We start from the raw sequence: 230,686 nt of genomic DNA on the forward strand, positions 1-230,686 counted from the left end.
CGTTTTGCGTGTGCCTTAGGCACAACGTCGAGAAAAAAGTGATTATCAAAATGGAGGTCGAGTAATGTGCCATCCATATCTAACAAAACGGTATCGATATTTGACCAATTTAGCATAGGCATTTAACTTCAAAGGCTTTATGATTAGGTTATTCGCCATGATAGCAAATAATGATCTATGTCACATAAAAAGCATCCCACACCACCAGAAATTTTAGCTTGCGACGTCGTGGCTAAAAGCAAATTGTTCACGGTAGAAGCACTTTCGTTATCTTTTTCGAATGGCGAGCAACGAGAATACGAAAGAGTTCGTGGCGGTGGCCGTGGCGCAGTAATGATCGTGCCCATAACTGCTGATAATGAGCTATTATTAGTGAGAGAATACTGTGCAGGAACACATGACTATCAACTCGGCTTTCCCAAAGGGCTAATTGACCCTGGCGAAACCCCGGTGGAAGCGGGTAACCGAGAGCTAAAAGAAGAAGTGGGTTTTGGTGCAAATGCTTTCTCTGAACTCAAAGTAGTGTCACTGGCACCGAGTTACTTTAATGCTAAAATGCATATTTTGGTCGCTAGTGAACTTTACTCAGAACAGCTTGAAGGTGATGAACCAGAGCCACTGGTAGTAGTGAAGTGGCCGCTAGATAAATTATATGATCTGTTACATCAAGAGGACTTTACCGAAGCAAGAAGTGTCGCGGCACTACTGTTATTAAAAGCACATTTGAATCTGGAGGCGTAAATTGCAGTCCTATTTAGAGCCTTGCATCGCACTGGCACAACGTGCCGGTGAAGCCATTATGGCAATTTATCAAGCCGATGATATTGGTAAAAAAGAAAAGTCTGACCACACTCCTGTCACTGCCGCAGATTTGGCATCTAATGAGATCTTAATGGCGGGTCTTGCTGAAATAGCACCTGACATTCCGGTAATGTCTGAAGAAACACCAATTCCACCATTGAGTGAGCGACAAGATTGGCAGCGCTACTGGTTACTCGATCCTATGGATGGCACTGGGGAATTTATTCTCGAAAGCGGTGACTTTGCCGTCAATATTGCGCTAATCGAAAATAACCATCCTGTGTTAGGCGTCATTTACTGGCCATCTCAAGGGCTGACATATTACGCGAGCAAAGATGAAGGTGCGTTTAAACGTAGTGACTCAGGCGAAAGTAAACGTATTTTCGTCTCGCCACGAGAAACGCTGACATTGGCAGTAAGTCGCAGACAAAAGCTTGAAGCGGTTAGTCAGTACTTAAATAGTCAGTTCGACACTGTGGCACTTGGGTCATGTTCATTAAAAGCCTGCATTATCGCAGAAGGTAAGGCGGATTGTTTTTTACGAGTAGGGCCAACGGGAGAGTGGGATACTGGCGCGTCACAAATCATCGTCGAAGAAGCCGGAGGTTGTATTACCGATGCTGAGTTTAACCCGCTGACCTACAATCGACGAGAAACTACCGAAAACCCAGACTTTATTGTTATGGGGCATCCCGATTGGCAATGGCAAAAGTTGATCAGTCCACATCATCGAACGATAGAATAAATAACGGTTTAAGTTGAAGGTTGTGGGATTTTTGCGCACTTGAATTGTTTTAAGCATTAAATCCCTTGCAATAAAATTTTAATCCATTATTATAGCGGCCTCTTGAAAGGGAAGTCCTTTTTAAGAGTTTACAGGCGCGGGATGGAGCAGAATGATAAATCATTCTTCGGACTCGCTAAACCTGGAAAGAATCGAAGGTCGTTGGTACCCGACGAAGAATAGATTCACAAAAACATACAGGCGCGGGATGGAGCAGCCTGGTAGCTCGTCGGGCTCATAACCCGAAGGTCGTCGGTTCAAATCCGGCTCCCGCAACCAACATCAGTTGGATGTATAGAGTCTCAAGTACAAGACTTAAAATTAAGTACAAATACAGGCGCGGGATGGAGCAGCCTGGTAGCTCGTCGGGCTCATAACCCGAAGGTCGTCGGTTCAAATCCGGCTCCCGCAACCAACATCAGTTGGATGTATAGAGTCTCAAGTACAAGACTTAAAATTAAGTACAAATACAGGCGCGGGATGGAGCAGAATGATAAATCATTCGTCGGACTCGCTAAACCTGGAAAGAATCGAAGGTCGTCGGTCCCCGACGAAGAATAGATTCACAAAAACATACAGGCGCGGGATGGAGCAGCCTGGTAGCTCGTCGGGCTCATAACCCGAAGGTCGTCGGTTCAAATCCGGCTCCCGCAACCAATTTTTAATTGGACTGTATAATCTAAAGAACTCTCCCAAAATTCATCGGTTCACTCTTCATAAATTAATAGTTCCCGCAACCAATTTTTAATTGGAATGCACAATCTAAAGAACTACTCCGAAATTCGTCGGTTCACTCTTCATAAATTAACGACTCCCGCAACCAATTCTTAATTGGACTGCACACTCTAAAGAACTAGTACAAAATTCGTCGGTTCACTCTTCATAAATTAATGGCTCCCGCAACCAATTTTTAATTGGACTGCACACTCTAAAGAACTAGTACAAAAGTCGTCGGTTCACTCTTCATAAATTAACGACTCCCGCAACCAATTTTTAATTGGACTGTATAATCTAAAGAACTCTCCCAAAATTCATCGGTTCACTCTTCATAAATTAACGACTCCCGCAACCAATTTTAATTGGACTGCACACTCTAAAGAACTAGTACAAAAGTCGTCGGTTCACTCTTCATAAATTAACGACTCCCGTAATCAAATTTTTGGTTTAGTTACCTAAAACCCCCTCAATGGACAGTCAGTTTTCTTCGCTATATACAGAGAAATAAATCACCCACTTTTTATTATTCAAAGCCTGAGTGCTGCTGTTGTTTGATGCATTTCTTACATTGGAATTAATCTTAATACTTACACTGTGAGCAACAACCTATACGCGGGTTATGGAAACCCGCTGTTAAAAAGTGAATAGATTTAGCAAAGGCAGGTAAATCCGATTTGACAGCTAGCAAGATCGGAGTGATTGCAACAAGCTGAGATGTCTTGGCGAGATGCACATTTCATCGTGTCCTGACATCCGTAAACTCTCGTATAATCACCTCCGGCTACTTGAGGGGTTGCTTCCTGAGGTAGTTTGTTATCTTGAGTGAGTTTTTTTAGCTGCTTTTTTTGGAGCTTTATTTTCATTTTCAATATCCTTTTTATAGATTTATTAAGTTTGTTATCACGAAACCGATAGCGTGATCTGTTTAAAAATAATACAAAGAAGTATTGTTGTAAAACAAATAATGAAATGTAATTATTTTGTTTTCTTTTGAATGGGTGAAGATTATTTGTCTATAAATCTTTATATGGTCTAGGCTTTTACTATCTCTTGTTTGAGGTGTATGAAGATGGATTTACATAGTATTCGAGTCAAAAGTTCGTTGCCTACGGCTATGTTGACGATCGTGTTGCTATTTGTGTTTTTTGGTTTTTCGGTGTTGCTCAATAAAGTGCAATCGGCACTTGAGATCCAAACTGAAAACTATTTAAAAGCCGTGTCAGTGGTACTCAATGCGGATAGAGACTTTTATCAAGCTCAAGAAGCCTACCTCAAATTATTAGCTGGTGAAGATAAGCGGGCGGATTTTGAAGAAAACGCCGAGCAGGTGAAACAGCGCTATCAAAAGTATCTTCAGTTTATGTCACTCCACCAGAGTGAGCTGGGTAGTTTTGCAACTTTTGACGCGGACTTTCAAAGTTGGTATCGCGTGACGGTGGCGAGTATTAAAACTCCGACAGATAAAGCGCTTCAAACTGAGTCGGCTAAGTTATTTGGTGCAGTTCGTGATGTGCTTGATAAAGCCGGTGAATTAGCCGATGGAAAATCTGCTGCAAGTCGCGCGTTAGTCGTTGCTGAGGTTACTCAGATAAAGTGGGGTCTTGGTGTTGGTGCCTTGCTCCTACTTGGTATTGCCTGTTGGATTGCTTATCGAATCCCTCGTCAGCTAGCAAAGCAGATAAACTTTGTGTCAGATAGGATCTCTGAAATCGCCTCTGGAGACGGAGACTTAACTGGTCGCATTGAAATCAAAGGAAATGATGAGTTTGCAAAGCTATCGCTAAACTTTAATCATTTTCTCGAGAGTTTACAGGCGATGGTTACAGCACTAGTGAAAGATGGTGGCGAGCTGTCGAGTTTGTCGTCAAAACTCAGTCATTATGCCACACAGTGCCATGACTTAATCGACTCGCTTGGTAAGTCATCACATACCATTGTTAGCGCGGTGAATCAGCTAAGTCACTCAAGTCAAGAAGTCTCGTCGGTGGCAGAAAACTCATTGAAAGAAGCTGAAGCTTCACATCGCTACGCAGCACAAGGTAAAACGGTGTTGGCTGATTCAAAACAAAAAATCACTCATCTTGCTGATAATATGGAAGCGGCACTCTCCAGTTCGTTAGCTTTACAAAAAAACTCTGAAAACATTACGCAAGTGCTTGATGTTATTCGCGGGATCGCTGAGCAAACCAATTTATTAGCGCTCAACGCGGCAATAGAAGCGGCAAGAGCAGGCGAACAAGGTCGTGGATTTGCAGTGGTAGCTGACGAGGTTAGGTCACTGGCCACTCGAACACAAGACAGCACTAATGATATTCAGAAGATGTTGGAAGCATTCTCCCATAGCGTAGAGGACTCACAAAAGACCATTGAAGATGGTAAGCAGTATGTTGATGTTGCAGTAGAAAGTTTTACGAAGGCAACGGAGCTATTGGAGTTAATTGCACAAAGTGCGGTGAAAGTGACTGAGCTTTCAGAGCAAACCGCTCATGCGACTCAGCAGCAAAATGCAGTATCTACTGAGGTTAGCAGTAATTTAACTGATTTAAATGACAAAACATTGGACGGCGAGCGGTTGTCTGGAGAAACGCACCAAATTTCGGATGATGTGCTGCGAGTCACCAGTAAATTGGTGAATGAATTATCTCAGTTTAAAGTCTAAGGTCTTGTAAGGTATGCCGTGCGGCACACCTTATAAATCAGTGGTTTGAACAGTTATTTAACCTGAGGTTATTTAGCAAACTTCTTTGCGTAAGCCTCAGCTTGTTTCCACACGCGCAGGGTATTGCCACCTAAAATCTTTTTGATATCAGCGTCGCTGTAACCTCTATCCAAGAGACCTTGCACAAGATTTGGATACGTTGACACGTCTTTCAGGCCAACCGGTAGTGAGTCACCCACACCATCGTAATCTGAACCAATCCCTACGTGATCTATCCCTATCAACTTAACGACGTGGTCAATGTGATCTAGCACTTGATCAAGTGTGGCAAATGGAAACGGATTTTTTGCTCTAAACGCCGCTCTAAAATCGGTGCGATCTTTGTCTTTGGCTTCTTTTTGTGCTTCGTCACGCTTGTCATACCAAGCTCCAGCTTTTGCCGTCACAAAGCTCGAGCCAAAGTTAATTTGGATCACGCCGCCATTTTTTGCCAAGGCTTTGAGCATTTTGTCATCCATATTGCGCTCGAATCCTGGGGTGTATTTGCGCAGGGATGAATGTGAAGCAACGACCGGTACTTTTGAAATGTCCATAACCTGATAAAAGGCGTCATCGGAAATATGTGATACATCAATGAGCATACCAATTTTGTTCATTTCAACCACAAGCTCTTTACCAAATGGGCTTAAGCCTTTCCATTTGCGGCGTACATCATAAGAAGAGTCAGAAATATGGTTGCTTTGCGAGTGTGCTAAGGTGATATAGCGTACGCCACGGTCATAAAAATGCTTAAGGTTTTTCATCTCACCTTCAATGGGCGAGCCATTTTCCATGCCCATCGCGATAGACATAATACCACTGTCAAATTGCGCATAAATGTCGTCGGTATTGTAAGCCATTGCAAATTTATCTGGTGCGCGATGTGCTAAGGCTTCCATACCGTCAATCAGTTGATTGGCGAGTTGATAGCTTTTACCTTTACCTTCAAATTCTAAATTAGCAGGAATATAAATAGACATAAATGGCGCATTAAGACCGCCTTTTATCGCGCGAGGGTAATCAAAATCACCGCCTTCGGTTGCTTGGCTAACATCATCCCATTTACTTTGGATGCGATATGGAACGTCGATGTGTGTATCAATTAGGATGTTATCGTGAGCGAGTTTAACTGCGCGCTCAGAGGCTTTGTATTCAGTTGCATAAGCGCTAGAAACAGCCAGCGCTAGGGCGCAAAGAGCAGTGCCGAGCTTCATAAAATTGCCTTTCCTTTATAGTTATAGAAATTTGATTGTAACAACTCCTGTCACTTCGACAACTGTTTACGATTAGCGCTAAATACAAAGAAAGCTGAAGGTTTTTTAATACTCGTAATCTTCCTGTGCTTGCATTGCTTGAAATTGTTGTTTGCTAACAATATTCACAGATTCATGTAATTCTGAGAAAACGATCAGCGCTTCTCCGGATTTTAGCTGTGCTTTCACTTGCGCGACTTTGCTCTCGGTGCTGACCTCGGTATCGCCATAGTCTGTTCCTTCTCGCAGCACATAGTGCTCAATAAGATTGTCTAGCGTCTCTTGCGGAAGTTGTTGATAGGGAATGAGCATACTACTTAGCCTTACTATAAATTTGCTGTAAATATTGTGGAATAACGCTTTCTAGCCAAAACCTAGGTTTAAGGGGGTTACTTCCCGAAATAAACCCTACGTGACCACCGTGGGGACTCACTGCGAGCGTCACCGGTGAGTTAACCTGAGCGGCTGTAGGCACGGCTTGTGATGATAGCATGGGGTCATCTTCGGCGTGGATCAGGAGTGTTGGTGTCGTGATCTGGGTTAAGTAGGGCTGCGAACTTGCTTGTGCGTAATAGTCTTCCGCGCCGTTAAAACCATGCAGCGGTGCCGTTATCTTATCGTCAAATTGCCAAAGGTCATCAATGGCATAAAGGGCAGGCTTGTCTATCCTAATTTGCGACTGGATGGTGTCTAGCTTACGTGAAAAAGATTTCTTCATCCTGTCTAGCAAGTATTTTTGATAGAGCTTAAAACAGCTCTTTCTGATCACCTGACAAGAGGAAGAAAGGTGATAAGGCGCTGAGACGACAACACCAGCTTCAAGACCGCTTTGCGATTTGGTTTCTCCCAAGTATTTGGCAAGTACATTACCGCCGAGCGAGAAGCCAACCGCAAATAATGGCCGTTTAGGAAAACGGGCTTTTAGCGTGTCTATAAAAAAGCCAAGATCTGAGGTTTCGCCGCTATGATAAGCCCTAGCTTGGCGATTCACTTCACGTGAGCAGTTGCGAAAGTGCATCAGTACGGCATCAAAACCATGGTGTACCAACGCTTTTAATAGGCCTTTTGCATAAAAGCTGTTGATATTGCCTTCTAGCCCATGTAATACCACAACCAAAGGTGCCGATTTATCGCCGTGTTTTGCCCATGCAAGTTCTAAAAAGTCATCGTCTGGTGTGTCTAGTGTTTCATAGTCGACGGGCACCTGTAATCTAGGCCTAAAGAATCGCGGAAGTATGGTTTGGGCATGGCGGTTGCGCATCCACCAAGCGGGCTTAAATTCGTAATTATCGGCTGTTATTGTTTTCATGGCTTGATTCATAATAGAAACTGCGTCTTTTTGACGGTTGCTCGCAAAGCAAAGAAAGGAAGCTATCCAGTTGCAAAACACGTTTTAGCCAGTTTAACGTATTATCAGTTGAGGGTTAAGCAAATAAAAAGCACCCGACCAGTAAACTGATAAGGTGCTTTGTGCGTCGTGCTTAATTCTGCAAGTTGGGGAACTACGTCGAGCCGATCTTCTACTACTTATTCTTCAATCGCCCCAAGGTAATACATTTAAATCTGTTCTATTGTTCGTTAGGTACTTCAGCGTCCATGACTTTTTTAATGAAAAAATAGACGTAATAACAGCACAGCAAAATTACAATCCCTAAAAAGCCAAAAGACAGAAACAACACAGGGTCGGAAAAAAAGTCTCTAAAGAATACGTTCATGGCTGTGCCTCCTAATTTGTCGATGAGTAAATAGTAGTGGAGGTCTGAGGGGCTTGATATGATCAAGATCAAGTTTCAATCCTGAGTGAAATTAAACCTAGGCAAAGGCTTGATCTCGATCAGGTTTTATATCTAAGTTGGGTAAATATCAGGGCTTATATTTATTTAATGGCTTAGAAATCAGCCGTATTGAATAAAGCGTCGTACTCACTCTGACTCAAATAGAGCAGCACATTGCTACATGATTGCAGTGGCGCAAACGAAAAGCGCTTTAATGTTTCCAACAATAGCACTTGTTGGCGCTTTTCAAGCTCAAGCTCTGCAGTCAGCATCGCAGCTCGTAACTTTTTATAGTCTTGGTAGTCTTGATGATGTGTTTTTAGGGTATGGCGGATCGCGCGTTGGGGTTGTAGCACCGCTTGGTCAAATTGCTTAGCAGTCTTTACCAGTGCGGTTAGGGTGTCGGGGGTAATCGTCAGTGCTAAAGTGTCTAGGTAACAAAGTAACAGGCACAGGTTGATATTTTTGCCTGCAGCATCTTGCAAATTCAGCAGCCGCGATTGCATTTGCGGGCGGCTGTAGAACTCACAGGCAAATTGCCAAAAGTCTTCACGACTTAGCATATCTCTCCAGTCTCATCGAAATGATTTTGCTTTTCTTCTAACTCTTCCAATGCCATTAATAAGTTTTCTTCTGTGTCATTAAGCTCTGGGGTTATTTTGGCTTGTCTTGCCAGTAAGTCACTTAATTTTGCCTTGTTCTCGTCCGTGTATAGACTGTTGTCAGCCAAAGCTTGCTCAATTTCATCTGCTTGCTCAGTGAGTTTGTCGAGCTGTTTTTCGAGTTTTTCAATCGACTTTTTCAACGGTTGAATGGTTTTTCTGAATTCGGCTTCAAGACGCTTTTGCTCTTTACGATTGGCATTAGAGTTTTGCTTTGGTTCAGCCTCTGATCCACTTGGTTTCGCTTGCTCTTTATTGGCATTCATAAGCCATTGGTAATAGGCATCTAAGTCATAGCCGAACTGAGAAACGGTTCCATTATCAACTAAATAGTACTCGTCAGCGGTATTTTTCAGCATGTGGCGATCGTGGGAAACCGTGACCATTGCACCCTCAAAACCTTGCAAGGCCATCACAAGTGCGTGTCGCATTTCTAAATCTAGGTGGTTGGTCGGCTCATCGAGTAACAGCAGGTTCGGCTTTTGATACACCAGCATCGCAAGTACGAGTCGTGCTTTTTCGCCACCAGAAAACGGCGCAACGGGTTCGAGGGCCTTATCACCATGAAAAGCAAAACCGCCCAAGAAATCACGAATAAGCTGCTCTGGTACTTTAGGGTCTAAACGTTGAATATGGGTAACCGCACTGGCCTCAAGATCGAGAGACTCAAGCTGATGCTGAGCAAAATAGCCTACATTTAATCCTTGGTGTAGAAACACTTCACCAGCTTGTGGGGTTAAATCGCCGGCAAGTAACTTGATTAGGGTCGATTTACCAGCACCGTTACGGCCAAGTAACGCAATACGGCTACCTGGGACCAGATTAAGCTTGATGTCATGCAAAATGGTAACGTCACCATAGCCCGCTTTGGCTTGCTCTAGTGTCATCAATGGATTAGGCAAGCTCGTTGGATCTGCAAATTCAAAATTAAATGGTGAATCTGCATGAGCGGGCGCGAGCATTTCCATGCGTTCAAGGGCCTTCACACGACTTTGCGCTTGTTTTGCTTTACTCGCTTTCGCTTTAAAGCGGGTAATAAACTTCTCTAAATGCGCAATCGTTTCTTGTTGCTTCTCGTAAAGCGCTTGGTGCTGTGCCATGCGCTCTGCTTTTTGACGCTCAAACTGAGAATAGTGACCTTTATAAACGTTGATCTGCTGTTGGTCGATATGCCAAATCTCGCTAACAACCGCATCTAAAAATTCGCGGTCGTGAGAAATAAGCACTAATGTACCCTGATAGGCGCGCAAAAAGCGTTCTAGCCAATAAACAGCGTCCAAGTCCAAGTGATTGGTTGGCTCATCCAGAAGCAATAAATCGGCATCGCGGATCAGCGCTTGCGCAAGGTTCAAGCGCATGCGCCAGCCACCAGAAAAGTCGCTAACGGCAAACTCAATCTGTTCATTGCTAAAACCAAGGCCATGGAGTAGTTCACCCGCTTTGGCTTCAATACTATACCCTTTGATGTTCTCTAGCTGTTGGTGTGCTTTTGCTTGTAGTTCACCATCACCGTCCCGCTCCGCTTGTTGTAGCTGCGTTCTCAATACATAGTATTCAGGGTGTCCCTGTAGTACATACTCGAGGGCGCTAATGGAGAGTGCTGGGGTTTCTTGTTTTACTGATGCAATAGACCAATCTTTTGGAATAGAAAAATCACCTGAATCGAGTTGCAGCTCACCTTTTAGCAGCGCAAAGAGAGATGATTTACCACAGCCATTGGCACCGACTAGGCCCGCCTTATGTTGTGGATAAAGCGTTGCATTTGCTTGTTTTAGCAGTGTTTTACTGCCACGAAGTAGCTCGATATCAGAAAGTTGGATCATAATTCTAAAAGTCTGTCTAAATTGCGCGCATCATAGCATGGATCCAATCCCTTACTCCAAGCGTATCATGACAAATAAAATTAGGATAAAATGACAAACCTTAAACTCGGTGTTCATTAGAGGTGTAGAGTTGAAAGTTAAGAAGCGTTTTATTGCAGGGGCAAGTTGTCCAGAATGCCAAAAAATCGACGTAATGATGCTCTACAAAGAGCATGATGTTGAAAAAGTTGAATGTGTTGAGTGTGGCCACGTAATGTCTCAGCCGAAAGATGCGGTACAGGCTTCTACACGCCAGTTTGAGCAAGTTATTGGAGTGTTCAAACCGGAGTGAGTGATCACCCCGGTTTTCAATTAGTCTGTTAGTAGTGCGGTGGTGGTGGCTCTTGATGTTGAGGCATTAAACCCGGATCCCGGCCTTCTTTCATTTTCTCTGCCAATAGCTCAATTTGTCGTTGCATTTTAGCCAAGCGCTGCTGATGTGCCTTTAGCTCTTCATTTAAGGTTTCGATTGTATCTTCTTGAAAGGCAAGCTTAGCCTCAAGCTCAGTAATTCTGTTTTCGATTTCATTCATGGCTTTTTCACCTGCGCAAATTTTTCCAGTAGTCCGCTGGAACTTTCGGTTAACAATGCAGTGTCCTGGTCTTGAAAAGCAACGTCAAATACAACCGCAGACTTAGGGCGGCTGCCTTCTCGGGGTTGCACACGCCAAGTTTGCAATCGTTCACCATCACTCACTTGCCATAAAATAAGCTCGCGGTTAGGTGAGCCGGTAGCCAAGAGCGTTGCGTCTTGATTAAAGCGCACTGCACTGAAAATTTTCTGGCGAGCAATATACTGTAATTGTGCTTTGAGATCACCAGAAGTTAATTGCCAAATGCTCGCTTTTTTCATGCTATCTGCGGTAAAAGCAAATCTTCCTTGGTCATCTAATGCAACTTTGGTCACGCGACTTGGGTGGTTAAAGCGGTGGATCACTTGCCCCGTTCTAGTATCCCAAAAGTAAGCGGTATAGTCGTTGCCTCCGGTTAAGGCAAAGTGACCATTGGGAGACATGGCAATAGAATTGATATTTTCTTGATGTCCAAGGAACTCTATCCGCCTTCCACTCTCTAAGTCGAGGTGAACGACAACGTTATCACTGCGGGCATAGAGTAAATATCGGCCCGCATTGCTAATTGCGATATCTCGAATAGTGCCAGACTCGATCTCAAAATATCCTAGGTTTTGACCGCTTTCGATGCTCCAGATGGCGAAAGTCTTATCAGTGGCAGTGACGGCCGTGGAGTTGTCATTAGCTAAAGCCAGTGAGTGAATGAGATCATCGGGGACATCGGAGTGACGCCATTGAAATTTGAGGCCTTGCTCTTGATTATCCCAAAGTACGGCCCCATGCTCTATGGAAGAAACAAGGCTGTAGTGACCGTCCGTAGAGATTGCTGCAGAAAATGCGCCTCTGCTGGCATGTTCCACGGTCATAACGGCTTTTGAAGTGTCAGGGCCACAGCCGGTTAAGGTGAAGCAACTGAGCATCGCGCATGCAAAGAGGAGGCTTGTCCACTTAATGTTGACGAGTTTGACCATAAGTTAGGTAAATCCTCCTTAACTCCGAAGTCTATCACAGGTAGACTAAAGGCACTAAAAACAAGATATTATTTTGATATTAGCGTATTAAAAGCGTAATGTCGTTACGCGATAATGGCAAGCAAATGCATATTGGCATTCTGATTAGAGAATGTTAATGTGGCTAGCACCTTTTCTTATTAATATAAAATTAACAATGGCACCGCATATCAAGCTCTCTTGCGCGAGCATTGGTGTTTTGATAGTAGGGACTGTCGGAGAGTTGAGAATGAAACAGACGATTAAACTGTCACTCGTTGCTGCTTCAGTGTTAGCACTAGTAGCGTGTAATAAAAAAGCAGAAGAGCAGAAGCCTGCTGAAGTTAAGCTAGATACAGAGGTGCAACAGCAAGCATACGGTATCGGTGCTTCAGTTGGTAACTTCTTGCAAAAAGACTTAGCGGATAAAAAAGAGCTAGGCATTGAACTTGATCAAGAGTTATTAATGCGTGGTTTTAAAGACGCATTGGCTGGTGAAGCTAAGCTAGATGAAGCAAAAATCCGTGAAGTACTCACTTCACTAGATTCTTCTGTTCGTGAAAAGCAAGCTGCTAAAGTTGAAGCTGACGCGAAGAAAAATAAAGAAGAAGGCGATAAGTACCTAGCTGAAAACGCGAAGAAAGAAGGCGTTCAGGTGACTGAGTCAGGTCTTCAATATGAAGTGCTAAGCGAAGGCGACGGTAAAAAGCCAGTCGCAACAGACAAGGTGACAGTACATTATAAAGGTACGTTGCTAGATGGTTCTGAGTTCGATAGTTCCTACGCACGTAATGAACCTGCTACTTTCAACCTAAATCAAGTAATTGCAGGTTGGACTGAAGGTCTACAGTTAATGAACACTGGCGCTAAGTATAAGTTTACTATTCCTGCGGAGCTTGCATACGGCACTCGTAACCTTGGTAAAATTCCAGCTAACTCAACACTGGTATTTGAAGTTGAACTGCTAGGTATCGAAGACGAAGCTGAAGAAGCTGCTGAATAATTTGGCAGTGTCCGTAAAGAAAAAGGTGAGATAGCTATCTCACCTTTTTTTATATTTTGGTGCCCGCAAATTTAGACTATTCAGTGTGATTAGAATAAAGGTTATCGATCAGTTCGTCTTCCAATTGGAAGCGTAACTCAAGCGTTTCACCTAATACAGACAAGTCGTTATCGAAGTCTGCTAATTCTTGCGTTTCTTGATTTACTTCAGCGTATTTGTCGTTGAAATCAAGTGCGGTATCAGTCGTATCTGTGATCCGAGGGTACAGTGACTGAGCTAATTTTGCGCTTTCAGGGCCTTTTTCTTGGCAGGCCTCAACAATGTTGTCATAAATTTCAAAATGACCAGCTGAAAGGTAGTCCATCAAAATCTGGCAGAATGACTGAATGTCAACTTGCTCAGGAAGTGCTTTACCATTTCGAGTTGGTGAGCATCCTGCAACTTTATAATATAAAACCAATAGTTCCTGACGCTCTGCTAACCATGCATCAATAACACTATGGCTACCTCCCCATTTCTGTTGGGCTTGTTCTAACTGCGAAAGCATAGTGATTCTCCTTAAGCGGGTTACCTACCCCTATGGAAAGGGAAACGGGGCAAAAGGTCAACCAATTTTTTCTGTAAAAGCGTAAAAAGATCAAAAGATTATTGGTTTGATTATCGGGAATGTTAACAAATTCAGGAGGATAAAAATAAAAAAACCACCGAGAGAAACTCAAGGTGGTTCAAAATAGCAGTTTAGCTTGTTGCGTAATGTTGTTATTTTTCTAATTGAAGGTGTTTTGTTGTTATTTTTCTAACGCGGTAATTTTATACCAACCTTTTAATCGTGTTGCAAACAGTTTAATTGCTTGTTTCGGTAACTTTTACACAAGCTTATGAATTTGTTCCTAATAAAGTGAGGTTTAATCTAGATCATGACGAGGCGCTGGCAAGGATAGTTTAGATAGTGCCCATGTGCACTTAGTGATACAATCCGCACAATTGAATTTAAGTATTGGAATAGAGACGCTATGAGCGAATTAAAAAACGATCGTTATTTACGAGCGCTATTAAAACAACCAGTTGACGTCACACCAGTATGGATGATGCGCCAAGCTGGTCGTTATCTACCAGAGTATCGTGCCACCAGAGCACAAGCTGGTGACTTTATGAGCCTTTGTAAAAATGCAGAGCTGGCATGTGAAGTGACATTACAGCCGCTTCGTCGTTATCCACTAGATGCGGCGATTCTGTTTAGCGATATTTTGACTATTCCAGATGCAATGGGACTTGGACTTTACTTTGAAACCGGTGAAGGTCCAAAGTTTGAGCGTCCTATCCAATCGTTAGACGATGTTAAAAAGCTACCTAAATTGGATCCAACCGATGAGCTTGGTTATGTAATGAATGCGGTGAGCACAATTCGTCGTGAGCTTAAAGGTGAAGTACCACTTATTGGTTTCTCAGGCTCACCATGGACACTAGCGACTTACATGATTGAAGGCGGTAGCAGCAAAACATTCGGTAAGATTAAAAAGATGGCGTTTGCGGAGCCGCAGACACTGCACCTACTGCTAGATAAAGTGGCTGATTCGGTTATTGACTACCTAAATGCGCAAGTAAAAGCTGGTGCTCAGTCGCTAATGATCTTCGACTCTTGGGGCGGGGTGTTAAGCCCACGTGACTACAAAGAGTTTTCACTACAATATATGCACAAAATTGTAGACGGTCTTATTCGTGAAAATGACGGTCGTAAAGTACCTGTGACATTATTCACGAAGAACGGCGGTCAATGGATTGAAGCGATTGCAGCCACTGGATGTGATGCAGTTGGCCTTGACTGGACGATTGATATTGCCGATGCAAAACGTCGTGTAGGCGATAAAGTTGCACTACAAGGTAATATGGATCCTTCAATGCTACACGGTACCCATGAGCGTATTCGTGAAGAAGTTCAGCATATATTAGCTGGCTTTGGCGAAGGTAATGGTCATGTGTTTAACTTAGGCCATGGTATTACGCCTGATGTTGACCCTGAAAATGCAGGTGTTTTCATCAACGCGGTTCACGAATTTAGCCGTCAATATCACAAGTAATTTAAGTTTGAACTTAAACTTAAAATGGAGAAGAGCGCTCACAGAAGCGCTCTTTTTGTTTTTGAAATGTATTATTCAAACAAAGCGTCGATGGTGCCTTGAGCAAGCGGGTGGTATCCCGGACGTGCTTGTTGGTAAACACGGTAAGCCCAGTCACGTTTACCATGCTTAATGAGTGACTTGTATAAATTCACAATAAGCTTGCGACGACCAATACTTACCAGGTGCTTTTCAAGGTCTGGGTAAATAGCTTGATAGCCGTTACCTACTGCTAGCATATACCAAGCAAATGCGCGTTCAGCGTTGGTCGATTGCGTCAGCTTAAATGCCTTGTCCAAGGCTTCCATACGCTCGATAGCGAGATCTCTTGGTAAGTTATTAATAAAGTGCAGCCATTCATGTACTGTCCAAGCGTCGGTCGGTAAATCTGCAAGTGTTTTCTCGTTTTTTAACCAAGCTTGAGTTAGCGCATCCACTTTTTCAAAGGCATCAGAAGTTGGGTTCGGTGCATCGCTTGGCAAGCCTGGCTCATAAATCCACTCTTTGGCTTTTTCTAAGCTCACGATACCAGGATATTGCTGTAGCAAGTTTTTGTCTAAGTACGCGACGAATTCATCAGTAGTCAGTGATTTAAAAGAGAAAGTGTTAAAGTAGGTTTTAACAAACTTGTCGAACTTGTCACGACCAAACTTTTCTTCTAGATAAATAAGGAATAATTGACCTTTAGTGTAAGGTACAGAGCTAAACGCATCGTCAGGATCGCGGCCATTAAGCTCTAAATTCATGCGCGTATCAGGAGCGGCGATAGTTTTAAGTTGTGCACGTAGACCAGCCGCGTCAAGTGCTTGCTCCATCACCGCGCGGTCACGACCAAACACTTCTTCCATAATACGGTTTTCAACGTAAGAGGTGAAACCCTCATTTAGCCACAGATCTTCCCATGTTGCGTTGGTCACTAAGTTGCCAGACCAAGAGTGCGCTAACTCATGGGCGATTAGGTTTACTAAACTTTTGTCACCGGCAACTACGGTTGGCGTGATAAATGACAGGCGTGGATTTTCCATACCTCCAAACGGGAAGCTAGGCGGCAACATGAGCAGGTCGTATCTACCCCAAGCGTATTCACCATACATGGCATTGGTTTTGTCGATCATCGCTTGTGTATCGTTAAACTCTGCAACAGAGGCATCGAGGATTTGCGGTTCTGCAAAAATCGCAGTTTGGTGCGACATCTCTTTATATTCAAGGTTACCTGCACCAATTGCAATTAGGTACGGTGGGATAGCTTGCGGCATATCAAACCAATAATCGCCATCTTTGATCAATGCGCCGGTATTGTCCGCACTCATTACCGCACGCACATCTTTAGGCGTATGTACGCGAGCAGAGTAAGTCACACGCATTGCTGGCGTATCCTGCACAGGGATCCAACTACGAGCATGAATAGCTTGAGACTGGCTATACATAAATGGGTGAGATTTACTTGCGGTTTGCTGCGGTGTTAACCACTGTAGACCTGATGCTACTGGCAAGCTGTTGTAATAAATACGTGCTTTTTTTGCTTGCTCTTTAAAGTGAATAGTTAACTTAGCACCTTTCACATCATCGCGCTTGGCAAGATCAAACTTGGCGGTATGCCATTTATCATCTCTACCTTGATACATCACTTTGTCGATTTCGAGGTCACGCGTATCTAGTACCAGTGTTCTTGCTTGGCGGTTCTGCCAATCTAGCGTGTGTTCAACAAAACCTTCGAGCTGCTTATCTTCAAAGTCAACGTCTAGGTCTAAATGCAAGTGTGTGGTAATAACATCGTTAAGATTGGCGTAAGTGTGTTGGTCAACGGCTGCGTTTACATCAGCAGTGTGGACAAGGCCAGCCATGGCAAGGCTGAGCGTAAGTGCCGAAAGTTTAATCATAATGCTGCTCTTATAAAAAGAATATTCCCAATTAGAACGGCTAACATAACTAATTTCTAACCATTTAAACAGTATTAGCCGATGGGTTACATAAAATGATGGGTAAGATGACGTTAATGCGTAAGTCAGGGCAATGCGCTACACTAGCGCCAGTTTAGTTAATATTGGCAAGGTGCTGCAGTGACTAGTTTGCAGTCTTATCACACTTTTTCGCTGCCGTCGGGTTGCGAGTCCCTTATTGTTATCACAGATCCACATGCGCTGGTTGAGCTCGATTTCAGTCGTCCTTTCTTTTTAATTGGGGAAGGGAGTAATACCATTTTTCTGGAAAACTATGCTGGAACCGTTATTAAGCTTGCGACCTTAGGTGTCGATATCGAGCAACAAGATGATGATTATGTCGTTACAGTCGCAGCTGGAGAAAACTGGCACCAGCTCGTTACAAAGCTGCTTGATAACGGAATTGATGGGTTAGAGAACCTCGCATTGATCCCTGGTACCGTTGGTGCGGCACCGGTACAAAATATCGGCGCCTACGGCGTTGAAGTATCACAATTTATCACCGCCGTTAGAGGGTTTGATATCGCCGAGCGGCGCTTCACGACATTAACAAATGCAGAGTGTGAATTTGGCTATCGAGATTCAGTCTTTAAACACCGCCTAAAAGATAAGTTTGTTATTACTGAAGTGACATTGACATTGCCTAAACGTTGGCAGCCAACGTTAAGTTATGGCCCTCTACAAAGCTTGAGTGATACAGCAACCGCGCAAGAGATCTGTGAAGCGGTGATAGTTACTCGAAACAGTAAATTGCCCGATCCTGCGACGCTTGCAAATGCCGGGAGCTTTTTTAAAAACCCAGTAGTTGATAGGGCGTTTGCAGCTAAGTTGCAAAGTCAATTTCCAGAGATGCCAGCGTTTAATGTGGACAATGACCATGTAAAACTTGCGGCTGGTTGGTTAATTGACAAAGCGGGTCTAAAAGGCTGCCACCGTGGAGCCATTCGTGTGTATGAGAAACAAGCACTAGTACTTGTTCATAGCGGTGGCAGCACCGGTGAAGATTTAAAACAGTTAGTGAGCCATATTCAACAAACCGTTTGGCAAAAATTTGCTGTGTTACTCGAGCATGAAGTGCGCCTTATAACAAAGCATGGTGAATGTCAGTTGCAAAGTGTGGAATATCATGAAAAAGCCTGATCATAAAAAGCAAACGATTTTAGCGGCCTTGAACAAAGGAAAGTTTGTCTCAGGGCAGGAGTTGGGTGAGCAATTAGGTATTAGTCGCGCGGCTATTGCAAAGCATATTGCGGCGTTGCAAGAGATGGGCGTGGATATTTTTCGAGTCAATGGCCGCGGCTATAAACTCAATTATAGCTTACCGCTTATTCATCAAAGTAAGTTGAATACTCTATGGCAACAGCAGTTTCAAAGTGAGTGTCCAATCGAATATCACGCAATTATAGACTCAACGAATAGCGAGCTAATGCGTCGTTTGCAGGACAAACAGAATATGGGCTCAGGCCATGTCTTGGTGGCAGAAATGCAGCAAGCTGGCAGAGGGCGCAGAGGTCGGGTATGGCAATCGCCCTTTGGTGCTAACCTTTATTACAGTTATTACTGGCAGTTTGACGCTGGCATGCAAGCCGCGATGGGCTTATCTATTGCTGTAGGACTTGCAGTATATGATGCGTTAAAGGTCCTTTATGGTATTTCCGTTGAATTAAAATGGCCAAACGATATATATCTCAACCAGCAAAAACTGGCGGGGATTTTAGTTGAGCTAGAAGGGCAGGTGGAAGGGCCTTGCCATCTCGTGATTGGGATTGGGCTAAATATATGTATGCCAGAATCTGCCTCTAAGCACATCGACCAAGCTTGGACAGATCTGCAAACGCACTTAGGCCAAATTGATAAAAATCAGTTAGTGGTGCAGCTCACTCACTCCTTGTCTGAGCGTCTTGCCCAGTATAAAGAGTCTGGACTAAGCGAAATGGTGACCGAATGGAATAGTCTAAATGCCTTTAAAGGTGACGCGGTGACCTTGAGTACTGGACAAAGAGAATGGCGTGGGATCTGTGAAGGCATAGATATGCAAGGCGGCTTATTGCTTAGGCAAGATGGTGAGCTTAAAGCTTTTTATGGCGGTGAAATTTCGTTAAGAAAGGTGACATCGTGAAACTGCTAATTGACGTCGGTAATACTGCAGTTAAATATGCGCTTGAGCATGAAGGCCGTATTAGTCCTGTAAAAGAAAGTGATATTGAATGGCAAAAGCTAACCGCAATTGTCTGCTCTCAGGTTGGTAAGGTGGCGGGATTACAGTGGGTGGAAAGTCGTGCCTCTGAGTTTGGTCTTGTGCTAGAGCAAGCACAAGTATCGGCAAGGCGAGCTGGGGTAACTTGCGCCTATCCTAGTTTTAAAAATTTGGGAATTGATAGGTGGCTTGCGGTACTCGCCGCGCATGCTCTATATCCAACACAAGATATTATCGTAATTGATTCTGGCACTGCGACCACGGTTGATGTAGTGACTGCACATGGGATACACATGGGAGGGTGGATTTTACCAGGTATCGATCTCATGATTTCCAGTATTACCGCGCGTGCAGAGCGGGTATTTTGTGATGAGAACACGCCTTTTGCCGCAGAATTTGCTAAAAATACACCAGAGGCGGTGAAAAATGGTGCGTTAGCCGCAACACTTGGGCTCGTACATAGTGCAAAACAGCAACTTAATAATGAGTCTGCGTTGGTATTGTGTGCAGGTGGATATGGCGAGTTAATAAAAAATCATATGGCGTCAGCGGTTTTTGATGACCTTTTGGTATTCAAAGGGTTGTCAGTTTGGTGGAAAAACCCACAATAACTGTAAAAATGTCATGGGATTGGCTTAAAACTGAGCGTTTGAACAATAAATTTAAATTTTTTTGCATATTCCTGTTGCATCAAGTCAATGGTTGCTCTAATATCTCGCCCCGTACTAAAGCAGTGCCGACTTAGCTCAGTTGGTAGAGCAACTGACTTGTAATCAGTAGGTCATCCGTTCGACTCGGATAGTCGGCACCATCTTTTTACCCTATCTTGTATAGGATGCTTTAGGAAAGAATTTTACGTGGAGGGGTTCCCGAGCGGCCAAAGGGATCAGACTGTAAATCTGACGGCTCAGCCTTCGCTGGTTCGAATCCAGCTCCCTCCACCACTTTATTCTTGACGGTTAGAGGTAGTTAAGAACAGGTTCCTAAAGCGGGCATCGTATAATGGCTATTACCTCAGCCTTCCAAGCTGATGATGCGGGTTCGATTCCCGCTGCCCGCTCCAGTTCGTCTGGCGTGCTGATATAGCTCAGTTGGTAGAGCGCACCCTTGGTAAGGGTGAGGTCGGCAGTTCAAATCTGCCTATCAGCACCAGTCTCCGAAGAATCTTCTCAAATACTTCCTTTGAATTGTCGAAAAAATATTTATAATAGACTGAATAATTCTAATCCACACTCGTCGTGGATTATTTTTATATGTAATCTAGATACACAAAACTTATAGGTTTCGTCATGGCAAAAGAAAAGTTTGAACGCGTAAAACCGCACGTAAACGTAGGTACAATCGGCCACGTTGACCACGGTAAAACAACTCTAACTGCAGCAATCACTAACGTACTTGCAAAAGTATACGGTGGTGAAGCAAAAGACTTCGCATCAATCGATAACGCTCCAGAAGAGCGTGAGCGTGGTATCACAATCTCAACTTCACACGTTGAGTATGACACACCAACTCGTCACTATGCACACGTAGACTGTCCAGGACACGCTGACTATGTTAAAAACATGATCACTGGTGCTGCACAGATGGACGGCGCGATCCTAGTAGTTGCTGCTACTGACGGTCCTATGCCTCAAACACGTGAGCACATCCTACTTTCTCGTCAGGTTGGTGTACCTTACATCATCGTATTCATGAACAAATGTGACATGGTTGACGACGAAGAGCTACTAGAGCTAGTAGAGATGGAAGTTCGTGAACTACTTTCTGAGTACGACTTCCCAGGTGATGACCTACCTCTAATCCAAGGTTCTGCGCTTAAAGCGTTAGAAGGCGAGAAAGAGTGGGAAGACAAAATCGTTGAGCTTGCAGAAGCACTAGATTCTTACATCCCAGAGCCAGAGCGTGACATCGATAAGCCATTCATCATGCCTATCGAAGACGTATTCTCAATCCAGGGTCGTGGTACAGTAGTAACAGGCCGTGTAGAAGCTGGTATCATCAACGTGAACGACGAAGTAGAAATCGTAGGTATTAAAGAAACTACGAAGACAACTTGTACGGGTGTTGAGATGTTCCGTAAGCTTCTAGACGAAGGTCGTGCGGGTGAGAACATCGGTGCACTACTACGTGGTACTAAGCGTGATGAAGTTGAACGTGGTCAAGTACTATGTAAGCCTGGTTCAATTAAGCCACACACAAAATTCACTTCAGAAGTATACGTACTTTCGAAAGATGAAGGTGGTCGTCACACTCCTTTCTTCAAAGGTTACCGTCCACAGTTCTACTTCCGTACAACAGACGTAACTGGTGACATCCAGCTACCAGACGGCGTAGAAATGGTAATGCCAGGCGACAACATCAAGATGACTGTTGAGCTAATCGTACCAATCGCGATGGACGAAGGTCTACGTTTCGCTATCCGTGAAGGTGGCCGTACAGTAGGCGCTGGTGTTGTAGCAACAATCGAAGAGTAATCTTCGTAGCAGCGATTTTATATCGCGACCAGCAAAAAAGGTCGTGCTCTGATAAAGAGTACGGCCTTTTTTAATGCCTTGTAGATGCGATTTTATATCGCGATCAATGAAAGGGTCATCCTCCAATAAGGCGTACAGACTTTTTAATGCCTCGTAGCAGCGATTTTATATCGCGACCTGTGAAAAGGGTCATTCTCAAATAAGAAATACAGATTTCTTAATACCTCGTAGCAGCGATTTTATATCGCGATCAATGAAAGGGTCGTTCTCAAATAAGAAATACAGACTTTTTAATGCCTCGTAGCAGCGATTTTATATCGCGACCTGCGAACAGGGTCATTCTCCTATAAAAGCATCATTTCTGTCATTGTGATGTTTATAACGAACAACTCGATAATGTTCTTATATTTGCTTTCGATAGCTTAAAATCCATATTCTCACCATTTAATCTCCCTATTCTATATGCTGATATCCTGCCACCAGTCACGTAAAAATTTGGTTAATTGCGTAAAGGTGTGCACAATAAGCCCATATAAAACCTAAAATTAGGGAGTGTAAAGATGTTAGGTCTTTCGGCTCGTACAATTTCTGCTGTGCTCAGTATCACAATGTCACTATGTACTTTTGCAAGCTTTGCTAATGTAGATAAAGACAGATCCTATATTTTGGCAACAGCCTCATCTGGTGGCACTTTTTACCCAGTAGGCGTCGCGATTGCGACACTAACTAAGCTAAAAGTCACGCCGCAGCACGGTATGAGCGTGTCGGCCATTACCTCTGCTGGTTCTGGTGATAACCTCAAACTCATGCGTAATAAAGAAGCTGAACTGGCTATTCTACAGGGTCTTTACGGTGCGTGGGCGACACAGGGGACGGGGGCAATGGCATCCGTTGGCAAACAAGATTATCTGCGTTCTGTGACTATGCTGTGGCAAAACGTAGAGCACTTTGTCATTGCTAAGAAGTATGCCAAAACGGGCAACGTCTCAGATTTGAAAAACCTATATTCACAAGGGTTTGGCATTGGTAAGCGTAACTCTGGAACGGAAGGTTCTGGGAAGCACATCATGGCTGCACTGGGCGTTGATAGTGACAAATTCACTTTGGTGCATAAAGGTTACGCGGGCTCTTCTAGCGCCCTACAAAATGGTCAGATTGCGGGAATGAATATTCCAGCAGGAGTACCTGTCAGCGCTATTACAAGTGCTTATGCAGCCGATGCCAATGGTATCGCGGTGCTGGATTTTACTGATGAGCAGCTAAATAAAGTCAACACTGAGGTAGAGCTATGGTCACGCTTCGAGATCCCAGCTAACACTTACCCCGGCCAAACTAACGCAATCAAAACGATTGCCCAGCCAAACTTTCTTGCTGCACATAAAGACATGAGTGAGGAAGATGTATATCTGCTCACCAAGGCAATTTATGAAAATTTAGTCTTTCTTCAAACCATCCATAAAGCGACTAAAGCCATGGCGATAGAAAAGGCACTCATGGGACTGCCTGCAAAACTACATCCCGGTGCGCTGAAGTATTATAAAGAAATAGGTATTGCCGTACCTGCTCATCTGCAGTAGCGCCGTCAACTAAGTAAAACGGGATAGTATCTATCAATGAGTAATAGTAGCAATGAGCAAAGCACATTAGTAGCACCAACAGCAGCTCGTGAGCGGATCGCTTTTTATTTAGCGATACTCACGAGTCTGTTGCACCTCTATTTTAATTTGGTCGCCACTTGGCCGGATAACTATATTTCAGCCATTCACTTCATGCTATTTGGTAGCATTATCTTGCTCACCTTGCCACTTAGAGTTGGCAAATTAGCAGTGCTTTCTAGCGTTATTGATATCGGGCTGTTTATCGGTTTAATCGTGAGCTGTGGCTATCTTGTTCTGTACAGTGATGCGCTGGCTGCGCGTAATTATGAATTTGCTGCGGCTGACTGGATAGCATCTTCCACCGCTGTACTCCTCGCGCTTGAGTTGGTCCGGCGCTGTATGGGCTGGTTTATCCCGATGATGATCCTACTGGCGATGAGTTATGTACTGTTTTTGGGACAGTATATTGATGGCGTGTTTCATTTCGCTGGTTTAAGTGCAGAAACTATTTTGTTTCGCAATTACTTTGATGACGGCTTGTTTGGACCTATTGCTAAAATTTCTTGGACGTTTGTTTTTATGTTTATCTTGTTTGGCGCATTTCTAGTCCAAGCAGGAACTGGGGATTTTATCATTCGCTTTGCCAATGCGCTTGTTGGTCGCATGGTTGGCGGACAAGGGCTTGTTGCTGTCGTGAGCTCGGGTATGATGGGCTCCGTATCGGGCTCTGCTATCGCGAATACAGCGGCGACTGGGGTGATCAGCATTCCATTAATGAAGAAAGCTGGCTTTCCTGCAAAGTTTGCGGCAGCAGTTGAAGCGGGAGCATCGACGGGAGGTCAGCTGATCCCGCCGATTATGGGGGCTGGTGTATTTGTGATGGCCTCCTATACTCAAATTCCTTATCTTACGATAATTGCGGCGGCCTTTGTTCCCGCACTGCTTTATTTCGCATCTATCGCCATCTTTGTACGTATTCAAGCTACACGTTTGAATATCCAGCCAGCATTAGAGTCAGGGCAATTGAGTGCTTGGCAAGAGCTGAAGTCCGGTTGGCATCATTTATTACCTATCGTGTTGCTCGTAACATTGATGATTTATGGCTTTACGCCAACTTATGCAGTCAGCATTGCGACGCTCAGTGTGTGTCTGTTTTCTTTGTTTTCACCTGCGCCGATGAGGTGGTCAAAGATTTTGGCTGCGCTTGCAAATGCAACTGAAAACAGCGCCAAGACAGCAATATTATTGGTGGCCATTGGCATGCTGGTTAATTGTATTTCGATCAGCTCATTAGGGGTTACTTTTTCTCTAATGATAAATGAATGGGCGGGAGCAAGCTTGATACTGTTGTTGGTATTGATTGCACTGGCCTCGTTAATTATCGGTATGGGACTGCCCGTGACGGCATCATATATTGTGTTGGCAACGCTTTCTGCACCGGCTTTGTATGGCTTGATCAGCCAGTCTGCACTGGTAGAGATCATAGTAAATGGTCAACTCAATGACACTGCGACGATGATGATGAGTATGATGGCGCCAGCACTAGGTGAGATATACAACCAGCCAAATATTACCACGGCTCAAGTGTTTACTATTTTGGCAAGCTTGCCGCCAGAGGCTATTGATATTATTCGCAGTAGCCAATTTGATACCACGCATTTAGCCATGATGTTACTCTCTGCCCATATGATTATTTTTTGGTTATCGCAAGATAGCAATGTGACACCGCCAGTATGTTTGGTCGCTTTTACCGCTGCGGGAATTGCCAAAACACCGCCGATGGCAACAGGTATAGAAGCATGGAAAACGGCCAAAGCATTATACATCGTTCCTTTACTGTTTGCTTATACGCCGTTTATTGGAGGGAGTAACTTTGAGATCATGCAGGTTTTTTTCACCGCGCTTATAGGGATGTACGCTTTGGTAGCAGCGATATACGGTTATGCAGAGGCGAAGCTCAATAAGCCAATTAGGATGGTGCTAGCGCTTTTAGGTATCGCTTTAGTTTGGCCGCATCAAATGATCTCTGTAGATATAGCGGCGGCACTATGTGTTATTGCTGTTGTTATAAAGCAAGTAGTAGATAATCGTCTAACTTAAGCTTTGCTATGCACCATAAAGTAGGCCCCTAAATTGGGGCCTTATGATATTAGACGATATGCTGAATAGACTGATGTATTCGAGCAGGTAGCAGGGTTTTTAAGTACTGCTCTAAAGTATGTAGTGATTCTGTGCCGCGAATGCCCACGGCTTCATCTTGTTCTATAAAGCCTTGCTCTTTTAGACTAGTAACAAACGCACTGAGCACTTTTTTATCAAAAAACTCTGGGCTTTTGATACCGTGTAAAGTTCCTAGTCGGTCGGCAAGAAGTGCACTTTCTTTTTCAAGCTCGCTACGACTTAATCCTTGATGACGCTTAACGAGGTTAATCGTGATTGCATAGCGTTCAAGCGTTAAGTGGATCACTTTACCTAGCATTTCTAATTGTGCCAATGCGCTACCATCTTTGTTAACTGAGGCAAGGTGACCATCAAAGGTAATCAGATCCTTAGCCGCAAAGTATTCAAAAATGGACTCTATATATCCTGTCTTAAGGTCTGTTAAGAACCACTCTTTTGCAAACAAGGGATACAACAGCGCTACCTCTTTGCGGCACTCATCAACTGTCAAGCTGTAGCGATTGAAGAGCTGCTGAGCGATTAAGCTTGGTACGGCAAACAGGTGCAGAATATTGTTACGGTAATAATTAAGCAGAGCGCGTTCTTTTTCCTTAACACTAATGATGCTGCCAAAACTGTCTTCAATAATATCGAACTTATCAAGCTTAAGCGCATGATCGAGTAGGCCCTCAGGACTCGAATCTGGCACCGTCGCATTGTCGTGATAAGGTGCATGTCTGTGTAGTCCAAGATACAAATCGAGCTGTTGTAGCAGTTGTGATTTAGGCAATGCAAATTGCTCGTTACTCAGCAAAATTGTCGCAAGCAAATTAACTGAGTTCAGTGCTGCTGAGTTATTTATCTCAGTCATGATGACATCAGCGAGATCGGCAACTTGCTTGTTCAGCCAAGCTGGCTTTTGAGTTTCGGTGGGGTGGATAGAATCACGCCAATCTGGTTGATGTTCATTTAAAAATTGGTTGACTGATATCGGATCGCCAAAATTTAAATACCCTCTACCATAGTTTTTAAGGTTCTTAATCGCCTTAAAAATACCAAAGATAGACTCATTTTTCTTACTGTTGCCAGCCAGCTCTTTGAGGTAGGTGTTGATCTCCATAACATGTTCGTAGCCGAGATAAACGGGCACTAATGATATAGGTCTATCAATGCCGCGAAGCATAGATTGCAGTGTCATTGCCAGCATCCCCGTTTTTGGTGGTAGTAGACGACCTGTACGACTGCGGCCGCCTTCGGTATAAAACTTAACGGAATACCCTTTGATAAATAACTGACTTAAATATTCCTTGAATACCGCGGAATAGAGTTTGTTGCCCGAAAAAGAGCGGCGAATAAAGAAGGCACCACTACGACGGAAAATCGGGCCCGCAGGGAAAAAGTTGAGATTAACGCCAGCTGCGATATGCGGTGGTACTAAACCCTGATGGTAAATCACATAAGTTAGAAGCAAGTAATCCATATGGCTACGATGACATGGCACGTAAATGATCTCGTGTCCTTTGTCCGCAAGTGCTTGTACTTTGTCTGAGTTATTAACTTCAATACCATTATAAAGCTTGTTCCACAGCCAAGTGAGGGCCCTGTCAGCTACGCGCACCATGGCGTCTGAATAGTTTGCGGCTATTTCGTCTAATAATCTAAGTGCTTGTAATCTCGCTTCTTCCTGACTTAGACCTTTTGCCTTTGCTTCTTCTGCAATGGCCTTTTTAATGCTTTGCGACGCTAAGATAGAATTAAATAGCTGCTCACGTGATGGTAATTTGGGGCCGGTAGCAGCCAACTTTTGACGACGGAAGTGCACGCGTGCAACGCGCAGCAGCTTATGTGGCAGCTCCTCAACGTCTGCTTTATCGTTTAACAATTGGTTGAGTTCAATCGGGCGGGAAAATCGAACAAAGTTATCCCTGCCTGAAAACAAGATCACAAAGCATTTGCGTAGCCAGCTCGGTGTTAATGAGTTGGATAATAAGGTTCCCACACCAGGCTTTTCTTTACCTGGATTACGACCCCACAATATAGTGACTGGAATAACTTGCGCATCGGTATTGTCGTTATCTTTTAAGGCTTCAAAAATCGCTTTGCTATGTTCAAGCGCATCACTTGGTTTATGACTATTACCAAAGACACTTGGCGGAGTCTGGATCCCAACAAAACGATTGAGCTCTTTATTGCCAATTCGCGCTTTTTGAGACGGCCTTGGTAAACCAAGCTTTTTACACATAACGTCTAGCGCGACCATGTCTGATACCGAGTCGAGTCTCGCTACATAAAATGTGGGAATGCTGGGATCTAGCTCGTAATCCTCAATGGGATGCTCTGGCAATACTTTACTTTTAACAAAAAGCCAGTTGCTACAGCGAGCGATGGTTGTTAGCAAATAAGAAAAAATCTGCATGGGAATACCGAACAATTATCATTAACCATAGAATACCAAGATTTAACTGGACTGACCATTTTCAAAGGTGTCATCCATGTTTTCCTGCCGCAATATATCTATGGAAGATTAACAGAAGCAAATGCTTGAGTAGAGTGAATTTTGCTCTAAGTGCTTTTTGTGAGTGAAATATTGTGTATGTTCAATGCGCTTTATCTGCGCGACAGCGCCTACGGATCCGAGCGATAAAATTACTTTGTATTAGTTGTTGCATTTATCACCAATATCACTATAATATGCAGACTTTCTTGACCATAGTGTCTAGGAAAGTAAATGAAAGGTCTGGATTTCAGGCCCTATGAACAGGAACTCCAATTGTGAGTTCAACGGTAGAAATAAATTAACAACCGACTTCTCAGGAATAATTGAGTTAGTCTCGGTCGTTTTTTTATGCTCTTTTTAAATGCTCTTTTTATTTTGAGGTTTAAGAATGTCAAATCAACGCATTCGTATTCGCCTAAAAGCTTTTGACCACCGTTTGATTGACCAATCAACGGCGGAAATCGTGGAAACAGCGAAGCGCACTGGTGCACAGGTTCGTGGTCCAATCCCACTACCTACGCGCAAAGAACGTTTCACAGTATTGATCTCTCCGCACGTAAACAAAGACGCGCGTGATCAGTATGAAATCCGCACCCACAAACGTCTGATCGACATCGTAGAACCAACTGACAAGACTGTAGACGCTCTAATGCGCCTAGACCTTGCTGCTGGTGTTGATGTTCAAATCAGCCTGGGTTAATCGGAAGATTAGAGAGGTTTTAGGAAAATGGCATTAGGTCTAGTCGGTCGTAAAGTGGGTATGACACGTATCTTCACTGAAGATGGTGTATCTATCCCTGTGACAGTTATCGAAGCGACTCCTAACCGTGTTACGCAGATCAAATCTGACGCAACTGACGGTTATAACGCGCTTCAAGTTACTGCAGGCGAGAAAAAAGCAAGCCGTGTAAACAAACCAGCAGCGGGTCACTTCGCTAAAGCTGGCGTTGAAGCGGGTCGCGGCCTGTGGGAATTCCGTCTTAACGGCGGTGAAGGTGAATTTGAAGTAGGTTCAGAGCTAACTGTTGAACTTTTCACAGAAGTGAAAAAAGTAGACGTTACTGGTACTTCAAAAGGTAAAGGTTTCCAAGGTGGTGTTAAGCGCTGGAACTTCAGCATGCAAGACGCAACTCACGGTAACTCTCTATCTCACCGTGCTCCTGGTTCAATCGGTCAAAACCAGTCTCCTGGTAAAGTTTTCAAAGGTAAGAAAATGGCCGGTCAAATGGGTAATGTTCGTTCAACGACACAGAACCTTGAACTAGTACGTGTTGACGCAGAGCGTAACTTGCTTTTAGTTAAAGGTGCAGTACCTGGCGCTATCGGCGGTGACGTTATCGTTAAACCAGCTGTTAAAGCATAAGTCCTGGAGATTTAGTGATGGAATTAGCAATTAAAGGCGCTGGCGCGCTTGAAGTTTCCGAAGCTACTTTTGGACGTGAGTTTAACGAAGCATTAGTACACCAAGTAGTTGTTGCTTATGCAGCAGGTGCTCGTCAAGGTACTAAAGCTCAACTGACACGTTCTGAAGTACGCGGTGGTGGTAAGAAACCATTCCGCCAAAAAGGTACTGGCCGTGCACGTGCTGGTACAATCCGCAGCCCAATCTGGCGCAGCGGTGGTGTGAGCTTTGCAGCTAAGCCGCAAGATCACAGCCAAAAAGTTAACCGTAAAATGTATCGCGGTGCGATCAAGAGCATTCTTTCTGAGCTTGTTCGTCAAGATCGTCTAGTAGTTGTTGAAAACTTTGGTCTAGAAGCACCAAAGACTAAAGAACTAGTAGCTAAGCTTAAAGAACTTGAGCTTAAAGACGTACTAATCGTGACTGAAGAAGTAGATGAGAATCTATTCCTTTCTGCACGTAACCTGTACAAGGTTGACACGCGTGACGTAGCTGGCATCGACCCAGTAAGCCTAATCGCTTTCGATAAGGTTCTGATTACTGCTGCTGCTGTTAAGCAACTTGAGGAGGCGCTAGCATGATCCGTGAAGAACGTCTTTTAAAAGTAATCCTTGCTCCACACATCTCTGAGAAGAGCACTGTATCTGCTGAAGAAAACAACACTATCGTTTTCAAAGTAGCTAAAGATGCAAACAAAGCAGAAATCAAAGCTGCTATTGAAAAGCTTTTCGAAGTAGAAGTAACTGGTGTTCGCACTCTAAATGTTAAGGGTAAGACAAAGCGTACTGGTATGCGTTTTGGCCGTCGTAGCGATTGGAAAAAAGCATACGTTACTCTTAAAGAAGGTAGCGAGCTAGACTTTGTCGGCGGCGCCGAGTAATAAGGGGAGTTAGAATTATGGCACTTCAAAAGTGTAAACCAACTTCTGCGGGTCGTCGTCACGTCGTTAAAGTGGTTAACCCTGATCTACACAAGGGTAAGCCTTACGCTCCGCTATTAGAGAAAAACTCTAAATCAGGTGGTCGTAACAACAACGGTCGTATCACGGTTCGTCACATCGGTGGTGGTCATAAGCAGCACTACCGTGTAATCGACTTTACACGCACAAAAGATGGCATTCCAGCTAAAGTTGAGCGTCTAGAGTACGATCCAAACCGTAGCGCAAACATCGCTCTTGTATTATATGCAGACGGTGAGCGTCGTTACATTATTGCACCTAAGGGTCTTAAAGCAGGTGATGCAATCCAATCTGGTGTTGATGCACCAATCAAGGTTGGTAACACACTACCTATGCGTAATATCCCTGTAGGTTCTACTGTACACAACGTTGAACTTAAACCTGGCAAAGGTGCACAAATTGCACGTTCTGCTGGTGCTTACGTACAGATCCTTGCTCGTGAAGGTCAATACGTAACACTACGTCTTCGCTCTGGCGAAGTTCGTAAGGTTGAGTCTGATTGTCGTGCGACTCTTGGCGAAGTAGGTAACGCAGAACACATGCTACGTTCACTAGGTAAAGCTGGTGCAAATCGTTGGCGTGGTATCCGTCCTACAGTTCGTGGTGTTGCCATGAACCCGATTGACCACCCACACGGTGGTGGTGAAGGTCGTACTTCTGGTGGTCGTCACCCTGTATCTCCATGGGGCGTACCTACTAAAGGTTACAAGACTCGTAAGAACAAGCGTACTGATAAGTTTATCGTACGTCGTCGTACTAAATAATAGTTGAGGAATTGCCATGCCACGTTCTCTCAAGAAAGGTCCATTTATTGACCTACACTTGCTGAAGAAGGTAGAGAAAGCGTTGGAAAGCGGTGACAAGAAGCCAATTAAAACTTGGAGCCGTCGTTCAATGATCATACCTAACATGATCGGATTGACCATCGCTGTCCATAATGGTCGTCAGCACGTTCCTGTGTTCATCACAGACGAAATGATCGGTCACAAACTGGGTGAATTTGCACCTACACGTACTTACCGCGGTCACGCTGCGGATAAGAAAGCTAAGAAGCGTTAATCGGAGGGTATGATGGAAGCATTAGCTAAACACAAATTCGCCTCTGGTTCGGCGCAGAAAGCACGTCTAGTGGCAGATCAGATCCGTGGACTTCCGGTTGATCGCGCGCTAGAAATCCTGGCGTACAGCCCGAAGAAAGCGGCTGTATTAGTTAAGAAAGTACTTGAGTCTGCTATCGCGAACGCGGAGCACAACGAAGGTGCTGACATTGATGAGCTTAAAGTGGCTAAAGTATTTGTAGACGAAGGTCCTACAATGAAACGTATTATGCCACGTGCTAAAGGACGCGCAGACCGCATCCTTAAGCGTACAAGCCACATCACTGTTGTGGTATCGGATAGCTAGGAGATATAAGTAATGGGACAAAAAGTTCATCCTACTGGTATTCGCCTAGGTATCTCAAAGCCTTGGGTATCTACTTGGTACGCGAATACAAAAGATTTCTCTGAACAGCTTTTTGGCGATCACAAAGTACGTCAATACCTTACTAAGGAATTGAAAAGTGCTTCTGTAGCTAAGATCGTTATCGAGCGTCCAGCTAAATCAATCCGTGTAACAATTCACACAGCTCGTCCTGGTGTTGTTATCGGTAAAAAAGGTGAAGATGTTGAAAAGCTTCGCCAAGCTGTAACTAAGCTTGCTGGTGTACCTGCGCAAATCAACATCGCAGAAGTACGCAAGCCAGAGCTAGATGCACAATTAGTTGCTGACGGTATTTCTTCTCAGCTAGAGCGTCGTGTTATGTTCCGTCGTGCTATGAAGCGCGCAGTACAGAACGCAATGCGTCTAGGTGCTAAGGGTATCAAAGTTGAAGTAAGCGGCCGTCTAGGCGGTGCTGAAATCGCACGTTCTGAGTGGTACCGTGAAGGTCGTGTACCTCTACACACTCTACGTGCTGATATCGACTACGCAACTTCAGAAGCTTTGACCACTTACGGTATCATCGGTGTTAAGGTTTGGATCTTCAAAGGCGAAGTAATTGGTGGTCTTCCACTAGTTCAAGAGCAAGAGAAGCCAGCTAAACGTGCGCCGAAGAAAGCTAAAAAAAGTGCTAAGTAAGAGGTAGCGACTAATGTTACAGCCAAAACGTACAAAATTCCGTAAGGTACACAAAGGCCGCAACCGTGGTCTGGCTACCAGCGGTAACAAAGTTAGCTTCGGTTCTTTCGGCTTGAAAGCGACTGGCCGTGGCCGTATGACTGCTCGTCAAATCGAAGCAGCTCGTCGTGCTATGACACGTCACGTCAAGCGTCAAGGTAAAATCTGGATCCGTGTATTCCCAGATAAGCCAATTACAGAAAAACCGCTTGAAGTTCGTATGGGTAAAGGTAAAGGTTCTGTTGAATACTGGGTTGCTGAAATTCAGCCTGGTAAAGTTCTTTACGAAATGGAAGGTGTTTCTGAAGAGCTTGCTCGTGAAGCATTTAACCTTGCTTCTCGTAAACTACCATTCAAGACAACTTTCGTAACTCGGACGGTAATGTAATGAAAGCTAGCGAATTAAAAGACAAAAGCGTAGAAGAGCTAAATGCTGAACTTCTAGAGCTACTTCGTGAGCAGTTTAATCTGCGCATGCAAGCGAGCACTGGTCAGCTAGCTCAAACTCACGAACTGAGAAAAGTACGTCGCAACATTGCGCGTGTTAAAACGGTTATTAACCAGAAGGCAGGTGCATAATGAGCGATAAGATCCGTACTCTTCAAGGTCGTGTAGTAAGCGATAAAATGGACAAATCAATCGTTGTTGCTATCGAGCGTCAGGTTAAACACCCGATCTACGGTAAGTTCATCAAGCGTACAACTAAGTTGCACGCACACGATGAAAACAACACGGCACTAGCAGGTGACGTCGTGACTATTCGCGAATGTGCGCCAATCTCTAAGAAAAAATCTTGGACGCTAGTTGACGTGATTGAACGTCCTAAGAAAGCTTAATTTTAGTTTTTAACTAAATTAGACTTTTGATAAAGCCCCAGCATCAGCTGGGGCTTTTGCGTTTCTGGATAGCTCTTATAAGCAGCTATCGAACATCAGGTTAAACACCCGATCTACGGTACTCTTTATAGAAAGAAAGCATCAAGCGTACAACTAAGTTGCACGCACACGATGAAAACAACACAGCTACTCACAGGTGACGTCGTGACTATTCGCGAATGTGCGCCAATCTCTAAGAAAAAATCTTGGACGCTAGTTGACGTGATTGAACGTCCTAAGAAAGCTTAATTTTAGTTTTTAACTAAATTAGACTTTTATAAAGCCCCGGCATCTGCTGGGGCTTTTGCGTTTATGGATGTATGTTTGAGCGCAACGAAGATGGTTGGTTATTACCTCTATATACTTATTTGTTCCAGAGTAGATAGTTTTATCGCAGTGCTGGACGTAATACGCCGCTCCTTATTCAACAAGCCAATCATAAATATGGAGCATTAAAGGTCGTTACTTTACTTTGTTCGATTTTTAATCGGTACATTTCTTTACTAAATCAAAAAACACGACAATGATTATTGTATTAAATACAAGCTAATAGTTTTGGCATCTATGAATGCTGATAGGCTTATCTATAAATACAATGTCAGGTGCTTTTATGCTTTCTAAGTTAAGGTTAAGCCAACAATTATCTACTTCATTTGGAGTAATGATTGTACTTATGGTTGCACTCTCTAGCGTCGCTTATGTTGGATTGAATGGCGGTTATAGTAATTTTGTTGAGTATCGCTCTTTGGCAAGGGCTAGCAATCTAGCAAGTACATTAGAAGCGAATTTGCTCTCGCTTAGGATCAATGTGCTGAATTATTTGAAGCAGCAATCAAAAGACGATATTGAACAATTTGAACAGAAGGTAAGGCTTTTACATGATGAACTAGCGGAAGCCAAGGAGGCCCTTAGTCAAAAAGAAAGCAAGCAGCTTATTGAAAAAAGTGAAACAGCTTTGGTTACATATGAAACTGCTTTTAGGGAGATTATGGCACTTTATGGTCGTAGAAATACTGTGGTTCATGACGGGCTGGATAAAATAGGCCCTCAAATGCGCAAGAATATTTCGCAATTAATAGAATCTAGCATTGATATGAGTGACTTTGAAGGACTTGCCGCTGCTACACATATGCAGGAAAAGCTGCTGCTAGGAAGACTTTTCGTAACGAAATTCTTAGTGAGTAACCAGTTAAATGACTACAACAGAGCCATGGATGAACTAAAGCAAGAGAAGATGTTTCTAACTCAGTCTAAGTCTAGGTTTATGAATGAAAATGCAAAAAATTTACTGCTTGATATAGAACAATCAGGAGAACGCTACTTAGATGGAGTGAGAGAAGTACAAGATATTATCACAGAGAGAAATCGACTGATTACCGAAGTACTAAATATTAATGGTCAAAATATCGCAGAGCATTTGGCACGTGTGAAAGAATCGATCAAGGAAAGACAGGATGAATTAGGTCCCATAGCTCAAAGTGAGAGTAGGAAGACAGTAACAGTTATTATTGCAGTATCTGTTGTGGTAATTTTGTTAGGCTGCTTTTTAAGTTGGTATATCACACGACTAATCAAAGCCCCTATTGGTGGGGAGCCAAAAGAAATCGCAGAAGTGGCATCAAGGATAGCCAGTGGCGACCTCACAATACAATTTGACAGGGGGGAATCGGTCAGCGGTATTTATTTGGCAATGCGTGATATGGCTGACAAACTAAAAGCCATCATTGCAGAAATTCAAAGCTCCACACATGCATTGTCTTCCTCGTCAGAAACACTTAGTGCTATCACTGCCCAGTCTAAACAAGGGGCGGATAACCAAATGGAGCAACTCAGTCATAGTGCAGTTTCGATGAATGAAATGGCTGCCACGATTGCTGAGATAACCCAAAGTGCCCAGCTCGCAGCAGATGCTGCGACTGATGCGGATTCTCAATCTAATTCAGGTGTTCAAGTTGTCGTTGCAACACAGCAAGCAATGGAAGGCCTAGTTGGTAAAATAGAAAATGTTAGCAAAACCATTGAGAATCTTGAACAAGAAACAGAATCGGTTGGTTCTATTTTGGATGTTATCAGGGGTATCGCGGAGCAAACTAATTTGTTGGCGCTCAACGCAGCGATTGAAGCCGCAAGAGCAGGCGAACAAGGGCGAGGCTTTGCCGTAGTGGCTGACGAGGTGAGAAGCCTTGCGAGTCGCACCCAGAAGAGTACAGACGAAATTCAAGAGATGATCTCTAAATTGCAAAATGAAGCGAAGCGCTCCGTTGGCATGATGCGAGATAACGTTAAAGATGCTAAAGATACAGCAGACAAATCGGCGAAAACGGATGAAGTGTTACAAGCTATTTCTTCATCTGTGAGCACAATTAAAGATATGAATCTACAAATTGCCAGTGCTTCTGAGGAGCAAAACACGGTTACACAGCAGCTTTCGCAAAGTGTGACAGAAATCAGTGAAACTGCACAAGAGACTGCTACGGGAGCCGAGCGCGCGTCAGATGAAGCATTATCGCTGCTGTCTTTATCCCGCACACTCGATAAGTCGGTGAGCAGTTTTAGATTATAAGTACTGTTAGCAAATTCGGCTATAGTCTGGCTGACACATTAACGCCGGCAAGGTTTGGCAAGCTATATCAGAACCACACGTCCTTTCTCTAATCGATGTGGTTGCTGGAGTTGGCCATGAACCCGTTCCACCATTTATCCGTGGAGTATGTTGAGGAGATAACTGCGTGTTAATGTCTGATAGGTTCTTAAGACGTTTTTTGTTTAACTTAAATTGCATTGTCAATTTCCTTTTCTGTTAACGTTAGGTAAATATTTTTGTTTTAAAAGTAATCATTAGTCAATTGCAAAAAATTCATAGGTCCGGAGGGGATAGCACTAAAGTGTGCTGTTTTTTTACAGTACAGCCGTTATGCTAGAGCAAACAATAAAAAATCATCACAGTTATGTTTTCTATCGGGCTGATCAGTCTTATTGCGCTGCTTTATTTAGCGCTTTTATTTACCATTGCATGGGGCGCAGATAGGGCGAGTACTAAATTTAGATCTTATCGTGCCAAGCAAGTTACCTATGCCTTGTCACTAGGGGTGTATTGCACCTCTTGGGCGTTTTTTGGTACTACCGCGCAAGCGGCAAATAATGGCTGGTGGCTTGCCCCAACTTATGTTGGCACGATTTTACTGTTTATATTTGGTTGGCAAGTCTACACACGAATTGCCGAAATATGCCGCCAGCAGCAGCTCACTTCCATGGCGGACTTTATTGCCACTCGTTACGGTAATTCTTCTAGTTTGTCTGGACTCATTTCTCTGATCTCTGTCATTGCGGTTGTGCCCTATATTGCACTTCAGCTTAATGCCACCAGCGCCAGTATCGGTATGCTAACAAGCGACACTCAGCGGGTGAGTGTCGCGTTTTGGCAGGATAGTACTTTTTACATCACCTTGCTGTTAGCCCTGTTTGCTATTTTGTTTGGCACACGTAGGCTGAGACCGAGTGAGCATAACCCAGGGTTGATGACTGCCATCGCCTTTGAGTCATTAGTTAAGTTGCTGGCGTTTATTACTGTCGGTGTTTATGTCTGTTTTGTGCTCTTTGAATCGCCCACTCACTTATTTAACCAGGCAGCGCAGCAGGGAATTACCAAGCAAATAGAGGCATCGGCTAGCCCAACCTATGTTTATTTAGTTCATGTTCTTTTAGGGGTATTAGCAACGCTGTGTTTGCCGAGGCAGTTTCATACCTCTTTTATTGAATATGATGAACAAAATCAATTTAAGACCGCACGCTGGTTGTTTCCCGTTTATTTGTTGCTGATTAATTTATTTATTTTGCCGATCGCCTATGCCGGGCTGGTGTATTTTAATGGTCAAGATGTTGGTTACGATACGTTTGTGCTTGCCCTACCACTGGGATCTGATGCACCTTTAGTCGCTTTGACAGCCTTTTTAGGTGGGTTCTCTGCGGCGACGAGTATGGTGATAGTCTCAGCCATCGTGCTATCTATTATGATCACCAATGACTTTATCAATCAATTTTTGTTGCGCCGCTCGCAGTTAAATTCGAGCCATCGGGGTTTATCTAAGTTTAATCTGCTCAATGCTCGACGGGTGGTTATTGTTGGCATTTTATTACTGAGTTATGCCAGTCATCGCGTGCTTGCTGAGGGCAACACGTTGGCCAATATGGGACTGATGTCATTTGCCTTGGTTGCGCAGTTTGCGCCCGCGATGGTGGTTGGTTTATGGTGGCGTGGGGCTTCATGCTTAGGTGCGCAATTGGGGATCGTGACGGGTTTTGCTATTTGGTTTTACACGCTATTGTTACCGAGCCTCATTAGTGGCTTTAACTTCGAAAGTCACTGGTTGAGTGCGGGGCCTTTGAATATCACATGGTTAGCACCTTTAGACTTTTTGGGTCTGGGGTTAGACAGTACGAGCCAGTCCGTCCTGATTTCTTTAAGTGCAAATTTGTTGGTTTATTTGCTGGTGCCGTTTATTTCATCCGCTCGTCTTGCTGAGCGCTTACAAAGCAATAAATTTGTAATGCCGTCCAAATCTGCACAGTCCGCTAACACGGTCTTGAGTTTCCAGGATTTGGCAACATTACTGCAGCGCTTTAGCGAGCAAGCGCGTGCGCAGCAGCTTGTTGAGCTTCATTTTCCTAAAGAGCCTGCAAACTGGAAACTGCCAGCGCCATTGCAAGTGGAAAATATGATCGAACGGGAGATGTCGACGCTCGTTGGCGGGGCATCTGCGAAACTGATTTTAGATGTCGCCAAAGATGAAAAGCGCCAGCCTTTAGAGCAAGTTGCAGAATTTGTAGATGAAGCGTCACAGGTGCTACGTTTTAATCGCGACTTACTGCAGTCGACGATAGAAAACGTCAGTCAGGGGATAAGTGTAGTAGATAGTCAACTGCAATTGGTCGCTTGGAACCAGCGCTACGCAGAAATGTTTAACTATCCAGACAATGCGCTGTTTATCGGTCGTCCTGTGGCTGAGCTTATTCGTTACAATGCGCAGCGCGGACTGTTTGGTGATGCTGATGTCGAGCAGCAAGTAGAGAAGCGTCTATCACATTTACGACGAGGCAATGCGTATCGCTACCGCCGCGAGCATCACGATGGTCGAGTGTTTGAAATGCAAGGTAACCCATTGCCTGGAGGTGGATTTGTAACGACCTATACGGATATCACTGAGTTTGTAAAACAACAATCCTTACTAGAGCAAGTTAATGTGAACCTAGAAGAAACAGTCGCGGCAAGGACTAAAGAGTTGATAGATGCCAACCGAGCTTTATCTTCTGCTAAGCGCCAAGCAGAGCATGCAACGGAGAGTAAAACCCGCTTTTTCGCCGCAGCGAGTCATGATCTGTTACAGCCATTTAACGCAGCGAGCCTGTTTTGTTCATTGATGAGTGAAAAGGCCCAAGGGACCGACTTAGCTGAGCTTTCGCAAAGCATCAAAAGTTCATTGGCAAGTGCTGAAGAACTGTTGTCGAGCATTCTTGAGCTCACAAAGTTAGAGGCTGGGGCGTTTAAGGTTAATCGCTCGCGCTTTGCATTGTCGTCACTGCTGGAACCATTGGAAAATGAATATGGGGCGGTTGCGAAAGACAAAGGATTAGCGTTTGCAGTGCAGGTTTGTGATGTCATGCTCTACACCGATAAAGCACTGCTAAAAAGGGTATTGGGAAACTTACTGAGTAACGCTATCCGTTACACTGAGTCTGGTACGGTAAGACTTATTGCTGAATGTCAGGGGGAGAGTGTTTCTATCATTGTTGAAGACACAGGCGTGGGCATTGCAAAGCAAGATCAGGACGCCATATTTCAAGAGTTCAAACAGCTTCACAGTAAAGAGCTAGCGCAGGGGTTAGGACTTGGACTTGCGATCAGCAAACGAATTTGCGAAGTGTTGGAAATTCCCATCACCCTTGGCTCACAACTTAATAAAGGCACACAATTTACCTTAACACTGCCAAGTTTTGGAATGCAGACGGATCAAAAGACCGAAGTAACCGCTGACAAACCCAGCGGTGATACACAATTATCGGGGCTATCTATTTGGTTGCTAGATAATGATGCCAACGCACTTAATGCATTATCTCAAGTATTATTAAGTTGGGGGTGTCAAGTAGCTGTGGCGCGAGATGAAGCAGAGCTTAGTGCGCTGCAAGCAACGAGTCGTGCAGATATGCTGATCGCGGATTATCAGCTTGATCATGGTGTCACGGGACTTGAGGTGATAGCAGCGCTTAAGCTTGATGATATGCCAATCATTATTAACACGGCTAACCACGACGAGGCTATTCGCGAGCGAGTGAGTGATGCAGGGATCCCATTACTCTATAAACCACTTAAAACGCCAGCCCTAAAGCGCATGATTAAGCGACTAATCTAGTTGTTTATGTGCTCGCTTCATCGTCGAGATGCACATCCGTAGCCAGCTGATTAAAGAGGATCCCAGCTTGGGTGCGGTTATACACATTGAGCTTTTTTAAAATAGCTGAAACATGCTGTTTGATGGTGGTCTCTTGAATCGACATTGCATACGCAATCTGCTTATTCAAAAGGCCGTCGGCAATCATGGTTAATACTCGATATTGCTGGGGAGTTAGCTTTTCTAAATTACGCGCAAATTGCGCTTGTTCGCTGTCATTTTCAGGCGCGATATCCACGATCTCGGGTAACCAAGTTTCTCCTTCAATAACGAGCTTGATGGCATCACTGATCACCTCTAGTGAGGAAGACTTGGGAATATAAGCGCTTGCCCCGAGGGCAATGCATTGGCTAATAATGGCTGCCGATTCGTTGGCTGAAACCATGATCACTAATATGTCTGGATACTGATTTCTTAACCGGGCAAGACCTTCGAGACCTTTCGCGCCAGGAATAGATAAGTCCAAAAATACTAGCTCTGTTTCAGGATGCGCGAGCAACATCTCGAATAAGCTGTCTAAGGTACTGGCTTCTTTGATAGGGTCATGACCAATCGCTTGTGCAGCGGCTTGTTTGAGTGCGCTGCGAAATAATGGGTGGTCATCAGCGATAATTGCTTGCACCTGAGGCATCCTTAACTAACTCCTAGTATCCGTTGTTATAGGGTATTTCCAAAACTACATCAAGTGATTGAGATAGCGAGGCTCCCTTGCAGCCTCGCTTTCGGTGCTAAAAACGATAACCCACGGTAAGCGAAACGGTTCTTGGGTCGCCAAAGTAGCCTATCAAAGTATTATCACCACCAAGCCCCGGCGTGTACTTACTCACATTACTCGGATCGCTCGGGTCTGGTGTCACGAACTGATAGCCTCCTATCATATATTCTTCATCGGTCAGGTTTTTCCCATGAAGACCAACACGCCAATTGCCGTCTGTGCTATACCAATTAATACTCAGGTTGACTAAACCATAGCTATCCTGCGTCAGTAGGCTATCTTCCTCAAATAAGACATAATCACCACGATGGTAGTAGCTGGCATTGAATACCCAATCGCCAATATCACTGTAGAGTTTGTATGTCGCCCCAAGGTTAAAAGTTAAATCAGGGGTGTTAGAAATACTAAAGCGGTCTGATTTGTCAAATGTCGCGCCTGTGTCTGGGTTAGTGTCGAGTACCTCTTCGAAGTCGCTGTCTATATATCCTATTGCGGCGTCAAAACTCAGCGCCTCTGTAGCGACATAGCTCAGCTCGGCTTCAATACCATTTGCTGTAGACTTACCAATGTTGCCAAGTCGTTGGTTTAGATCGGCAGAAGTTGCACCGGGCAATACGGAAATATATTGGCGGTCTTTGTGATCTAACGTGAATAGCGTGATATTGGCTCTTAGATTATCGTTCCACTCGCTTTTCATTCCGATTTCGAATGAATCTACGATTTCAGGGTCTGCAGCAGGCTCTGCGGTGCTGGCTCTGGGGTTGAAGGTGCCGGATTTAAATCCTTGAGCATAGCTGGCAAAGAACATAATATCGCGGTTGTATTGATATTCCACTCCCACTCTTGGTGTAAACCGTGACCAATCTTCTTCATCGTCAAGCACTGACGGTACGAGTTCACCAGCAGGGCGTGTATAACCTGGGATCCAATTTGATTCGGGATACACGACATCAAAGACCAAACCATTGCTGACTTGTGCCTCTTTGCTGTCTTTAGTATAACGAGCGCCCAATGTGAGCGACCACTGCTCTGCTAAATCAATGGTGCCTTGAATGTACGCGGCTTTACTATTTGAGTTGTTACAACCACTGACTTCTCGCGTAAGACCGGGAGCGCCCAAGCTTTGTCCTAACACTTCTAAAATTGCTTGGAATTGACCGCATGATTCGCCATCGTAATAATATAGACCTGAGACAAATTTATAGCCGCTACCTGCATGGCTTAGCTGTATCTCATGCGTGGTTTGCTCGTCATCATAAATGGCGGGTACATCAAAGATCCGTAATGGCGTATTATCAAAGTCGATATTGGTCGGGGAGTAACTATCTCGGCTAGCACCGATGTATTTTATTGTGGTGGCGTCAGAAAGATCCCAGCGAGCGGTCAAACTATATCCCTCAAGCTCGACTTTATTCCAGGTTGGCATACTGGTGTAAGAATCAAATACGCTGTCGGGCACAGGGGCGTCAGTCAGTAAGCTCGGCAACAAGCGATAACCTCCTTTAGAGTTGGAGTCATCGTCGGTTTTATCCCATGCTAAACGGAAGAACAAATCATCGCTTGGACGATATTCCAAGGTTAACCGTGCAGCTTGAATTTCTTTATTGTAGTTTTCCTTGTCTTGGCCGGGTAGCGTTGAAACCTTGAATTCACCAAAGCCATCTCGATTCAAAGTAGCAAAGCCATAACCTAAGTAGAGCATGTCTTCCACGAGCGGCAATTGACCTGTGATCTTAAGATCGCGTTGATTATAACTACCAACCGTCCCTTCCACGTTAAATGTCGCATCGCCAGACATTTCCTTAGTGACATATTTTATTGCGCCACCAATGGTGTTTTTGCCATATAGTGTTCCTTGCGGTCCACGTAGTACTTCGATCTGTTGTACATCAAGGAGGTCGAGTACAGCCCCTTGCGGCCTTGCCAAATAAATGTCATCGACGTAAATGCCGACACCAGGTTCATAACCCCACAATGGGTCTTGTTGCCCGACACCACGAATAAAGGCAGTGAGGGTGGAGTTAGTGCCACGGCTAGCTTGAAGCGTGGTATTGGGTGAAAACTGCTGGACTTCAGAGAGTACCGAAATGCCATTTTCGAGTAGATCGGTTTCACCGATAGAAGTCACTGCAACTGGAACGGTTTGAAGGTTTTCTACCGTCTTACGCGCCGTGACTTCGATGCGTTCTAGCTTGCCTTCTGATTGTGTTGCTTGTTCTGCTGCCGCTGGGCTGACTTGAGTTGCGAGTGTAATAGCCAACGCGATAGCTGAATATCTAGGTTGGTAAATGTTCATCCTGTGGTCCCTATTATTGTCATTTTGGGTGCTTGTTGTCACACCAAAGCATAGGGGAGTTGTAAAGTTTTTCTATTAGTACCTTAGTACTAATGCCTTGATACGCTAGGATTAACACGGGGTGTAGGGCTTCTATAACCTTAGTACTATGGTTTTTATTGTGCTTGCACGCCACACTGATATTCATCAACAGCATGCCCAACACATCAATTTATAACGGGCATTAATAACAATAAAAGGAAGCCCTTATGCTCAGTATGCTTGGACTGGCAGGGGGACTTGGCCTGCTTATTTGGCTAACTCTCCGTGGCGTAAACTTGTTTATCGCAGCTCCACTGTGCGCTTTATTGGTCGCATTAACGAGTGGCGTTGCGCTATTTCCCACAGAAGCTGTAGAAAGCAGCTTTCTTACACTCTATATGGATGGCTTTGCTGGCTTTTTGAGTGCTTGGTTTTTCATGTTCTTGCTTGGCTCTTTGTTCGGTAAGTTCATGGAAGACTGCGGTGCTGCCGACAGCGTGGCACGCTATATTGTCGACAAGTTAGGTATGAAACATGCGGTATTAGCGGTGGTGATTGCCTGTGCGGTACTAACGTATGGCGGTGTCAGCGTTTTTATTGTGGCTTTCTCTGTCTACCCTATGGCGCTCAGCTTATTTAAAGATGCCAATTTACCAAGGCGCTTTATTCCCGCAACTCTGGCCTTCGGCTCGGTCACCTTCACCATGACTTCGGCAGGCTCCCCTGAAATTCAAAACTGGATCCCAATAAAATATTTAGGCACTTCGCCTTATGCAGCTTGGGAAGTCAGTCTAGTGGTTGCCACGTTTATGGCTATTACGGGCTATTGGTGGTTGAAAAAGATGATAGCCAAAGCGGTGGCAAATGGTGAGCACTTTGAAGCGAAAGAAGACGACCCTGAAATCCATGAACGTAACTATCCTCATCCAATCACTGGCGTACTGCCTCTAATCGTGGTGTTGATTTTATCTTTTACACTTCATGATGTGCTGCAGCAAAGTGCACTCATTGTAGCTCTACTTGGCGGTGTACTCAGTATTGTCGCGATTAACTTTAAGCATTTTCATAACATGGGGGCCGCGATTAACTTAGGCACAACTGGGGCGCTAGTTGCTATCGGTAATACCAGTGCGGTAGTGGGTTTTGGTGCGGTAGCAAAAAACACCGAGGCATTTCAATTAGCGGTCGATATGATGACACAGATGCCCGGTAATGAGCTACTTGGCGCCGCTGTGGCGGTAAGTGTAATAGCCGGTTTAACTGGTTCGGCATCCGGTGGGCAAGCTATTGCGTTACCTTTAGTGGCACCGCACTACATTGATGCGGGTGTCAATCCAGAACAATTACATCGTGTTGTCGCTATTAGCTCAGGCGCTTTGGATACCTTACCGCACAATGGTTATGTGGTCACAACCATTCGCGCCATCTGTAAAGAAACACATCAACGAGCATACTGGTCCATGGCTGCGTTGACTGCGGTCGTGCCGCTGGTGGGCGTTGCCCTCGCATTAACCCTATTCATCTTATTTTAACGGAGAGATACAGCAATGAAGCGGATTTTCCTGTTACTTTTGTTCGTTGCCAGCAATATTGTCTATGGCAGTGAGACAAACAAACTTATGCTGGTTGAAAAGCGGGCATTTACACTTGCGCATTTTACTACGGAGTCTGGAGCCAGCATTCCTGAAGTTAAGGTCGGCTGGGAAAGCTATGGCAAATTAAATGCCGACAAAAGCAATGCAATTTTGATCACGCATTTCTTTTCTGGCACATCTCATGCTGCGGGTAAGTATCGAGAGTCTGACGTGTTGGCAGGTTACTGGGATGCTATTATCGGCCCGGGCAAAGCGATAGATACTAACAAGTACTTTGTAATAAGCGCAGATACTTTGGTCAATGCAAACTGGCATAGTAAAGATGTGATCACGACGGGCCCAGCGTCTATTAATCCGAAAACGGGCAAACCTTACGGCTTGGATTTTCCCGTGGTGACCATCGGTGATTTTGTTGAAGTGCAAAAGCAACTATTGGATAGCTTAGGTATCGACAAACTACATGCGGTGATGGGCGCGTCTATGGGGTCTTTCCAAGCGTTAGAATGGTCGGTGCGCTATCCCGAAAAAGTGTCACGTTTAATTCATGTGATTGGCGCGGCAAAGATGGATGCTTGGACCGTTGCAGCTTTAGAGAAATGGGCTTTACCTATTCGACTTGATCCAAATTGGCAGGGCGGGGACTACTACGACGGGGAAAGGCCGCTTGCTGGACTCACGGCCACGATGCTTAATATTACTCAAGATGCGATGCACCCCGCTATTTACAACGCCAGTTTTCCAGACTTTATTGTGCTTGATCCCAAAGCAAAACAAGATATTCGTCAGCTTCCTAAACTCAGCCAAACGCTAGCCACGCGCGCACGAGCGAGAGCTGAAACGCAAGATGCGAATTCAATCTTGTATTTAGTCCGCGCCTCGCAATTATACACCGCAGGCATGCAAGGTAATTTTGATAGTGCTATTGATAAAATCACAGCAAAGGTTTTGTTGATGCCTGCAAGCAAAGACTTGTTATTAAGGCCTGAGCCCATTCGTAAGCTAGCAGAAACCCTAAAAGCTAAGAATAAAGACGTGCAGATCACAGAGATAGAAGGCGTTTGGGGGCATTTAGACGGTATTTTTTCAATTCAATCACAGGCTGACACCATTGCTCAGTTCTTAGCAAAATAATCAAGGAGTGACGATGAAGACGGCGTTGATCACAGGGGCAGCAAGTGGCATTGGTCGCTATATCGCGATGGCCCTGAGCAAACAAGGTTACAGCTTATTGCTCGTAGATTTGAACTTAGCGCAAGCACAGACGGTAGCCGAGTCTATCGTCAGTGATGGAGGAAATGCACAAGCGTTTGCACTCAATATCGCTAATAAGCAAGACATCGCTGACTTTATCCGTCAGCACGATAACATTGATGTGCTTATCAATAACGCAGGCGTGCAACATGTTGAAGCACTAGAGCATTATCCAGAAGATAAATGGCAATTGCTGCAAGACGTGATGCTAACAGGCCCGGCCATGTTGTGTAAGGCGGTATTGCCGCATATGCGTAAAGGAGGCTTTGGTCGCATCGTCAATATTGGTTCTATCCATGCTCTAGTTGCTTCTAAATATAAGTCTGCTTATGTCGCTGCAAAACATGGGTTAATGGGATTTGGCAAAGTATTGGCGCTGGAAACCGCAGACTGCGATATCACCGTGAACACCATTTGCCCCGCTTATGTAAAAACCCCATTGGTAGAAGAGCAAATTACCGCGCAAGCGAAACAGCATGGGATCAGCGAAGATGAAGTGATAAACAATATCATGTTGGCGCCAATGCCGAAAAAGGCCTTTATAGGGTTGGATGAGATTGCTCATGCCGTCAATTTTTTACTCGCAAATGAGTCACGCAACATTACTGGTCAAGCCATAGTGCTGGACGGCGGCTGGACAGTGCAATAGGAGGAATGATGGCTGGATTTGATAAGGTAGTCGTAAGCTACGAAGAAGCAATGGCAGGACTGTGTGATGGCATGACCGTGATTGCAGGGGGCTTTGGTTTGTGTGGGATCCCTGAAGGTTTGATAAGCCAAATACGCCACATGGGCACAAAGGACTTAACCGTGGTTTCTAATAACTGCGGAGTAGACGGGTTTGGTTTAGGGATTTTGCTTGAGGATAAGCAGATCCGCAAAATGGTGGCTTCTTATGTGGGGGAAAACGCCTTGTTTGAGCAGCAGTTATTGAGCGGTGGATTGGAAGTTGAATTAACTCCACAAGGGACACTTGCAGAAAAGATGCGCGCAGGTGGAGCTGGGATCCCCGCTTTTTACACCGCAACAGGCGTTGGTACACCCGTCGCTGAGGGTAAAGAGGTAAAAACGTTTGGTGATAGAGAATATATTTTAGAGCCGAGTATTACGGGAGACTTTGCCATTGTAAAAGCGTGGAAAGCAGACCGTTTTGGCAACTGTATTTATCGCCACACCGCCATGAACTTTAACCCGATGGCCGCAACAGCTGGAAAAATTACTGTCGTTGAAGTGGAAGAAATAGTTGAGCCCGGCGAAATCGAGCCGAGCCAAATTCATACCCCCGGAATTTATATCGACAGAGTGATTCTAGGACAGTTCGAAAAACGCATCGAAAAACGTACTGTGAAGGAGCAAGCATAGTGGCACTAACCAGAGAGCAAATGGCCATGCGAGTGGCACAGGAATTAAGAGATGGGTTTTATGTCAACCTTGGCATTGGGATCCCCACGCTGGTGGCCAATTATGTGCCACAGGGCATGGATGTGATGCTGCAATCGGAAAACGGCTTATTAGGCATGGGCGCTTATCCGACCGAGCAGGAGGTGGATGCGGATATGATCAACGCGGGTAAGGAAACCGTTACGGCCCGTACAGGAGCTGCCATTTTTAGTTCGGCAGAAAGCTTTGCAATGATCCGTGGCGGTCATGTGGACCTGACAGTGCTTGGCGCTTTTGAAGTAGATCAGCACGGTAATCTTGCCAGCTGGATGATCCCAGGTAAGCTTATCAAGGGCATGGGTGGCGCGATGGATCTTGTCGCTGGGGCTAAAAATATAATTTGCACCATGACGCATGCGAATAAACAAGGCGAGTCCAAGCTGCTACAGCACTGCAGTTTACCACTCACCGGCGTAAACTGTATCAATAAGATAGTAACCGATCTTGCGCTGCTTGAAGTCAAAGGTGGCGCGTTTCATTTACTTGAGCGAGCTCCAGGTGTTAGCGTCGCGGAAATACAAGCCAAAACCGCTGGTATATTGATTTGCCCAGATGACGTACCGGAGATGGCGTTTAGTACATAGGATTATTTACCTACCGTAGCTGGTTTTACGCTACGGTAGGTGTGCTATTAAAGAGTGAACTATTGAAGTGATAGCTCACTTTAAATTTTAACGGTGTAAAGTAATGCCTATTGTAATCTTCTAGTTGAAGTTAGACCGACGGATTTCGAGATCCAACGATTGAACTGAGCTGTAGCGATTTCACCCGAACATGTGTCTTCAACAGAAATACGCTCCACAAACCAGCCCGCTTTGTCACCGGCATTATTGCTATTGATTGTGAGTGTTGAGTTACTCAATTGACCGCCGTTAGGTAAATAAATATAGAAATCATCTACGGAGCCTTTTTCAAAGTCATCTCTGCCCGTATCGTCTAAGTATTTCCATGGAGACGTTGAGCCACCGACCCAATTAATCTTCACTTTAATATCTGCATCAGTTCCCGCAGCTCTGATAGTTGAAGTATAAACAGTAACGATATACTCAGTGTTTTGGCCTTGACAAAAAGATGCGCGCTCTAGTAGCTTTTCAGGCTCACCATTGCCAAACTCCAATACATATTCTTGTATATAGCTTTCTTCATCTTGATAATCATACTGCTCCATTTTTGCTTCAAAGTCAGATACACTTTTAGAAATCTTTGATGTAGGGAGTTTTTCAATTTGCTCTTGGGCAAAAGATATAGGGGAGAGAACTAATCCAGCTACCAACAGGGGTTTTAAAATATATTTCATTTAAAAATTTCCTTTTTTAATTTAAATAATTTATCTCATAACTTACCTAAATATGAGACAGCTATAAGCTATCAAAAATCTTGATTTGTATCAAATTTGTTTTTTTTGTTTGATAATTGTTATTTTTATTTTGCAATTAATCTGTCTGGAAAATAACCAGAAATTCAAGTAGGGGATAGGAAAAGTAAGAGAAGCTTCACTTTCATAGTTTTATTTATGAGAATGATATTTATTTATTTTTTCTAGTGCAGATGCCAATGGAAATGAATGGCACCATTGAAGATCTTATCAATAAAGGTTAAACGTCTGGCTTTACACACAAAATTACCACGATATCAGGAAGCAACTTTCTGATATCGTGAAATCTATCTTTGCAGATGCTGTCTATCACGCGCTACGTGCATTCATCTCAGCAATAAACTTATTCGAATCTTCAATAGAGCGGTTCATATCTGCGATTAGGGCGCTAATATCACGCTTTAACCCTGTAAACTCACCTTTAATAGCGCTTACCGCTTGTGCATTTAGGTTGTGCTTAAGGTACAGCACATTATCTTGTAGTGAGTCGAGCACGGGTTGCATTTTGGCTTCACTGCTGCGCATTGAGCGAAGTAAGCGTTCAAATTGGCGCTGTGTTTGACTTAATTGCTTAGCACTCTCACGTTTTAGGTTTGCACTCGAATATTGCTCAAGTTCATCTTGCCACTCGTCAAATAGCGCGTTTGCCACGTCTTCCACTTTGTCTATATTGCTACTTACTTCAGCAGCAGCGGCAAGGGATGATTGGTAGTCATCGTTAAGCAGGTTATAGGCTTCTTGTAACTCACCACCATTAAAATTAATTAACGTGGTGAGTCTTTCCAATGCCGATTGAAACTCTTTTTGTGATTCCTCTTGGGACTCCTTTGTTTCTTCGACACGATCAACCAATATCTCGCGTTTATGCACACCAAACTTTTCCATGGTGGCGTAATAGGCACTTTGGCAGCCAGTAACGAGTAAAAGTAACACTGCGCTTAAGGTGAGTTTCTTCATTTGCACTCCCGGGCTCTAGAAGGTCAATAATCAGTAAGTGGCCATGTGACCGTCGTTATATATTACTATTTAGCGCTATAAATTATGGCGGGGATTGTTATGATGTGTAAAGTGATCCATGAATATTAACTTGATTATGATGCAAAGAATAACCGAAATGAAGGTCGTAGCACTGCGATTCTTACATTCTCAGCCTAGCTGGTGGCGCCGCTATAGTAAGCGGTGTATTGAGGACCAGATCACGGTCAACGCGGGCTATTTAGCGTATGTCACACTGTTATCGTTGGTCCCCTTAGTTGCGGTGGGTGTAGCAATTTTTTCGGCGTTTCCTGGATTTGAAGATACGCGTTTTGCAATTGAAAACTTTGTGTTCAATAACTTTGTGCCAACATCGACGGACACCATTAAAGAGCACATCAGTGCGTTTACTGGCAACGCGAATAAGATGACAGCTGTGGGGGTGAGTTTTTTGGCCGTCGTGGCTTTATTACTTATTCGTAATGTTGACACCACGCTCAACCGAATTTGGCGAGTGAAGCAAAAACGTCCATTGATGATTTCGTTTGCGATTTATTGGATGGTGCTCACGCTTGGCCCTGTGCTATTGGGCGCGAGTATTGGTATGACATCTTATATCGTTTCTTTAGTGACATTTGCCGATCAAGGGATCCCAGGGTTTAGTGGTGCACTAATTAAGATGTTGCCCTATTTAATTTCTATGGTTGGCTTCATCATGCTCTATACTTTAGTACCAAATACCAGTGTGTCATTTCGAGCCGCGGTTCCGGGTGCTTTGTTTGCAGCTTTGTTATTCGAGCTAACGAAAAAAGGCTTTGCATTATACATTAGCCATTTTCCCTCATACGAAGTTATCTATGGGGCACTCGCAACAGTACCTATTCTTTTTGTTTGGGTATATTTATCTTGGATAGTGGTGTTGTTAGGTGCTGAGTTTACCGTGTGCTTAACCCAAGATATGGAAGCTGCAGGACTAGATGCAAGCTCGGAGTTTGACCCACCAGACGCGCAGGGACTTTAGCTTTTACCGATAACGGTTAGCTTAAGCCCCCAAGGGGGAGTTATGAGCTTATTGTATCAACATGGCGATGCATTACGTCGCTTTCATCTCGCGGTAGGTGAAGGACATCAATTGGGCATAGAGGAATATGGCTGCAGTGATGGCACACCACTTATCATGCTGCATGGTGGCCCAGGTCAGGGCCATTCTCGTAATGTGCTTGGTTATTTCAATCCGCAAAAATACCGCATCATCCTGTTTAGTCAGCGAGGCTGTGGCAACTCAACGCCTGCTGACTTTGGTAATATAAATACCGCGAACCTGCTGAAAGATATTCATTCCATTCGTGCGCATTTAGGGCTGCAAAAGGTTGTACTCGCCGGGGAGTCTTTCGGTGCCATGCTGGCACTGCTTTATGCTGAGCAACATCGTGAAGATGTCTTGGGGATGGTGTTGTGGTCGAGTTTTTTGGGCAATGAGGCGGATCTTCATTGGCTTTATGGTAGCCAAGGTGCCCCCGCACAAATTTATCCAGAGCAGTATCTTGCCTTTGCACAAGGTGCACAAACTGTGGAATCCTTGCTAGACCATTATCATTCGGCACTTTTTAGCGAGGATGAGTTACTCAAAAGAAAAGCGGCGCAGCGCTGGTGTGAGTGGGATAATCTGATCACAACGGATAGCGATACGCAAGGTATTAGGCTCTGCAAAGCAGACAAGCAGCTCAGTAAAGCACAGCATATGGTGCATTTTTTTAGTCACCAGTGCTTTATCAAAACACAGCAAATTACAGCAGATGCACATCAGCTCAATCACTTACCTATCTGGTTTATTCACAGTCGGCATGATTTAATGTGTCGGTACGCACCAGTTCATCAGTTAGCACAAAGCATTAAGGCGCAGTTGCTGATTTTAAATGGGGTTGGGCATTGTTGTGCTAACCCCGTTTATGCAGAAGCAATAAGGCGGGCGGCTGATCTATTACTGTGCAAAATTCAGCATCATTAGCAGTCACAAGAGGTAGGTAGTGCAAGGACTAATTCAAAGGGTCAGCGAAGCAAAGGTAGAAGTAGAAGGTAAGATTGTAGGTCAAATCGATCAGGGGATATTGTTACTATTAGGCGTTGAAAAGCCGGATACAGAGCAAACGGCGGATAAGTTACTGCACAAGGTAAGTAACTACCGTATTTTTACTGACGACAAGGGAAAAATGAATTTAAGTTTAAAAGACATTGAAGGTGAACTATTGGTTGTATCGCAATTCACCTTGGCGGCAGACACCAAAAAAGGCATGAGGCCAAGTTTTTCGAGCGCAGGAACACCTGAGCAAGCGAATACACTCTACGAATACTTTGTGGCTCAAGCTAAGGAAGCTGGCTTGAAAGTCGCGACGGGACAATTTGCTGCGGATATGAAGGTGAGTTTACTGAATGACGGCCCTGTGACTTTTAATTTTAGTGTTGAATAGTGATTTGACGAAAAAACTAGGGTCAGCCAGTGTTAGCGTTTAACCTCGATAATTATGTTGGCGTAGTCCGGCACTTTTTCGATAAAGGGCTTTTTACCAAAGTTGGTAATTAATAAGTGTTGAAGTTGCTTGAGCTGCGACTCATGCTCAGTTAAAAAGTTGATATACAGTCGGCCCCCATCATTAATAGCAGCTCTGAGTAGGCGATAAAACTGGTGCTGAAACAAGAAGATGGGGGGCTCAAGTTCGCTAAATAAATCGAGCACTATCCAATCGTAGCGTTTGCCTTGTTGCAACGCTTTAAATACATCAACACAATTAACATCGCACAAAGGGTCGCCGCCAAAGTAGCGTTTGTAACAATGGATCACATCTGGGTTGTTATCTATGGTGGTAATATGACAATTTGGATAAGTGGCATTGAGGTAATCACGGATTGCACCTGCGCCAAGACCCAGCTCCAGTACGCTGGTCGGCGGGGCGACTTGCTGCCAGCGACTCGCGAATGTTTTTAAATGAGGAAATAACAAGTGCTCCGGGTGGTTTAACTCCACAACGGATTGTAATGTGTTGTTTATCAGAAGCCATCTCAACGATTTCTCTTGCCGCACTTGGATGCTATTTCTGCCTTGTTTATGCCAATATAGCAAGTGTCCTAGTTGGTGGCTCCGGTCCACAAAATCGTTGCTGATAGTGCCTGAATGCGTAATAAATTCTCCCATGATAACATCATCATAGACGAGGATTTTGTGAATGCCAGCTTGTCCACCAGTTTTTACACTAAGGGATAAGTGTTTTGGCGCATTTTATTCCCTACACTGAGCTTATCTTGTAGGGTGTATCCGTACTAGATTCAAAGTCATTTAACAGGCTAATAACAAAACAGGAGTCAGTGATGTTTGAGGTAACCTCACCACAAAGCAGCGAAGATTGGCAAGCCTATTACCAGTTACGCTGGCAGGTGTTAAGAGCGCCATGGGATCAACCTCGTGGCAGCGAACAGGATGATTTAGAACAAGAAGCTGAACATCGCTACATTAAAAATAATGATGGTGAAGTGTTAGGCGTAGCTAGGCTCCATTTTAACAATCATAAGCAAGCACAAGTACGCTATATGGCCGTTGCAGAAGGGCATCGAGGTCATCACTTAGGTAGTCGTTTGCTACACGAGCTTGAGGTTATTGCGTGGACGCAAAAAGCAGAAGAGCTGGTTTTGTATGCTCGCGAGCGCGCGTTATCATTTTACGAACGTCATGGCTATCAAGTGGTTGAAAAGGCACACTTAGCCTATGGCGATGTGCAGCACTGGAAGATGGTAAAGCAACGACCTACAGAGCCGGGCTGGTTTAGGCAGCCAGATTGGACCCATGTATTACAAAATACTTGGCGCGAGTCTATTCCAATCAGTGATGCGATGGGGATTAAAGTAGAAAGCTATACAGATTGGCAGTTTTCCACTAAGGCTGATTTAAAAGCGAACCTCAATTTACACAACTCGATGTTTGCAGGTTCTATATATAGCATGGCGACGCTAACGGGCTGGGGGGCGACTTATTTAGCACTTAAAGAGCTTGGGTTAGAGGGAGATATTGTGTTGGCTGACGCCAATATTAAATATCTAAAACCTTTAACCACGGCACCAGCGGCAACGGTTACCATTGCGGACTGTGAAGGTGAATTGCAAGCGCTAGAGACGGCTGGCAAAGCAAAATATGTGGTGCCAGTGAATGTCTATGATGGTGACATGCTAGTTGCTAAATTTGAGGGACAGTTTGTGGTAATTAAACCGCAATAAGCTGAGAATTATTCTCAGCTTTCCAAACGAAAAAGCTCTGAGTTTTCAGAGCTTTTTTTGTATTCGAATGCGCTTAAAGAATATCAGTGAGTAGCACGCCAATACCGAGCCTTTGGGTATGTGTGTTATAGTCTATTAAGCTTTCGCCGTAGCCATTAAAGTATTGTGCGTAGCCGCGCAGCCTTCCCCAAATCGGGAATGACCAGTCTAATTGAATTGCACCGCGATTATCACTGTTTAAGTTATTGCGCCACATAAAGCCAAACTCATGCTCCTCGTGGCGATATACCCCGCTAAACTCGAAATGACCTAAGTACTCGTCGATGTTTGGGTTGTCGTCTCCGCGTGGATCCAAGGCATCTTCTTTGTCGTCTTCAGGTAAGCGATACCAAGGTTTAAAGCTGAATACAAAGCCTCGGTTTTCCCAGATAAAATTCGCATAGATACGATTCCAAGAGCGGGAATTTGGTTGACTGCGACCGTTAGATTGGTGGGAAATCCCAAGTACAAAGGCCATCTCATCGCCCCACAGCACGTTTTCATCATCTAAAAAGTTAATCCAAAAGATTTCTGGTTCATAGTTGGTTTCACGAAATGGCGAAGACACATCTTTGTTGTACAGCTGCCAATATGATTGCAGCGTAAAAGCAAAATAGATTGCCTGATCTTTATCCGAAAAGTTTTTATAAATAGGCGCTTTTAACGAGATTTGGTATTTGGCTTCAAAGTTGTCGATTGGCTCGCCGTCTTCATCGTCAATGGCTTTTAGACCGTCGAATGGTCTGCTGTTGACGTTGGTCATATAAGAAACTGGCAAAATATAGTTACGCTTATGTGGTGTTAATACATTACGGTTTTTTTCCGTTACACGTTCGCGCGCCATGCGTTTATCTAATTGGCTTAAGGTTTTATCTGCATCAGCCTCGGCACATTCGGTACGGACCTGCTCTATGGTTTTATCTTTTTCTCCAGTTAATACCGCGTTTAGCACGCACTGTTTGACTAAATCGATTTCATCTTCCTGTTGGGCTTCTTGAGCGTAAAGTGGAAAGGTAAGCAAGGCCAAAGCCGGTATTGATAAGTGTGTAAGTTTCATCCTGTGTGCGCCGAGAGTAAGTACAATTGATTACATTATTAACCAATGATAATGAAAGGGAAATGAATCTCGAAGGTCAAAAATGTCAGAAAGAAAAATACGGTCGAATAAGAAAAAGGTGGCGGCTATCGCCGCCATACCTTAGTAAGCGTTAAGCTAAACAAGCAGAGCTTATTTGCTTTGACTTACTCTCACGCAATAAAAGTACTCAAGTTAAAGCGTTTCAACTTGAGTAAAAAACTTATAAAGCTCAGTACCTTGATTCACACTAGCAGAGGCAAAGTGCAAAATGGCGATGGCATCTTCGTCTAACTTGATCTCATTTAAGGGCGTTTCTGATAAATAGCGCTCCATTCTGAGAATTTTGGCGATGGTTTGACCCGCCTTGATATGCTCTCCAAGCTTTGCCGTATATTCCACCATACCACCCATTGGGGCATAAAAGGCGCGATAATTTTCTAGTCGACAGACGTAACGGGTGATGTCTTGCGGCATAAAGTGTGCATCTTGAAAGGCCTGTTTATAGTTCAGGTAGCTCAAAATGCTATTAGCGTCATTCAATGCTTCCGCTAAATCAATTTTTTCTTGAGAGCCAAGCTCAACCGTAAACGCTTCGGTTAATACTGGGATCTCTCGGCCTATAGCCTGATAGGCTTGCTGCAAGTTCCACCATGGACAAAAACTGGCTTCATCCATTGCTCCATCAAAGTCACTGGGAATAAGTAACACATGTGGAATATCAAAATATCGAGCGCTGTTTTTTGCATACTCAGGACAATACAGGTGTTTTGCTGAAATTGGTCCCGTATGAAGGTCTAAAACAATGTCAGCCTCATGAGCTAGACGCTGTAAATTCAAGGCGATGCGCTTACCTGTCGTCAACCTATCTAAGGGCCCATCAAGTAGTGTTTGGGTGCGCTCAACTAATCGTTGGCGAAATTGCTGAGCGATTTCTGTTATTGATAGCGTCGGGTTTTGCTCCACAAACTCGGCAACCAACCCGGAATGGTTGATGTACATTCGATTCCAATTCGTGCCCGTAATTGGATCGAAACGCCCTAAGGTAAACTCACCAGATTTCTGATTACAACCAATCGGGTTTGCGTAAGGCACTAGGGTGATGTCCGCTTTTAATGACAATTGCTTCAACTGTTCCAGCAGTTGATAAATCACTGCATTACCTTGCACCTCGGCGCCATGCATATTCGCTTGAATATACACCTTAGGCCCACTGCCATCGCCTTTGATGCGATAGACTGGAATAGTCAAAGGCAGACCATTGGCAATTTCACCAACCTGAATATGTTGTTGTGTAATGGTATTCATGTTTACCTCAAATAACTTGAAGCGGGCTCTGCTTCACGGACACAGCTGATTTCTCCAGCTGAAATGATGTACTCTGCAGGGAGCTCATGACATAAAAAGAACGGCATACTTTCGGTGTAGCCGTAAGCGCCACACTGACTGAAAACAAGCCAATCGCCATCGGCACTGTCGCTTGGTAAGGCTAGGGTGCCTAATTTATCCAATGCTGTGCAAAGTGGGCCATGAATATGAAAGTCTATGGCCTCAGCTTGAGACTGGCGTAACAATTCAGCGGGGAAAGCTTGTCCGGTAACGGCCGGACGCAGCAGGTGATTGACACCGCCTGCGACAATCAGTTGTTGTGCACCGTAGTTTTGCTTTTGTTCCACCACAGGGTTGAGATAAAAACCACATTCGCCAACCGCATAGCGGCCTAACTCCATCCATAATTCTTGCACTTGCGTGGCGGATTTTATCAATGCGAGCGTGTCTAATAATTTCTGCCAATCGAGAGAAGGGCTTTGCCTATCATAGGGAATGCCAAGGCCGCCACCTAAGTCGAGCACCTTTAGAGTAATCCCTAAATCAGCAGCGAGCTGAACTAAAGGTGCAACCATGGCCTGCCAAAGTTCAGCGAGCGTATCGCTGCAGAGCATATTGCCCCACTGGAAAATATGCAGTCCGACAAAGTCTAGGTAGGTGTAGTCACTTAAAGTTAGGGCTTGCCACTGCTCTGCGCCAAGACCAAAAGGAGTCAGCGTATTGCCACCAAGTGGATTGTGCTCTGCTTTATCAAAGCGTAACTGCACCCGCAGTAAAACTTCAAATTGAAGCTCAAACTGTTCGGCCACTTGATTTAACCAGCGTACTTGATTGTGACTTTCAGCCACGAAAATACGTACGCCTTGTGTGGCAAAATGACGGATCTGCTTTAGCGATTTGGCAGGACCTGTGTTGAGCACGCGTTCAGGTGCGATCCCTTGAGATAACACCTGATCAAGCTCGCCGCTAGATGCCACATCAAAGTTAAACCCAGCGTTATCTAGGGTTTGAATGATATGTGATAACGGATTCGCTTTTACGGCATACCAAAGCTTAACGATTTGCTGATCAACTAAGGGCTTAACATGTGCACTTAGCTTATCTAAATCGTAGCAAAAGAATGGCGTATCTTGTTGCTGGATCAATGCCTCAGCTGCAGTTCGCTGTGACGTGCTCAACCAAGTCATTAGCGTAGAACCTCTTCCAGCGCCAGTGATGCATCACTTTGTTCATCACGGTATTTTACGATAAGTGCGCATGACATACTTAGTCCTTGCTCGCGCGCCCACTCACTTGAGGCTGGACGAGAGCCTGGGATCACTATCGCGTTTTCAGGGATGGCTTCACCTTTGTCAAGCAAGCGCTCGTTCACGCAGTCATAGACAGGAATACTTGCTGAAAGGCGCACGCCCGGTGCTAATACGGCACCGCGTTTAACAACAACCCCTTCAACCAATACACAGCCTGCACCAATAAAGGCATCGTCTTCAACAACAACAGGACTTGCTCCAACTGGTTCTAATACACCACCTACTTGCACAGCTGCGCTAAGGTGCACATTTTTACCAATTTGCGCGCAAGAACCAACCAACGCATGACTATCTACCATAGTACCTGAATCAATATAGGCACCAATGTTGACATAAGCCGGTGGCATAATGATTGTGCCGGCTGCAACGTAAGCGCCACGTCTTACACTGCTTCCGCCAGGAACCATACGAACGCCATCTTGGGCAGCAAATCCGCGTGGTGCTAAGTTGTCTTTATCAACAAATCCACCTGGGAACTCCGTATTTACGCCATTTCTAAATGCTTCAAGGATCCCTTGTTTTACTTCTACGTTAGCATGCCAATGGCCTTGCTCATCCTGTGTTGCCGCACGTACTGTGCCATTTTCTAAATCGTTTAGTAGGGTTAACCAGCTCATGTTTACTGCCTTAATTCCAAGATAAAATAGTTTCGTTCGCGCGAGTGATCGCATCGGTATGGGTGAGTTCCAAATGTGTCAGTGGCGGGCGCAAGTTTGGACTTGTGAGCTTCCCTTGCAAGTGCATTAACACTTTGACTGGTATGGGATTTGCCACTGCAAATAAGCTATTTGCAGCTTCTGACCAAGTGGTAAATAAATTAGGAGAGGTGCCGCTTAACGAGCGCCTTACAAATTCTGCGGTTTGCTGTGGCCATGCGTTTGCTGCAACAGACACCAGACCCGTTGCACCTGCTTGTGCAAAGTAGGGCATTAAGCCATCGTCGCCGCTATAGATGGCGACATCAGGTGCTGCCTGACGAAATGCTTCAAAGGTGGCAATATCACCACTGGCTTCTTTTAGTGCCCACAGATTAGGGTGGCAAGCTAGTTCGCCGAGTAGTTCAGGGGCGATAGCAACAGCACTGCGACCAGGTACATTGTAGAGCATACAAGGGTTGTGGCTCTCATCGAGTAGTGTACTAAACCAATGTGCCAGACCAACTTTGCCGGGCTTTGCGTAGATTGGTGAGCCCAGTAAGAGCGCATGAATGGGTTGTGTATTACAAAAGCGCACCCATTGTGTTTGCTGCTCAAGATTACTGCCGCCAACGGCAACCATGAGCGGTACGCTCGGGGCGAGCTGGCAAACAAACTCAACGATTTGCTGCTGCTCTTGTTGGGTAAGCGCAAGGCCTTCGCCGGTACTGCCTAGTAAAAGAATACCGTTACGAGCTTGCTCTTGATCGCGTACAAGCGTCGTTAATGTGCTAAAATCAACCTGATTTTCAGCATCAAAAGGCGTTACTAAAGCCGTCCACAACGGATAGTCAGATAAGTTGAATTGTGATTTCATCTCTACCGAACTTAAATCATGTTCGGAGTTAGGAGGGTGTCCAAACTTCGAACCGTTAAAATTCGAAGAGCAATGGACTTAAAAAGGATAAGGCAGCCAATGGCCTTATTTTTCTAAGACCAGAAGCTCTCCACCAAGTATGTTGGTGACAGTCGCTGGGATTCAGCCCAGTCGCCCGAAATGAGTATTAGCAAACAATAACTCAATTTCTCGGCGTGTATTCCCCTCACTAAGCTGCAACGGAGTTTGCTCTCCTTCACTTAGTTACCTGAATAACGCACCTCTTCCAGCCCTTAATTTGACGCCTTAGCATCAAACTATCTAAATAGGGTGAACGCGCATTGAAACATTTTGGCCGTCTAGGTGTCAAGCATCAGACTGTAAATAATACGATTGTTAACTACACTTAACATTGCCGCTGAGACAATGCTATGAGATGAAAAACAAAAATATGTCGTTAATAAGTAAAGTTAAAAATCGCTATATCGGGGCGTTACTAGCTATGGCTATATTGCTGTCGATGGCGATGGGGATTATGCAGTACTTGCTGTATCAGCAGAGCCTAGATGCACACGTAATTAATATTGCGGGTATGCAGCGGATGTTGTCCCAACGTATCGCGCTATATAGTGCGCAAGACAATCAACGAGATAGTGAAGCGCTACGTCAAGCCATTGATAAGTTTGAAAGTAATCATGAGTTTTTAACTAAAACAGAAAGTAGTGGAGAGGCTATTTATCTGAATGAGGCGCTTACAGCGCTTTACTACCAAGGGCCGGTGCAGTTGGATTTGCAAAGTACTACTTTTGTCACTTTATCAAGGTCTCGGTTACAGCAATCCACTCCTCAATTAATGGAGCAAATCTTTACTGCGTCTCAGCATATACTCCCAAACCTGAATGATGCCGTTTCACTATTCGAGCAGCATGCGCGAAGTAAAACAGAGATGGTGAGGAAAATAGAATTGTTAATCTGGCTACTTGGACTGTTGCTACTGTTTATAGAAGCGAAACTTGTATTTCGCCCAATGGCGCGAGAAATTGCTGAAGCACTCGATAAATTAGAGGCGGCAAGAAAGCTTGCTGACGATGCATTACACTCAAAATCACGATTTTTAGCACGCGTTAGTCACGAGCTAAGAACACCATTGCAGGCCATTCAGGGGTATTTAGATGAATATCTGAGGAGCAAAGACACGCAGCAATTACAGCATGTGAAAAGCGCAGCAAATCAATTGGATGTATTACTCTATTCGGTTCAAGACTTTAATAACCTTTCCGAGCAAGAAGTGGTTATTGAGCGTCATCAAGTCGCATTGCGAGAAGTAATAAAGTCAGCTTGTATCGCCTTTCAACTAACCGCACACAAGAAATCTCTCGCTTTTAATTTGGCATTGAGTAATGAGTTAGATGTGACTTGTTATTGTGATTGTAAGCGTGTTGGTTGGTTGATCAGTGAATTGGTTAATAATGCAATTAAATTTACTGAGCGTGGCAGCATTCAAGTATTTGCGGATTTGGTTATAGATGAAGATACACCATATTTAGAATTTGTCGTTGAAGATACTGGGCCTGGGTTCGACTATCAGCAGTTACGAGAAGCTGTGCATAGCGAGCATTTTCAAGGCACGCAGTTAGGGCTGAAGCGTTGCCAATTACTCACCTCAGCGCTTGGAGGACGATTAGATTTTAGTGCAAGGGAGCCAATCGGTACAAGAGCAATCCTGAGAGTCCCTATTGAAATTGACAATCAACAGGTACCGGCTCATACAATGGAGCAGGTGTCGGCTCGCATTTTACTGGTGGAAGATAATTTACTAAATGCACGCGTGATTGAAAAAATGCTTCAGCCCATAGCAAAATTGGTAACGCATGTCGAACATGGTGAAGGTGCCCTTGAAGTATATGAGGTGGGTAAGTTTGATATCGTGCTAATGGATTTGAATATGCCTGTGATGGATGGCTTTGAAGCCACTGAGCGTTTGAGAAAGCTAGATCCAGCTGTGCCTATTTTGGTCGTGACCGCAAATACCAATGCGGAGGATCTGGATAAGGTCTACGCACTTGGCGCAACGGCTCATTTGTATAAGCCGTTGCAACCGGATGTGCTGCATAGCAAAGTGGCGCTATTACTGAATAAGTGTGGAGACTTAGTCTCGTCTTAAACGAATATTTCCAACTCCGACTTCTGCATCGATGGAATACTGGCCTTGACCACGATAGTCTGTTGTCGAGCCAACCATACTCTTTTCGGAAGTTTCTACGTTGCCAAAACCTGACATTGCCGTTTTACCAACACCTGAATCTAAAGACACTTTTTTGAAATCGGTGGTGGTAGTCTCAATTTTAATTTTTCCTACGCCTACCTCTAAATCAGCAGAGTTATTAAGATCTTGAATATCAATTTTGCCAACACCAACCTCAACATCTAAAGCCAAATTAACAGGCACCTTAACTTGCCAAGATAGTTCATAATCATCCGAATTGATCTCAAGTGATAATTTATCCCCTGATGTGTTGCTGTTTAGGGTGGCCTCACTCACATCTGGTTTACCAAACCAACTGTCTGACTCTTTCGGTTCAACCAAAATTTCGACCTCTATGGTGTCGCCGTTGTAAGTTTGTAGGTCGATTTTACCTACGGCAATATCCACTTCTAACTCGGCTAGGCTATTGCTTGGGAATGATGCTGTAATGGTTTTTGATTCTTCTGCTTGTGCAGTCATTGCCGCTGCACTTAATGCTAAAACTAACGCTACCTTTTTCATTATTTTTTACCTTCAACGAGAGTGTTTGAAAGGTAAGTCGCACATAAAAATGAAAAGGTTTAAAAAGATTTTTATTTTTTTAGGGCGTGTTAATGGAAGTATCTGTTTAACACGCCTACAAAGTAAACTGCTTACCTCTTGGCAAGATAGCGCTGAGTGTTATAGTCGGGTGACTGAATAACCATTGTTTTTAAGCTGCTCAACAAGACCATATTTTTCAACAAGATGTAATGCACCAACGGCAATAAACGTTGATTCATTGGGGAGCTGCTTTTTAAGCATTTTCACCCAGTTATTATTGCGTTCAATGATCATCAATTGCTCGGCTAATTTGCCATATTTATCATCCGAAAAACTTACCTGATAGTAATGTGATAACTTCTCTAAATCGCCGCTTCGCCATGCGGAAACTAAATCCAAGAAGTAGGTGTTCAAATCAGACATCTGTGCAAATGTTTCCTTGAGCATAGCGTCACTATGAATACTCAGCTGACTGAACATTTCAAGCTGATATTCTAAGGTTTCAAATTCACCAATTGGGATCTTCTTTTCGTTTGCGTAGGCAATTACTTGTTTATCGATGCCATTGGTATCGGTAAATCCAAGCTTTTGATATTCCAGTTGTAGCATAGTTATCATCACGGCCCATGGCGCATAGCGTTCAAATAAGGCGATATCTATCTGCTTTTTGGAAAAGTAGTCTTGTAGCTTCTGATAGACTTCTGCAGAGAGCTGATCTTTTAGTGTTTGGTTGTTTTTTAACAGCATAAATGGCATGGAGCGCTGTTGGATCGCAAATGGAGAAAGCGCCTCTAAGTTCACTTCAACCATGACTCTATCACTACTCGCAATGGCGCTTTTTACCTTGGCTGGTAAACCATGCATTTGTTCGTCACCGACGTGGACGGTACCAAATAAGTACGACGTTTTGTTGTCCTTTTCTACTTTCCACAGGCCAACTTCTGCGTTGGCGAGATTACTGAAAAGGCTTAAGTAAAGATAAATAAATAACAATGGTGAAAATACTTTAACCATAGTAATGATCCCTGTTGGTTTTAAAAAGTCAGTCTGCGATATCGAAATGTGAATGTCACTAAAAAATGAAGTACGCTTGGGCGGTAGAAAAAATTTCATATGGGCAAATCGGGAAAGTAAATTTTTCGTTATATCGAAACTGAACCAATAGAAAATTCGCATTTTAAAATGTGTGGTTGTTTTAATTCTTTAGTTTGTGGTTTTTTGGTTTTTTTATGCGTTAAACTCGGGTTTTTAATTTTAAATAGCATAGTTTTTTGTGTTGACTTCAGTGTGCAAGGCGCGGTATTAATAGAAAAAGAGGCAGCACAGTACTTACACTGAATGATTGCCAAGTTTAAATTTACGGAATTCAAGCAATGTTACTAACAGCAACTCTACTAGTCGTGATTATCAACGTGGTGATTATTATTACCGCGGGGGCTAGTTAGTGCTGTAAGAAAAGTATCAGCATAAACGCCCCCCGCACCAAAAGGTTCGGGGGGCGTTTTCGTTTTAGGGCATAAAAAAGGCAACTGAGAGCAGATCATGAGCAATTCAACAACCGGCGCACAACTTGTTATCAAGGTGCTAGAAGAGCAAGGCGTTAAACACGTATTTGGTTACCCAGGTGGTGCCATCATGCCCATTTATGACGCTTTGTATGGCGCGCCAGTTAAGCATTATTTGACTCGTCATGAGCAAGGTGCTGGTTTTGCTGCTGTTGGGTATGCTCGCAGTACTGGCAAGCTTGGGGTTTGTTTTGCCACTTCTGGACCCGGCGCGACGAACCTTATCACCGCACTTGCTGATGCCATGATGGATTCAGTTCCGCTATTGGCTATCACTGGGCAAGTGCCGACCGCTGCTATCGGTTCGGATGCCTTTCAAGAGGTGGATGTACTGGGCATGTCTTTGTCATGTACTAAGCACAGCTACATGGTTGAGCGAGCGGAAGACTTGGCTGAGATATTACAAGAAGCCATGTACTTAGCGCAGTCTGGCCGACCCGGTCCGGTGTTGGTCGATATTCCCAAAGATATCCAGTTAGCTAAAGTACCTTTTCATCCTTTTGCTGCGCCACAAGACGAACAGCCGAAGGTTTCACAAACTGAAGTAGCAAAAGCCAATCAATTATTATGTGACGCTAAACGACCTGTTGCCTACATTGGCGGTGGCGTGCAAAGCGCTGATGCGCAGTCACAGCTGATGCAATTTTTAGAAAAGACCCATATGCCGGCCGTATCGACGCTAAAAGCTTTGGGCAGCGTAACGCCGGATTATGATTATGACTTAGGAATGCTCGGTATGCACGGTACTCAGGCGGCGAATCTGGCGGTTCAGCAATGCGACTTATTGGTATGTATCGGGGCACGGTTTGACGACCGTGTAACGGGGAATTTGGCAAAGTTTGCTGCAGGGGCAAAGGTGATCCATTTAGATATTGACCCTGCAGAAGTGGGTAAACGCAAACCCGCAGCGGCTTCGCTTATTGCAGACTTAAAACAGTCATTGCCACAACTTGAGTGTGTGGTTACGAATAGCGAATGGCTAGAGACCATCGAAGCACTGCAACGTCAACATGCATGGCGTTATGACTATCCTGGCGAAAAAGTATTTGCACCGTATTTGTTAAATCAACTTAGCCAGAAGCTACCCAATACAGCGGTAGTGTGCTGCGATGTAGGCCAACATCAAATGTGGGTGGCCCAGCACATGAAATTCAGTCATCCAAGCAATCACTTAAGTAGTGGCGGTGCAGGCACGATGGGATTTGGCTTACCTGCTGCAATTGGGGCACAGATAGCACGTCCAGACAACACGGTGATCACGGTATCAGGCGATGGCTCCATCATGATGAATATTCAAGAGTTAGCAACCATCCGCCGTAATAACCTGCCAGTTAAAATATTGATATTAGACAATCAAAGGCTGGGTATGGTGAGACAGTGGCAGCAACTCTTTTTTGACGGTCGTTACAGTGAAACCGACCTGTCAGACAATCCAGATTTTGTCTCATTGGCTGCCGTGTTCGGTATTCCTGGACAGACAATTACTCATGCAAACCAAGTAGATGATGCCGTTGACGCCATAGTGAATGCGCAAGGGCCCTATATTTTACATGCTTGTATCGACGATAAAGAAAACGTATGGCCGCTTGTTCCACCTGGTGCTGCCAATGATGAAATGATGACGGAGAGCCTTTCATGAAACACCATTTAACCGTTGCAGTAAAACAACAGAGTATCGCAGTGGAGCGCTTTTTACGCGTAGCCAGACATCGCGGATTTCGCTTAACGAATTTGGAATTACAAGGTCAAGATGACTTATTCCACGTCAAAATGACGGTAGATAGTGACAAACCTATCTATTTATTAACCTCACAACTGAGTAAGCTAGTAGAAGTGCAAGCGGTTGACTTGCATACACTACAGAAACAGGCAATTTAGAAGAATTAAGGTAGTTAACAATGACACAAACATCAGAAGTAATTTGGCATAACGGTGAAATGGTTCCTTATTTTCAAGCGACCACCCATGTGCTTAGTCATGCTTTACATTATGGCAGCTCAGTTTTTGAAGGGATCCGTGCTTACGATACGCCAAATGGTCCAGCTGTTTTCCGCTTAACCGATCATATTCAGCGCCTCTTTGATTCCGCGAAGATCTACCGTATGGAAATTCCTTTTACCCAAGAGGAAGTAATTGCGGCATGTAAAGAGACAATCCGTGCAAATGACTTTACCAATGCTTACCTTCGTCCATTTGCATTTTTAGGTCATGTCGGCCTTGGTTTAAATCCGAAATCGCACCGTGCAGATATGACAGTCGCTGCGATGGAATGGGGTGCGTACCTTGGTGAAGAAGGCTTAGCGCAAGGTGTTGATGTGTGTGTTTCTTCTTGGAGCCGCCTTGCACCAAACACCATGCCTACAGCGGCTAAAGCGGGTGGTAACTATTTATCTTCACAGCTTATTTCAGGTGAGGCGAAGCGTAATGGTTATGTTGAAGGGATCGCGCTTGATGTTAATGGTTATCTGAGCGAAGGTGCTGGTGAGAACTTATTTGTTGTGAAAAAAGGCGTGCTTTACACCCCGCCTACCACAGCTTGTATTCTACCAGGTCTTACGCGTGACACTATCATCCATTTGGCGAAAAAACGCGGTTATGAAGTACGTGAAGAGCCGATCGCTCGCGAAGCGCTTTATCTTGCTGATGAGTTCTTTATGGTTGGTACCGCAGCGGAAGTAGTACCTGTTCGCAGCGTAGATAAAATTACGGTTGGTAATGGTGGTAGAGGTCCAATTACGGAAGAGTTACAGCAGGCCTATTTCGCTTTGGTTAAAGGTCAAGCTGATGACGAAAATGGCTGGTTAGAGTACGTAAACGAATAATTTTATTGGTATCGGGGTCAAACGGCCCGAACAAAAGCGCATTGTAAATTGTGGGAATGAGGAACTCGGCATAGCCGAGAAAAAGGTGAAACATGGCTAAATTACGGAGCAAGACAACTACTGAGGGCAGACAACGCGCGGGAGCTCGTGCATTGTGGCGAGCAACGGGAATGACGGACAGTGATTTCCATAAACCGATCGTTGCGGTCGTGAATTCATATACCCAATTTGTTCCGGGTCATGTTCACCTCAATCAACTTAGCGCATTGATGGCTGATGCGATAACAGAAGCTGGCGGCGTACCTCGCGAATTTAATACCATTGCTATTGATGATGGTATCGCCATGGGTCACGGCGGCATGCTTTACTCGCTTCCGTCTCGAGACTTAATTGCAGATTCGGTAGAGTACATGGTTAACGCTCATTGTGCCGATGCTATGGTCTGTATTTCTAACTGCGACAAGATCACCCCTGGTATGCTACTTGCGGCACTGCGGTTGAATATTCCGGTGATCTTTGTTTCCGGCGGCCCGATGGAAGCGGGAAAAACTCGTTTAGCGGATATCGATCTAAAATTGGATCTTGTCGATGCCATGGTAAAAGGCGCAGATCCGACGGTGAGTGATGAAGACTCTGAGCAAGTTGAGCGCTCTGCTTGTCCTACTTGTGGTTCGTGTTCAGGCATGTTTACTGCCAACTCCATGAACTGTCTTTTAGAAGCGCTGGGCTTAGCGTTACCTGGTAATGGTACGACATTAGCGACACACAAAGACCGCCAACAGCTTTATTTGGGCGCAGCAAATCGCATCATGGCTTTATGTGATGAGTACTATGGTAAAGACAACGAGCAAGTGCTGCCACGCAACATTGCTAACCAAGCCGCATTTATGAACGCCATGACATTAGATATCGCGATGGGCGGTTCATCCAATACCGTGCTGCATTTATTGGCGGCTGCGCAAGAAGGCTTTGTCGATTTTGATATGAATGACATAGACCGCTTATCTCGTAGCACACCCTTTTTGTGTAAAGTTGCTCCGGCAACACAACAGTATCACATTGAAGACGTTCACCGTGCTGGCGGCATTATGGCCATTCTCAACGAGCTGGCCAGAGGCGATAAATTGGACTTGTCGGTGGGGCACGTTGCTGGCGGAAATCTAGGTGAAGTTATTGCGCGTTGGAATGCTGCAGACAGTGATAATGAACGGGCACAAACTTTCTATCGCGCGGGGCCTGCTGGGATCCGCACTACCCAAGCTATGAGCCAAGAGTATCGCTGGGATGAGCTTGATTTAGACCGTGAAGGCGGCTGTATTCGCTCTATCGAGCATGCCTTTAGGCAAGATGGCGGCCTTGCAGTATTAAAAGGTAACTTAGCGCCTGATGGTTGTATCGTGAAAAGTGCCGGGGTGGCCGATGAAATGCTGCGCTTTACGGGGCCCGCTGTAGTATTTGAATCTCAAGACGATGCCGTCGAGGGAATACTGGGTGGCCAAGTTAAGAAAGGTGATGTAGTGATCATTCGCTACGAAGGGCCTAAAGGTGGTCCGGGTATGCAAGAAATGCTGTATCCAACTAGCTATCTTAAATCGATGGGGCTAGATAAAGACTGCGCTTTACTTACCGATGGTCGTTTTTCTGGCGGTACTTCTGGACTTTCTATTGGTCATGCGTCTCCAGAAGCTGCCAGTGGTGGCAATTTGGCGCTGGTTGAAAACGGCGATGTTGTCGCCATCGACATCTATAATCGCAGTATTGACGTTAAACTGGACGACACCGAGTTGGCGCTGCGCCATGAAAAGCAACTCGCTCGTGGTAAAGAAGCGTACAAACCAGTTAACAGAGAACGTTATGTGAGTCCCGCACTAAAAGCCTATGCACTGTTAGCAACGAGTGCCGACAAAGGCGCGGTACGTGACTTACAAAAACTAGAGGAGTTAGGCTAGCGATGGTTTCCCAAGAGCTTGATTACTTTAGAGCCATTATTCAGGCGAATGTGGCACCGCTCGTTGAGGTAACGCAAGTGAATCAATTAGAGCAAATGTCCGCCCAGCTTGGTAACCAAATTTGGCTAAAAAGAGAAGATCAACAGCCGGTCTATTCTTTCAAATTGCGTGGTGCGTATAACAAGCTACGTCAGTTGCCGAAAGGAGCGCAGGTGTATACTGCTTCTGCGGGTAATCATGCTCAAGGGGTTGCACTAAGTGCAACGCATCTAGGTCAGCACGCCACCATTGTAATGCCTGTGACTACGCCAGAGATCAAGGTCAACGCGGTTCGTAAACTCGGTGGTGAAGTGATCTTACACGGCCATCACTTCGATGCGGCAAAGCAGTACGCGCTAGATCTTTGTGCAGCGCAAAGTGGTGTTTTTGTCCCGCCGTTTGATGATAAAGATGTGATCATCGGCCAAGGTACGGTGGCGCGAGAGTTAATTCAGCAACTTGATGAACTAGATGTCGTATTTATTCCTGTAGGAGGTGGTGGTTTGCTTGCGGGAATGGCGGTGTATTTGAAGTCACTTCGCCCTGATATCCGTATTATTGGGGTAGAAGCTGAGGACAGTGCATGCCTTAAAGCCGCGCTTGAAGCGGGAGAGCCCGTGGAGCTTGAGCGAGTCGGTGGCTTTGCGGACGGCGTGGCGGTAAAGCTTATTGGTACAGAAACTTTTCGATTAGCACAAAAGTTCTGCGACGAAGTCGTGACGGTTAATGCCGATGAAATTTGTGCGGCGGTTCAAGATATTTTTGTGGAGACGAGAGCAACTGCAGAGCCTTCCGGCGCGTTATCAACTGCGGGCTTGAAGAAGTGGCTCGCGCAAACGGGCGAAAAGGGGCTGAGTGTTGCGGCTATCTTGTCAGGCGCTAATTTAAACTTCGATCGGTTGAGGTATATCGCCGAAAGAACGGCGCTAGGTGCTAAACATGAAGCATTGCTCGGGGTGACTATTCCTGAAGAAAAAGGCAGCTTTAAGCGTTTTTGTCACTCTCTTGGTGGCCGAGCGATCACTGAGTTTAACTATCGCTATGCCGGCTGTGGCGAAGCGCAAATTTTTGTTGGTGTCGGGCTTAGAAATGGCCAGCAAGAACTAACTGAGTTAACCGCCTCGTTGCATCAAAATGGCTATCTGTTTGACGACTTATCAGATAACGAACTGGCAAAGTTACATGTGAGATATATGGTGGGTGGTAAACCACCAAGCGTCATGAATGAGCGTTTATTGCGGTTTGAATTTCCTGAATATCCAGGCGCATTAGCGCGCTTTTTAGACATGCTCGGCTGTAATTGGAATATTACTTTATTTCATTATCGCAATCACGGTGCGGCACAGGGTAATGTGTTAGCCGCTTTTGAAGTTGAGCCCAGTGATTATGAGCGTTTTGATGAACATCTTGCAAAGTTAGCGTATCAATTTCAAGAAGAAACAAATAACCCGTGTTTTACACGCTTTTTGCATGGCGAGCAGTTAACAAAGCAAAAGGCTGGATAATAAGTACTGAGTTAGGTACGCTGGTCATGAAAGTATCTAATTTTATCAGTGAATTACATGATTAGAAAAAGAACAAATAAGGACATCTTCATCACGTTAGTTGCAAGGCTTGTATTGTTTGCGGGCTTATATTTTGGTGTGAGCGCGCTTTGGCCAGACCTGATCGAGCACACACTTTTCTTGCCAATTGCGCTTGTAATAACAATGATATCGGTCGTATTCCGAGGCGATTTTGATACCAACAGACGCCCAGAGCAGATGTTATTAAAAGAGGGCGAGAAGTTAATACTCATCTACGGGGAAAATAAAACTATGATGCCAATAGCACAAGTTGAGTCTGTCGCTATCGATGAGAATTATCTTGGGATCATCGAGAAGAATAATGGTAATGGCTATGACATTATGTGTAAAGGCAGCCAAGAGCAGATCTATCATCACCTTAAGAACATACTAGGTACACATATAGAGAATTGTAAAGTACAACTGCTTTGAGCCCTAGTCAGCTAAAGTAGCACTTAGCTTACTGTTATATTCAATACTTATCCAATCTTAATGGCAGCCTGAGCACTGTAAACTATAGTTAGCTATTATCAGTTGAAAAACGCAAGGATATGATGTTTAGGTACTATGTTGCGTTATTACTTTTATTTTTGAGCACTCAAATTGCAGCCCTTGAAAAAGTCACATTACAGTTAAAGTGGACACATCAATTTCAGTTTGCTGGTTACTATATGGCAAAGGAAAAAGGGTTTTATCATAGGGAAGGGTTAGACGTTCATATTCTTCCTGCCGATCCCAATAATCCTAACGTTGATTTTCGTGTGTTATATGGTCAAGCTCAGTTTGGTGTGTTTCACTCAGGCCTCTTAAAACAAAGACTCAATGGTAAACCCTTTGTGGCGCTTGCTGCGATACTACAGTCTTCTCCTTATTGTTGGATGGTAAGAGCCGACAGTGATATTTATGTTCCTCGTGATTTTCAGGGGAAACGCCTCAGTCATTTAGGACACACAGAAAACGGTGAGTTGCTCATGATGTTGCAACGTGCCGGCGTCAATACACAAAATATGCGCTTGTATTCAGGCAATGAGCCACTGAAAGACTTTATCGCTGGTAAATTTGATGCGATGCAAGTTTATAGCACCAATGAGCCCTATGCAGTACAGCAAAGCGGTCTATCAACCCGTGAAATTTGCCCAAAGCAGTTTGGCTTAAACGTTTATGCTGACGTGCTCTTTACTACGGAAAGCGTACTAGAAAACCGCCCTGAGCTTGTTAAACGCTTTCGTCGTGCGAGCCTTAAAGGTTGGCGATACGCTATGTTACATCTAGAAGAAACCTTAGCGATAACGAAGCAGCAATACGCTACCCAAAAATCCTTGGAACAGCTCGCATTTGAGGCAGAGAAGTTAAGGGAGTTCATAAAGGTGGCTAATATTCCAATTGGAACAATGTCAACGGCAAAATGGCAATGGATAGCACAGCTATATCACTTAGATGTGAGTCAGTTTCATGAACACAAAGCGCGCTTTATTTATTCAGAAGTGAAGAATGAACAACCTAAGTTATCTTGGGTGTTGATTATTGCAGCGATTTTGACATTGGTTTGTATTCCAATGTATATCCACTTAATTTTTTCTCGTAAATATCATCAACAATTACGCTAGAATAAGGGTATTGTTTCCCTGACAACCGTGGCCATTGTGGAACCGAGCAAACGCTTTCAACTTCTAGATAAATTATTATTCGATACCCGACAATATTGGCAAGTCGTTGCTTTTGAGCATCTCACTATTCCTTGGCCACAACTACAATCTGAATTACTGCGATTAAGCGACGATGCAGTATCAACATTAGACAGTGACACTGATGCCCTTTATACTTTTTTTAGTCGCTATATTCCCGAACTTGAACAACTTACGGTCTTAAGTGCTTTACCGCAAAAAGTGGGCCGTAGAGATGAGTTACCGTTTTGGCTGAGCAATGGCATAAAGGGACGTAAATTAGAGCAACTTCAAGACTTTGTTGCCGCAGTAAACGAAACTAAAGCATCGGTACTAGAGTGGTGCGCAGGTAAAGGTCATTTAGGCCGATTGCTTTCTTATCATGGCGCGCCTGAAGTGAACAGTATTGAGCTTCAAGCGGATCTGTGTCGACAAGGAGAGGAAAGTGCGAAGCGGCAAAATCTAAACTTGCATTTTCATTGTGCCGACGTGTTGAAAGATGACATACATCACCACTTCGTTGAAAACCGCCATGGTATTGCCCTGCATGCATGTGGTGAATTACATCGTGTATTTATGCACCAAGCAGTGGCGAATGGCATGAAAAAGCTATCGCTCTCTCCATGCTGCTATCACTTATTTACACCACCTGATTATCAAGCCATGAGTGTTGAAGCACAGCAGAGTCAGCTCAACTTATCTCATCACGATATGAAGTTAGCGCTGCAAGAGACAGTTACAGCACCCGGGAGAGTGGCACAAGTACGTAAAAAAGAGGTGAGTTGGCGCTTAGGGTTTGATGCGCTGCGCAGAGAACTTACCGCAGATAAACATTACGTGAGTGTGCCTTCGGTCAATAAGGCTATTTTTTCGGGGTCGTTTAGTGAATTCTGTTATTGGGCAGCTGAGCAGAAGCAGCTCGTCCTACCTGACGGAATTGATTTTGACCAATATGAACGTATTGGGCGTGAACGAAAGCAAGTAACGGACAGAATTGAGCTAGTACGACACGTGTTTCGTCGTGCGATTGAGATCTGGTTGGTCCTGGATAGGGTTTTATATCTGCAAGCAGCTGGGTATGATGTCACCCTTAGTACTTTTTGCGAAAAGTCGCTCACCCCAAGGAATATTTTGATACAGGCTGAACGTCAGTCGGAGAACCATTAATGTGTAATACGAGCCCAAGTCCACTGAGTCACTTACTCGATAATAATAAACAGTGGGCAGATCGCACCAATGCCAGTGATCCTGAGTTTTTCAAAAAACTGTCGCAACAACAGAATCCAGATTATCTATGGATCGGCTGCTCTGACTCTCGTGTGCCTGCCAACGAGATTGTTGACTTAATGCCTGGAGAATTGTTTGTTCACCGCAATGTTGCCAATGTCGTGGTGCATACTGATCACAACTGTTTGTCGGTCATGCAGTATGCGGTTGAGGTGCTCAAAGTAGATCACATTATGGTGGTCGGTCACTACGGTTGCGGTGGAGTGCAAGCGGTGCTCGATAATGCTAAGTTTGGCCTTATCGATAACTGGCTGCGTCATGTCGCTGATGTGAAAGAGAAACACCAAGCGATTATTGAACAAGTGAGCAAAGAAAAGCAGTGTGCGGCGCTTTGCGAGTTAAATGTGATAGAACAGGTGCGTAACGTGTGTCAGAGCAATATCGTTCAAGATGCTTGGCAGCGAGGTCAAGCTTTGACGGTACACGGGTGGGTTTATGGCCTTGCTGATGGCCTCTTAAATGAGGTGGTGAACGCCGTAGAAAATATGGAGCAACTGTCGCTTTGCTATGAAAAGTCTCTGCTTGGTGTGAACCAGCGCTATTGCTAGGGTCAACAGAGTTTAGAGATTGCGTGCGCCACAAGCGCACGCTTTACTATCCGAAGCTGTGGTTGCTTATTTCTGCGAGTCGGATGCTTGGCTGGCAAGTTGTGCTTCTAACTGCGCCACTTTTTCTTCAAGTTCAACCAATTTTTCACGCGTGCGGATCAGCACTTTGCTTTGAATATCAAACTCTTCTCTGCTAACAAAATCCATTTCTGATAATTTGCTCTGGATCGCCTGTTTCGTTCTTGCTTCAAATGTTTCAGCAAGATTTTTTACGCCCTGTGGCATGTTACTGGAAATTTGCTTAGCAATTTCTTCAATTTTGGCTGGATTAATCATCTTCTTACCTTAGCTTGCGAGTCAGTATACAAAGTCCATCTTACCTTATGCGCCGCAGACGGAAAAGGTTCGCTTCATAGTTTTACATGGATACGATAAACTAGGGCCTGTTTATAAGAATTCCTCAACCCCTCAGCACTGACAGTTGTAGCCAACATTGTGCCAAGCGAGAAGATAACCGGATTAGTTGCATGAAGCTCAACCCAAAACAAGACGAAGCGGTAAAATATATCAGTGGTCCATGCCTTGTATTGGCAGGTGCGGGCTCAGGTAAAACCCGGGTTATTACCAATAAAATTGCCTACCTAGTGCAGCAGTGTGAATACAAAGCAAAGAATATCGCAGCGGTCACCTTTACCAACAAAGCGGCGAAAGAAATGCGTGAACGTGTGGCACAAACTTTGGGCAAGCAAGAAGCTAAGGGTTTGTGGGTGTCGACATTCCATACATTAGGGCTGGAAATCATTAAAAAAGAGGTCAAGACCTTAGGGTATAAACCTGGCTTTTCCTTGTTTGATGATCAAGACACGAATCAGTTGTTAAGTGAACTCACTGAAAAAGAGCTTGAGCGTGATAAAGACTTACTCAATTTGCTGAAAATGCAGATTGGTAACTGGAAGAACGAGCTTATTTTGCCTGAGCGTGCTATTCGAGAAGCGCGAGAGCCGCAAAAAGCGCTATTCGCTCAGCTTTATGCGCGTTATCAAACACAGCTGCGTGCTTACAATGCCCTAGACTTTGACGATCTTATTATGATCCCAACTTTGCTTTTGAATCAGTCAGTTGATGTGAGAGAGCGCTGGCAGCAACGTTTCCGCTATTTGCTGGTGGATGAGTATCAAGATACCAATACCAGCCAGTACCAGTTAGTGAAATTGCTGGTAGGTGAGCGCGCACGTTTTACTGTGGTTGGTGACGATGATCAGTCTATCTATTCATGGCGTGGCGCTAAACCGCAAAACTTAGTGCTACTGAGCAAAGACTTTCCAGGCCTAAGACTTATCAAGTTGGAGCAAAACTATCGTAGCGCAGGGCGGATCCTAAAGGCTGCGAATATCCTTATCGCCAACAATCCCCATGAATTTGATAAACAGCTGTTTAGTGAACTGGGGTATGGCGATCCGATCCGTGTGATAGCGACTCGTGATGAAGAACATGAAGCGGAGCGTGTGGTCGCCGAGATCATTTCACACAAGTTTATGAAACGTACCAGCTATCGCGACTATGCATTGCTCTATCGTGGAAATCACCAAGCTAGAGTGTTTGAAAAAGCACTCATGACCAACCGTATTCCATACAAAATTAGTGGCGGTATGTCGTTCTTTGCACGCAGTGAAATCAAAGACATCATGGCTTATTTGCGGTTCTTAGTGAATCAAGATGATGACAACGCATTTTTACGTATCGTCAATACCCCACGACGCGAGATTGGTCCGGTAACATTAGAAAAGCTAGGAAGCTTTGCCAACGAGCGTCATATTAGTCTATTTGCGGCGTGTTTTGAGTCAGAGCTTGCGGACCGTTTGGCGGGTCGTGGCTTAAATGCATTGATGGGATTTGCGCGCTGGGTGGTTGAGCTTTCCGACCGAGCAACCCGCGGAGATACCTTGGAAGCGGTAAAAGATATGATCCGTGAAATTAATTACGAAGCGTATCTTTACGAGTCATCTCCCAGCGCTAAAGCGGCGGAAATGCGGATGAAAAACGTATCAGAACTATACCGTTGGATAAGTGATATGCTCACGGGAGATGCTGATAACCCCGCCATGACACTGCCAGAAGTGGTAAGCAAACTCACATTAAGAGATATGCTTGAGCGCAATGAAGAGGAAGATGACTCAGATGCAGTACAGTTATTAACGCTGCATGCGTCCAAAGGTCTTGAATATCCACACGTATTTATGGTGGGGATGGAAGAAGGGTTACTACCCCACCAAACGAGTATTGACGAAGATAATGTCGAAGAGGAAAGGCGTTTGGCCTATGTTGGTATAACTCGCGCTCAGCAAACCCTAACATTGACTTATACCAAAAGTCGTCGTCAATTTGGTGAGCAAATCACCCCAGAGCTGAGTCGCTTTGTACAAGAATTGCCGCAAGATGATTTACAAATTGAAGGGAAAAAGCCTGTAGCGACACAGGCAGAACGAATGGAAAAAGGTAAATCTAACGTTGCGAATTTACGGGCAATGCTAAGACGGGACTGATTCGTTATCAAAATTTTGGATAAAGGCTACACGTTCGTTGCCCTTATCCAACATTTGCTGTTTGCCAAAAAATAGCTGCAAGCCATGCTTTTCCAGTAAGCTTCTAAAGTTTAAAATCGCAGGACCTCGGGCGATGACCTTAATATTCTTCACTTTAGTAACGGCTAAAATACCTTGCAATTGAACCTCATAACTCGTTTGTTGTAAGACGCGTTTACTAAACGTCGAGCTTAATAAGACATAGGTAAAGTCAACTTGGCTGATCAGGGTTAGATCGCAGCGATCTTTACCAAAATTATTCAGTCCGATAGGGATCCCCATATCGGCCAAGGCTCTGAGATTTAATACTTGCTGACTAGAAGCAAAGCGAATTTCGCTCTCTTCGAAGAGTAAACAAAGTGTTTTGTCTTGCCGTTGTAGCTGCTGCTTTAACGCGTCAAAATGTGTACTTTCTAGTAACATTGCAGAACAACCAAATAGCATATCTTCATCGCGGTTACGTGCTATTTCTTGCGCTTTGTTTAGTAGATGCAATTCAATTTCAAGCAGCTGAGATTTTTCTGCGGCAAACTTTTTCAGAATATCAAAACTGGTGCTGCCTAATACTGGATGTTCGCCAAAGGCTTCCAAAAAGCCAATTGGCTGGGCGCTATCTGACCAGTTTACGATTTCCGTGCAGCGGAAGTGAGTAGGGAGCTTATCTAAGTGATGCTGTTCTTGTTGCTTCTGAGCGTTTGAGCTTGCGGTAAGTAATGGATGATAAAATTCATAGCGACCACGGCCAGCGTTTTTGGCATAGTACATTGCCGCATCGGCATCTCTGATAATTTCATCGGTGTTACGATACAGCTTATTACTATAGGTGATACCTATGCTGGCACCACTTTGCATGCATACTCCTTTCAAGCAGAAAGGTTGCTGCATGACTTTGATAATACGCTTGGCGACATCTTCCGCTTGCTGACGATCGGTTAGGTGATCAAGTAAGATCACGAACTCATCACCGGCAAGTCGTGCTAATAAATCGTGTTCACGAATACACTCTAAAAACGACTGAGCCACCCACACCAAAAACTGATCACCTGCTTGGTGACCTAATTCATCATTTATGTCTTTAAACTTATCTAAATCGATAAAGAGAACGGCAAAGTTATCTTCGGGGTAACGATGATGTTTTTGCAGCGTCTTTTCGAGCTGAGTTAAAAACAAACTACGGTTTGGTAGACCCGTGAGTGAATCATGATGGGCATCATGATAAAGCTGTTGCTCAATCTTTTTGCGCTCTTCCATCTGCATTTGTAGATGTAAATTGGCTTGCTGTAGCTCTTTGGTCTTCTCCGCAACTCGATGTTCTAACTGCTGGTGACTGATCTTAAGTGCTTGGTTCGCTAGGTGCGTTTGTAGTACAGAGGCAATCTGATTAGATACAAACGAGATCAGCTCAACATCATCATAATTAAATTCGTGTTTGTGCTCGTAAGCTTGGCATGCGATCAGACCGATGACGCCAGTAGCCGTTTTTAATGGTGCACCAAGCCAACTCGTTGCAGCAAGCTTGTGGTTATAGCCTGCAGGGCGCTCTACCGTGCCCTCTAGTGCTAAGGCTTTGGCACGGGTACTATCTATCAATTGGCTTTGCTCAGTACGAATGACCAGCTCACTATACCCTTTTGCAAATGGACGAGGGTTGTAACTGGTTTTTTCATCAACGCTATACGGGAAGGTGAGCCAATTCGTCTCTTTATCGTAAAGTGCAATATAAAGATTGTCGGCAAAAGTAATAGAACGAATAATGTCGTGAACTTGTTGGTAAACATCGTCAATATCGGAGAACTGGGTTGCTAATTCAGAGATCTTGAATAAGATTTGCTGTCTTTCTAGCGCACGCTTGCGGTTTTCTATTTCTTTATTAAGTGCTTCATTACTTTGCATTAGTGCCCGCGTGCGAATTTTCACTTCAGACTCTAGTAACTCACGCTTTTTAACGCGTTCAATCGCTGTGGCCAAATATAATGACATCACTTCAAGCAATTCAACTTGATGATCGCTGTAGGATTGTTCCGCTTCGTAGCTTTGCGACACCATAACGCCAATAATTGCGCCATCGCGATAGATAGGTACACCTACCCAATGCTCTGCTTGACTACCCATTATCTTAAAATCGCCAGCATTGGCTCGCGATAGCATGTCGTCTTTGGTGAGGTAAACAGTTTCACCGGTTTTAAATACAAACCCAGTTACACCATCTTTGAAGTGATGTGCTTCATGAAGAGGGACAGAAATACCATCTTTCTCATCAACAAAATACGATAGCTCAAGCGCTTGAGTAAAGCGATTTTGCAGGACAACATAAAAGCTTTTGCTAGGTAAATATTGAGACAGAATATTGTGGATTGCGGGATACAACAAGGTAAGCTCAGCAACAGTACTAGCCTGTTCTGATAACTGAATTAGTGTGTATTGAAGTTGAGACTTTCTTTTATACTTTTTAAGTAAAGACTCTAATCTGGCGGTTCGCCGAGATAGTCTCCTAACCTGCTGTTGTGGCTCTTCCAATGACGAAACCAGTTCTTATTGTTGTTTAATTATTGAGCTTAATAGTTTCACTTTTAGCCGAAGCGGTCAAGTGTAAATTTCTCATTCCTGCTCGCTTTATAGAGCGATATCAAGCTAGGGTTAATCATGGCTTTTATGGCACTATATTGAGACGAAAATGCAGCGATAAACGCTGCACTGTCCAATAAGTCTTTTTACCCTAATATAGAGAAGTTGAAATATTTATTTGCTTGTCATGAAATCAATTGCCGCTGCAATCTCATCATCCGAGCAGTTCATACAAGTACCACGAGGAGGCATTGCATTGAAGCCATTGATCGCATGGTCTAGTAATACGTCTTTACCTTTGGCAATGCGAGGCGCCCAATCGTCAGCTGTTTTTGGTGCACCTAGTGCGCCTGTGCCGTGACAAGCAAAACATGCTGCTTGATAAACCTGCTCACCTGAACGAGGTCCTGATGGCTCGGCTTCTGCAGCACTTTCAGCACCAGCTAAATATACTGAGCCGATAGGCTGAAGACGTTTCTTAATCGCTTCTTCAGTTAAAGAATTGTCGTATGGTTGCGCAACTGCGGCTGTTGATAGCAATAAAAGTGCTGCTGAAAGTTTTTTCATTTACCTTGCTCACTTCGTTTGAACGTGTTCAATCACGATAATGGATGACGGAATTATTGGGATTATAACGTCACCTGTTCATTTATAAAACGTAAACTTGAGTATAAATGGTTAAAACCATTAATTTATTGCGTTAGGGCAAGCTTTTTCGCCTAAATTTGCAATAACGTTAGGCCGAAATGTGAGTCGATCGGCTCTAACGTTTTCCTTTACTATTACGAATGGGTAGGAGAAGCGATCGCTTTTATGCCATTTCGATTAGTTTAGTCACCGCCTTTTCGATACCTGTCGCGGCTTCAAGAATGGATGACGCCAGCATGTATGCCGGTGTACTAATCACTTTTTCATTGTCATCAACGACGATCTCGGTCACTTCACAATCCACGTGCTTTGCACCAAGCGTATTAACTGCCGCTGCGGTATCAACATCATTACCTATGGTTGCGAGTGTACCTGGTGTATGGATATGGGCGATGAGTGCTGGTGCAATACATAAATAAGCAATAGGCTTTTGCTGATGATTGAACTCACGACATACGCGCTTTACGCTTTCAAGAATCGTAGAGTCTGCTCCTTTAAAAGCAAAATCGGAAAGGTTCTTTGCTACACCAAAACCTCCTGGTAATACCAAAGCATCGAATTCGTCAGCACTTAATGTTTCCAGATCTGCAATTTCTCCGCGTGCAATGCGGGCGGCTTCAACAAGAACATTACGACGTTCATCTTGTTCTTCACCGGTGATGTGATTGATCACATGGAATTGATCAATATTAGGTGCAAAGCACTGATAGCTTGCCCCTGCTTTTTCAAGATTGAGTAGTGTTAATACTGACTCGTGGATCTCGGCACCGTCGAATACACCACAGCCACTTAAAATTACCGCTACTTTTTTCATTCATTTCTCCCTTCAATGTCACATCATGCGCGCTATATGCATAAAAAGAATTATGCACGAATTAAAAAATTATAAAGGATCTTCTATGATCTTTGATCAATTGTGTTAGTATACTCCTCCGCTTGAGAAAATCAGGCTATTTTTTACTCACCCAGATTGTTAAGCGTGACTAAAAAAATTCTTTATCCACAAAGCGGTAAAGATAATAACAATAAAAAAGGCACAAAAAGCGCAAGTAAATCAAAGTTTTAATTTGCACTCTGACTTTTAAAACAAAGTTTCGGAGCGATTTTTCGTGTTTGTCTACAAAGTTATCCACAGGTGCAGCACGATTTATCTAATGATGAGATAACGCGAAACTCGTTTTATCTTGTGCCTTGTGGCATCCTTACATTCTACTCCACAAAAGACTAATTTAGGATCCAATATTTATGTCTCAGATCCCTCAAAATCCGTTGATCTTGGTTGATGGTTCTTCCTATTTATTTCGTGCTTATCATGCGCCACCACATTTAACAAATTCAAAAGGTGAAGCAACTGGTGCGATCTACGGTGTGATCAATATGCTTAAGAGTTTGCTTAAGCAATATCAACCAAGTCATATGGTAGTAGTCTTTGACGCTAAAGGGCCAACTTTCCGCAACGAAATGTATAGCGAGTATAAAGCGCATCGTCCGCCTATGCCGGATGATCTGAGAACGCAAATCGAGCCGATCCACGAAATAATTAAAGCAATGGGCCTGCCACTGGTAAGTATAAGTGGTGTCGAGGCCGATGACGTGATTGGTACATTCTCTAAAATAGCGTCAGAGCAAAGTCGCCATGTGCTAATCAGCACTGGTGATAAGGATATGGCGCAATTGGTTAATGAACATGTCACGTTGATCAACACAATGACGAATACGATCTTAGACCCGAAAGGGGTAGTGGATAAGTTTGGTATTGGTCCTGAGTTGATCATCGACTATCTCGCGTTAATGGGAGATAAGGTCGATAATATTCCGGGCGTACCTGGCGTTGGTGAAAAAACGGCATTGGCGATGCTGCGGGGATTAGGCTCTATTGATTCGCTTTACGAAAACTTAGACAAAATTGCTGATTTAGGTTTTCGTGGCTCAAAAACCATGGCGAAAAAACTAGAGGAACACCAAGCGCAGCTAAAACTGTCGTATGAATTAGCCACCATTAAGCTGGATTGTGAAGTAGAGCAAGACTTAGAGCAATTTAAGATAGCTGAGATGGATAAAGATCGCTTAATCGAGCTATATGGTCAGTGTGAATTTAAGCGTTGGTTAGCTGAATTGCTGGATGGTCAGTCACAAGCTGATATCGTTGATGTGGAGGCTGAAGGGTCGGCGCCTGCGGCGGCGCAGGTCGACACCCAGTACGAGACCATTTTGACAAGAGCACAGCTTGATGACTGGGTAACTAAGTTAAAAGCAGCCCAGCTCATCGCTTTTGATACTGAAACCACCAGCGTTAACTATATGCAGGCGGATCTAGTTGGAATGAGCTTTGCGGTTGCACCGGGCGAAGCGGCTTACTTACCAATCAATCACGATTATGTGGGAGCTCCTGAGCAGCTTTCTCAAGACACAGTGTTTGAGATCATGGCACCACTACTTGCAGATCCTCAGATCAAAAAAGTGGGTCAAAATTTAAAATATGATCAAAGTGTGCTTGCTCGTGCAGGGCTTGAACTGCAGGGGATCGCTTTTGATACCATGTTGGAGTCTTACGTATTTAACAGCGTAGGAACTCGCCACGATATGGACTCCTTGGCGCTAAAATATTTAGGCCATAAAACCATTAGCTTTGAAGACATCGCAGGCAAAGGTAAAAACCAACTGACCTTTAACCAAATTGAGCTAGAAAAGGCGGCACCTTATGCAGCGGAAGATGCAGACATTACGCTGAGATTGCATCAACACCTCTGGCCGTTAATAGAGAAAGAAAATCGCCTTAAGCAGGTATTTACAGAGATTGAATTACCGCTGCTGAGCGTACTTTCTCGCATTGAACGCACTGGTGTGCATATCGATGGCGATATGCTAGCGAAGCAAAGTATCGAGATTGAAAAGCGCTTAGGTGAGCTTGAACAACAAGCTTTTGAAATTGCAGGTGAGGAGTTCAACCTGAGTTCAACAAAGCAACTACAAGCGATATTGTTCGACAAACTTGAGCTACCAGTGATTAAGAAAACGCCAAAAGGCGCGCCTTCAACGGCCGAAGAAGTGCTACAAGAGTTGGCGCATGATTATCCTCTGCCAAAACTTATTATTGAGCACCGTGGCTTAGCTAAGCTGAAATCAACCTATACCGACAAATTACCAAAATTGGTTAATGCGGATACCGGTCGTGTGCACACTTCTTATCATCAAGCCGTTACCGCAACGGGCCGTCTAAGCTCAAGCGATCCTAACTTGCAAAATATTCCGATCCGTAATGAAGCGGGACGTCGTATTCGTCAGGCATTTGTTGCCGACAATAATAAACAAATCGTCGCGGCGGATTACAGCCAAATCGAGCTTAGGATCATGGCACATTTGTCACAAGACAAAGGGTTGTTGAGTGCCTTTGCTGAAGGTAAAGATGTACACAGCGCAACAGCGTCTGAAGTGTTTTCCGTGCCGCTTGAGGAAGTGACTTCTGATATGCGCCGCAAAGCCAAAGCGGTTAACTTTGGTCTGATCTATGGCATGAGTGCCTTTGGTCTGTCACGTCAGTTAGATATTCCAAGAAATGAAGCGCAACACTATATGGATATGTACTTTGAACGCTTCCCTGGTGTATTAGAGTATATGGAGCGTACGCGTGAAGAGGCTGTTGATAAAGGGTATGTAGAAACTCTATTCGGTCGCCGCTTGTATCTACCGGATATCAATGCGCGTAATGGCGCTCGCAGAAAAGCAGCAGAACGTGCAGCCATCAACGCACCGATGCAAGGCACTGCGGCGGACATCATCAAAAAAGCGATGATTAAAGTGGATGAATGGCTACAAAGCTGTGATAGCAATGATATCCAGTTGCTCATGCAAGTGCACGATGAATTGGTGTTTGAAGTACACAGCGATAAAGTTGCTGAATACAGTGAAAAGATCTGTGAGTTGATGAGCGCTGCGGCAGCACTTGATGTACCGTTACTAGTTGAAGCCGACAGTGGTGACAACTGGGAACAAGCACACTAGTTGATATTAAAATCTACCCGAGTTGCACTATTCGATTAGACTAGTGCAACTTCATTCATCTTTGTTGGCAAGTATACACTAGCAGCATAGCGTCTTAATTTTGTAGCTCCTGTTAATCCCTAGTAACAAAAAACAAATTAACGTTGAAAGTTTATCAAATTGGCTCAAGTTTTGCTTTTTGGTGTTTATTTCTGGACGTCTATTTGTTAGAGTTCGCGCCGTCCTCATCCTGTAGGACATCCTGTTGATGATGTATCTCTCGAAAGAGGATACAGTGTATTGATAGCTTCTCCCCAGATTGCTATAGCGGCTCGTAACTTTTACGGGCCGTCTTTTTCTTCTCTTATCAAAGATGATAGCAATTGATGTAACTCCCCAATCAATGTGCATATGAAACCCCTATTAACTTCGTTAAAAATTGATCGTTTAGGGTAGCTAAATCACAACGTTTTTGCTTGGCTACTAAGGCTATTTTCTCGCTATAAAGTGAATACGATGGGCGTAAAAGTATTCCAACATAACGACGAGTTTATGATTAAAGGTTTATTTAATTTGCACTGCGTTTTACACTGAGCGCTCAAATGCAATTCACTCTCATTTCATAAGGAAGTCGTCATGCTAAAGTACCTTCTTTTAGGTAGTGCACTTATTTCTTCTCAGGCGTTCGCAGCTTGGCAATTTAATCAACAACAAAGCGATGTTAGTTTTGTGTCTGTGAAACAGACTAGCGTTGCAGAAGTACATCATTTTAAAACGATAGATAGTACATTATCTGCTAAAGGCGAGCTTGAGGTTAATATTGACTTGGCAAGCGTTGAAACGATGATCCCGATCCGTAATGAACGCATGCAAAAGATGCTGTTCAATGTAGCGCAACACCCAAAGGCGAAAGTTAACGCTGATGTTTCTGAAGTGCTTGCTAAACTTAAAGCTGGTACACAAAAAATCAATGATGTAACAGCAACATTGACACTGCATGGTCAGATCCAAAAGATCAGCCTAGACTTATTGATAACGAAAAGTGCTAATGGCTTGGTGGTTACACCGGTAAATGCATTTATTCTCGATTCTAAGCAGTTTGGGTTAGATAAAGGAATTGAAGCGCTACGAGAAATTGCGGGTCTGAAGACTATCGCGACTAGTGTGCCTGTTAGCTTCAACTTGGTTTTTGATGAACAAAATTGATTCGTTAGTCAAACAGTATGTTACGACTCATGCGCCGACCGAAAATTGGTCGGCGCCGTCGTGCGGTTTTTCTGACATAAAAATTGCTGCGGATGGTCGTTGGTTTCATCAAGGGCGTGAAATTAAACGGCAATCACTTGTTGCCTTGTTTGCTAGTGTTTTAACCTTTGATGGTCAACAGTATTGGTTAAAAACACCAGCAGAAAGTTGTGAGATTGAGGTGCTTGCTCATCCTTTTATTATCGAGCAATGGCGTTATTGTGATGAAGCATCGGCTTTGGAGTTATCACCTTGTATTATCGCGATAGATAATTTAGGCCGTGAGTGGCCCATTTGTGATGTGTTTCCACTAGCCCTTGAGCATGTTAATGGAGGAGATATTCCATTTCTCACACTCAATTATGGTTTAACCGCTAGAATTTCACGAAATGTCTATTATCAGTGGGCTGAATTGCTCGAGGAAGATGAAAAAGGTCTTTATCTGATGTCGGCAAAGACGCGCTTTTATCTTAGCTAAGCGCGCCCTACGTTTGATTATTCGCTCGCTTCTTCTTGAGCTTCTTTCACAAACGGACCTAAGTACCAATCATCCAGTTTCCACGCCAATTCGTTCAATCCGATACCTTTCAAAGAAGAAAACGCGTGAACGGTGATATCACCGTCTATTTCAGCTAGCGCTCGACGTACTTGTAGTACTTCTGCTTTGCGCTTACCTTGTTTTAGCTTATCGGCTTTGGTCAACAACGCTAATACCGGTATATTGCTGCCAGTCGCCCAGTTGATGAGATCCATATCGAGGTCTTTAAGAGGGTGACGAATATCCATTAATACCACAATCCCTTTAAGACATTTGCGGCGTTGTAAATATTCACCTAATGCTTTTTGCCATTTCTTTTTCATCTCTAATGGGACTTTCGCAAAGCCATAGCCAGGTAAATCAATCAAACGCTGATCTTCACCTAGAGAAAAAGTATTAATAAGCTGAGTCCGGCCAGGTGTTTTACTGGTGCGTGCCAGCTTTTGGTCTGTAAGCGTATTGAGCGCGCTCGACTTACCAGCGTTAGAACGACCCGCAAAAGCAACTTCAATTCCAGTGTCTGGTGGCAGTTTACTGATATCTGGGGCACTTGTGATAAATTGTGCCTGATTGTATTTAACGCGAGATTTTAGCACGCTGACTCCTAACTGATTAAACTTTCGCGGATGGAATTGCGTATTTTATAACAGTATGACGGAAACCAAAAGCATTGTGAGATTTGTTCTAAACGCCGCTTTTGTCGCTAATTGACCAAACCGTCGTCCCAATATTAATTAATCTAGGTCAAGTCCCTATAAATTATAAGCTTAATATGGGCAGAAAACGTGCCAGAGAAAGTAATATCGTGTAGAATGTAGAAATTGCAATGTCAATCTAAAGTGTATACCTATCAGTAGTCACTACTGAGCAAGGCGTATTTAGATGGATCGGTGCTGTTTGGCGTTATATTTGCTAAGTTTGCATGTATGATTCATCTGATTAACATAACAACCTAATTAGTACTGATTGGTATTATTTGCCCGAGCAATAAAGAGAGCGACTTTGTTCGCGAGGGTACAAATTACAGGGTCGGAAACAGAGAATTTACCATGAAAAAAATAGCATTAACTTTAACAATGTTGCTTGGTACGTTGTCAGCAAGCAACGCATCGGCATTCGATGGTGACGCGGAAGCAGGTAAAGCAAAGTCTGCAACGTGTGCAGCATGTCACGGTCCAGATGGCAATGCCCCTGTGACTATGTATCCTAAAATCGCAGGTCAGCATGCAGATTATATCTATAAGCAGCTACAAGAGTTTAAGCTAGGTATGACGTCTGGTGGTAAAGAAGGGCGTATGGATCCTGTGATGAGTGGTATGGCTATGCCGCTGTCAGATCAAGATATGAAAGATTTAGCTGTATATTTCTCTTCTTTACCTATGTCTGCGGGTTCAACGCCTGAAGATGTTGTTGCTTTAGGTCAAAAGCTATACAAAGCGGGTGATGCTGAGCGTGGTATTCCAGCTTGTGCTGCGTGTCACGGTCCTCGTGGTAATGGTACTTCTTTAGCTAAGTTCCCGAAAGTGTCATTCCAGCACCCTGAGTACATCAAATCACAGCTTGAGAAGTTCCGTGATGGCACTCGCAACAATGACATGAATGGTATGATGCGTGATATCGCGAAGAAGCTTACGGATAAAGACATCGAAGTATTATCTAAGTACTTAGGTGGTCTACACTAAAGTCGTATAGTGAGTTTACCTCTCTCAGTGTAAACTCCTACTATTGAAAAAAGGGCAGCATAGGCTGCCTTTTTTTGTTGTTGAAGTTGTGAGACATATCTCACTTTTAATGTGAGATATTTGCTCGTGCAACATGTGAGTTTTAGCTTATTTTTAAGCTGTTGTTCAGTGTAAGTTTATGTAATTCATCTTTTTTCTGTTTAATTAAAAAAATTAAGGTAAGAAATTTGTTATTAAACAGTTGTAACTCAAGCTCAGGAGCGTAGATTATTCGTTGTCGCCAAGCAATACAAAAAAAGGGACAATTCGATACGGAAGCGTAGGTGGCAAAGTTATGTATCTAGTTGGATACGAAGGACTATCAAGAAAGCGTCAGGAAGACCGAGAATAAGAAAATCACGGAAGTCTCATAATAAAAACAATATGGAAAGTGTCACGGAAGTCTAAAATAAAAACAATACGGACGACAATAAAATAAAAAGAATAATAATAAGACTTAAAAGTCGAAGGGAGAAGTGTCCAGTTGTGACGCTCAGATTAGTAGGCGGTAGAGAGTGATCTCTGCCGCCTTTTTATTTGGTTGCCTCTATTATACCTGATACAATAGCCGCCTTATTAAGCAATCACTGTTGACCATTGCAAGATTCAACTCTATTCAGTTGTGGCCTGTGCCAAGGTAATCAGCTTGAAGCCTACCATCAAGACAAGTATCGACTGTACTGGCAATGTCAAACCTGCCAGTTGGTGATGGTTGATCCCAAGTCGAGATTAACACCAGCTCAAGAAAAGGCCATTTATGATAGCCATGAAAACGATCTGGCTGATGAAGGCTATCGTCGCTTTCTAGCACGAGTGGCGGATCCACTGTTGGCACGTTTGGTGATACCAAGCCAAGGCTTAGATTTTGGCTGTGGGCCAGGACCGCTGCTTGCGAAAATGCTTGAAGAAGCTGGGCATCAAGTTGCTTTGTTTGACCTGTACTATGCTAATGATGCCAGTGTACTGACTCGTCAGTACGACTTTATCGTCAGTACAGAAGTGGTGGAACATTTAGCAGAACCTGCAAAAGTATTAACGCAATTGTTAGCATGCTTAAAAGTGGGAAAGCCGCTAGCCTTGATGACCAAGCTCGTCATTGATAAAGCACGCTTTGCGAATTGGCACTATAAAAATGACCTGACGCATATTTCATTTTTTAGTCGGGAAAGCTTTGCGTATTTTGCCGCGCAGCAGGATTGTGAATTAGAATTTATTGGGAATGATGTCATCATTCTCACCAAGCGTAGTTAACGCGAGAATTTTGGATAACCAATTATGACCAGAAAGAAAAAGACACGTAAAGTTGCAGCCAATGGAACACCAAGGCTGAGTAAAGAAAAGCTACAAGCGTTACGTGCACTCAAAGAGCAGCGTAGCAAAAAAACCAAAGGTAAAAAGCCGGGTTCTAGAAATGCACCAGAGATCCTAGTGAAAGAGCAATCAAACACGACGACCAATAAAGATCCGCGTGTTGGTAGCAAAAAGCCCATTTCTTTGGTTGCAGAGCCACAACCGACTAAGTCGAATACACAACCAGAGATGAAGCGTCATCTACAGCCGCAAGTTAAGTTAACTACAGCGGTTGAGACGTTAACTCCAGAGCAAGAACTTGAGCAGTTAGAAAATGATGAACGCTTGATGGCGCTACTTGAACGCCATGAGCGCGGTGAACTGCTAACAGGTAAAGATGCGAAATACTTCAATCGCGGCATTGCACGTCATCAGGAGCTATGTGAGATCTTAGGAATTGATGATGAGTTTGAAGAAGGCGATATGCTAGAAGATGATCCAATGGATCAGTTTATGAGTAATGATCTAGCAAATGAATGGTTAGACGACGACTTTGAGGAAGATGATAAGTAATGAATACTGCATGGATCATCGCAATCATTATTGGCGCCCTGATTATTGCTGGACTGGCGTTTTACGCGGGTAAATTACTATGGCAGCTGAAGGTACAAAAAGAGCAGATTGCCAAACATCGCGAGCAAAAGGCTGCTGAGCTTGAAAAGTCACGGCAGCAGCGCAATGGAAAAATTGCGGATAGCGTTAACTTGATCGCGCGTGCGATGAAGGAAAAACAATGTGAATATTCTGAAGGGTGTTTACGAGTTTGGGTACTCATCTCGCAATATAGCTTTGACGAGGAAGTTGACTTACAACAGAGTTATCCTGGTGTTTATCAGATGTATGATGAAGTCAAAGAAATGCCAACTCATGACGCGCGTAAGAAGTATTCTAAAAAAGAGATTTTCAAAATGGATAGCCAGCGTTGGCGTGCTGAAGAGCGCCTAGAAGCGGAGATCTTACAGGACTGTGAAAAGCTGATAGCGCGCTTTAAAGCGGCTGCTGGCAGTGAAAATGTTGTGTTTCAGTAAGTTGGCTTTGGAAAACGGCTGAGTGAATCTTTATCCAAACTTCAGATTAAACGCCCCAAGTGGGCGTTTTTAGTTCCAAATGAGAAATTTTTAACCCACCTAGGGTCAGGTTTACTCCTTCAAGTTGAGTAAGTATTAAGTCAAATAGTCATGATTTTACTGTGCGATGTATTCACACTCGGTCAGCACTAAGGCGTCTTTGCATTGGTAATATACTTCCACTTGTTGTCCTTTGCTTAAATTCTTGTGTAGTGTTTCCATCAAAGTGAAAATAAGTTTCTTGTCATCAAACTGAGTCAGCTTGACAGTATCAAAACCAAAGAACTTTTGCACCGTGCTATAAAGTGCCTTAAATATGCTCTCTTTGGCCGAGAAAATAACAGTCAACGGGCAGTGCACTTGCTCGCCGAATAGTGTAAAAATTTCAGCTTCTTCAGGATGTAGAATTTGTCGTTGTAGTTCGACTTCTTGCTTCGGTTTCATATCTCTTTCGATATCAATGCCTAAGCCTTTCACGGCGATATCATCTGTAGCAATTGCAGCCGCGATCCCTCGAGTATGCGTGATACTGGCAACAATATTAGCAGGCCAGATAGGCGCCCGATCAGAGCCGTTAAGCAGTGTAAAGTCACCTTGTCCAAAATGCGCTAGGCAAGTCTTGGCACATATTCGTCCCGCTAAAAACTCGGCTCGCCTTTTCGCTACCGCTTTATCAAGTGAAGCGGGCAGGAGTATATTTTGCTGTTCAAAGGAATGCGCGTTAAAGCTGTCAGGGTCAAACTGAACGCAATGAAAATGGTGTGAGAGATAGGGGGTAAATAGGTGACTCTGAGTGCTTTGCAAAGCTGACTCCCGTTATTCGTATCCATTATTACAAGGCTGATATTGCGCCTCTAATTCGCTTTGGACGCTTAGTGTGCATGAGCTAAGCGTCCATAGCAAGATATGAACGAGAGATTGAAAGTTATTTTAACTTACTTGCAACTGACACCAGTTGCAGCGCGAGGCTTGATACTTTTTCAGCAAGCTCTGGGTCTTTAATTTTACCTTGGTCATCAAATACATTAAATGCGCTAGGTACAGCCAATTGGTCTGCGAGTACTAAACTGCCAATGCCAGATAACACATCGCGGACATGGTTTAGACCGCGTAATCCACCTAAGCCGCCTGGTGAGGCCGCATAGAGTGCCACTACTTTGTTTCTAAATGCTGGCACTGCACCTTGTTCTGTTCTAGAGGCCCAGTCTATTGCGTTCTTGAGCACCGCAGTGAAAGAACCATTGTATTCTGGGCTTGCTAATAGAATACCATCGGCATCGCGCAGCTTGTCTTTTAAAAGTTGAGCACCTTTTGGTGTGCCTTGCGCTTCAAGATCTTCATCGAACATTGGAATATCTAAATCTTGTAACTTGATCACTTCTACTTCTGCGCCACTTTCTAGTGCAAAGTTTGCCGCGGCTTGGATGAGTAATTGGTTGTAGCTGTCTTTTCTTAAACTGCCTGCGAGTGCGATAATTTTTGCTGTAGTCATCTTGCTGATACCTTATTTTGTTTCGTTAAAATGATAGTAGCAAAATTTTACTTGCACAAAACCGAAATAAACGCAAAGCTTATGTGCATATATGCACAGAGGTGGTTATGGATAAATTCACAGATTGGCAGGATCTTAAGGTCGCTTATACGGTTGCCAAGCTTGGTACCTTATCAGCGGCGGCAGAGCATTTAGAGATCCACCACAGCACGGTACTGAGGCGAATAAATAGCTTAGAAGAAGCACTGGGAACGCGGTTATTTCACCGTCATGCCCGAGGTTATCAGGTAACACAGGCAGGAGAAAAGTTACTTGCGACGGCGAGTCAAATAGACGAGCGCTTGATGGAGTTGAGTACTTCTATTGTTGCTTCGGACAGCCAGCTTAGAGGTAAGCTTTTGGTGACAACGGTCAGTGGTTTTATGGATATGCTGTCGGAGCCTTGTTTGACTTTTCAGCAATTACACCCACAGGTACAACTTGAAGTCATTCTCGACCAAAAGCGTTTACGCTTAGATCATGGACAGGCGCATGTTGCGGTGAGGGCAGGACCAAAGCCCGATGAGCCCGACTACATAGTGCAGCATCTAAATACTTTAGAAGCAGGCTTGTATGCGTCTTCAAGCTATATCAAGCGTATGGGGATCCCCAAAACACTTGAAGCGTTACAGACGCATTACTTTGTCTCTGGTGTGGCCGGGTTTAATGCAAGAGTGCCATATTTCGCTTGGGTAGATGAACATATCCCTGAGACACAAGTGACACTTAGGGTATCTGAAACGTCAGACGCGTCGCGTGCCATTGTTAACGGTTTAGGTATTGGTGGGCTACAGCATGATGTGGCAAAACGTTATCCAGATTTACAGCCGGTGTTGCATGATGAGTTAAAATGGTTAAGCCAAGTTTGGCTAGTTACCCATGTACTGGTTCACCGAACTGCCAAAGTACAGGCATTGTGTGACGTGTTAAAGCGCCATTTTGCTAATTTGAGTTGAGGCTAATAGATTGAGATCAGGCGCTATTTTTCCAGCTTTTTGCAGCTAACTTTACTGAGCACGACATAAGTATCCTTTTTCGGATAGTAGAGTACACACTGGGTGTCACGAAGCTGCAAGATGAAACTCTCATAAGCGAGATTATGGGCACCTAAAATTGGACTGCCATTGCCATCTAGGCTTTGGCCATGCTCAAGCAGTAGTGTTGGACTACGTTGAAAAACGGTGCTTGCGAGCGTCGGTGGTACGCCGCCTTTGAGTTTTACTATAGCTTGCTTGAGTTGTGATAACACCTCGGGCGTAGAAGCTGAGAGTACAGCCTCATTAACCGAAGTTGATGCAGGCGCGCTATTGCATGCTTGCATCAATAAAGCCAAAGCGATGATTTTCACCGCTTTTAGCGGCGCCATTATTGCGGATCCTTAGGCTTCATTAAAATTGCATTTTCCCGCTGTGGATAGACTGGAAGCGTAACCGCATGCTCCTTATTTTGATACTGTGGCAGAGCAGTAGGCGCAAATTGCGCTACATTTGGGCAACGACCGGTATCTATATGTGTCAGTGCTGCGGCGAAAAGATCTTCCTCTTGACTGCCTAGCGGTGCAGAGAAGTCATCTGCGACAATACAGCCTGGCACTTGTGCGCTTAGGCCAATTTCACCACTGCTTGACGCTCCTGAAGGGGTAAAGCCATCGGCATAAGCATCAAAGCCCTTCGCATTTTCCGAACCAAACTGAATGGTATAGTAAACCGTGCCGCAGTTTTGCGCGGGCACAAAGCCATAGGGCTTACCTCGAGTGGTACCACCGATCAAAAAGACTTCAACATCAATGCCGCGCAGGCCATTAATTACATTTTCACTGGCAGAGGCCGTGCCTCGTGTCGAGAGGATATAAACTCTAGGTAAAGTTACGGTGGGTAAAGAGGTGGTTGTAAACTTGTTTTCAGCCCAGTTAATTGCTCTAGACTCAAAAGCGGTGCGCTCTTCTTCAGCAGTACGCTTGTCATTTAAGGTGCTATAAGTGAAGGTTTTGTTTAGGCTGCTGTTGCCCGCAACCATATAGCCTAGTTGCGCTGCCATAATGACGCGACCACCACCGTTGTAACGCATGTCGAGTACCAGGTCGTCTATTTGCCGTGTTTTAAATAGATTAAATGCTTCAATTAATCCTTCTTGGGCTGTTGGAATAAATTGATTGAACTGCACATACCCAACCTGCTTGCCGCCATAGCTAATGACTTTAGCGTTTTGCACCGGTGAGGTTTCAATATCGACTGAAGTCAGGGTGACGGATTTTTCGTTGCCTGATTTATCTTCAAATACAAAGTTATGTGGCTCGCTTTGCTCTGGTGACAGGCCTGCATTCAGCGCAGCGGTATTATCACTTGAAATAAAGTCGACGCCATCTATCGAGAGGATCTTATCTCCACGTACGATCCCTGCATTCGCGGCTGGTGAATTAGGCTCTACTGCGGCGACAGTAAAGTTACGTGGTGGTGATGTGGATATGGCCGCCCAACGAATGCCATAACCGGTTGCAACACCCGATTGCGCTTCTTTTTGGAAGCTTTCATAAGATTCGTAGAAATGAAATTGATCTTTGGCATTGCCCGACGCCGTCGTTTGGTTTGTCTTTAATTGCTCGAAGTAATCAATAACAGTATCGAATTGTGTTGGGTCGTTATCTAGTACTTCGTCGTACCAAAGGTAGGTTTCGTTGGTAAAAGAGCGGAGCCACATTTTTTCATGCATCGCCGTACCAACCTTATCGGGATAAGGTTGGTCGTTGTTATATTTGTCTGTACCCGTTCTTGGGGAGGCGCAATAGTTAATTAACTGACTTGACGCAGGAAATTGATTAAACGTCCAAGTGGGCGGCTCGGTTTGTCCAGTGTTACTACCTGGGTTATCGGTGCCTAATGAATCGCTGCCACCGCCACCACAAGCGGCTAATAACAAGCTCATTGCTGTTGATGCGAAAACTAGAGTAATACGTTGCATCGTATTCACGTTCCTGTTTTAGTTGTATGACTAAAAACTAGCACCGGTTGGGTTATCTCGCAATCACTGTTTCTGCCAAGCCGTGAATAATTTCCGCTGTTGTGGAGAGATTTTTAACCCGTAGGTTTTTTCCATGTAAAAGTACGCATCAGCAATGCGTTTTCTAGCGTACTCTGGTGGTTCAATTCGGCGTAACTTAAAGTCAATCTTTACTGGACACGCGCCATAGTTTGCTTCAGTACTTGGTAACATGCCAAAACGAAAATTAGACCGATCCCCATTGATTTCACCAATCGCTGGAGCAAGGTTGTGAATATCTGCTTCCATCTTCCTGAATTGCTCACTGACTTTACGGCAGTGCTTTCTGCCGCCATCTTGCCAGCACTGCAACTGATGTCCAAATTCCCACGCGGGCACGATATGCTCCCACTCAATGCGCTGAGCACGGGCGTTTTCTTTGCCATTGCGAGTGTAAGGTAACCTCGGGGTATAACCACAACTTGCGGGATCAGGCACCAGCTTTTTGCCTTGCTTTTTGATATTACAATTACAATAAAGCGTGCGGGTATTGTCGGTAACTTGTTGTGATAAATGTTTCTTTGCTTTTGAGAAAGACGTGAACTCTTGAGCGTTAGCCGTTAATACAAATAAGCCAAGCGCTAAGATATAGCAATATCGTGACATAACCTCTCACCAAATGGTGGAATACAGGGAATGTCACTATATCAAAAAAATCATCAATACCAACAAGCGTATACGGTAAACCCCTTTATTTATTCAGTGCAGGGCGACGTTTTCTCCAAGGTGGAGATTGCAATAATAACAATATCCCTGTTAGACAAAAGAGCACACTCGTAGCGGCGAAGGAAATGAGCAAGGGGTTATTAAAATCCTCACGTTCGTCGTAATCCATAATGTGTAACATCCAAAAAAAATCAAAGATGCGCCACAGCGTGCTACGAACCGTCACAACTTCACCGCTGGTTGCGCTAAGATACAGGGTAGTGGAGAAGATATCGTTATACTCGACTCGCCAAACATCTTCCTTGTAACCTGCTTCTCTGGGGGCTGTGGCAAGTCGTTCAATATGGCTCACATCCGCTGCAATTAATAGGTGTTGCTTGGCCTGTTGTATTATTTGCTGTTGATTTGGAGTGGTAAAAGGTGCGCCTGTTATCCCGTTGAAAATGAGCTTTTCATCTTGGTTTAGCTTGACGATGGGAGTATCGAGAAAATAGCCGAACTGGATTTGGCGCACTTGCACCGTGCTTTGTACTAACTGATTGAGATCAGCTTGGTACGCGGCGGTGGGAAAGGGGTTGTCTAAGCTTCTATGCGCTAAGTGTTTACCATGGATCTTTGCCAATGGGATCGCGCTCATGACCAGCCCGCCTAATAGCCAAGCAAAGATCTGTAAAAACAATAAATAGCCAAGGTACTTGTGGAGTTTACGTGCGGGTTTTAGCAGTTTTTTAATCATCACAATATGTTATTCTAGTTGCTCGTGAGTATGATAACTATAATGCACGGTGCTTAGAATGTGACAAATTGTCGCATTGTCCAATAAGTAATGTCCTTATCACACTGATAAATAAGTCATTACTAGATTTAGCTTTACAAGGTAGCTTTTAATACATGTCTGAAATTCAATTTTTAAATGTCGATTTGGAACTGGAGTCAAAGCAGGATATCAGTGCGCTAGTTTCGGATTTAAAGAAAAATGCTATCGTGCTGCATTACGATCAAGATGACTATCGTCAATTGGCTCGCATCGAAGCAAATACCAATGAATTAACCCCTGATAAAGCGATTAACCAACTGTGTGAGTTAATTGAGTCTTGCTCTAAAGCGGCACTTAAGCAATGGCTAGGTTGTACCAAGCGAACTTTTGACATTGGTTTTAACTCAGGCAAGTCACCAAAGTGCTTTTCGCAAGCACTACAGGCAGATACGTTGCTTAGGATCTCTGCAATAGGTGCCGGTATAGAAATTACTATCTACCCAGTAGAAGAATAAAAACTCTAAAAGCTAGATTAAATTGTTTTATATGTTAACCATGTTAACATGTTGATAATTTACTTTTGTTGTTTTATCTTGTTTATTCCATAACACGGATTATTTCTAGGAACGCAAGATGAAACAACATGTAACCCTCTCTACACTAATGATAGCCATGCTCGGCGGAATGTCTTTCGCAAGTTCTGCGGCAGACAAGGTTAATCTTAATACCTACAGTTCACTTAAGCAGCTTGATAAATTTAACGCTGCACCAGTTCAAGTTGCTGATATAAAAAAGCAAATTGCGAAAAAATTAGCGCTATCACTTAATCACTTAGGTCCCCAAGTTCAAACTCAACTTAGCCAGTATCAGGATGCAGTTTCACTGGAGCAGCTACAAGTTCAGGGGTCAACTAAGCAGCTCATGACAGAAGCGAGCCAGTACACTCGCTCATTAAAAGGCCTGACTGACTATAGCTCTAATCTATACCAGCTGCGTATTGCTTCTAGCGAAATGCTAACAAAGTGGCAACAAGGTGAAGCGCCATTAATTGCTTTTGCGCCTAAAGGTGATGATAAGCACTGGCAATATGTAGAGGCTTTTGATGAGCACGGTCAATTGCATTTACTTGACGCACATACAATGCCAGAGCGACCTGTGCTAATCGTTGAACTTGATAGTGATAAGGTAAAACAAGAAGGCATTCAGGTAATGAAGCAAGTGTTTGCCAAGCAAGGCTTAGTAATGCCATCAATAGAAGTGCAGAGCAACGATGATGCAGAGCCGATTTCAACCAGTGTATTGAAGAAAATCAGACTAAATGACGATGAAGAGCCTTGGGTATCTGGGGCTGCGGAAGTTTACGGCATTGTAACAGGCGTCAACCCATCCCGAGATGAGCCCGTTCTAGATATTGTGGATATGCCATATTTGGATCACGATGGTACGGACTATACGCCTAATCAAATTATCATTCACTGGGAGCGATATCGTTGGCAAGCGGCAGATTTATTGCTGATGGAGCAAGACGACAATACTAACTATCAAGACTTAGCAACAACACTTTTGGATATTGTGACGCAAGTGATGCGCGCTATTCCTGATCCTAATGTTCAAGGCTATGCGATTATCCCGCAACTGACGAATCAATTGATCAAAGCGATGCCAAGCCATTGGTTTACTAACGATGATGACTATGTTGATGTGTTTTACACCTTGTTTGAAGGACAAACTTACAACGGGCATATGGGCGCAAGTGGTAATGCGAAAGTGACGATTGAGCCACTTACAATTAACCCTCGCTAAATATTAGCCAAATATGTTATTGAAAAAAGGCCAGTTACTGGCCTTTTTTATTTATAGTTACCAAATTGCTTCGACAAACTCTGGATGGTCTACAAATGGATTTCGGTTACCCTGAAATTCATAAGCCGCTTGGTTGCGCGCTTGCTCTAGGGCATCGACAGGATCTTCGTTATGCCATCTTTTTAGCATGTTGACGACCCAAGTTTCGAATACCTGGTGTTGTGTGCCATTGAGTACTGCATTGCTGTAGCTGGTATTATTTTGCCAGTTTGCAATCACATCTTGATAACGTGTTGCCATATAAAAGTAGACACGAGCAAAATCGCCTTTGAAATTGTCAATTGGCTCAAATACAGTGCCACTGTAATTAATACCAGATGCTGAACCTAGACGACTCCCGTTACTAGAGGTATAAGAAGCGCTTCCTACTTCACCAAATGGATAGTTACTGCGCTTTGAATTTACATAGCCATCAGAAGCAAAAATATGATGGATATCCGAATTCATCGGTTCTACTTGACCGCCAAACCAAGATTTGGGGAAGGAGTGTTCTCGGTTATAGCAATCGCCTTCGCTTCTGTAACTGCCGCACTGGGATCCTGTAGACACATAGCTAACATTATCATTTGCCGTTGGCTTCTCAGAGTAGCGATCTAAGATGCTGTTATCTTTTTCAAAATGGCGATCGCGCTCGTTCTGATCGATAAAGCCCCAAATAGCAGAATAACCTTGTGATTGGTGGTTACGAATAATCTGGTGTAACTCTGTTTTCAGTGCATAACCGCTCAGTCCAGTAGTAGAGGCATAGTAACCATCACCTGAAGGGGGAGGCGTGGTTGCGCCAAGCGTAAAGGTATGATCTTGACGATTGCTGAACTGGCCGCCGGAAGCGAGCGTTGTACCAGCGTGCGTTAAGGTATACTGGCCATTACCATTGGTGCAACAAATTCCGTCGCCATAGCTGTCTAAAATCGTAAAGGTATAACTACCGTCGTTAAGACATAAGTTTTCATTTACCGATTGATTATTGCTATAGCCACTACCACTAGCAACTGTTGTGTTTGCTGTATTAGTGATTTGCCAGCTTGTTTCGCTACCATAATTATCGGTCATCAAAGCGAGAGTGACACTATTATTTTGACAGCTCTGAGGCGGCTCTGGTGTGGTAGAAGTTGGACCAAAGCCGTCAACGTAGACAGTTTCATTACCGTCAAAACCACTGCCATCGTAAAAACGTAAGCCAACATTAATCGCAGTGGTTGCAGTTGCGGTATAGGTATAGCTAAGTTGTTGCCACTGCCCGACATTAAACTGATCTGAATAACCATGATAGCCGTCCACCACTAATCGTGCTTTGACGCCACCTTCCGTGTGATAGACCCAAGTGCTAAATTGATAGCTTTTACCTGCTTCAACGTTTACTTGCTGTTGTAAGTCTGTGCTACTTTGTGTTGCAGTAGTTACCTGCACCGCTGCGGCAAGATTACCGTCTTTTATTGGTGTCGTAACCGAGCTAAGTGTGATGCCCGAGTCTATCGTCGTCCATCCACTAGGGACTTGACCGCTCCAGCTCTCGAAACTGCCATTTGTAACTTCTGCAGCAGCGCTTAAGCTGAGTATTGAGCAATAAGAACTGAGTATTAGGTTTATATATTTCCCGTGTTTCATTTTTAGTCTCATTATTATGATTATCTGTATTATTGATTTGTCTGTGTATGACAGTTTGATTTTGCATCAAAACTGTTACGGCAATGTTAAACTTTTTAACGGTTAAATATCGAACTTCTTTTAATCTGTTTTCTTTGGACTTTTCAATCTTCAATAACTAAAAGGAATATAAAAGCAGATTCTATTCTTTTTGATCTCTCAATTTGCCACGTATGCTTCACGCTAATAAAAGTAGGCTACGCTGCGTGCGAGCCAGTTATGCAATGAGCAAGCAAAACCTTTTGGGTACGGGGATCCATGATGTTGTTAAGTCAACTTAATGCTGCAGCAAGTCCGCTGACACATGAACAACTGCAAAAACTACAAGGCTTAGTTGGAGAGTTAAATCCAATCCAACAGGCATGGGTGAGTGGCTATTTAGCTGCAACCGCAAATTCAGCTGCATTATCAGGTATTGCTGGACAAGCAACAGCGGGCGCTGACGAGTCTGCACCTCTGACTATTTTATTTGGTTCACAAACTGGTAACGCAAAAGGGGTTGCAAACCAAATTAAAGCTCAGGCGGAAGCGCGTGGCTTGACGACTAAGTTGGTCAATATGGCTGACTACAAACCTGCCAACCTGAAGAAAGAGAAGTTCTTAGTGATTGCTGTCTCTACTTACGGTGAGGGTGAGCCACCAGAAGATGCAGAAGCATTGCATGAATTCTTAGCGGGTAAGAAGGCGCCTAAACTGGAAGGTGTAAAGCAAGCTGTGATTGGCCTTGGTGATTCAAGTTATGAATTCTTCTGCCAAACGGCAAAGGATTTTGAAGCGCGCTTGGCTGCCCTTGGTGCTGAAATTGTTGTGCCGCGAGCTGACTTAGATGTGGATTATGAAGCTGAAGCCGAGGCGTGGATCGCACAGGCGCTAGATGCATTAGAGCCTGCGCTTAAAGCTCAGCAGCAAGCAGGTGGTGGTAACGTTATCAGCATGCCGTTTGGTGCTCCTCAGGCCGCAGCTAGTCAATATACAAAGCAAAACCCATTCGCGGCCGAGCTGAGTGTGGTACAAAAGATCACTGGCAGAAACTCAAGTAAAGATGTGCGTCACATTGAAATTTCCCTTGAAGGCTCTGATATCACCTATCAGCCGGGTGATTCACTTGGCGTGTATTTCTTAAATGACCCACAAGAAGTGGCGGCGGTGATCGATGTCTTAAAACTCGACAAAGCACAAACCGTTAAAATAGGTGAACTCACCGTTTCATTAGAAACGGCGTTGATTGAACATCTTGAGCTAACACAGTCGTATCCTGGCTTTGTTGAGAAGTATGCGATTGCGACTGGGAATGAGGAACTAAGCGCACTGGCAAACGATAAAGCGGCATTGCGTGCTTATATCGAAGAACGTCAAATCTTTGATGTGATTAAGCAAAATCCTGCCAACATTGAGGCGCAAGCGCTAGTTGATTGTTGTCGCAAATTACAAGCGCGCCTGTACTCTATCGCGTCAAGCCAAGCTGAGGTGGAAGATGAGGTGCATTTAACCGTAGGTTTAGTTGAATTTGATACCTTTGGTGAAAAGCATTTTGGCGGCTGCTCAGGTTATTTAGCGAATCGTGCTGAAGAAGGCACGAAAGTGAAAGTATTCAGTGAGCACAACGATAACTTTAGATTACCTGTCGACAATGCCACACCTGTGATCATGGTTGGTCCAGGTACAGGTATAGCACCGTTCAGAGCCTTCTTGCAAGAACGTGAGGCGCGTGACGCTGAGGGTGAAAACTGGCTGTTCTTTGGTAATCCACACTTTACGGAAGATTTCCTTTATCAAGTAGAAATTCAAAAGTATGTAAAGTCGGGTTTATTAACACATGTAGATTTGGCATTTAGCCGTGATCAGGCAGAAAAGATTTACGTGCAAGATAGACTGCGCGAGAAGGGCGAAGCTGTATTTGCATGGCTTGAAAAGGGCGCTCATTTTTATGTCTGTGGTGACGCTAGCAGAATGGCCAAAGATGTACACCAAGCACTTATCGACATCATTAAAACCCATGGAGGGAAAGATGATGAACAAGCTGAGCAATATCTTAAAGCATTGCGTAGCGCAAACCGTTATCAGAAAGACGTTTACTAACGCGTCTTGTTATACCGTCAGCCAATTTTAATGTAGGAAAGACAATGAGCAACTCTGAAATCAAACCGAATAGTAAGCTCGATGCAAACGCAAAGTTTTCTGATAATGAGCGTTTGAAGTCACAAAGTGCCCACTTACGTGGCACAATTTCAACGGATCTGACCGATCAACTAACCGGCGGCTTTACTGCGGATAACTTCCAATTGATCCGTTTCCACGGTATGTATCAGCAAGACGACCGCGATATCCGCCCAGAGCGTACTAAGCAACGCCTTGAGCCACTGCATAACGTGATGCTTCGTGCTCGTATGCCTGGTGGTATCATTAAACCACATCAGTGGTTGGCGATTGACGAGTTTGCAGCGGATAAAACCATGTATGGCAGCATTCGTCTGACAACACGTCAAACTTTCCAGTTCCACGGTGTACTGAAGCCAAACATCAAAGGGATGCATCAGCTGCTGAATAGCGTAGGTATCGATTCTATTGCGACGGCGGGGGATGTAAACCGCAACGTGTTATGTACAACTAACCCGGTCGAGTCTGAGTTACACCAAGAAGCGTACGAGTGGGCGGCTAAAATTTCAGAGCACTTGCTACCAAAAACTAAAGCTTACGCTGAGATCTGGCTGAACGGTGAAAAAACCGAGACAACGGCAGAGCCGATTTTGGGTGATACGTATTTACCACGTAAGTTCAAAACTACTGTGACTATCCCTCCGAACAATGAAGTCGATGTGCATGCCAATGACCTCAACTTTGTTGCTATTGCAGATGAGGGCAAGCTAGTTGGCTTTAATGTGCTAGTGGGTGGTGGTTTGGCGATGACCCATGGTGACGTTAATACCTATCCACGTAAAGCTGATGACCTTGGCTTTATTCCGCTTGAGCATACACTTGCCGTTGCTGAGCATGTGGTTTCTGTGCAACGTGACTGGGGTAACCGAGTAAACCGTAAAAATGCAAAAACCAAATATACGCTAGATACATTTGGTACTGAGGTGTTTAAAGCGGAAGTTGAAAACCGTGCCGGTATGACGTTTGAGCCAAGCCGTCCTTATGAATTCACTCACCGTGGCGACCGCTTTGGTTGGGTTGAAGGTATTGATGGTAAGCATCACTTAACAGTGTTTATCGAAAATGGCCGTATTTTAGATTTCCCAGATAAACCACTTAAAACAGGTTGTCGCAAAATTGCAGAAATCCACAAAGGGGATTTCCGCATGACTGCAAACCAAAACTTAATTATTGCTGGAGTTGCAGCTGAGGATAAAGCGCAAATCGAACAAATTGCCCGCGAGCATGGTTTGATAGATAGCGAGCATTCAGAGCAGCGTAAAAACTCGATGGCGTGTGTATCGCTACCGACGTGTCCACTTGCGATGGCAGAGGCGGAGCGTTATTTACCTGAGCTTGTGACAAAGGTAGAAGGGTTGCTCGCCAAGCATGAGGTTGCTGAAGAGAATATTATCCTTCGTGTAGTTGGCTGCCCTAACGGCTGTGGTCGAGCGATGCTAGCCGAGGTTGGATTCGTGGGTAAAGGACCTGGTAAATACAATATGTATTTAGGTGGTAACCGTGCTGGTACTCGCATTCCTAAGCTGTACTTGGAGAATGTCGGCGAAGACGTCTTCCTGCCAGCGCTAGATGAGTTGATTGGTCAGTGGGTCAGTGAGCGCAACGAAGATGAATGTTTTGGTGACTATGTCATCCGCAAAGAAATCGTTGCGGAAGTCAAAGTGTCAAAAACTGATTTCCACGCTTGATTTAGAACGGGCAGCTAGGCTGCCCATTGGATGAGAAAATGAGTGATTTTAAGCAAATATTGACTCTGGACAGCGCAACTCAGCGGATGCTACTCGCGGATGCTAATGCCCTACTGAGTGATAAAACTGCCGAGCAGAGAGTGGCTTGGGCACTGGAAAACTTACCGGATACTCACTTTTTGTCTTCTAGTTTCGGTATTCAAGCTGCGGTTATGTTACATCTTTTGACTCAGCAGCAGCCTGATATCCCCGTGGTACTTACCGATACGGGCTATTTGTTTCCTGAGACGTATCAATTTATTGAATCACTGTCAGAGCGTTTGGCACTCAATCTTAAGATATACCGTGCTAAGCAGAGTCCTGCTTGGCAAGAGGCGGTGTATGGTAAGTTATGGGAGCAAGGCGAAGAAGGGATTAAAAAATACAATACCCTAAACAAAGTTGAGCCGATGACTCAAGCGTTACGGGAACTTGGCGCAGGCACTTGGTTCAGTGGCTTACGTCGTCAGCAGTCTTCAACGCGTGCGGATAAGCCAATCGTTGAGCTCAGTCGCGGCACGGTCAAGTTTTACCCTATTATTGACTGGCATAATCGTGATGTGTATCAATATCTTACAAAGTTTGATTTGCCTTATCACCCGCTCTGGGAACAAGGTTATGTTTCTATGGGGGATGTTCACACCACCCGTAAGCTTGAACCTGGAATGACTGAGGAAGAAACACGTTTCTTCGGTCTGAATCGTGAGTGTGGGTTGCATATTGATGGTGATGGTATTTAGATCCGTAATGTTCATTTAGTAGATTTGAGTGTGGCTGGCTTTTTGACTTGGAAATTCCCAGCGATCGGTCATACTTAGTCTATTATTCGTTCAAGGTCTTGGAGGTGGCTTTGATCTACTTTCCAAAGACGATATTATTGCTATTTAGTTGTACTCTATCTTTTGTCGGACATGCCAAGACTGCGGAAGAAAGTAAAACGTTTGTCAACTTTGCAGTACAGTATTATCCTCCGTTCATTATCGAACATGCCCAAGAACGGGGTGTGCTCATTGATATTTTTGAGCTGTTTGCAGCACAATATCATTACCAACCAAACTACCCTGTTTATCCTGAAAAACGTTCGACTGTAGAAATCGAACGAGGAAATGTCGATGTGCGGATGGAGTCAGAGCATTGGTATCGTGGCACTATGCAAATGTGTTGGAGTGCGCCAATTTACACAATTGAAGACGTATTTGTTACACACAAGCAGGCTGAGCAATTTGATGTAAATGGCTTAAACGAGCATTTATTTTTAGGTCGATTTGGTTATACCTATCCTCAGCTAGAGCCGTATTTTGATAGTAATATGCTGCAGCGCAAAGACTATTACTCAGAATTTGATATTTTGTCCGTGCTTGCGGGCGGAAGTGACAAAAGTCTCGCTTTTTCTATTGTTGGCGAACCAACACTGCGTTGGTTACAGCTGAAATATCCAGTATTAAAAAGTACTATCAGCGTGCGCGGCGTTTCGGATGTCGCGCCGTTGCAATTGCAGTTTGGCCGCACTCAAAGAGCGAAAAAATTGTGTGATGACTTTAATCACTTTTATGCTGACTTTAAAAAAACGGAGCAATTTAAGCAGATACTGTTAAAGTATGGTCTCTAAGGAAAGTCAGAGTATGAAGATGAAAGCCGCAAGTTACTTAATGATTATGATAATGCTGGTGGCGTTAGCCAGTTTGTTTGTATTGAAGCGCCCTGATGGAAAGCCATGGTTAAATGTAAATTCGTTGACCAACAAAGTTGAGCAGCAGGTAACAGAATTAACGGATCAAGGTGTGAAAGCGTTCGATAAAGTGAAAACACACACGAAGGAGTTTGTGAGTGACGACACTCAGCAACCTACATCTGGGGTACAAGTGTATCGTTGGCAGGACGGTAAAGGACAATGGCATTACTCTGATAAACCCAATCCAAACGGCGAGTCGCAGTACTATCGTTTAGATGAGCGCAAAATTACCGTGATAGCAGCTGAAGACACAAGTATTCTGAATAAACAACCAGCGCAAGCTGTAAGTAAAGAAACCGCTTCGGCATTACCAACTGCATTAAATCCAAAAGCGGTAAAACAGGTGATGGAAGATGCGAAAAACATCCAACAGCTGATGGACGATAGAACGAAACAGCTTGAAAAGGCGCTGGAGGAAAACCAGCGCTAAAGTCGTTGTTCAATATATTCTGCAATGGCGAGACTTGCGGTCAATCCCGGTGACTCAATCGCCATTAAGTTAACAAAGCCTGATATTCCATGTGTTGCCTCGAACTGAATTACAAAGTCACTTTGCTTTTCTTTGCTTAGTTTGGGTCTTATCCCAGTGTAATCCGCTGTAAGCCTACTCTCATCCAGACTTGGCCAGTACCGCTTTATTGCGGCGACAAAGCGCGCTTTTTGGGAGTCATCAAACTGGTAATCAATATTTTCAATATATTCGGTATCAGGGCCAAACTTGAGTTGCCCAGCTAAATCTACTGTCGCGTGTACGCCTAATCCATGCGTGTTAGGGAGAGGGTAGATGAGCTGTTGAAATGGGTGCTTACCATGATAGCGATAGTAACGGCCACGACAATAATAGGCGATGGCTTTGTCGCTATCGCCGGTAATTTTATTGAGCACATCGGGGGCATTCAGCCCCGCGCTGTTTATCAGCTGGTCACAGCCCATTTCGAACTGCTCGCCATCGCAGCGCATCGCAACAATAAAATCACTGCCTAATTGCTGCGCGTGAATAAACTCACTTTGCATTGCGACAATCCCCCCATTACTTTCAATCTCAGCGATGAGTGACAGTATAAATTGGTGGCTGTCTAAAATACCGGTGGAGGGAGAGAATAGTGCGCTATGTATTTTCAAATAGTTGAGCTGTTGCTCGATGGTCTTGGATGAAGCAAAGTCAATATCCGTGACAGAGTTAGCATGGGCACGCGTCTTAATTTGTTCTAGGCTTTTCGCTTCCTCTGCGTTTGTCGCAACAATGAATTTACCGAGTCGCTGAAAGGGAATGTTTAGCTGCTCACAGTGTGTATAAAGAAGCGCTTTCCCTCTAACGCATAGCTGGTGTTTTAAACTACCATGGGGGTAGTAAATGCCTGCGTGGATCACTTCACTATTTCGGCTACTCGTATGCTCACCAACGCGAGATTCTTTATCTATAACAATAACGCTGCGGCTATGGCTGAGCTTTGCCGCTATTGCTAAACCTACAACGCCAGCGCCAATAATTAGGGTGTCGACCTTTTCCACAAACTGAGTACCTTCATAAACGTAGACGCTCAGGGTGCAGTAAAACCAACCCAATATCAAGCTGGTATACGCTAATCTCGGTGCTCTCGACGCATTAGCAAAATGGTCAGATATATTTTAGTCGGTAAAGAACAAATGAGACCGAGCGCGACACAGCTCGCACCAATTATAAAACCGCTCGGACCAAGATCATTCAGCCAGTCGGTCGTTAACATGGTGTGGCCCGTGAAAATTAAAATCAATCCCGCTACGATGAGCATATGCAGAGGCCAAAGCTTTTGAGTTGACACAGTACCACCTCACTATTTTGTGTGTTGCAATAATAATGAGGTGGATTTGGTTTTTTGTAGTTGTGATAGATCAAGTTTTAGCGTGATACTACTGCGGCGGTCATTCTGGAAATGCAGCATAGTTCATTGCGACTGTTAGTGATGCGGATCTCCCATACAGATGAACGTTTTCCTAGGTGCACTGGCTTAGCTATAGCTGTGAGCATGCCTGTTCTCGATGCTTTTAAGTGATTAGCATTGATCTCTTGCCCTACACAGTAGAATTGTTCGGTATCTACAACAAAGTTTGCTGCGTAACTTGCAACGGTTTCCGCTAAAGCAACGTTTGCGCCGCCATGGACCATACCCATGGGGTTATGATGTTCAGGAATCGCAGGCATAGTAGCAACTAAGTAGTCGTCACCCACCTCGCTGATTTCTATCCCTAACGTTTTCATAAGCGTACCTTTACCTGTCATGCCATCTTCCAGCTTTTTGCATAACTCTACACTTACGGGTTTAAACCAGATTGCCATACTTGTCTCTCTTTTGAATACATATGCTTACATTTTTTTACTATGGCGATTTTTTTTCGTAGTTACAATCGTTTCATTAACATAAAGGGGAAAGTATGAAAGCATTATCACTGATAGGACTGTTATTTTATTCAGGTTTCAGTATGGCCAACTCTCACGAAGTAAGTGTTGGTTTCGGAGAGTTTTTAGAGATTGAGGATGGATTCTTAGGTGTTCAGTATCGACACTACCTTACTGAGTTAGAGAATGATGGTACACCCTATGGTTTACAGGGGTATCTGCAAAAGAGTAATAACTTCTCTGTAGGTGGTTTTAAAAATGATGATTGGCATCTTTATCAAGCTGATGCTGAGTTCTTTATTGGACGAGACTGGCGAGTTGCCGTTGATGTAACTCAATTTAGAGATGACTCTGCACTTTTTACTGCGACGCGAGATACGATAGCGCTGGTACAAGTGGGACGTTTTGTTAGTGAGAATATGCAGCTTGGTGTTACGCTCATTGGTGAGCGCTCAGAATTTGATAACTACGGAGTGGATGAACGAGATACAGAAACGGCAATAGCGCCATTTTTTCGTTATACAGAGATTGATAATGGCGTTGGATGGGATGTAAAAATGCAAAAAGTCGCAGCCGACATCGACTTTTGGCAGATCCATGCTGGCTATTATTTGGCTAAGAATTGGCAGATCTCTGCATCAGCTCGATTACGTGAAGATGATTTTGATCAATCCGTAGTGGAGTTACAGACTGATTATTGGTTTAGTTCACAATCGGCGCTGAAGTTTGGAATTGGCAGTGCGCTTGATGATGGTGGCATCAATACAATTACGCTGATTTACACTCAAAGGTTTTAAAAAAGACGGCCGGTGCCGTCTTTTCCATTAAAGTATTGCCAAATGAGGCCTATAGCATTTGTCTTAAGACGTACTGTAAAATCCCGCCATGTTGGTAGTACTCCCACTCTTTAGGGGTATCGATCCGGATATCCGCCGAAAACTTGATTTCTTTGCCATCCGCATTTGTTGCCGTGACTACCACTTCGGTTGATGTGTCGTATATCCCTTCAATTTCAAACTCTTCTTCGCCAGTTAGTCCCAGTTCTTCGTGGCCATCATCTGGTTTAAATTGTAGCGGTAATACCCCCATACCAATGAGGTTAGAACGGTGAATACGCTCGTAGCTTTTAGCAAGTACGGCTTTAATCCCAAGTAGTAAAGACCCTTTAGCAGCCCAGTCTCGTGATGAACCCGTGCCGTACTCACTGCCCGCGAGCACAACGAGTGGCGTATTACGCTGCTGATAATGCTCCGCAGCATCGAAAATACTCATAAGTTCGCCCTCAGGCAATAGGCGAGTAATACCACCTTCGGTACCTGGAGCCAATTGATTGCGTAAGCGCACGTTTGCAAATGTACCTCGCATCATAACTTCGTGGTTACCACGACGCGAACCGTAAGAGTTAAAATCAGCTTGTTTCACTCCTTGCGCTTGTAAATACTCCCCAGCTGGGGCCGAGGCCTTGATATTACCTGCTGGAGAAATATGGTCAGTCGTTACTGAGTCACCCAGTTTAGCGAGACAGCGTGCGCCTTTGATACTTGGGATCCCAGGTGGTTCTTTACTCATATCATCAAAGAAAGGGGCTTTTTGAATATAAGTAGAGCTATCTTGCCAATCATAGCGCTCACTCTGATTTACCGCGATTTGTTGCCAATGTTGGTCGCCTTGGTAAACGTCTGCATAGTTCTTCTCAAACATGGCTTGTGTGACTGTCTGAGACACAAGTTCACTGACTTCTGAGACCGATGGCCAAATGTCTTTTAAGAACACATCTTGGCCATCATCGGTTTGGCACAATGGCTCATTGTAGACATCGATATCAGTGCGGCCTGCAAGTGCATAGGCAACAACAAGTGGCGGCGAGGCGAGAAAGTTCATTTTTACATCTTGGTGGATCCGCCCCTCAAAGTTGCGGTTTCCTGATAAGATGGAACTGACAACCAGCTGATGTTTAACGATGGCTTCGTTAATTTCTTTCGGTAAGGGACCTGAGTTGCCGATACAAGTCGTACAACCATAGCCCACTAAATCAAAACCTAGTTCAGCAAGAGGTTCCAATAGCTCGGCTTGTTTTAGGTAATCGGTAACTACTTTTGAGCCAGGAGCCAATGAGGTTTTTACCCAAGGCTTAGGCTTTAAGCCAAGTGTCTTTGCTTTTTGTGCAACAAGGCCTGCGGCAAGAATAACACTTGGGTTAGAGGTGTTTGTGCAACTTGTGATGGCGGCAATTACGCAGGCGCCATCGACTAATTCAAACTCTTGATCTTTAAATGTAACCTTACCGACGCCAAGCGTCGCGGGCTCATCTTGATCAACTCGAGAAGTCCCGCCTTCACCAACAGTGCGAGCTTCATCTTGATCTGACACGGCATTTTTTTCACTGCGCTCATGTTGGAATTCACCTAAATGGGCTTGAATTGTTTTGCCTGCGTCATTGAGAGGAATTCTATCTTGTGGGCGCTTTGGACCTGCAAGGCTTGGAACCACTGTCGCTAAGTCTAGTGTCAGTACGTCGGTGTAAAGTGGTTCATCTCCTGGTTCTCGCCACATGCCTTGATGTTTGGCATAACCTTCGATTAATGCAATTTTTTCTTCATCACGATTGGTTAGTCGTAGATACTCCAAGGTTTCGTTATCAATGGGGAAAATACCGCAGGTTGCCCCATATTCAGGTGCCATGTTGGCGATGGTGGCACGATCGGCAAGTGGTAAGTCTGCTAAGCCATCACCAAAGAATTCGACAAACTTACCCACTACGCCGTGTTCACGTAGCATTTGTGTCACGGTGAGTACCAAATCAGTTGCGGTTGTGCCTTCAGGCAACTGTCCTTCCAGTTTAAAACCAACGACCTGAGGAATGAGCAGCGAAATTGGCTGACCAAGCATGGCGGCTTCGGCCTCAATGCCGCCTACGCCCCAACCTAAAATGCCAAGACCGTTGATCATTGTGGTATGAGAGTCAGTTCCCACTAATGTATCAGGGTAGGTGAATGGCATACCATCGATTTCTTTTTCGAATACGACACGTGCTAAATACTCTAGGTTAACTTGGTGCACGATCCCGGTTGCGGGTGGCACCACTTTTAGATTGTCAAACGCGCCTTGCCCCCAGCGCAAAAATTCATAGCGCTCTTTGTTGCGTTGGTACTCTAACTTTGCATTAAGATCAAAGGCGCCATCGTGGCCATATTCGTCTACTTGTACAGAGTGGTCTATGACCATTTCAGCGGGTGATAAGGGATTGATTTTATTTGGATCGCCACCGAGTTTTGCCATAGCGTCACGCATTGCTGCAAGATCCACGATGGCTGGTACGCCTGTAAAATCTTGCATCACGACACGCGCGGGCGTAAATGCAACTTCTTTACTGGGTTTATCTTCCGGCTTCCAGTTGAGTAAGGCATCGATGTCTTGAGCAGTCACGTTCTTGCCATCTTCATGACGCAGTAAATTTTCTAATAAAATTTTAAGCGAAAACGGTAATCTTCTTGCCCTATCGCTTAAAGCTGGAAGTGAGTGAATATGGACCTGACGCTCGCCGACGGTAAGCTGAGTCAGGGTGTTATATGAATTATTCATGCTTGACCCTTTCCTTATACCAACTGCACTTAAGATTTGCTCCATATAAGAGGGGAGTAGAGCATCCAATTAAATGAATTGGTTTTGTTCTAAAAATGCATAACAAGGTGCATAGAATGTACCAGTTGCAGACTTGCCGTTTTTTTGTACTGCTATAGTCCTAGTGTTGATTGGACACTTTTTCAAGGGGGAAGTGCACTTTCGCGAAGCATCGGTGCACTAAAAAGGTGAGCGTTTTTGTAATTAAATACGTCAACGTGTGAGATTGCTAGCCAAAGGAAATGGGTTTTCGGCCTGTATTTTTGTCCACTTGTGTGTAAGATTTTCCTGACTTTTGTCGTTTTTTCTTACTCGGCGTTGGTGCCGTTTCGGCGCGTGGAGTGGCAACTGCACGCGGTTGCGGCGTTGCATCAGGTGCTAAGGTTAAATGAAATTCATCACCATCAAAATGCAGAATATCGCCTGAATAAATCTTTTTACGTTTTTGCGTACATATTTCATCGTTGACTGCTACATAACCTTCAGTGATCAATAACTTAGCATGTCCGCCAGTTTCTGCTAAGTCGAGTACTTTCAAAAGGTTACACAATTCTATCGGCTCTTCTTCGAGCTCAATTTCAATAAACCCATCTTGCATTTTCATAACCTCAACATGCCGTATTTACCTAACACAGCCAGTGTCTTATTGCCTTATACGACAGTATATAAAATTACTGCGGTGAATGACGAAACTTTTTCGTTAAATCCGGGGTCTTTAACATTACTGAAGCATTTGGTGTGTATCTTGCACGCCGTCCACGCGATTTGTTTTTATCAGTATTTTATGGAGGCAACGATGGGTATTCGCACAGCATTAAGAAAAGAGCTTATGAATGTAGATAAGACAGATCTAATGACCGCGGATGATGTACGTCACTATGTCAATGAGTCTCTCACACAAGCCAAGGATAAGCTTTCTGTCATCTCCCGATTTAATGAGCATCATAGTCAGGTGCAAGCAGGGCTGCCAAGTCAGGAACTGCACTTACGTCATCAACAGCATCGACTGTTTAAAGATATTCTTTACCCTAAATCTTCTGTTGAAAATTGGTTGTCTAGGTGTTAATTTGAAGCATTAATAAGACTGAGGTTGAAGCATACTTCCCTAGGAAGGTGCATTTCAAACCGAGGCGTAACACCAAGGATGACAATGCAACGTATTTTCGCAATTGCTACTTTATTGTTGAGTGGCTGTAGCACCCAAACTTTACATATCTTTGAATCCGGCCTCGATGAAGGTACTAGAGCTAACTTAGTTCAAGCATTGGAAAAGCGAGATATTCATTATCGTTTTACCGAGCTTCCCGTACCGCTACAATATGAGAGTGCACAATTAAATATTCCACCGATGACTTCAGGCGACAATTGGCTTAGGGATATTGAATATGTAGTGAAAGAGATTGGTTTTGATACGCTGACAATTTCAGAATTTAATATGGAAGGGCACCGTTATACACCGAATAACGCGGGGTTGTATCTGGTGCAAAACAGAGCTGCTCAAGCATTGCCAGATCTATTGTTTGCCCACCAATGTAAAGATGATTCTATCCAATTGCAGCTGAAACCCAATGGTCATTGGCAGCAGGTTGGCACTGAGTATCGGGGGCGTTGGATCTATAAAAGTAATTCTCTTACGCTCACGTGGCATGAGAAATCCGAGCAGCACCCCTACCAGCAAGTGTATGCCGAGCGTGAACATACAGTGCAGACATTACAGGGACCCAAGCCTGCAAAAACATTTACCCGCCAGCAGCTTTTCGATGGGCCTGTGCCTGTATTTAACTGTGACTTACAAGTGATCTTTGCTGAGTGAGTTAATAACTCGTTGGGCTCGTGACACTTGCTGCAGGCCGAGCTTCACCTGTTTCGTGGCGGGGACAAATGGAGTAGGAGCCGTTTGCGAGCTCTGAATCACAGGATATTCATGAAGCAAATTAGCATACATGGATTGAGTACTCGGTTTCAGCAAGAAATCAATAAATAGCTCGGCATTGTGTGCATTGGGTGAATGCTTTGCTATCGCAACCGTGGTGGTAGAAATAGGCGTTTTTCCCGAGTGCATCTTCAGAAAGTGGATCTCTAGCTGTTCGGCAAGTGCCTTATCGCGCTTATTCTCGGAGTGCTGCATCATGCTCCAGTAATAGTGATTCGCCAGCGCAAATTCACATTGGCCTTGTGCAAGCGCTCGCAGTTGATCTCTATCTCCTCCAGCAGGACGCTTTGCTAATAGCGTATTAGCGTGGTTGAGCCATGAGGAGTCATTGCTATTTGAAGAAGCGTAGAGGCTCGATGCTAACGTCAAGTTATAACTATGAGACCACTGGCGAATGCAAAATTTACCCTTGTAAAGCGATTTATCTAAATCCGAAAAGTGCTCGGGCAAGGGTGTAGAAACACCTTTTTTACGGAATAATGCGCGTGTCCTTATCGAAACACTGAGCCAACGCTTATCATCATCCTTGAGTTCAGGGTTTACTGCTTGCCAATTTGTGATCTTGTCGATAGGACGCAGTAGTGCTTTGTAATCATGCAGCTGAATTAGATCGGAGGTGAGCAACACATCGGCCTTTGAGTCCGCGCCATCGCTTTTGAGACGCTCAAGCAGTTGTGCTGATTTACCATTTACGAGGTTTACGGTGATCCCAGTCTCTTTTTCAAATGCCTGGAGGACAGGTTGAATTAATTCATATTTTCTAAATGAATAGACGTTTACTTGCGAGGTGTGGGGTTGCTTCGCAACCGCTTGATCAAAATGTACCCAAAAGAGTAAAAAAAGAAAAAGTTTACTTTTATTCATTGCAAATAAGAATTATTATCGAATAGGTGTAGCATACAATGTTCGATGAAGATGTCCAGACTTAAACGACGCGTTTTTACAAATGCCATTCTCTATAGTGCTCAACAGGTTTTTAAGCAAAGATTTCCTGTGTTGGGGTTCATATTGTTGTTTGCTTGTTTGATATATGTTGGCTTGATAGCGAATATTTACTACCAGAACCAATCAGAAAGCAAAAGTGCGCAGGAGTTGACACGATTAGAATACTTACTGGATAGTAAGTTGCAACACGTTGCCCACCTACTGTATTCGATAGATGCCTACCTCAACACCCATCAAGATGCAGATTTTTATGAGATAGCGCAATCACAGCTCACCACGGCGAACTTAGGGTTGAGTATGGAAACATACGCAGTGGTTTCACCTGAGCAATTCTCTACATTAGAGAAAGTGCAGCGAGAAAGAGGGTATTTTGACTTTAAAATTAGAGGCAATGTAGATGATCAGGCTAACCAATGGCTGGTGGTTACCCGTGCCGCACCTGTGTCTGAAGTTGGCCAGACAGTCGGGCAGGCGGAGGTACTTGAGAGAGATATTTTTGCAGAGCGGGATGAGAATGACTTAACGACCTATGTCCGGCCAAATAGGCAAAAACTCAGTGTATTGATAGAGCAACCGCGTTTTGGAGAGTTTAAAACGCTACTGGGATTAAGTTTTGAGTTACCTTTTTTATTGGATTCACTATTTGGCCAATTATATCAGCAGCGTAAGCAACACTTATTGGTCTCTTCAAAAAAAGAAATTATTTATAGCTCCGATTGGCAGACACGTTTCGACCTTCAGAATTTAACGCCAAGTGCGGTACACACCATTAATTTTTATGGTTTGCCCATTACCATGCAGTTGTATGATGAGGCGTGTTTACATCCAAGTTGGTTAAATAACCATAGCGTACTGATTATACTCTTTTTAGGTATTTTGGCCGCCTGTATTTTATTGGTGTGGATCCAGCTAAGACAACTGAAAAACCGCAATGAAACTGTCAATAATTTAGTTGTTGAAAGAACTAAAAGCCTAGAGGTGTCTAACCACAGGTTACAAGTCGAATCTAATAAGCGCTTAGGGGCTTTGCAGCAACAGGTCGCTGCAGAGCGTAAGTATAAGAGTTTATTCGTTAATAGCCATGAAGGTTTATTTGTACTAGACCGCGAGGGCTATATCATTGACTCCAACCCCGCTTTCAATGCGTTACTTTTTGGTGGGCGTATTCCTTCGCCAAATACAGACTTTAGTGCGCTTATGCGAGACTCTGAGTGTCATGAGCAGTGGAACCAGATTGTTGCCACGAAGCAAGCTCACCAAGAAATGGAGTGGTTAGCAAAAGCAGAATCGGGAGAGCATATCTGGCTTAGACATTCAGGGCATTGGCTGCATCAACCGGATAGTTGCCTGTATGAGGGGAGAGTGACGGATATTACTCAGGCTAAACTGTTCCAAGAGCAATTGCGATATAAAGCGCAACATGACAGCTTGACCGATCTGCTAAATCGTCAGAGCTTTGTGTCTTTGGTTGATAAGCTTCGTGAGCGTAAACGCGCCAAGTTTACTTTGCTATATATTGACTTAGACCGCTTTAAGCTAATAAACGATACCTTAGGCCATCAAGCCGGCGATAAGCTGCTTATTGAATTTGCAACAAGAATGCGTATGCTGCTTAGTAGCTATGCCGATATTGCCCGGCTTGGTGGTGATGAATTCGCCGTCCTTATTTACGATGAGCATCTACTTGAACCAATTGAGGGGGTGCTTGAAGATATTCTTGCGCGGATCCGAGCGCCATTTCTGTATCAGGGTAACAGCCACTGTGTTAGTGGTAGCGTTGGCGTACGTCACTTTACCGCTCCGTGTCTACATTGCGATGCAGAGAAACTACTACATGATGCCGATATTGCAATGTATGAGGCAAAGAAGCGAGGTAAGAACACTTATCATATATTCACTAATGCTATCGCTTGCGAAGCGGGTCGAAAGATCCAGATTGAGCAAGCGCTACAGGCAATAGTCATGTCTCGCGAATTAAGCCTGAATTTGCAGCCCATCTATTGTCAAAAAGGGCAGAATTTAAAAGGGTTTGAAGCGCTACTACGCTGGAATAGTCCAATGCTCGGAGAAGTAAGTCCCGCAGAGTTTATTCCCATCGCAGAACAATGTGCGAAGATTTCAGAGCTTGGTCGCTGGGTATTTGATCAGGCGCTCAATTTTATCAATGCCATAGGAGACAGTACCCTTTTTGTCGCGGTTAATGTTTCTCCGTTGCAACTCCAGTCGCAGGAATTTATCGATTGGTTAGTGTCTCGCTGTGAGGATGAAAATGTTGCGATGAAACAAATTAAGCTTGAGTTGACAGAATCCGCCATGATGGCAGAGGAAAACATGCTTATAGGGCCGCTGGAGCAACTTCATCAAGCGGGATTTGGCATCTATATTGATGACTTTGGCACAGGTTATAGCAGCCTTGCCCGGCTCAATCATCTTCCCGTGGATGGCATTAAAATAGATAGAGCTTTTATGTCCGGCATTGAGCTGGGTGGTAAGGCGACGCAACTCATTGAAGCGATTTGCGCGATTGCGCACAGTTTTAATCTAGTAGTGACAGCCGAGGGCATTGAAACGGCAGCACAGCTTGATACGTTATCAAGGCTTTATTGCCATCAAACGCAAGGCTATCTTATGTCGAAGCCGCTGGTTGTGGCAGAAGCTAAACGCCTCGCTTTGCCGAGCAAAAAAGTGCATCAGTTATTTGCCTAGTTAACCTGAGGTTTGGATAACAAAGTGACATCTTATGAGGTGATAGAAACAATGGTTGAAAAAGTAAAAATACCTATTGACCTTAACATGGGTTGAGGTTTTAACCTGCCTTCATCAACTTTAGGAGTCAGTCATGGAATTAGAAGCGAATATCAATCAATATCTTAGCAGCTTATCGTTACAGCACTTTGCTGGGATTGAGCTGGTCACCGAGTTACAACAAAAACACCTCTCTCGTTACGCCTTCTCAAGTATTAATGCCATGTATGGTGAGCGTCTGTTGCTTGACCCATTACCACTATTTAACCGCTTAGTGATCAACAAACAAGGAGGCTACTGCTTTGAGCATAACAAGGTGGCATTTTTAGCGTTGCAACAGCTTGGGTTTACGGTAAGGCCGGTTCTTGCGAGAGTAATGCTAAATGGTAACCTCTCCAATCCTCGTTCTCATCGGATGACATTGTTAAATTTGGACGGCGAGCAGTATTTGGTTGATGTGGGGTTTGGAGTGAAGTCTCCTCGTGTACCGATTAACATCAATCAGGCCTTAACTATCCAAGGTCGGCAGACTTATCAGGTACAAAAAACAGCAGACACAGTTAAAGTTACTTTGTTAGAGGAAGGAGAAGCACCGCTCACTTTATATCATGTCGACCTTGCTGAAGTGTTCGAATCCGATTGTGAAGTGGCACACTTTTATTCCCATCAACATCCTGAAGCGGCGTTTGTGAATAACTTAGTGGTTTCTCGAATTACAGATTGCCATCGTTATTTACTGCGTAATCAGAGTTATTTTGAATGGCATGAATGTGATGGCAGTGTTACTGAAACTGCAGTTGAGAGCTTTGCTCAGCTGGAGCAGTTGGTAAAAGAGACATTTTTGCTTGAAACGCCAAGAGCGGTTTTAAAAAGCGTATACGATAAACTCCTAACTCGCGTCGCAAATAAACCAGTCGAACGTTAATTCGACTGGTTTTACGTGAATTAGTTTACGGTATTACCACCTTCTAGCTTAGTCTTCCAACCTAGAAACCACAAAATAGGGGTTAAGATACTCGGCGTTTTGATTATAGCGTAGAGGCTCGCCATTCACTTGGCTGACTTTTGCCCCAGCGATACTCGCCACCGCGTGTCCGGCCCCGGTATCCCACTCTGAAGTTGGGCCAAGGCGAGGGTAAACATCGGCTTTACTTTCGGCCACTAAACATAACTTAAGTGAACTGCCTTTAGGCACCATGTCGACTTGCTCGAAGCGGGTAAGGTACTCGGCTAAATCTGGTGAAGGGTGTGAGCGCGAGCCAACTACTTTGATTAAACCCTGATTGGGCTTGGTGGTGACTTTGAGCTCTATGCGAGCTTCACCCGTTTGCTTGAACGCGCCAATACTTTTTTCTGCAAGGTAGCTTTCATTAAGTGCTGGAGCATGAACAACACCAAGAATGGGTTCACCGTTATTAATAAGTGCAATATTTACCGTAAATTCGCCATTTTTCTTGATGAATTCCTTGGTGCCATCAATGGGGTCAACCAGCCAATACTCTTGCCATTGTTGGCGCTCTTGCCAATCTATTCCTGCGCTTTCTTCGCTTAATATCGGCATTTCGGGAGTGAGGGTTTTAAGGCCTGCAACAATAATTTGATGTGCAGCGAGATCTGCCTCAGTGACGGGACTTTCATCTTCTTTATATTCAACATTAAAGTCCTTGGCATAAATCTCCATAATCGCTTCACCAGCGCGAATACTCAGATTTAATACTTCTTCCAGCAGATCCGTATGATTCATGACTTACCCTATTAAATTTTTTGACAGTAGATAGTGTATTAGCTGCTGGACAGATTCTTCCAGCGACTGCTCGGAAGTATTTAAACATATTTCTGGACTAATTGGGGGCTCATACGCCGAATCTATGCCAGTAAAATGTTTTATTTCTCCAGCACGCGCTTTTTTATACAAACCTTTAGGGTCTCGTTGCTCGCAAACTGCAAGCGGCGTATCTAGATATACTTCAATAAACTCGCCGCTTGCGACTAAGTTACGCACCATGTCTCGTTCAGCTTGAAAAGGTGAGATAAAAGCGGTGAGTACCATTAGTCCCGCATCGACCATGAGTTTGCTGAGTTCACCCACTCGACGAATGTTTTCGACGCGGTCTTCATCACTGAACCCTAAGTCTTTACACAGTCCATGCCTGACATTATCCCCATCAAGGAGGTAGGTATGTATGCCTTTAGCTTGCAGTGCATGCTCAAGTGCATTGGCCACGGTGCTTTTACCTGAGCCAGAAAAGCCTGTAAACCACAGCACGCAAGGCTTATGACCTTTTAACTCGCTACGTTTTGTTTTATCTACGGCATAGTTATGCCAAACAATATTTTCGTCCATACTTTGCTCTATTAAAATGGAAAGACAAATGGAATAACAGTCAGTACCGTCGCTGAATAAATCAATGACAAGGGCAGTCCCATGGTGACGTAATCACGAATTCGATAGTTGCCTGCGCTATACACCATGAGGTTAGTTTGATAGCCAAAAGGTGAGATAAAGCTCGCGGATGCGCCAAAGGCTACCGCCATTACAAATGGCAGTGGATTTACATCAAAACCACTTGCCAGCGCATAGGCTACTGGGAATGAAAGTGCTGCCGCGGCATTGTTAGTGATGAGCTCGGTAAATATCACAGTCATCACAAAAATGGCGATAAATGCGCCGTAAGGACCAAAATCCCCTAACAACCACAATAAGCTCGAGGAAATCTCCGCCGCTAGTCCGGTTTCAATCATTAACTTAGCCAGTCCTATCGCACTGCCAACAATAGCGACAAGCTCAATAGGAAAGCGGCGTTTCATCTCTGGGACTTTAATTGTGCCGAGCACCACAAGTGCGGCGAGTAACACAATCAACCCTTTTACCAGCGGCACAACCCCAAAGATACTAAGGCCAACCACTGTCGCAAAACTCGCAAGTACCGTGTTGGACTTATTGCAAGATAGATGTGTTTGTAAATCTAGGCCCGAGATATACACAAATTCGCGTTTGAGATTGGGGAGTGCATAAAAATCGCTGCTTGGTGCTAGTATTAAAGAGTCGCCCGCTTGTAATTCGACCTGACCGATCCCACCTTGTAGGCGGTCATGACCACGACGGATCGCAATAATAGCGGCATGAAACTGCTCCCTAAAACGGATCTCTTTAATGGTTTTTCCAAGAAAACGGGAAGACTGACTGACGACCACCTCCACTAAGTGCTCAACGTCTTTCTCGTGCTTATCATGGACTATCTTTAATCCATCGAAACGCTGTAACAGTGGCACTGAGTTGATGTCGCCCACAAATAGCAGAACATCCCCAGCAAGAATTTCTTGTTGTGGCGTTACGGCGCAGATCCGTCGTTCACCACGAATGATTTCAGCAAGGAATAAGTCTTTGAGGTCGCGCAGGCCGTTTTCTTCAACCGTGCGACCAACTAGTTTGGAGCTTGGCTCAACTTTCCCTTCTAAATAAAACGGCACGACCTCATCATTATTTTTGCCGTTGTCGGGCAAATATTTGAGCATAACCGTGATGGTCAATAAACCAACACTCAGGACGGCGAGACCAACTAAGGTAAAGTCAAAAAAGCCCAGCGGGGCCATCCCTGCTTCTACGGCAAAGCCATTAACAATAAGATTGGTAGAAGTACCTATCAGCGTTAACGTACCACCTAAAATAGCAGTATAAGAAAGCGGTAATAGCAGCTTAGAAGGCGCATGTGTTTTGCTTTCTTTAACGGTGGTGATCAGCGAAGCAACCACCGCAGTGTTATTGGTAAAAGAAGACAAAAAGGCAGTGGATAAACCCAGTTTAATTACCGCTTTTGCGAGACTACCTTGCGCCATTGAGTGGGCGAGTTTTTTGACTAAGGTTGTTTTTTCAATCGCAATAGAAACTAGAATAAGTAGCACAAGCGTGATTAAAGACGGGTTTGCATAATTCACCAACATCGATTCAAGATCGATGAGGCCAGTCAAATAACTGGTGGCGATTGCGCCTGTGAATAGCCATGCAGCGTTAATGCGTGTGGCAAAAAGACACACGACTAACGCTAGCATAATGCCTGTTAAAATGACTTGTTCCATAATGACGTCATACCTCGACTAACAGGCTAAATTGCATTATTTTAGCTTCGAAATATCAAGCGCTTGCCAATGAGGGAAGTGCTTGCGAACTAATGCATTAAACTCAATCTCAAATTCACTAAACTGACTTGAGGACGTTGCTGTTGCTGCTTCAACCGTTTCCACCATACCCGCACCTATGGTTAGGTTTGATAGGCGATCAATTAAGATAAACGAGCCAGTTTCACGATTATTTAAATACTCATCCGCAACGACATTTTCTGTCAGCTCGATGGTCACGATAGCAATTTCATTTAATGACAATGAATCGGCTTGACCGTGCTCAAGTGTATTCACATCGATAGTATGCTCGATATTTTTCACGATTGCCGCGGTTTTCTTGCTACCCAATTTAAGGTTATAACTTTTACCCAATTGTAGTGGTGTTTCGTGCATCCATACCAGCTTAGCAGTGATCTGATTCGTCACCTGAGCAGTCGACTCTGCAGGCACAATCACATCGCCACGACTCACATCGACTTCATCTGCTAGGGTGATAGTGAATGCTTGTCCGGTTTCCACTTGGGTTAGATTGCCATCAAAAGTCACGAGTTCTTTAATGGTTGAAGTCTTACCTGATGGCAATACTTTAACCGCTTGGCCAACGCTTAAACTACCAGAAGTTAATGTGCCTTGGAAACCACGAAAATCTAGGTTAGGACGTACTACATATTGCACTGGGAAGCGCGCTTCAAAACCATGATTAGGCTCTGCTGCTGGAGAATCTTCCAGCAGTTCCAGCAATGGTTTGTCTTGATAATAAGGCGTTTTTTCTGAGCGGTTTACAACATTGTCGCCTTTAAGTGCTGACATTGGCACAAAGCGAATATCTTGTACATTCAGTTGCTCAGCAAACTTCAAGTAGTCGGCCTTTATGCGCTTAAATACGGCCTCATCAAAGTCAACAATATCCATCTTGTTTATCGCGACAACGAACTGTCTGATACCCAGTGAATCACAGATAAAGCTATGGCGTTTAGTCTGAACTTGTACACCATAACGGGCATCGACAAGGATAATGGCCAAATCGCTGGTCGAAGCACCTGTAACCATATTACGTGTGTATTGCTCGTGTCCTGGTGTATCGGCAATAATAAATTTACGCTTCGCAGTTGAGAAATAGCGGTAAGCCACATCAATGGTAATGCCTTGCTCACGCTCTGCCTGTAAGCCATCAACAAGTAACGCTAAATCTAGATCTTCACCCGCATTGCCGACTTTTTCATTGTCTTTGTGTAGCGCAGCTAATTGGTCTTCATAGATTTGATGGCTATCGTGTAGCAAACGGCCGATCAGCGTTGATTTACCATCATCTACGCTGCCGCAGGTCATCATGCGCAACAAGCTCTTGTCTTGCTGACGCGCTAAGTAGGTTTCAATGCCTAATTCTTTCACTTCATTTGCTGTTGACATTAGAAATACCCCTCGCGCTTTTTCTTCTCCATTGATCCTGATGAATCATGATCAATCACTCGTCCTTCACGTTCTGACGACGTAGATAACAACATTTCTTCGATAATTCCAGTGAGCGTATCGGCTTCTGATTCAACTGCACCCGTTAGTGGGTAACAGCCAAGCGTTCTGAAGCGTACTGATTTCATTTCTGGCACTTCACCTTCAGCAAGTGGCATGCGGTCGTCATCGACCATAATTAACGTCCCGTTACGCTCAACAACCGGTCTTGGCTTTGAGAGGTAAAGTGGCACTATCTCAATACCTTCTTGGTAGATATATTGCCAAATATCGAGCTCTGTCCAGTTTGATAATGGGAAAACTCGAATGCTTTCACCAGGGTTCACTTGACCATTATACGTATTCCATAACTCTGGACGTTGGTTTTTAGGATCCCAGCGGTGGTGTTTATCTCTAAATGAATAAACTCGTTCTTTTGCGCGAGATTTTTCTTCATCACGGCGCGCACCACCAAAAGCCGCATCAAAACCATATTGATCTAGCGCTTGCTTAAGGCCTTGTGTTTTCATGATATCGGTATGCTTAGATGAACCATGAACAAATGGACTTATGTTCATCTCTAGCCCTTCTGGGTTTTTGTGCACAAGCAGTTCAAATCCGTACTCTTTTGCTAATCTATCGCGAAACTCGATCATTTCTCTAAATTTCCAATTGGTATCAACGTGGAGTAGAGGAAAAGGGATCTTCGCAGGGTAGAAAGCCTTACGAGCAAGATGAAGCAGTACCGACGAGTCTTTACCAATCGAGTACAGCATTACTGGGTTTTCAAACTCTGCGGCAACCTCTCGGATGATCTTTATGCTCTCAGCTTCGAGTTGCTGGAGATGGGTTAAAGCCATGATTAATGTCCTACTTATAAATTTAACTATCTGTTACGGTTATTACGCGACTTGCGTAATGGGTTGAGCAAAGCTACTGATTTGATTGTTCTTATTAAACCAAGCTAATTGCTCATGTAATGCTGCTACTTCACCAATAATCAATAGTGCTGGCGACTGAATATCATGCGCAGTAATAGTCTGTGCAAGTTGATCTAATTGTGTTCTTACTACACGCTGAGATTTACGCGTGCCATTCTCAACAATTGCTACAGGTGTATTCGGCGAGCGGCCATAAGCGAGTAATTGTGCCTGAATGTGTGGAGATTTTATCACTCCCATGTATACGGCAAGCGTTTGATTCGCCTTAGCTAAGCCTTCCCAGTCGAGTTCTTGTCCATCTTGCTTGCAATGCCCAGTCACAAATTGAATAGCTTGAGCATGATCTCTATGAGTTAATGGAATACCAGCGTATGCGCTACATCCTGCTGCAGCAGTAATGCCTGGAACAATTTGATATTTAACGTTATTTTCTGCCAACACCTGCACTTCTTCGCCACCGCGACCGTAAATAAATGGGTCGCCGCCTTTTATCCTACAAACCTTTTTACCTTGTTTGGCTAAGTCAACCAAAATCTCGTTGGTGTGTTCTTGTTTAACACTATGATTACCGGCTTTTTTGCCCACGCAGATTAAATCAGCGTCACGACGTACAAGATCCATGATTTCGTCAGATACCAGATAATCATACACTACCACATCGGCTTGTTGCATTAGTTGTAATGCCTTAAGCGTCAGTAGCTCAGGGTCGCCAGGACCCGCACCGACGACATAAACTTCGCCTTCAGGGGAGGGAGTGCTTTCTAGCATGGCTTCAAGTTGAATTTGTGCATTTTCATTGTTACCAGCTTGTACTTCACTTACCACATTTGAATCAAAGACAGATTCCCAAAACTGACGGCGGTCAGCAAAGTGTTTAAAGTGCGCTTTCACTTTATGTCTGAATTGACCGACAAGTGTTGCCAGCGGACCTATATGCTGTGGAATAAGGGTTTCTAACTTCTCTCGTAATCGTCTTGCAAGGACGGGCGCAGTTCCAGCACTGGATATGGCAATCGTTATAGGGTTTCTATCCACGATTGAAGGAAAAATAAAATTACACTTTGGTTGGTCGTCGACTACGTTAACGAAAAGGTTACGGGCTTCAGCAAGCTCTGCTACCTCTGCATTTACGGCCTCAATATCCGTTGCCGCAACGACTAACATGGCATTATCTAGGTCTGATGCATCAAATGGCTTATGTCGAAGTGCAACGCTTGCATCCGCTGCTAGTGATAAAAGCTCAGTGCAAAACTCAGGTGAAACCAAAGTGACTGCTGCATTGGCTTTCAAAAAGGCGCGGCACTTTCTCAGCGCAACTTCACCACCACCTACAATCAATACAGGTTTATTTTCTAGTTTGGTAAAAATTGGCAAGTATTGCACGATAACCTCTGCTAAACATCACGACGGTTGATATCAATATTGATTGATATCAGTAATAGAGCGCAGCATATAGAGTTGCAAATGTGGGAAAAAATAATTTAAACCGACTCCATATAACCAAAAGTTATAAAAAAACCAGTTAAATGTAATTTTCTTTTTGTTTCATGTGGTTAACTTAAGTTTTTGCTGTGATTTGACGATTATAGTGTTTGGTTATGAGATATTCATTTAATGAACAATAGTAAAAACCGCGTCCGACAGGTAATTGTATGCGGACATTTGTCCTATTGTTGGTCCTGCTGTATGCATTTAACTAGGGTCTGTTGACCTTTGCTGTTTGATTTTTGTTCTTCTGAGTGGGTTTTGGTCGCGGCGCTCAATTTGCCGCCTAGTAATCTAGGCAAAAGTTGAGCAACAATGAACAAAGCGCACTCAGGTGAACCCAAAGGGCAGCGCTTGATTGGCATTTTTTCTGTGTTGCCCCACAAGGATGTGGGGTAAGGTGACTTTGCAGGAGCACAAAGTCTTTATCGCCTAACTCACATAGAGCAACTATGCTACGCAGGCTCTGCCTTGTATAAATACCAATCAAGTTGCTGCAAAAACAAACTTGAAAGATGAACAGGCCCTAGGCTTATTACATAGAATGAAAAGGAACACGGTAATGACTTTACAATCTGATGCTCGGTTGTCGCTGAGTTTAATGGATTTAACCTCTTTGAAAGAGGACGATACGCCGGCAAGTATTCTCGCATTATTGAATAGCATTAACCCTGATATCGGACTACCAGCGGCGATTTGTGTGTATCCGCAGTTTGTGATGTTAGTAAAAGAAGAGTTGGAAAAGCGTGAGTGGCCGCAGATAAAAGTGGCAACGGTGACCAACTTCCCATCTGGAGAACAAAAGCTCCAGCAGGTCGTTGCACAAACTCATTCAGCAATCGCAGATGGTGCCGACGAAATTGATCTTGTGCTTCCTTATCAGCAGCTGATGGCGGGTGACCCAGATACACCTTGGCAATATGTGCATTCAAGCAAGCTTGCTTGTCAAGGTAAAGCAAAGCTCAAGGTCATCATCGAAAGTGGCGTATTGGCTAAACCAAAGCTCATTGCGGAAGCCGCGCAGCTTGCCATTATGGCGGGCGCGGACTTTGTTAAAACAAGTACAGGAAAGGTTGCTGTCAATGCTACACCTGAAGCGGCTGAAGTTATCCTTAAGACAATCAAAAGCAGCGGTAAATCGGTTGGATTTAAAGCGGCCGGTGGAGTAAAGTCAGTAGTTGAAGCACAGCGATATTTACGATTGGCTGAAGAAATTATGGGGGCCGAGTGGCTCAATGCCAAGAATTTTAGATTCGGTGCTTCAAGCTTATTGAGTGATGTAGCAGTGGTTGTGAATGGACAGAGCGAGTGAAGCAGAAAAAATAAAACTTGAGCATGACGCGGCTAAACTGTTTTTACGCAGTTATGAAAAGCAGTTTGCAGTGCATATGCGCCATATTTGGCACAATGAGCCCAATAAACCGGACGTCAGTTGTTATCAAGGAAAAATACAGCTTGATATAGAAATAGCCCATTTTTATGCAAGTGAGAAAGAAGCGATGGCTGTGCTTGGACGTCAGCTGTCTCTCTCCACGCAAAGAGAGCTGGCGGCAATGAGTCAAGCCGCTGACTCCGATCAACTGAGTATCGGCTTACAGCGGCTGCTCAATCAAAAAGCCAAAAAATACTATGATTCACAACGTGTTTGGTTGTTAATTCGAAATGCTAGCCCCATCTATCATCTTGATGATTTTAAGCGCTTAAAAGCCACTTGGGAGATCCCTGATTGTCATCCATTTGAGCAAGTTTGGGTGCTTTGTGATTTTTATCACGGAGATTTATTGCGTCTTTTCTGAAGACGTCGTAAAACCAAGTTTAGATTAAATGTTACTTTGCATATCTTTTACACTTGTTTTCGTTTGCTTCGTCAGTATAATGGGCATCCACTTTGCAGGGGCGTAGTTCCAATTGGTAGAACAGCGGTCTCCAAAACCGATGGTTGCGGGTTCGAGTCCTGCCGCCCCTGCCAATTCAGCAACAAGTCCACATTTAAAATAACGTGACCCAAAACCACTTAAGTCGCTTATTTGTAAATTTGGATTGAATGGATTTACCCTGTTCTATGCGGGGTTGTTGTGTCTGTATTTAAGGTAAAATTGATTATGAGCACTAATGTTGAAAACTCGTCAAGCTCGATGGACACGGTAAAGTGGCTAGCTGCTATTGCACTTCTAACTGGTGCCGTAGTTGGTAATTATCTATATGCCGATTTATCTGTTTTAGTACGCGCTGTTGGCGTAGTTGCAGCTATCGCTGCGGCTTTGGGCATTTTGGTAACGACTGAAAAAGGCCGTACCTTTATCGCTTTTGCTAAAGAATCACGTATTGAAGTACGTAAAGTTATCTGGCCAACGCGTCAGGAAGCGACTCACACTACTTTCATCGTGATCATTGCAACGGTGATTATGGCATTAATCCTATGGGGATTAGATGGTATACTTTTCCGTGCAGTAGGCTTTTTAACTGGATTGGAGATCTGATCCCATGTCGGATGAGAACAAAGAAAAGAAATTACGTTGGTACGTGATCCAAGCGTTTTCGGGTTTTGAAAAACGCGTAGCACAAACCATTATCGAGCATATTAAAATCGAAGGGTTAGAAGACCTATTCGGTGAGATCCTTGTGCCGACTGAAGAAGTGGTTGAAATGCGTGCAGGTCAGAAACGTAAATCTGAGCGTAAATTCTTCCCTGGCTATGTATTAGTTCAAATGGTAATGGACGATGCTTCTTGGCACTTGGTGAATAGTACACCGCGTGTAATGGGCTTTGTTGGTGGTACGTCAGACCGTCCTGCACCAATCAGTCAAAAAGAAGCGGATCGTATTCTTAACCGTCTACAAGAAAATGCTGAAGCACCGAAACCTGCTACTTTATTTGAGCCGGGTGAAGTGGTTCGTGTTACAGATGGTCCATTTGCTGACTTCAACGGTGTGGTTGAAGAAGTGGATTACGAAAAGAGTCGCCTGAAAGTTTCGGTACTTATTTTCGGTCGTTCAACGCCTGTAGATCTAGAGTTTGGTCAGGTTGAGAAAGACAAATAAATTCTAACTTGAAAAAGTTGTCAAAGGCCGCTGATTAATCTATAATCAGCGGCCTTTTTGTTGTACGCAAAAATATGCGGCAAAAAGACTGAATTTTTTAACTGGGAAGCCGTTTGAGTACGCGTCCTCGCGCGCACGAGGCAAAGACCCACAATTGAGGTATTATCATGGCTAAGAAAGTTGAAGCTCTAATCAAGCTACAAGTTGCTGCTGGTATGGCTAACCCTAGTCCTCCAGTAGGTCCTGCACTAGGTCAACACGGTGTAAACATCATGGAATTCTGTAAAGCGTTCAACGCACGTACAGAGTCTATCGAAAAAGGCGCACCTGTTCCTGTTGTTATTTCTGTTTACAGTGACCGTTCTTTCACTTTTGAAATGAAGACTCCACCTGCGGCATACCTTCTTAAGAAGGCTGCTGGTATCAAGTCTGGTTCTGGTCGTCCTAACACTGAAAAAGTTGGTACAGTTACTCGTGCTCAACTTGAAGAGATCGTTGAGACGAAACGTCCAGATCTTACTGCTGCTGATATGGACGCAGCTGTACGCACGATTGCAGGTTCTGCACGTGCAATGGGCTTGAACGTAGAGGAGTAATTGAGAATGGCTAAATTAACTAAGCGTATGCGTACTATCCGCGAGAAAGTGGATGCGACTAAAGAGTACGAAATCAACGAAGCTGTTGCTCTTCTAAAAGAACTTGCTACTGCTAAGTTCGTTGAAAGTGTTGACGTTGCTGTAAACCTAGGTATTGATGCTCGTAAATCTGACCAAAACGTACGTGGTGCAACTGTACTACCTCACGGTACTGGTCGTGATGTACGCGTAGCGGTATTCACTCAAGGTGCAAATGCTGAAGCTGCTAAAGAAGCTGGTGCTGATTTAGTAGGTATGGAAGACCTTGCAGAGCAAGTTAAGAAAGGCGAAATGAACTTTGACGTTGTTGTTGCTTCTCCAGATGCAATGCGCGTTGTTGGTCAGCTAGGTCAAATCCTAGGTCCACGTGGTCTTATGCCTAACCCTAAGACAGGTACTGTAACGCCTAACGTTGCAGAAGCTGTTAAGAACGCTAAAGCTGGTCAGGTTCGTTACCGTAACGATAAGAACGGTATCATCCACACTACTATCGGTAAAGTAGACTTTGACGCTAACCAACTTCAAGAAAACCTTGAAGCGCTAATCATCGCGCTTAAGAAGGCTAAGCCTTCTACTGCAAAAGGTACTTTCGTGAAGAAAGTAAGCATCTCTACTACGATGGGTGCTGGTGTTGCTTTAGACCAAGCTACTCTAAATACTCAAGTAGTATAATTTAGAGTTTAGCGTTTACATGGCGTAAAAATTAGACTATAATTTTGCGCCATTTTGTAGAGAAGTGTGCTTCTTTACAAAGCAAAGAATTCGGGTTGAAGCGTATAATTTCGAAAATTGTTTCCATCATGGTCTACAATGAATCGATAAATTGCGCTTCCGTCCAAGACCGTAGGTGGCTTCGGCCTTAATCGTCCTACGTAGACGGTGTGAATCCCAGCTAGATTTTCCTAATCTTCTGGCTCTCGCCGTAAAAAGCATCTCTGCTAAAGTTTTTAGCAGGGTAGAGTAGAACTGAAAAACATGTTTGTTTTTCTATAAACCAGGAGTAACACCCATGGCTTTAAATCTTCAAGACAAAAAAGCAATTGTTGCTGAAGTCAACGAAGCTGCCAAAGGTGCTCTTTCAGCAGTTGTTGCTGATTCTCGTGGTGTAACAGTAGGTGCAATCACTGCTCTTCGTAAAGAAGCTCGTGAAGCTGGTGTATGGATGAAAGTTGTTCGTAACACCCTAGCTAGACGTGCGGTTGAAGGCACTGATTACGAATGCCTAAATGAATCACTAGTTGGTCCAAGCCTAATCGCTTTTTCTTCAGAGCACCCTGGTGCTGCTGCGCGTATCTTTGCAGATTTCGCGAAAAAGAACGAAGCATTTGAGCTTAAAACTGCTGCATTCGAAGGCAAAATCGTTGACGTAGATATGCTTGCTAAGCTACCTACTTACGACGAAGCTGTTGCACGCTTAATGAGCGCTATGAAAGAAGCGTCTGCTGGCAAATTGTGTAAAACAATTGAAGCGGTACGTGTACAGAAAGCTGAGCAAGCTGCTTAATTTAAGCAACGCTCCTTTCTTTAATAAATTTTTTGAACCGCATGGGTTCGTAAATAATTAGGAAATTTGAAATGTCTGTAACTAAAGACCAAATCCTTGACGCTATTGCTGAAATGTCAGTAATGGAAGTTGTTGAACTAGTTGAAGCTATGGAAGAGAAGTTCGGTGTAACTGCAGCTGCTGCTGTTGTTGCTGCTGGTCCTGCTGAAGCTGCTGAAGAAAAGACTGAGTTCGACGTAATCCTAGCTGCTGCTGGCGGTAACAAAGTTGCTGCAATCAAAGCGGTACGTGGCGCAACAGGTCTAGGCCTTAAAGAAGCTAAAGCGCTAGTTGAGTCTGCTCCTGCACCTATCAAAGAAGGTGTATCTAAGGAAGAAGCTGAAGCGCTTAAGAAAGATCTTGAAGAAGCTGGTGCTGAAGTTGAGATCAAGTAATCTAGCTCCCGCTAGGTTCGCTGCCTGAGAAATCAGGCAAGGGCTGGTGATTATTTAATCACCGGCCCTTTTGCGCTATAGAGATATGCATTTCTATCGTGCATAAATCTTCGAATTTCACTGTAATTTTCAATAACTTAGAAGTTTTTGTTGAAAATCGCAATGGCATTTGAAGTAACACTAATTTGATGACATTAACGATTTGAATATAGCCTGAATTGTGCTCATTTAAGCCGTTAGTTAAGCAAGTTAGTGTGACAATTTAGATGTTGTTATCATGGCTTAGATGCCAGTGAAGTCTGTTCAATTTTGGACAGGTTGGGTCAAAGATCAGCAAGCTGAGGAACCCCATGGCTTACTCTTATTCTGAAAAGAAACGTATCCGTAAGGATTTTGGTAAACGTCCACAGGTTTTGGACATACCTTTCCTACTGCAAATGCAGTTGGAATCGTTCGATAAGTTCATTGCGCCTGATGCCGATGGCGATACTGGATTGGAAGCTGCCTTCCGTTCTGTATTCCCTATCAAGAGCTACTCGGGCAACTCTGAACTTCAATACGTCAGTTATCGTATTGGCGAGCCAGTATTTGACGTTAAAGAATGTCAAATTCGCGGTGTGACATATTCTGCTCCACTTCGCGTTAAACTACGTCTTGTGCTAATGGACAAAGATGCACCTGGCACAGTCAAAGACATAAAAGAGCAAGAAGTTTACATGGGCGAAATCCCGCTCATGACAGACACCGGTACTTTTGTAATCAATGGTACTGAGCGTGTTATCGTTTCTCAGCTACACCGTTCACCTGGTGTATTCTTTGATAACGACCGTGGTAAATCACACTCATCTGGTAAAGTGTTATATAACGCACGTGTGATCCCTTACCGTGGCTCATGGCTTGACTTTGAATTCGACGTTAAAGATAACCTTTACGTTCGTATTGACCGTCGCCGTAAACTACCAGCATCTATCATCTTACGTGCGCTAGAGTTCACTTCAGACGAAATCTTGGCACTATTTTTTGAAACGACAAGTTTCGAAGTAAAAGATGGCAAAGTGTTGATGGAACTTGTGCCTTCACGCCTACGTGGTGAAACCGCTGCATTTGATATTAAAGATGCAAACGGTGACGTATTGGTTGAAAAAGGCCGTCGTATTACTGCACGCCACATTAAGAGCATCGAAAAGCAAGGCATCGACACTCTTGAAGTACCGCATGAGTACATCATCGGTCGTGTTGTTGCTAAAAACTATATCGACGAATCAACAGGCGAAGTGATTGCAGAAGCGAACTCTGAACTATCACTAGAGCTTATGGCTGAATTGGTGAAGGCAGGTCACTCAAAGATCGATACGCTTTACATCAACGAAGTAGACAGCGGTGCGTACATGTCAGAGACATTACGTGTTGATTCTACTAACAATCGCCTAGAAGCATTGGTAGAAATCTATCGCATGATGCGCCCTGGTGAGCCACCAACAAAAGAAGCTGCAGAAGCGTTATTTGATAACCTATTCTTCTCTGAAGAGCGCTACGACCTTTCAACCGTTGGTCGTATGAAGTTCAATAGCCGTGTTGGTTATGATTCAGACGAAGGTGACGGTACGCTATCTAAAGAAGATATCGTGAGCGTGATGAAGGTATTGATCGACATCCGTAACGGTAAAGGCGATGTTGATGACATCGACCACTTAGGTAACCGTCGTATCCGTTCTGTAGGTGAAATGGCTGAAAACCAATTCCGTGTAGGTCTTGTACGTGTTGAGCGTGCGGTACGTGAGCGTCTAAGTCTTGGTGACCTAGATAACGTTATGCCACAGGATTTGATCAACGCTAAGCCAATCTCTGCAGCAGTAAAAGAATTCTTTGGTTCTTCACAGCTTTCACAGTTTATGGACCAGAACAACCCGCTTTCAGAAGTAACGCACAAGCGTCGTATTTCTGCATTAGGTCCGGGTGGTCTAACTCGTGAGCGTGCTGGCTTCGAAGTACGTGACGTACACGTAACGCACTACGGTCGTGTTTGTCCTATCGAAACGCCTGAAGGTCCAAACATCGGTCTAATCAACTCGCTATCTACTTACGCGCGTACAAACGACTATGGTTTCTTAGAGACTCCATACCGCAAAGTAGTAGACGGTATCGTTACTGACGATGTTGATTACCTATCAGCAATTGAAGAAGGTCAGTTCGTTATCGCACAGGCGAATACAACGCTAACCGATGACAACCAATTTGCTGAAGAATTGATTCCATGTCGTTTTAAAGGTGAATCAACCTTTATGCCAAGCGACAGCATCCAGTATATGGACGTATCTCCACAGCAGGTAATCTCTGTGGCTGCAGCGCTTATCCCATTCCTAGAACACGATGACGCGAACCGCGCATTGATGGGATCGAACATGCAACGTCAAGCTGTACCTACACTACGTGCTGATAAGCCGCTAGTTGGTACTGGTATTGAGCGTACACTAGCGAAAGACTCTGGTGTAACAATCGTTGCTAAGCGTGGCGGTATCGTTAAGTATGCTGATGCAAGCCGTATTGTTGTTAACGTTAATGAAGATGAGCGCATCCAAGGTGAAGCGGGCATCGACATCTATAACTTAACTAAGTACACACGTTCAAACCAAAACACTTGTATCAACCAGAAACCAACTTGTATGGTTGGTGAGCCGGTGGTACGTGGTGACGTGCTTGCTGATGGTCCTTCAACAGACCTAGGTGATTTAGCACTTGGTCAGAACCTACGTGTAGCGTTCATGCCTTGGAATGGTTACAACTTCGAGGATTCAATCCTACTTTCAGAGAATGTTGTAAAAGAAGATCGTCTAACGACTATCCACATTCAAGAGCTTCAGTGTATTGCTCGTGATACTAAGCTTGGTCCAGAAGAAATCACTGCGGATATTCCAAACGTAGGTGAATCTGCACTAGGTAAGCTTGACGAATCAGGCGTTGTATATATCGGTGCTGAAGTGAAAGGCGGCGACATCCTTGTAGGTAAAGTAACGCCTAAAGGTGAAACGCAGCTAACACCTGAAGAAAAGCTACTACGCGCTATCTTCGGTGAAAAAGCGTCTGACGTTAAAGACAGCTCACTACGTGTACCAAACTCTGTATCTGGTACGGTTATCGACGTACAAGTGTTTACGCGTGACGGTGTTGAAAAAGACAAACGTGCACTAGAAGTTGAAGATATGCAGCTTCGCGAAGCGAAGAAAGACTTCAACGAAGAGTTCAGAATCCTTGAAGGCGGTATCCTGACTCACGCTCGTAACCTACTGATTAAATCAGGTATGAGTGAAGAGCAGCTTGCTGGCTTTAACACTGAGAAGCTACTAACGCAAAGTCTTGCTGATGAAGAGCACCAAGCAGAGCTTGAGCAACTAGCTGCACAGTATGACGAGCTTAAAGCTGACTACGATAAGCGTTTCGAGAACAAGCGTCGTAAGATCACTCAAGGTGATGATCTAGCGCCTGGCGTACTTAAGATTGTTAAAGTATACCTAGCTGTTAAACGTCGTATCCAACCTGGTGATAAGATGGCGGGTCGTCACGGTAACAAGGGTGTAATCTCAACTATCGTTCCTGTTGAAGACATGCCTTACGATGATAAAGGTCGTACTGTAGATATCGTACTTAACCCGCTGGGTGTACCATCTCGTATGAACATCGGTCAGATCCTAGAAACCCACATGGGTCTAGCTGCTCGTGGTATCGGCGAACGTCTTGAAGAAATGATGAAAGAGCAACGCGAAATTCACGAGCTACGCGAATTCATCAAGAAAGCTTACGAAATCGGTGACTGCCGTCAGAAAGTAGATATTGCTAACTTCTCTGATGATGAAATCCGTCGCTTGGCAGATAACCTTAAAGGTGGTCTTCCAATCGCAACACCAGCATTTGATGGTGCACGTGAAGCTGAAATCAAAGACATGCTAGAGCTTGGTGGTTATCCAAGAAGTGGTCAGGTAACGTTATATGATGGTCGTACTGGTGATGCATTTGAGCGTCAAGTAACAGTAGGCTACATGTACATGCTGAAACTGAACCACCTTGTTGATGACAAGATGCACGCGCGTTCAACAGGTTCTTACAGCCTAGTTACTCAGCAGCCGCTGGGTGGTAAGGCACAGTTCGGTGGTCAGCGTTTCGGTGAGATGGAGGTATGGGCACTAGAAGCATACGGTGCTGCCTACACGCTACAAGAAATGTTGACAGTGAAGTCGGATGACGTTAACGGTCGTACTAAGATGTATAAGAACATCGTAGACGGTAACCACAAGATGGAACCGGGTATGCCTGAGTCGTTCAACGTACTGTTGAAAGAAATCCGCTCGCTAGGTATCAACATCGAGTTGGAAGAAATTTAATCCGACCGCCGCAGTGCGCTGCGGCGTTGCATAACTGCAACCGGACTGAAAAGAATGTAGGGGTGAGCGCGGCTTGCCCTCAAGATTAACCTCCGACAGGAGAGCTAAGGTGAAAGACTTACTTAAGTTTCTGAAGCAACAAAATAAGACCGAAGAATTCGATGCAATTCGTATTGGTCTTGCTTCGCCAGACATGGTGCGTTCATGGTCTTACGGTGAAGTAAAGAAACCTGAGACAATCAACTACCGTACTTTCAAGCCTGAGCGTGATGGCTTATTCTGTGCCCGTATCTTCGGCCCAGTAAAAGATTACGAGTGTTTGTGTGGTAAATACAAGCGCTTGAAGCACCGTGGTGTTATCTGTGAAAAGTGTGGCGTTGAAGTAACGCTAACAAAAGTACGTCGTGACCGTATGGGTCACATCGAGCTGGCTAGCCCAGTTGCGCATATTTGGTTCTTGAAATCACTTCCGTCACGTATCGGCCTAATGCTAGATATGACGCTTCGTGATATCGAGCGCGTACTTTATTTCGAATCATTCGTGGTAACTGAGCCAGGTATGACTACGCTTGAGCGCGGTCAACTACTAGGTGAAGAAGAATACCTAGATGCACTTGAAGAGCACGGTGATGAGTTTGAAGCGAAGATGGGTGCAGAAGCTGTACTTGATCTACTTCGTGACCTAGACCTTGGTCAGTTAATCGCTGAAATGCGTGAAGAGTTGCCAACAATCAACTCTGAAACTAAGCGTAAGAAAATCACTAAGCGTCTTAAACTAATGGAAGCGTTCCACCAATCAGGTAACAACCCTGAGTGGATGGTAATGAGCGTGCTACCGGTTCTTCCACCAGATCTACGTCCTCTAGTACCACTAGACGGCGGTCGTTTTGCGACTTCAGATCTGAACGACCTTTACCGTCGTGTGATCAACCGTAACAACCGTTTGAAGCGTCTTCTAGACCTAGCTGCACCAGACATCATCGTACGTAACGAAAAGCGTATGCTTCAAGAAGCGGTTGATGCGCTACTTGATAATGGTCGTCGTGGCCGTGCAATTACGGGTTCTAACAAGCGTCCACTTAAGTCGCTTGCTGACATGATCAAAGGTAAGCAAGGTCGTTTCCGTCAAAACCTTCTAGGTAAGCGTGTTGACTACTCAGGCCGTTCTGTTATCACCGTTGGTCCTACGCTGAAACTACATCAGTGTGGTCTACCTAAAAAGATGGCACTTGAGCTATTCAAGCCATTTATCTACGGTAAACTAGAGCGCCGTGGTATGGCGACAACCATCAAAGCTGCGAAGAAGATGGTTGAGCGTGAAGTACCAGAAGTTTGGGACGTACTAGATGAAGTTATCCGTGAGCACCCGGTTTTACTTAACCGTGCGCCAACACTTCACCGTCTAGGTATCCAAGCATTCGAACCTGTACTTATCGAAGGTAAAGCGATTCACCTGCACCCGCTAGTGTGTGCGGCGTATAACGCTGACTTCGATGGTGACCAAATGGCTGTTCACGTACCACTGACGCTTGAAGCGCAGTTGGAAGCGCGTGCATTGATGATGTCTACCAACAACATCCTAGCACCAGCTAACGGTGAACCAATCATCGTTCCTTCACAGGACGTTGTACTAGGTCTTTACTACATGACTCGCGATCGTATCAACGGTAAAGGTGAAGGCACTGTATTTAAAGATGCTAAAGAAGCAGAAAAAGCATACCGTGTAGGTGCAGCTGAGCTTCACGCTCGTGTTAAAGTGCGTATCACAGAAGTGACTATCGACGAAGAAACACGTGAGCGCGGCACGTTAACTCACCTAGTAGATACGACAGTAGGTCGTGCAATCCTTTCATTGAATATCCCTGAAGGCTTGCCGTTTGAACTGATCAACAAACCACTAGGTAAGAAACAAATTTCTGGTCTTCTTAACGAGTGTTACCGTCGTCTAGGTCTTAAAGATACTGTTATCTTTGCTGACCAAGTGATGTATACCGGTTTCCACTACGCGATGAAATCAGGTGTTTCTATCGGTATCAATGACATGGTAATCCCACCAACTAAAGGTGAGATCATCGATCGTGCGGAAGCTGAAGTTGCAGAAATCAACCAACAGTTCCAATCAGGTCTTGTAACTGCCGGTGAGAAATACAACAAAGTTATCGATATCTGGTCACGTGTAAACGAAAACCTTTCTCGCGAGATGATGGCTAACCTTTCAAAAGAAACGGTCATCAACGCTGAAGGCAACGAAGAAGAGCAACCGTCATTTAACTCAGTGTTTATGATGGCAGACTCTGGCGCTCGTGGTAGTGCTGCTCAGATCCGTCAGCTAGCGGGTATGCGTGGTCTAATGGCACGTCCAGATGGTTCAATCATCGAAACGCCAATTACAGCGAACTTCCGTGAAGGTCTAAACGTACTACAGTACTTTATCTCGACGCACGGTGCGCGTAAGGGTCTAGCGGATACGGCACTTAAGACAGCGAACTCGGGTTACCTAACTCGTCGTCTAGTAGACGTAGCACAAGATTTGGTTATCAATGAATCAGACTGTGGTACCGAAGAAGGTCTAGTAATGAAGCCGCTAATTGAAGGTGGTGACGTTGTAGAGCCGCTTCGTGAGCGTGTACTAGGTCGTGTTGTTGCTGAAGACGTGGTTAAGCCTGGTACAACAGAAGTACTGGTTGAACGTAACGTAATGATTGACGAAAAACTGTGTGACCTTCTAGAAGAGCACTCAGTAGACGAAGTTAAAGTACGTTCTGTAATCACCTGTCAAAACGACTTTGGTGTGTGTGCACACTGTTATGGTCGTGACTTGGCACGTGGCCACATCATCAACCCTGGTGAAGCAGTTGGTGTAATCGCGGCACAGTCAATCGGTGAGCCGGGTACACAGCTTACGATGCGTACATTCCACATCGGTGGTGCGGCATCACGAGCTTCTGCAGAGAACAGTGTTCAAGTTAAGAACAATGGTAATCTGAAACTTCACAATGCGAAGTTTGTAATCAATGCTGATGGCAAAATCGTTATCACGTCTCGTTCAACTGAGATCACGATAATCGATGAGCACGGTCGTGAGAAAGAGCGTTATAAAGTTCCTTACGGTGCAGTATTAACTGTACAAGATGGTGCTGACGTTAAAGGTAACGATATCGTTGCTACTTGGGACCCGCATAGTCACCCAATCATCATTGAACATGAGTCAAAAGTATCGTTCAGCGATATTGATGATTCAAACACTGAAGCACAGACTGATGAATTAACTGGTCTAACACGTGTGGTTGTTAAGGATCTTGCGAAAGTAAACGCGAAAGAGCCTAAACTAATCATTGAGAATGAAGAACGTGGTCTTCAAGAGATCCGTCTACCTTCATTCACAACGATTGAAATCACAGATGGTGCAACAGTACTACCTGGTTCGGTACTGGCTCGTATTCCACAAGAAGGTTCGAAGACTCGTGACATCACGGGTGGTCTACCTCGAGTTGCTGACCTATTCGAAGCGCGTAAGCCAAAAGATCCTGCAATTCTTGCAGAAATCACAGGTACCGTTAGCTTCGGTAAAGAGACTAAAGGTAAGAAACGTCTTGTGATCACACCGGAAGAGGGTGATGCATACGAAGAGATGATCCCGAAATGGCGTCAGCTTAACGTGTTCGAAGGTGAGCAAGTGGCTAAAGGTGAAGTAATCGCCGATGGTCCAGAGTCTCCGCACGACATCCTACGTCTACGTGGTGTTACTGATGTATCTAACTACATCACTAACGAAGTACAAGAAGTATACCGCCTACAGGGTGTAAAGATTAACGATAAGCACATTGAGACTATCGTTCGTCAGATGCTTCGTAAGTGTATCATCCTTGATGGTGGTGACAGTGAGTTCCTAGTAGGCGAGCAAGCTGAAGTTGCACGTGTAAACATCGCTAACCGTGAACTAGAAATGCAAGGTAAGATCCCAGCTAAGTTTGAAATCCAACTAATGGGTATTACTAAAGCGTCACTTGCGACTGAATCGTTTATTTCTGCGGCATCGTTCCAGGAAACAACACGTGTTCTAACCGAAGCTGCGGTTAACGGTAAGAGCGATGAGCTACGTGGTTTGAAAGAAAACGTAATCGTGGGTCGTTTGATCCCTGCGGGTACAGGTTTCGCATACCATGAAGAGCGCATCAACCGTCGTAAGCAAGGTGAAGCAGCTGTTGAAGAGCAAACAGTAAGTGCTGAAGAGGCAACTCAAGCGCTAACAGACGCACTAAACGCTGATTTACTAGGTGGCAACGAGTAATCCTCGCCATTTAGCTAATTAATTGAAAAACCGCTGTGTGAATGCAGCGGTTTTTTTATGCCTTTTCAACTCGCTGGTCGAATTGCCATCAAAGCGTCACATCAATATGTATACTGCAACAAAGGTTTTTCAATGCAATCGTCAACTTTTGTTAACTTTCAATAGCTTCGCAGACAAAACCATCCGAATTGCATGCATTTACTTAGCGCTGATGACGACTTTTGGTTGACAGGTTAAACTTTGGTCATTAAAATTCGGCCACCCATTTTAGTCGTTCAAGAAAATTGGATTTGACCTAAATGGTAAGATTTTATTTTTCAGTAGTAATTTATTAATTCAGGAGCTATTTAATGGCAACTATTAACCAGCTAGTGCGTAAGCCACGTCGTAGCAAGGTTACAAAGAGCAACTCAGCTGCTCTTAAAGCTTGTCCACAAAAGCGTGGTGTATGTACTCGTGTATATACAACAACACCTAAGAAACCAAACTCTGCATTACGTAAAGTAGCGCGTGTACGTTTAACTAACGGTTTCGAAGTAACTTCATACATTGGTGGTGAAGGTCACAACCTACAAGAGCACAGTGTAATCCTAATCCGTGGTGGTCGTGTTAAAGACTTACCAGGTGTGCGTTTCCACACTGTTCGTGGTGCACTTGACTGTGCAGGCGTAAACGACCGTAGACAGGCTCGTTCTAAGTACGGTGCAAAACGTCCTAAGGGCTAATGGTTCTCCGTTAGTAAGGCCAAGCACTTAAGTTTTAAATTTTTATATATTGTTTTGGGAATCCGTGTTTAGCACGGACCTGAAGATACCGGAGAAAGAAAATGCCTAGAAGACGCGTAATAGGTCAACGTAAAATTCTTCCAGATCCGAAGTTCGGATCAGAGCTTCTTGCTAAATTCGTTAACGTAGTAATGCTTGACGGCAAGAAATCTACTGCTGAAAAAATTGTATATGGTGCGCTAGACGTGGCTGCTGAAAAATCAGGCAAGTCGCACCTAGAAATCTTTGAATCTGCACTTGATAACGTTCGCCCACAGGTAGAGGTTAAATCTCGCCGTGTTGGTGGTTCAACGTACCAAGTACCAGTTGAAGTACGTCCAGTGCGTCGTAACGCACTAGGTATGCGTTGGTTGGTTGAAGCTGCACGTAAGCGTGGCGAGAAATCAATGGGTCTTCGTCTTGCTCAAGAGATGATCGACGCTGCTGAAAACAAAGGCACTGCGGTTAAGAAACGTGAAGACGTTCACCGTATGGCTGAAGCGAACAAAGCATTCGCTCACTACCGTTGGTAATCTGCTAACACCCTTTAAGAGGATATTATGGCACGGACAACTCCGATTGAGCGTTACCGTAACATCGGTATATGCGCTCACGTAGATGCGGGTAAGACAACTACAACCGAACGTGTACTTTTCTATACTGGTCTTTCTCATAAGATTGGTGAAGTACACGACGGCGCCGCAACTATGGACTGGATGGAGCAGGAGCAAGAGCGTGGTATCACGATCACTTCTGCTGCAACAACGTGTTTCTGGAAAGGGATGGATGCTCAGTTTGATGAGCATCGTGTAAACATCATCGATACTCCAGGACACGTAGATTTTACTATCGAAGTAGAGCGTTCATTGCGCGTACTTGATGGTGCTGTTGTTGTGTTATGTGCTTCATCAGGTGTGCAACCGCAAACTGAGACCGTTTGGCGTCAGGCAAATAAATACGAAGTACCACGTATGATTTTCGTCAATAAGATGGATCGTACGGGGGCTAATTTCTTGTCTGTTGTTGAACAAGTTAAAAAACGTCTCGGTGCTACACCTGTGCCTATTCAGCTACCAATTGGTGCTGAAGATGAATTTAAAGGTGTTATTGACCTTATCAAGATGAAAGCGATTAACTGGAATGAAGAAGACCAGGGAATGACTTTCAACTATGAAGAGGTCCCTGCAGATCTTCTTGAGCTTGCTGAAGAATGGCGTTCTCATCTAATTGAGAGCGCTGCAGAAGCTTCTGAAGAGCTAATGGAAAAATATCTTGAAGATGGTGAGTTGAGCGAAGAAGAGATTAAATCAGCCCTTCGCCAACGCACATTGGCCAATGAAATTGTGCCAATGACGACAGGTAGTGCATTCAAGAACAAAGGTGTTCAGGCTGTGCTTGACGCTGTGATTGAATTCATGCCTTCGCCTACTGAAGTAAAAGCTATCCAAGGTGTCTTAGAAGACGAATCCGAAGATACGCGTGAAGCTGACGATAATGCACCGTTTGCGGCGCTTGCATTTAAGATCGCAACCGATCCATTCGTTGGCACACTTACTTTCTTCCGAGTTTACTCTGGTAAAGTTAGCCAAGGTGATTCGGTACTAAATCCTGTTAAAGGTAAAAAAGAGCGTTTTGGACGTATTGTTCAAATGCACTCAAACTCGCGTGAAGAGATTAAAGAAGTTCATGCGGGTGACATCGCGGCTGCTATCGGCCTAAAAGATGTAACTACTGGTGATACACTTTGTGCTCAAGAAGCGCCAATTACGTTAGAGCGTATGGAGTTTCCTGAGCCTGTAATCTCGGTCGCAGTAGAACCTAAAACAGTAGCTGACCAAGAAAAAATGGGCGTTGCGCTTGGTAAACTTGCAGCAGAAGATCCTTCATTCCGTGTAGAAACGGACGAAGAATCGGGTCAGACGATTATCTCTGGTATGGGTGAACTTCACTTAGATATCATTGTCGATCGGATGAAGCGTGAGTTTAACGTTGTGTGTAACGTTGGTAAGCCTCAGGTTGCATACCGCGAAACTATCCGAGCTTCTGTTGAAGCTGAAGGTAAGTTTGTGCGCCAATCTGGTGGTCGTGGTCAATATGGTCACGTTTGGTTGAAGCTAGAACCAATGGATGTCTCTGATGATGATGCGCCAATATACGAATTCGTTAACGAAATCGTAGGTGGTACAGTACCAAAAGAGTATATCCCAGCGGTTGATAAAGGTATTCAAGAGCAGATGAAGCAAGGTGTTCTTGCCGGTTATCCGCTATTGGGTGTTAAAGCTACTCTGTTTGATGGCTCGTTCCACGATGTTGACTCAAACGAGATGGCGTTTAAGATCGCAGGTTCGATGGGCTTTAGAAAGGGCGCGCTTGAAGCAAGTCCGGTTCTACTTGAGCCTGTCATGAAAGTAGAAGTAATCACCCCTGAAGAAAACATGGGTGATGTAGTAGGCGACTTAAACCGTCGTCGTGGCATAATTGAAGGCATGGAAGAAGCATTTGGTGGCTCGAAGCAAATTAATGCTCAGGTACCGCTTTCTGAAATGTTTGGTTATGCAACAGACTTACGCTCCGCTACACAAGGGCGCGCATCATACTCTATGGAATTCCTAAAGTATGCTGAAGCGGCTAAAAACGTAGCTGATGCAATAATTGCAGCTCGCGCTGTTAAGTAATTTTAGTTCGGTCCGGTCTTAGGGCTGGACTTTAATTTCTTTATAGGAAATTTGAAAATGGCAAAAGAAAAGTTTGAACGCGTAAAACCGCACGTAAACGTAGGTACAATCGGCCACGTTGACCACGGTAAAACAACTCTAACTGCAGCAATCACTAACGTACTTGCAAAAGTATACGGTGGTGAAGCAAAAGACTTCGCATCAATCGATAACGCTCCAGAAGAGCGTGAGCGTGGTATCACAATCTCAACTTCACACGTTGAGTATGACACACCAACTCGTCACTATGCACACGTAGACTGTCCAGGACACGCTGACTATGTTAAAAACATGATCACTGGTGCTGCACAGATGGACGGCGCGATCCTAGTAGTTGCTGCTACTGACGGTCCTATGCCTCAAACACGTGAGCACATCCTACTTTCTCGTCAGGTTGGTGTACCTTACATCATCGTATTCATGAACAAATGTGACATGGTTGACGACGAAGAGCTACTAGAGCTAGTAGAGATGGAAGTTCGTGAACTACTTTCTGAGTACGACTTCCCAGGTGATGACCTACCTCTAATCCAAGGTTCTGCGCTTAAAGCGTTAGAAGGCGAGAAAGAGTGGGAAGACAAAATCGTTGAGCTTGCAGAAGCACTAGATTCTTACATCCCAGAGCCAGAGCGTGACATCGATAAGCCATTCATCATGCCTATCGAAGACGTATTCTCAATCCAGGGTCGTGGTACAGTAGTAACAGGCCGTGTAGAAGCTGGTATCATCAACGTGAACGACGAAGTAGAAATCGTAGGTATTAAAGAAACTACGAAGACAACTTGTACGGGTGTTGAGATGTTCCGTAAGCTTCTAGACGAAGGTCGTGCGGGTGAGAACATCGGTGCACTACTACGTGGTACTAAGCGTGATGAAGTTGAACGTGGTCAAGTACTATGTAAGCCTGGTTCAATCAAGCCACACACAAAATTCACTTCAGAAGTATACGTACTTTCGAAAGATGAAGGTGGTCGTCACACTCCTTTCTTCAAAGGTTACCGTCCACAGTTCTACTTCCGTACAACAGACGTAACTGGTGACATCCAGCTACCAGACGGCGTAGAAATGGTAATGCCTGGCGACAACATCAAGATGACTGTTGAGCTAATCGTACCAATCGCGATGGACGAAGGTCTACGTTTCGCTATCCGTGAAGGTGGCCGTACAGTAGGTGCTGGTGTTGTAGCAACAATCGAAGAGTAATCTGTAGATTGTCGTAACACACATAAAAAGGTCGCTTTGGCGGCCTTTTTTAATACCTTGTAGCAGCGATTTTATATCGCGACCAGTGAAAAGGGTCGTTCTCTGATAGGAGTTCGGCCTTTTTTAATGCCATGTAGCAGCGATTTTATATCGCGACCAGTGAAAACGGTCATTCTCCAATAAGGCGTACAGACTTTTTAATACCTCGTAGCAGCGATTTTATATCGCGACCAGTGAAAACGGTCATTCTCCAATAAGGCGTACAGACTTTTTAATGCCTCGTAGCAGCGATTTTATATCGCGACCTGCGAACAGGGTCATTCCTAGCAATTCAAGAATTGTTCTGGAACCTTCTTATTAGGTGATATCCCCTCTTATAGAATAGTGCCTCAATAGTGTTGATAACACGCGGTACTATACGTAAACGGTATACAATACCTCTATCTTGTCCTCTTTTTATACGGTTAAGTGTCAAAAATAAGCGTTTCGCTTCATTTTTGCTCGAACAAACGTTTTTTCGCAATTTTCTTTAAAAAAAGGGTTGCACTAAAATCGGATCGCCCTATAATGCGACCCCACTGACACGGGGCGCTACGCTGAAAAGCAAAGCAGCAACGAGTTAGCGTCAAGTAAAACTTAAGTTCGAAACTTCTTCTCAAGAAATTCAAAATTAAGTGTTGACAAAAAAATGGGAGTGCTTAGAATGCACATCCCTCGAAACAACGAAATGTTTCGGAATGTTCTTTAAAAATATGAAGCAATCATCTGTGTGGGCACTCGTACAGATTGAGTTCTAACAGCAGGTTCTAGTTCGCTAGATGATGCAAACAAATTTAGAGTCTCAATTGTAACTGAGTGACTATATAGTCAATTCGTTTTGATTTTACTTTTTTGAAGAGTAGAAACAAACAATCAGAATTCAATGAGCACGAAGCTTAGGCTTCAAAAAAACTTTTAATTGAAGAGTTTGATCATGGCTCAGATTGAACGCTGGCGGCAGGCCTAACACATGCAAGTCGAGCGGTAACATTTCTAGCTTGCTAGAAGATGACGAGCGGCGGACGGGTGAGTAATGCTTGGGAACATGCCTTGAGGTGGGGGACAACCATTGGAAACGATGGCTAATACCGCATAATGTCTACGGACCAAAGGGGGCTTCGGCTCTCGCCTTTAGATTGGCCCAAGTGGGATTAGCTAGTTGGTGAGGTAAAGGCTCACCAAGGCGACGATCCCTAGCTGGTTTGAGAGGATGATCAGCCACACTGGAACTGAGACACGGTCCAGACTCCTACGGGAGGCAGCAGTGGGGAATATTGCACAATGGGCGCAAGCCTGATGCAGCCATGCCGCGTGTGTGAAGAAGGCCTTCGGGTTGTAAAGCACTTTCAGTCAGGAGGAAAGGTTAGTAGTTAATACCTGCTAGCTGTGACGTTACTGACAGAAGAAGCACCGGCTAACTCCGTGCCAGCAGCCGCGGTAATACGGAGGGTGCGAGCGTTAATCGGAATTACTGGGCGTAAAGCGTACGCAGGCGGTTTGTTAAGCGAGATGTGAAAGCCCCGGGCTTAACCTGGGAACTGCATTTCGAACTGGCAAACTAGAGTGTGATAGAGGGTGGTAGAATTTCAGGTGTAGCGGTGAAATGCGTAGAGATCTGAAGGAATACCGATGGCGAAGGCAGCCACCTGGGTCAACACTGACGCTCATGTACGAAAGCGTGGGGAGCAAACAGGATTAGATACCCTGGTAGTCCACGCCGTAAACGATGTCTACTAGGAGCTGGGGTCTTCGGACAACTTTTCCAAAGCTAACGCATTAAGTAGACCGCCTGGGGAGTACGGCCGCAAGGTTAAAACTCAAATGAATTGACGGGGGCCCGCACAAGCGGTGGAGCATGTGGTTTAATTCGATGCAACGCGAAGAACCTTACCTACACTTGACATACAGAGAACTTACCAGAGATGGTTTGGTGCCTTCGGGAACTCTGATACAGGTGCTGCATGGCTGTCGTCAGCTCGTGTTGTGAGATGTTGGGTTAAGTCCCGCAACGAGCGCAACCCCTATCCTTAGTTGCCAGCGATTCGGTCGGGAACTCTAAGGAGACTGCCGGTGATAAACCGGAGGAAGGTGGGGACGACGTCAAGTCATCATGGCCCTTACGTGTAGGGCTACACACGTGCTACAATGGCAGGTACAGAGAGCAGCGAGCTAGCGATAGTGAGCGAATCCCTTAAAGCCTGTCGTAGTCCGGATTGGAGTCTGCAACTCGACTCCATGAAGTCGGAATCGCTAGTAATCGCAAATCAGAATGTTGCGGTGAATACGTTCCCGGGCCTTGTACACACCGCCCGTCACACCATGGGAGTGGGTTGCTCCAGAAGTGGATAGTCTAACCTTMGGGRGGACGTTCACCACGGAGTGATTCATGACTGGGGTGAAGTCGTAACAAGGTAGCCCTAGGGGAACCTGGGGCTGGATCACCTCCTTATACGATTTAGAACTTATTTGTTCGWAGTGTCCACACAGATGATTGTTGCTTGGCCTGATGGCTAAGTGATATTGCTCTTTAAAAATTTGGAAAAGCTGAAAAATTAAATTCTGATAGATAACGAATGTTATTTATCGAGTTTTCGAAAGAAAATGCCGATTAATCATTTTGATGATTAATTAGCGTCTACTTTAGTATTCAATATTAACTTCTGGCGAAGTTAAACTGTCTTTGACGATACAAACCATTTTGGGTTGTATGGTTAAGTGACTAAGCGTACACGGTGGATGCCTTGGCAGTTGGAGGCGATGAAGGACGTACTAACTTGCGATAAGCCTAGTCAAGCCAGTAAGAGGCGCTTGAGACTAGGATTTCCGAATGGGGAAACCCACCTGCTTGCAGGTATCGTTAACTGAATACATAGGTTAACGAGGCGAACGCGGAGAACTGAAACATCTAAGTACCCGTAGGAAAAGAAATCAACCGAGATTCCGAAAGTAGCGGCGAGCGAAATCGGAGCAGCCCTTAAGCTTTAGTGTAGTTAGTGGAAGATGCTGGAAAGCATGACGAAACAGGGTGATAGTCCCGTACACAAAAACTTATCTAAAGTGAAATCGAGTAGGTCGGAGCACGTGAAACTTTGACTGAATATGGGGGGACCATCCTCCAAGGCTAAATACTCCCAACTGACCGATAGTGAACCAGTACCGTGAGGGAAAGGCGAAAAGAACCCCTGTGAGGGGAGTGAAATAGAACCTGAAACCGTGTACGTACAAGCAGTAGGAGCCTACTTGTTGGGTGACTGCGTACCTTTTGTATAATGGGTCAGCGACTTATATTCTGTAGCGAGGTTAACCATTTAGGGGAGCCGTAGCGAAAGCGAGTCTTAACTGGGCGCTTAAGTTGCAGGGTATAGACCCGAAACCCGGTGATCTAGCCATGGGCAGGTTGAAGGTTGAGTAACATCAACTGGAGGACCGAACCCACTAACGTTGAAAAGTTAGGGGATGACCTGTGGCTAGGAGTGAAAGGCTAATCAAACCGGGAGATAGCTGGTTCTCCCCGAAATCTATTTAGGTAGAGCCTCGGACGAATACTTACGGGGGTAGAGCACTGTTAAGGCTAGGGGGTCATCCCGACTTACCAACCCTTTGCAAACTCCGAATACCGTAAAGTAATATCCGGGAGACACACGGCGGGTGCTAACGTCCGTCGTGGAGAGGGAAACAACCCAGACCGTCAGCTAAGGTCCCAAAGTGTATGTTAAGTGGGAAACGATGTGGGAAGGCTAAAACAGCTAGGAGGTTGGCTTAGAAGCAGCCACCCTTTAAAGAAAGCGTAATAGCTCACTAGTCGAGTCGGCCTGCGCGGAAGATGTAACGGGGCTAAACATACCACCGAAGCTACGGCTGCGTACGTAAGTATGCGGGGTAGGGGAGCGTTCTGTAAGTGGCTGAAGGTGTGCCGGGAGGCATGCTGGACATATCAGAAGTGCGAATGCTGACATGAGTAACGACAAGAGGAGTGAAAAACTCCTCCGCCGGAAGACCAAGGGTTCCTATCCCATGTTAATCAGGGTAGGGTGAGTCGACCCCTAAGGCGAGGCTGAAGAGCGTAGTCGATGGGAAACGGGTTAATATTCCCGTACTCGGTATGAATGCGATGGGGGGACGGAGCAGGCTAGGCAAGCATGGCGTTGGTTGTCCATGTGAAAGGCTGTAGGCTGGTGACTTAGGAAAATCCGGGTTGCTAAGGCTGAGAGTCGAGACGAGCCACTAAGGTGGTGAAGTTGTTGATGCCCTACTTCCAGGAAAAGCCTCTAAGCTTCAGTTCATACTGAATCGTACCCTAAACCGACACAGGTGGTCAGGTAGAGAATACTAAGGCGCTTGAGAGAACTCGGGTGAAGGAACTAGGCAAAATTGTACCGTAACTTCGGGAGAAGGTACGCTCTTGTTTGTGAAGGACTTGCTCTGTAAGCAAACGAGAGCCGCAGTGACCAGGTGGCTGGGACTGTTTATTAAAAACACAGCACTGTGCAAAATCGTAAGATGACGTATACGGTGTGACACCTGCCCGGTGCCGGAAGGTTAATTGATGGGGTTAGCTTAGGCGAAGCTCTTGATCGAAGCCCCGGTAAACGGCGGCCGTAACTATAACGGTCCTAAGGTAGCGAAATTCCTTGTCGGGTAAGTTCCGACCTGCACGAATGGTGTAACCATGGCCACGCTGTCTCCACCCGAGACTCAGTGAAATTGAAATCGCAGTGAAGATGCTGTGTACCCGCGGCTAGACGGAAAGACCCCGTGAACCTTTACTACAGCTTGGCACTGAACATTGACCCTACATGTGTAGGATAGGTGGGAGGCTTTGAAGCAGGAACGCTAGTTTCTGTGGAGCCGACCTTGAAATACCACCCTTGTAGTGTTGATGTTCTAACTTAGGCCCCTGAATCGGGGTTGAGGACAGTGCCTGGTGGGTAGTTTGACTGGGGCGGTCTCCTCCCAAAGAGTAACGGAGGAGCACGAAGGTTTGCTAAGTACGGTCGGACATCGTACGGTTAGTGTAATGGTAGAAGCAAGCTTAACTGCGAGACAGACACGTCGAGCAGGTACGAAAGTAGGTCATAGTGATCCGGTGGTTCTGAATGGAAGGGCCATCGCTCAACGGATAAAAGGTACTCCGGGGATAACAGGCTGATACCGCCCAAGAGTTCATATCGACGGCGGTGTTTGGCACCTCGATGTCGGCTCATCACATCCTGGGGCTGAAGTCGGTCCCAAGGGTATGGCTGTTCGCCATTTAAAGTGGTACGCGAGCTGGGTTTAGAACGTCGTGAGACAGTTCGGTCCCTATCTGCCGTGGGCGTTTGAGAATTGAGAGGGGCTGCTCCTAGTACGAGAGGACCGGAGTGGACGAACCRCTGGTGTTCGGGTTGTGATGCCAATTGCATTGCCCGGTAGCTACGTTCGGAACTGATAACCGCTGAAAGCATCTAAGCGGGAAGCAGGCCTYGAGATGAGTTCTCACTTTGACTTAGAGTCAACTGAAGGGCCGTTGAAGACTACAACGTTGATAGGCGAGATGTGGAAGTGCTGTGAGGCATTAAGCTAACTCGTACTAATTACCCGAGAGGCTTAACCATACAACGCCAAAGTGGTTTACTAGAATTGTTCCAGACAATTCCTAGCATGACCTCCATCCATGGAGGCCTTAGCTAACAGAAGTTAATAGACTAAAGTAGACAAAAGAATTTAATAGCTTTTTCCAGATTTACATTGATGAGGGAGACTTCATTGATGAACAGAATTTCCTGGTGACTATAGCGTTTTGGACCCACCTGACCCCATGCCGAACTCAGAAGTGAAACAAAACAGCGTCGATGATAGTGTGGATTACCCATGTGAAAGTAGAACATCGCCAGGACCAAATAAGAGAAACCCGTTGCAGTAATGCGACGGGTTTTTTGCTGTTTGGGGTAAAGTACTTCCATGTAGTATCTCCCCTTCGCGCGTCCTTGCGCTCACTTCCTCGAACTGCGAAGCGGTGCTTCGGTTTCTCGTCACCCAAACTCAGAAGTGAAACAAAACAGCCGAAGGGTCGGCCCCGGTCAATGATAGTGTGGATCACCCATGTGACTCTCTATTTAAAAAATGAGAACATCCTACTTCGTAGCGAGCCAGGGCCAAATAAGAGGTTGATGAAAAGCGTTCATCCATGAACTTCATCGACATTCGAACATCCATGTACATCAAAACCCGTTGCAGAGATGCGACGGGTTTTTTGCTATGTGTGATTTAAAAACCTCGCGAGGTAAACTCGCTCCCACTCCCCCACAGCATCAGCACAGCGCAACATGGTGGGAGATGTATGGACTCCTCCCCCTTAACGGGAGAGTACGGTATAAAGATATTGCAAAACACTTTTACCAAATAAGGAGTCCATACATGGCACAGTCTAATTTAATTGCTATCGACTTGGCAAAAAACATTTTCCAAGTAGCGCAGCTGAAAGGCAATAAACTCAAGTTTAATAAGCCAATGAAACGCGAACCTATGTTTGAGTTGCTTGCAAAAGCCGAGGGTTCAAAGGTCGTGATGGAAGCTTGTGGTAGCGCCCAGCTTATAGCTCGCAAAGCGCTGCCGCTGGGGCATGATGTCATGTTGCTTCCCCCTAAATTTGTTAAAGCGTTTAGGCAAGGCCAAAAAACCGATGCAAATGATGTTCTCGCCATTGCCAGTGCCAGCCAAGCATATAACGTGAAGCCCTGTAAAATCATGACAGTTGAAGAGCAAACGTTGCAGTCATTGAGCCAAGCGAGAACCTTAGTAGATAAACAAAAGACTCAGCTTTCAAATCAAATACGTGGATTGCTATTAGAGTTTGGTATTGTTATTAATCAAGGCGATGCTGCGTTAACACAAGTCGTTCCAGATATTTTAGAAGATGCTGAAAATGCGCTCCCCATCGCATTAAAACAAGCACTCGCGGTGAGTTATGACCTATATAAAACACAATGCGACGCTAAAGCACAGCTACATAAACAAGTTGAAGCGATAACCAAGCAAAATGAGAGCTGCCAGCGTTTAATGGCATTAGAAGGTGTTGGCCCAATTACCGCGATAGAGCTGTTATCCTTTTTAGGCAATACCTCACAATTTAGTAATGCCAGAGGGGCGGCGGCATGTGCAGGTGTTACACCGACACAGCACTCATCAGGCGGAAAAGCCAAGATAGGCCATATCCCCAAAAGACGAGGCAATACGTTAAGGAAAAACCTGTTTCTCGGTGCAAGAACGGTAGTCAGTAGGCTAAAACATAAAGAAGCGACCACAGAGAAAGAACGCTGGATAAAAAATCTACTCGCCAAGAAGAGTGTGAAATGTGTTGCCATTGCATTGGCCAACAAAACGGTTAGAACCGCCTATGCCTTACTTAAAAACGGCTCAACATACGAGCCAAAAATCTTAGCGGTGTAGCACTGAGTAACAGAAGAACAAATCAAGATAAATAGAACGTAAAAGCAGAAAGCATACTGAGATTACCCCCAGTATTGAACAAGCCAAGATAGAGCATTAAGCGGTGAAACCCACCCTTGAGAGCCTGTTAAACCGCAGGTGTATACAAATACCGCGTGGGAGAGAAGGCACAAGGGCGCGAATACATCAAAGAGGCCGAGGTAGCACCTCATCAAGAGCCCGGATATAAGCACGCAATCACACCAATAATGCTAAAAATGGCTTGTACAATTGGAGGAGTCCATATAAGGCGGTTTATCCGCAGGCATTCATCCTAAATATTTTATAAAGACACTTTACTCAGTACATTGAAAACTGTAAATATCGGCGATCCCACTACCTTTTGTGTGAGATCTTCGTTATGATTTTGCTTTTGTTTCACAACTAATTACGAAATGTCAGAACTCTATCATTGGTTTGATCTCTTGGGTGTCATGGTTTTTGCAATTTCGGGAACCTTAATTGCGCATAGTAAACATATGGATGGCTTTGGTGTGATTGTCCTTGCGACTGTAACTGGTATCGGAGGGGGAACATTACGAGACTTGATTTTAGATCAACCTGTTTTTTGGCTTCATGATACTAGCTATATTTACGCTATTTTATTTGCTGTCGCTGTGAGTATATGGTGGCTAAATCGACATCAAAATATTCCAAGAACTGTACTGCAGGTTGCTGATGCCATTGGGCTTGCTTTTTTCGCTGTAATGGGAGTACAAAAGGCTTTAAGTATTGGAATGCCTAATACTACAGCTGTGATCATGGGCGTATTGACTGGGTGTTTTGGTGGAGTCATCAGAGACGTGTTGGCTCGCGAAATCCCCCTTCTTTTAAAAGGAGAGTTATACGCGATCACCTGCATTTTTGGCGGGGTAGTCTATACTCAAGCAATTAAATTGGGCATGGCAACAGAATACGTAATGGTATTGTCCATGGCGGCAACCTTGTTATTGAGATTAGCGGCTATGCGATACCACTTGGTGTTACACGTATTTAACTATAAATATTAAGTAAGCAGGAGACATGGATGTCTTTAGCAAGAGTCTTCACTCGAGCACAAGTTGGTATTACCGCACCCGAGGTAATTGTTGAGGTACACCTTAGTAATGGTTTACCTGCCTTTAGTATTGTTGGGTTACCCGAAACCTCAGTTAAAGAAGCCAAAGAGCGCGTCCGTAGTGCCCTTGTTAATGCAGGCTTTTTATTTCCAGAACAGCGTATCACAGTAAACTTAGCACCAGCAGATCTACCCAAAGACGGTGGCCGCTTTGACTTTGCAATCGCACTCGGTGTTCTCGTCGCATCAGGACAGTTAGATAGCCATGCTATTGCTGATAAAGAGTTTTATGGTGAGCTTGCGTTAAATGGTGAGCTGAGGACGGTCACTGCGATTTTGCCATCTGTTATTGCAGCAGCGAAGGAGGGGAGAACTGCTTACTTACCAATTGATAACGATGCAGTTGCGAGCCTCGCCGCTGATGCCAATCGTGTTGCTATAAGCTGCTTGCGTACAGCATGGTTAGGCTTAAGCGGCCAGCAATCACTTATGTTTAATCAACTCTACCCAGATAATTTAAATATTGAAGCTTCAGGTGGGAACTCGCTGGATATGGCTGAGGTGAAAGGACAAGAGGGAGCGAAGCGAGTGCTAGAAATAGCCGCGGCCGGTGGGCATAACGTTTTATTTCTTGGTCCACCCGGCACTGGAAAATCGATGCTTGCTCAGCGTCTACCCACGATAATGCCACTAATGACGGATAATCAGGCGTTAGAAACGGCTTCTATCTATTCCATACTGGGAAAAACAATCTGCCAATCAAACTGGAAAACAAGGCCTTTTAGAGCTCCACATCATACTTGCTCTGCGGTAGCCTTGGTTGGAGGCTCGTCGAACCCCAAGCCTGGGGAGATATCATTGTCAAATAATGGCGTTCTATTTTTGGACGAGTTGCCAGAATTTGATAGGAAGGTACTGGACTCATTACGTGAGCCGATGGAAACGGGCATGGTAACGATTTCGCGTGCAGCTCGACAAGTTGATTACCCTGCAAACTTTCAACTGATTGCAGCATTAAACCCCAGTCCTACAGGTTGTTACACTGACAAAAGAGCGTCTCCAGATCAAGTATTGCGCTATTTGGCTAAGATTTCAGGTCCATTTTTAGACCGAATAGATCTACAAGTAGAATTACCCCGTCTAAAAACAGAAGAGCTACAATCCCAGAGTGATGGAGAGTCTAGCGCGACAATAAGGGCTAGGGTGGAGCAGGCCTATAAAACAGCTTTAGCACGTCAGGGAAAATGTAACGACCAACTGAGTGTAAAAGAGCTAAATCATATCTGCTATCTTGCTGATGCTGAAAGTTTATTTCTAGCAAAGGCAGCAGAAAAACTAAAGCTATCACCACGTTCATATCATCGAATAATCAAAGTTGCGCGTACCATAGCGGATCTGAGCTCTACACCTAATATTAGCTTGTCACATTTAAAGGAAGCGCTTAGTTATCGCGCGCTGGAGAGGTTGTTAGGTCAGCTAACACAGTATTAGCTAACGGCACTTCAATAGATAGGGAGTGTATTATTGGTAAAGGTTAAGCTGACAACATATAACCTTTACCGCGAACCGTAACAATGCGTTTTTGCTCTTTTTCATCGCCGAGTTTTTTGCGTAGTCGGCCAACTAAGACATCAACCGTTCTGTCACTTGGGCTCCAATCAGGTTGCCCAATGTCTTCTGAAATACGCTCTCTGGATGTTGCCCTTCCAGCATTGGAAATAAGACAAATCAACACTTTATGCTCTGCTTCGGTAAGTCGAGACTCAATGCCATGTTGATTGATTAAGGTACGGTTATCAGGGTGTAGTTTAAAGTCTGCATATTCAATAAATTCTTCCGATTCATCGTCTTTATTACCAACTAAACGTTTGTATAAGGCACGCATACGCAGTTCAAGCTCAAGCGTATCAACAGGCTTACAGACGTAGTCATCAGCACCTTGCGCAAGACCTGCGATTCTATCGGCTTGAGAGTCTCGACTAGAAAGCATGATGACACCAAGGTCTGATAAGGTATTAATTTCTTTCGCGAGTTGCAGGCCATCAGTGGCGGGTAAAACAACATCAACAATAGCAAGTGCAAATGGGTTTTGGGTTTGAGCTTGAATAAGCTCAAGCGCAGTAGCACCCGTATTGTCTACAGTGATACTGAACTCGGTATTTTCAAAGTGACTACACAGCCGCTTTGCTAAGAGTTCATCATCTTCAACTAATAAAACCTTTATGCTCATGTTTTCACTGTTAATTGTTGTTTAAATGTCGTAAATATAACACTGAGAGATCGCTGCTTGGAAGTGCATGAAACGAATTCTTACAACTCTGTATCTGGCACGTTAACCTGACAACCTAGTTCGATCAAGGGGAAACCTAGCTTTATTATTAAATTATATACAATGATGTGTTTGATTGCTGCTTCGCTAAACAAAAAGGCGGCACAGAGTGCCGCCTAGCATTGATTACTTACCGTATAGATGTTCCCACCATTGTGGCTCTGCTTTTAAATGCTTGTCGAAATAAGCCAGCATGGTGCTCCACCAATGGAAGCGCTTGTCACGAGCAAAAATTTGATGATCTGCGCCTTTGTATTCGACCAATTCAACATCTTGGCCAAGGATCTTCAATGCGGTATACATATTGTGACTTTCACCTGGCGGCACATTGGTATCCGCGTCACCGTGAATTAACAATAATGGTGTTGTTACTTTGTCTGCATTAAATACCGGGCTACGTTGTGAGTAAAGCGTTGGATTGTTCCAGGGGAAACTTCCTTTTGAGGCCTCGCCAGAATACAAATAACCCCACCAGCCTTGACCCCAGTATGAAGTAATATTAGAAATACCAGCATGTGAGATAGAAGCTGAGAACAAATCAGTTTTTGTTGTCAGCAGCATAGTCATGAAGCCGCCGTAAGAAGCGCCTAAATTACCTAAACGCTTGTCATCAACGAAAGGGTAGGCTTTCACAAACTCTTTGGTACCCATGATGATATCGTTAGCGGTGTGTTCACCCCAAGCATTGACGTGCTCTGCTGAGAACTTCTGACCGAAACCTGTCGCACCTGTTGGTTGCAAGACATAAACAACATAGCCATTTGCTGCCCATAAGTTAAATGGATAACGCCCTGTAAAGCCACGAGTCACTGGAGAAGTGCCGCCGTAATAATAAACGAGTGCTGGGTATTTTTTAGCTTTGTCTAAATCGTGTGGTAGATATACGCGGCCTTTAATCTCCACGCCTTCAGTATTGGTAAAATTAAACTCTTCTAGGTTGGCAATTTCTGCATTCTGGTATGCGATATTTGCTGAGTCCCAAAGCGTGTCAGCTCGCTTATCTGAGGTTGACATGGTTTTTAACTGTTGCGGAGTTGATGCAGTAGTACCTGTGAACAAGATCTCTGGGTTACGTTCACTAGACACAGAATAGTTCGCGACAACATCCAGCCCGGTGTTTAAGCGTTTGAAAGTAGACTTACTTTCGTCGAAGAAGAAAAGCTGTTGACGATCTTGGTCAGTCGCTTTTAGTACCACATCGCCATTATTGAGTACGGTAAAGCTGCCTATGGCTGGGTCAAAGTTTTTACTCAGTGCTTTTACATCGTTGCCTTTGCGATCTATCCAATAAAGTTGGCCGTCATAGTTATTCGCGAGCATACTTTCAGGTAAGTTGCGCCCCGCACCTTCTGCAAAATCAGGACCTGCAGTTACATAAATACCATTTTTAGTGTATTGCGCGCCGCTAAACGTACGATACTGACCAATAACACTTTGCTGATTGTTTGATAGATCGATTTCTATTAGCTCTGTCAACATGTGAGGAGGTTGCGCGTAGTCTTGCTTATTACGCGTTGCTAAAACCGTGTTTGCTTGTGCGTCAAAGTCGGCCAAGCTGTGGCTTTGTGCGCCAACGGTCACAGGATTAAGTAGCCCACTTTTGATATCAAGTAAGAAGATTTGTGACTGGGTCCGGGCATATGACCATCTATCTTCTAATCCTTGATAATGTTTAGTCAGTTTGCCTTCTTCTTTGCCGCTGTTGGTCCAAGCAAAAATAAGCGTGTCATTATCAAAAAACTCGATACTATTCGCGCCATTGAGCTTAGTAGCAACTTGAGTACGTTTAAAGGTTTTTAGATCAAGGATGTAAGCTTTATTATCTTTTAAATAAGTGAGTTTGCTGCTGTCATCACGCCATGCAAAGCTAGTTGCACTCATACCATCGAAACTGTAAAGCATATCACCATCTTCATTGTATAAAGCAGTTTCGGTGATTGCTGAATTGCCTTTTTCATCATCGTAGTGGCGGACGGTCGAAATGTAATATTCGCCGTTAGGTGCAAGTGAGATAGCACTCACCGTTGGGGCATCAAACAACTGCTTTGCAGACAGCGCTTTGGTTTGTTTTTCTGTTAGCGTGATAACGTCATGCGCTGCTTCGCCTTCAAAGCTAAGATCAACCTTATTCCAGTCATTTACCTGCTCAGCGATAACGAGGATTTGATGATCGCCCTTGACGACATCAAGCTGAACCTCTTTAACACCGGAGACTGGCTCTCCATTTAGAAAAACTTTGGCTTTCTCGATGCCCTCAAGCTTTAGCTTACCTGAAACAAAACGTTCAGTAGTGAAATTAAATTTTAGAGCCTGCAATCCAGGTATCGTTAATTGTGTAGTTTTGTTTAGAGGCTGCCATTTGCTTTCATTATTGAATAGCGTTACCTGTTTGGCGTCTTGTTGTAATGATGGTAGCAGGTTTTCAATAATTGCATCACGATGAGCTGTATCCGCTGGCTTTATTGTTGATTCGCCTGCGATGGGACCCAAAAATTGTATTTTTGATTCGTCTAATGGGCTTGCTGAAAGTTGTGTTGAGACTGCCGTAAATAGTAGAGTGACGGCTGTACGTAATTTCATTTATGTGCGCCTATTGTAGGTAATTATATGATAAAACTATATCATAGTATTTTGAACCGGTTGTATTGCTGCGATAGACGTCCTAAATTTAATAGTCTGTGTTGATGAGCAACATAACGTATGTAGTTAAGCAAACACTTAGCGTTGAATAAAGAGGAGAATTTACTTGGTTTTATTATTAACCTACATGTTTTTGGCAATAGCTATCTCTTTTATCTGTTCGGTGATGGAAGCGGTGCTACTTAGTATTACGCCAAGTCATATAGGGATCTTAAAGCAAGACAATGATGCATTAGCATCGCGAGTTCAACGCCTTAAAGACAATATTGATCAGCCTTTATCTGCCATTCTAACGTTAAACACCGTTGCGCATACCGCCGGTGCTGCAGGGGTTGGCGCACAAGCTGCTGTGGTATTTTCAGATGCAGCTGTTGGTATTGCGTCAGCGGTGATGACGCTACTAGTTTTGGTGCTGTCGGAAATCATTCCAAAGACCTTAGGAGCGACTTATTGGCGCGGATTAACACCTATCGTTTCCAGTGTGTTGGTATGGCTAGTTCGACTATTGAAGCCATTCGTGTGGATGTCGGATCAACTTACAAAAGTGATAGGCCGTAAAGAAGATGAGGCTCACTATATTCGTCAAGAAATCGAAGCGATGGCGGAAATAGGCTCTGAAGCTGGTGCACTGCATCAGGACGAGACTGAAACCATTCGTAGTTTATTACGTTTTCGTCATGCCAAACTAGAAAGCATCATGACACCAAGAACGGTGTTATTTAAGGTGCATAAAGATATGACAGTGCACGAGTATTTGTCTGAGCATGGTTCGGTTGCTTTTTCTCGAGTGTTGGTATTCGATAAAAACACAGATGACATCATCGGCTTTGTACACAAGAATGATATTATGCTTGCTTATCATAGGCTTGGAGAAGAATATAAAATTGGTAAGCTATCTCGCCCTCTTTATACCGTACCGGAAACACTAGCTGCGCCAGAGTTATTTAAAGCGTTACTGGCAAAGCGTCTACACATTGCGCTTGTCATTGATGAATATGGCGATGTACAAGGCATAGTGACATTAGAAGATTTGCTTGAATCATTAATGGGAATGGATATTGTTGATGAGCGAGAGCAAACCACCAATATGCAAGCTGCTGCTAAGCAAAAGTGGCGAGAGCGAGTAGATAATCATGATAATTTGATTGAAGACAGCGACGAAGCTGAAGAAGTGTCTGAAACGCAAAGCCACGGAGAGGAAACATCCTCTCCAGAGGTTAAGGGTTCGAATTAATCATGCGCTGCCAAGAGTGTATCCACCCTACTAGGTCTGTTAGTGGTTTGGGTTTGCTGATTAAAAAACCCTGCATTAATAGGCTATGCTTGTAGCGGTCAAGGTATTGTAGCTCTTCAATCCGCTCTATACCTTCAGCCACTATGTCTAATTGTTGATTTTGTGCGATGTCGATTAAGCTGTCGATAAGTACCTGTGAAAAGCGATCGGATTCCACATGGGTTATCAAAGAGCGGTCGATTTTGATCTCGGTAAACGGCAAAGACTTTAACTGCTGAATATTGGTAAACCCAGTACCAAAGTCGTCTAACGAAATATCAAACCCTCGGATCCGTAAACGGTTCATTGTCTCCAATTGGATAGACTGATTCATTGGTTGGTTTTCAGTAATTTCTAAAATGATATCACTAGGCTTTAAACGGTTTATTTCTAAAATAAGTGCCAATTTATCTGGGCAGCTTAAATCATTTAATTGCACAGGTGATAAATTAAAGGCCATTTTAATTGGATAATTGAGTTCAGATTTGATTGCTTTAAACTCATCCGTTGCCTTTTCAAAAAGCTGGAAAGTAATGATATTGATTAGATCTGTATCTTCGGCCACGCCAATGAAATGGTCCGGTAAAATAACTTGCTCAGTATTTTTAGACACAATACGGGCAAGCACTTCGACACTTTTTATCTTTTTGTCACCACGGTGAACCTTTGGCTGATAGTAAGGCGTAATTTCATTGTGACTAATGGCATGCAAAAGATCGCTTTCGGTCACCTTTTCAATGCGGCTACGTTTAACCGTGGTATATGTCTCCATTTTTTTGAGCATACGCTCGACATCAACCAATTGTACGGGCTTAGAAATATTGCCGATAAGGTGTGCATTGGACTGTCTGGCAAGATTGGTTGCCAGGTCAATAATCTTCTCGTCCATTTCGGAAATAATAATAATGCCGCCAGAAAACCTAAGCTCTCCTAGTTGGCGAATAAACTCCATACCATCCATTTCGGGCATATTGAGATCTGTAAAAATGGCGTCAAATTGATGAGGAGTCTGCCGTATTTTTTCTACAGCATTCACCGCACTTGAGCAGGTTGTGACATGCTCAATGCCAAGCTCAGTCATAATAGCTTGCATTACGACGAGGATCGCGGGTGAATCATCTACTACCATTATCCGATGTTTTGCTAATGACATTAACAATTCCTTCGTATACCTTACCTCCTTAAAGTCTAGTACAAATAATTTAAAGTGCTCAAATCTCAAAACGCTTTAAAAGGTGATTTTTACTCAATTTGAAGCGCAATAATGACACTTTACCTGCATTTTTCTAATTCAGATTTCGGCAGCACTTTATGAAGCGGACGCTTTTAGCGATAATGCCCTAAATGACCTTTGGATCTGAATATGAATAGAGTCGAGCTTTCGCTAGCGGACAAAGCGGTATCTATCTTTTTTAACCAACAACAAGTAGTACAGCTTTTTGTCGAGCAACAAGCGATTACCTTTGAAGAGCAACATAATGGCATTTTCGCGACCATTGATGGACAAGCACTGGCGGTAAATACAGAGCAGTTACCTCAGGGGTTACTTGGTATTGCAGTAAATGGATCTGAGCTTAGGTGGCTCGAAGTGAGCACCGAGACACCTAAAGAAAAACGCAGCTTATTTGGTTTGGCAGCATTGGGCTTAAAGTTATTTAAAAGTGCCAAGGTGGTCAAAGCTGCGTTGGCTGGCGCATCCGTGGCAGGGTACGCATGGCTATTTTCTTGGCAGTTTGCGCTTATGCTTGTGGCTTGCTTAGTCGTTCATGAATATGGCCACGTCCGTGCTATGCGCTATTTTGGGATTAAAACAAAAGGCATCTATTTGATCCCTTTCGTTGGTGGCCTGGCTGTAAGTGACGATAAGATCACGACCCGCTGGCAAGATGTAGTTATTTCGTTGATGGGACCGGCATTTGGTTTGATAACCTCAATCCTTGGAGTGGTGTTGTATTACGCGACAGAGATGGAAATCTTTGCTGGTGTTGCAGTATTAAGTGCGCTGTTGAACTTATTCAATTTACTACCCATTTTGCCGTTAGATGGTGGGCATGTTCTAAAAAGTATAAGCTTTTCAATGCGCTCTTGGGTGGGGTTATTAGCGTGTATGGCAGGAGTATTATTCGGCCTTTGGATAAGTTACACCTTTGGCTTAATCCTACTGGTGATATTCATTTTGATTGGTAGTTTTGAAATCCTGATTGAGTGGCGTGGCCGTAATTATAGTCACTTATTACCTCTTGACCGGTATGGGCAAGTGGTCAGCGCCATTATGTATATAGTTGTTATTACAGGTCATGTTGCGGTAATGATGCATTTTGCTGATTCAGAGAATCCAATACTAAGCTTACCAATGAAAATTTTATCAAGTTAATCTGTGTAAGAAGGTGCATTACGCACCTTCTTACAGGGGCAGCAACAATAAAGTTGCGATAATTACACCCGTTACCAGCAATTGTACTAGGCAAAACCCCATAATATCTTTGGCTTTAAGGCCTGCAATTGCAAGTACCGGGAGTGCCCAAAATGGCTGGATCAGGTTAGTCCAAGCATCACCCCATGCAACGGCCATCGCGACTCTGGCTATGTCTGCATTAAGCGCTTCTGCTGCGGGAATGATAATTGGTGCTTGTACCGCCCACTGACCGCCGCCTGAAGGCACAAATATATTTACAAGGCCTGCACTTAAAAAGCTCCACAGCGGTAATGTCCATTGACTGCTAATAGAAACAAATCCTTGAGATATTTGTTGTGCTAGTCCTGTTTCGACCATCATAGCCATGATCCCAGCATAAAAAGGAAACTGGATCACGATACCGGCACCACCTTGAATTGCTTGTTGTAGGCTATTGAGAATATTTGCAGGGGTTTTGTGTAGCAGCATGGCTAAGAACAAAAACAGGGCTATGACGATATTCAATGTCAATGTGCCTGCATTAAAAATAAAGTAAAAGCCCAAGTAGCTAAGACCGATTGCTCCTCCTAACATACCAAGCCATGAGGCATTTTCTAATTTTGCAGCCGGAGTATTGTGGGTACTGATATCATTACTTTGTTCAATGAGCTTTTCTTTATCAACAATAACTGCGTCATCATCTTTGGGAAGCATTAGTTTATTTATAAGTGGTAAAACGATAAAAATACTGAGTACGATGAGTAGGTTAAATGGTGCAAAGATTGTCTCTGAAGTGGTAACAATACCTATGCTCTTTTCACTAAAGTGCCCCGGAGTTGCGATAGTCAGGGGGACTGAGCCTGATAGGCCTGCGTGCCAAACAACAAAACCAGAGTAAGCACTAGCCACTAACAGGCGATAATCAACTTTCACTTTTCGAGCGATGGCCTTTGCGAACAAAGCCCCGACTACTAAGCCAAACCCCCAATTTATCCAGCTGGCGCTCATCGCAACAAAGGTGGTGAGTATAATTGCTTGAGAGGGAGTTTTAGCTAAGCCTGCGATACGGTCTAGCGCTTTCGCTATTGGAGGGGTAACAGCAAGCATGTGACCACATAATAAAACTAACAACATTTGCATCGCAAAAGTAAGCAGCTTCCAAAAGCCATTACCCCATGCCTCAAGCACCATGACAGGTGTTGCTGGAGTAAACAATGTAGCGAGTACCATCACCAAAAAAGTGAGTAAAAGCACAATCACAAATGGATCGGGTAGATACTTGTCGACTAATTTTGTTAGCGGGGTGGTAAACTTGCCAAGCATAAGACATCCTGTTTTCATTATTATTTTATGCAAATCAAAGTGATTGAATTACGCATCATAATATAGCTAAACTTTAAGCTAAAAGTTAGTGGTTTAGGCTAACTTATAGTGAACAGAAAACAATGAGCTTCATTGGTTTCCTTTAAAATCAAAGTGTTAGGGTTGGCATGAAATCTGATATATTAAAAAGAAAGACTTTAAGTAACTAAGAGAGGTAACTATGTCTGGACAAGGTTCTGGTGGTAATGTAATTGCAGCGATTTGTAACGTCTTTTTCCCTGGCCTTGGTCAGTTGGTTCAAGGTCGTATATTGGCGGCTTTAATCTTCGCAATTGTTGTTGTAGGTGGGTATGCACTGTGGTTTTTATTGGTTCCACCCGTGATTGCAGCCGTTTTCCATTTGTGGGCTATTATTGATGCTGCTAAGTATACGCCGCCTAGGTATTAACGGTTATACCAAAAAGTATAACCACCCAGTCAGGCTGACCATACTCAGCACAGTAGACAGCACAACGGTAGCCGCAAGCGTTGCTTGTTGGCTGTCGAGCTGTCTAGCAACAAGATAGGCATTGACTCCCAGCGGAGAGGCACTCATTAAAGTCACCACCTGAACTTGTTGAGTTGCCAATCCTAAATAAGTGGCAAAGAGATAAACCAATCCCGGTAGTAGTATCAGTTTTACTGTACTTAGCCATATTGCACCCTGTAACTTTCCCCGCACGCCATACTGTACCAAGCTCGCACCCAGAATAAATAGCGCCCCTGGAATGGCGGGTTTTGCCAACCAACTAAAGCTTTCAAGTATTAAGCTTGGTAGCTTTAACCCAACAACGTTTAATATCAAACCACTCGTAATACTTACCACTATTGGGTTTAACAGCAGGGGTTTCACAATATCTACCTTATTTTTGTGTCTTGCTGCCAGTAAAAAAGTCATAAAAAACAGCATCGCACTGTGGAATGTAATAATCATAAATACCATGGCAGCGGCTTGCTCTCCGAGTGCCATTAAGATTATCGGTAATCCGACTAACACGGTATTAGAGTAGGTGCCACTTAATGCTAATGCTGCACTGTCTGCTTTCGAGCGATGTTGCGCTTTAAAGAGAAATAGGTATAAGCCTGCATAAGTCAGAGCGACTGGGAGATAAAAGGATAATAACAAGGAGCCCGTCGCGAGGCTTTCCAGATCTGCTTGCACCATACTGCTAAATAACAGCACAGGAATACATAAATTAAAGATAAAAGTACGCAAGCCATCAAGCTGATTGATGGCGATAAAGCCTATCTTTGCACTTAAAAACCCAGAAATAACGATAAAAATGAGAGGAAATAAGATCTCAACAGGCGACATGCGTTGACCAATAATCGAGTGGTTAAAAGGTAATTCTATCAATGAATGCTTAGCGGACGCCACTTAGGTATAATAAAAGAAGGTGATTTAGTTAAGAAGTAAAGATGGAATATCAGTTTATTCGTGACCCACTTTCTGGGTTTCGAGCTCGCTTAAATGACGAGCACGCGTTGATAGGTCGGTGGCTGAGCGAAGAGCTTGCACATGAGCGTATTGTCAGCCTGCTGACACAGCTTGAAAACCTGCCAAATCAAAAAGAAGAGCTTGTGTTGGCTGGAAAAGAGATCCGCGCCACATTCACGCCGCAAGAAGCATTATTTGAAAGCCACGCTCTGTTTCATGAAAGTGATGACATAGCGCAATACCAAGAAGACGCGCTGGCTTTAGATGAATCGGGTATGATGGCGGTGTGTGGCTATGAAGATTTTTTACCCATGCTGATAGAGTGGGCTGAATTTACCAAAGCTAAATAACCTGAGTTGCGGATAATTAATGCCTTTCTAGCAGCCAGTTTTAGCGCTAACTGCGTTGAATTCACTTCCAATAGCCAGCTATTGGTGCGTAAATTCGCCTTGCCTACAGGATGTAGGTACCTTAGCGAGAGCAGGACGCGGAAGCGGAGTTATCCCCAAAACTCTCTGGCTAGATAAGAAGATAGTTTAAGGTGATTAAAAAACAGTGAGTTAGTCCATTCCTTATCCAAACCTCAGGTTAAATAAGTTCTGTGGGGGCTGTTATCTTTTATGCTTGAGTTCAACAGCCCCTGAAGTATAGCGATAGCTTATTTGGGCGTACCATAGAGTTGCTCTGCTCTATTAAATAACACCCACGAAGTGAGTATATACTTATCATTAGAAACCGGAATATTGCCTCTATGTGTATGTGTAAAATACCCTGGTGCTATCACCATAGAACCTTTTACTGGGGCAATTTTACGCTGCTGATAATAAAACTCGGTCTCGCCACCTTCCTCGACATCATTAAGGTAGAACATAAATAACAGCACTCGGTGTAAGGCTTCATTATGGTCATGTTGAGGGTAGACTTCGCTGTGCCAGTAGGGGTAGCCGCCTTTATTTATTTGATAGCGTTGAGCTTGGATAGCGCCTAAACGAAATAGCTGTTGAGCAAGGACCGGGAGTTGTGGCTTGCCGACTTCTTCAAAGTTATCCACAGTGAGATCGACAGGTTCACCAGTTTTGGGGTGATACACTTTAAGTCCAAATGCACCGATGATCATAAAAAAATGTTCTTCAAGGTACTCAAATAAGTGCTTTGCCGTAACCTGTTGAATGTGTTGTAACTGTTTGGCATAGTCAGGATAGGAATTTAAATAAAGGTCGTGACTGACTTTTTTACTCAAGTCGACACCACCAGATGTAGTCCCCTGTTTTAAATGTGGACTTTGATCGAAGGTCTTTACGAATTCATCGCAAAAGTCTGAACTGAGTGCGTTATCGTAAACGCGAATAAAATCACTCATGTTTTTCCCTAGTTTTTATTGGAGTTATTATGCTGTCTGAAAAGCTTATGCCGCGTTTTTGCGACACAGATGTGCTTGGACATATCAACAATACCGTACTCCCTGTGTGGTTTGAAGCCGCGCGCACACCTATTTTCAAAATATTTACACCAGATTTAAATCCAAAAGAGTGGAAATTGATTGTTGCCAAAGTCGAAGTCACCTTTAAAGGGGAGCTATTTTATGGTCAGGAAGTCGAAATAAAAACGGCTGTTGAACATATCGGCAACAGCTCATTTGTGATTTTGCAGCAGGCTTGGCAGCATGGAGAATGCTGTGCTGAAGGTAACACCATTATGGTGCGATATGACTTTGCGGTTAAGCAATCTCAACCGCTGAGTCAGCAAGAGCGCGATGCGCTAGGCACTTTTATGGTTGCTGCGGCTTAAACTGGTGACCAATTGCCGCTGAAATACAAGGCTTTACTGTATAGGTGTAGCCGTATTCCGCGGCGTTATCCGGCATGATCTCTAAGATCTCATAATCGTTTAATTCAACAATATTACTGCCTTCGCTATGTTCACAGCGTGAGTTTCCGTCAGACTCAAAGCGAAAGATAAAGTAAGCCAATATTTGGTTAAGCACATCGTTATAGTTTTTGCCTTGCTCATGTAAATCTGGGTTAGAATTGTTATTAATAGATACGGTTAACGACTCCGGCTCATCTGCAGTGGACTGTGCTTCATCTTGTTGTGGAGTATCACCACTCATGTCGGCCACTTGTGGTTGAGTTTCCGATGCTCCTTCGTTTTCTTCTTCGGAGTTTGCTGAGCGTGATTCTTTCGCGTTGGCATGGAAAGAAATTCCGTCCTCATCTATTTTGAAATCAGAAGAAAACCCAGTAAATGCGGTTGAAGCACCTGATTTAGCGATGCCGAGCACCAAGAAAGCCAATAAAACAAAACACATGATCAACCTGATGATTGCTGTTGTTGCTGGATAACGATAGTGGTTCTGATGCCAAAAAGGCTTTATACGTAATGGTTTAAGCAGGAAAAGTACAACGACATAGCATGTCATAAAGAGTTGCGCGAGAATCAACAAGAAGGTACTGGTAATAAAAAACCAAGTAGGTAACGATAACAACACACTCAAATTATGTGTGTAAGGGAAATTATCCGTGCTGACCCCAGTTAAATCATTGATACGGCCATCAGCTTGCACTAACACAAAGTTAGCGATAAAGGCATAAAATAACAGTATCAGTGCTTTACCTGGCACACTTTCCCAAAAGATCATGATCCTTGGCCAGAATTCATAACATAGCGCCGTTACTGTGGTTATTAAGATCAAAAAAGCGGTGAAGTTATCATCTTCAGTTTCACTCAAGCTGAACATAAAAATGATAAAACTAACTAAATAATAGCGTTGAGCCAGTGTTAGGCTTTGCCAAAATTGGCCGATGGAAAAGCGCAGCCTTGCTAGGTACGCGGTTAAGTTTTTTGGCGCGAGAAGTTGATGCATAATAAATGAATTTGTAATTATTATGCACCAATAATAGAGACTTTTAGAAATTAAGACAATAAGGGCTTAAGGTACTTACCTGTATGCGAAGCTGCAAAGTTAGCCACCGTTTCAGGCGTACCTGAGACGAGTATTTGACCACCTCCAGCTCCCCCCTCTGGACCTAAGTCTACAATCCAGTCTGCGGTTTTGATGACATCTAGGTTATGCTCGATAACCAACACGGTATTACCATGATCGCGTAGACGATGTAACACCGCGAGTAGCTGCTGAATATCATGGAAGTGCAGACCTGTGGTTGGCTCATCGAGAATGTAGAGTGTTTTGCCGGTATCTCGTTTTGATAGTTCACGAGCGAGCTTAACACGCTGCGCTTCACCACCGGACAAAGTCGTGGCGGCTTGCCCTAAACGAATGTAGGAGAGGCCAACGTCCATTAAAGTTTGTAGTTTGCGATTGATTGCGGGAATCTTATCAAAAAATTCCCGGGCGTCCTCAACTGTCATTTCCAACACTTCGTGGATATTTTTACCTTTATACAGTACTTCCAGTGTTTCACGGTTATAGCGCTTACCAGTACAGACATCACAAGGAACGTAGACATCCGGCAGGAAGTGCATTTCTACCTTGATAACCCCATCGCCTTGACAGGCCTCACAGCGACCACCTTTAACGTTAAAACTAAAGCGGCCAACCTTATAACCGCGTGAACGCGACTCTTGTGTCCCCGCAAATAGTTCACGAATAGCAGTAAATATCCCGGTATAAGTTGCTGGGTTTGAACGTGGTGTGCGACCGATAGGACTTTGATCAATATCGATAACTTTATCGAAGTGATCTAGCCCATGAACTGATTCATATGGTGCAGCTTCTTGCGTTGTTGCACCGTTTAATTCCTGATGAGCAAGTTTGAATAGGGTGTCATTAATGAGGGTAGATTTACCAGAACCAGATACCCCTGTTATGCAGGTCATTAGACCAACTGGTACTTTTAAATCGACACTTTTTAGGTTGTTGCCCGTTGCGCCTTTCAGCTCAAGCCACTTGTCATCACATTGATGACGTTGCGCTGGAACTTCAATGCATTTCTCGCCACTGAGATATTGACCCGTTAATGAGTCTTTACTTTGCATTATCTCATCGCGAGTTCCCTCAGCGACGACATAGCCGCCGTGTACGCCGGCGCCTGGACCTATATCTATGATGTGATCGGCTGCACGAATGGCATCTTCGTCGTGCTCTACCACAATCACGGTGTTGCCAAGATCTCTTAAGTGCGTGAGTGTTTTAAGTAAACGGTCGTTATCGCGCTGATGTAGACCAATTGAAGGCTCATCCAGTACGTACATTACCCCCACGAGACCGGCGCCAATTTGGCTTGCAAGACGGATCCGCTGAGCTTCACCGCCAGATAAAGTATCAGCACTACGCTCCAAAGAGAGGTAGTTTAGGCCTACATTGATCAAGAAAGATAAACGGTCGCGGATCTCTTTGAGTATTTTGTCCGCAATTTGTGCTTTTTGGCCTGTGAGTGCTAAGTCGATAAAAAATTGACTGGCTTCGCCGATACTCATCGTTGTTACAGTTGGCAGGTTGGTCGAGCCGATAAACACATGGCGAGCTTCTTCGCGCAGTCGTGAGCCATGGCAACTTGGACACGCTTGGCTGGTTTGATATTTGGCGAGCTCTTCTCTTACTGAACTTGACTCCGTTTCCCGATAACGGCGATTCATATTGTTTAACACGCCTTCGAACTCGTGATTGCGGGTGATAAGATCGCCTCTGTCATTACGATACTTAAACGCGATTTTAGTTTTGCCTGAGCCTTCTAAAACCACTTTTTGAAATTTACTCGGCAGATCCTGAAATGGCGTTTCTAAATCAAATCCATATTGCTCGGCAACCGAGCTTAACATCTGAAAATAGTAAAAACTGCGTTTATCCCACCCTTTGATTGCACCGCCAGACAAGCTTAGTTCTGGGTTTTGCACTACACGTTTGGGATCAAAGTACTGCTTTACCCCCAAACCATCACAGCTTTGGCACGCACCTGCGGGGTTATTGAAAGAAAACAGTCGTGGTTCAAGTTCGCTCATGGCATAGCCACAAGTTGGACAGGCAAAGTTGGCCGAGAAGATCAGTTCGTCTGCGTCGTTATCATCCATATAGGCGATTTGCGCAATGCCATCAGCCAAATCAAGCGCGGTTTCAAAAGATTCGGCTAACCGCTGCTCAAGCCCTGCTTTGACTTTGAAACGATCCACTACGACTTCTATGGTATGTTTTTTCTGTAACTCTAGCGTTGGTGGATCTGAGAGATCGCACACCTCGCCATCAATACGTGCACGAATAAAACCTTGGCTCGCAAGCTCTTCTAGCAGTTTTACGTGCTCACCTTTACGGTTTTTCACCACCGGTGCAAGCAGCATGAGTTTGCTACCCTCGGGTAGCGCCAACACAGTATCAACCATTTGACTGATGGTTTGTGCGGCTAACGGTAAATCATGCGTAGGGCATCTCGGTTCACCCACTCGGGCAAAGAGTAACCTTAAATAGTCGTATATTTCGGTAATGGTTCCCACGGTTGAGCGTGGGTTATGAGAAGTCGACTTCTGTTCAATGGAAATCGCGGGAGACAAGCCCTCAATGTGATCCACATCTGGTTTTTCCATCAGCGATAAAAACTGCCTCGCGTACGCAGACAAAGACTCAACATAACGACGCTGGCCTTCTGCGTATAAGGTGTCAAATGCTAAAGACGACTTCCCTGAGCCAGAAAGACCCGTGATCACTATCAACTTGTCTCTTGGAATGGTGAGTGAAATGTCTTTTAAATTGTGGGTGCGGGCACCCCTAACTTCTATTTTATCCATACGACCCTTGTGTTTTTTCGTGCGCTGTACTGAGTACGCGATACTAATCCACTAAATTGAAACCTGGATCAGTCAAAGCATGATGTGAAGTGAACAGATTACCGCATCCCGAATACAAAATTAAGTTATCTCTGCTAAACGAACTAAACTTATTAAACCGATCAACTTGGGATATTGATTTTGTATCGACTTTTATTGCTTTTGGCGCTGCTTTGCCAAAATGTCTTCGCCTGTGAGCTGGTGGTACGGTTTGAGAATTATGCTGCGCAGTCTAAGTTAAATGACGACCTTGTTTGGCACGGTATGGATGTTGATTTCGCTAAAGCCTTGTTGGATGAAGCAGGGTGTAGCTATCGTTTCGTAAGTATTCCTTGGGGTCGGGCGCTGAAGCTTTTAGAGGAGGGCGATATCGATCTTATTTTGAGCGTCACAAAAACACCGGTACGTGAACAGTTTGCGCATTTTATTGGTCCTCAACGAATGGAAACGATTGTTTTTGCAATGAACTCAGGCGAGCCTCATCAGCTTGACTCACTTGAGTCGTTATTCCACCTGTCAAAGCCCATCGCTATTCAGCGTAATGCTTATTACGGTGAGGCGTTTACAGCTCGCCTTGCGCGTCGTACCGACAGTGAAACACAATTTATTTATGTACCCGACAATCAGGTAAAATTGAATTTGCTCAAAAAAGGACGGATAGCAGGGTTTTTAGAAGAAAAATTCAACATCCTGTATCAAAGTAAAAATAACCCTGATTTTGAAAAGTTTGCGATTAGCCCGTTGGTTATTAACGAAAACCCAGTATATTTTGCCTTTAGCAAGGCACGCACCTCGAGCGAGCGTTTGCAGCGTTTGAGTCAAGCATTTGAACGGGTTAAACGTAGCGGAAAATTAGATCAGATCACGGCCAAGTACGGCACCAACTAGCGCTTTTTTCTCTCGAAGTAAGCCGTTCAAAATCATGATGGTAACAATCGCATTGCAAAGATCCGTTCGCGCTAGTGTAAGTTAAGAAAAGAGTTTGTTAAACTTGCGCGTGATTTTCGATAGTGATGAATACCGCCTTATGTCTAATGACTCTTTAAATCCAACTGAAAAGCGCGCCGCGATTTCTCTTGCTGGCGTTTTCGCTTTCCGCATGCTTGGTTTGTTCATGCTGATGCCAGTGTTAGCTGTTTACGGCCAGTCTTTACAGGATGTCTCGCCACTGTGGATTGGTTTGGCTATTGGTGCTTATGGTTTGACTCAAGCTGTACTCCAGATACCTATGGGTTGGTTGTCTGATAAGTTCGGTCGTAAGCCAATCATCATTGGTGGGTTGTTGGTATTTGCATTAGGATCCGTTATCGCGGCATTAGCGGATTCAATCTATTGGGTGACATTTGGTAGAGCCCTACAGGGCATGGGCGCGATTGCAAGTGCTTTACTTGCGCTTGCTGCGGATTTGAGCCGTGACGAGCAGCGTCCGAAGGTAATGGCGGTCATTGGCATGTGCATTGGTATGAGCTTTGCTGTAGCCATGTTATTAGGACCAATGATTGCAGCGTCTTTTGGTATCGAAGGGATCTTCTGGCTGACGGCGGTATTGGCAATTGTAGGTATCGCTATCATTACCTTTATGGTGCCAAATGCGGTAAATAAAGCCCCAAAAGGTGACACAATAGCAAGCTTTGCAGATATTCGTCGCTTGGTGCAAAACCCACAGTTACTGAGGCTCGATCTTGGGGTGTTGCTATTGCATTTGACGCTGACTACAATTTTTGTAGCCTTGCCAGGCCAGTTGATCCGTGATGGTCTTGCTGCAGATAGGCACTGGCAACTCTATATTCCGGTATTTTTACTCGCCTTTATTTTGATGGCACCGATGATGATAGTGGCAATCCGCAAACAAAAAGAAAAGCAGACATTCTTGCTGTCTATTGCAATGCTAGTGGTAAGCTCAGTTACTTTGTATTGCTTTGTAGATTCACTGTGGATGATCGCAGGTGCAATGCTGGTCTATTTTATTGCCTTTAATTTTCTCGAAGCAACTATGCCTGCGTTGGTTTCTCGCATAGCTCCAGCAAACCAAAAGGGATCGGCGATGGGAGTATTTTCATCTGGCCAGTTTCTAGGTGCATTTATAGGTGGTGCTTTGGGTGGTATCTTGGCACAAAATTTTGCGGTCGATACGATATTTGCCGCGACGGCCATTATTGGGGTAATATGGTTTGTTATCGCATGGGGCATGCAAGTGCCACCTAAGAGCAAAGCGATCAGCTTAGTTTCTGCTGTAGAAAATGAGCAACAAGCGACGGAATTGGCAGACCAATTGGTTTCATTACCTGGGGTACTTGAGGCCACGGTAGTGAGAGATGAGAATCGTAGCTACCTAAAAGTAGATGATAAAATTTTTGATTTGAAGCAAGCCAAGCAAGTGCTGGGCTTGTCATAGTGTGAGGAGACAATGCCATGGCACGTGGTGTTAATAAAGTAATTTTGGTAGGTAATCTGGGCCAAGATCCTGAAGTTCGCTATATGCCAAACGGTAACGGCGTGGCTAACATCAGCATTGCAACTACGGATAGCTGGAAAGATAAAAACACCGGTCAATTGCAAGAGCGCACAGAATGGCACCGTGTGGTGTTGTTTGGCAAACTTGCGGAAGTTGCGGGTGAGTATTTAAGAAAAGGCTCGCAGGTTTACATTGAAGGTCGTCTACAGACTCGTAAGTGGACAGATCAAAGCGGCCAAGAAAAGTACACAACGGAAATCGTGGTGGACATGGGTGGCCAAATGCAAATGCTAGGTGGCCGTGGCGAGCAGCAGGGTCAAGGTGGCGGCCAGTACCAAGGTGGTCAACAGCAGCAAAATAATTATGGCCAGCAAAGCTATAATCAAGCGCCTCAGCAGCAATATTCGCAGCCACAGCAAAGCCAGTCAAACCAGCAGCAAGGTGGATTCGCACCACAGCAATCGCAACAGAATTCTCAGCAGTCTTCTGGATTCGGTGGCCAGTCTCAAGGTGGCTTTGCACCACAACAGAACCAAAACAATGGTCAATCAGGTGGTAGCTCAAATCCTATGGAGCCACCAATTGACTTTGATGATGACATTCCGTTCTAAACGGTGGTATAGCATCTAAGAAAACCCTAGCATCATGCTGGGGTTTTTGTTTTTAGTGGTATAAATATCTCTAAGAGAATAGTGAAGAGTAAGCTTAGATAAAGCTTACCATCTTGTACGATTATTAAACTTAACGCATTTCTAGTTTTGGCTCAGTTGCTTATCCTTTCTGTACAATTAAAAGCCGCATCTCGCTTGAGTTTTGCACTATTTTGAACAACACTTCAGTTATCTTTCCACCCAATAAAAACATTATGCCAATTCAGCTGTTAGATGGATTTCGTCGTCAGTATCAAAAAAAGCTAGTCGCGGTAAGTTTGACGGTGTTGTTGTGTCTAAATTTCCTTCTTAATCATTTACTACACCTTCAGGTTCACACGCAAGGCGAAGAAGCCGCGGCTGAAATTTCTCAGCTATCAGCTGAAGCTTTTGCTACGGGAGTAAGTGAAATAGCTACGAAGTATGGTTTTTCGTTGTTACCTGTTGCGAATGCAGAAGAGCACCAATTTGTTGCCAATGACCAAACCGTTACCTTGTACCATGAATCTATATGGATAAGTCATGGATATATATTGATATTTTTCAATTTATTGTCGATTGGGCTGGTGTTATTCGTACACCGGTGGTGGTTTTTATACGGTAAGGCTGAGTCGACTTCACATGCGCAGAAGCCTGTGGCTTTACCAGCCCCCGCTCCAGAAGGGCAGTATGCATTATTTGCGTTAATCCATTGGCAGTGCAGTACGCCTAAAGAAGTTGATCTGCAGTTACATTTTCAGCTTGCGCTGGTTAAAGGCGTTGGAGAGTTTGGGACTGTGGCAGTTAAATATCTGGCTTCAGGGGCATTAGCCGTGACAGTAAAGCAGATTGGGGCGACTAAAGGTATGGATTTGGTAAAGCAAATGCACGAAATCGTTTATCGAGTGCTGTTAGAGTTTCGGGGGGATTTATCTCGCAGCAAAGTGAAACTTGGCGCTTGTTTTTATCAGGAAAATAAACAACAGACACAGGTTTATCAGAGCGCAAAATCAGCGCTCTCAATTGCGCAAAATCAAGTGTGGCAACATACTCATCTAGTGCATCTTACAGAGTTATTGGCAAAACGCCTTAACGAAGACGGTGAAGCTTTGCTGAGTTATTTGAAAGCCGGACAGTTTTCCTTATTCTTCCAGCCGTTGTTCGACTTTTTAGCCGAAGACGTAATTGTAAGCGAAGCGCTACTAAGAGTGACTCACAAAGAAATGGGGCGAATTTCGGCCAAGCAGGTGATGCAACACCTTTATACTCCAGAGCAATTTCAGTTTCTGGATAGAGCGATAGTGAAGCAGGTGTTGTCTGTTTATGAGCAGGAAAGGAGTTTTGGTAAGGTAAGCATTAACTTACATATTTCGAGTTGGGTGGATAGTCAGTTTATTGAGTGGCTCGAGGGGCAGCTAATTGCGTCTCATAGCGGGGCGGCAATTGGGTTTGAACTTAGCATAGAAGAGGTCTATCAACATGGAGAACGTTTGCTAGCGGCTTTTGATAGGTTGAATCGACTTGGGTGCGATATTTATTTGGATAACGTTACACAAGCTCTTACGCTAGGGCGCACACCGCTTGCCGAGTTGGTAAAAGCTATCAAGCTCAGCTGCGAGCTGGTACACGGCATTGAAAAGTCTGCGTATCGTAAACGCACAGTTAAGCAAATAGTCGCTCAAGCAAGAAGCTTGGGTATTCCCGTGTATGCAGTGGGGATTGAAACCGTTGCTGAATTGAGTTGTATCAAAGGGCTTGGAGTGAAAGGGGCCCAAGGGCATTATTTTTCCGCACCGTTACAACAGCTCGCTGATATTCACTAAAACGCTAACCGCATGAGCTGATTAGGCCGACTTTTTATTAGTCAAATATCTCAAACCATCTAATCCTTGTAAGCCGCCGGTATGGATTGCGGTGATCACACTGCCTCTTTTGAAGTATCCTTGTTGAGCCAAAGTGAAAATGGCGTAAAACAGTTTACCAGTATAAATAGGCTCAAGAGGCAAACGATATTTTACCTTCATTTCATGACAAAAACTCAGCAATTCAGGTGTAGTCTTGGCGTAACCTCCGTGGTGAAAATCATGGAGTAGCTGCCATGGCGCGCAGCGCTGAGCTGTGATTAATTCATGTATCTCCTGTGCTAGGTATTCAGCACCTCTTAGTACCGTAACGCCTAGAACCTGCGTGTGATTAGGTAATCCCGAGATTAGTCCTGCCACTGTGCCGCCACTACCTACAGCCGTCATGACATAATCACTTTGAGGCAAGGAATGCGCTAACTCTTCAACGCCTTGCAGTGCAAGTGCATTAGTGCCGCCTTCTGGTATGAGATAAGCATTATTAAACTTGGCTTGCAGAGTTTGAATGTATTCAGGCTGATTTCTTTGCCGATATTCGACTCGACTCACGGGATGAAGTGTTAGCCCGCAAGCGCTTGCCATTTTTAGCGTTGGATTGCGCCAGTCAATCTCTGGGCCTCTAACAATTAAGTGACCTTTGATTGCGAAAAGTTTGCACGCCATGCTAGTAGCATATAAGTGATTGGAAAACGCCCCGCCAAAAGTGACTAACTCTTCAAGGCCAGCTTGCTTTAGGTGGAGTATATTGTATTTTAGCTTACGCCATTTGTTTCCTTGGATCACCGGGTGGAGCAAGTCATCACGCTTAACCTGCAACGTTAAACCGTATTTTTCCAATGTCGGGTGGTGAATAGTTTGGATCGGTGACTCGGCGATATTGGTGATGGTTTGCATGATGAAATCAGTCTGATATTTTGCACACTATAATAAAATAACCCGAGCGTTTCACTCCAGAGGTTATCATACATCCTTGATTACCTACCTTCTATTTTGGACTTGAATTAGTAACACATCGCGATGTTAGAGAAAAATAGACAAAATCTCAGCTAAAAACTGGCAAGACGCTGGTTAATAGTTGTAAACTCAGATATTAATTGTGCAAAGCTTGTGTTTTACTTTGTAAGTACATAGCATAGAGCCCTAACTATAAGAAATAACAAGACCAAACAATTGCCGCTGTTGGGAATGGAACATATGCGAATTGCTCCTTTAACTTTTATTGTCTCGGCCTCGATCCTGGCCATGGGTACTGTTGCTCAAAGCGCTATGGCGCAAGATACTGCAACGGTCACTGCCATCGAGTCTGAATTGTCTAACAAGCAAAGCGAATTAGACAGATACTCGGTCGTTTTAGAAAAACACCTAGCAGAGGAAACGCGTCTGCAGTCTCAACTTGAGTTATTGAGAAAACGTTCAGGTGAGTTAGACAAAGAAAAAAATCAGGCCTTAGACGCAATGAATGAGTTGTATCGTCGGCTAATTGATGATCCTTCCATTGATATTTCTTCTGCGCAAACGCGGTATCAACAAGCTGTGACAGATCACAAGCAGAACAAAGAAGACATTGCGATGCAAATTGCGGCGATTGCATCACAACGTAAAGATATTGAGCAAGTCCGTGTGACTAAGCACACCTTAGTAAATACGCTTGAAAACTTAAAAGATCAGCTTGGCACAGCGCGAGTAGAGCGACTACGTAATGAGTTTACTCGTGAAGGTACACTAGAAGTAGATCACACGATTAACTGTAAACGCACAGAGACCTTGGCGGCTTGTGAACAGCGTGGTCAGCAAATGGGGCTTCAAAAAGCAACCAAGCGCTTTATTGACCAGATTTTTGCAAACCTAACCGAGAGTCGTGTTGTTGAGCCAAAACGCAATATGGCTGGCGCGCAGGTTCAAGTGGTTAGCAGCCATGTTGTAAATAGTGGGTTTAGTGGACAAGGCAACTACAACGTTAACCTCAGTGTGACGATGCGTGGTGATGTAAATAGCAGCCGCTTATGTAACTTGTTGAGCTTAGACAATCGTTATTGTGCTGAGTATGGCACTCCGCTTGCCGTAAATTACCAGTCGAACTACTCGACAGTCTACAGTGATAACCAACTGACTTTTTCGGACGAACAAAGTGAGCCGGTTGAAGTTGCGACTATTACAAAGCAGCCCGTCGTGGAGACCCCTCTTGTAAAAAAGTCACAAACGGCTGATAAAACAGTCGAGTTAACTTTAAGATCAAATGTTTACGACGACGAAGTATTTATTAATGGAGTCAGTTACGGCGCGACAAAAACGACAGTAGCAATTCCTGCTGGATTTTATGATGTTGAGATCCGGAAATTAGGTTATGAACCTTATAAAGCACGCATTAACCTACGAGCTGCGCAAACCATTAATGCGAAATTGGTGAAGAAACGCCAATCGGTAACGTCTGTTGTAACGAAAAAGCCTGAGCCTGAAGCGCAACAAGTACAAGTGGTCGCCGTAGCAACCACCGAAAATAAGCTCGCTATTATCCCTGCGGGCACTTTTAAAATGGGCGACCTGACGGGTAATGGTTTACCAAATGAGCGTCCCGTTGTTGAAAAAGTGTTGAGCCATTCATATGCCATGCAGAGCACTGAGGTTACAGTGGCGGCTTTTCGCCGTTTTGCGCAAAGCACAGGATATAAAACCTTAGCCGAACAAGGTAAAGGCTGCGCATACTATAAAAATGGCGAACCGGTTTGGGAGCTTGAATATAATTGGGAAAACCCAGGTTACGAGCAATCAGATAATTTTCCCGTTGTGTGTGTTGCCTATGACGATGCCAAAGCATATGCCAACTGGTTATCTGGTGAAAAAGGGCAGCAATTTAGATTACCCAATGAAGTTGAATGGGAATATGCGGCGCGTGCAGGCACTGCATCTGAGTACCCATGGGGTAATGAAATCGGAAGAAACCTAGCTAATTGTGGTTGGTGTGGCAGTGAGTGGTCTAATAAAAGTCCTTCACCAGTTGCCCAATTTTCACCGAATAGCTATGGCTTATATGATACTGTAGGAAACGTTTGGGAGTGGACGCAAAAGCGTGCTTCTCAGAGCGATGTTACAGTGCGTGGCGGTGCATGGAACTTCGCGCCGAGTTTGGCTCGAGTGTCAACTCGCTTAGCGTTAGCGCCAGATTTTAGAGCGAATTATATAGGTTTTCGACTTGTTCGAGAGCGATAAGTAGTAAATTAAGAGCAGCAGGTGATGCTGCTTTGTTTGACAGAATTCTGAAAGGTCACCCAGCCTCATGTTTAAAAAATTACGCGGATTATTTTCTAACGATCTCTCTATCGATTTAGGGACGGCAAACACACTTATTTATGTAAAAGAAGAAGGCATCGTACTGAATGAGCCATCGGTGGTGGCAATTCGTCAGGAGCGAGCTGGTGGCCCAAAAAGCGTTGCATCAGTGGGTACTGCGGCTAAGCAAATGCTAGGTCGAACGCCGGGTAACATCAAAGCTATTCGCCCGATGAAAGACGGGGTGATTGCAGACTTCTATGTAACAGAAAAAATGTTACAGCACTTTATCAAACAGGTGCACAATAATAACTTCATGCGTCCAAGCCCTCGTGTACTTATTTGCGTACCTTGTGGTGCAACGCAAGTTGAAAAGCGTGCTATCCGTGAATCCGCAATGGGTGCTGGTGCACGTGAAGTGTACTTAATTGAAGAGCCAATGGCTGCTGCAATTGGTGCTGGCCTACCAGTATCTGAAGCAACGGGTTCAATGGTTGTTGATATAGGTGGTGGTACGACGGAAGTGGCGATTATCTCACTAAATGGTGTTGTTTATTCGTCTTCAGTACGTATCGGTGGTGATAAGTTTGATGAAGCGATTATTAACTATGTACGTCGCAACTTCGGAAGCCTGATTGGTGAAGCGACGGCTGAGCATATCAAACATGAAATAGGCTCAGCGTTTAAGAGTGAAACGCCGATTGAGATTGAAGTTCGCGGCCGTAACTTAGCTGAGGGTGTGCCACGCTCTTTCACACTCAACTCACATGAAATCCTAGAAGCGTTACAAGAGCCTTTGATGGGGATAGTAAGTGCAGTAATGGTTGCGCTAGAGCAGTCGCCACCAGAGCTTGCCTCTGATATTTCTGCCCACGGCATGGTATTAACAGGTGGTGGCGCATTACTCAAAGACTTAGACCGTTTGTTGATGGAAGAAACCGGTATTCCAGTGGTGGTTGCCGATGATCCATTAACTTGTGTGGCAAGAGGTGGTGGTAAAGCGTTAGAGATGATAGACATGCACGGTGGTGACGTATTTAGTTACGACTGATGAATTTATTATTTGGCCGAACCGTTCCCTTACAACTGCGACTTACTGTCGCAGTTGTGCTTAGTATTATTCTGATCATTGGTGACCGTTACACAGTTGGTGGGACTATGGTGCGAACCAGTTTAAACACTTTGGTCAGTCCGCTACTGTACGTTGCTAACATTCCTTATGAAGCGTTCAACTTGGGCCTGAAAAGTCTCAATACCAGAGAAAAGCTGCAACAAGAAAACCAAGCACTCAGAGAAAAACAATTAATACAGAGTGAGCAATTACAGCAACTTCAGTTTTTGCAAAAAGAAAATCAAGAATTGCGCGCCTTATTAGGTGCTTCGGCTAGGGAAACCAATCAACGTTTAATATCTCAAGTGTTGTCTGTTCATTCGAACCCTTATAGTCATCAGGTGGTGATTAATCGCGGTACTATTGATGGGATAAGCGAAGGGCAGGCTGTTATTGACGAAATGGGCATTGTTGGGCAGCTAACTCAAGTCGGTACAACGACCTCAAGAGTGCTGCTTATGACAGATACCACCCATGCGACACCGGTCAGAATATTGCGTAATGACGTTCGCACTGTGGTTGAGGGGACGGGTAAAATCAATAATGTTCGCCTTGCTCATGTACCGCATAGCATGGATATTCGCATTGGCGATGTGTTGGTCACTTCCGGGCTTGGTGGTACTTTCCCTGAAGGCTATCCGGTGGCTGTAGTTACTGAGATAGACCGAGACGAAGGCCTACCATTTGCACAAGTACAGGCAGAGCCGATTGCACAACTAGATCGCATTCGCTTACTCGTGGTGTTAGGTAAACGCAGCCAAGAGGCAATAAATCATGAGTAAACATAGCAACTTATTGATTGCATTGAGTGTCTTTGTTGCGTTAATCATGGCACTTATGCCGTTGCCTTTTTCACTTGAACCATTTCGTCCTGACTGGGTATTATTGGTGTTGATGTACTGGTCTTTGGCCGTCCCTCACCGTGTGAATATTGGTTGGGCTTGGATGACCGGCCTAATAATAGATTTAGCGATGGGCGCGCCACTCGGGGTGAACTCGTTGACCTATTCCATTTGTATTTATATTACCGCCAGCAACTTTCAGAAAATTCGTAATTTCTCCATCTGGCAGCAAGCAGTGCTGATCGGGCTATTTCTCGCGCTCTATCATTTGTTACAATTTTGGCTTAATCATTTCTTGCTTGATATCTACTTTAACCCGCATTATCTGTGGCCTGCGGTTACGGGCATGGTGTGCTGGCTGTGGATATTCCCACTGCTGAGAAAATATCGTAGACAGTTTAGGATCAGATAATGTCTATCTCTTTATATTTAGCTTCGGCTTCTCCACGTCGCAAAGCGCTACTTTCTCAGCTGGGCTATTCGTTCGAGCAATTTAGTGTTGATGCTGATGAAAGTCCGCTAGACGATGAAAGCGCATTACAGCTTGTGGAGCGTTTAGCGTGTTTAAAAGCGCAATCAGGTGTGGCGCTAGGGTATACCGACAAGCCGGTTCTTGGCAGTGACACTGTGGTTGTCATTGACGGAGAAGCGCTTGGTAAGCCTCGTGATAAAGCGGATTTCAAAGCGATGATGCAGCGCCTTTCTGGTCATACGCATCAGGTGATGACGGCGATTGCACTTGCAGATACAAGCAAAGTACTGAGCGATGTGATTGTGACCAATGTGACTTTTAAAACGCTAAGCGAAACTGAAATTGATGCCTACTGGGACACCAACGAGCCGCAAGATAAAGCCGGTGGTTACGGGATCCAAGGGGTAGGTGGACGCTTTGTAACTGAGATCCAAGGTAGCTATTTTGCAGTTGTCGGCTTACCTTTATATGAGACAGACGAATTAATTCAACGGTTTTTAAAATAAAATATGAGTAGCGAACTACTAATCAATGTCACCCCAAGTGAAAGTCGCGTAGCCTTAATCGAAAATGGGGTGCTGCAAGAAGTTCAAGTTGAACGGATCGGTAACCTAGGCATCGTCGGTAATATTTATCTTGGCAAAGTAAGCCGAGTTCTTCCTGGTATGCAGGCTGCTTTCGTGGACATCGGCTTGGAAAAAGCGGCATTTCTACATGCGTCAGATATCGTGAACAGCGCTTCTATCGAAGAGGGGGTGGCCGAGTCCCCAGTTAAGAAAGTGCAGGACATTCGTGAGCTGGTGAAACAAGGCCAGTTCATTATGGTACAAGTAGTCAAAGATCCGCTTGGCACAAAAGGCGCTAGGCTGACGACGGATATCACTATTCCCTCACGTTATTTGGTGTTTATGCCTGATGCGACGCATGTGGGAGTGAGTCAGCGTATTGAAACCGAACAAGAGCGTGACCGGTTAAAAGAGATCGTTGCACAATATAATGACGAAAACGGTGGTTTTATCGTTCGTACCGCTGCTGAAGGCGCTTCGGAAGCAGAGTTACAGCATGATGCGGAGTTTTTGAAAAAGCTTTGGCAGAAAATTGTAACGCGCCGCCGCAAAACGAGCAAAGCAAAAATTTTGCATGAGGATCTTACCTTAGCATTTCGCACCTTGCGTGATTATGTTGGTGAGGACATGGAGCGTATCCGTGTTGACTCAAAGTTAACTTACCAAGAGCTAAAACTTTTCACTGAAGAGTTTGTTCCCCAGCTCGCAAGTGCACTTGAGTATTACCCAGGTGAGCGTCCCATTTTTGACTTGTTTGATGTTGAAACTGAGATCCAAAAGGCACTACATCGAAAGGTTGAGTTAAAGTCTGGTGGCTACCTTATCATTGACCAAACAGAAGCAATGACAACGGTTGATGTCAATACTGGCGCGTTCGTTGGCCATCGTAACCTCGAAGAGACGATTTTTAATACTAATGTTGAAGCAACGTCAGCAATTGCGCGGCAACTAAGGTTACGAAACCTTGGTGGTATCATTATTATCGACTTTATTGATATGGTATCTGACGAGCATAAACGCCGAGTATTGCACTCTTTAGAAACTGCGTTGTCTAAAGACCGAGCGAAAGCCAATATCAATGGACTCTCTGCACTTGGTCTTGTAGAAATGACCCGCAAGCGCACGCGCGAAAGTCTAGAGCATATTCTTTGTGATGTGTGTCCATCTTGCTCCGGTCGTGGTTCACTAAAAACGGTCGAAACCGTTTGTTATGAGATCCTACGGGAAATCGTGCGTGTGAATCGTGCTTATGATGCCGACAAGTTTATGGTTTATGCCTCGCCAGCAGTGAGCGAAGCCTTGATCAACGATGAGTATCATAATTTAGCTGAGCTTGAATTATTTATTGGTAAGCAGGTTAGCATTCAAACTGAGAGCTTATATAGCCAAGAGCAGTTTGACGTAGTAATGATGTAAAGGGTAGCGGTACATGCAGGCTAAGGCCGTCTGTTTTTTCTGCCTGCGTAAAGCGTGGCAAATCTTTGCGATCACTTTAGTGACACTCGCGGTGCTGGTGTCTGCGCTGAAGTACGCCTTGCCCTATGTTAATGATTATAGAAGTAACATCGAAGCGCTGATCCAAAAGCAACTGAATGTTGATATTAGTATTGGCCAGATCAGTGCGAGTTGGGAAGGCAATGGGCCTGCTCTGGTGTTGGAATCGCTCTCTTTTAAAGACAATAAAGACTCGCCAATCTCCATTAATATTGCCAAAACCTCTTTGCAGCTCAATGTATTTGAGTCTGTACGACAAATGCAGATCGCATCTAACTATTTTGTACTGGAAGGGTTTGAGGCCGATATAGATCTGAGCAAATTAAGCGCGGCTCAAGATCAAGGTGCTTTTGAGCAGCAAGCATTAATTGAAAGCCTTTTCTTAGGTGATGTTGGGCATTTTGCGGTGCAAAACAGTCGTCTTAATATCACCTTTTCTAGTGGTAAGACCCACAGTTTATTATTGAAAGATTTGGTGTGGCAAAACTCTAGTGCATTACATGAGGGGGCAGGAGAAATCGCATTACCTGGGTTTTCTCAAGGCCAGTTTAACGCTCGTCTTTCTTTGTCGGGGCGAAAGCTACGTGAATTGGCAGGGAATATCTATGTATCCGCGGATAAGGTTAATCCGGTCGATTGGTTAGAAGAGCTTATCACCTTAGCACATCCAGACCTAAAAGCAGACATCAATGCTCAGCTATGGCTAGGCTTTGAGCAAGGTACGTTGCAAGATATTACAGTGGATATCAAACCCAGTACCTTGACTTGGCAAGAAGACGAAAATCAGCGCACATTGGCATTAGACGATGCGCAATTTCTGTTAAAGCCAGATCAGCAAGGTTGGTGGGTGCAAAGTAGTGGTATCCAGTTTAGTCGTAATCTAGAAGCGCTTGCTCCTATTTTATTTGAAGCGAAATGGCATAAAGATAACAAGACCTTTTGGTTAAAGGATATTAACGCCAACTTTTTAGCTGAGTTAGCACAACTTGCTAAATTCCCTGGACGAGATTTGTTGTATGGTATGAATCCCAATGGTCAACTGAGCGCAGCGAAATTCAGTCTTGGTACTAATAACGCTTTTGCGGCATGGGGAGTTATTGAAGAGATAGCTTTTGAGCCATTTCATGGGATCCCGGGAATTTATGGTACCAGATTAGAGGTGAATGCGACTGATGAGCAAGTTAGGCTCAATTTAAGTGCTGAACAAACTGAATTGCTATCCAAAGAGACCTTCAAAGATAATATTAAGCTCCAGCAGCTCAGTGGTGATGTCTATATTCGCAATCAACAAGCACAAGGCTGGCAAGTTTCCAGTCCCAACTTTTGGCTTAGTAATCAAGACGTAGCATTAGCCACAGAATTTTCCTTGCAGTTATCAGATGACCCTCGGCTTGATTTATATGCGGAGCTACTCGGTGGGCGTGGTGAAATCGCTTCACAGTACTTTCCTGTCAGTATTATGCGTAAAAGCTTAGTTGACTATTTAGAAGCAGGGATCCAAGGTGGTCAGCACTTGCAGACTCAAGTCTTACTGAGTGGGGCGCTTTCACAATTTCCATTCGCTGATAAGCAAGGTCAGTTTGAAGTTAAATCACGTTTGAATGATGTTACTTTTGGTTTTGCACCGGATTGGCCTAGCGTTACTTCAGGGGATGTCACACTACACTTCGAAAACGAAAGAATGGATATCTACGCACACCGTGGAGAACTTGTTAATCAAAGTATTGATGAGGGTGTCGTTGTGAGTATTGCGGATCTAAATCACGCTGATGTGCTGACTGTTGATATTAGTCACTCCACAGAAGCGAGCACGCTACAGCCTTTCTTTGTGGCAACGCCGCTCGCAGATCCACTCGCGAATATATTAGATATTGTTCAAGGTAAAGGTGATGCAAAAGGGGATGTGCAATTGGTCGTCGACCTGAAATCAGGTGCCGTACATGCTAAAGGTGACATCTACCTAGACAACAATCCTGTTTTTTTGGCAAAGCCTGGCATGCAATTACAGCAAGTGAAAGGTGTGGTTAGCTTCGATGATGACACTATCAAAGTGAATAATTTGACCGCTAAGTGGCTGGACATGCCCCTGTCGTTGGACTTATCAGGAAGCGGAGATAAGCAAAATTATCAAGTAACGACCAAGGTCAGTCTTGAAGCTGGGGTTGAGCAACTGCAACCGCACGCAAATGGAATTATTGACGGCTACTTTGAAGGCAATAGCGTGCTGAGCACTGAGCTTATCCTTAATTTTGCCGATGCTGGATTTAACTATAAAGCCAAATTTGCTAGTGATTTACGGGGGATCGCGAGTCACTTACCCGATCAATTCGGCAAACCTGCTGATCAAGCTAAACTGCTAAGCGGCACAGTATTAGGGGATGATATTTCGAATCTTGTTACGGCAAGCCTAGATAATCAATTGTATTTTAATGGCATCGTTGAAAATGGATCCGGTGCGATGCGTAATGCACACCTGATAATTGGCAGTAAAGATGAAGGCTTAAATGCATCCGGTTTTGATATCACAATCAAACAACAAGAAGTCGAGCTGTTGCCTTGGTTACCACTGATCAACCGCATTATCAAAGCGCCAAATTCAGGTTCCGACCCTGCATTTCTACCAGCACTGAATCAGGTAAATGGTTCTTTCTCAAAAGTAACATTCTCTGAGATCCCTTTCCATGATGTTGACTTTACTATGGCCGCGATTGACGGCGCGATGCAGCTTAAAATCAATAGTAAAGAAATGCGCTCACAAGTGGCTATTCCAGCGTCAAACTCAAGCCGGCCTATTCACATTAATAGTGATTATTTACGTCTAAATTTACCTAAGTCGGAGCCGCAAGCGCAAGAGACGGTGGAAAAAGACGTTCACTCATTAGATTGGTTGTTGAGCTTACCTGCAACCGAATTTGTGTGCGGTGACTGTAAAGTTGATGAATATCAGTTAGATCAGGTCAATATGTCGTTGTTTGGGGATGGTAATAGACTCAATATTTCAGAGTTAGTGATTGACAAAAAAGATCATAAACTCAATGCCAGTGGCCGGTTTGAGCAAGGTAAAACGACGCTAAGCGGCGCGTTAAACAGCAATGACTTTGGTGAACTAACGGATGAGTTTGATATTACTTCGACCATTAAAGACTCCCGCGCCAACATAGATTTTGTCCTCAATTGGCAAGGCGCGCCATACGAAATGGATTTACCTAGCCTAGGTGGCGAGTTGACTTGGCGCTTAGGAGAGGGCCACTTGGCAGAAATAAGCGACAAAGGAGCACGTGTCTTTTCATTGCTGAGTTTGGACTCTTTGATCAGAAAGTTACGCTTGGACTTTAGAGATGTGTTTTCTAAAGGCTTTTTCTATAACAGTATGAGTGGTTCGGTACAACTAACGAATGGTATTGCGATCACTGAAGATGCGAAGCTCGATGGCGTGCCCGCGGATCTAACGATACGTGGCTATGCCGATCTCAATACTCACGAAATTAATTATGATTTAGCCGTCGCACCACAAGTCACGTCGAGCTTACCTGTGATTATGGCATGGGCGGTGAACCCTGTGACGGGATTAGCTGCACTGGCATTAGATAAGGTTATCCACTCGGCGCGAGTGATCTCTGAGATTAATTTTAAAATCACCGGAACGATGCAAGAGCCGGTGGTTACCGAGGTTGATCGTAAGAGTAAAGAAATTGAGTTACCCAAACCGGTTGTGCCTCTTAGTGAAGAAGCTATGCCAGATGGAGCTGATGAGAATACCAGTAAAGAAGCACCAGCAATGAATTCAGAATCACATCCAAGTGCTACACTTAAGCATAGTGAGCAACCTCTTGTGTCGCAAAATAAGGAAAGTGGTAATGGCTAAGGTGATTGCATTGCCAATGTGCTCGGCTAAAGCACCCCAAACAAATATAGATTATCTTAAAAGTCAGCTGGTTAAGTTAGTGATGGAAGAGCCAACCTTAGTTTGTTTACCTGAAACTTGGCTGGCGTTTTGCGACAATGCGCAACAGACTTGGGAATACGCGCAGCATAATGAAGCACTGCTTGGAGAGCTTTCAGCGCTTTGTCAACAATATAGCATTTGGTTGGCGGCAGGTACCATCGCGATACCAAGCCAGAGCGATAAATATCTGGCTGCGAGTTACTTATTTGATTCGAGTGGCGAAATCGTAGCACGCTATAATAAGATCCATCTATTTGACGCCGATGTGAGTGACAAAACTAAACAATATCGAGAGTCTGAGCGAACAGAGCGTGGACAGGATGTCGTGGTAGTGGATAGTCCATTTGGCAAAATTGGATTAAGCGTGTGTTATGATCTGCGCTTTCCAGGTTTGTTCCAAATGATGAGAGCGAAGGGAGCTGAGCTATTTTTAGTCCCGAGTGCTTTTACCTGTGCAACGGGTAAGGCACACTGGCAGCCATTATTACAGGCGAGGGCGATAGAAAACCAATGCTATGTAGTTGCAGCCGCGCAAGTAGGTTGTCATGAAAATGGCCGAGAAACCTATGGACACAGTTTAATTGTATCGCCTTGGGGTGAAGTCTTAATTGACTCTGGTGCGAATTTAGAACCTATTTCACAGCAGCTAGATAGCGCGTTTCTTGATTCGATCCGGCAAAAAATGCCGGTTGCGGATCATAACCGATTTAAAAGTGAGTTTTTATGAGTAATGTAGAGCAGAATTTACTGACCAATAGCCAGCTGACACGTGAGCAATTATCACAGACTCTCGAGTATATTCATCAGCACAAAGTAAATTATGCCGATCTGTACTTTCAATCAAGCTACCACGAAACTTGGGTGCTGGAAGACGGCATAGTCAAAGACGGCAGCTACAACATCGAACGTGGTATTGGTGTGCGTGCAGTGAGTGGTGAGAAGACTGGCTTTAGTTATTCTGATGCCATCAATATTGAAGCCTTAACCAAAGCTGCAGAAGCTGCGCGTAGCATTGCGCAAGCTGGCGAAAGCAGTAAAGTCCAAGTATTTAGCGATGTAAAAGCACCCATTCAATTTCAACCAGCACAGCCAATTACCAGCATGAGTGATGCGGATAAAGTGGCTTTACTAAGAGAGATTGAACAGTGCATTCGCGATTTAGCACCTGAGGCGCAGCAAGTGGTCAGTTCGCTGTCGGCGGTATATGAAGAAGTGTTAATTGCCGCAAGCGACGGCACATTTGCAACCGACATTCGCCCGTTAATACGTTTAAATTGTTCGGTACTCCTTGAGAAAAATGATCGCAGAGAGCGTGGTAGTGCCGGTGGTGGTGCGCGTTTAGATTATGGTTACTTTAAAGAGTTAGTAGACGGTGCACCGAGATGGATGCAGTTTGCCAAAGAAGCTGTGCGCCAAGCACGCGTGAATCTTGAAGCCATTGATGCACCAGCAGGTGCGATGCCTGTGGTGCTCGGTTCTGGTTGGCCGGGCGTTTTGTTACACGAAGCTGTTGGACATGGCCTAGAAGGTGATTTTAACCGTAAAGGTGCCTCTGCATTCAGTGGCAAAATAGGTGAACAAGTCGCTTCGAGTCTTTGTACTGTGGTGGATGATGGCACGATAGCCGACCGTCGCGGCTCTTTGAATGTGGATGATGAAGGTACGCCAGCGGCATACAACGTACTGATTGAAAATGGTATTTTAAAGGGCTATATGCAAGACAAGCAAAACGCGAGCTTAATGGGCGTGGCGCCTACAGGTAATGCGCGTCGTGAGTCTTATGCCCATTTACCGATGCCAAGAATGACAAATACCTACATGCTTGCGGGTGAGCACAGTCAAGAAGAGATCATTCGTAGCGTAGATAAAGGCATTTTTGCTAGTAACTTTGGCGGTGGTCAAGTGGATATTACCTCTGGTAAATTTGTATTCTCAGCGTCTGAAGCCTACTTAATTGAGAATGGTAAAATAACCCAACCAATTAAAGGTGCAACGCTTATAGGCAATGGTCCAGAGGTGATGAAAAAGGTCTCTATGGTAGGCAATGACCTTGCGCTTGATAGAGGCGTTGGGGTATGTGGTAAAGATGGTCAAAGCGTCCCTGTGGGAGTCGGTCAACCGAGTTTGAAGATTGACGAAATTACTGTCGGTGGTACAGCGTAATACTACCTGCGGTAACTATTCATAAGCCAAAAGTAATAAGCAAAAGGCGCATCAGCGCCTTTTTATGTTGTATCAGAGCCACAACACTGCGTTACGGCATAATCGCTTCTTTTAAATACTGGAACAGCTCTTTGTAGGCTTTGCCTGGCTTCTCAGCTTTTACTTCTTTACTTGCTTGGCGCGCCATCTGGCGCATTTTTTGACGCTCAAGTTCAGGATACTTATCCAATAGCTCATTAATCTTGCTATCTCCTTTGGCAATCACTTCATCGCGAATAAGCTCAATCTTATTCAGCAATACGTCTGCTTTATTGTTCTTATTTAGCATCAAATCCATCGCAGCCTGAATATCTTCGACATTTGGAGTACTACGCAATGTCTTGGCAATGTAGTTCATATGACGACGGTAAGCATCTGTTTTAGCACGGATCCTATCCGCAACAGTCATGGCCTCTTTAAGCTCGTCCGTTAGAGGTAACTTCTCACGCTGCTTCTTGCCAAGCCCTGCAATTTCACAGCCTAGTTCATGCAACTCTAGCGCCTCGCGCTTAAGCTCGCTTTTTGAAACGTAAATAATCTCTTCTTCGGTCGTTTGCTCGTGTTTAGCCATTGGTCTTGTCTATACTAGTAAATATTAAGGTCTCTACATTAGAGTATACCACAATTGATCACTACAATAGTTAGTAGCTGTGATAGCATATTAGCTAATATGTTTTAGTTAGACGAGCGAGCGGATAAGGTATCTATGACTCAACCTCAACAACACCCTATATATAATCAAATTGATGATGTGAAAAATGCAGTTGCCGATGTGTTAGCGCATGCTAAAAAACTAGGTGCAACCTCGGCAGAAGCGGCGATGTCTAGTACCTCTGGTCTGTCTGTAAGTACACGAATGGGAGAGGTTGAAACCATTGAGTTTAATCAAGATGGTGGTCTTGGTATTAGCGTTTATGTGGGTAATCATAAAGGCTCAGCATCAACCGCGGATCTGAGTCCTGAAGCCCTGCGCTCAGTGGTTGAAAAAGCCGTAGATATTGCTCGATTTACCTCGGATGACCCCTGTAATGGTGTGGCGGATAAAGCCTTGCTAGAGATGTCACCAGCAGATTTAGATCTTTTCCATCCTTGGCAAGTTTCTCCCGATGAAGCCATTGAGCAATGTATTGCTGCTGAAAAAGCTGCGTTAGCATTCGATCCTCGAATCGTGAATTCTGATGGCGCGAGCTTATCGAGCCACCAAGGGATCCGTGTATATGGCAATAGCCATGGCTTAATTGCAGGGTTTCCACGCACCAGACACAGCCTGAGCACCATGGTGATTGGTAAAGAGGGTGAGCAAATGCAACGGGACTCTGCATATGCGTTATCTCGCGTGCACGCGGAGCTAAAATCCCCTGAAGAAGTCGGTTTAGAGGCGGCACAATCAACGCTTGCAAAATTAGGCAGTCGTAAGGTGTCAACGCGCAAAGTGCCTGTTATTTTTCGAGCGGATATTGCTAACAGCTTATTTGGGCACTTAGTGTCAGGTATTGGTGGCGGCGCGCTATATCGTAAGTCTAGCTTCTTGTTGGATTCTTTAGACACACAAATTTTTAATCGCTGCGTTAACATTGAAGAGAAGCCACATTTATTAAGAGGGCTTGCTTCGAGTCCTTTCGATAGCGAAGGTGTAAAAACCATCGACCGTGAAATTATCACAGATGGCGTGCTCAATACTTACTTATTGGCAAGCTATGCTGCACGTAGAATGAATATGCAAGCGACAGGTCACGCAGGTGGGATCCATAACTGGTTAGTAAAACCAACACACGACGATTTAACCAGCCTACTTGAGTCGATGGGCACTGGTTTGTTAGTCACTGAACTTATGGGGCAAGGTGTTAATACGGTAACTGGTGATTACTCTAGGGGAGCTGCTGGTTTTTGGGTCGAAAATGGAGAACTTCAATATCCTGTAAGTGAAATTACTATCGCTGGTAATTTAAAAGATATGTTTATGGGGATTGAAGGCGTTGGCGCTGATATTGAATGCCGAGGAGCAGTACAAACCGGCTCTATACTACTCAATAATATGCAAATAGCGGGCGAATAACTCCCTCTCTCAGCTCAAGAAATGCTGGTTTTGACCAGCATTTCCCGCTATTTTGACTCTATTACTGCTACACTAATAACCAAGTTGCGGTGCCAAGGAATGCAAAGATCCCTACGATATCAGTAACGGTTGTTAGTACCACACTACCAGCTAGCGCTGGATCGATATTCATTTTCTTTAACATAATTGGAATACTGGCACCTGCAATACCCGCTGCGACTAAGTTCATAAACATTGCGAAGGCAATTACAGCACCGAGTGTAAAATCCCACTGCCATATAGCAATAACCCCAGCGATCAAGACAGACCACAGCACGCCGTTTAAGGCGCCGATCGCCAGCTCTTTACCCATTAAAAACTTTTGGTTAGTCTGGTTAATATGACCAAGGGCAATACCGCGAATCACTAGGGTTAGCGTTTGGCTACCGGCAACGCCGCCCATACTTGGTACTATGCCATTTAACACCGCGAGAATAGGTAAAATATCCAAAGTACCTTCGAAGAAGCTTGCAACAAACGCAGCCATCAAGGCAGTTAGCAGGTTAATCCCAAGCCAAATAGAGCGGCGCTGGCTACTTTTTAAAACTGGCGCAAAGGTGTCTTCTTCATCTTCAAGACCTGCCATACTTAACAAGCTGTGCTCAGCATCTTCACGAATAACGTCAACAACGTCATCAATGGTGACACGGCCAAGCAAATGGGCGTTATCGTCAACGACGGGAGCTGAGATCCAGTTATGACGCTCAAAAAGCTGCGCCACTTCAGACTCATCCATGGAGATAGGGATCGTTTCCTTATCTTCATCCATCAAGTCTCGAACCATACTGTCAGGAGACTTAGTTAATAAGGTATTGACTGGTAAGGCACCCAAGAAACAGTTGTCTTTATCGACAACATATAGCTCATCTGTGCCGTCTGGCAATTCGCCTTTAAGACGTAGATATCTAAATACAACTTCCAAGGTAACATCGGGTCGAATAGTTACCGTGTCGGTGCTCATTAGCGCACCGGCAGAGTGTTCCTTGTAGGACAAAGCTTGTGTCGCACGTTCTCTATCTTGGCTATCCATCGCTCCGATAACGTCTTTGTAGACGGTATCAGGCAGGCTTCTTAGGACATCACCAAGGTCATCGTCGTCCATGTCTTCTGTAGCGGCGGCGATTAGCTCAGGTTCCATCTGGGCGATGATCCCAAGTCTTACGTCCTCTGACAGTTCCTCTAAGACATCCCCTTGGATATCTGGGTCAACAAGCTGCCACAGCATAGAGCGAATTTTATGAGGGGATGATTCTAAAAGCAGTGCAGTGTCACAAGGTGCTGTTTCTGCGAGCATACGCCTAACTTGAACAAACTGACCACTGTTTAAGGCGTTAGTTACCTTTTGGAGTTGTTCCAGTGTGTAGTCTTGTTCAAATACTTCAGGCATAGGCATCCTTTTTGATATTAATGGTGGTTAACGTGATTAAGTTAACCCTATTCATTTATTTTATCGCAGAAATCAATTTCTTAATTTGAATTTTATTCGTGTTGTTTCTGCTGGTGGGTTGCTATCGTTAATATACGTTAAAGGTGTACGCAACGATAAAGTAGGATTTTCCGGCAACTAGCTTTACTGCACGAAAGAAACCTAAATTGGTATTACAGTGTAACTCAGTTTATTAGGAACTACCAAGGTTTACGCTTAATTATGAGAGACTTATTAGACCACTTTGGTTACGGAGGAGGGGGAGATTAGCAGGGAGTAAATGAATCAGGCCTTATTGTTTTACTGACGATTACTCGGATTCATTAAACTTATTTTCTATCAGTCCGCCAATGGCGTCTAGTGCATACTGAGCATCAGGACCTTCACAAACCACTCGGACTTCTTTCCCTTGGCTGCTTTCAAGTAACAACAGCGCTAGTACGCTGTCAGCAGCAGCACTTTTGTCTCCTTGATATAAGGTCACTTCGGCATCAAATTGGGTTGCTAATTGCGCAAGAACCGTCGCTGCTCGAGCGTGCAGGCCGAGTTTGTTTTGGATTAAAAACGTATCTTCTAACATTTAACCCTCTTGCTCTCGGTGACGAATTTTGACGTTGGGATGGGTTTTAGCAAAACGTTCACCAATGGTTTGCGCTAAGTATACCGAGCGATGTTGCCCACCTGTACATCCTATTGCGATCGTTAGATAACTGCGATTGTTACGCTCTAAGTGTGGTAACCAAGTTTGTACGAAGGTTTGGATCTGCCAAGTAAACTTTTGCACGATGCTGTGACTCGACAAATAGTCTTTGACTGGTTGATCTAAGCCAGTTAGCGGCTTAAGCTCAGGCTCCCAATGTGGGTTGGGTAAAAAGCGCGCATCAAAAACGTAATCCGCTTGTTTTGGGATGCCGTGTTTAAAGCCGAAAGATTCAAAGGTAATAATGAGTTGTTTGTCTTTTTTACCTAAGATTTTTTCGCGGATATCTTCTGCAAGTTGATGAACGCTCAGGCCTGTAGTATCAATGAGAAAATCGGCGCGAGTGATCAGCACGTCTAACAATTCCCGTTCTTTCTTTATCGCAACATCTAATGGAAGATTATGCAGTGAAAGAGGGTGCAAACGGCGTGTTTCTGAGAAGCGCTTTATCAGGGTTTGATCGTCACTGTCTAAATAAAACAGGGTAGGTTTGGCAAAGCCTGGTAAGTATTCAAGAATGTCATTAAACTCGTCCTGTTCTTTAGGTAAGTTTCTAACATCAATACTGACTGCAATTTTATTATAATTGTCCGAAACACTGCGGACTAAAGACGGCAGCAAATTGACCGGAATGTTATCCACACAATAGTAGCCTAAGTCTTCCAATACTCGAAGCGCTACAGATTTACCAGAGCCTGAGCGGCCACTGATAATGATAAGCTCGAGTCCTTTTTCTTCATCACTCATCAAGTTCACCTTGGATCACTGCATATAACTCATCATCACTTTTTGCTTGCCTAAGCATTTTGCAAAAAGACTTGTCTTTGAGTGTATCAGCAATCGCCGCTAAGGTCTTCAGGTGCTGTTGATTATCACCTTCAGGTACGATGAACGCGACAAAAATATCGACAGGCTGCTTATCTATGGCTTCAAACTGGATCCCTTGCTCGCTGACAAGCACCATTGCAAGGATTTTATCCAAACCTTCAAGTCGACCATGGGGAATGGCAATGCCTTTACCGATCCCTGTGCTGCCTAATTTCTCTCGCGCCATTAAGGCGTCCAAGATAGCATGCTGACTGGTATTTGGAATTTGGCTATGAGCCAGTTCGCTGATGTATTCTAAAATACGTTTTTTGCTATTAAAAAGGACCGCAGCTTTACTGCAGTCCTTGTTCACTAATTCACTTAATTTCATCTTAGTGTCGAGTGAGCTTCTCTTTGTGTTTAATAACTTGACGATCTAGCTTGTCGATAAGGCCATCAATTGCGGCATACATATCTTGATGCTCTGTTGATGCAAATAGCTCGCCGCCGTTTACGTGTAATGTTGCTTCTGCTTTTTGTACTAGTTTCTCGACATCAAGGATCACATGCACATTATTGATATGATCAAAGTGCCTTTCTAGCTTCGCAAACTTGTTGGTGACATAGTCTCTTAATGAGTCAGTAATTTCTACATGGCGACCAGTTAGATTTAGTTGCATAAGCATTTTTCCTTCTTGGGTTTTACGTCTTATATCAAGCTTTTACGCTGATTTGACGGTGGAATGGCTAGGGATTCACGATATTTTGCAATCGTACGTCTCGCTACCTTAATTCCTTGCTCAGCTAAGATATCTGCAATTTTGCTGTCACTCAATGGCTTCGCGGTATTCTCTGCAGCTATCAGCTTTTTGATAAGTGCTCTAATTGCTGTAGAAGAGCACTCACCTCCATTTTCCGTACTTACATGGCTAGAGAAGAAATACTTCAGCTCAAATATTCCCCGAGGTGTATGCATGTATTTTTGTGTTGTCACACGGGAAATTGTGGACTCATGCATCTCAACCATTTCAGCAACATCATTTAGCACCATAGGGCGCATTGCTTCGGGGCCATGTTCAAAGAATGCCTGTTGTTGTTGCACAATGCAATTGGTAACTTTTAATAAAGTATCATTTCGGCTTTCTAAGCTTTTAATAAACCACTTTGCTTCTTGTAAATGTGAGCGAATAAACTGACTATCCGTACTGGATTTCGCCGTTCTAGACATCGCAGCGTAATGGTCATTTACTCTTATTTTAGGCATAGCATCAGGATTTAGCTCTACGACCCAACGACCTTTTACTTTTTTCACCGATACGTCAGGGATCACATATTCAGGCTCTTCATGAATAATGCTTGCCGCAGGCTTTGGGTTAAGGCTATGTATTAACGTCATGACCTCTTTGAGATCGGCTTCTTTAAGGCGCGTTTTCTTAGCCAAAGTTCGATAGTCACGGCTGGCAAGCAAGTCGATATGCTCTGTCAGGATCATTTTTGTTTCGGCAATCCATGGGGTATCTGGGGCGAATTGGTTTAGCTGAATGCATAAGCATTCTTGTAAACTACGCGCTGCGATACCGACAGGGTCAAAAAGCTGAATGCGTTTGAGTACGGCTTCGACTTCATCTAGCTCAATAGGCTCTTCGCTATTCTCGTCATTAATGCTTTCTAAAATGTCTTCGCAAGACAGTGTTAGAATGCCTGACAGGTCGACCGCTTCAATAATCGCAATCGCAATAGCTCTATCTGTTGGACTAAATGGTGTCAGTTCGAGTTGCCACATGAGATAATCGTGGAGAGATTCAGAGGTTTCCCCTTGATAAACATTATCGTCATCGGGAAGTGGACCTGAGCTTGCAGCAGGCGCTGCACTCATATACTCGTCCCAAGTGACATCCATGGCAAGGTCATCGCTCACAGTGTCTTTGCTCATGGCGGTATCTGAGTCTATCTCATAGTCACTAACCTGCGTTTCATCGGCTGAATCTTGATTGTCGTCAGCACGGCTCTTTTCTTGGCTGTGTTGGTCAGCGTTTTCGCCGTCAGTATTATCACCTTCTTCCACTTCCAACAATGGATTGCTGTCTAATGCTTCTTGTATTTCTTGTTGCAGATCCAATGTACTAAGCTGCAGCAAGCGAATGGCTTGTTGCAGTTGCGGAGTCATTGTAAGTTGCTGCCCCATGCGCAGCTGTAATGATTGCCTCATGTATCTCTAACAATCCTTTTTAACAGTTATTAATACTACGTCTTAACTATAGCTTGAATTGTTCGCCTAGGTAGACATCTCTTACGGTTTGATCTGCCAAAACATGTTCTGGCGTGCCTGCAGCGATTAACTCACCATGTGAAACGATGTAGGCCTTTTCACATACGTCCAGTGTTTCTCTAACGTTATGATCGGTGATAAGCACACCGATACCACGGTTTTTTAGGTGCTCTATGATTGTCTTTATATCTAACACCGAAATAGGATCAACACCAGCAAAAGGTTCATCTAACAGGATAAACTTAGGGTTTGCGGCTAAAGCACGAGCAATTTCGACTCGTCTTCTTTCGCCTCCCGACAATGCCATGCCCTGTGAGTCGCGAATGTGTTGAATATTAAACTCATCCAGTAACTCGTTTAGTTCAGCTTCTCTTTCAACTTTAGATAAGTCTTTTCGAGTTTCTAAAATCGCCATCAAATTTTGATAGACCGTGAGTTTTCTAAAGATTGAAGACTCTTGCGGTAGATAGCCAATACCAAGTCGTGCACGGCTGTGCATCGGTAACAAAGTGATATCTTCGTCATCAATCTGAATATAGCCTTTGTCGCTTGGTACTAACCCTACAATCATGTAGAACGTAGTGGTTTTACCTGCACCATTTGGTCCTAATAAGCCTACAATACTGCCAGCCTGAACACTTAAACCAACATTTTTGACGACCTGACGACCTTTATAACTCTTTGCTAGACCAGTTGCTTTGAGCTCGCTCATTAATTGTTACCTTCTTCCTGCGCTTTTTTCTCTTTAGCGTCTTTTTTGTCATCAACAGGAACAAGGATGGTTCTTACTCGAGAGTCTTCTTGGTCTGAGCGCTCAGCGCTGATCAATTGCTTTTCAATGTCATAGGTGATGACTTGAGCATTGATTTTTTGCCCAGTTTGATTGATTTCAGCATCACCAGAAATCACTAGGGTTCCCTTCGCTACGTCGTAACGGATTTCATTTGCTTTGGCTTCTAGTAAGTTGCCATCGGGTTGACGTTCGCTAAAAGTGGCAGGGCTGCCAGTTGCCACAAGCAGTTGCTTGTTAATGCCGAGCTCCGCGCGGCGGTGGACCTCTAGGCGATCGGCATTTATCTTTCTGTTGCCATGAATAATAACAACATTCTGTTCAAAAATACCGATGTTGCTTTGCAGTTGAGCTTGCTGACGGCCAGCATCAATAATGACTTCATTTTGTTCTGCAGCAATTGCTAGAGTAGAACTTGCAAGCAAGCCGATGAAAACTAGTTTGTTAATGATTTTACTGGTCATAATAAATTGTCTTTGTGTGGTTGATGAGTTCGATCACTTGCTTTTGTAGATCCGCATGCAGTCCTTTACCTGTGATCCTAAGACTAGGACCGTTGATAACGACAGGGTGTTCCGACTTCATCAATTTTTGCTTAATTTCAACTCTTACATTATCGGCATTGATATCCGTGATCATGGCGTTAGGCGTTAAATTCTTTGCCAACACATTGCCCTCTAATATCAAGGTGTTGTTTTCGTATAGGGTTGCTTCTAATGCGCTTATTTGCCAATTCTGTTCACCGTTATATAAGGTGAAAATGGGCTTTTCAAAGTGACTAAAGCCAAGATCTTGATACAACTCCATCTTATCAGCAGTTACCTGATAGTTTAATAAGCCATTTTCACTATAGGTCGTTTGCTGAAGCGTGGTTGCAACATAATCGGGTTTAGCTAACGGTTCATCTTCTTTTGCTGGATCCGCCTCTGATGGATTAAACATGGGCGACCACATCCATACCATTAAAGAAGCGAAAACAATGAGTAAGATGACACGTAATACGGTCATGTACTTGATCCTTTGGAAGTCAATAAGTGATTTTGGCTGAGCATTAGAAGATCAGTTAGTTCTCTCACGGCACCAAAGCCACCTGGCATCAAGGTCGTGTAATGGGCGATATGTTTAACAAGAGGATGTGCATCATTGACGGCAACGGCAAAACCAACTCGTTCCATTACGGGTAGATCTGGGCCATCATCACCAATATATGCAATTTCGTCATCATTAAGGTTGAGCTTAGTCTTCAGTTCATCATATGCCACTAACTTGTTTTCTTGACCTTGGTAAATATAAGTTACATTTAAACTAGTCATGCGTTGCTGAACTATTTGTGAATGTCTACCTGTGATAACGGCGACTTCGATACCACTATCAATCAAGGCCTTAATACCAAACCCGTCTTTGGTATTAAATGCTTTCAGTTCTTCACCATTGTTACCAAGGTATATACGGCCATCTGAGAATACGCCATCAATATCGCAAATTAATAATTTGATTTGTTTTGCTTTTTCCCAAGCTTCAGTTGAAATCGTCTGATATAAATCTTCAAATTGCATTACAGCACCCCCGCTCTAAGTAAATCTTGCGTATTCAAGGCGCCAACCGGAATGTTGTTTTCGTTCACCACAATCAAGCCGTTAATCCGTTTGGTTTCCATAATATTGAGTACCTCAGCTGCGAGCATATCGGCGCGTGCCGTCGTACTTTTAGCCGTCATTACTTGCGTGATTGGGGTGGTGTGAATATCGACCTTTTGTTCGATAATACGGCGCAAGTCGCCATCGGTAAAAATCCCTTGTAATTGCGAGCTTTCATCTACGATTGCCGTCATACCTAAACTTTTTGCGGACATTTCAAATAAAGCTTCTTTGACTGTGCAGTGACTATTGACCATAGGGATTGCATCCCCTTGATGCATGACATCAGCAACGGTTAGTAGTAGACGTCTTCCCAAACTACCACCAGGGTGGGAAAGTGCAAAATCATCAGCCGTAAAGCCTCTGGCTTCAAGTAGCGCAACCGCGAGCGCATCACCCATCACTAGCGTAGCTGTGGTGCTGGCCGTGGGTGCAAGTCCTAGTGGGCAGGCTTCTTTTGATACTTTAACACAAAGGTGAACCGTCGCATTACGAGCCATTGTAGAGCTTGGGTTGCCTGTCATGGAAATAACGGGGGCCCCTAAGCGCTTAATTACAGGTAGGATTGAGATCACCTCTTGGGTTTCCCCTGAGTTGGAGATCATCAGTACCACATCATCTTTGGTGATCATACCTAAGTCGCCGTGACTTGCTTCACCTGGATGAACAAAAAATGCGGGGCTGCCAGTACTTGCGAGTGTCGCTGCGATTTTGTTACCGATGTGGCCGGACTTACCCATGCCAATCACGATGATGCGACCTTGACAGCCAAACATAATTTCACAGGCTTTTACAAATTGCTGATCAACAAACTGTTGCACTTCTTCTATTGCTGCAAGTTCGGTAGCAAAAACTTGATTTGCAGAATCAATAAATGGGTTCGTTGTCACAAGGCTTCCTCAAATGATGTAGTAAATATAACCGACGAAGCTTGCGACAAGTATGCCACCTTCCAAGCGGTTGATGCGGCGCTGACCTGTTAAGCTGAGGCTCATTAGGATAAGCAGCAGTGTCGCGCCAAGCATAATAAATATATCACGTGACGCAATATTGGCGTCGAGGACGGATGGGTTAATGATCCCAGCAATGGATAGCACGGCCAATATATTAAAGATGTTCGAACCAATAATATTGCCAAGCGCTAGATCGTCCTCCTTCTTTAGTACACCAGCAACACAAGCAGCAAGCTCGGGTAAACTAGTACCAACGGCGATAATGGTTAATCCTATTAGCAGGTCACTCATGCCAAAATATTTGGCGATATCAACCGCAGCGCCAACGAGATAGTCCGCGCTAATAGGCAGTAAAATCATACCCACGATTAACCAGAAAACAGCTTTTTGAGTTGGAATATTATTTGGCACTTCTTCACAGGCTTCACTGACAAATGGGTCATCATTATCTCCACCACCACGCTTGGTGATAATGATAAGTGCAAGAAGAAAAGCGGCGAAACCGACTAATAACAAAACACCTTCTACGAAACTAAAGTGGTTATCACTAACGATATACCAAGCTGCCAATGAAACGACGACTAACAGCGGCATTTCGCGGCGCAAAATACCAGAGCCAACGGAGAGTGGCCTTAATAACGCGGTGAGACCCAAAACGAGTAAGATATTGGCGATGTTAGAACCTATGGCATTGCCCACGGCGGTGTCTGTTTTATCTGCAAGAGAGGCTTGCGCAGCAACCATCATTTCTGGTGCTGAAGAACCCATGGCCACGATAGTTAAACCAACAATTAATGTTGGTACACCAAAGTTTCGTGCAAGAGCGGCCGCACCAAAAACAAAGCGGTCAGCACTCCAAACCAGTGCAATAAAGCCAAGAATGAGAATAACAAACGATAAAACCATGAACCTCTAGCCAATAGGATTAAAATTTCGATAGATACTACCAAAAGCGCTCTGGAAAGTATAAGCAAACCGTTACATTTCACTACTTACAAAATTTTACCAAAACGATTTTCCATCTTGTTTGAAAAAAAAGTATCATACTTGGATGAATATAGTCTGGATCTGGAGAGCGACTTGTCGCAGTCAATTGTAGAAATCAAGGATGTAACCTTCTCTCGGGGTGAAAGGATCATCTACAAAAACATGAGCTTTTCCGTACCAAAAGGCAAAATTACCGCAATAATGGGGCCGAGCGGCATTGGTAAAACCACCATGTTGCGACTGATTGGTGGTCAGCTTAAGCCTGATAGCGGTGATATTCTTTTTGCTGGAAACAGTATCCCTAACATGTCTCGAGCAGCTTTATACCAAGCTCGAACGCGCATGAGCATGTTATTTCAAAGTGGCGCTTTGTTTACTGATATGAGCGTGTTCGATAATGTGGCGTTTCCTCTGCGCGAGCATACTGAATTATCTGAAGAGTTAATCCGTTTAGTGGTGTTGATGAAACTCCAAGCGGTTGGCCTTCGTGGTGCAAAAGATTTAATGCCGGCAGAGCTTTCTGGTGGTATGGCAAGACGTGCGGCTTTAGCGCGTTCTATTGCGCTTGATCCTGAATTAATCATGTACGATGAACCGTTTGCAGGTCAGGATCCGATCTCCATGGGTGTTCTAGTTCGCTTGATTAAGTCGCTTAATGAAGTGTTGGGATTATCGTCGTTGATAGTTACCCATGATGTCACCGAAGTACTGAGCATTGCTGACCACGTCGTTATTATTGCTGAACAAGGTGTGATTGGTACGGGAACCCCTGAACAGATGCTTGAACACGAATCGCCATTAGTGCAGCAGTTCTTACAAGGCCTTGCGGATGGTCCTGTGCCATTCCACTTTAAAGCGCCAGATTATCAGCAAGCGCTGTTGCAAGGAGAGTGAGTATGGTCGACTTTTTACAAAAACTAGGCCACAAAACCCTCAGCCGTTTTGCCGCACTTGGCCGTGCCACAACAATGCTTTTTGGGGCGCTATGTAGCTTACCTAATTTCCGAAAAGGCACGCCGCTGTTGATAAAGCAACTTTACATGGTTGGTCATCAATCATTGTTGATTATCATGGTGTCTGGTTTATTTATCGGCATGGTATTGGCATTACAAGGCTATACCGTGTTAGTTGGGTATGGCGCTGAAGATAGCCTTGGACCTTTGGTTGCTTTGAGTTTACTTAGAGAGCTGGGCCCTGTGGTAACCGCACTCTTATTTGCAGGACGTGCAGGCAGTGCGTTAACTGCAGAAATCGGTTTGATGAAGGCAACGGAGCAATTATCTAGTTTAGAAATGATGGCGATAGACCCGCTTAAGCGCGTGGTTGCCCCTCGTTTTTGGGCCGGTTTTATTAGTATGCCGTTACTCGCACTGATATTCTCTGCGATCGCTATTTTAGGCGCACACTTGGTCGGTGTTGATTGGTTAGGCGTAGATTCAGGTAGCTTCTGGTCAATTATGCAATCGCAAGTGTCGTTTCAACAAGACATCTTAAATGGTCTTATTAAGAGTTTCGTATTTGCACTATTAGTAACTTGGATCGCGCTATACAAAGGCTATGACTGTATTCCTACTTCAGAAGGAATAAGTAAAGCGACGACAGAGACGGTAGTACATTCTTCACTGGCTGTACTTGGCTTTGACTTTGTATTAACAGCGGTTATGTTCTCAAGTTAAAAGGTTTTAAAAATGAATACACGGAAAATAGAAATTTTAGTTGGCTTGTTCGTGGCATTGGGCATTGCTGCATTTGTTATGTTGGCGCTAAAGGTGGCTAACTCAGGCTTAAGCGGCAACGGTGAAACTTACACTTTGCATGCTAAGTTCGAAAATATAGGTTCGTTGAAAACTCGTGCCCCAATTAAGGTGGGTGGGGTTGTGATTGGCCGTGTTGATGGAATTCACATCCATCCACAAGAGTTCGTGCCAGTAGTTTCAATGAGTTTAGATAAAAACTACGAGTGTCAGTTTTCCGATACGTCGTCGGTTTCGATTTTGACGTCGGGCATTTTAGGTGAGCAGTATTTAGGTATTTCTCCGGTTATTGCTGCTGAATCTGCGAAGCAAAAATGTCTTGGTCAGGAAGTAACGAGTGAAGATAGCGTTGATCTTGAGTCTCTTTTTGGTGTGGAAACAAAAGCGCTAAAAGACGGTGACATGATCACAGATACAAAATCGGCACTGGTATTAGAAGAGCTAATTGGTCAGTTCCTATTTAATCAAGGGAGCGAGTAAATATGTTAAAAAACATCTATGCAAAATGTCTGACTTTGTTTGTAGCATTGATGGCTACCGCATTGGTTCAGGCGAAAGAAGTGGATTCAAGCGATCCTTATAAAATGGTAGAGCAAGTTGCGGCGCAAACTTTTCAGCGTGTTACGAAAGAGCAAAATATCATTGAAAAAGACAAAGAACACTTACGCGTTATCGTAGAAGAAGAGCTCTTGCCTTACATTGATTACAAATATGCTGCGTATCGTGTATTAGGTTCTTATATTCAAAAGGTTCGCAACATTGAAAGTAAAGAGGAGAAAGCCGCTGCTGTCGAGCATATTAGAGAGTTTATTGAGGTATTCAAAAATTACTTGGTAGCGACTTATGCTGGTGTATTTACTCAATATAAAGACCAAAAGGTAGAATTTGGTGAGCATCGCCCATTTGAGAATGAGGCTGTGGTGGTTGTTAAGACCAAAATTGTAGAACCAGGTAAGCCTGATATCAAAATTGATTTTAAAGTTAGACGCGGGCAAGACGGTGACTGGCGTGCTTTTGACATGATGGCGGAAGGCATTAGTTTACTAGATGCCAAACAATCGGAGCTACATGGTATTTTGCGTCAGCAAGGTATTGAGCATGTGATCCAACTGTTAGATAAGAAGAGCAAGCTTCCGGTGCAATTTAGAGGGGATGATGGTGACGCCTAATATTTCATTCACCGAAAGTAAAGGTGAAATCGTGTTAACTGGTGAGCTTACGAGAGCGAGTTTACCAAGCGCACTGAAACAGTCGACCATCGTTCAAGTGTTGAAAAATGCACAATCAACCGTCTATTTTAACCTTTCTGAGGTGACAAGGGTTGACACCGCGGGCTTAGCTTGGTTAATTCACTCTTTAGGTCAATTGAAACAGCGCGACATTCGTCTCGAGCTGAAAAATACGCCTGAGCAACTGCAAAATTTAATGGAGTTGGGACAGGTGACAACCCTATTTGAGTGAGTCTAATGGAAACAAATCAAGTCGAAACTTTATTGAGAGATACACTATCGCTTGACGAGATCATCGTCAAAGCTAATGGTAGTCACTACGAAGTCATTGCTGTTGGAACGTGTTTTGACGGATTAAGAAGGCTGAAAAGAGAACAGCTGATCTACGGCCCACTGATGGATACTATTAAAGACGGCACTATGCATGCTGTTAGTATTCGTGCATTCACACCTGATGAATGGCAAAAAGAGCGCAAATTTATTCTTCCACAATAACGGAGTGCCGCAATGGATCAGTTTGTTATCCAAGGTGGCACCACTTTAGCCGGTGAAGTCACTATTTCAGGGGCTAAAAACGCAGCCCTACCTATTTTATTCGCCGCTCTGCTTGGCGATGGTAAAAGCCGTTTTTCTAATGTACCGCACTTACGCGATATAGGTACCACTGAAGCCTTATTAAAAACACTGGGCGCTGAAGTTGAGTGGGACGGCGATATCTTAGAAATCAACGGAGCAACGGTAAATAGCGTGCTTGCACCTTATGAACTCGTTAAGCAAATGCGTGCGTCGGTACTGGCGTTAGGCCCATTAGTTGCCAGATTTGGTCAGGCGCAAGTTTCCCTACCGGGAGGTTGTGCTATTGGTGCTCGTCCAGTCGATCTGCATATTTCAGGCCTTGAGAAAATGGGCGCTAAGATCAAAGTTGAGAATGGTTATATCCATGCGGTAACCGAGGGTCGTCTTCGTGGCGCTGAGATCTTTATGGAAACCGTCAGCGTTGGTGCTACTGAAAACTTATTGATGGCTGCAACCCTCGCCGATGGTAAAACTGTGATAGATAATGCTGCGCGAGAGCCAGAGATTATTAACTTAGCTGAATGCTTAGTTGCCATGGGTGCCAAGATCAATGGTGCAGGCTCTAGCCGAATTGAGATAGAAGGCGTTGAGCGTCTTAATGGTTGTGAGCATAAAATCCTTCCTGATCGCATCGAAACAGGGACCTTTTTGGTTGCTGCGGCAATGGCAAAAGGCGAAGTACTATGTAAAAACACGGATTATCATAGTCTTGAACCTGTGCTTGAAAAGCTACGTGCCGCCAATGCTATCGTTGAGGTAAGTGAAGACAGTATTTATGTGGATATGCGTCAACGCGCTTTGAAAGCCGTTAATATTAAAACCATGCCACATCCTGGCTTTCCAACAGACATGCAAGCTCAGTTTACTGCATTAAATGTGGTGGCTGAAGGTAGCGCGACAATCACAGAAACTATCTTTGAAAACCGCTTTATGCATGTGCCAGAGTTACAGCGTATGGGCGCGAATATTCGTTTAGAAGGCAACACTGCAATCTGTGGTGAGACAGAGTCGTTATCTGGTGCACAGGTAATGGCAACCGATTTACGCGCTTCAGCGAGTCTTATCCTAACGGGTATTGTTGCAACAGGCGAAACCATCGTAGATCGCATCTATCACGTTGATAGGGGTTATCAGAAGATAGAAGATAAGCTAAGCCGTTTAGGTGCAAATATAAAACGCCGTAAAACCTGAGCATAATTAAGCAAATTGGTAAAAAACGAAAAGCGTCTTCCGGGACGCTTTTTGCTTAACCTTTTTGCCTAATATAACCCTGTTTCGAGTTCAGCGACTTCCACCGTAATAGTGAGGCGCTGACCGCCCCTGAGTACTTCAAACTCGAGTTTAGTACCGGGCGCGGTATTGCCTATCGTCTTCAGTGTCCTTTGCGGATTAGTCACAGGTTCTCCACCTACTTTAACTACAATATCATGCTCTTTCATGCCAGCTTGCCATGCGGGACCTAGCGGGTCTAATTCGCTCACAGCAAGGCCGACAATTGGTGTGTAGAGATCCGTTACACTTTTACCTGTATTATCAACTGGCGTGCCTCTAAAGCCGAGATAGCCCCGGATCACTCTGCCATCCATAATAAGTTTATGCATCACGTCCAGTGCAAGATCATAAGGGATCGCAAAAGAGATACCTTGGATATCAATATTCAAACGTGTGCGAAATTGTGCAGAGGTAATGCCAACTAGTGCGCCATTAGAATTGACAACGGCACCACCTGAGTTACCAACATTAATCGCGGCATCCATTTGCAGCAAATTATTGAATTGGCTTTCCGTGAGTGTCTGTTTGCCTGTTGCACTGATAATGCCTTGCGTAATGGTTTGTCCAATGTTCAACGGATTACCAATTGCGAGCACCACATCCCCAACACGTGGTGAGTAGTCGTGATCGATAGGAATGACAGGCAAATTCTCGGCTGGAATTTTTAATAAAGCTAAATCGGTGATGGTGTCATAGCCTATCAGTTGCGTATCGCTATATTGGCGGCCATCAGGAAGAAGTACAATGATTTGGTCGGCATTGTTCACCACATGATAGTTTGTCAGTATGTAACCATCTCGGCTCATAATAACACCAGAGCCAAGCTCTCTAACCGTATTTTGGCGCTGGTATCTTGGCTGATTACTAAAGCCCTCGGAAAAAATCGTTACGACCGCTGGAGCCGTTTTTTCTACAGCATCAGCAAAACTCATATGATGGGCCTGAATATGTGGGGCCTCAAGTTTTGGCAAGTTATCCCTCAGCTCAGGATTAAACCAAATGATGATAAAAGCGATCCCAAGTCCGGCAAGCAGCGGTGGAAAAATGAATTTAATTAATTTGAACACAAGAGCTTATATTTATAGTTATCTAATACTGCTAATAATGACACAAAAAAAAACACAGCGACAAGTTTCGCTGTGTTTCATTTTTAATATTTGTCGATTTCGTTACTGAATGAGGTAGAAAACCGTCTCGCGATCGCGTTTAATCCCTAGTACGATATTGCCTTTAATACCATTAATTAGTTTAGACATCTCTTTAACGCTAGTGACACGTTGGCGATTCACTTGCATGATCACATCGCCTTCTTCAAGGCCAACACGTGCAGCTGGTGAGCGAGGCTCTACTGAGGTAATGACGACACCTTCATTGCCATTGCGCTCGCCACTCTCTAGTACCGCGCCTCGTAGGTTTGGATGTACATCCTCTGCATTCGCCTGTTCTTCTTGCTTACCACCAAGCTCTACGTCGATAAACTTGGTTTTGCCATCACGGTAGACACCAAGTCGTACCTCACGACCTTCACCCATCGTAGCCACTTTACCGTGGAGTTCATTAAAGCTTTCAATGTCGTCGCCGTTGAGGCTGACAATGACATCATTGGCTTTCAGACCCGCTTTGTCCGCTGCTGAATCTTCCACCACGCGCATGACATAAGCACCGCGCTTGACATCAAAGCCTTGTGCTTTAGCAAGACCAGCATCTAAAGTACGACCCAAAATACCCAATGAACCGCGACGAACTTCTCCGTACTCAACAATTTGATCCACTAGGTTTTTCATCATGTTTGATGGAATAGCAAAGCCGATCCCGACATTACCGCCAGACGCGCCTAAAATAGCAGTGTTGATACCAATGAGTTCGCCGTTTAAGTTAACTAGCGCACCACCTGAGTTACCTTGGTTGATTGCCGCATCTGTTTGGATAAAGTCTTCATAGCCTTCGATATTTAAGCCGCTACGGCCTAGTGCACTGATTATTCCTGAGGTGACTGTATGACTTAATCCAAATGGGTTACCAATAGCAACGGAAAAATCACCCACTCTCAACTTGTCTGAATTAGCGAGTTTGATTTCTGTTAGGTCTTCGCCGTCGATTTGTAGCAATGCGATATCGGATTCGGCGTCGCTACCGATTAATTTGGCCTCAAACTCTCTGCCATCCTTTAAAGTGACCAGCATTTCGTCTGCATCATCAATAACGTGATTATTTGTAACGACATAGCCTTTATCTGCATCGATGATGACACCTGAGCCGAGGCCACTAAAAGGGCGCTTTTGGCTACGAGGCTGCGGTTGTCCAAAGAAAAAGTCGAAAGGGTCGACACGGCGACGCACTTCTTTAGCGCCTTTTACTTGGATACTAACAACGCCCGGGGCGACCTTTTCTAGCATAGGTGCTAGCGTTGGTAGTTGTTGGCCGTCTACGGCAACAGGAAGTTTGGCCATGCTTTGCTGCGGTAACAGCAATAAGCTAGAAGAAAGTAAAGCGGCCGATAACAAAGATAGTTTAAATTTCATAGTCGTGAAGTACTCCGCTATTAGCGTTAATATAAGTCATAAGGGGCTGATAATTAGCCCCTTATGAGTAATCAATAACTTCTTTTAAAGACTATGGGGTCAACAAAAAGTTTCATCAAGAGGCTTTAATTTGCTCACTTTCTTTTTTTTGACCAGAAAATAGCCCAGTTTCACCTTCGGCATAGTCACTAGGTGGTGCCTCAAAACTTGGGTCTTGTTTACGTCTTCTCTCTGGGCGTGCTTGAAGAGAAGCTTGTAGTTGTTCTGTGGTTTCTTTCGAGAAAAAAGGATCCGCAGGATGAGATGGGCGATCCTGTGTCAGTAGTTGGTTGGTTTCTTCCACATGGGTAAGCAGCTGTTGATAGCTATCCTGCATTTTATTTACTAGTTTTTTGGTGCTAGCTAGGTGATCTGATACGTCTTGACGATATTGCTCAAGGTCATGTTTAGCTTGTTGTGCTTGCACTTCCAGTTCGTCGTGTTTGAACTGCTTTTTCGTTACAAAGCCACCTAAAAAGAATGCAGCAATGGCAACAATGATCAGTAATCCAAGCCAAGTAACGGTAGTCATAGGTTTCTCCCTGTGTGCCTCAACGGCAAATAAAATTAAAACTCTGTTAGAGTTAAATATACGCTGTGAATACAGTCGTGTTAATATAACCTACAAACAAATCGTAAAAAAATATTTAAGTCGATGACGCCTTGGGAAAAATATCAGCAAGATCTACAACGTGATGATTTTCAATATGACAGCGCGCAAGAAAATGCCGTAAAGCATTTACAGCGATTGTATGACGACCTTATCAATCAGCCCCCGGTCAAACAAAACTTCTTCTCGCGCTTGTTTGGTAAAGCTGAGCCGCCAAAAGTGAAAGGGTTGTACTTTTGGGGTGGAGTGGGGCGCGGTAAAACTTATCTGGTTGATACCTTTTTCGATGCGTTGCCGACGGAGCGCAAAATGCGGGTGCATTTTCACCGCTTTATGCATCGTGTTCACGCAGAGCTAAAAAAGCTTAATGAAGTGAAAAATCCTCTGGAAAGCATCGCTGATACGTTCAAATCTGAAACTGACATTATCTGCTTCGATGAATTTTTCGTTCAAGATATCACTGATGCCATGTTACTGGGTGGATTAATGCAGGCGCTGTTTGCGCGCGGTATCGTGTTAGTGGCCACATCGAATATTGTGCCAGACGATTTGTATAAAAATGGCTTACAGCGTGCGCGATTCTTACCCGCCATTGAATTGGTAAAAGCCAATACTGAGGTCGTTAATGTGGACTCGGGTATTGACTATCGCTTACGCACGTTGGAACAAGCGGAAATTTTTCACAGCCCACTTGATAAACAAGCGGATGAAAACTTATTCGACTACTTTAACAAACTCTCTCCGGAGCCGGGTAAAGCCGAACAGGCGATTGAGATTGAAGGTCGGATGATCCAAACCCGAATAGTGTCTGATTGTATTGTTATGTTTGATTTCCCAGCGCTATGTGAAACCGCTCGCTCGCAAGTGGATTACATGGAGATCAGTCGCTTATATAACACAGTGATTCTATCTAATGTGAAGCAAATGGGTCAGCAAAACGATGATGCGGCAAGGCGTTTTATTGCGCTTGTCGATGAGTTTTATGAGCGTAATGTAACGCTTATCATCTCGGCTGCAGCGCCGATTACTGAACTTTATACCGAAGGTACATTGAATTTTGAGTTCAAACGCTGCATTAGCCGCTTGCAAGAAATGCAATCCCATGAATATTTAGCAAAAGAGCATTTAGCCTAACGGCAATTACTTTTTTGTTAAGAGGACTTGTTCGGTGTGGGTGTTTGTAAACATCTTATTTGAACGAGTCCTTGTCACGCACACGTCGTCATTTCGTTGGATTTTTTGCCTTTTCTATTTTTTTCGAAATTCTTCAGATTTTCTTGTAGAAAAAAGCACCAAGCGCTGGTTTTCACCCAGAAGGCTTGCTATAATCCGCGGCCTGCCACGTTGCGTTCTATTGCCCTCGTCGGCTTAGCCACTGACTTGAGCGGCATAAAAGTCTTAAACTCGAAGGGGTTAAAGCAAATACAAGTAGAGCGGTAGTCCAAGGACTGCCTGTGGTTTTAAAATTGAAAACTTTGGATTTTTATAATGAAAACGTTTGTTGCTAAACCAGAAACTGTAAAACGTGACTGGTACGTAGTTGACGCTGAAGGTAAAACTTTAGGTCGCATCGCTACTGAAATCGCTCGTCGCCTTCGCGGTAAGCACAAAGCTGAGTATACTCCACACGTTGACACTGGTGACTACATCATCGTAATCAACGCTGAGAAAGTTACTGTAACTGGTAACAAAACTCAGGACAAAATGTACTATGCTCACTCTGGTTACCCAGGTGGCCTTAAGTCTATCAACTTTGAGAAACTTCAAGCTAAAAAGCCTGAAATGATCATCGAGAAAGCGGTTAAAGGCATGTTACCTCGCGGTCCTCTAGGTCGTGAAATGTTCCGTAAACTTAAAGTTTACGCTGGTAACGAGCACAACCACGCTGCGCAGCAGCCTCAGGTTCTAGACATTTAAGGAGCACTATCATGGCAAATCAATACTACGGTACAGGTCGTCGTAAAAGTTCAAGTGCTCGCGTATTCCTACGCCCAGGCACTGGCAACATCGTAATCAATAAGCGCTCTTTAGAAGAGTTCTTCGGTCGTGAAACTTCTCGCATGGTTGTTCGTCAGCCTTTAGAGCTAGTTGAAATGACAGAAAAGTTTGACCTATACATCACTGTTGCAGGTGGTGGTACAACTGGTCAAGCGGGTGCTATCCGTCACGGTATCACACGTGCACTAATGGAGTTTGACGAGTCTCTACGTCCAGCTCTACGTAAAGCTGGCTTTGTTACTCGCGATGCTCGTAAAGTTGAGCGTAAGAAAGTTGGTCTTAAGAAAGCACGTAAGAAGACACAGTTCTCTAAGCGTTAATTTATTACGTTTCAAGAATTCAAAAACCCAGCTTATGCTGGGTTTTTTGTTTTTAGCATCTCCTATGTGCACATCAATCTCTCGTATTTACGAGGTATCTAATTCGTTTTGTCCTACTTATTTGCTCAAAAATATCGCGTCGAGTTAAAAAAGTTCAATAAATATAATAATTAGTGCAATTCGAGCGGTAACTTGGCGGTTTTTTTTGCTACAATTGGCGAAGCAAGTAGAAAGGCCTGAGATCCAGTCACGCGATTTGGTGCGTATCCTTAGTCGGGGGGTTGATCTTAGTCAGTATATTGTTGTGTCAGATGCGATATCATAAATACTCGGTTTCATGCTCGAAGTAATCATAGATGATTTTCTGCGGGTTTATTCGGGCATGGATCTGGAATAACCTTGTTTTAATCAAGGTATTTATTTATGATCGCGTCTATTTTGTAATTTCTTAAATTAACCTGCTGTAACTGATGTTCTCAATATAGCAAGTGTTGGGAATCAAGTGGAGATAAGTGGATGAGCAATGCGCCTGTAGACAACAGCCGACGTCGCTTTTTAACTATCGCTACCTCTGTTGTAGGTGGCGTTGGTGCGGTTGGAGCTGCTGTTCCTTTTATTGCGTCCTGGAATCCAAGTGAGCGAGCTAAATCTGCAGGTGCGCCTGTAGAAGTAGATATCAGCAAACTTGAGTCTGGACAACTTATTCGTGTTGAGTGGCGAGGCAAACCAGTTTGGATTGTTAATCGTACACCAAAAATGCTAGAACAAATGAAGCAACACGAAGACCAACTTCGTGATCCTAACTCTGAAGAGCCACAGCAGTTGGCATCTGCGCAGAACGGTTTCCGTTCTAAGCGACCTGAGCTTTTCGTCGCGGTTGGGATTTGTACTCACTTAGGATGTTCACCATCTTTCCTTAACGGAAGCTTTGGTGAAAAAGTAGAAGGCACTGATAGTGGTTTCTTCTGTCCTTGTCACGGTTCGAAGTTTGATATGGCGGGGCGCGTATTCCAAAACGTACCTGCACCACTAAACTTAGAGATCCCTCCGTATACCTTTATTGACGACACTACCATTTTGGTAGGTGAAGAAGAAGGGGTTGCATAATGTCTGTTAATGTAGATAAAGCAGCAAATACGGGCGTTGTGGGCAAAGTTGTTGATTGGATCGATGCTCGTATTCCGATGACTCGCGTCTGGAATATGCACATTGCTCAATACCCAGCGCCAAAAAACTTTAACTTCTGGTACTTGTTTGGTTCACTCGCCATTCTAGTACTGGTAAACCAGATTGTAACGGGTATCTGGCTAACTATGAACTTTGTACCTTCTGCTGAAGGTGCATTTGCATCCGTAGAATACATCATGCGTGATGTTGAATACGGTTGGTTATTACGATACCTACACTCTACCGGCGCATCCGCATTCTTTATCGTGGTCTATCTTCACATGTTCCGCGGTATGATCTACGGTTCTTATCAAAAGCCACGTGAACTACTGTGGTTGTTCGGTATGTTTATCTTCCTAGCACTAATGGCTGAAGCCTTCATGGGTTACTTATTACCATGGGGTCAGATGTCTTTCTGGGGGGCTCAGGTAATCATTTCATTATTCGGTGCAATCCCGGTAATTGGTGATGACTTAACGCTTTGGATCCGTGGTGACTACGTTATTTCTGGTGCAACGCTTAACCGTTTCTTTGCACTACACGTTATTGCACTACCATTAGTACTGGTTATCTTAGTATTCCTTCACATTGTTGCACTGCACGAAGTAGGCTCAAACAACCCTGACGGTGTTGAGATCAAGCGCAAGAAAGGCTCTGTAGCTGAGGAAGACAAACCTAAATTTAAATTCCATGAATACTACACTGATAAAAAAGATATTGTGGATGCAATTCCATTCCACCCTTACTACACAGTAAAAGATGTCTTAGGTGTTGCTGGCTTCTTAATTTTCTTCTGCGCAATTGTATTCTTTGCACCAGAAATGAACGGTTTCTTCCTTGAAGCGCCAAACTTTGAAGCTGCAAACCCGCTGAAAACGCCAGAGCACATTTTCCCAGTTTGGTATTTTACGCCATTCTACGCAATCCTTCGTGCTATCCCTGACAAGCTAATTGGTGTACTAGCAATGGGCGCTTCAATCGTAGCATTGGCACTACTGCCTTGGATTGACCGTGGTTCGGTTCGTTCAATTCGCTACCGTTGTGGTTTCCATAAGTTGAACATTGCTCAGTTTGTTGTCACATTCGTTATCCTTGGTTGGATTGGTGCAACACCGCAAACTGACTTTAAAACGCTATTGTCGCAAATCACGACAGTAACTTATTTTATGTTCTTCGTGTTGCTATTCTTCTACAGTAAAAACGAGAAGACGAAGCCACTACCAACGAGGTTGACGAAATGATGAAAAAGCTAGTAATCGGTTTATTCGCATTGTTGCCAACGTTATCGATGGCAGCGGGCCCATCAGTGCCTTTGATGGAAGCAAATAATGACTTAACTGATAAAGCATCTTTACAGCGCGGCGCTAAGTTATTTATGAACTACTGCCTTGGCTGTCACCAAATGCAATATCAGCGTTATGAGCGTACTTTCCGTGACATCGGTATTCCAACTGAAATTGGTCAAGAAACGCTTATTTTCGATGGTTCAAAAGTAGGTAGCCATATTAAAAACTCTATGGCTAAAGATGATGCTGCAAAATGGTTTGGTGCTGCGCCACCGGACTTAACACTTATCTCTCGTGTTAAGTCTCCGGACTATATCTATACTTACTTGAAGTCATTCTATAAAGATGAGTCTCGCCCATTTGGTGTGAACAACGTTGTTTTCCCATTGGTCGGTATGCCTCACGTACTACAAGAGTTACAAGGCTTGCCAACACCGATCACTGAAGAAGTGGAAGAACACGGTCACACAGTGACTAAAGTTGTCGGCACTGAAACAGATGGTACCGGTGAGATGAGTGTTGATGAATATGACCAAGCAGCACGTGACCTTACAAACTTTTTAGCTTATGTAGGTGAGCCTTCTCGCCTAGAGTCAGAAGCTTTGGGTATTAAGGTTATTGGTTTCTTAGTTATCTTCTTCATCCTGGCATTCTTCTTGAAGAAAGAATACTGGAGAGATGTTCATTAATTTGAATATTCAAAGGTGATTTTTGCAATAGGGGCGTTCGCCCCTTTTGCTGTTTAAAGTGATTTAATTACTTTTAGTTTTTTAATGGAGGTAGGCATGGCCGTTGCTGCCAATAAGCGCCCTGTAATGACACTTTTTTCTGGGTCAAACTGTATGTACAGTCACCAAGTACGTATCGTACTTGCTGAGAAAGGTGTAAGTGTTGATATTCACCAGGCTGAAAAGGACAACTTACCAGAAGCTCTACACGAGATTAACCCGTATGGCACTGTTCCTACGCTAATCGATCGTGAGCTTGGCTTGTACCAAGCGAATATCATTATGGAGTATCTAGACGAGCGCTTCCCGCATCCTCCTCTGATGCCTGTATATCCAGTAATGCGTGGTCGTAGTCGTTTAATGATGCACCGCATTGAAACTGACTGGTATTCACTTGCTGAAAAGGTCTCTGCGGGTGGTGATGAAGCTGTACAAGCTCGTAAAGAGTTAACCGAAGCACTACTAGCTGTAGCACCTATCTTCAATGAAGCACCTTACTTCATGAGTGAAGAGTTCAGCTTAGTTGATTGTTATTTAGCTCCACTACTTTGGCGTTTACCACAGCTTGGTATTGAGCTGAATGGTGCTGGTAGCAAAGAGCTAAAAGAATACATGCTGCGTTTATTTGAGCGTGACTCATTCCAAGCATCGCTAACGGATGCAGAGCGTGAGATCAGATCGTAATGACGTCTAATCGTCCTTACTTACTACGCGCGTTTTACGAGTGGATTGTTGATAACGAATGTACACCGCATTTAGTGGTGAACGCAGACTTTCCCTCGGTACAGGTTCCAACACAATTTGTGCAAGAAGGGCAAATTGTGTTGAACGTAAGCCCGTCTGCTGTGACTAATTTCTCTATGGACAATCAAGCGCTGAGCTTTAACGCTCGGTTTGGTGGTCAACCGATGCAGGTATATGTGCCAAACGGTGCGGTATTGGCTATCTATGCAAGAGAAAATGGTGAAGGCACGGTATTTACACCTGAAGAAGAAATCTTTGAAGATGAAGAGTTTGATTTGGTAGAAGAGACGGAAGTCTCACAATCGCCAGAGACTAAGCCGGAACCTGAAAAGAAAAAAGGTTCTCACCTTCGAGTGATAAAATAAAAAAACCTGCGGATGCAGGTTTTTTTATGGCTATTGTTTAGATGTACTCAAAGGCTTTAATCACACGTTTGACACCATTAATATTTCTGGCGATTTCTACGGCTGAGTTTGCTTCTTGTTTGGAGACTAAGCCCATTAAGAACACTTCGGCATTTTCAGTAACTACCTTAATATTTGCGCCATTGACTTCGTCGGCCGCCAGCAGTTTGGTTTTAACTTTGGAGGTCAGCCACGTATCATGTGTTTGCGTCGTGATGCCGATGTTTGAGGTTATTCTCAACTGATTATGTACTTGCTTAATCCCAGCAATGTTCCGTAGCGCACGCTCAGCTTCCGTTTTCATTTCTTGATTAGTGACTTGACCGATCATTAATACTACGCCATTAACACTCACTAGCGTGATATTGGCATGGTCTGCAAGGCGCTTAATCTCTTTGATGGCAAGCGTGCCTTTGATCTCGATATTGTTATCGTCAATTTGTGCACCGATAGTGCGTCTATCATTTGCTGCAGACACCGCACCGGCTGTACCAGCAACTACCGCAGCAGCACACCCTTGTAGTAACAAGATGGCGGCAAGTAAAGAGGTTATTCTCATCATCATACTTCGTCCTGAGGGAATAAAATTGCGTCGATTAGCTCACTTAAACAGTGAGTATTGAATAGTTGTGATTCGATTATCCGGCTTGGGCGTTTACTTGGGATCCGGATCTCTACATCCTGTGGGCCCAACAGGCCGGTAATTTCACCACCATCATCGCCAACTAACGCGATGACTTTCATATCTCTAGTCAGGGCTGCTTCCACTGCGCCAATAACCGTCTTTTCTTGCCCGTTTATGGCATACGCCACCAGCAAGTCTCCTTGCTGCGCGAATGCGCGTATTTGCTTGGCAAAGCGCTCTCTGGCTTTACCATTTTCTGGTGACGCCAAATTATATTGCTCATTCGTTAGTGCAATCGCGGGCAGACACGGGCGTTCGGTTTCGTAAAAGTTGCTTAAGATGGTTGCGAAGTGGTGCGCCAACATATGATTACTTGGCGCGCCGCAGCAGATGATTTTATTGCCATTGATCAGGCTCTGAGCCATAGTCATAGCTGCGGTTTCTAGTGCTTTAGGCAATACTTCGCCTGCCGCTATCTGCGCTTGAATTGACTCTGTAAATATAGACTTTATAGATTCTTGCATGCTAAAAAATATTTCTAATCCAGTTTATTTCAGGGGGATCGGCCCCTTGAATGGCAACAAAGTCGACTCTAAGTTGCGTGTTATGCAAATTTTGCTGTGCTAAATAATTATAAATACTACGCTTTAATCTTTGAAGCTTAGTTTTTGATAGTGCGTTAATTGCGCCACCAAAGTGACTGCTATCGCGATACTTTACTTCAATAAACACTAAGGTTTGCGACTCTCGCATAATGAGATCTATCTCTCCGTATTTACAGAGATAGTTTCTGGTGACGGGGGTTAATCCTTGTTTTACCAAGAATTGCTCCGCAATCTGCTCAAAATGCTCGCCCTTACTCCGTGTGTTGCTAAATAGTCCTTTAAACATCCAGATATCCTATCTGACCAAAGAGTCTCCCACAGGTTTCTCTTGTTGCATAAATAATGGTAGTGGAGGCTGTTCATCTAAGCTCACCAAACGAATTTGTTTATTATGATACTGTGCCCAACTGAGCTTTCGTACTAAGTCACTGCCACCGCGGATGCTGAGCTGGCCGGTTAAGCCATCAAAACTTTTACCCGAGAGCCAAGCCAGTTGGCGCAGCTCGGGGACTAAATTTGTGGCGTCATATGCCATTGCAAACAAGCGCTGCTCTAAGTCGGCCTGCTCAGGCCATAAAGATTGATAGGCATCTCGAAGCGGTGCTTTTTCAACGGCACCCGGTAGCATCCAAGGTTGCTCGGTAAAATAAAGTCCTTCTAAATCGCCCTTATCAGTAACATCAATTTGTTTACTATAGCTGCGAGAGCTGGCATATAAAGGGATCCTGTCGGCAAATGTACTGACATTGACGTCTAAATAGGGTTTGAGCAGTCGAGTTTCCATTGCATCACCTAAAATATAGATGGCATCAATGTCGCGTCTAGAGCGTGTTTCGCTTTTGACCTCTTTGCGAAATAGACTTTTGATGACGCTAGTGCGTGACTTTGAAGCGTCCACCTCTAAAATGTCGGTGATGACATCCGCCATATTTTTACTATTAGTGTAATAACCTACTTCTGGTGCGGTCTCACTGTAGCGTTTCCAACCTTGATCAAAATACTCAATTAAACGCTTACCAGAGGCATTCGCTGGAGCCAGTAACATGGGTTTTTTATAGCCTTTAGCAAGAAAGTGCTTCATTGCTTGCTCGACTTCATGCTCAGGATTAAGCGCAAAAAAGTACTGTTCACTACTGCTAGGCGTAAGCGTTTCGCGTGCATTTAAAAACAAAGTTGGGTAAGCCGCAAAACCTTTATCTGCGAGTAGTTTTTCAACGTTGGATTTTAATAATGGACCAATGACAAAATCGACATTTGCCTCAGCAAGTTGCGTTACGATGTCAGATTCGGATGCCATTTCATCAATGAAGAAGACCTCTTCAATCGCCCCTTCGTCAGTAGCAGCCAAGAAACCATTTTTCAAGGCTGTGCCGAGTCGCTCGCTCGCACCAGATTGTGGTAATAACACCGCAAGTCTTTTAACTTGGTAAGGTTCAAGCGCAACAGCGCCTTGTAAATCTTTAGGCAGCAAAGCAACCGCAGGGTGATTAGTAAAACGACGACGCCAATTATTCATGGCTTGGTCGAGCTGGACGCTCGAACCCAAATAAATTTGTTGATACTTAGCTAGCGTCACCCAACCACGCTGTAAAACAGAGCCAGAATCAAAGCGCTCTAGGGCGTAACTTGATAGCTGCTGTAGCGCGAGCCAAATCTCTTCGTGTAACCCAGCCACCGCTAAGTTATGTTCATTGGCAATATCAGCCGCTTTAAAGTACTCAACCAACGCTTTTTTTGGTAGTTGCTGAGAGGCATAAATACTACCCAATAAATACTCATACCAAGCTTGGTGTTCAGGGGTGTTGAGTCGGCCCTCTAGCGTGTTTAGTATGGCTAACGCATTGGCATACTGCGATAATTCTTTGCGAGCAAGTGCGATGTATAATTTGTTTTGAATATGATCAACACTGGCTTTAGCTTCCATCGCTAAACCAATTTGCTCTAACATTTGCCAGTCTTTTTCTAAGATAGCAGCGTCTCTGGCTGCATATAGCAATTGGATTTTGGCAACGCCTTCTTTACCCTGCGCCTTTGCAAATAACGACGCGGCATTGTCATCCGATTGGCTAACGGCTTTAGTTGTTTTAGTTTCTTGGGGGGATTTGGTGACATTTGTGCTTGTACTACAAGCGGATAACCCCGACAATATGGCAACTAAAAGCGCTATCTTTTTAAACTGCACAGGCAAACCTTCTTTTTCACGACTGAGTGGATATCTTACTGACTGATATTGGAGAGCTCAATGGCTAATCTTCACAACGAAAACAAAATCGGCACCCTACATATTGTAGCGACACCAATAGGTAATTTAGATGACATCAGTGAACGTGCACTGAAAGTGTTAAGTCAGGTCGATTTAATCGCTGCCGAAGATACGCGCCACACCGGTAAATTATTGAGCCACTTTAGCATTAAAGCAAAAACTTTTGCACTGCATGATCACAACGAGAAGCAAAAAGCGCAGCAAATTTTAGATTGGTTAAACGAAGGTAAAGACATCGCGCTAGTGTCTGATGCGGGTACGCCGCTTATCAGCGATCCAGGCTATGCCGTGGTAAACCTGTGCCGTGAAGCAGGTGCTACTGTGACTCCCGTTCCAGGCGCGTGTGCCGCCATTGCTGCCGTGAGTTGTTCAGGCTTACCGACAGATAAATTCCAATTCGTGGGATTTTCACCTGCAAAAAGCCAAGCGCGTCAGCAATTTTTTAAAGATGCAGTCGCCTCTGGCATCACCAGTATCTTGTACGAAAGCACCCACCGCATTATGGCAAGTCTAGAAGATATGAAAATCGCGCTGGGCGAAACACAACAAGTCGTTTTTGCTAAAGAACTGACCAAAACCTACGAAACCTTTTTCAGTGGCACGGTTACTGAGCTTATTGAGTTTTTAACCGCAACGCCTGAAAAGCAAAAAGGTGAACTGGTGTTGATGCTACCCGGTGAACAAAGAGATGAACAGGCATTAACGCCAGAAGCAAAAAAGCTGATTGAGTTACTAGAACCTGAAATGCCATTGAAGAAGGCCTGCGGCGTGGCAGCTGAATATTTAGGGCTAAAAAAGAACGCCTTGTATAAGGCTATGATTGCTGAGCGAGAAGCGTAATACACGCAATTTATCGCGTGCGTTATTGCATTAAAGTGCGTATAATCGCCCGCCTGAGTCAGCCGGATAATCGCTGCCTGTGACGAAAATGATCAGGGGGAGGAAAGTCCGGGCTCCAATGGGCAGGGTGCCAGCTAACGGCTGGGGGGCGTGAGCCTACGACAAGTGCAGCAGAGAGAAGACCGCCTAAGTCCTTCGGGACCGGTAAGGGTGAAAGGGTGCGGTAAGAGCGCACCGGGCCACTGGTAACAGTTGGTTGCAAGGTAAACTCCACCCGGAGCAAGACCAAATAGGGTTCCTTATGGTGTGGCCCGCATCGGAACCGGGTAGGTTGCTCGAGCCTAGGAGCGATCCTAGGCCTAGACGAATGATTATCGATCTCCTTCGGGAGTGAACAGAACCCGGCTTATAGGCTGACTCACACCTCAAGCGTAAACATCCCAACATGAGATGTTTACGCTTGAGACTTCCACTTTATCACCTCACGATCACCTTGTTAAAAACGCCATTTATTTGTATATCTCACCACTTTTCGTTAATTTATTTACTAATTTCACTTGTTGGGTTTATTTAAAATACTGGTAAATAATGATTTTTAAGGTTGGTACAATACTTGGAAAGATAGAGGCATCTCTCAAGCGAAAATGAGTAATGGAACTATCATGTACAAGAACAACAAAGTTTTACTATCAACCTTGTTATGGTTTGGCACGCTTTTATGGTCGGCATTATTTTCATCCTTAGTGAAGGCTGAGTCAGTAGACAAGCTGATCAAAACCCTCATGAAAGAAAGGCATATTCCGGGCTTACAGTTGGCCGTGGTGAAAGACGATAAAATCATTAAGCAAGGAAGTTATGGTTTTGCAGATTTACAGCATCAAGTGCCTGTAACTGAGCAGACGTTATTTCCGATTAACTCGATGACAAAGGCGTTTACCGGTGTTGCGATTGTACAGCTCGCTGAGCAAGGTTATCTAAACATTGACGATGAAATTGGTAAGCACTTACCCGATTTACCAAAGGCTTGGCAGCAACTTAAAATTAATCAATTAATGGGTCACACCACAGGTTTGCCGCCGATCCTTGCATCAAATTATGCCCTAGAAACCATTGTACCGAACGATGTGGAAGCCTCATGGCAAGCTGTGCAAAAGCAGCCTCTTCAATTTACACCTAACTCGCGTTTTAGTTATAACCAAACCGGCTATGTGATTTTGGGTAAAATCATTGATAAATATGCACCTAAAGGGTTTCCTGCTTTTATTACCAAGATGCAGTTAGCACGTGCCAATATGCCAAAAACAGCGCAGGCAGGTTTTGATTATCTTGAACTTATGGTGCCAAATCAGGCTCGCCAATATATTCATTTAGGTGAGGGGAGTTACAAAAACTTTTACGGCGAATTCCCCTATATGTTGAGAACCGCCGCGGGAATGAGTTCAACCGCAACGGAACTAGCTAACTATGTTGTATCACTACAACAAGGCGAGCTGGTTAAAGAGTTAGATATGCTATGGACGCCAGTTAAGCTGAACAACGGGCGTACAGAAGCCTTTAACACCAAGGAAAATGGCTATGCAATGGGCTGGCAAGTGATTCAGCGTAAATATCACCCAGCGATCAGCGCAAGCGGAGGAAACGCGACTACGGTGATCACCTACCCTGAAGACAAGGTTTCTGTGATTGTACTTACTAACCTGTTGGGTGGATTACCCATTGAGTTTGTTGATAATATTGCCGCTTACTATATTCCCAACTTTAACGACGCTAGTAAGCAAAAGGCCTACCAGCCGATGGCGTACTTAAAGCAGCTTACAGATAAACAAGGCTTTGCCGACTTTGCGGCTATGTTTGCAAAAGCGCAGCAAGATACCGGTGTAATGTATGATTTAGAGATCTTGGTGGAGTGGGGCAATAAGCTTGTTGAAGATGGTCAAGTTAATAATGGTATCGAAATCTTTAAATTTGCACTGACACAAAATAACGAGCAGCCATATTACCACAACAGCATCGCGCAAGCGTATGAGTTAAATAAGCAGTATGCACAAGCACTTGAGCATTATCAGCAGTTACTTGCGATAAACCCAAACAGTCAGTTCGCAAAAAATAAAGTAGCGGTAGTGAAGGAGTATCTTTAACTCTCCATAAGATTGTGACGGCAGCCTAAGCAAATCGAAAGCCGCAAGTTCAATTACTTGCGGCTTTTTGGTATTTAACCTGAGGTTTGGATAAGAAATGAGCTAAGTTATTGTTTTTAAAATTACATTTAATTATTTCCTTGTCTAGTGCAAAAACAGGCTGCTAGAAAGGCATAAATTATCCGAAGCTCTGGTTATTTACTATTGGCAATAAATCGCTGTCTATACTTAACGAAGTATTAGAAGCTGCGGTATACTACGCAATCACCTATTTGAGCTATGTACTGCTATAGACATAACTAGTACAGGCCATTGATAGTAAACCTGATTGAGAAAGTCATACCATGAGCCAACAACCTACTCCACCCTTTGAGCCACAAACACCTAACCACTGTGTTGATGCCTTTCGCCGTTTTAGCGTTGCACCGATGCTGGATTGGACGGATCGCCATTGTAGAACCTTTCACCGTAAGTTGACTAAACATGCGGTGCTTTATACTGAAATGATCACCACAGGTGCGATTATTTTTGGTAAAGGGGATTATTTGGCATTTGGTGCGCATGAGTTGCCAGTGGCATTGCAGTTGGGTGGCTCTGATCCTAAGGCGCTGGCAGAGTGTGCTAAGCGTGCTGAGCAATATGGCTACAGTGAGGTAAACCTAAATGTGGGTTGCCCGTCAGATCGCGTGCAAAATGGTCGCTTTGGGGCATGTTTAATGGCTGAGCCACAGTTAGTTGCTGATTGTGTGGCGGCGATGAAGGCAGAAGTGAATATTCCGGTAACGGTAAAAACGCGCATTGGTATTGATGAACAAGATTCCTATGAGTTTCTTACGGCGTTGATTGAAGCCTCGCAGGCGGTGGGCTGTGATGACTTTATCATTCATGCCCGTAAAGCATGGTTGCAAGGCTTAAGCCCGAAAGAAAACCGTGAGATCCCACCATTAGATTATCCTCGCGTTTATCAATTAAAGAAAGACTATCCAGATCTGCATATCAGTATTAATGGTGGTGTTAAAACTCTTGAGGAATGTCAGCATCATTTGGCCCACTTAGATGGGGTAATGGTTGGCCGAGAAGCTTATAGCAACCCGTTTATGTTGTCACAGGTAGATGAGCTATTGTATGGCGAAGCTGCGTTTACGCAAACACGTCATCAAGTCGTAAGAAGCATGTATGGCTACTTTGAAAGTGAAATGTCGAATGGTGCAAACTTTTGGCATATTGCGCGTCACATGTTGGGTATTTTTCAAAATCAGCCCGGTGCGAGAGGATTCCGTCGTCATTTATCTGAAAACGGTCACAAAAAAGAGGCTGGCATAGAGGTGATGGAAAAGGCGCTGTCTTTTGTACCCGAAGTATAAAATGCGTTAGCTCAATCCTGTGTGTGAAAAAGACGATTTTATCGTCTTTTTCACTATTTAATGTATCTCAATAAATCTATTTTTCTTTTCAAAAAACCTTAACTCAATGATTTAATTTTGTTTTTATTTTTGGCACGGCTCTTGGAATAGTCTAACTATATTATAAAAGGAGCCGAACAATGACCATCATCAACAGAATTGAAGACCTTATCAAAGCAGAACTTAACGCGTTACTAGACAAAGCGGAAGACCCAAAAAAAATGGCAACTCAGTTAGTGCGTGATTTAGAAGAAGCGCTATCTGATTGTCGTGCAACGGCAGCTGAGCTTATTTGCCAACAAAAAGTAGCGCAGCGTCAAGTTGAGCAAGCAAATAAAGCTGTGGCAACGTGGCAAAGCAAAGCCGAACATGCTCTTGAAAAAGGTCGTGAAGATCTTGCCCGCTCAGCCCTTGAGCAAAAGCAGCGAGAAACCGAAAAAGCACAAGAAGCACAGCAAAAAATTGATGACCTAACGCCTGCACTTGAAAAACTCAGCGCAGATGCGGACAAGTTGCAAAGCAAAATTCAGCAATTAAAGGCAAAAGAAAAGGCCATGTTGCGCCGCTTGGAAGCTGGTAAGGCAAGGTTAACCATCAAACAAACGCTGAATAGTGACGACATGCGCTCTGCAACGCGCAAGTTCGACGAGTTAGAGCGTAAGGTGTCGCGCCTTGAAGCTGAAGTCGAATCCTATGACTTAGGGCAGCCTGATGTATGGCAGCGCTTTGAAGATGAGCAAAAGCAACAACAAATCGACGATGAATTAGCCCAACTGAAGCAAAAAATGGCGAGCTAGGCTCGCCTCCTACACCAACTGAGCAATCAAAGCGAAAGGGGATAAAGATGAAAAATAGATATCAATCAACACTGTCTCACATGAATAGTTCAAAGAAAATTGGTGGCGTATGTGCGCAACTAGCACAACGTTTTGATATGCCAATTTGGTTAACGCGTTTACTAACGGTATTGTTGTTTTTTAAGTTTCCAATATTTGTAATGCTAGCGTATGGCGTCGCTTGGTTTGCAATGCCAAAAGCGCAATACGAAAACTAAGTAGCGGCGACGAGGTAGGCACTATGAAAGTCGTGGCCGGTATATTATTAGCGCTGGTATTTTTATTGGCGCTATCTTGGGTGTCGCTGCCACTAATATGGTTAGACATCAGCGATCTGCAACTCGATATGGGATTTGACCTAGGTTGGTTTGGCTTTGAAATACTCACGTTGCTATTTGCAATTGTAGCCCTGGTGGTGCTAGGAGCACTCTTGAGCGCAGGTGTTTTAGGGTTGCTCCTTATTGTGTTCATTGGGCTAGTAATGACATTGCTATTTAATTCGCTGATAGTGCTATTTCCACTCATCTGTATTATTGCAATTGTGTGGTTAGTGGTAGACAAATCTGCTCAGGCAAAAGCTTGAGTAGTGGTTTTTGTTGGTGATAGGAGATAAAAAACACGCTAAATTGGGATCTGTGATATAGTTATTTGCAGTTATAAATCCAAGGAAAGCCAACATGAAATCAAGTGTAATCAAAACCTTAATTTTTGCTTTATCAACTTTTATCGGCTTTAACGCTTCAGCTCATCAAGGGCATGAGCATGGTGAACATCATCATGGTTCGGAGCAACTTTCTGTTCACAACGCAACCGTGCGTGCATTTTTACCGGCAGCACCTTCAACTGCAGGTTATCTCGTTATTGAAAATCCAACACAGCAAAATAAAGTGTTGGTTAAGGCTGCGCTCGAGGGTGTTAAGCGTGTTGAAATTCACGAGCATGTACATAAAGAAGACATGATGAAAATGCAACGCGTTGACGAGCTTGTTATTCCAGCGGGGAAATCAGTGACATTTCAGCCTGGTGGTTATCACTTAATGGTGTTTGAACCAATAGAAACATTAAAAGTCGGTGAGCAGCGTAAGCTTACGCTATATTTTGCTGATGGCGATAGGATCTTCACAGTGGCTGAAGTCGTCGCACTTGCAGATATGTTTGGTGGCAAAGAAAAATCAAACGCAGGACATCACTCTCATCACTAAAAACAGTGAGGTATTAAATGGGAAATCATACGGGAAAAATCATCTCTGGCATTATCGCTGTCATACTTCTGGGTTATGTTATAGCCGTATATTGGAGTGTGGAACCAGAACAGTTTGACGTCGTCGCAGTTGCAAAAGCGGATGCGCAGAAAAATGGCAATACATTGGTCACTGGATATGTAACGACACATACCTTGATTAAAGTGACGGATACATTGCTGAATAAGCCGGGCGGTTATTTGTCGAATGACATGATGCCACCAAGCGTAATGATGGATAACATGCCTGCTTGGGAGTACGGTGTGCTTGAGATGACACGAGATCTTACGCTTTCGATGCGTAAAGATTTTAGTCGTTCACAATCTCAATCGACAGAGCACCCGAGTTTAAAGCTAGCTCAGCCACAGTTTAATATCAGTTCAACAGCGTGGATGTGGCCAAGTGCTGAAGGTGAGTATCAAAAAGGTAATGATTTACTACGTCAGTATTTGACTCAAATTTCTGATAATAGTAACCGCGATAGCCAGTTTTATGCGCGTGCTGATAACTTGAGAGCTTGGTTAAAAGAGGCCGAAAAGCGCATGGGCAGCTTAAGCCAAAGATTAAGTGCGAGCGTAGGGCAAGACAGATTAAATACCGATTTAGCTGGGGATTCGGCAGCTGATCAAGCAACCATGACGCCAAGCCATAATATGGTGAAAACCTCTTGGTGGCAGATTGATGATGTATTTTATGAAGCCAGAGGCGCCACATGGGCGTTACTGCACTATATGAAAGCGGTAGAGCATGACTTTAGACCTGTGCTTGAAAAGAAAAATGCACTTGTCAGCCTACAGCAGATCATCAGAGAGTTAGAGGCGACTCAAGAGACGGTGTGGAGCCCTATGGTATTAAACGGCAGTGGCTTTGGCTTGGTAGCGAACCATTCTCTGGTTATGGCAAATTATATTTCGCGAGCCAATGCGGCTCTCATCGAACTTAGTGAACTTTTAGCGCAAGGATAACATCATGAAAAAACACTTTTTAGCAGCGGCATTATCTCTCGCTTGCTTAGCACCTACTGCACACGCAGACACGGTACTCGGGCTTTATGTCGGTGCAGAAGGGTGGGATACCGAAACCGAAGGTAGCTTTGCTGAAAAAGGCAATATGCAAACCTTTAACTTTGACGATGAAACTTTTACGAGTTTCTATGCTGCACTTGAGCACCCAGTACCGCTGGTACCAAATATCAAGTTACGCTATACCGAGCTTGAGCTAAATGGTCAAACGACGTTAACAGAGTCTTTTGACTTTGGCGGCCAAGTTTATACGGTAGGTACTGACGCGACAACAAACGCAGATCTAAACCACATCGACTACACATTGTATTACGAAGTGTTAGACAATGACTTGTTGACGTTAGACTTTGGTGTGAACTTTAAGCAGTTTGACGGTTCTATCATGGTAACTGGTACTGCAAATGGTCAAACACGCACAGAAGAAGTTGAATTCTCAGGCTTTGTTCCTCTCGGTTATTTGCGCGGTGAAGTGGGTTTACCACTTACAGGGCTAAGTGTTTTTGCCGAAGGCAGCATGCTTGCAATTGATGACAGCAAAATCCAAGATTATCAAATTGGTATCGCTTATGAGTTTATCGACAATATGGCTGTTGATGTTGCGGTAAAAGTGGGTTACCGCTCTATGGTACTTGAGCTAGATGATATCGATGATATCTACACAGACCTAGATGTCTCTGGTCCATTTGCAGGGATCCAACTACACTTCTAAGATAGTGTAGTTTACTCCTTTAGCGGCTTGGTACGAGTGATCGACCAAGCTGTTTTTGTTTGGTAAATAGAATAGTTTCTTTATCTCTCTTCCCACTCGAGAGAAAACTCGCTTTCAAAGGCCTTTTCTACAAGTTGTTTGTATTGTTTATTTATCGGGCTTTGAAGTAATTTTTTTAGCTCGTCTCCGGTTTGCGTCAGCTTGTAATAGCTTAGCACCAAGTCATTGGATTTGGCCGTTAAGGTCATTTTTTTACGTAAATACACCAGCTGCATTGACTGTCCTTTTTGTAGTGAAGCGGACTCAATTTCTTGCCGGTAAAGGATATTAATGTCCATCAGCGTAAGTATATTCGGGAAGTTCAGCCCTGCTTGGCTTAAATTGATGGATTCAGTGCTGCCTTTACGTAGCAAATCAAAAATAGACGGCTTTTTATAGTAGCCATGAAGAATAAGGTAGCTGTCTTCTTTTTCTAAGTAGCCGCACAGCGGAGCGCATCTTTGTAACGCAGTTGCTTCACGTTGGGTCATCATCTTTAGGGTTTGCAGACTTTTAATTGAAAAAGTGCCAGGCGTAATGCTTTCACCTACTAATATCTTTGCCCACAATTTTTGCATGGAGTGATTGGCAATGTCTTCTGCAAGGGTGATGAAGTGCTCCAACCAATCGGGGTCTGGGCGACCTCGGGCGGTAACCTCGGGGCACAATGTAAGCGCCATGCCCATAATGGCCTCAAGATTTTGCTGGCGCTGGATTTTGATTAGTTGTTGGCGCTTGAGGGCGCGTTTTAGTGTGCCATGTTGAGTTCGCACCGTGTATTGGTTGTCTTTATTCTTATCAGACTGATAACGGTCATTTTGAGTGACAAGTGGTGTGATCCGTTTCACCATAGGGTAGCCGAGCTTTTCTTCAATCGAAAGCGCTAAGGCTGATTTTACTTGTGCATTTTTGACTGCCATATCAAGCTCGTAGTTTATATCGTGTGTGCATATGATTTACCGCGGAGTTAGTGAGTTGCTGTAAATACTGCTGCATAAAAAGTGCGATGAAACTGCCAATAAAGGGCGTATTGGCTCTTCCTTCAATTGTGATGGTCAGTTGTTTATCGGCTTGAATGGTAAATAAATTAAGGCTAATTTTGGCTAAATGTTCATCGTCTAAATGTAATGACAGTTCTAAACTCTGTTCGTCGATTTTGGTGATGGTTATTTCTGCTTCTCCCCAAGGATGCACTAACACTGCTGAGGCTCCTACTCGCTGTCTTTTTGGCAGTATGCGAAAGTGGATGTCTTCAGTTGTTTGCCAATTAAATAATGTCGGCCAATGGGATAACACTAATGGGGAAAGTGTTGTGTTATTTGCAGAAATATCGGTGCTTTTTACCACTTTATAATGGTGTGGCATCGCTAAACCAGCAATCACGATAACAAGTGCTAAAATCATCAGCATTCTAATAGGAGTAGATAAACGTTTGATACAGAATCCTCTTTGGTAAAAAGTATGCTAAATCATCTCTTTTGTTCTATGCTCGACTATAATATTTCATGTATGTTAATCAAACAGAACTGTAATAGTAAAAATGTACCATATTTTGTAAGATGGTAAACACTGGAGTGAATCAGTGCCTATAATTAAAGAGTAGTGCGGATTTAAAGGGTAAAACATGGCACCTGAGCAAGAAGATTATTTGTTTGCAGAGCACGAAGAAGTTACTCAAGAAGAAGAAACGACAAGTGCTTTTTGGGATGTCTTAGTCGTTGATGATGATCCAGAGATCCATTCTGTTACTAAACTTGCGCTGTCTAATTTAGAGTTTTGGGGTAAAAAGCTCAGGTTTTTTCACGCCTATTCTGGCAAAGAAGCCATTGAGATTTTAAAAGAACAAAATAATATCAGCATCCTATTACTTGACGTGGTGATGGAAACCGACGACGCAGGTCTTAATGTCGTTCGTCGAGTGCGCGAAGAAATAAAAAATATGGCAGTACGTATTATTATGCGTACAGGACAACCGGGTTATGCACCGGAAGAAAAGGTCATTCGTGAGTTCGACATTAACGATTATAAAATGAAGACAGAGCTCACCCGCAGCAAACTGGTTACCTCGTTGCTTACCGCTATCCGTTCTTATCAACAAATTTGTGAGCTCGAAGCGCAAAGCCACGCACTAGAGCAGATCCTTTCAGCTTCTCGTGCCATACTCGGTCATACCGATATGGGCTCCTTTGCAGCGGCAGTTGTCGCTCAATTGGCAAATATTTTAGATGCGTCAGGCGAAGGCTTAGTGAGTGGCTACCTAGATGATGATATGCATTTAAGGGTGTTTGGCGGTAGTGAGCAGTACCGTGAATTCTTTGGTCATGGTATAGAGCAGCTTGATAATGGTCGTGTCATCATGCAAGTACAAAACTGTATTGATACCGAATCCCACCAATCTACCGCGCATGACATTACCTTCTTACTTGAAAGCAAAAACAAAAAGGCAGCCATTTATTTAGAGCTAGAGGGCGAGCCGTCGGAAGCGCAATTGAAGTTTGCTGAAATATTTCTGACTAACGTTGGTGTTGGTCTTGATAATATCAAGCTATTCAATGAGTTGCGCGAGGTTGCTTACAAGGATAATCTAACCAAACTTCCCAATCGCGCTAACTTTATTGAGAAAATAGAGTCTTACTTTAACCAGCAGCAATCTCTCGTTTTTATTCTTGTTGATATTGCCCAATTTTCTGACATCAATAACGGTTTAGGCCAAGAAGTTGGAAACTTGTTGTTATTAGGGGTTGCCGAGCGAATTAGTATTGAGTTTCCAGAGGCCCAGTTAATTTCACGTATTGGTGCAGATGTGTTTGGCTTTTTAATGCCTGAGTCGCAGTTTGATGAAGAGTCTTTTATTGATAACTTGTGTGTTCCTTACCATGTTGGGGAGCATTTGTTGACTATGCACTTTCATATTGGAGTGTGCCGTCAAGAAGACTTCCAACCGCAAGGAATAGAAACCTTAAAACTTGCGTATATTGCGCTTAACCAAGCAAAACAGTCGAGTATTCCACTGGATTGGTATACCCCAGATTTAGAAGAAAAAATGGCTTGGAAGCTGGGATTAATAAGACAGCTCAGGCAAGATTTTGAGATGAAAAAACTAGAGGTCTGGTATCAGCCTCAGTTTTCCATTGTTGATCGCAAGGTGATTGGCTGTGAGGCTTTATTACGTTGGCCTTCTGGAAATGGGAATTATATTTCCCCTGCGATTTTTGTTCCGCTTGCGGAAAATGCAGGGCTTATTGTCGAAATTGGCCAATGGGTATTAGAACAAGCCTGTCAGTTGCAGGCAACTTTGCAGCAACAGGGATTCGGTGAGCTTAGCATTGCTGTTAACGTCTCTGTGCCGCAGTTTAAGGTGCCAAACTATGCACAGCAGGTTAAGGACACTATCTTGTCATTTGATGTAGAGCCTAAACATATAGAGCTCGAAGTGACAGAAAGTGTAGTCATGGACGAAGTAAACTCGGTGATCAATACACTTCAAGAACTCCAGGAATTTGGTGTTGAGGTGGCCATTGATGACTTTGGTACTGGATTTTCTTCTTTGAGCTATTTGCAAAAACTACCTTTAGCACGGCTTAAAATCGACCGTGCTTTTGTCAAAGATATCCCTCATGATGACAGCGGTGCAATTGCCGATCTTGTCATTTCTTTAGGTCAGCATCTCGGCCTAAAAACAATTGCGGAAGGCGTTGAGACAGAAGAGCAAATGACGGTGTTACAAAAGCTCGGCTGTGATGAAGTACAGGGTTTTTTACTCGCAAAGCCTATGCCTGAAAAGGAGTTACTTGAGTTTTTAGATAATCAGAACAGTGTATAGTAGTGACCTAGGACAAGTATATTACTTGTCTTATGTGTTGATGAAGCAACCTTTAAAAAGTGCAGTGATGATCTGTTATGAGGGTCGCTTTTAGAAAGTTTTTCGATTTTAGCCTAAGGGTGCAGAGTGAAATATGTGTTTGTGATATCTACAACACAGGAAGTTAGTGCAGAAGCTCAACTCAGTCTAAATCCAAAATAGGGCGAATATTGCACAAACAAATTGATGCTCACATGAAAAAACAACGGTATTTTGATTAAGACACTGTTACATGGTTCCCATAGGTTAGTTTCCGATTACAGCTTAAATTCTCATTTATAAAGATTACCAAAATAACTTGTACCTGAAATGTGTTTTTTGCTAACGTTGCATAGAAGTTGATTAAATTTTGATCTCTTTAAACACATAGAAGGATATTTAAGTGAAAAAAATTATAATATTACTATGTACTTTTTCTGGAAGTGCATTTGCAGTTGGAGTTCCAAGCGGCTGTAAATATGAAGAGAGTACAATACACGAGCTTAATTTACTTGAATTACCAGCTACTATCGAAGCTGGTTGGAACTTGTATCGAGCCCCAAGTTTTTACACGGTCGTAGAATTTCTGAGATCTTTACCCGGTATAAATTCAAGCTCTTCTGCAAAATTATCAGGCCCTACTTATCTTCTACGTAATCAGAGCTACAGATTTAAAACAGATCTAGAGGTAGGTAATCCAAATGACATGCTTCGAGATGTCGCCTACTACAACTCTGAAAGGGGTCGTTTAGGTAATGACCGAAGTAATTGGGACTCAAATTCATACTTTAATCTGGCGTTTAATTCTACATATGGTGCAGGCTTAGTCTGGTCAACAGTGAGTGATGAGTGCTCTGCTAAAGGTGTAATTGTTCAAGATATGCCCAAAATGGAAGCCGTTAAAAATCCGTATGGTGATAAATACGAAGTAAAAATTGATTTTGAATTAGATCAATTCTCTGAAGCTGCTTTGGATCCTAATGTACCTGTAATTGTTGGTGTTACGACAAAAAGTGATTATTTTAGCGGAGGCACTAAGCGCGTAACCAAAGCAATTTACAATGCGGAGAATCAACTTACTGGAAGTGCTGTGGTAAGAATGAGATTTTCGATGGGTGGTGGACCGTATTATGTGGAAGCATTTATGAATGATGGCAATTATGGTCAGACTAAAAAGCTAGGGATGGTTATGGTACCTGGAGAGCCAACTCGTCCACCCAGCTGCCCGACATGTAATAAAAACTGAGTGAAATGACATCTAAATAATAGTAAATGGCTAGCAATTAGCCATTTACTATTTAAAGTGCTTACATTCTAAATGTAAATCCTGCAAAGATGTAACGGCCTAGGATATCGTGGAACCCCGGATAGGTGTTACCATTAGAGAAGGTTGTAGGGCCATCAGGAACGAGCGGTGGCGTGTTGTCAAACACGTTATT

The 230,686-nt window shown here is 44.1% G+C and carries 209 protein-coding genes, 8 tRNA genes, 3 rRNA genes, 1 other RNA gene and 1 riboswitch (2 of these 222 cut by a window edge); of the genes, 140 read left to right on the plus strand and 81 right to left on the minus strand.

The genetic code is table 11. The features are described 5' to 3' along the window. A protein-coding gene (gene yrfG / locus PNC201_RS00885) for a GMP/IMP nucleotidase (RefSeq protein WP_010607908.1) crosses the window boundary here: on the minus strand, positions 1–116 show its beginning. 544 nt of this gene lie to the left of the window's left edge; only the first 116 of its 660 coding nucleotides appear in the window; its start codon is at positions 114–116; the stop codon falls past the left edge of the window. Between the two features lie 61 nt (positions 117–177). Here yrfG and nudE point away from each other — a divergent pair, with 61 nt between their 5' ends. The 6 genes from nudE to PNC201_RS00920 all read left to right on the plus strand — a co-directional run bounded on the left by nudE (position 178) and on the right by PNC201_RS00920 (position 4,961). After that, positions 178–741, plus strand: a complete 564-nt coding sequence (gene nudE / locus PNC201_RS00890; RefSeq protein ID WP_095728586.1) for an ADP compounds hydrolase NudE — start codon at positions 178–180, stop codon at positions 739–741. 1 nt (position 742) lies between these two features. Further along, the gene (cysQ, locus tag PNC201_RS00895; RefSeq protein ID WP_095728585.1) at positions 743–1,546 is read left to right on the plus strand and encodes a 3'(2'),5'-bisphosphate nucleotidase CysQ; all 804 of its coding nucleotides are present in this window, start codon (positions 743–745) and stop codon (positions 1,544–1,546) included. Between the two features lie 241 nt (positions 1,547–1,787). Then, positions 1,788–1,864 (plus strand) — tRNA-Met (locus PNC201_RS00900). Between the two features lie 59 nt (positions 1,865–1,923). Beyond that, positions 1,924–2,000, plus strand: a tRNA-Met gene (locus PNC201_RS00905). Positions 2,001–2,165: 165 nt separating this feature from the next. Next, positions 2,166–2,242 (plus strand) — tRNA-Met (locus PNC201_RS00910). 1,129 nt (positions 2,243–3,371) lie between these two features. Then, complete coding sequence (locus PNC201_RS00920) at positions 3,372–4,961, plus strand: methyl-accepting chemotaxis protein (RefSeq protein WP_102055883.1); 1,590 nt, start codon at positions 3,372–3,374, stop codon at positions 4,959–4,961. 68 nt (positions 4,962–5,029) lie between these two features. Here PNC201_RS00920 and PNC201_RS00925 read toward each other — a convergent pair whose 3' ends face one another. The 6 genes from PNC201_RS00925 to PNC201_RS00945 all read right to left on the minus strand — a co-directional run bounded on the left by PNC201_RS00925 (position 5,030) and on the right by PNC201_RS00945 (position 10,513). Further along, positions 5,030–6,214 carry a dipeptidase gene (locus PNC201_RS00925; RefSeq protein WP_102055884.1) on the minus strand — a complete coding sequence of 395 codons (1,185 nt, stop codon included), beginning with the start codon at positions 6,212–6,214 and terminating at the stop codon, positions 5,030–5,032. 105 nt (positions 6,215–6,319) lie between these two features. Continuing rightward, positions 6,320–6,565: a YheU family protein gene (locus PNC201_RS00930; protein ID WP_010607914.1), complete on the minus strand. Its 246-nt coding sequence runs from the start codon at positions 6,563–6,565 to the stop codon at positions 6,320–6,322. Between the two features lies 1 nt (position 6,566). Continuing rightward, positions 6,567–7,574 carry a hydrolase gene (locus PNC201_RS00935; RefSeq protein WP_010607915.1) on the minus strand — a complete coding sequence of 336 codons (1,008 nt, stop codon included), beginning with the start codon at positions 7,572–7,574 and terminating at the stop codon, positions 6,567–6,569. Between the two features lie 247 nt (positions 7,575–7,821). Next, a complete protein-coding gene (locus PNC201_RS23360; RefSeq protein WP_010374526.1) occupies positions 7,822–7,968 on the minus strand; it encodes a hypothetical protein in 147 nt (48 codons plus the stop codon). 173 nt (positions 7,969–8,141) lie between these two features. After that, positions 8,142–8,591, minus strand: coding sequence for a TIGR02444 family protein (locus tag PNC201_RS00940; protein ID WP_102055885.1), 450 nt, complete (start codon positions 8,589–8,591; stop codon positions 8,142–8,144). Further along, the gene (locus PNC201_RS00945) at positions 8,585–10,513 is read right to left on the minus strand and encodes an ATP-binding cassette domain-containing protein (protein ID WP_102055886.1); all 1,929 of its coding nucleotides are present in this window, start codon (positions 10,511–10,513) and stop codon (positions 8,585–8,587) included. The genes PNC201_RS00940 and PNC201_RS00945 overlap by 7 nt, the downstream gene beginning before the upstream one ends. A 130-nt stretch (positions 10,514–10,643) precedes the next feature. On the opposite strand from PNC201_RS00945, the gene PNC201_RS00950 reads away from it, so the two are divergent. Next, positions 10,644–10,844: a YheV family putative zinc ribbon protein gene (locus PNC201_RS00950; protein WP_010374531.1), complete on the plus strand. Its 201-nt coding sequence runs from the start codon at positions 10,644–10,646 to the stop codon at positions 10,842–10,844. Between the two features lie 28 nt (positions 10,845–10,872). On the opposite strand, the gene PNC201_RS00955 is transcribed toward PNC201_RS00950, so the two are convergent. Further along, positions 10,873–11,085 (minus strand): SlyX family protein, encoded by a 213-nt coding sequence (locus PNC201_RS00955; RefSeq protein WP_010374533.1) that lies wholly within the window; start codon positions 11,083–11,085, stop codon positions 10,873–10,875. Next, positions 11,082–12,095 (minus strand): WD40 repeat domain-containing protein, encoded by a 1,014-nt coding sequence (locus PNC201_RS00960; RefSeq protein WP_010607919.1) that lies wholly within the window; start codon positions 12,093–12,095, stop codon positions 11,082–11,084. The genes PNC201_RS00955 and PNC201_RS00960 overlap by 4 nt, the downstream gene beginning before the upstream one ends. Positions 12,096–12,363: 268 nt before the next feature. Here PNC201_RS00960 and fkpA point away from each other — a divergent pair, with 268 nt between their 5' ends. After that, positions 12,364–13,116 (plus strand): FKBP-type peptidyl-prolyl cis-trans isomerase, encoded by a 753-nt coding sequence (gene fkpA, locus PNC201_RS00965; protein ID WP_026001096.1) that lies wholly within the window; start codon positions 12,364–12,366, stop codon positions 13,114–13,116. Positions 13,117–13,192: 76 nt separating this feature from the next. Here fkpA and PNC201_RS00970 read toward each other — a convergent pair whose 3' ends face one another. Continuing rightward, the gene (locus PNC201_RS00970) at positions 13,193–13,663 is read right to left on the minus strand and encodes an Rsd/AlgQ family anti-sigma factor (protein ID WP_010607921.1); all 471 of its coding nucleotides are present in this window, start codon (positions 13,661–13,663) and stop codon (positions 13,193–13,195) included. Positions 13,664–14,129: 466 nt separating this feature from the next. Here PNC201_RS00970 and hemE point away from each other — a divergent pair, with 466 nt between their 5' ends. Then, positions 14,130–15,194 (plus strand): uroporphyrinogen decarboxylase, encoded by a 1,065-nt coding sequence (gene hemE, locus PNC201_RS00975; RefSeq protein WP_010374544.1) that lies wholly within the window; start codon positions 14,130–14,132, stop codon positions 15,192–15,194. 71 nt (positions 15,195–15,265) lie between these two features. Here the strand turns inward: hemE and PNC201_RS00980 are convergent, their stop codons facing one another. Continuing rightward, positions 15,266–17,113: a M1 family metallopeptidase gene (locus PNC201_RS00980; RefSeq protein ID WP_102055887.1), complete on the minus strand. Its 1,848-nt coding sequence runs from the start codon at positions 17,111–17,113 to the stop codon at positions 15,266–15,268. A 180-nt stretch (positions 17,114–17,293) separates the two neighbouring features. Here PNC201_RS00980 and murB point away from each other — a divergent pair, with 180 nt between their 5' ends. From murB to PNC201_RS01030, 10 genes are all read left to right on the plus strand, one after another. Beyond that, a complete protein-coding gene (gene murB / locus PNC201_RS00985; protein WP_102055888.1) occupies positions 17,294–18,313 on the plus strand; it encodes a UDP-N-acetylmuramate dehydrogenase in 1,020 nt (339 codons plus the stop codon). After that, a complete protein-coding gene (birA, locus tag PNC201_RS00990) occupies positions 18,300–19,292 on the plus strand; it encodes a bifunctional biotin--[acetyl-CoA-carboxylase] ligase/biotin operon repressor BirA (protein ID WP_102055889.1) in 993 nt (330 codons plus the stop codon). Before murB ends, birA begins: the two co-directional genes overlap by 14 nt. Further along, a complete protein-coding gene (locus PNC201_RS00995) occupies positions 19,289–19,981 on the plus strand; it encodes a type III pantothenate kinase (RefSeq protein ID WP_102055890.1) in 693 nt (230 codons plus the stop codon). Before birA ends, PNC201_RS00995 begins: the two co-directional genes overlap by 4 nt. Before the next feature lie 124 nt (positions 19,982–20,105). Continuing rightward, a tRNA-Thr gene (locus tag PNC201_RS01000) sits at positions 20,106–20,181 on the plus strand. A 48-nt stretch (positions 20,182–20,229) separates the two neighbouring features. Beyond that, positions 20,230–20,314, plus strand: a tRNA-Tyr gene (locus PNC201_RS01005). A 44-nt stretch (positions 20,315–20,358) separates the two neighbouring features. Continuing rightward, a tRNA-Gly gene (locus PNC201_RS01010) sits at positions 20,359–20,433 on the plus strand. 13 nt (positions 20,434–20,446) lie between these two features. Then, a tRNA-Thr gene (locus PNC201_RS01015) sits at positions 20,447–20,522 on the plus strand. 137 nt (positions 20,523–20,659) lie between these two features. After that, on the plus strand, positions 20,660–21,844 hold the full coding sequence (tuf, locus tag PNC201_RS01020) for an elongation factor Tu (protein WP_102055891.1): 1,185 nt from the start codon (positions 20,660–20,662) through the stop codon (positions 21,842–21,844). A 560-nt stretch (positions 21,845–22,404) separates the two neighbouring features. Next, positions 22,405–23,421 carry a TAXI family TRAP transporter solute-binding subunit gene (locus tag PNC201_RS01025; protein ID WP_102055892.1) on the plus strand — a complete coding sequence of 339 codons (1,017 nt, stop codon included), beginning with the start codon at positions 22,405–22,407 and terminating at the stop codon, positions 23,419–23,421. Positions 23,422–23,457: 36 nt separating this feature from the next. Continuing rightward, complete coding sequence (locus tag PNC201_RS01030) at positions 23,458–25,542, plus strand: TRAP transporter permease (protein ID WP_102055893.1); 2,085 nt, start codon at positions 23,458–23,460, stop codon at positions 25,540–25,542. A 49-nt stretch (positions 25,543–25,591) separates the two neighbouring features. Here the strand turns inward: PNC201_RS01030 and plsB are convergent, their stop codons facing one another. Further along, a complete protein-coding gene (gene plsB / locus PNC201_RS01035) occupies positions 25,592–28,018 on the minus strand; it encodes a glycerol-3-phosphate 1-O-acyltransferase PlsB (protein ID WP_102055894.1) in 2,427 nt (808 codons plus the stop codon). A gap of 469 nt (positions 28,019–28,487) precedes the next feature. Between plsB and rpsJ the strand changes: the two genes are divergently transcribed. The 13 genes from rpsJ to PNC201_RS01100 all read left to right on the plus strand — a co-directional run bounded on the left by rpsJ (position 28,488) and on the right by PNC201_RS01100 (position 36,054). After that, positions 28,488–28,799: a 30S ribosomal protein S10 gene (gene rpsJ, locus PNC201_RS01040; RefSeq protein ID WP_010376390.1), complete on the plus strand. Its 312-nt coding sequence runs from the start codon at positions 28,488–28,490 to the stop codon at positions 28,797–28,799. A 27-nt stretch (positions 28,800–28,826) separates the two neighbouring features. Beyond that, a complete protein-coding gene (gene rplC, locus PNC201_RS01045) occupies positions 28,827–29,462 on the plus strand; it encodes a 50S ribosomal protein L3 (RefSeq protein WP_010376387.1) in 636 nt (211 codons plus the stop codon). A 17-nt stretch (positions 29,463–29,479) separates the two neighbouring features. Beyond that, complete coding sequence (gene rplD / locus PNC201_RS01050) at positions 29,480–30,082, plus strand: 50S ribosomal protein L4 (RefSeq protein ID WP_088529602.1); 603 nt, start codon at positions 29,480–29,482, stop codon at positions 30,080–30,082. Next, positions 30,079–30,381: a 50S ribosomal protein L23 gene (gene rplW / locus PNC201_RS01055; RefSeq protein ID WP_095728987.1), complete on the plus strand. Its 303-nt coding sequence runs from the start codon at positions 30,079–30,081 to the stop codon at positions 30,379–30,381. The genes rplD and rplW overlap by 4 nt, the downstream gene beginning before the upstream one ends. Positions 30,382–30,398: 17 nt before the next feature. Next, positions 30,399–31,223 carry a 50S ribosomal protein L2 gene (gene rplB / locus PNC201_RS01060; RefSeq protein ID WP_010607737.1) on the plus strand — a complete coding sequence of 275 codons (825 nt, stop codon included), beginning with the start codon at positions 30,399–30,401 and terminating at the stop codon, positions 31,221–31,223. A 16-nt stretch (positions 31,224–31,239) separates the two neighbouring features. Continuing rightward, a complete protein-coding gene (gene rpsS, locus PNC201_RS01065) occupies positions 31,240–31,518 on the plus strand; it encodes a 30S ribosomal protein S19 (protein WP_010376377.1) in 279 nt (92 codons plus the stop codon). 12 nt (positions 31,519–31,530) lie between these two features. Beyond that, complete coding sequence (rplV, locus tag PNC201_RS01070) at positions 31,531–31,863, plus strand: 50S ribosomal protein L22 (RefSeq protein ID WP_010376375.1); 333 nt, start codon at positions 31,531–31,533, stop codon at positions 31,861–31,863. 12 nt (positions 31,864–31,875) lie between these two features. Then, entirely contained in the window at positions 31,876–32,577 is a 702-nt protein-coding gene (gene rpsC, locus PNC201_RS01075; RefSeq protein ID WP_010376374.1) for a 30S ribosomal protein S3, read from the plus strand. A 13-nt stretch (positions 32,578–32,590) separates the two neighbouring features. Beyond that, the gene (gene rplP, locus PNC201_RS01080) at positions 32,591–33,004 is read left to right on the plus strand and encodes a 50S ribosomal protein L16 (protein ID WP_095728988.1); all 414 of its coding nucleotides are present in this window, start codon (positions 32,591–32,593) and stop codon (positions 33,002–33,004) included. Continuing rightward, positions 33,004–33,195, plus strand: coding sequence for a 50S ribosomal protein L29 (gene rpmC, locus PNC201_RS01085; RefSeq protein ID WP_058031280.1), 192 nt, complete (start codon positions 33,004–33,006; stop codon positions 33,193–33,195). Before rplP ends, rpmC begins: the two co-directional genes overlap by 1 nt. Next, positions 33,195–33,452 carry a 30S ribosomal protein S17 gene (gene rpsQ, locus PNC201_RS01090; protein ID WP_023398452.1) on the plus strand — a complete coding sequence of 86 codons (258 nt, stop codon included), beginning with the start codon at positions 33,195–33,197 and terminating at the stop codon, positions 33,450–33,452. The genes rpmC and rpsQ (PNC201_RS01090) overlap by 1 nt, the downstream gene beginning before the upstream one ends. A gap of 111 nt (positions 33,453–33,563) precedes the next feature. After that, on the plus strand, positions 33,564–33,740 hold the full coding sequence (gene rpsQ / locus PNC201_RS01095; RefSeq protein ID WP_233525239.1) for a 30S ribosomal protein S17: 177 nt from the start codon (positions 33,564–33,566) through the stop codon (positions 33,738–33,740). A gap of 361 nt (positions 33,741–34,101) precedes the next feature. Beyond that, positions 34,102–36,054 carry a methyl-accepting chemotaxis protein gene (locus PNC201_RS01100; protein ID WP_233525198.1) on the plus strand — a complete coding sequence of 651 codons (1,953 nt, stop codon included), beginning with the start codon at positions 34,102–34,104 and terminating at the stop codon, positions 36,052–36,054. A 6-nt stretch (positions 36,055–36,060) separates the two neighbouring features. Here the strand turns inward: PNC201_RS01100 and PNC201_RS23215 are convergent, their stop codons facing one another. Beyond that, a complete protein-coding gene (locus PNC201_RS23215) occupies positions 36,061–36,273 on the minus strand; it encodes a hypothetical protein (RefSeq protein ID WP_158299091.1) in 213 nt (70 codons plus the stop codon). Between the two features lie 166 nt (positions 36,274–36,439). Here PNC201_RS23215 and PNC201_RS01105 point away from each other — a divergent pair, with 166 nt between their 5' ends. Continuing rightward, a complete protein-coding gene (locus PNC201_RS01105) occupies positions 36,440–39,898 on the plus strand; it encodes a PAS domain-containing hybrid sensor histidine kinase/response regulator (RefSeq protein WP_102055897.1) in 3,459 nt (1,152 codons plus the stop codon). Positions 39,899–39,902: 4 nt separating this feature from the next. Here PNC201_RS01105 and PNC201_RS01110 read toward each other — a convergent pair whose 3' ends face one another. Together PNC201_RS01110 and PNC201_RS01115 are read right to left on the minus strand one after the other, a co-directional pair. Beyond that, a complete protein-coding gene (locus tag PNC201_RS01110) occupies positions 39,903–40,568 on the minus strand; it encodes a response regulator transcription factor (RefSeq protein WP_102055898.1) in 666 nt (221 codons plus the stop codon). A gap of 97 nt (positions 40,569–40,665) precedes the next feature. Continuing rightward, positions 40,666–42,948, minus strand: coding sequence for a TonB-dependent receptor (locus PNC201_RS01115; RefSeq protein ID WP_102055899.1), 2,283 nt, complete (start codon positions 42,946–42,948; stop codon positions 40,666–40,668). A 248-nt stretch (positions 42,949–43,196) separates the two neighbouring features. Between PNC201_RS01115 and PNC201_RS01120 the strand changes: the two genes are divergently transcribed. Genes PNC201_RS01120 through PNC201_RS01140 form a run of 5 tightly spaced genes read left to right on the plus strand, consistent with a single transcriptional unit; the run spans position 43,197 to position 47,839 of the window. Next, positions 43,197–44,501 (plus strand): GntP family permease, encoded by a 1,305-nt coding sequence (locus PNC201_RS01120; RefSeq protein ID WP_102055900.1) that lies wholly within the window; start codon positions 43,197–43,199, stop codon positions 44,499–44,501. A 15-nt stretch (positions 44,502–44,516) separates the two neighbouring features. After that, complete coding sequence (locus PNC201_RS01125) at positions 44,517–45,695, plus strand: E22 family MetX-like putative esterase (protein WP_102055901.1); 1,179 nt, start codon at positions 44,517–44,519, stop codon at positions 45,693–45,695. A 13-nt stretch (positions 45,696–45,708) separates the two neighbouring features. Beyond that, positions 45,709–46,464, plus strand: coding sequence for a 3-hydroxybutyrate dehydrogenase (locus tag PNC201_RS01130; protein WP_102055902.1), 756 nt, complete (start codon positions 45,709–45,711; stop codon positions 46,462–46,464). 8 nt (positions 46,465–46,472) lie between these two features. After that, positions 46,473–47,177, plus strand: a complete 705-nt coding sequence (locus PNC201_RS01135; RefSeq protein ID WP_102055903.1) for a CoA transferase subunit A — start codon at positions 46,473–46,475, stop codon at positions 47,175–47,177. Then, a complete protein-coding gene (locus PNC201_RS01140; RefSeq protein ID WP_102055904.1) occupies positions 47,177–47,839 on the plus strand; it encodes a 3-oxoacid CoA-transferase subunit B in 663 nt (220 codons plus the stop codon). Before PNC201_RS01135 ends, PNC201_RS01140 begins: the two co-directional genes overlap by 1 nt. A gap of 107 nt (positions 47,840–47,946) precedes the next feature. Here the strand turns inward: PNC201_RS01140 and PNC201_RS01145 are convergent, their stop codons facing one another. Both PNC201_RS01145 and PNC201_RS01150 read right to left on the minus strand, forming a co-directional pair. After that, the gene (locus PNC201_RS01145; protein WP_010607750.1) at positions 47,947–48,552 is read right to left on the minus strand and encodes a PLAT/LH2 domain-containing protein; all 606 of its coding nucleotides are present in this window, start codon (positions 48,550–48,552) and stop codon (positions 47,947–47,949) included. Between the two features lie 387 nt (positions 48,553–48,939). Beyond that, complete coding sequence (locus PNC201_RS01150) at positions 48,940–49,587, minus strand: DUF2959 domain-containing protein (protein ID WP_010607751.1); 648 nt, start codon at positions 49,585–49,587, stop codon at positions 48,940–48,942. A gap of 136 nt (positions 49,588–49,723) precedes the next feature. Here PNC201_RS01150 and PNC201_RS01155 point away from each other — a divergent pair, with 136 nt between their 5' ends. The 3 genes from PNC201_RS01155 to dtd are packed head-to-tail and all read left to right on the plus strand — an operon-like array spanning position 49,724 to position 52,073. Further along, positions 49,724–50,626, plus strand: coding sequence for a virulence factor BrkB family protein (locus tag PNC201_RS01155; RefSeq protein ID WP_442793313.1), 903 nt, complete (start codon positions 49,724–49,726; stop codon positions 50,624–50,626). 42 nt (positions 50,627–50,668) lie between these two features. Then, a complete protein-coding gene (locus PNC201_RS01160) occupies positions 50,669–51,613 on the plus strand; it encodes an alpha/beta fold hydrolase (RefSeq protein ID WP_102055905.1) in 945 nt (314 codons plus the stop codon). 19 nt (positions 51,614–51,632) lie between these two features. Further along, entirely contained in the window at positions 51,633–52,073 is a 441-nt protein-coding gene (dtd, locus tag PNC201_RS01165; protein WP_010607754.1) for a D-aminoacyl-tRNA deacylase, read from the plus strand. Positions 52,074–52,105: 32 nt separating this feature from the next. On the opposite strand, the gene PNC201_RS01170 is transcribed toward dtd, so the two are convergent. Next, on the minus strand, positions 52,106–52,795 hold the full coding sequence (locus PNC201_RS01170) for a spermidine synthase (RefSeq protein WP_010607755.1): 690 nt from the start codon (positions 52,793–52,795) through the stop codon (positions 52,106–52,108). A 173-nt stretch (positions 52,796–52,968) separates the two neighbouring features. Between PNC201_RS01170 and PNC201_RS01175 the strand changes: the two genes are divergently transcribed. Next, entirely contained in the window at positions 52,969–53,868 is a 900-nt protein-coding gene (locus tag PNC201_RS01175) for a bifunctional GNAT family N-acetyltransferase/hotdog fold thioesterase (protein WP_010607756.1), read from the plus strand. 73 nt (positions 53,869–53,941) lie between these two features. Here PNC201_RS01175 and PNC201_RS01180 read toward each other — a convergent pair whose 3' ends face one another. The 5 genes from PNC201_RS01180 to dapA form a co-directional block, all read right to left on the minus strand. Next, entirely contained in the window at positions 53,942–54,964 is a 1,023-nt protein-coding gene (locus PNC201_RS01180; RefSeq protein WP_102055906.1) for a phospholipase A, read from the minus strand. A gap of 213 nt (positions 54,965–55,177) precedes the next feature. After that, positions 55,178–56,290 carry a succinylglutamate desuccinylase/aspartoacylase family protein gene (locus tag PNC201_RS01185; RefSeq protein WP_010607758.1) on the minus strand — a complete coding sequence of 371 codons (1,113 nt, stop codon included), beginning with the start codon at positions 56,288–56,290 and terminating at the stop codon, positions 55,178–55,180. 2 nt (positions 56,291–56,292) lie between these two features. After that, positions 56,293–57,498 carry a PLP-dependent decarboxylase gene (locus PNC201_RS01190; RefSeq protein WP_102055907.1) on the minus strand — a complete coding sequence of 402 codons (1,206 nt, stop codon included), beginning with the start codon at positions 57,496–57,498 and terminating at the stop codon, positions 56,293–56,295. Beyond that, positions 57,498–58,238 (minus strand): 2,3,4,5-tetrahydropyridine-2,6-dicarboxylate N-succinyltransferase, encoded by a 741-nt coding sequence (locus PNC201_RS01195; protein WP_010376345.1) that lies wholly within the window; start codon positions 58,236–58,238, stop codon positions 57,498–57,500. Before PNC201_RS01195 ends, PNC201_RS01190 begins: the two co-directional genes overlap by 1 nt. 10 nt (positions 58,239–58,248) lie before the next feature. Next, positions 58,249–59,133, minus strand: a complete 885-nt coding sequence (gene dapA / locus PNC201_RS01200; protein ID WP_102055908.1) for a 4-hydroxy-tetrahydrodipicolinate synthase — start codon at positions 59,131–59,133, stop codon at positions 58,249–58,251. A 115-nt stretch (positions 59,134–59,248) separates the two neighbouring features. Then, positions 59,249–59,427, minus strand: a riboswitch (Lysine riboswitch). Between the two features lie 142 nt (positions 59,428–59,569). Between dapA and PNC201_RS01205 the strand changes: the two genes are divergently transcribed. Then, on the plus strand, positions 59,570–61,297 hold the full coding sequence (locus tag PNC201_RS01205) for a response regulator (protein ID WP_102055909.1): 1,728 nt from the start codon (positions 59,570–59,572) through the stop codon (positions 61,295–61,297). Here PNC201_RS01205 and PNC201_RS01210 read toward each other — a convergent pair. Beyond that, positions 61,283–61,900, minus strand: coding sequence for a hypothetical protein (locus PNC201_RS01210; RefSeq protein WP_102055910.1), 618 nt, complete (start codon positions 61,898–61,900; stop codon positions 61,283–61,285). The two genes, PNC201_RS01205 and PNC201_RS01210, sit on opposite strands and share 15 nt — an antisense overlap. 159 nt (positions 61,901–62,059) lie before the next feature. After that, complete coding sequence (locus PNC201_RS01215) at positions 62,060–62,935, minus strand: TraB/GumN family protein (RefSeq protein WP_102055911.1); 876 nt, start codon at positions 62,933–62,935, stop codon at positions 62,060–62,062. Positions 62,936–63,463: 528 nt separating this feature from the next. Here PNC201_RS01215 and ilvG point away from each other — a divergent pair. The 9 genes from ilvG to can all read left to right on the plus strand — a co-directional run bounded on the left by ilvG (position 63,464) and on the right by can (position 73,360). Continuing rightward, on the plus strand, positions 63,464–65,125 hold the full coding sequence (gene ilvG, locus PNC201_RS01225) for an acetolactate synthase 2 catalytic subunit (protein WP_102055913.1): 1,662 nt from the start codon (positions 63,464–63,466) through the stop codon (positions 65,123–65,125). Further along, positions 65,122–65,364 (plus strand): acetolactate synthase 2 small subunit, encoded by a 243-nt coding sequence (gene ilvM / locus PNC201_RS01230; RefSeq protein ID WP_010376329.1) that lies wholly within the window; start codon positions 65,122–65,124, stop codon positions 65,362–65,364. Before ilvG ends, ilvM begins: the two co-directional genes overlap by 4 nt. 20 nt (positions 65,365–65,384) lie before the next feature. Continuing rightward, entirely contained in the window at positions 65,385–66,308 is a 924-nt protein-coding gene (locus PNC201_RS01235) for a branched-chain amino acid transaminase (RefSeq protein ID WP_102055914.1), read from the plus strand. A gap of 92 nt (positions 66,309–66,400) precedes the next feature. Further along, entirely contained in the window at positions 66,401–68,257 is a 1,857-nt protein-coding gene (gene ilvD, locus PNC201_RS01240; RefSeq protein WP_102055915.1) for a dihydroxy-acid dehydratase, read from the plus strand. A 2-nt stretch (positions 68,258–68,259) separates the two neighbouring features. Continuing rightward, on the plus strand, positions 68,260–69,801 hold the full coding sequence (gene ilvA / locus PNC201_RS01245; RefSeq protein ID WP_102055916.1) for a threonine ammonia-lyase, biosynthetic: 1,542 nt from the start codon (positions 68,260–68,262) through the stop codon (positions 69,799–69,801). Positions 69,802–69,858: 57 nt separating this feature from the next. Further along, positions 69,859–70,293, plus strand: coding sequence for a hypothetical protein (locus tag PNC201_RS01250; RefSeq protein WP_102055917.1), 435 nt, complete (start codon positions 69,859–69,861; stop codon positions 70,291–70,293). Between the two features lie 122 nt (positions 70,294–70,415). Further along, a complete protein-coding gene (locus PNC201_RS01255) occupies positions 70,416–71,468 on the plus strand; it encodes an ABC transporter substrate-binding protein (protein WP_102055918.1) in 1,053 nt (350 codons plus the stop codon). Positions 71,469–71,495: 27 nt separating this feature from the next. Further along, positions 71,496–72,692: a methyltransferase gene (locus PNC201_RS01260; protein ID WP_102055919.1), complete on the plus strand. Its 1,197-nt coding sequence runs from the start codon at positions 71,496–71,498 to the stop codon at positions 72,690–72,692. Further along, positions 72,692–73,360 carry a carbonate dehydratase gene (gene can / locus PNC201_RS01265; protein WP_010607772.1) on the plus strand — a complete coding sequence of 223 codons (669 nt, stop codon included), beginning with the start codon at positions 72,692–72,694 and terminating at the stop codon, positions 73,358–73,360. The genes PNC201_RS01260 and can overlap by 1 nt, the downstream gene beginning before the upstream one ends. Positions 73,361–73,426: 66 nt before the next feature. Here the strand turns inward: can and ubiK are convergent, their stop codons facing one another. After that, complete coding sequence (gene ubiK / locus PNC201_RS01270) at positions 73,427–73,696, minus strand: ubiquinone biosynthesis accessory factor UbiK (protein ID WP_010607773.1); 270 nt, start codon at positions 73,694–73,696, stop codon at positions 73,427–73,429. Between the two features lie 191 nt (positions 73,697–73,887). Between ubiK and rep the strand changes: the two genes are divergently transcribed. Then, a complete protein-coding gene (rep, locus tag PNC201_RS01275) occupies positions 73,888–75,903 on the plus strand; it encodes a DNA helicase Rep (RefSeq protein ID WP_010607774.1) in 2,016 nt (671 codons plus the stop codon). Here the strand turns inward: rep and PNC201_RS01280 are convergent. The 3 genes from PNC201_RS01280 to elbB form a co-directional block, all read right to left on the minus strand. Next, positions 75,889–78,459: a sensor domain-containing diguanylate cyclase gene (locus tag PNC201_RS01280; RefSeq protein ID WP_102055920.1), complete on the minus strand. Its 2,571-nt coding sequence runs from the start codon at positions 78,457–78,459 to the stop codon at positions 75,889–75,891. The two genes, rep and PNC201_RS01280, sit on opposite strands and share 15 nt — an antisense overlap. Positions 78,460–78,681: 222 nt before the next feature. Beyond that, positions 78,682–79,074, minus strand: a complete 393-nt coding sequence (locus PNC201_RS01285) for a c-type cytochrome (protein WP_010607776.1) — start codon at positions 79,072–79,074, stop codon at positions 78,682–78,684. A gap of 244 nt (positions 79,075–79,318) precedes the next feature. Then, entirely contained in the window at positions 79,319–79,969 is a 651-nt protein-coding gene (gene elbB, locus PNC201_RS01290; RefSeq protein WP_039494621.1) for an isoprenoid biosynthesis glyoxalase ElbB, read from the minus strand. 431 nt (positions 79,970–80,400) lie between these two features. Here elbB and polA point away from each other — a divergent pair, with 431 nt between their 5' ends. The 3 genes from polA (at position 80,401) to PNC201_RS01305 (ending at position 84,859) form a co-directional block, all read left to right on the plus strand. Further along, positions 80,401–83,157 (plus strand): DNA polymerase I, encoded by a 2,757-nt coding sequence (gene polA / locus PNC201_RS01295; RefSeq protein ID WP_102055921.1) that lies wholly within the window; start codon positions 80,401–80,403, stop codon positions 83,155–83,157. 615 nt (positions 83,158–83,772) lie between these two features. Next, positions 83,773–84,342: a YceI family protein gene (locus PNC201_RS01300; RefSeq protein ID WP_102055922.1), complete on the plus strand. Its 570-nt coding sequence runs from the start codon at positions 83,773–83,775 to the stop codon at positions 84,340–84,342. After that, positions 84,329–84,859, plus strand: coding sequence for a DUF1285 domain-containing protein (locus tag PNC201_RS01305; protein ID WP_102055923.1), 531 nt, complete (start codon positions 84,329–84,331; stop codon positions 84,857–84,859). Before PNC201_RS01300 ends, PNC201_RS01305 begins: the two co-directional genes overlap by 14 nt. A gap of 17 nt (positions 84,860–84,876) precedes the next feature. Here the strand turns inward: PNC201_RS01305 and yihA are convergent, their stop codons facing one another. Continuing rightward, positions 84,877–85,515 carry a ribosome biogenesis GTP-binding protein YihA/YsxC gene (gene yihA / locus PNC201_RS01310; protein WP_010607781.1) on the minus strand — a complete coding sequence of 213 codons (639 nt, stop codon included), beginning with the start codon at positions 85,513–85,515 and terminating at the stop codon, positions 84,877–84,879. A 453-nt stretch (positions 85,516–85,968) separates the two neighbouring features. Here yihA and PNC201_RS01315 point away from each other — a divergent pair, with 453 nt between their 5' ends. From PNC201_RS01315 to PNC201_RS01330, 4 genes are all read left to right on the plus strand, one after another. After that, entirely contained in the window at positions 85,969–86,601 is a 633-nt protein-coding gene (locus PNC201_RS01315; protein ID WP_010607782.1) for a c-type cytochrome, read from the plus strand. A gap of 636 nt (positions 86,602–87,237) precedes the next feature. Further along, a complete protein-coding gene (locus tag PNC201_RS01320; RefSeq protein WP_102055924.1) occupies positions 87,238–87,891 on the plus strand; it encodes a class I SAM-dependent methyltransferase in 654 nt (217 codons plus the stop codon). 24 nt (positions 87,892–87,915) lie between these two features. Continuing rightward, complete coding sequence (gene yihI, locus PNC201_RS01325) at positions 87,916–88,503, plus strand: Der GTPase-activating protein YihI (protein WP_010607784.1); 588 nt, start codon at positions 87,916–87,918, stop codon at positions 88,501–88,503. Then, positions 88,503–89,018, plus strand: coding sequence for a DUF2489 domain-containing protein (locus PNC201_RS01330; protein WP_010376294.1), 516 nt, complete (start codon positions 88,503–88,505; stop codon positions 89,016–89,018). Before yihI ends, PNC201_RS01330 begins: the two co-directional genes overlap by 1 nt. A 156-nt stretch (positions 89,019–89,174) precedes the next feature. Here the strand turns inward: PNC201_RS01330 and PNC201_RS01335 are convergent, their stop codons facing one another. Continuing rightward, complete coding sequence (locus PNC201_RS01335) at positions 89,175–89,861, minus strand: 4'-phosphopantetheinyl transferase family protein (RefSeq protein ID WP_102055925.1); 687 nt, start codon at positions 89,859–89,861, stop codon at positions 89,175–89,177. Between the two features lie 121 nt (positions 89,862–89,982). Continuing rightward, entirely contained in the window at positions 89,983–90,549 is a 567-nt protein-coding gene (locus PNC201_RS01340) for an NADPH-dependent FMN reductase (RefSeq protein ID WP_010607787.1), read from the minus strand. A gap of 107 nt (positions 90,550–90,656) precedes the next feature. On the opposite strand from PNC201_RS01340, the gene PNC201_RS01345 reads away from it, so the two are divergent. Further along, the gene (locus tag PNC201_RS01345; RefSeq protein WP_010607788.1) at positions 90,657–91,544 is read left to right on the plus strand and encodes a LysR family transcriptional regulator; all 888 of its coding nucleotides are present in this window, start codon (positions 90,657–90,659) and stop codon (positions 91,542–91,544) included. A 23-nt stretch (positions 91,545–91,567) separates the two neighbouring features. Here the strand turns inward: PNC201_RS01345 and PNC201_RS01350 are convergent, their stop codons facing one another. From PNC201_RS01350 to PNC201_RS01365, 4 genes are all read right to left on the minus strand, one after another. Then, positions 91,568–91,954 carry a hypothetical protein gene (locus PNC201_RS01350; protein WP_010607789.1) on the minus strand — a complete coding sequence of 129 codons (387 nt, stop codon included), beginning with the start codon at positions 91,952–91,954 and terminating at the stop codon, positions 91,568–91,570. Next, the gene (locus PNC201_RS01355; protein ID WP_102055926.1) at positions 91,954–93,546 is read right to left on the minus strand and encodes a S41 family peptidase; all 1,593 of its coding nucleotides are present in this window, start codon (positions 93,544–93,546) and stop codon (positions 91,954–91,956) included. The genes PNC201_RS01350 and PNC201_RS01355 overlap by 1 nt, the downstream gene beginning before the upstream one ends. A 63-nt stretch (positions 93,547–93,609) precedes the next feature. After that, positions 93,610–94,230: an endonuclease gene (locus PNC201_RS01360; protein WP_102055927.1), complete on the minus strand. Its 621-nt coding sequence runs from the start codon at positions 94,228–94,230 to the stop codon at positions 93,610–93,612. Positions 94,231–94,315: 85 nt separating this feature from the next. Next, positions 94,316–95,026, minus strand: a complete 711-nt coding sequence (locus PNC201_RS01365) for a hypothetical protein (protein WP_102055928.1) — start codon at positions 95,024–95,026, stop codon at positions 94,316–94,318. Positions 95,027–95,181: 155 nt separating this feature from the next. On the opposite strand from PNC201_RS01365, the gene PNC201_RS01370 reads away from it, so the two are divergent. Both PNC201_RS01370 and PNC201_RS01375 read left to right on the plus strand, forming a co-directional pair. Further along, a complete protein-coding gene (locus tag PNC201_RS01370; protein WP_010376275.1) occupies positions 95,182–95,562 on the plus strand; it encodes a hypothetical protein in 381 nt (126 codons plus the stop codon). 118 nt (positions 95,563–95,680) lie between these two features. Continuing rightward, on the plus strand, positions 95,681–96,850 hold the full coding sequence (locus PNC201_RS01375; RefSeq protein WP_102055929.1) for a DUF3103 family protein: 1,170 nt from the start codon (positions 95,681–95,683) through the stop codon (positions 96,848–96,850). Between the two features lie 57 nt (positions 96,851–96,907). On the opposite strand, the gene PNC201_RS01380 is transcribed toward PNC201_RS01375, so the two are convergent. Next, positions 96,908–98,518, minus strand: a complete 1,611-nt coding sequence (locus PNC201_RS01380; RefSeq protein ID WP_102055930.1) for an endonuclease — start codon at positions 98,516–98,518, stop codon at positions 96,908–96,910. 300 nt (positions 98,519–98,818) lie between these two features. Here PNC201_RS01380 and PNC201_RS01385 point away from each other — a divergent pair, with 300 nt between their 5' ends. The 5 genes from PNC201_RS01385 to PNC201_RS01405 all read left to right on the plus strand — a co-directional run bounded on the left by PNC201_RS01385 (position 98,819) and on the right by PNC201_RS01405 (position 104,603). Further along, complete coding sequence (locus tag PNC201_RS01385; RefSeq protein WP_102055931.1) at positions 98,819–100,636, plus strand: assimilatory sulfite reductase (NADPH) flavoprotein subunit; 1,818 nt, start codon at positions 98,819–98,821, stop codon at positions 100,634–100,636. A 44-nt stretch (positions 100,637–100,680) separates the two neighbouring features. Then, positions 100,681–102,402, plus strand: coding sequence for an assimilatory sulfite reductase (NADPH) hemoprotein subunit (gene cysI / locus PNC201_RS01390; protein WP_102055932.1), 1,722 nt, complete (start codon positions 100,681–100,683; stop codon positions 102,400–102,402). 38 nt (positions 102,403–102,440) lie between these two features. Next, on the plus strand, positions 102,441–103,181 hold the full coding sequence (locus PNC201_RS01395; protein WP_010607797.1) for a phosphoadenylyl-sulfate reductase: 741 nt from the start codon (positions 102,441–102,443) through the stop codon (positions 103,179–103,181). 104 nt (positions 103,182–103,285) lie between these two features. Next, a complete protein-coding gene (locus PNC201_RS01400; protein ID WP_102055933.1) occupies positions 103,286–104,050 on the plus strand; it encodes an amino acid ABC transporter substrate-binding protein in 765 nt (254 codons plus the stop codon). A 13-nt stretch (positions 104,051–104,063) separates the two neighbouring features. Next, positions 104,064–104,603: a DUF4124 domain-containing protein gene (locus PNC201_RS01405; protein ID WP_102055934.1), complete on the plus strand. Its 540-nt coding sequence runs from the start codon at positions 104,064–104,066 to the stop codon at positions 104,601–104,603. On the opposite strand, the gene PNC201_RS01410 is transcribed toward PNC201_RS01405, so the two are convergent. The 3 genes from PNC201_RS01410 to PNC201_RS01420 form a co-directional block, all read right to left on the minus strand. Continuing rightward, positions 104,600–105,685: an NAD(P)/FAD-dependent oxidoreductase gene (locus PNC201_RS01410; protein ID WP_102055936.1), complete on the minus strand. Its 1,086-nt coding sequence runs from the start codon at positions 105,683–105,685 to the stop codon at positions 104,600–104,602. The two genes, PNC201_RS01405 and PNC201_RS01410, sit on opposite strands and share 4 nt — an antisense overlap. Positions 105,686–105,756: 71 nt before the next feature. Further along, positions 105,757–105,975 carry a hypothetical protein gene (locus PNC201_RS23435; RefSeq protein WP_102055937.1) on the minus strand — a complete coding sequence of 73 codons (219 nt, stop codon included), beginning with the start codon at positions 105,973–105,975 and terminating at the stop codon, positions 105,757–105,759. A gap of 77 nt (positions 105,976–106,052) precedes the next feature. Further along, positions 106,053–106,490: a hotdog fold thioesterase gene (locus PNC201_RS01420; protein ID WP_010607802.1), complete on the minus strand. Its 438-nt coding sequence runs from the start codon at positions 106,488–106,490 to the stop codon at positions 106,053–106,055. A gap of 95 nt (positions 106,491–106,585) precedes the next feature. Between PNC201_RS01420 and PNC201_RS01425 the strand changes: the two genes are divergently transcribed. Then, positions 106,586–107,347, plus strand: a complete 762-nt coding sequence (locus tag PNC201_RS01425; protein ID WP_010607803.1) for a hypothetical protein — start codon at positions 106,586–106,588, stop codon at positions 107,345–107,347. Positions 107,348–107,396: 49 nt separating this feature from the next. Here PNC201_RS01425 and acnA read toward each other — a convergent pair whose 3' ends face one another. Both acnA and PNC201_RS01435 read right to left on the minus strand, forming a co-directional pair. Then, a complete protein-coding gene (gene acnA, locus PNC201_RS01430; RefSeq protein ID WP_102055938.1) occupies positions 107,397–110,132 on the minus strand; it encodes an aconitate hydratase AcnA in 2,736 nt (911 codons plus the stop codon). Between the two features lie 268 nt (positions 110,133–110,400). After that, a complete protein-coding gene (locus tag PNC201_RS01435; RefSeq protein ID WP_045962213.1) occupies positions 110,401–110,769 on the minus strand; it encodes an RNA-binding S4 domain-containing protein in 369 nt (122 codons plus the stop codon). Positions 110,770–110,967: 198 nt separating this feature from the next. Here PNC201_RS01435 and PNC201_RS01440 point away from each other — a divergent pair, with 198 nt between their 5' ends. Both PNC201_RS01440 and PNC201_RS01445 read left to right on the plus strand, forming a co-directional pair. Further along, entirely contained in the window at positions 110,968–111,237 is a 270-nt protein-coding gene (locus PNC201_RS01440; protein ID WP_010607806.1) for a hypothetical protein, read from the plus strand. An 84-nt stretch (positions 111,238–111,321) separates the two neighbouring features. Next, positions 111,322–111,984, plus strand: coding sequence for a hypothetical protein (locus tag PNC201_RS01445; RefSeq protein ID WP_010607807.1), 663 nt, complete (start codon positions 111,322–111,324; stop codon positions 111,982–111,984). Here PNC201_RS01445 and PNC201_RS01450 read toward each other — a convergent pair. After that, the gene (locus PNC201_RS01450; protein WP_102055939.1) at positions 111,961–112,968 is read right to left on the minus strand and encodes an extracellular solute-binding protein; all 1,008 of its coding nucleotides are present in this window, start codon (positions 112,966–112,968) and stop codon (positions 111,961–111,963) included. The genes PNC201_RS01445 and PNC201_RS01450 overlap by 24 nt on opposite strands. A gap of 228 nt (positions 112,969–113,196) precedes the next feature. Between PNC201_RS01450 and PNC201_RS01455 the strand changes: the two genes are divergently transcribed. Together PNC201_RS01455 and PNC201_RS01460 are read left to right on the plus strand one after the other, a co-directional pair. Next, positions 113,197–115,755, plus strand: coding sequence for a putative bifunctional diguanylate cyclase/phosphodiesterase (locus PNC201_RS01455; protein ID WP_233525199.1), 2,559 nt, complete (start codon positions 113,197–113,199; stop codon positions 115,753–115,755). 133 nt (positions 115,756–115,888) lie between these two features. Further along, positions 115,889–116,719, plus strand: coding sequence for an arylamine N-acetyltransferase family protein (locus PNC201_RS01460; RefSeq protein WP_102055941.1), 831 nt, complete (start codon positions 115,889–115,891; stop codon positions 116,717–116,719). Positions 116,720–116,767: 48 nt separating this feature from the next. Here the strand turns inward: PNC201_RS01460 and cysQ (PNC201_RS01465) are convergent, their stop codons facing one another. Genes cysQ (PNC201_RS01465) through cysG form a run of 6 tightly spaced genes read right to left on the minus strand, consistent with a single transcriptional unit; the run spans position 116,768 to position 123,686 of the window. Then, the gene (cysQ, locus tag PNC201_RS01465) at positions 116,768–117,538 is read right to left on the minus strand and encodes a 3'(2'),5'-bisphosphate nucleotidase CysQ (protein ID WP_102055942.1); all 771 of its coding nucleotides are present in this window, start codon (positions 117,536–117,538) and stop codon (positions 116,768–116,770) included. Positions 117,539–117,541: 3 nt separating this feature from the next. Then, complete coding sequence (gene cysC / locus PNC201_RS01470) at positions 117,542–118,138, minus strand: adenylyl-sulfate kinase (protein ID WP_010607813.1); 597 nt, start codon at positions 118,136–118,138, stop codon at positions 117,542–117,544. An 11-nt stretch (positions 118,139–118,149) separates the two neighbouring features. Then, complete coding sequence (locus PNC201_RS01475; RefSeq protein ID WP_199539692.1) at positions 118,150–119,874, minus strand: SLC13 family permease; 1,725 nt, start codon at positions 119,872–119,874, stop codon at positions 118,150–118,152. 33 nt (positions 119,875–119,907) lie between these two features. After that, positions 119,908–121,323, minus strand: a complete 1,416-nt coding sequence (gene cysN / locus PNC201_RS01480) for a sulfate adenylyltransferase subunit CysN (RefSeq protein ID WP_102055946.1) — start codon at positions 121,321–121,323, stop codon at positions 119,908–119,910. Then, positions 121,323–122,222, minus strand: a complete 900-nt coding sequence (cysD, locus tag PNC201_RS01485; protein WP_010376235.1) for a sulfate adenylyltransferase subunit CysD — start codon at positions 122,220–122,222, stop codon at positions 121,323–121,325. Before cysD ends, cysN begins: the two co-directional genes overlap by 1 nt. A 42-nt stretch (positions 122,223–122,264) precedes the next feature. Further along, complete coding sequence (gene cysG, locus PNC201_RS01490) at positions 122,265–123,686, minus strand: siroheme synthase CysG (RefSeq protein WP_102055947.1); 1,422 nt, start codon at positions 123,684–123,686, stop codon at positions 122,265–122,267. A gap of 664 nt (positions 123,687–124,350) precedes the next feature. Between cysG and deoC the strand changes: the two genes are divergently transcribed. The 21 genes from deoC (at position 124,351) to PNC201_RS01605 (ending at position 152,805) form a co-directional block, all read left to right on the plus strand. Next, the gene (deoC, locus tag PNC201_RS01505) at positions 124,351–125,100 is read left to right on the plus strand and encodes a deoxyribose-phosphate aldolase (RefSeq protein ID WP_102055951.1); all 750 of its coding nucleotides are present in this window, start codon (positions 124,351–124,353) and stop codon (positions 125,098–125,100) included. Beyond that, entirely contained in the window at positions 125,084–125,584 is a 501-nt protein-coding gene (locus PNC201_RS01510; protein WP_102055952.1) for a hypothetical protein, read from the plus strand. Before deoC ends, PNC201_RS01510 begins: the two co-directional genes overlap by 17 nt. A gap of 96 nt (positions 125,585–125,680) precedes the next feature. After that, a tRNA-Trp gene (locus PNC201_RS01515) sits at positions 125,681–125,757 on the plus strand. Between the two features lie 133 nt (positions 125,758–125,890). Continuing rightward, complete coding sequence (gene secE, locus PNC201_RS01520) at positions 125,891–126,268, plus strand: preprotein translocase subunit SecE (RefSeq protein WP_010376231.1); 378 nt, start codon at positions 125,891–125,893, stop codon at positions 126,266–126,268. Positions 126,269–126,272: 4 nt separating this feature from the next. Then, a complete protein-coding gene (nusG, locus tag PNC201_RS01525; RefSeq protein WP_010376230.1) occupies positions 126,273–126,830 on the plus strand; it encodes a transcription termination/antitermination protein NusG in 558 nt (185 codons plus the stop codon). A gap of 167 nt (positions 126,831–126,997) precedes the next feature. Continuing rightward, positions 126,998–127,426 carry a 50S ribosomal protein L11 gene (gene rplK / locus PNC201_RS01530; RefSeq protein ID WP_010376229.1) on the plus strand — a complete coding sequence of 143 codons (429 nt, stop codon included), beginning with the start codon at positions 126,998–127,000 and terminating at the stop codon, positions 127,424–127,426. A gap of 6 nt (positions 127,427–127,432) precedes the next feature. Then, positions 127,433–128,137, plus strand: a complete 705-nt coding sequence (rplA, locus tag PNC201_RS01535; protein ID WP_010376228.1) for a 50S ribosomal protein L1 — start codon at positions 127,433–127,435, stop codon at positions 128,135–128,137. A 337-nt stretch (positions 128,138–128,474) separates the two neighbouring features. Further along, the gene (gene rplJ, locus PNC201_RS01540) at positions 128,475–128,969 is read left to right on the plus strand and encodes a 50S ribosomal protein L10 (RefSeq protein ID WP_010376227.1); all 495 of its coding nucleotides are present in this window, start codon (positions 128,475–128,477) and stop codon (positions 128,967–128,969) included. Between the two features lie 71 nt (positions 128,970–129,040). After that, positions 129,041–129,403 carry a 50S ribosomal protein L7/L12 gene (rplL, locus tag PNC201_RS01545; RefSeq protein WP_070982798.1) on the plus strand — a complete coding sequence of 121 codons (363 nt, stop codon included), beginning with the start codon at positions 129,041–129,043 and terminating at the stop codon, positions 129,401–129,403. Between the two features lie 350 nt (positions 129,404–129,753). After that, positions 129,754–133,779 (plus strand): DNA-directed RNA polymerase subunit beta, encoded by a 4,026-nt coding sequence (gene rpoB, locus PNC201_RS01550; RefSeq protein ID WP_102055954.1) that lies wholly within the window; start codon positions 129,754–129,756, stop codon positions 133,777–133,779. Between the two features lie 109 nt (positions 133,780–133,888). Further along, complete coding sequence (gene rpoC / locus PNC201_RS01555; RefSeq protein WP_039494556.1) at positions 133,889–138,070, plus strand: DNA-directed RNA polymerase subunit beta'; 4,182 nt, start codon at positions 133,889–133,891, stop codon at positions 138,068–138,070. Between the two features lie 350 nt (positions 138,071–138,420). Beyond that, positions 138,421–138,795, plus strand: a complete 375-nt coding sequence (gene rpsL, locus PNC201_RS01560) for a 30S ribosomal protein S12 (protein ID WP_010367657.1) — start codon at positions 138,421–138,423, stop codon at positions 138,793–138,795. Between the two features lie 101 nt (positions 138,796–138,896). Continuing rightward, positions 138,897–139,367: a 30S ribosomal protein S7 gene (rpsG, locus tag PNC201_RS01565; protein ID WP_010376219.1), complete on the plus strand. Its 471-nt coding sequence runs from the start codon at positions 138,897–138,899 to the stop codon at positions 139,365–139,367. A 27-nt stretch (positions 139,368–139,394) separates the two neighbouring features. After that, the gene (gene fusA, locus PNC201_RS01570; RefSeq protein WP_102055956.1) at positions 139,395–141,509 is read left to right on the plus strand and encodes an elongation factor G; all 2,115 of its coding nucleotides are present in this window, start codon (positions 139,395–139,397) and stop codon (positions 141,507–141,509) included. 57 nt (positions 141,510–141,566) lie between these two features. Then, complete coding sequence (gene tuf / locus PNC201_RS01575) at positions 141,567–142,751, plus strand: elongation factor Tu (protein WP_102055891.1); 1,185 nt, start codon at positions 141,567–141,569, stop codon at positions 142,749–142,751. A gap of 955 nt (positions 142,752–143,706) precedes the next feature. Next, a 16S ribosomal RNA gene (locus PNC201_RS01580) occupies positions 143,707–145,239 on the plus strand. Positions 145,240–145,499: 260 nt separating this feature from the next. Beyond that, a 23S ribosomal RNA gene (locus tag PNC201_RS01585) occupies positions 145,500–148,384 on the plus strand. Between the two features lie 167 nt (positions 148,385–148,551). Beyond that, positions 148,552–148,665: ribosomal RNA gene (rrf, locus tag PNC201_RS01590) — 5S ribosomal RNA — on the plus strand. Together the 16S, 23S and 5S rRNA genes form the textbook arrangement of a ribosomal RNA operon. A gap of 521 nt (positions 148,666–149,186) precedes the next feature. Next, entirely contained in the window at positions 149,187–150,218 is a 1,032-nt protein-coding gene (locus PNC201_RS01595; protein WP_158299092.1) for an IS110 family transposase, read from the plus strand. 434 nt (positions 150,219–150,652) lie between these two features. Beyond that, complete coding sequence (locus tag PNC201_RS01600) at positions 150,653–151,267, plus strand: trimeric intracellular cation channel family protein (RefSeq protein WP_102055958.1); 615 nt, start codon at positions 150,653–150,655, stop codon at positions 151,265–151,267. Between the two features lie 17 nt (positions 151,268–151,284). After that, positions 151,285–152,805 carry a YifB family Mg chelatase-like AAA ATPase gene (locus PNC201_RS01605; RefSeq protein WP_102055959.1) on the plus strand — a complete coding sequence of 507 codons (1,521 nt, stop codon included), beginning with the start codon at positions 151,285–151,287 and terminating at the stop codon, positions 152,803–152,805. Between the two features lie 43 nt (positions 152,806–152,848). Here PNC201_RS01605 and PNC201_RS01610 read toward each other — a convergent pair whose 3' ends face one another. Together PNC201_RS01610 and PNC201_RS01615 are read right to left on the minus strand one after the other, a co-directional pair. Further along, entirely contained in the window at positions 152,849–153,544 is a 696-nt protein-coding gene (locus PNC201_RS01610; protein ID WP_010605961.1) for a response regulator transcription factor, read from the minus strand. A 225-nt stretch (positions 153,545–153,769) separates the two neighbouring features. Next, positions 153,770–156,223, minus strand: a complete 2,454-nt coding sequence (locus PNC201_RS01615) for an alpha/beta hydrolase family protein (RefSeq protein ID WP_102055960.1) — start codon at positions 156,221–156,223, stop codon at positions 153,770–153,772. Positions 156,224–156,389: 166 nt separating this feature from the next. Between PNC201_RS01615 and PNC201_RS01620 the strand changes: the two genes are divergently transcribed. Next, positions 156,390–157,517 carry a hemolysin family protein gene (locus PNC201_RS01620; protein WP_199539671.1) on the plus strand — a complete coding sequence of 376 codons (1,128 nt, stop codon included), beginning with the start codon at positions 156,390–156,392 and terminating at the stop codon, positions 157,515–157,517. Here the strand turns inward: PNC201_RS01620 and PNC201_RS01625 are convergent. After that, a complete protein-coding gene (locus PNC201_RS01625; RefSeq protein WP_102055961.1) occupies positions 157,501–158,709 on the minus strand; it encodes an EAL domain-containing response regulator in 1,209 nt (402 codons plus the stop codon). The genes PNC201_RS01620 and PNC201_RS01625 overlap by 17 nt on opposite strands. Before the next feature lie 210 nt (positions 158,710–158,919). Between PNC201_RS01625 and PNC201_RS01630 the strand changes: the two genes are divergently transcribed. Further along, positions 158,920–159,930, plus strand: a complete 1,011-nt coding sequence (locus PNC201_RS01630; RefSeq protein ID WP_102055963.1) for a metalloprotease — start codon at positions 158,920–158,922, stop codon at positions 159,928–159,930. 30 nt (positions 159,931–159,960) lie between these two features. Here PNC201_RS01630 and PNC201_RS01635 read toward each other — a convergent pair whose 3' ends face one another. Further along, the gene (locus tag PNC201_RS01635; RefSeq protein WP_102055964.1) at positions 159,961–161,274 is read right to left on the minus strand and encodes a short-chain fatty acid transporter; all 1,314 of its coding nucleotides are present in this window, start codon (positions 161,272–161,274) and stop codon (positions 159,961–159,963) included. Positions 161,275–161,494: 220 nt separating this feature from the next. On the opposite strand from PNC201_RS01635, the gene PNC201_RS01640 reads away from it, so the two are divergent. Then, entirely contained in the window at positions 161,495–161,722 is a 228-nt protein-coding gene (locus tag PNC201_RS01640; RefSeq protein ID WP_010376621.1) for a hypothetical protein, read from the plus strand. Positions 161,723–161,725: 3 nt separating this feature from the next. Here the strand turns inward: PNC201_RS01640 and PNC201_RS01645 are convergent, their stop codons facing one another. After that, positions 161,726–162,670 (minus strand): AEC family transporter, encoded by a 945-nt coding sequence (locus PNC201_RS01645; RefSeq protein WP_233525200.1) that lies wholly within the window; start codon positions 162,668–162,670, stop codon positions 161,726–161,728. A 62-nt stretch (positions 162,671–162,732) separates the two neighbouring features. Here PNC201_RS01645 and PNC201_RS01650 point away from each other — a divergent pair, with 62 nt between their 5' ends. After that, a complete protein-coding gene (locus tag PNC201_RS01650; RefSeq protein WP_010376624.1) occupies positions 162,733–163,101 on the plus strand; it encodes a YacL family protein in 369 nt (122 codons plus the stop codon). Between the two features lie 308 nt (positions 163,102–163,409). On the opposite strand, the gene PNC201_RS01655 is transcribed toward PNC201_RS01650, so the two are convergent. After that, positions 163,410–164,111 (minus strand): 2OG-Fe(II) oxygenase, encoded by a 702-nt coding sequence (locus PNC201_RS01655; RefSeq protein ID WP_088531994.1) that lies wholly within the window; start codon positions 164,109–164,111, stop codon positions 163,410–163,412. Between the two features lie 29 nt (positions 164,112–164,140). Between PNC201_RS01655 and PNC201_RS01660 the strand changes: the two genes are divergently transcribed. After that, positions 164,141–164,539, plus strand: a complete 399-nt coding sequence (locus tag PNC201_RS01660) for an acyl-CoA thioesterase (protein WP_102055968.1) — start codon at positions 164,141–164,143, stop codon at positions 164,537–164,539. Here the strand turns inward: PNC201_RS01660 and PNC201_RS01665 are convergent. Together PNC201_RS01665 and uvrA are read right to left on the minus strand one after the other, a co-directional pair. Continuing rightward, complete coding sequence (locus PNC201_RS01665) at positions 164,520–165,614, minus strand: hypothetical protein (RefSeq protein ID WP_102055969.1); 1,095 nt, start codon at positions 165,612–165,614, stop codon at positions 164,520–164,522. The genes PNC201_RS01660 and PNC201_RS01665 overlap by 20 nt on opposite strands. Before the next feature lie 50 nt (positions 165,615–165,664). Beyond that, on the minus strand, positions 165,665–168,487 hold the full coding sequence (gene uvrA / locus PNC201_RS01670; protein ID WP_102055970.1) for an excinuclease ABC subunit UvrA: 2,823 nt from the start codon (positions 168,485–168,487) through the stop codon (positions 165,665–165,667). 180 nt (positions 168,488–168,667) lie between these two features. On the opposite strand from uvrA, the gene PNC201_RS01675 reads away from it, so the two are divergent. The 4 genes from PNC201_RS01675 to PNC201_RS01690 all read left to right on the plus strand — a co-directional run bounded on the left by PNC201_RS01675 (position 168,668) and on the right by PNC201_RS01690 (position 173,433). Beyond that, positions 168,668–169,414, plus strand: coding sequence for a substrate-binding periplasmic protein (locus PNC201_RS01675; protein WP_010605950.1), 747 nt, complete (start codon positions 168,668–168,670; stop codon positions 169,412–169,414). A 139-nt stretch (positions 169,415–169,553) separates the two neighbouring features. Next, positions 169,554–170,921, plus strand: a complete 1,368-nt coding sequence (locus tag PNC201_RS01680) for an MFS transporter (protein ID WP_102057836.1) — start codon at positions 169,554–169,556, stop codon at positions 170,919–170,921. 17 nt (positions 170,922–170,938) lie between these two features. Then, the gene (ssb, locus tag PNC201_RS01685) at positions 170,939–171,592 is read left to right on the plus strand and encodes a single-stranded DNA-binding protein (RefSeq protein WP_010376633.1); all 654 of its coding nucleotides are present in this window, start codon (positions 170,939–170,941) and stop codon (positions 171,590–171,592) included. 254 nt (positions 171,593–171,846) lie between these two features. After that, positions 171,847–173,433, plus strand: a complete 1,587-nt coding sequence (locus PNC201_RS01690) for an EAL domain-containing protein (protein ID WP_102055971.1) — start codon at positions 171,847–171,849, stop codon at positions 173,431–173,433. A 21-nt stretch (positions 173,434–173,454) separates the two neighbouring features. Here the strand turns inward: PNC201_RS01690 and PNC201_RS01695 are convergent, their stop codons facing one another. Continuing rightward, entirely contained in the window at positions 173,455–174,366 is a 912-nt protein-coding gene (locus tag PNC201_RS01695; RefSeq protein WP_102055972.1) for a 1-aminocyclopropane-1-carboxylate deaminase/D-cysteine desulfhydrase, read from the minus strand. Between the two features lie 300 nt (positions 174,367–174,666). Here PNC201_RS01695 and PNC201_RS01700 point away from each other — a divergent pair, with 300 nt between their 5' ends. From PNC201_RS01700 to tldD, 9 genes are all read left to right on the plus strand, one after another. Beyond that, the gene (locus tag PNC201_RS01700) at positions 174,667–176,679 is read left to right on the plus strand and encodes an SUMF1/EgtB/PvdO family nonheme iron enzyme (RefSeq protein WP_010605945.1); all 2,013 of its coding nucleotides are present in this window, start codon (positions 174,667–174,669) and stop codon (positions 176,677–176,679) included. Between the two features lie 67 nt (positions 176,680–176,746). Next, entirely contained in the window at positions 176,747–177,790 is a 1,044-nt protein-coding gene (locus PNC201_RS01705; RefSeq protein ID WP_010376642.1) for a rod shape-determining protein, read from the plus strand. Then, the gene (gene mreC, locus PNC201_RS01710) at positions 177,790–178,632 is read left to right on the plus strand and encodes a rod shape-determining protein MreC (RefSeq protein ID WP_010376644.1); all 843 of its coding nucleotides are present in this window, start codon (positions 177,790–177,792) and stop codon (positions 178,630–178,632) included. The genes PNC201_RS01705 and mreC overlap by 1 nt, the downstream gene beginning before the upstream one ends. Then, positions 178,625–179,104: a rod shape-determining protein MreD gene (mreD, locus tag PNC201_RS01715; RefSeq protein WP_010376646.1), complete on the plus strand. Its 480-nt coding sequence runs from the start codon at positions 178,625–178,627 to the stop codon at positions 179,102–179,104. Before mreC ends, mreD begins: the two co-directional genes overlap by 8 nt. Next, positions 179,104–179,670, plus strand: coding sequence for a Maf family protein (locus tag PNC201_RS01720; protein WP_039492943.1), 567 nt, complete (start codon positions 179,104–179,106; stop codon positions 179,668–179,670). The genes mreD and PNC201_RS01720 overlap by 1 nt, the downstream gene beginning before the upstream one ends. 3 nt (positions 179,671–179,673) lie before the next feature. Then, positions 179,674–181,146: a ribonuclease G gene (rng, locus tag PNC201_RS01725; RefSeq protein ID WP_010376650.1), complete on the plus strand. Its 1,473-nt coding sequence runs from the start codon at positions 179,674–179,676 to the stop codon at positions 181,144–181,146. 13 nt (positions 181,147–181,159) lie between these two features. Continuing rightward, entirely contained in the window at positions 181,160–185,089 is a 3,930-nt protein-coding gene (locus tag PNC201_RS01730) for a YhdP family protein (protein ID WP_102055973.1), read from the plus strand. Next, positions 185,082–185,897, plus strand: coding sequence for a carbon-nitrogen hydrolase family protein (locus PNC201_RS01735; protein ID WP_102055975.1), 816 nt, complete (start codon positions 185,082–185,084; stop codon positions 185,895–185,897). Before PNC201_RS01730 ends, PNC201_RS01735 begins: the two co-directional genes overlap by 8 nt. Continuing rightward, entirely contained in the window at positions 185,894–187,333 is a 1,440-nt protein-coding gene (gene tldD / locus PNC201_RS01740) for a metalloprotease TldD (protein WP_102055976.1), read from the plus strand. The genes PNC201_RS01735 and tldD overlap by 4 nt, the downstream gene beginning before the upstream one ends. 91 nt (positions 187,334–187,424) lie before the next feature. Here the strand turns inward: tldD and yjgA are convergent, their stop codons facing one another. After that, on the minus strand, positions 187,425–187,943 hold the full coding sequence (yjgA, locus tag PNC201_RS01745; protein ID WP_010605940.1) for a ribosome biogenesis factor YjgA: 519 nt from the start codon (positions 187,941–187,943) through the stop codon (positions 187,425–187,427). Between the two features lie 135 nt (positions 187,944–188,078). On the opposite strand from yjgA, the gene pmbA reads away from it, so the two are divergent. Next, a complete protein-coding gene (gene pmbA, locus PNC201_RS01750) occupies positions 188,079–189,428 on the plus strand; it encodes a metalloprotease PmbA (RefSeq protein ID WP_102055978.1) in 1,350 nt (449 codons plus the stop codon). 67 nt (positions 189,429–189,495) lie between these two features. Here the strand turns inward: pmbA and mgtE are convergent, their stop codons facing one another. From mgtE to PNC201_RS01810, 12 genes are all read right to left on the minus strand, one after another. Next, complete coding sequence (gene mgtE / locus PNC201_RS01755; RefSeq protein WP_102055979.1) at positions 189,496–190,854, minus strand: magnesium transporter; 1,359 nt, start codon at positions 190,852–190,854, stop codon at positions 189,496–189,498. A gap of 349 nt (positions 190,855–191,203) precedes the next feature. Further along, complete coding sequence (locus PNC201_RS01760; protein WP_010376658.1) at positions 191,204–191,473, minus strand: HPr family phosphocarrier protein; 270 nt, start codon at positions 191,471–191,473, stop codon at positions 191,204–191,206. Beyond that, positions 191,474–192,340, minus strand: coding sequence for an RNase adapter RapZ (gene rapZ, locus PNC201_RS01765; protein WP_010605937.1), 867 nt, complete (start codon positions 192,338–192,340; stop codon positions 191,474–191,476). Then, the gene (gene ptsN / locus PNC201_RS01770; protein WP_010605936.1) at positions 192,333–192,791 is read right to left on the minus strand and encodes a PTS IIA-like nitrogen regulatory protein PtsN; all 459 of its coding nucleotides are present in this window, start codon (positions 192,789–192,791) and stop codon (positions 192,333–192,335) included. The genes rapZ and ptsN overlap by 8 nt, the downstream gene beginning before the upstream one ends. A 1-nt stretch (position 192,792) precedes the next feature. Next, on the minus strand, positions 192,793–193,080 hold the full coding sequence (gene hpf / locus PNC201_RS01775) for a ribosome hibernation promoting factor (RefSeq protein WP_010376661.1): 288 nt from the start codon (positions 193,078–193,080) through the stop codon (positions 192,793–192,795). A gap of 29 nt (positions 193,081–193,109) precedes the next feature. Then, a complete protein-coding gene (locus tag PNC201_RS01780) occupies positions 193,110–194,609 on the minus strand; it encodes an RNA polymerase factor sigma-54 (RefSeq protein ID WP_102055981.1) in 1,500 nt (499 codons plus the stop codon). Positions 194,610–194,655: 46 nt separating this feature from the next. Beyond that, on the minus strand, positions 194,656–195,381 hold the full coding sequence (gene lptB / locus PNC201_RS01785) for an LPS export ABC transporter ATP-binding protein (protein WP_010605934.1): 726 nt from the start codon (positions 195,379–195,381) through the stop codon (positions 194,656–194,658). After that, positions 195,381–195,923 (minus strand): lipopolysaccharide transport periplasmic protein LptA, encoded by a 543-nt coding sequence (gene lptA / locus PNC201_RS01790; RefSeq protein ID WP_010605933.1) that lies wholly within the window; start codon positions 195,921–195,923, stop codon positions 195,381–195,383. The genes lptB and lptA overlap by 1 nt, the downstream gene beginning before the upstream one ends. Further along, the gene (gene lptC, locus PNC201_RS01795) at positions 195,913–196,467 is read right to left on the minus strand and encodes an LPS export ABC transporter periplasmic protein LptC (protein ID WP_010605932.1); all 555 of its coding nucleotides are present in this window, start codon (positions 196,465–196,467) and stop codon (positions 195,913–195,915) included. Before lptC ends, lptA begins: the two co-directional genes overlap by 11 nt. Next, on the minus strand, positions 196,464–197,015 hold the full coding sequence (gene kdsC, locus PNC201_RS01800) for a 3-deoxy-manno-octulosonate-8-phosphatase KdsC (protein WP_010605931.1): 552 nt from the start codon (positions 197,013–197,015) through the stop codon (positions 196,464–196,466). The genes lptC and kdsC overlap by 4 nt, the downstream gene beginning before the upstream one ends. Further along, a complete protein-coding gene (locus tag PNC201_RS01805; RefSeq protein ID WP_010605930.1) occupies positions 197,015–197,986 on the minus strand; it encodes a KpsF/GutQ family sugar-phosphate isomerase in 972 nt (323 codons plus the stop codon). The genes kdsC and PNC201_RS01805 overlap by 1 nt, the downstream gene beginning before the upstream one ends. Before the next feature lie 9 nt (positions 197,987–197,995). Next, positions 197,996–198,955, minus strand: a complete 960-nt coding sequence (locus PNC201_RS01810; RefSeq protein WP_102055983.1) for a calcium/sodium antiporter — start codon at positions 198,953–198,955, stop codon at positions 197,996–197,998. A 174-nt stretch (positions 198,956–199,129) separates the two neighbouring features. Between PNC201_RS01810 and PNC201_RS01815 the strand changes: the two genes are divergently transcribed. Genes PNC201_RS01815 through murA form a run of 7 tightly spaced genes read left to right on the plus strand, consistent with a single transcriptional unit; the run spans position 199,130 to position 203,786 of the window. Continuing rightward, complete coding sequence (locus PNC201_RS01815; RefSeq protein ID WP_010376674.1) at positions 199,130–199,930, plus strand: ATP-binding cassette domain-containing protein; 801 nt, start codon at positions 199,130–199,132, stop codon at positions 199,928–199,930. Between the two features lie 2 nt (positions 199,931–199,932). Next, positions 199,933–200,712, plus strand: coding sequence for a lipid asymmetry maintenance ABC transporter permease subunit MlaE (gene mlaE / locus PNC201_RS01820; protein WP_010376675.1), 780 nt, complete (start codon positions 199,933–199,935; stop codon positions 200,710–200,712). Positions 200,713–200,724: 12 nt separating this feature from the next. Beyond that, positions 200,725–201,270, plus strand: a complete 546-nt coding sequence (gene mlaD, locus PNC201_RS01825; RefSeq protein ID WP_010376676.1) for an outer membrane lipid asymmetry maintenance protein MlaD — start codon at positions 200,725–200,727, stop codon at positions 201,268–201,270. 2 nt (positions 201,271–201,272) lie between these two features. Further along, positions 201,273–201,959: an MlaC/ttg2D family ABC transporter substrate-binding protein gene (locus PNC201_RS01830; protein WP_010376677.1), complete on the plus strand. Its 687-nt coding sequence runs from the start codon at positions 201,273–201,275 to the stop codon at positions 201,957–201,959. Then, positions 201,946–202,251: an STAS domain-containing protein gene (locus PNC201_RS01835; RefSeq protein WP_010376680.1), complete on the plus strand. Its 306-nt coding sequence runs from the start codon at positions 201,946–201,948 to the stop codon at positions 202,249–202,251. The genes PNC201_RS01830 and PNC201_RS01835 overlap by 14 nt, the downstream gene beginning before the upstream one ends. 5 nt (positions 202,252–202,256) lie before the next feature. Beyond that, the gene (locus PNC201_RS01840; RefSeq protein WP_010605927.1) at positions 202,257–202,514 is read left to right on the plus strand and encodes a BolA family protein; all 258 of its coding nucleotides are present in this window, start codon (positions 202,257–202,259) and stop codon (positions 202,512–202,514) included. Between the two features lie 12 nt (positions 202,515–202,526). Next, positions 202,527–203,786: a UDP-N-acetylglucosamine 1-carboxyvinyltransferase gene (gene murA / locus PNC201_RS01845; protein ID WP_010376684.1), complete on the plus strand. Its 1,260-nt coding sequence runs from the start codon at positions 202,527–202,529 to the stop codon at positions 203,784–203,786. A gap of 68 nt (positions 203,787–203,854) precedes the next feature. Here murA and PNC201_RS01850 read toward each other — a convergent pair whose 3' ends face one another. The 3 genes from PNC201_RS01850 to PNC201_RS01860 form a co-directional block, all read right to left on the minus strand. Beyond that, positions 203,855–204,934, minus strand: coding sequence for a trypsin-like peptidase domain-containing protein (locus PNC201_RS01850; RefSeq protein ID WP_010605926.1), 1,080 nt, complete (start codon positions 204,932–204,934; stop codon positions 203,855–203,857). A 102-nt stretch (positions 204,935–205,036) separates the two neighbouring features. After that, positions 205,037–206,389, minus strand: a complete 1,353-nt coding sequence (locus tag PNC201_RS01855) for a DegQ family serine endoprotease (RefSeq protein WP_102055985.1) — start codon at positions 206,387–206,389, stop codon at positions 205,037–205,039. Between the two features lie 115 nt (positions 206,390–206,504). Continuing rightward, a complete protein-coding gene (locus PNC201_RS01860; RefSeq protein WP_010376689.1) occupies positions 206,505–206,960 on the minus strand; it encodes a YhcB family protein in 456 nt (151 codons plus the stop codon). A 123-nt stretch (positions 206,961–207,083) separates the two neighbouring features. Between PNC201_RS01860 and zapE the strand changes: the two genes are divergently transcribed. From zapE to PNC201_RS01900, 8 genes are all read left to right on the plus strand, one after another. Next, on the plus strand, positions 207,084–208,172 hold the full coding sequence (gene zapE, locus PNC201_RS01865) for a cell division protein ZapE (RefSeq protein ID WP_102055987.1): 1,089 nt from the start codon (positions 207,084–207,086) through the stop codon (positions 208,170–208,172). 354 nt (positions 208,173–208,526) lie between these two features. Beyond that, positions 208,527–208,955, plus strand: coding sequence for a 50S ribosomal protein L13 (gene rplM, locus PNC201_RS01870; RefSeq protein WP_010376694.1), 429 nt, complete (start codon positions 208,527–208,529; stop codon positions 208,953–208,955). An 8-nt stretch (positions 208,956–208,963) separates the two neighbouring features. Next, a complete protein-coding gene (gene rpsI, locus PNC201_RS01875) occupies positions 208,964–209,356 on the plus strand; it encodes a 30S ribosomal protein S9 (protein ID WP_161796706.1) in 393 nt (130 codons plus the stop codon). Between the two features lie 516 nt (positions 209,357–209,872). Next, positions 209,873–210,463 carry a ubiquinol-cytochrome c reductase iron-sulfur subunit gene (gene petA, locus PNC201_RS01880; protein WP_010376697.1) on the plus strand — a complete coding sequence of 197 codons (591 nt, stop codon included), beginning with the start codon at positions 209,873–209,875 and terminating at the stop codon, positions 210,461–210,463. Continuing rightward, positions 210,463–211,764, plus strand: coding sequence for a cytochrome b (locus PNC201_RS01885; RefSeq protein WP_017219050.1), 1,302 nt, complete (start codon positions 210,463–210,465; stop codon positions 211,762–211,764). The genes petA and PNC201_RS01885 overlap by 1 nt, the downstream gene beginning before the upstream one ends. Then, positions 211,761–212,498 (plus strand): cytochrome c1, encoded by a 738-nt coding sequence (locus PNC201_RS01890; RefSeq protein WP_017219051.1) that lies wholly within the window; start codon positions 211,761–211,763, stop codon positions 212,496–212,498. The genes PNC201_RS01885 and PNC201_RS01890 overlap by 4 nt, the downstream gene beginning before the upstream one ends. Positions 212,499–212,594: 96 nt before the next feature. After that, positions 212,595–213,221 carry a stringent starvation protein SspA gene (gene sspA / locus PNC201_RS01895; RefSeq protein WP_010605922.1) on the plus strand — a complete coding sequence of 209 codons (627 nt, stop codon included), beginning with the start codon at positions 212,595–212,597 and terminating at the stop codon, positions 213,219–213,221. Next, complete coding sequence (locus tag PNC201_RS01900; RefSeq protein WP_010605921.1) at positions 213,221–213,646, plus strand: ClpXP protease specificity-enhancing factor; 426 nt, start codon at positions 213,221–213,223, stop codon at positions 213,644–213,646. Before sspA ends, PNC201_RS01900 begins: the two co-directional genes overlap by 1 nt. A gap of 37 nt (positions 213,647–213,683) precedes the next feature. Here PNC201_RS01900 and dolP read toward each other — a convergent pair whose 3' ends face one another. From dolP to PNC201_RS01920, 4 genes are read right to left on the minus strand one after another with little or no spacing between them, the layout of a single operon-like run. Continuing rightward, a complete protein-coding gene (gene dolP / locus PNC201_RS01905) occupies positions 213,684–214,250 on the minus strand; it encodes a division/outer membrane stress-associated lipid-binding lipoprotein (protein WP_102055989.1) in 567 nt (188 codons plus the stop codon). Beyond that, on the minus strand, positions 214,247–214,834 hold the full coding sequence (locus tag PNC201_RS01910) for an SIS domain-containing protein (RefSeq protein ID WP_010605919.1): 588 nt from the start codon (positions 214,832–214,834) through the stop codon (positions 214,247–214,249). The genes dolP and PNC201_RS01910 overlap by 4 nt, the downstream gene beginning before the upstream one ends. A 1-nt stretch (position 214,835) precedes the next feature. Further along, positions 214,836–215,201: a YraN family protein gene (locus PNC201_RS01915; protein ID WP_102055990.1), complete on the minus strand. Its 366-nt coding sequence runs from the start codon at positions 215,199–215,201 to the stop codon at positions 214,836–214,838. Between the two features lie 9 nt (positions 215,202–215,210). After that, positions 215,211–217,097 carry a penicillin-binding protein activator gene (locus tag PNC201_RS01920; protein WP_102055991.1) on the minus strand — a complete coding sequence of 629 codons (1,887 nt, stop codon included), beginning with the start codon at positions 217,095–217,097 and terminating at the stop codon, positions 215,211–215,213. Between the two features lie 60 nt (positions 217,098–217,157). On the opposite strand from PNC201_RS01920, the gene rsmI reads away from it, so the two are divergent. The 10 genes from rsmI to PNC201_RS01970 all read left to right on the plus strand — a co-directional run bounded on the left by rsmI (position 217,158) and on the right by PNC201_RS01970 (position 225,367). Next, positions 217,158–218,018 carry a 16S rRNA (cytidine(1402)-2'-O)-methyltransferase gene (rsmI, locus tag PNC201_RS01925; protein WP_102055992.1) on the plus strand — a complete coding sequence of 287 codons (861 nt, stop codon included), beginning with the start codon at positions 217,158–217,160 and terminating at the stop codon, positions 218,016–218,018. Positions 218,019–218,072: 54 nt separating this feature from the next. Further along, positions 218,073–218,443: RNase P RNA component class A (gene rnpB, locus PNC201_RS01930), an RNA gene on the plus strand. Positions 218,444–218,680: 237 nt separating this feature from the next. Next, a complete protein-coding gene (locus tag PNC201_RS01935) occupies positions 218,681–220,156 on the plus strand; it encodes a serine hydrolase domain-containing protein (protein WP_102055993.1) in 1,476 nt (491 codons plus the stop codon). Positions 220,157–220,500: 344 nt separating this feature from the next. Next, entirely contained in the window at positions 220,501–221,520 is a 1,020-nt protein-coding gene (dusA, locus tag PNC201_RS01940) for a tRNA dihydrouridine(20/20a) synthase DusA (protein WP_102055994.1), read from the plus strand. Positions 221,521–221,699: 179 nt separating this feature from the next. Then, positions 221,700–222,356 carry a PspA/IM30 family protein gene (locus PNC201_RS01945; protein ID WP_102055995.1) on the plus strand — a complete coding sequence of 219 codons (657 nt, stop codon included), beginning with the start codon at positions 221,700–221,702 and terminating at the stop codon, positions 222,354–222,356. A gap of 47 nt (positions 222,357–222,403) precedes the next feature. Beyond that, the gene (locus PNC201_RS01950) at positions 222,404–222,613 is read left to right on the plus strand and encodes a PspC domain-containing protein (protein ID WP_102055997.1); all 210 of its coding nucleotides are present in this window, start codon (positions 222,404–222,406) and stop codon (positions 222,611–222,613) included. A gap of 23 nt (positions 222,614–222,636) precedes the next feature. Then, on the plus strand, positions 222,637–222,978 hold the full coding sequence (locus tag PNC201_RS01955) for a hypothetical protein (RefSeq protein ID WP_010605901.1): 342 nt from the start codon (positions 222,637–222,639) through the stop codon (positions 222,976–222,978). A 94-nt stretch (positions 222,979–223,072) separates the two neighbouring features. Continuing rightward, complete coding sequence (locus tag PNC201_RS01960; RefSeq protein ID WP_102055998.1) at positions 223,073–223,597, plus strand: copper chaperone PCu(A)C; 525 nt, start codon at positions 223,073–223,075, stop codon at positions 223,595–223,597. A gap of 17 nt (positions 223,598–223,614) precedes the next feature. Next, positions 223,615–224,601 (plus strand): DUF2333 family protein, encoded by a 987-nt coding sequence (locus PNC201_RS01965; RefSeq protein WP_010605899.1) that lies wholly within the window; start codon positions 223,615–223,617, stop codon positions 224,599–224,601. A 4-nt stretch (positions 224,602–224,605) separates the two neighbouring features. Next, entirely contained in the window at positions 224,606–225,367 is a 762-nt protein-coding gene (locus tag PNC201_RS01970) for a TIGR04219 family outer membrane beta-barrel protein (RefSeq protein ID WP_102056000.1), read from the plus strand. An 80-nt stretch (positions 225,368–225,447) separates the two neighbouring features. On the opposite strand, the gene PNC201_RS01975 is transcribed toward PNC201_RS01970, so the two are convergent. Together PNC201_RS01975 and PNC201_RS01980 are read right to left on the minus strand one after the other, a co-directional pair. Beyond that, positions 225,448–226,326 carry a TIGR03899 family protein gene (locus PNC201_RS01975; RefSeq protein WP_010376727.1) on the minus strand — a complete coding sequence of 293 codons (879 nt, stop codon included), beginning with the start codon at positions 226,324–226,326 and terminating at the stop codon, positions 225,448–225,450. A gap of 1 nt (position 226,327) precedes the next feature. Next, complete coding sequence (locus PNC201_RS01980; protein ID WP_010605898.1) at positions 226,328–226,810, minus strand: hypothetical protein; 483 nt, start codon at positions 226,808–226,810, stop codon at positions 226,328–226,330. A gap of 220 nt (positions 226,811–227,030) precedes the next feature. On the opposite strand from PNC201_RS01980, the gene PNC201_RS01985 reads away from it, so the two are divergent. Further along, on the plus strand, positions 227,031–229,229 hold the full coding sequence (locus PNC201_RS01985) for a bifunctional diguanylate cyclase/phosphodiesterase (RefSeq protein ID WP_010605897.1): 2,199 nt from the start codon (positions 227,031–227,033) through the stop codon (positions 229,227–229,229). A 421-nt stretch (positions 229,230–229,650) separates the two neighbouring features. Next, a complete protein-coding gene (locus tag PNC201_RS01990; RefSeq protein WP_010605896.1) occupies positions 229,651–230,493 on the plus strand; it encodes a hypothetical protein in 843 nt (280 codons plus the stop codon). 61 nt (positions 230,494–230,554) lie between these two features. Here PNC201_RS01990 and PNC201_RS01995 read toward each other — a convergent pair whose 3' ends face one another. Continuing rightward, positions 230,555–230,686, minus strand: the final stretch of a protein-coding gene (locus PNC201_RS01995; protein WP_010605895.1) for a TonB-dependent receptor plug domain-containing protein. Its footprint extends 2,817 nt past the window's final position; 132 of the gene's 2,949 nt are visible here — the last part of the coding sequence; its start codon lies off the right edge, out of view; its stop codon occupies positions 230,555–230,557.

This window comes from Pseudoalteromonas sp. NC201 (assembly GCF_002850255.1).
Taxonomy (GTDB): Bacteria; Pseudomonadota; Gammaproteobacteria; order Enterobacterales; family Alteromonadaceae; genus Pseudoalteromonas.

Coding starts and splice junctions, on each gene's coding strand:
- nudE (WP_095728586.1), top strand. CDS start 178: ATGTCACATAAAAAGCATCCCACACCACCAGAAATTTTAGCTTGCGAC.
- PNC201_RS00920 (WP_102055883.1), top strand. CDS start 3,372: ATGGATTTACATAGTATTCGAGTCAAAAGTTCGTTGCCTACGGCTATG.
- PNC201_RS00925 (WP_102055884.1), bottom strand. CDS start 6,214: ATGAAGCTCGGCACTGCTCTTTGCGCCCTAGCGCTGGCTGTTTCTAGC.
- PNC201_RS00930 (WP_010607914.1), bottom strand. CDS start 6,565: ATGCTCATTCCCTATCAACAACTTCCGCAAGAGACGCTAGACAATCTT.
- PNC201_RS00935 (WP_010607915.1), bottom strand. CDS start 7,574: ATGAATCAAGCCATGAAAACAATAACAGCCGATAATTACGAATTTAAG.
- PNC201_RS23360 (WP_010374526.1), bottom strand. CDS start 7,968: ATGAACGTATTCTTTAGAGACTTTTTTTCCGACCCTGTGTTGTTTCTG.
- PNC201_RS00940 (WP_102055885.1), bottom strand. CDS start 8,591: ATGCTAAGTCGTGAAGACTTTTGGCAATTTGCCTGTGAGTTCTACAGC.
- PNC201_RS00945 (WP_102055886.1), bottom strand. CDS start 10,513: ATGATCCAACTTTCTGATATCGAGCTACTTCGTGGCAGTAAAACACTG.
- PNC201_RS00955 (WP_010374533.1), bottom strand. CDS start 11,085: ATGAATGAAATCGAAAACAGAATTACTGAGCTTGAGGCTAAGCTTGCC.
- PNC201_RS00960 (WP_010607919.1), bottom strand. CDS start 12,095: ATGGTCAAACTCGTCAACATTAAGTGGACAAGCCTCCTCTTTGCATGC.
- fkpA (WP_026001096.1), top strand. CDS start 12,364: ATGAAACAGACGATTAAACTGTCACTCGTTGCTGCTTCAGTGTTAGCA.
- PNC201_RS00970 (WP_010607921.1), bottom strand. CDS start 13,663: ATGCTTTCGCAGTTAGAACAAGCCCAACAGAAATGGGGAGGTAGCCAT.
- hemE (WP_010374544.1), top strand. CDS start 14,130: ATGAGCGAATTAAAAAACGATCGTTATTTACGAGCGCTATTAAAACAA.
- PNC201_RS00980 (WP_102055887.1), bottom strand. CDS start 17,113: ATGATTAAACTTTCGGCACTTACGCTCAGCCTTGCCATGGCTGGCCTT.
- birA (WP_102055889.1), top strand. CDS start 18,300: ATGAAAAAGCCTGATCATAAAAAGCAAACGATTTTAGCGGCCTTGAAC.
- tuf (WP_102055891.1), top strand. CDS start 20,660: ATGGCAAAAGAAAAGTTTGAACGCGTAAAACCGCACGTAAACGTAGGT.
- PNC201_RS01025 (WP_102055892.1), top strand. CDS start 22,405: ATGTTAGGTCTTTCGGCTCGTACAATTTCTGCTGTGCTCAGTATCACA.
- PNC201_RS01030 (WP_102055893.1), top strand. CDS start 23,458: ATGAGTAATAGTAGCAATGAGCAAAGCACATTAGTAGCACCAACAGCA.
- plsB (WP_102055894.1), bottom strand. CDS start 28,018: ATGCAGATTTTTTCTTATTTGCTAACAACCATCGCTCGCTGTAGCAAC.
- rpsJ (WP_010376390.1), top strand. CDS start 28,488: ATGTCAAATCAACGCATTCGTATTCGCCTAAAAGCTTTTGACCACCGT.
- rplC (WP_010376387.1), top strand. CDS start 28,827: ATGGCATTAGGTCTAGTCGGTCGTAAAGTGGGTATGACACGTATCTTC.
- rplD (WP_088529602.1), top strand. CDS start 29,480: ATGGAATTAGCAATTAAAGGCGCTGGCGCGCTTGAAGTTTCCGAAGCT.
- rplW (WP_095728987.1), top strand. CDS start 30,079: ATGATCCGTGAAGAACGTCTTTTAAAAGTAATCCTTGCTCCACACATC.
- rplB (WP_010607737.1), top strand. CDS start 30,399: ATGGCACTTCAAAAGTGTAAACCAACTTCTGCGGGTCGTCGTCACGTC.
- rpsS (WP_010376377.1), top strand. CDS start 31,240: ATGCCACGTTCTCTCAAGAAAGGTCCATTTATTGACCTACACTTGCTG.
- rplV (WP_010376375.1), top strand. CDS start 31,531: ATGGAAGCATTAGCTAAACACAAATTCGCCTCTGGTTCGGCGCAGAAA.
- rpsC (WP_010376374.1), top strand. CDS start 31,876: ATGGGACAAAAAGTTCATCCTACTGGTATTCGCCTAGGTATCTCAAAG.
- rplP (WP_095728988.1), top strand. CDS start 32,591: ATGTTACAGCCAAAACGTACAAAATTCCGTAAGGTACACAAAGGCCGC.
- rpmC (WP_058031280.1), top strand. CDS start 33,004: ATGAAAGCTAGCGAATTAAAAGACAAAAGCGTAGAAGAGCTAAATGCT.
- rpsQ (WP_023398452.1), top strand. CDS start 33,195: ATGAGCGATAAGATCCGTACTCTTCAAGGTCGTGTAGTAAGCGATAAA.
- PNC201_RS01100 (WP_233525198.1), top strand. CDS start 34,102: ATGCTTTCTAAGTTAAGGTTAAGCCAACAATTATCTACTTCATTTGGA.
- PNC201_RS23215 (WP_158299091.1), bottom strand. CDS start 36,273: ATGCAATTTAAGTTAAACAAAAAACGTCTTAAGAACCTATCAGACATT.
- PNC201_RS01105 (WP_102055897.1), top strand. CDS start 36,440: ATGTTTTCTATCGGGCTGATCAGTCTTATTGCGCTGCTTTATTTAGCG.
- PNC201_RS01110 (WP_102055898.1), bottom strand. CDS start 40,568: ATGCCTCAGGTGCAAGCAATTATCGCTGATGACCACCCATTATTTCGC.
- PNC201_RS01115 (WP_102055899.1), bottom strand. CDS start 42,948: ATGAACATTTACCAACCTAGATATTCAGCTATCGCGTTGGCTATTACA.
- PNC201_RS01120 (WP_102055900.1), top strand. CDS start 43,197: ATGCTCAGTATGCTTGGACTGGCAGGGGGACTTGGCCTGCTTATTTGG.
- PNC201_RS01125 (WP_102055901.1), top strand. CDS start 44,517: ATGAAGCGGATTTTCCTGTTACTTTTGTTCGTTGCCAGCAATATTGTC.
- PNC201_RS01130 (WP_102055902.1), top strand. CDS start 45,709: ATGAAGACGGCGTTGATCACAGGGGCAGCAAGTGGCATTGGTCGCTAT.
- PNC201_RS01135 (WP_102055903.1), top strand. CDS start 46,473: ATGGCTGGATTTGATAAGGTAGTCGTAAGCTACGAAGAAGCAATGGCA.
- PNC201_RS01145 (WP_010607750.1), bottom strand. CDS start 48,552: ATGAAATATATTTTAAAACCCCTGTTGGTAGCTGGATTAGTTCTCTCC.
- PNC201_RS01150 (WP_010607751.1), bottom strand. CDS start 49,587: ATGAAGAAACTCACCTTAAGCGCAGTGTTACTTTTACTCGTTACTGGC.
- PNC201_RS01155 (WP_442793313.1), top strand. CDS start 49,724: ATGATGCAAAGAATAACCGAAATGAAGGTCGTAGCACTGCGATTCTTA.
- PNC201_RS01160 (WP_102055905.1), top strand. CDS start 50,669: ATGAGCTTATTGTATCAACATGGCGATGCATTACGTCGCTTTCATCTC.
- PNC201_RS01170 (WP_010607755.1), bottom strand. CDS start 52,795: ATGGGAGAATTTATTACGCATTCAGGCACTATCAGCAACGATTTTGTG.
- PNC201_RS01175 (WP_010607756.1), top strand. CDS start 52,969: ATGTTTGAGGTAACCTCACCACAAAGCAGCGAAGATTGGCAAGCCTAT.
- PNC201_RS01180 (WP_102055906.1), bottom strand. CDS start 54,964: ATGAAACTTACACACTTATCAATACCGGCTTTGGCCTTGCTTACCTTT.
- PNC201_RS01185 (WP_010607758.1), bottom strand. CDS start 56,290: ATGAATACCATTACACAACAACATATTCAGGTTGGTGAAATTGCCAAT.
- PNC201_RS01190 (WP_102055907.1), bottom strand. CDS start 57,498: ATGACTTGGTTGAGCACGTCACAGCGAACTGCAGCTGAGGCATTGATC.
- PNC201_RS01195 (WP_010376345.1), bottom strand. CDS start 58,238: ATGAGCTGGTTAACCCTACTAAACGATTTAGAAAATGGCACAGTACGT.
- dapA (WP_102055908.1), bottom strand. CDS start 59,133: ATGAAATCACAATTCAACTTATCTGACTATCCGTTGTGGACGGCTTTA.
- PNC201_RS01205 (WP_102055909.1), top strand. CDS start 59,570: ATGAAAAACAAAAATATGTCGTTAATAAGTAAAGTTAAAAATCGCTAT.
- PNC201_RS01210 (WP_102055910.1), bottom strand. CDS start 61,900: ATGAAAAAGGTAGCGTTAGTTTTAGCATTAAGTGCAGCGGCAATGACT.
- PNC201_RS01215 (WP_102055911.1), bottom strand. CDS start 62,935: ATGGTTAAAGTATTTTCACCATTGTTATTTATTTATCTTTACTTAAGC.
- ilvG (WP_102055913.1), top strand. CDS start 63,464: ATGAGCAATTCAACAACCGGCGCACAACTTGTTATCAAGGTGCTAGAA.
- ilvM (WP_010376329.1), top strand. CDS start 65,122: ATGAAACACCATTTAACCGTTGCAGTAAAACAACAGAGTATCGCAGTG.
- PNC201_RS01235 (WP_102055914.1), top strand. CDS start 65,385: ATGACACAAACATCAGAAGTAATTTGGCATAACGGTGAAATGGTTCCT.
- ilvD (WP_102055915.1), top strand. CDS start 66,401: ATGGCTAAATTACGGAGCAAGACAACTACTGAGGGCAGACAACGCGCG.
- ilvA (WP_102055916.1), top strand. CDS start 68,260: ATGGTTTCCCAAGAGCTTGATTACTTTAGAGCCATTATTCAGGCGAAT.
- PNC201_RS01250 (WP_102055917.1), top strand. CDS start 69,859: ATGATTAGAAAAAGAACAAATAAGGACATCTTCATCACGTTAGTTGCA.
- PNC201_RS01255 (WP_102055918.1), top strand. CDS start 70,416: ATGTTTAGGTACTATGTTGCGTTATTACTTTTATTTTTGAGCACTCAA.
- can (WP_010607772.1), top strand. CDS start 72,692: ATGTGTAATACGAGCCCAAGTCCACTGAGTCACTTACTCGATAATAAT.
- ubiK (WP_010607773.1), bottom strand. CDS start 73,696: ATGATTAATCCAGCCAAAATTGAAGAAATTGCTAAGCAAATTTCCAGT.
- rep (WP_010607774.1), top strand. CDS start 73,888: ATGAAGCTCAACCCAAAACAAGACGAAGCGGTAAAATATATCAGTGGT.
- PNC201_RS01285 (WP_010607776.1), bottom strand. CDS start 79,074: ATGAAAAAACTTTCAGCAGCACTTTTATTGCTATCAACAGCCGCAGTT.
- elbB (WP_039494621.1), bottom strand. CDS start 79,969: ATGAAAAAAGTAGCGGTAATTTTAAGTGGCTGTGGTGTATTCGACGGT.
- polA (WP_102055921.1), top strand. CDS start 80,401: ATGTCTCAGATCCCTCAAAATCCGTTGATCTTGGTTGATGGTTCTTCC.
- PNC201_RS01300 (WP_102055922.1), top strand. CDS start 83,773: ATGCTAAAGTACCTTCTTTTAGGTAGTGCACTTATTTCTTCTCAGGCG.
- PNC201_RS01305 (WP_102055923.1), top strand. CDS start 84,329: ATGAACAAAATTGATTCGTTAGTCAAACAGTATGTTACGACTCATGCG.
- PNC201_RS01315 (WP_010607782.1), top strand. CDS start 85,969: ATGAAAAAAATAGCATTAACTTTAACAATGTTGCTTGGTACGTTGTCA.
- yihI (WP_010607784.1), top strand. CDS start 87,916: ATGACCAGAAAGAAAAAGACACGTAAAGTTGCAGCCAATGGAACACCA.
- PNC201_RS01330 (WP_010376294.1), top strand. CDS start 88,503: ATGAATACTGCATGGATCATCGCAATCATTATTGGCGCCCTGATTATT.
- PNC201_RS01340 (WP_010607787.1), bottom strand. CDS start 90,549: ATGACTACAGCAAAAATTATCGCACTCGCAGGCAGTTTAAGAAAAGAC.
- PNC201_RS01345 (WP_010607788.1), top strand. CDS start 90,657: ATGGATAAATTCACAGATTGGCAGGATCTTAAGGTCGCTTATACGGTT.
- PNC201_RS01350 (WP_010607789.1), bottom strand. CDS start 91,954: ATGGCGCCGCTAAAAGCGGTGAAAATCATCGCTTTGGCTTTATTGATG.
- PNC201_RS01355 (WP_102055926.1), bottom strand. CDS start 93,546: ATGCAACGTATTACTCTAGTTTTCGCATCAACAGCAATGAGCTTGTTA.
- PNC201_RS01360 (WP_102055927.1), bottom strand. CDS start 94,230: ATGTCACGATATTGCTATATCTTAGCGCTTGGCTTATTTGTATTAACG.
- PNC201_RS01365 (WP_102055928.1), bottom strand. CDS start 95,026: ATGATTAAAAAACTGCTAAAACCCGCACGTAAACTCCACAAGTACCTT.
- PNC201_RS01370 (WP_010376275.1), top strand. CDS start 95,182: ATGTCTGAAATTCAATTTTTAAATGTCGATTTGGAACTGGAGTCAAAG.
- PNC201_RS01375 (WP_102055929.1), top strand. CDS start 95,681: ATGAAACAACATGTAACCCTCTCTACACTAATGATAGCCATGCTCGGC.
- PNC201_RS01380 (WP_102055930.1), bottom strand. CDS start 98,518: ATGAAACACGGGAAATATATAAACCTAATACTCAGTTCTTATTGCTCA.
- PNC201_RS01385 (WP_102055931.1), top strand. CDS start 98,819: ATGTTGTTAAGTCAACTTAATGCTGCAGCAAGTCCGCTGACACATGAA.
- cysI (WP_102055932.1), top strand. CDS start 100,681: ATGAGCAACTCTGAAATCAAACCGAATAGTAAGCTCGATGCAAACGCA.
- PNC201_RS01395 (WP_010607797.1), top strand. CDS start 102,441: ATGAGTGATTTTAAGCAAATATTGACTCTGGACAGCGCAACTCAGCGG.
- PNC201_RS01405 (WP_102055934.1), top strand. CDS start 104,064: ATGAAGATGAAAGCCGCAAGTTACTTAATGATTATGATAATGCTGGTG.
- PNC201_RS01420 (WP_010607802.1), bottom strand. CDS start 106,490: ATGGCAATCTGGTTTAAACCCGTAAGTGTAGAGTTATGCAAAAAGCTG.
- PNC201_RS01425 (WP_010607803.1), top strand. CDS start 106,586: ATGAAAGCATTATCACTGATAGGACTGTTATTTTATTCAGGTTTCAGT.
- acnA (WP_102055938.1), bottom strand. CDS start 110,132: ATGAATAATTCATATAACACCCTGACTCAGCTTACCGTCGGCGAGCGT.
- PNC201_RS01435 (WP_045962213.1), bottom strand. CDS start 110,769: ATGCAAGATGGGTTTATTGAAATTGAGCTCGAAGAAGAGCCGATAGAA.
- PNC201_RS01440 (WP_010607806.1), top strand. CDS start 110,968: ATGGGTATTCGCACAGCATTAAGAAAAGAGCTTATGAATGTAGATAAG.
- PNC201_RS01445 (WP_010607807.1), top strand. CDS start 111,322: ATGCAACGTATTTTCGCAATTGCTACTTTATTGTTGAGTGGCTGTAGC.
- PNC201_RS01450 (WP_102055939.1), bottom strand. CDS start 112,968: ATGAATAAAAGTAAACTTTTTCTTTTTTTACTCTTTTGGGTACATTTT.
- PNC201_RS01460 (WP_102055941.1), top strand. CDS start 115,889: ATGGAATTAGAAGCGAATATCAATCAATATCTTAGCAGCTTATCGTTA.
- cysQ (WP_102055942.1), bottom strand. CDS start 117,538: ATGAATCATACGGATCTGCTGGAAGAAGTATTAAATCTGAGTATTCGC.
- cysC (WP_010607813.1), bottom strand. CDS start 118,138: ATGGACGAAAATATTGTTTGGCATAACTATGCCGTAGATAAAACAAAA.
- cysN (WP_102055946.1), bottom strand. CDS start 121,323: ATGTCAACAGCAAATGAAGTGAAAGAATTAGGCATTGAAACCTACTTA.
- cysD (WP_010376235.1), bottom strand. CDS start 122,222: ATGGCTTTAACCCATCTCCAGCAACTCGAAGCTGAGAGCATAAAGATC.
- deoC (WP_102055951.1), top strand. CDS start 124,351: ATGACTTTACAATCTGATGCTCGGTTGTCGCTGAGTTTAATGGATTTA.
- PNC201_RS01510 (WP_102055952.1), top strand. CDS start 125,084: ATGGACAGAGCGAGTGAAGCAGAAAAAATAAAACTTGAGCATGACGCG.
- secE (WP_010376231.1), top strand. CDS start 125,891: ATGAGCACTAATGTTGAAAACTCGTCAAGCTCGATGGACACGGTAAAG.
- nusG (WP_010376230.1), top strand. CDS start 126,273: ATGTCGGATGAGAACAAAGAAAAGAAATTACGTTGGTACGTGATCCAA.
- rplK (WP_010376229.1), top strand. CDS start 126,998: ATGGCTAAGAAAGTTGAAGCTCTAATCAAGCTACAAGTTGCTGCTGGT.
- rplA (WP_010376228.1), top strand. CDS start 127,433: ATGGCTAAATTAACTAAGCGTATGCGTACTATCCGCGAGAAAGTGGAT.
- rplJ (WP_010376227.1), top strand. CDS start 128,475: ATGGCTTTAAATCTTCAAGACAAAAAAGCAATTGTTGCTGAAGTCAAC.
- rplL (WP_070982798.1), top strand. CDS start 129,041: ATGTCTGTAACTAAAGACCAAATCCTTGACGCTATTGCTGAAATGTCA.
- rpoB (WP_102055954.1), top strand. CDS start 129,754: ATGGCTTACTCTTATTCTGAAAAGAAACGTATCCGTAAGGATTTTGGT.
- rpsL (WP_010367657.1), top strand. CDS start 138,421: ATGGCAACTATTAACCAGCTAGTGCGTAAGCCACGTCGTAGCAAGGTT.
- rpsG (WP_010376219.1), top strand. CDS start 138,897: ATGCCTAGAAGACGCGTAATAGGTCAACGTAAAATTCTTCCAGATCCG.
- fusA (WP_102055956.1), top strand. CDS start 139,395: ATGGCACGGACAACTCCGATTGAGCGTTACCGTAACATCGGTATATGC.
- tuf (WP_102055891.1), top strand. CDS start 141,567: ATGGCAAAAGAAAAGTTTGAACGCGTAAAACCGCACGTAAACGTAGGT.
- PNC201_RS01595 (WP_158299092.1), top strand. CDS start 149,187: ATGGCACAGTCTAATTTAATTGCTATCGACTTGGCAAAAAACATTTTC.
- PNC201_RS01600 (WP_102055958.1), top strand. CDS start 150,653: ATGTCAGAACTCTATCATTGGTTTGATCTCTTGGGTGTCATGGTTTTT.
- PNC201_RS01605 (WP_102055959.1), top strand. CDS start 151,285: ATGTCTTTAGCAAGAGTCTTCACTCGAGCACAAGTTGGTATTACCGCA.
- PNC201_RS01610 (WP_010605961.1), bottom strand. CDS start 153,544: ATGAGCATAAAGGTTTTATTAGTTGAAGATGATGAACTCTTAGCAAAG.
- PNC201_RS01615 (WP_102055960.1), bottom strand. CDS start 156,223: ATGAAATTACGTACAGCCGTCACTCTACTATTTACGGCAGTCTCAACA.
- PNC201_RS01625 (WP_102055961.1), bottom strand. CDS start 158,709: ATGTCATTAGCAAAACATCGGATAATGGTAGTAGATGATTCACCCGCG.
- PNC201_RS01630 (WP_102055963.1), top strand. CDS start 158,920: ATGAATAGAGTCGAGCTTTCGCTAGCGGACAAAGCGGTATCTATCTTT.
- PNC201_RS01635 (WP_102055964.1), bottom strand. CDS start 161,274: ATGCTTGGCAAGTTTACCACCCCGCTAACAAAATTAGTCGACAAGTAT.
- PNC201_RS01640 (WP_010376621.1), top strand. CDS start 161,495: ATGTCTGGACAAGGTTCTGGTGGTAATGTAATTGCAGCGATTTGTAAC.
- PNC201_RS01650 (WP_010376624.1), top strand. CDS start 162,733: ATGGAATATCAGTTTATTCGTGACCCACTTTCTGGGTTTCGAGCTCGC.
- PNC201_RS01655 (WP_088531994.1), bottom strand. CDS start 164,111: ATGAGTGATTTTATTCGCGTTTACGATAACGCACTCAGTTCAGACTTT.
- PNC201_RS01660 (WP_102055968.1), top strand. CDS start 164,141: ATGCTGTCTGAAAAGCTTATGCCGCGTTTTTGCGACACAGATGTGCTT.
- PNC201_RS01665 (WP_102055969.1), bottom strand. CDS start 165,614: ATGCATCAACTTCTCGCGCCAAAAAACTTAACCGCGTACCTAGCAAGG.
- uvrA (WP_102055970.1), bottom strand. CDS start 168,487: ATGGATAAAATAGAAGTTAGGGGTGCCCGCACCCACAATTTAAAAGAC.
- PNC201_RS01680 (WP_102057836.1), top strand. CDS start 169,554: ATGTCTAATGACTCTTTAAATCCAACTGAAAAGCGCGCCGCGATTTCT.
- ssb (WP_010376633.1), top strand. CDS start 170,939: ATGGCACGTGGTGTTAATAAAGTAATTTTGGTAGGTAATCTGGGCCAA.
- PNC201_RS01690 (WP_102055971.1), top strand. CDS start 171,847: ATGCCAATTCAGCTGTTAGATGGATTTCGTCGTCAGTATCAAAAAAAG.
- PNC201_RS01695 (WP_102055972.1), bottom strand. CDS start 174,366: ATGCAAACCATCACCAATATCGCCGAGTCACCGATCCAAACTATTCAC.
- PNC201_RS01700 (WP_010605945.1), top strand. CDS start 174,667: ATGCGAATTGCTCCTTTAACTTTTATTGTCTCGGCCTCGATCCTGGCC.
- PNC201_RS01705 (WP_010376642.1), top strand. CDS start 176,747: ATGTTTAAAAAATTACGCGGATTATTTTCTAACGATCTCTCTATCGAT.
- mreC (WP_010376644.1), top strand. CDS start 177,790: ATGAATTTATTATTTGGCCGAACCGTTCCCTTACAACTGCGACTTACT.
- mreD (WP_010376646.1), top strand. CDS start 178,625: ATGAGTAAACATAGCAACTTATTGATTGCATTGAGTGTCTTTGTTGCG.
- PNC201_RS01720 (WP_039492943.1), top strand. CDS start 179,104: ATGTCTATCTCTTTATATTTAGCTTCGGCTTCTCCACGTCGCAAAGCG.
- rng (WP_010376650.1), top strand. CDS start 179,674: ATGAGTAGCGAACTACTAATCAATGTCACCCCAAGTGAAAGTCGCGTA.
- PNC201_RS01730 (WP_102055973.1), top strand. CDS start 181,160: ATGCAGGCTAAGGCCGTCTGTTTTTTCTGCCTGCGTAAAGCGTGGCAA.
- PNC201_RS01735 (WP_102055975.1), top strand. CDS start 185,082: ATGGCTAAGGTGATTGCATTGCCAATGTGCTCGGCTAAAGCACCCCAA.
- tldD (WP_102055976.1), top strand. CDS start 185,894: ATGAGTAATGTAGAGCAGAATTTACTGACCAATAGCCAGCTGACACGT.
- yjgA (WP_010605940.1), bottom strand. CDS start 187,943: ATGGCTAAACACGAGCAAACGACCGAAGAAGAGATTATTTACGTTTCA.
- pmbA (WP_102055978.1), top strand. CDS start 188,079: ATGACTCAACCTCAACAACACCCTATATATAATCAAATTGATGATGTG.
- mgtE (WP_102055979.1), bottom strand. CDS start 190,854: ATGCCTGAAGTATTTGAACAAGACTACACACTGGAACAACTCCAAAAG.
- PNC201_RS01760 (WP_010376658.1), bottom strand. CDS start 191,473: ATGTTAGAAGATACGTTTTTAATCCAAAACAAACTCGGCCTGCACGCT.
- rapZ (WP_010605937.1), bottom strand. CDS start 192,340: ATGAGTGATGAAGAAAAAGGACTCGAGCTTATCATTATCAGTGGCCGC.
- ptsN (WP_010605936.1), bottom strand. CDS start 192,791: ATGAAATTAAGTGAATTAGTGAACAAGGACTGCAGTAAAGCTGCGGTC.
- hpf (WP_010376661.1), bottom strand. CDS start 193,080: ATGCAACTAAATCTAACTGGTCGCCATGTAGAAATTACTGACTCATTA.
- PNC201_RS01780 (WP_102055981.1), bottom strand. CDS start 194,609: ATGAGGCAATCATTACAGCTGCGCATGGGGCAGCAACTTACAATGACT.
- lptB (WP_010605934.1), bottom strand. CDS start 195,381: ATGAGCGAGCTCAAAGCAACTGGTCTAGCAAAGAGTTATAAAGGTCGT.
- lptA (WP_010605933.1), bottom strand. CDS start 195,923: ATGACCAGTAAAATCATTAACAAACTAGTTTTCATCGGCTTGCTTGCA.
- lptC (WP_010605932.1), bottom strand. CDS start 196,467: ATGACCGTATTACGTGTCATCTTACTCATTGTTTTCGCTTCTTTAATG.
- kdsC (WP_010605931.1), bottom strand. CDS start 197,015: ATGCAATTTGAAGATTTATATCAGACGATTTCAACTGAAGCTTGGGAA.
- PNC201_RS01810 (WP_102055983.1), bottom strand. CDS start 198,955: ATGGTTTTATCGTTTGTTATTCTCATTCTTGGCTTTATTGCACTGGTT.
- mlaE (WP_010376675.1), top strand. CDS start 199,933: ATGGTCGACTTTTTACAAAAACTAGGCCACAAAACCCTCAGCCGTTTT.
- mlaD (WP_010376676.1), top strand. CDS start 200,725: ATGAATACACGGAAAATAGAAATTTTAGTTGGCTTGTTCGTGGCATTG.
- PNC201_RS01830 (WP_010376677.1), top strand. CDS start 201,273: ATGTTAAAAAACATCTATGCAAAATGTCTGACTTTGTTTGTAGCATTG.
- PNC201_RS01835 (WP_010376680.1), top strand. CDS start 201,946: ATGGTGACGCCTAATATTTCATTCACCGAAAGTAAAGGTGAAATCGTG.
- PNC201_RS01840 (WP_010605927.1), top strand. CDS start 202,257: ATGGAAACAAATCAAGTCGAAACTTTATTGAGAGATACACTATCGCTT.
- murA (WP_010376684.1), top strand. CDS start 202,527: ATGGATCAGTTTGTTATCCAAGGTGGCACCACTTTAGCCGGTGAAGTC.
- PNC201_RS01855 (WP_102055985.1), bottom strand. CDS start 206,389: ATGAAATTTAAACTATCTTTGTTATCGGCCGCTTTACTTTCTTCTAGC.
- PNC201_RS01860 (WP_010376689.1), bottom strand. CDS start 206,960: ATGACTACCGTTACTTGGCTTGGATTACTGATCATTGTTGCCATTGCT.
- zapE (WP_102055987.1), top strand. CDS start 207,084: ATGACGCCTTGGGAAAAATATCAGCAAGATCTACAACGTGATGATTTT.
- rplM (WP_010376694.1), top strand. CDS start 208,527: ATGAAAACGTTTGTTGCTAAACCAGAAACTGTAAAACGTGACTGGTAC.
- petA (WP_010376697.1), top strand. CDS start 209,873: ATGAGCAATGCGCCTGTAGACAACAGCCGACGTCGCTTTTTAACTATC.
- PNC201_RS01885 (WP_017219050.1), top strand. CDS start 210,463: ATGTCTGTTAATGTAGATAAAGCAGCAAATACGGGCGTTGTGGGCAAA.
- PNC201_RS01890 (WP_017219051.1), top strand. CDS start 211,761: ATGATGAAAAAGCTAGTAATCGGTTTATTCGCATTGTTGCCAACGTTA.
- sspA (WP_010605922.1), top strand. CDS start 212,595: ATGGCCGTTGCTGCCAATAAGCGCCCTGTAATGACACTTTTTTCTGGG.
- PNC201_RS01900 (WP_010605921.1), top strand. CDS start 213,221: ATGACGTCTAATCGTCCTTACTTACTACGCGCGTTTTACGAGTGGATT.
- dolP (WP_102055989.1), bottom strand. CDS start 214,250: ATGATGATGAGAATAACCTCTTTACTTGCCGCCATCTTGTTACTACAA.
- PNC201_RS01910 (WP_010605919.1), bottom strand. CDS start 214,834: ATGCAAGAATCTATAAAGTCTATATTTACAGAGTCAATTCAAGCGCAG.
- PNC201_RS01915 (WP_102055990.1), bottom strand. CDS start 215,201: ATGTTTAAAGGACTATTTAGCAACACACGGAGTAAGGGCGAGCATTTT.
- rsmI (WP_102055992.1), top strand. CDS start 217,158: ATGGCTAATCTTCACAACGAAAACAAAATCGGCACCCTACATATTGTA.
- PNC201_RS01935 (WP_102055993.1), top strand. CDS start 218,681: ATGTACAAGAACAACAAAGTTTTACTATCAACCTTGTTATGGTTTGGC.
- dusA (WP_102055994.1), top strand. CDS start 220,501: ATGAGCCAACAACCTACTCCACCCTTTGAGCCACAAACACCTAACCAC.
- PNC201_RS01945 (WP_102055995.1), top strand. CDS start 221,700: ATGACCATCATCAACAGAATTGAAGACCTTATCAAAGCAGAACTTAAC.
- PNC201_RS01950 (WP_102055997.1), top strand. CDS start 222,404: ATGAAAAATAGATATCAATCAACACTGTCTCACATGAATAGTTCAAAG.
- PNC201_RS01955 (WP_010605901.1), top strand. CDS start 222,637: ATGAAAGTCGTGGCCGGTATATTATTAGCGCTGGTATTTTTATTGGCG.
- PNC201_RS01960 (WP_102055998.1), top strand. CDS start 223,073: ATGAAATCAAGTGTAATCAAAACCTTAATTTTTGCTTTATCAACTTTT.
- PNC201_RS01965 (WP_010605899.1), top strand. CDS start 223,615: ATGGGAAATCATACGGGAAAAATCATCTCTGGCATTATCGCTGTCATA.
- PNC201_RS01970 (WP_102056000.1), top strand. CDS start 224,606: ATGAAAAAACACTTTTTAGCAGCGGCATTATCTCTCGCTTGCTTAGCA.
- PNC201_RS01975 (WP_010376727.1), bottom strand. CDS start 226,326: ATGGCAGTCAAAAATGCACAAGTAAAATCAGCCTTAGCGCTTTCGATT.
- PNC201_RS01980 (WP_010605898.1), bottom strand. CDS start 226,810: ATGATTTTAGCACTTGTTATCGTGATTGCTGGTTTAGCGATGCCACAC.
- PNC201_RS01985 (WP_010605897.1), top strand. CDS start 227,031: ATGGCACCTGAGCAAGAAGATTATTTGTTTGCAGAGCACGAAGAAGTT.